The 230,686-nt window shown below is 47.2% G+C and carries 179 protein-coding genes and 4 tRNA genes (2 of these 183 only partly in view); 90 read left to right on the top strand and 93 right to left on the bottom strand.

All coding sequences use genetic code 11. The features are described from left to right. Positions 1 to 22,077: the 3' portion of an anthrax toxin-like adenylyl cyclase domain-containing protein gene (locus tag ACOMG9_RS18165; protein ID WP_494529215.1), read on the top strand. 7,734 nt of this gene lie to the left of the window's left edge; the window shows 22,077 of its 29,811 coding nt (coding positions 7,735-29,811); its start codon lies beyond the left edge, outside the window; it ends in the stop codon at positions 22,075 to 22,077. A gap of 536 nt (positions 22,078 to 22,613) precedes the next feature. Next, a complete protein-coding gene (locus tag ACOMG9_RS18160; RefSeq protein ID WP_494529214.1) occupies positions 22,614 to 23,639 on the top strand; it encodes an RNA-guided endonuclease InsQ/TnpB family protein in 1,026 nt (341 codons plus the stop codon). Positions 23,640 to 23,813: 174 nt separating this feature from the next. Here ACOMG9_RS18160 and ACOMG9_RS18155 read toward each other — a convergent pair whose 3' ends face one another. From ACOMG9_RS18155 to ACOMG9_RS18135, 5 genes are all read right to left on the bottom strand, one after another. After that, on the bottom strand, positions 23,814 to 24,038 hold the full coding sequence (locus tag ACOMG9_RS18155; protein ID WP_494529213.1) for a hypothetical protein: 225 nt from the start codon (positions 24,036 to 24,038) through the stop codon (positions 23,814 to 23,816). A 93-nt stretch (positions 24,039 to 24,131) separates the two neighbouring features. Continuing rightward, positions 24,132 to 25,847 carry an IS66 family transposase gene (gene tnpC / locus ACOMG9_RS18150; RefSeq protein WP_448215655.1) on the bottom strand — a complete coding sequence of 572 codons (1,716 nt, stop codon included), beginning with the start codon at positions 25,845 to 25,847 and terminating at the stop codon, positions 24,132 to 24,134. 36 nt (positions 25,848 to 25,883) lie between these two features. Next, positions 25,884 to 26,252: an IS66 family insertion sequence element accessory protein TnpB gene (gene tnpB / locus ACOMG9_RS18145; RefSeq protein WP_448215654.1), complete on the bottom strand. Its 369-nt coding sequence runs from the start codon at positions 26,250 to 26,252 to the stop codon at positions 25,884 to 25,886. After that, positions 26,249 to 26,575: an IS66 family insertion sequence element accessory protein TnpA gene (tnpA, locus tag ACOMG9_RS18140; RefSeq protein ID WP_448215653.1), complete on the bottom strand. Its 327-nt coding sequence runs from the start codon at positions 26,573 to 26,575 to the stop codon at positions 26,249 to 26,251. Before tnpA (ACOMG9_RS18140) ends, tnpB (ACOMG9_RS18145) begins: the two co-directional genes overlap by 4 nt. Positions 26,576 to 26,602: 27 nt before the next feature. After that, positions 26,603 to 28,264 (bottom strand): hypothetical protein, encoded by a 1,662-nt coding sequence (locus ACOMG9_RS18135; RefSeq protein WP_494529212.1) that lies wholly within the window; start codon positions 28,262 to 28,264, stop codon positions 26,603 to 26,605. A gap of 382 nt (positions 28,265 to 28,646) precedes the next feature. On the opposite strand from ACOMG9_RS18135, the gene ACOMG9_RS18130 reads away from it, so the two are divergent. Then, positions 28,647 to 28,799 (top strand): hypothetical protein, encoded by a 153-nt coding sequence (locus ACOMG9_RS18130; RefSeq protein WP_494529211.1) that lies wholly within the window; start codon positions 28,647 to 28,649, stop codon positions 28,797 to 28,799. A 272-nt stretch (positions 28,800 to 29,071) separates the two neighbouring features. On the opposite strand, the gene ACOMG9_RS18125 is transcribed toward ACOMG9_RS18130, so the two are convergent. Then, positions 29,072 to 29,185, bottom strand: a complete 114-nt coding sequence (locus ACOMG9_RS18125; RefSeq protein ID WP_448218655.1) for a transposase DNA-binding-containing protein — start codon at positions 29,183 to 29,185, stop codon at positions 29,072 to 29,074. Positions 29,186 to 29,490: 305 nt separating this feature from the next. Here ACOMG9_RS18125 and ACOMG9_RS18120 point away from each other — a divergent pair, with 305 nt between their 5' ends. Then, complete coding sequence (locus tag ACOMG9_RS18120) at positions 29,491 to 30,546, top strand: hypothetical protein (protein WP_448217929.1); 1,056 nt, start codon at positions 29,491 to 29,493, stop codon at positions 30,544 to 30,546. A gap of 28 nt (positions 30,547 to 30,574) precedes the next feature. Beyond that, the gene (locus tag ACOMG9_RS18115; protein ID WP_448217928.1) at positions 30,575 to 31,012 is read left to right on the top strand and encodes a hypothetical protein; all 438 of its coding nucleotides are present in this window, start codon (positions 30,575 to 30,577) and stop codon (positions 31,010 to 31,012) included. 160 nt (positions 31,013 to 31,172) lie between these two features. Here ACOMG9_RS18115 and ACOMG9_RS18110 read toward each other — a convergent pair whose 3' ends face one another. The 7 genes from ACOMG9_RS18110 to ACOMG9_RS18080 all read right to left on the bottom strand — a co-directional run bounded on the left by ACOMG9_RS18110 (position 31,173) and on the right by ACOMG9_RS18080 (position 36,073). Then, positions 31,173 to 32,276, bottom strand: a complete 1,104-nt coding sequence (locus ACOMG9_RS18110; RefSeq protein WP_448217927.1) for an RNA-guided endonuclease InsQ/TnpB family protein — start codon at positions 32,274 to 32,276, stop codon at positions 31,173 to 31,175. Between the two features lie 22 nt (positions 32,277 to 32,298). Then, positions 32,299 to 32,874 (bottom strand): IS607 family transposase, encoded by a 576-nt coding sequence (locus tag ACOMG9_RS18105; protein WP_448217926.1) that lies wholly within the window; start codon positions 32,872 to 32,874, stop codon positions 32,299 to 32,301. Positions 32,875 to 33,068: 194 nt separating this feature from the next. Further along, positions 33,069 to 33,575, bottom strand: a complete 507-nt coding sequence (locus ACOMG9_RS18100; protein WP_448217925.1) for a hypothetical protein — start codon at positions 33,573 to 33,575, stop codon at positions 33,069 to 33,071. 137 nt (positions 33,576 to 33,712) lie between these two features. Continuing rightward, positions 33,713 to 33,874, bottom strand: coding sequence for a hypothetical protein (locus tag ACOMG9_RS18095; protein WP_448217924.1), 162 nt, complete (start codon positions 33,872 to 33,874; stop codon positions 33,713 to 33,715). 20 nt (positions 33,875 to 33,894) lie between these two features. Then, positions 33,895 to 34,053: a hypothetical protein gene (locus ACOMG9_RS18090; RefSeq protein WP_448217923.1), complete on the bottom strand. Its 159-nt coding sequence runs from the start codon at positions 34,051 to 34,053 to the stop codon at positions 33,895 to 33,897. Between the two features lie 161 nt (positions 34,054 to 34,214). Beyond that, on the bottom strand, positions 34,215 to 35,366 hold the full coding sequence (locus tag ACOMG9_RS18085) for a hypothetical protein (protein ID WP_448217922.1): 1,152 nt from the start codon (positions 35,364 to 35,366) through the stop codon (positions 34,215 to 34,217). Between the two features lie 41 nt (positions 35,367 to 35,407). Next, entirely contained in the window at positions 35,408 to 36,073 is a 666-nt protein-coding gene (locus ACOMG9_RS18080; RefSeq protein ID WP_448217921.1) for a hypothetical protein, read from the bottom strand. 552 nt (positions 36,074 to 36,625) lie between these two features. Here ACOMG9_RS18080 and ACOMG9_RS18075 point away from each other — a divergent pair. Continuing rightward, positions 36,626 to 37,258: a 50S ribosomal protein L25/general stress protein Ctc gene (locus ACOMG9_RS18075; RefSeq protein WP_448217920.1), complete on the top strand. Its 633-nt coding sequence runs from the start codon at positions 36,626 to 36,628 to the stop codon at positions 37,256 to 37,258. Positions 37,259 to 37,312: 54 nt separating this feature from the next. Continuing rightward, complete coding sequence (gene pth / locus ACOMG9_RS18070) at positions 37,313 to 37,906, top strand: aminoacyl-tRNA hydrolase (protein WP_448217919.1); 594 nt, start codon at positions 37,313 to 37,315, stop codon at positions 37,904 to 37,906. Between the two features lie 2 nt (positions 37,907 to 37,908). Here pth and ACOMG9_RS18065 read toward each other — a convergent pair whose 3' ends face one another. The 7 genes from ACOMG9_RS18065 to ACOMG9_RS18035 all read right to left on the bottom strand — a co-directional run bounded on the left by ACOMG9_RS18065 (position 37,909) and on the right by ACOMG9_RS18035 (position 43,731). Continuing rightward, entirely contained in the window at positions 37,909 to 38,910 is a 1,002-nt protein-coding gene (locus ACOMG9_RS18065) for a D-alanine--D-alanine ligase family protein (protein ID WP_448217918.1), read from the bottom strand. A gap of 83 nt (positions 38,911 to 38,993) precedes the next feature. Then, on the bottom strand, positions 38,994 to 39,707 hold the full coding sequence (locus ACOMG9_RS18060; RefSeq protein WP_494529210.1) for a glycosyltransferase: 714 nt from the start codon (positions 39,705 to 39,707) through the stop codon (positions 38,994 to 38,996). Positions 39,708 to 39,709: 2 nt separating this feature from the next. Next, a complete protein-coding gene (locus ACOMG9_RS18055; RefSeq protein WP_494529209.1) occupies positions 39,710 to 40,570 on the bottom strand; it encodes an MTAP family purine nucleoside phosphorylase in 861 nt (286 codons plus the stop codon). Further along, entirely contained in the window at positions 40,558 to 41,031 is a 474-nt protein-coding gene (locus ACOMG9_RS18050; RefSeq protein ID WP_422476151.1) for an arsenate reductase ArsC, read from the bottom strand. Before ACOMG9_RS18050 ends, ACOMG9_RS18055 begins: the two co-directional genes overlap by 13 nt. A 27-nt stretch (positions 41,032 to 41,058) precedes the next feature. Beyond that, on the bottom strand, positions 41,059 to 41,988 hold the full coding sequence (locus ACOMG9_RS18045; RefSeq protein ID WP_422476149.1) for a radical SAM protein: 930 nt from the start codon (positions 41,986 to 41,988) through the stop codon (positions 41,059 to 41,061). After that, entirely contained in the window at positions 41,979 to 43,031 is a 1,053-nt protein-coding gene (locus tag ACOMG9_RS18040) for a methyltransferase domain-containing protein (protein ID WP_494529208.1), read from the bottom strand. The genes ACOMG9_RS18045 and ACOMG9_RS18040 overlap by 10 nt, the downstream gene beginning before the upstream one ends. Next, complete coding sequence (locus tag ACOMG9_RS18035) at positions 43,024 to 43,731, bottom strand: TIGR04282 family arsenosugar biosynthesis glycosyltransferase (protein ID WP_448217915.1); 708 nt, start codon at positions 43,729 to 43,731, stop codon at positions 43,024 to 43,026. Before ACOMG9_RS18035 ends, ACOMG9_RS18040 begins: the two co-directional genes overlap by 8 nt. A 283-nt stretch (positions 43,732 to 44,014) precedes the next feature. On the opposite strand from ACOMG9_RS18035, the gene ACOMG9_RS18030 reads away from it, so the two are divergent. From ACOMG9_RS18030 to cls, 13 genes are all read left to right on the top strand, one after another. Then, positions 44,015 to 44,590, top strand: a complete 576-nt coding sequence (locus tag ACOMG9_RS18030) for an IS607 family transposase (protein WP_494529207.1) — start codon at positions 44,015 to 44,017, stop codon at positions 44,588 to 44,590. Between the two features lie 688 nt (positions 44,591 to 45,278). Next, complete coding sequence (tnpA, locus tag ACOMG9_RS18025) at positions 45,279 to 45,605, top strand: IS66 family insertion sequence element accessory protein TnpA (protein ID WP_448215653.1); 327 nt, start codon at positions 45,279 to 45,281, stop codon at positions 45,603 to 45,605. Beyond that, positions 45,602 to 45,970, top strand: coding sequence for an IS66 family insertion sequence element accessory protein TnpB (gene tnpB, locus ACOMG9_RS18020; RefSeq protein WP_448215654.1), 369 nt, complete (start codon positions 45,602 to 45,604; stop codon positions 45,968 to 45,970). The genes tnpA (ACOMG9_RS18025) and tnpB (ACOMG9_RS18020) overlap by 4 nt, the downstream gene beginning before the upstream one ends. Before the next feature lie 36 nt (positions 45,971 to 46,006). After that, positions 46,007 to 47,722 carry an IS66 family transposase gene (tnpC, locus tag ACOMG9_RS18015; protein WP_448215655.1) on the top strand — a complete coding sequence of 572 codons (1,716 nt, stop codon included), beginning with the start codon at positions 46,007 to 46,009 and terminating at the stop codon, positions 47,720 to 47,722. Between the two features lie 48 nt (positions 47,723 to 47,770). Beyond that, a complete protein-coding gene (locus tag ACOMG9_RS18010) occupies positions 47,771 to 48,058 on the top strand; it encodes a hypothetical protein (protein WP_494529206.1) in 288 nt (95 codons plus the stop codon). Positions 48,059 to 48,064: 6 nt separating this feature from the next. After that, positions 48,065 to 48,295 carry a zinc ribbon domain-containing protein gene (locus tag ACOMG9_RS18005; RefSeq protein WP_494529205.1) on the top strand — a complete coding sequence of 77 codons (231 nt, stop codon included), beginning with the start codon at positions 48,065 to 48,067 and terminating at the stop codon, positions 48,293 to 48,295. 138 nt (positions 48,296 to 48,433) lie between these two features. After that, positions 48,434 to 49,525, top strand: coding sequence for a redox-regulated ATPase YchF (gene ychF / locus ACOMG9_RS18000; protein WP_448217914.1), 1,092 nt, complete (start codon positions 48,434 to 48,436; stop codon positions 49,523 to 49,525). A gap of 271 nt (positions 49,526 to 49,796) precedes the next feature. Continuing rightward, positions 49,797 to 49,873 (top strand) — tRNA-Met (locus ACOMG9_RS17995). An 89-nt stretch (positions 49,874 to 49,962) separates the two neighbouring features. Then, positions 49,963 to 50,037 (top strand) — tRNA-Gln (locus tag ACOMG9_RS17990). A gap of 7 nt (positions 50,038 to 50,044) precedes the next feature. Next, positions 50,045 to 50,121, top strand: a tRNA-Met gene (locus tag ACOMG9_RS17985). A 6-nt stretch (positions 50,122 to 50,127) separates the two neighbouring features. After that, positions 50,128 to 50,202, top strand: a tRNA-Gln gene (locus tag ACOMG9_RS17980). Positions 50,203 to 50,520: 318 nt separating this feature from the next. Further along, positions 50,521 to 51,300 (top strand): TSUP family transporter, encoded by a 780-nt coding sequence (locus ACOMG9_RS17975; protein ID WP_448217913.1) that lies wholly within the window; start codon positions 50,521 to 50,523, stop codon positions 51,298 to 51,300. A gap of 110 nt (positions 51,301 to 51,410) precedes the next feature. Then, on the top strand, positions 51,411 to 52,877 hold the full coding sequence (cls, locus tag ACOMG9_RS17970) for a cardiolipin synthase (RefSeq protein WP_448217912.1): 1,467 nt from the start codon (positions 51,411 to 51,413) through the stop codon (positions 52,875 to 52,877). Between the two features lie 94 nt (positions 52,878 to 52,971). On the opposite strand, the gene ACOMG9_RS17965 is transcribed toward cls, so the two are convergent. The 9 genes from ACOMG9_RS17965 to ACOMG9_RS17925 form a co-directional block, all read right to left on the bottom strand. Further along, positions 52,972 to 53,520, bottom strand: coding sequence for a DUF3299 domain-containing protein (locus ACOMG9_RS17965; RefSeq protein ID WP_494529204.1), 549 nt, complete (start codon positions 53,518 to 53,520; stop codon positions 52,972 to 52,974). Position 53,521: 1 nt separating this feature from the next. Further along, complete coding sequence (locus ACOMG9_RS17960; RefSeq protein WP_494529203.1) at positions 53,522 to 54,784, bottom strand: ABC transporter permease; 1,263 nt, start codon at positions 54,782 to 54,784, stop codon at positions 53,522 to 53,524. After that, a complete protein-coding gene (locus tag ACOMG9_RS17955) occupies positions 54,784 to 55,503 on the bottom strand; it encodes an ABC transporter ATP-binding protein (protein WP_448217909.1) in 720 nt (239 codons plus the stop codon). Before ACOMG9_RS17955 ends, ACOMG9_RS17960 begins: the two co-directional genes overlap by 1 nt. A gap of 1 nt (position 55,504) precedes the next feature. After that, positions 55,505 to 56,212 carry a ZrgA family zinc uptake protein gene (locus tag ACOMG9_RS17950; RefSeq protein ID WP_494529202.1) on the bottom strand — a complete coding sequence of 236 codons (708 nt, stop codon included), beginning with the start codon at positions 56,210 to 56,212 and terminating at the stop codon, positions 55,505 to 55,507. A 587-nt stretch (positions 56,213 to 56,799) separates the two neighbouring features. Beyond that, positions 56,800 to 57,294 carry a cytochrome b/b6 domain-containing protein gene (locus ACOMG9_RS17945; protein WP_448217907.1) on the bottom strand — a complete coding sequence of 165 codons (495 nt, stop codon included), beginning with the start codon at positions 57,292 to 57,294 and terminating at the stop codon, positions 56,800 to 56,802. Then, entirely contained in the window at positions 57,287 to 57,688 is a 402-nt protein-coding gene (locus ACOMG9_RS17940) for a cytochrome b562 (protein ID WP_448217906.1), read from the bottom strand. Before ACOMG9_RS17940 ends, ACOMG9_RS17945 begins: the two co-directional genes overlap by 8 nt. A 156-nt stretch (positions 57,689 to 57,844) precedes the next feature. Next, a complete protein-coding gene (locus ACOMG9_RS17935) occupies positions 57,845 to 58,294 on the bottom strand; it encodes a rhodanese-like domain-containing protein (protein WP_422138659.1) in 450 nt (149 codons plus the stop codon). A 50-nt stretch (positions 58,295 to 58,344) separates the two neighbouring features. Continuing rightward, entirely contained in the window at positions 58,345 to 58,635 is a 291-nt protein-coding gene (locus ACOMG9_RS17930; protein WP_448217904.1) for a PA4642 family protein, read from the bottom strand. Further along, on the bottom strand, positions 58,604 to 58,768 hold the full coding sequence (locus ACOMG9_RS17925; protein ID WP_494529201.1) for a hypothetical protein: 165 nt from the start codon (positions 58,766 to 58,768) through the stop codon (positions 58,604 to 58,606). The genes ACOMG9_RS17930 and ACOMG9_RS17925 overlap by 32 nt, the downstream gene beginning before the upstream one ends. A 120-nt stretch (positions 58,769 to 58,888) precedes the next feature. On the opposite strand from ACOMG9_RS17925, the gene ACOMG9_RS17920 reads away from it, so the two are divergent. Further along, positions 58,889 to 60,328, top strand: a complete 1,440-nt coding sequence (locus ACOMG9_RS17920) for a hypothetical protein (protein ID WP_494529200.1) — start codon at positions 58,889 to 58,891, stop codon at positions 60,326 to 60,328. Between the two features lie 52 nt (positions 60,329 to 60,380). Here the strand turns inward: ACOMG9_RS17920 and ACOMG9_RS17915 are convergent, their stop codons facing one another. Beyond that, entirely contained in the window at positions 60,381 to 60,938 is a 558-nt protein-coding gene (locus tag ACOMG9_RS17915; RefSeq protein WP_422137133.1) for a hypoxanthine-guanine phosphoribosyltransferase, read from the bottom strand. Between the two features lie 291 nt (positions 60,939 to 61,229). Between ACOMG9_RS17915 and upp the strand changes: the two genes are divergently transcribed. Next, entirely contained in the window at positions 61,230 to 61,856 is a 627-nt protein-coding gene (upp, locus tag ACOMG9_RS17910; RefSeq protein ID WP_448217902.1) for a uracil phosphoribosyltransferase, read from the top strand. Positions 61,857 to 61,874: 18 nt separating this feature from the next. Continuing rightward, the gene (locus ACOMG9_RS17905; protein WP_494529199.1) at positions 61,875 to 63,134 is read left to right on the top strand and encodes a uracil-xanthine permease family protein; all 1,260 of its coding nucleotides are present in this window, start codon (positions 61,875 to 61,877) and stop codon (positions 63,132 to 63,134) included. A gap of 23 nt (positions 63,135 to 63,157) precedes the next feature. Here ACOMG9_RS17905 and ACOMG9_RS17900 read toward each other — a convergent pair whose 3' ends face one another. After that, the gene (locus tag ACOMG9_RS17900) at positions 63,158 to 63,532 is read right to left on the bottom strand and encodes an STAS domain-containing protein (protein ID WP_448217900.1); all 375 of its coding nucleotides are present in this window, start codon (positions 63,530 to 63,532) and stop codon (positions 63,158 to 63,160) included. 248 nt (positions 63,533 to 63,780) lie between these two features. Then, positions 63,781 to 65,391 (bottom strand): AbgT family transporter, encoded by a 1,611-nt coding sequence (locus ACOMG9_RS17895; protein WP_448217899.1) that lies wholly within the window; start codon positions 65,389 to 65,391, stop codon positions 63,781 to 63,783. Positions 65,392 to 65,863: 472 nt separating this feature from the next. On the opposite strand from ACOMG9_RS17895, the gene ACOMG9_RS17890 reads away from it, so the two are divergent. From ACOMG9_RS17890 to ACOMG9_RS17880, 3 genes are all read left to right on the top strand, one after another. Next, a complete protein-coding gene (locus tag ACOMG9_RS17890; protein WP_494529198.1) occupies positions 65,864 to 67,177 on the top strand; it encodes a hypothetical protein in 1,314 nt (437 codons plus the stop codon). Further along, entirely contained in the window at positions 67,161 to 68,501 is a 1,341-nt protein-coding gene (locus ACOMG9_RS17885; RefSeq protein ID WP_448217897.1) for a hypothetical protein, read from the top strand. Before ACOMG9_RS17890 ends, ACOMG9_RS17885 begins: the two co-directional genes overlap by 17 nt. Before the next feature lie 137 nt (positions 68,502 to 68,638). Further along, on the top strand, positions 68,639 to 69,694 hold the full coding sequence (locus ACOMG9_RS17880) for an endonuclease/exonuclease/phosphatase family protein (RefSeq protein ID WP_494529197.1): 1,056 nt from the start codon (positions 68,639 to 68,641) through the stop codon (positions 69,692 to 69,694). Positions 69,695 to 69,851: 157 nt separating this feature from the next. Here the strand turns inward: ACOMG9_RS17880 and gatB are convergent, their stop codons facing one another. The 4 genes from gatB to ACOMG9_RS17860 all read right to left on the bottom strand — a co-directional run bounded on the left by gatB (position 69,852) and on the right by ACOMG9_RS17860 (position 74,195). Then, positions 69,852 to 71,354: an Asp-tRNA(Asn)/Glu-tRNA(Gln) amidotransferase subunit GatB gene (gene gatB, locus ACOMG9_RS17875; protein ID WP_422138651.1), complete on the bottom strand. Its 1,503-nt coding sequence runs from the start codon at positions 71,352 to 71,354 to the stop codon at positions 69,852 to 69,854. Between the two features lie 78 nt (positions 71,355 to 71,432). Further along, on the bottom strand, positions 71,433 to 72,884 hold the full coding sequence (gatA, locus tag ACOMG9_RS17870; protein WP_448217895.1) for an Asp-tRNA(Asn)/Glu-tRNA(Gln) amidotransferase subunit GatA: 1,452 nt from the start codon (positions 72,882 to 72,884) through the stop codon (positions 71,433 to 71,435). A 60-nt stretch (positions 72,885 to 72,944) separates the two neighbouring features. Continuing rightward, positions 72,945 to 73,232, bottom strand: coding sequence for an Asp-tRNA(Asn)/Glu-tRNA(Gln) amidotransferase subunit GatC (gene gatC, locus ACOMG9_RS17865; RefSeq protein WP_317145569.1), 288 nt, complete (start codon positions 73,230 to 73,232; stop codon positions 72,945 to 72,947). A 273-nt stretch (positions 73,233 to 73,505) separates the two neighbouring features. Beyond that, positions 73,506 to 74,195, bottom strand: a complete 690-nt coding sequence (locus tag ACOMG9_RS17860; protein ID WP_448217893.1) for a tellurite resistance TerB family protein — start codon at positions 74,193 to 74,195, stop codon at positions 73,506 to 73,508. A gap of 473 nt (positions 74,196 to 74,668) precedes the next feature. Here ACOMG9_RS17860 and ACOMG9_RS17855 point away from each other — a divergent pair, with 473 nt between their 5' ends. The 7 genes from ACOMG9_RS17855 to tldD all read left to right on the top strand — a co-directional run bounded on the left by ACOMG9_RS17855 (position 74,669) and on the right by tldD (position 85,260). Next, the gene (locus ACOMG9_RS17855) at positions 74,669 to 75,706 is read left to right on the top strand and encodes a rod shape-determining protein (RefSeq protein WP_317145571.1); all 1,038 of its coding nucleotides are present in this window, start codon (positions 74,669 to 74,671) and stop codon (positions 75,704 to 75,706) included. A gap of 98 nt (positions 75,707 to 75,804) precedes the next feature. Continuing rightward, positions 75,805 to 76,710, top strand: coding sequence for a rod shape-determining protein MreC (gene mreC / locus ACOMG9_RS17850; protein WP_448217892.1), 906 nt, complete (start codon positions 75,805 to 75,807; stop codon positions 76,708 to 76,710). After that, positions 76,707 to 77,195, top strand: a complete 489-nt coding sequence (gene mreD, locus ACOMG9_RS17845; protein WP_448217891.1) for a rod shape-determining protein MreD — start codon at positions 76,707 to 76,709, stop codon at positions 77,193 to 77,195. The genes mreC and mreD overlap by 4 nt, the downstream gene beginning before the upstream one ends. 5 nt (positions 77,196 to 77,200) lie before the next feature. Then, complete coding sequence (locus tag ACOMG9_RS17840) at positions 77,201 to 77,800, top strand: Maf family protein (RefSeq protein ID WP_422134780.1); 600 nt, start codon at positions 77,201 to 77,203, stop codon at positions 77,798 to 77,800. Positions 77,801 to 78,009: 209 nt separating this feature from the next. Beyond that, complete coding sequence (rng, locus tag ACOMG9_RS17835) at positions 78,010 to 79,482, top strand: ribonuclease G (protein WP_494529196.1); 1,473 nt, start codon at positions 78,010 to 78,012, stop codon at positions 79,480 to 79,482. A 31-nt stretch (positions 79,483 to 79,513) separates the two neighbouring features. Continuing rightward, positions 79,514 to 83,470 carry a YhdP family protein gene (locus ACOMG9_RS17830; protein WP_494529195.1) on the top strand — a complete coding sequence of 1,319 codons (3,957 nt, stop codon included), beginning with the start codon at positions 79,514 to 79,516 and terminating at the stop codon, positions 83,468 to 83,470. A gap of 350 nt (positions 83,471 to 83,820) precedes the next feature. Further along, the gene (tldD, locus tag ACOMG9_RS17825; RefSeq protein WP_448217889.1) at positions 83,821 to 85,260 is read left to right on the top strand and encodes a metalloprotease TldD; all 1,440 of its coding nucleotides are present in this window, start codon (positions 83,821 to 83,823) and stop codon (positions 85,258 to 85,260) included. A 29-nt stretch (positions 85,261 to 85,289) separates the two neighbouring features. Here tldD and ACOMG9_RS17820 read toward each other — a convergent pair whose 3' ends face one another. Then, entirely contained in the window at positions 85,290 to 85,916 is a 627-nt protein-coding gene (locus ACOMG9_RS17820; RefSeq protein WP_448217888.1) for an NUDIX hydrolase, read from the bottom strand. A gap of 60 nt (positions 85,917 to 85,976) precedes the next feature. Further along, complete coding sequence (locus ACOMG9_RS17815; RefSeq protein ID WP_494529194.1) at positions 85,977 to 87,035, bottom strand: AI-2E family transporter; 1,059 nt, start codon at positions 87,033 to 87,035, stop codon at positions 85,977 to 85,979. A 407-nt stretch (positions 87,036 to 87,442) separates the two neighbouring features. On the opposite strand from ACOMG9_RS17815, the gene ACOMG9_RS17810 reads away from it, so the two are divergent. After that, complete coding sequence (locus ACOMG9_RS17810) at positions 87,443 to 87,835, top strand: hypothetical protein (RefSeq protein ID WP_448217886.1); 393 nt, start codon at positions 87,443 to 87,445, stop codon at positions 87,833 to 87,835. Between the two features lie 159 nt (positions 87,836 to 87,994). Here the strand turns inward: ACOMG9_RS17810 and ACOMG9_RS17805 are convergent, their stop codons facing one another. Continuing rightward, positions 87,995 to 89,491: a carboxypeptidase M32 gene (locus tag ACOMG9_RS17805; RefSeq protein ID WP_448217885.1), complete on the bottom strand. Its 1,497-nt coding sequence runs from the start codon at positions 89,489 to 89,491 to the stop codon at positions 87,995 to 87,997. A gap of 379 nt (positions 89,492 to 89,870) precedes the next feature. On the opposite strand from ACOMG9_RS17805, the gene ACOMG9_RS17800 reads away from it, so the two are divergent. Further along, positions 89,871 to 90,992: a tetratricopeptide repeat protein gene (locus ACOMG9_RS17800; RefSeq protein WP_448217884.1), complete on the top strand. Its 1,122-nt coding sequence runs from the start codon at positions 89,871 to 89,873 to the stop codon at positions 90,990 to 90,992. 116 nt (positions 90,993 to 91,108) lie between these two features. On the opposite strand, the gene ACOMG9_RS17795 is transcribed toward ACOMG9_RS17800, so the two are convergent. The 6 genes from ACOMG9_RS17795 to ACOMG9_RS17770 form a co-directional block, all read right to left on the bottom strand. Then, a complete protein-coding gene (locus ACOMG9_RS17795; protein ID WP_494529193.1) occupies positions 91,109 to 91,765 on the bottom strand; it encodes a hypothetical protein in 657 nt (218 codons plus the stop codon). 185 nt (positions 91,766 to 91,950) lie between these two features. Next, entirely contained in the window at positions 91,951 to 92,502 is a 552-nt protein-coding gene (locus ACOMG9_RS17790) for a hypothetical protein (protein ID WP_494529192.1), read from the bottom strand. A gap of 617 nt (positions 92,503 to 93,119) precedes the next feature. Then, entirely contained in the window at positions 93,120 to 93,881 is a 762-nt protein-coding gene (locus ACOMG9_RS17785) for a sulfite exporter TauE/SafE family protein (protein WP_422138645.1), read from the bottom strand. A gap of 8 nt (positions 93,882 to 93,889) precedes the next feature. After that, complete coding sequence (locus tag ACOMG9_RS17780) at positions 93,890 to 94,396, bottom strand: 8-oxo-dGTP diphosphatase (protein WP_448217882.1); 507 nt, start codon at positions 94,394 to 94,396, stop codon at positions 93,890 to 93,892. 81 nt (positions 94,397 to 94,477) lie between these two features. Further along, entirely contained in the window at positions 94,478 to 95,143 is a 666-nt protein-coding gene (locus tag ACOMG9_RS17775) for a metallophosphoesterase (RefSeq protein WP_448217881.1), read from the bottom strand. A 54-nt stretch (positions 95,144 to 95,197) separates the two neighbouring features. Then, entirely contained in the window at positions 95,198 to 96,559 is a 1,362-nt protein-coding gene (locus tag ACOMG9_RS17770; protein ID WP_422134766.1) for a DUF6829 domain-containing protein, read from the bottom strand. 167 nt (positions 96,560 to 96,726) lie between these two features. Here ACOMG9_RS17770 and ACOMG9_RS17765 point away from each other — a divergent pair, with 167 nt between their 5' ends. From ACOMG9_RS17765 to ACOMG9_RS17725, 9 genes are all read left to right on the top strand, one after another. Then, positions 96,727 to 97,152: a YybH family protein gene (locus ACOMG9_RS17765; RefSeq protein ID WP_422413226.1), complete on the top strand. Its 426-nt coding sequence runs from the start codon at positions 96,727 to 96,729 to the stop codon at positions 97,150 to 97,152. A 134-nt stretch (positions 97,153 to 97,286) separates the two neighbouring features. Then, entirely contained in the window at positions 97,287 to 97,640 is a 354-nt protein-coding gene (locus ACOMG9_RS17760) for a hypothetical protein (RefSeq protein WP_422476129.1), read from the top strand. 124 nt (positions 97,641 to 97,764) lie between these two features. Continuing rightward, positions 97,765 to 98,823 (top strand): phospholipase A, encoded by a 1,059-nt coding sequence (locus ACOMG9_RS17755; RefSeq protein ID WP_422134763.1) that lies wholly within the window; start codon positions 97,765 to 97,767, stop codon positions 98,821 to 98,823. Between the two features lie 347 nt (positions 98,824 to 99,170). Next, on the top strand, positions 99,171 to 100,055 hold the full coding sequence (locus tag ACOMG9_RS17750; protein WP_448217880.1) for a hypothetical protein: 885 nt from the start codon (positions 99,171 to 99,173) through the stop codon (positions 100,053 to 100,055). Then, entirely contained in the window at positions 100,052 to 100,174 is a 123-nt protein-coding gene (locus ACOMG9_RS17745) for a phospholipase A (protein WP_448217879.1), read from the top strand. The genes ACOMG9_RS17750 and ACOMG9_RS17745 overlap by 4 nt, the downstream gene beginning before the upstream one ends. 672 nt (positions 100,175 to 100,846) lie before the next feature. After that, the gene (locus tag ACOMG9_RS17740) at positions 100,847 to 101,770 is read left to right on the top strand and encodes a hypothetical protein (protein WP_448217878.1); all 924 of its coding nucleotides are present in this window, start codon (positions 100,847 to 100,849) and stop codon (positions 101,768 to 101,770) included. Between the two features lie 319 nt (positions 101,771 to 102,089). Beyond that, positions 102,090 to 103,013, top strand: a complete 924-nt coding sequence (locus tag ACOMG9_RS17735) for a hypothetical protein (protein WP_448217877.1) — start codon at positions 102,090 to 102,092, stop codon at positions 103,011 to 103,013. 90 nt (positions 103,014 to 103,103) lie between these two features. Beyond that, entirely contained in the window at positions 103,104 to 103,271 is a 168-nt protein-coding gene (locus ACOMG9_RS17730; RefSeq protein ID WP_422137131.1) for a phospholipase A, read from the top strand. Positions 103,272 to 103,782: 511 nt separating this feature from the next. Next, positions 103,783 to 104,760: a hypothetical protein gene (locus tag ACOMG9_RS17725; protein ID WP_494529191.1), complete on the top strand. Its 978-nt coding sequence runs from the start codon at positions 103,783 to 103,785 to the stop codon at positions 104,758 to 104,760. Positions 104,761 to 104,809: 49 nt separating this feature from the next. Here ACOMG9_RS17725 and ACOMG9_RS17720 read toward each other — a convergent pair whose 3' ends face one another. From ACOMG9_RS17720 to ACOMG9_RS17710, 3 genes are all read right to left on the bottom strand, one after another. After that, positions 104,810 to 105,982 carry an alpha-hydroxy acid oxidase gene (locus ACOMG9_RS17720; RefSeq protein WP_422134758.1) on the bottom strand — a complete coding sequence of 391 codons (1,173 nt, stop codon included), beginning with the start codon at positions 105,980 to 105,982 and terminating at the stop codon, positions 104,810 to 104,812. Between the two features lie 285 nt (positions 105,983 to 106,267). Then, the gene (locus ACOMG9_RS17715) at positions 106,268 to 106,798 is read right to left on the bottom strand and encodes a general stress protein (RefSeq protein ID WP_448217875.1); all 531 of its coding nucleotides are present in this window, start codon (positions 106,796 to 106,798) and stop codon (positions 106,268 to 106,270) included. A gap of 164 nt (positions 106,799 to 106,962) precedes the next feature. Next, a complete protein-coding gene (locus tag ACOMG9_RS17710; protein WP_448217874.1) occupies positions 106,963 to 107,826 on the bottom strand; it encodes a hypothetical protein in 864 nt (287 codons plus the stop codon). Positions 107,827 to 108,101: 275 nt separating this feature from the next. Between ACOMG9_RS17710 and ACOMG9_RS17705 the strand changes: the two genes are divergently transcribed. The 4 genes from ACOMG9_RS17705 (at position 108,102) to ACOMG9_RS17690 (ending at position 113,864) form a co-directional block, all read left to right on the top strand. Then, positions 108,102 to 109,424, top strand: a complete 1,323-nt coding sequence (locus ACOMG9_RS17705) for a WD40 repeat domain-containing protein (RefSeq protein WP_448217873.1) — start codon at positions 108,102 to 108,104, stop codon at positions 109,422 to 109,424. A gap of 358 nt (positions 109,425 to 109,782) precedes the next feature. Beyond that, complete coding sequence (locus tag ACOMG9_RS17700; protein ID WP_494529190.1) at positions 109,783 to 111,054, top strand: WD40 repeat domain-containing protein; 1,272 nt, start codon at positions 109,783 to 109,785, stop codon at positions 111,052 to 111,054. Between the two features lie 124 nt (positions 111,055 to 111,178). Beyond that, entirely contained in the window at positions 111,179 to 112,453 is a 1,275-nt protein-coding gene (locus ACOMG9_RS17695) for a WD40 repeat domain-containing protein (RefSeq protein WP_494529189.1), read from the top strand. Positions 112,454 to 112,577: 124 nt separating this feature from the next. Beyond that, positions 112,578 to 113,864: a WD40 repeat domain-containing protein gene (locus ACOMG9_RS17690; protein ID WP_448217871.1), complete on the top strand. Its 1,287-nt coding sequence runs from the start codon at positions 112,578 to 112,580 to the stop codon at positions 113,862 to 113,864. Positions 113,865 to 114,181: 317 nt separating this feature from the next. On the opposite strand, the gene ACOMG9_RS17685 is transcribed toward ACOMG9_RS17690, so the two are convergent. Further along, on the bottom strand, positions 114,182 to 115,435 hold the full coding sequence (locus ACOMG9_RS17685; RefSeq protein WP_448217870.1) for a hypothetical protein: 1,254 nt from the start codon (positions 115,433 to 115,435) through the stop codon (positions 114,182 to 114,184). A gap of 202 nt (positions 115,436 to 115,637) precedes the next feature. On the opposite strand from ACOMG9_RS17685, the gene ACOMG9_RS17680 reads away from it, so the two are divergent. Further along, positions 115,638 to 116,918 (top strand): DNA polymerase Y family protein, encoded by a 1,281-nt coding sequence (locus ACOMG9_RS17680; protein WP_448217869.1) that lies wholly within the window; start codon positions 115,638 to 115,640, stop codon positions 116,916 to 116,918. A 24-nt stretch (positions 116,919 to 116,942) separates the two neighbouring features. Here the strand turns inward: ACOMG9_RS17680 and sctU are convergent, their stop codons facing one another. From sctU to ACOMG9_RS17635, 9 genes are all read right to left on the bottom strand, one after another. Continuing rightward, the gene (sctU, locus tag ACOMG9_RS17675; protein WP_448217868.1) at positions 116,943 to 117,998 is read right to left on the bottom strand and encodes a type III secretion system export apparatus subunit SctU; all 1,056 of its coding nucleotides are present in this window, start codon (positions 117,996 to 117,998) and stop codon (positions 116,943 to 116,945) included. After that, entirely contained in the window at positions 117,995 to 118,786 is a 792-nt protein-coding gene (gene sctT / locus ACOMG9_RS17670; RefSeq protein WP_422134751.1) for a type III secretion system export apparatus subunit SctT, read from the bottom strand. The genes sctU and sctT overlap by 4 nt, the downstream gene beginning before the upstream one ends. A gap of 14 nt (positions 118,787 to 118,800) precedes the next feature. Continuing rightward, a complete protein-coding gene (gene sctS / locus ACOMG9_RS17665) occupies positions 118,801 to 119,064 on the bottom strand; it encodes a type III secretion system export apparatus subunit SctS (protein ID WP_317145607.1) in 264 nt (87 codons plus the stop codon). Between the two features lie 9 nt (positions 119,065 to 119,073). Continuing rightward, a complete protein-coding gene (sctR, locus tag ACOMG9_RS17660) occupies positions 119,074 to 119,733 on the bottom strand; it encodes a type III secretion system export apparatus subunit SctR (RefSeq protein WP_422134750.1) in 660 nt (219 codons plus the stop codon). A 30-nt stretch (positions 119,734 to 119,763) separates the two neighbouring features. Further along, positions 119,764 to 120,789 (bottom strand): type III secretion system cytoplasmic ring protein SctQ, encoded by a 1,026-nt coding sequence (gene sctQ, locus ACOMG9_RS17655; RefSeq protein ID WP_448217867.1) that lies wholly within the window; start codon positions 120,787 to 120,789, stop codon positions 119,764 to 119,766. Between the two features lie 67 nt (positions 120,790 to 120,856). Further along, positions 120,857 to 121,591 carry a type III secretion HpaP family protein gene (locus tag ACOMG9_RS17650; RefSeq protein WP_448217866.1) on the bottom strand — a complete coding sequence of 245 codons (735 nt, stop codon included), beginning with the start codon at positions 121,589 to 121,591 and terminating at the stop codon, positions 120,857 to 120,859. 27 nt (positions 121,592 to 121,618) lie between these two features. After that, positions 121,619 to 122,080: a type III secretion system stalk subunit SctO gene (sctO, locus tag ACOMG9_RS17645; RefSeq protein WP_422134747.1), complete on the bottom strand. Its 462-nt coding sequence runs from the start codon at positions 122,078 to 122,080 to the stop codon at positions 121,619 to 121,621. 5 nt (positions 122,081 to 122,085) lie between these two features. Next, positions 122,086 to 123,417 carry a type III secretion system ATPase SctN gene (gene sctN, locus ACOMG9_RS17640; protein WP_422134746.1) on the bottom strand — a complete coding sequence of 444 codons (1,332 nt, stop codon included), beginning with the start codon at positions 123,415 to 123,417 and terminating at the stop codon, positions 122,086 to 122,088. A gap of 110 nt (positions 123,418 to 123,527) precedes the next feature. Beyond that, positions 123,528 to 124,025: a type III secretion system chaperone gene (locus ACOMG9_RS17635; protein WP_317145613.1), complete on the bottom strand. Its 498-nt coding sequence runs from the start codon at positions 124,023 to 124,025 to the stop codon at positions 123,528 to 123,530. 235 nt (positions 124,026 to 124,260) lie between these two features. Between ACOMG9_RS17635 and tadA the strand changes: the two genes are divergently transcribed. From tadA to purL, 4 genes are all read left to right on the top strand, one after another. After that, complete coding sequence (gene tadA / locus ACOMG9_RS17630) at positions 124,261 to 124,761, top strand: tRNA adenosine(34) deaminase TadA (RefSeq protein WP_448217865.1); 501 nt, start codon at positions 124,261 to 124,263, stop codon at positions 124,759 to 124,761. Positions 124,762 to 124,872: 111 nt separating this feature from the next. Continuing rightward, positions 124,873 to 125,175: a hypothetical protein gene (locus ACOMG9_RS17625; RefSeq protein WP_422412116.1), complete on the top strand. Its 303-nt coding sequence runs from the start codon at positions 124,873 to 124,875 to the stop codon at positions 125,173 to 125,175. Positions 125,176 to 125,409: 234 nt separating this feature from the next. Then, positions 125,410 to 126,582, top strand: coding sequence for an RNA-guided endonuclease TnpB family protein (locus ACOMG9_RS17620; protein ID WP_448217864.1), 1,173 nt, complete (start codon positions 125,410 to 125,412; stop codon positions 126,580 to 126,582). Between the two features lie 171 nt (positions 126,583 to 126,753). After that, positions 126,754 to 130,659 (top strand): phosphoribosylformylglycinamidine synthase, encoded by a 3,906-nt coding sequence (gene purL, locus ACOMG9_RS17615; RefSeq protein ID WP_494529188.1) that lies wholly within the window; start codon positions 126,754 to 126,756, stop codon positions 130,657 to 130,659. A 70-nt stretch (positions 130,660 to 130,729) separates the two neighbouring features. Here purL and ACOMG9_RS17610 read toward each other — a convergent pair whose 3' ends face one another. The 6 genes from ACOMG9_RS17610 to ACOMG9_RS17585 all read right to left on the bottom strand — a co-directional run bounded on the left by ACOMG9_RS17610 (position 130,730) and on the right by ACOMG9_RS17585 (position 150,478). Further along, positions 130,730 to 131,047 carry a hypothetical protein gene (locus tag ACOMG9_RS17610; RefSeq protein ID WP_448217862.1) on the bottom strand — a complete coding sequence of 106 codons (318 nt, stop codon included), beginning with the start codon at positions 131,045 to 131,047 and terminating at the stop codon, positions 130,730 to 130,732. Between the two features lie 153 nt (positions 131,048 to 131,200). Further along, entirely contained in the window at positions 131,201 to 132,658 is a 1,458-nt protein-coding gene (dgt, locus tag ACOMG9_RS17605; RefSeq protein WP_494529187.1) for a dGTPase, read from the bottom strand. Between the two features lie 308 nt (positions 132,659 to 132,966). Next, positions 132,967 to 134,229: an SGNH/GDSL hydrolase family protein gene (locus ACOMG9_RS17600; protein WP_448217860.1), complete on the bottom strand. Its 1,263-nt coding sequence runs from the start codon at positions 134,227 to 134,229 to the stop codon at positions 132,967 to 132,969. 190 nt (positions 134,230 to 134,419) lie between these two features. Then, positions 134,420 to 139,576 (bottom strand): hypothetical protein, encoded by a 5,157-nt coding sequence (locus ACOMG9_RS17595; RefSeq protein ID WP_448217859.1) that lies wholly within the window; start codon positions 139,574 to 139,576, stop codon positions 134,420 to 134,422. A 529-nt stretch (positions 139,577 to 140,105) separates the two neighbouring features. Further along, positions 140,106 to 145,178 carry an OTU domain-containing protein gene (locus tag ACOMG9_RS17590; RefSeq protein ID WP_448217858.1) on the bottom strand — a complete coding sequence of 1,691 codons (5,073 nt, stop codon included), beginning with the start codon at positions 145,176 to 145,178 and terminating at the stop codon, positions 140,106 to 140,108. A 362-nt stretch (positions 145,179 to 145,540) separates the two neighbouring features. Next, on the bottom strand, positions 145,541 to 150,478 hold the full coding sequence (locus ACOMG9_RS17585; RefSeq protein WP_494529186.1) for a hypothetical protein: 4,938 nt from the start codon (positions 150,476 to 150,478) through the stop codon (positions 145,541 to 145,543). Positions 150,479 to 150,946: 468 nt separating this feature from the next. Here ACOMG9_RS17585 and ACOMG9_RS17580 point away from each other — a divergent pair, with 468 nt between their 5' ends. The 5 genes from ACOMG9_RS17580 (at position 150,947) to ACOMG9_RS17560 (ending at position 159,337) form a co-directional block, all read left to right on the top strand. Then, a complete protein-coding gene (locus ACOMG9_RS17580; RefSeq protein WP_494529185.1) occupies positions 150,947 to 152,755 on the top strand; it encodes a hypothetical protein in 1,809 nt (602 codons plus the stop codon). Positions 152,756 to 153,578: 823 nt separating this feature from the next. Then, on the top strand, positions 153,579 to 155,435 hold the full coding sequence (locus ACOMG9_RS17575) for a hypothetical protein (protein WP_494529184.1): 1,857 nt from the start codon (positions 153,579 to 153,581) through the stop codon (positions 155,433 to 155,435). Positions 155,436 to 155,565: 130 nt separating this feature from the next. Next, the gene (locus ACOMG9_RS17570) at positions 155,566 to 157,494 is read left to right on the top strand and encodes a DNA topoisomerase III (protein ID WP_494529183.1); all 1,929 of its coding nucleotides are present in this window, start codon (positions 155,566 to 155,568) and stop codon (positions 157,492 to 157,494) included. Positions 157,495 to 157,691: 197 nt separating this feature from the next. After that, complete coding sequence (locus ACOMG9_RS17565) at positions 157,692 to 158,036, top strand: hypothetical protein (protein ID WP_448217853.1); 345 nt, start codon at positions 157,692 to 157,694, stop codon at positions 158,034 to 158,036. A gap of 137 nt (positions 158,037 to 158,173) precedes the next feature. Further along, entirely contained in the window at positions 158,174 to 159,337 is a 1,164-nt protein-coding gene (locus ACOMG9_RS17560) for a hypothetical protein (RefSeq protein ID WP_494529182.1), read from the top strand. A gap of 122 nt (positions 159,338 to 159,459) precedes the next feature. Here the strand turns inward: ACOMG9_RS17560 and ACOMG9_RS17555 are convergent, their stop codons facing one another. Further along, positions 159,460 to 159,990 carry a hypothetical protein gene (locus ACOMG9_RS17555; protein ID WP_448217851.1) on the bottom strand — a complete coding sequence of 177 codons (531 nt, stop codon included), beginning with the start codon at positions 159,988 to 159,990 and terminating at the stop codon, positions 159,460 to 159,462. 279 nt (positions 159,991 to 160,269) lie between these two features. Here ACOMG9_RS17555 and ACOMG9_RS17550 point away from each other — a divergent pair, with 279 nt between their 5' ends. Then, complete coding sequence (locus tag ACOMG9_RS17550) at positions 160,270 to 161,397, top strand: BUD32 family EKC/KEOPS complex subunit (protein WP_448217850.1); 1,128 nt, start codon at positions 160,270 to 160,272, stop codon at positions 161,395 to 161,397. Positions 161,398 to 161,449: 52 nt separating this feature from the next. Here the strand turns inward: ACOMG9_RS17550 and ACOMG9_RS17545 are convergent, their stop codons facing one another. After that, positions 161,450 to 161,572: a hypothetical protein gene (locus ACOMG9_RS17545; RefSeq protein WP_448217849.1), complete on the bottom strand. Its 123-nt coding sequence runs from the start codon at positions 161,570 to 161,572 to the stop codon at positions 161,450 to 161,452. 170 nt (positions 161,573 to 161,742) lie between these two features. Here ACOMG9_RS17545 and ACOMG9_RS17540 point away from each other — a divergent pair, with 170 nt between their 5' ends. Together ACOMG9_RS17540 and ACOMG9_RS17535 are read left to right on the top strand one after the other, a co-directional pair. Continuing rightward, positions 161,743 to 162,771 carry a BUD32 family EKC/KEOPS complex subunit gene (locus ACOMG9_RS17540; RefSeq protein ID WP_494529181.1) on the top strand — a complete coding sequence of 343 codons (1,029 nt, stop codon included), beginning with the start codon at positions 161,743 to 161,745 and terminating at the stop codon, positions 162,769 to 162,771. 175 nt (positions 162,772 to 162,946) lie between these two features. Beyond that, the gene (locus tag ACOMG9_RS17535) at positions 162,947 to 163,627 is read left to right on the top strand and encodes a hypothetical protein (protein WP_494529180.1); all 681 of its coding nucleotides are present in this window, start codon (positions 162,947 to 162,949) and stop codon (positions 163,625 to 163,627) included. Between the two features lie 549 nt (positions 163,628 to 164,176). Here ACOMG9_RS17535 and ACOMG9_RS17530 read toward each other — a convergent pair. Continuing rightward, positions 164,177 to 165,079, bottom strand: a complete 903-nt coding sequence (locus ACOMG9_RS17530; protein ID WP_494529179.1) for a transposase — start codon at positions 165,077 to 165,079, stop codon at positions 164,177 to 164,179. Positions 165,080 to 165,823: 744 nt separating this feature from the next. Beyond that, complete coding sequence (locus tag ACOMG9_RS17525) at positions 165,824 to 167,872, bottom strand: oxidoreductase (protein ID WP_494530396.1); 2,049 nt, start codon at positions 167,870 to 167,872, stop codon at positions 165,824 to 165,826. Between the two features lie 125 nt (positions 167,873 to 167,997). Here ACOMG9_RS17525 and ACOMG9_RS17520 point away from each other — a divergent pair, with 125 nt between their 5' ends. Next, positions 167,998 to 168,618: a TetR/AcrR family transcriptional regulator gene (locus ACOMG9_RS17520; protein WP_494529178.1), complete on the top strand. Its 621-nt coding sequence runs from the start codon at positions 167,998 to 168,000 to the stop codon at positions 168,616 to 168,618. Positions 168,619 to 168,638: 20 nt separating this feature from the next. On the opposite strand, the gene ACOMG9_RS17515 is transcribed toward ACOMG9_RS17520, so the two are convergent. From ACOMG9_RS17515 to ACOMG9_RS17495, 5 genes are all read right to left on the bottom strand, one after another. After that, complete coding sequence (locus ACOMG9_RS17515) at positions 168,639 to 169,331, bottom strand: HD domain-containing protein (protein ID WP_494529177.1); 693 nt, start codon at positions 169,329 to 169,331, stop codon at positions 168,639 to 168,641. 57 nt (positions 169,332 to 169,388) lie between these two features. After that, on the bottom strand, positions 169,389 to 170,066 hold the full coding sequence (gene artM / locus ACOMG9_RS17510) for an arginine ABC transporter permease ArtM (RefSeq protein WP_448217843.1): 678 nt from the start codon (positions 170,064 to 170,066) through the stop codon (positions 169,389 to 169,391). Next, positions 170,066 to 170,728 (bottom strand): arginine ABC transporter permease ArtQ, encoded by a 663-nt coding sequence (artQ, locus tag ACOMG9_RS17505; protein WP_448217842.1) that lies wholly within the window; start codon positions 170,726 to 170,728, stop codon positions 170,066 to 170,068. The genes artM and artQ overlap by 1 nt, the downstream gene beginning before the upstream one ends. Before the next feature lie 53 nt (positions 170,729 to 170,781). Then, positions 170,782 to 171,558: a lysine/arginine/ornithine ABC transporter substrate-binding protein gene (locus ACOMG9_RS17500; RefSeq protein ID WP_422134722.1), complete on the bottom strand. Its 777-nt coding sequence runs from the start codon at positions 171,556 to 171,558 to the stop codon at positions 170,782 to 170,784. A 187-nt stretch (positions 171,559 to 171,745) separates the two neighbouring features. Then, positions 171,746 to 172,483 (bottom strand): ATP-binding cassette domain-containing protein, encoded by a 738-nt coding sequence (locus tag ACOMG9_RS17495; RefSeq protein WP_494529176.1) that lies wholly within the window; start codon positions 172,481 to 172,483, stop codon positions 171,746 to 171,748. Positions 172,484 to 172,861: 378 nt separating this feature from the next. Between ACOMG9_RS17495 and argR the strand changes: the two genes are divergently transcribed. The 7 genes from argR to ACOMG9_RS17460 all read left to right on the top strand — a co-directional run bounded on the left by argR (position 172,862) and on the right by ACOMG9_RS17460 (position 178,927). Then, on the top strand, positions 172,862 to 173,320 hold the full coding sequence (argR, locus tag ACOMG9_RS17490; protein WP_422134720.1) for a transcriptional regulator ArgR: 459 nt from the start codon (positions 172,862 to 172,864) through the stop codon (positions 173,318 to 173,320). Between the two features lie 84 nt (positions 173,321 to 173,404). Next, complete coding sequence (locus ACOMG9_RS17485) at positions 173,405 to 173,560, top strand: hypothetical protein (RefSeq protein ID WP_422138615.1); 156 nt, start codon at positions 173,405 to 173,407, stop codon at positions 173,558 to 173,560. 16 nt (positions 173,561 to 173,576) lie between these two features. After that, positions 173,577 to 174,650 carry an ABC transporter permease gene (locus tag ACOMG9_RS17480; RefSeq protein WP_448217840.1) on the top strand — a complete coding sequence of 358 codons (1,074 nt, stop codon included), beginning with the start codon at positions 173,577 to 173,579 and terminating at the stop codon, positions 174,648 to 174,650. Between the two features lie 2 nt (positions 174,651 to 174,652). Further along, positions 174,653 to 175,486, top strand: a complete 834-nt coding sequence (locus ACOMG9_RS17475) for an ABC transporter ATP-binding protein (protein ID WP_494529175.1) — start codon at positions 174,653 to 174,655, stop codon at positions 175,484 to 175,486. After that, positions 175,483 to 176,451 carry an MlaD family protein gene (locus ACOMG9_RS17470; RefSeq protein ID WP_494529174.1) on the top strand — a complete coding sequence of 323 codons (969 nt, stop codon included), beginning with the start codon at positions 175,483 to 175,485 and terminating at the stop codon, positions 176,449 to 176,451. Before ACOMG9_RS17475 ends, ACOMG9_RS17470 begins: the two co-directional genes overlap by 4 nt. A gap of 4 nt (positions 176,452 to 176,455) precedes the next feature. Further along, positions 176,456 to 177,037: a PqiC family protein gene (locus tag ACOMG9_RS17465; RefSeq protein WP_448217837.1), complete on the top strand. Its 582-nt coding sequence runs from the start codon at positions 176,456 to 176,458 to the stop codon at positions 177,035 to 177,037. Between the two features lie 372 nt (positions 177,038 to 177,409). Next, the gene (locus ACOMG9_RS17460; RefSeq protein ID WP_448216038.1) at positions 177,410 to 178,927 is read left to right on the top strand and encodes an IS1182 family transposase; all 1,518 of its coding nucleotides are present in this window, start codon (positions 177,410 to 177,412) and stop codon (positions 178,925 to 178,927) included. A 125-nt stretch (positions 178,928 to 179,052) separates the two neighbouring features. Here ACOMG9_RS17460 and ACOMG9_RS17455 read toward each other — a convergent pair whose 3' ends face one another. The 10 genes from ACOMG9_RS17455 to ACOMG9_RS17410 all read right to left on the bottom strand — a co-directional run bounded on the left by ACOMG9_RS17455 (position 179,053) and on the right by ACOMG9_RS17410 (position 192,445). Further along, positions 179,053 to 179,508 (bottom strand): DUF29 domain-containing protein, encoded by a 456-nt coding sequence (locus tag ACOMG9_RS17455; RefSeq protein ID WP_448217836.1) that lies wholly within the window; start codon positions 179,506 to 179,508, stop codon positions 179,053 to 179,055. A gap of 203 nt (positions 179,509 to 179,711) precedes the next feature. After that, positions 179,712 to 180,188: an RING finger domain-containing protein gene (locus tag ACOMG9_RS17450; RefSeq protein ID WP_494529173.1), complete on the bottom strand. Its 477-nt coding sequence runs from the start codon at positions 180,186 to 180,188 to the stop codon at positions 179,712 to 179,714. Between the two features lie 140 nt (positions 180,189 to 180,328). Continuing rightward, the gene (locus ACOMG9_RS17445) at positions 180,329 to 181,411 is read right to left on the bottom strand and encodes an SbmA/BacA-like family transporter (RefSeq protein WP_448217834.1); all 1,083 of its coding nucleotides are present in this window, start codon (positions 181,409 to 181,411) and stop codon (positions 180,329 to 180,331) included. A 102-nt stretch (positions 181,412 to 181,513) separates the two neighbouring features. Continuing rightward, positions 181,514 to 183,490, bottom strand: a complete 1,977-nt coding sequence (locus tag ACOMG9_RS17440; protein WP_494529172.1) for an amidase — start codon at positions 183,488 to 183,490, stop codon at positions 181,514 to 181,516. Positions 183,491 to 183,678: 188 nt separating this feature from the next. Next, positions 183,679 to 185,682, bottom strand: coding sequence for an amidase (locus tag ACOMG9_RS17435; protein ID WP_494529171.1), 2,004 nt, complete (start codon positions 185,680 to 185,682; stop codon positions 183,679 to 183,681). 345 nt (positions 185,683 to 186,027) lie between these two features. Next, complete coding sequence (locus ACOMG9_RS17430) at positions 186,028 to 188,010, bottom strand: amidase (RefSeq protein ID WP_448217831.1); 1,983 nt, start codon at positions 188,008 to 188,010, stop codon at positions 186,028 to 186,030. A 176-nt stretch (positions 188,011 to 188,186) separates the two neighbouring features. Next, positions 188,187 to 188,966 carry an FKBP-type peptidyl-prolyl cis-trans isomerase gene (gene fkpA, locus ACOMG9_RS17425; RefSeq protein ID WP_448217830.1) on the bottom strand — a complete coding sequence of 260 codons (780 nt, stop codon included), beginning with the start codon at positions 188,964 to 188,966 and terminating at the stop codon, positions 188,187 to 188,189. Between the two features lie 242 nt (positions 188,967 to 189,208). Beyond that, entirely contained in the window at positions 189,209 to 190,444 is a 1,236-nt protein-coding gene (gene arsJ, locus ACOMG9_RS17420; RefSeq protein WP_448217829.1) for an organoarsenical effux MFS transporter ArsJ, read from the bottom strand. 13 nt (positions 190,445 to 190,457) lie between these two features. Further along, on the bottom strand, positions 190,458 to 191,213 hold the full coding sequence (locus tag ACOMG9_RS17415) for a metalloregulator ArsR/SmtB family transcription factor (protein WP_494529170.1): 756 nt from the start codon (positions 191,211 to 191,213) through the stop codon (positions 190,458 to 190,460). 218 nt (positions 191,214 to 191,431) lie between these two features. Continuing rightward, positions 191,432 to 192,445, bottom strand: a complete 1,014-nt coding sequence (locus ACOMG9_RS17410; protein WP_494529169.1) for an ArsJ-associated glyceraldehyde-3-phosphate dehydrogenase — start codon at positions 192,443 to 192,445, stop codon at positions 191,432 to 191,434. 431 nt (positions 192,446 to 192,876) lie between these two features. Between ACOMG9_RS17410 and ACOMG9_RS17405 the strand changes: the two genes are divergently transcribed. The 3 genes from ACOMG9_RS17405 to ACOMG9_RS17395 all read left to right on the top strand — a co-directional run bounded on the left by ACOMG9_RS17405 (position 192,877) and on the right by ACOMG9_RS17395 (position 196,502). Then, complete coding sequence (locus ACOMG9_RS17405) at positions 192,877 to 193,212, top strand: PBPRA1643 family SWIM/SEC-C metal-binding motif protein (protein WP_422134705.1); 336 nt, start codon at positions 192,877 to 192,879, stop codon at positions 193,210 to 193,212. A gap of 461 nt (positions 193,213 to 193,673) precedes the next feature. Beyond that, complete coding sequence (locus ACOMG9_RS17400) at positions 193,674 to 195,407, top strand: WD40 repeat domain-containing protein (protein WP_494529168.1); 1,734 nt, start codon at positions 193,674 to 193,676, stop codon at positions 195,405 to 195,407. A 240-nt stretch (positions 195,408 to 195,647) separates the two neighbouring features. After that, positions 195,648 to 196,502: a hypothetical protein gene (locus ACOMG9_RS17395; protein WP_448217825.1), complete on the top strand. Its 855-nt coding sequence runs from the start codon at positions 195,648 to 195,650 to the stop codon at positions 196,500 to 196,502. A gap of 28 nt (positions 196,503 to 196,530) precedes the next feature. On the opposite strand, the gene ACOMG9_RS17390 is transcribed toward ACOMG9_RS17395, so the two are convergent. The 3 genes from ACOMG9_RS17390 to nagK form a co-directional block, all read right to left on the bottom strand. Continuing rightward, complete coding sequence (locus ACOMG9_RS17390; protein WP_494529167.1) at positions 196,531 to 197,436, bottom strand: hypothetical protein; 906 nt, start codon at positions 197,434 to 197,436, stop codon at positions 196,531 to 196,533. A 315-nt stretch (positions 197,437 to 197,751) separates the two neighbouring features. Beyond that, on the bottom strand, positions 197,752 to 198,618 hold the full coding sequence (locus ACOMG9_RS17385) for a hypothetical protein (RefSeq protein WP_448217823.1): 867 nt from the start codon (positions 198,616 to 198,618) through the stop codon (positions 197,752 to 197,754). A gap of 229 nt (positions 198,619 to 198,847) precedes the next feature. Beyond that, a complete protein-coding gene (nagK, locus tag ACOMG9_RS17380; protein WP_494529166.1) occupies positions 198,848 to 199,753 on the bottom strand; it encodes an N-acetylglucosamine kinase in 906 nt (301 codons plus the stop codon). A gap of 486 nt (positions 199,754 to 200,239) precedes the next feature. Between nagK and ACOMG9_RS17375 the strand changes: the two genes are divergently transcribed. Then, positions 200,240 to 201,343 carry a hypothetical protein gene (locus tag ACOMG9_RS17375; RefSeq protein WP_494529165.1) on the top strand — a complete coding sequence of 368 codons (1,104 nt, stop codon included), beginning with the start codon at positions 200,240 to 200,242 and terminating at the stop codon, positions 201,341 to 201,343. 182 nt (positions 201,344 to 201,525) lie between these two features. Here the strand turns inward: ACOMG9_RS17375 and fba (ACOMG9_RS17370) are convergent, their stop codons facing one another. Beyond that, positions 201,526 to 202,590, bottom strand: coding sequence for a class II fructose-bisphosphate aldolase (fba, locus tag ACOMG9_RS17370; protein ID WP_422134699.1), 1,065 nt, complete (start codon positions 202,588 to 202,590; stop codon positions 201,526 to 201,528). A 372-nt stretch (positions 202,591 to 202,962) separates the two neighbouring features. Next, a complete protein-coding gene (gene fba, locus ACOMG9_RS17365) occupies positions 202,963 to 203,820 on the bottom strand; it encodes a class II fructose-1,6-bisphosphate aldolase (protein WP_494529164.1) in 858 nt (285 codons plus the stop codon). A 958-nt stretch (positions 203,821 to 204,778) separates the two neighbouring features. Between fba (ACOMG9_RS17365) and ptsI the strand changes: the two genes are divergently transcribed. From ptsI to ACOMG9_RS17310, 11 genes are all read left to right on the top strand, one after another. Then, on the top strand, positions 204,779 to 206,500 hold the full coding sequence (gene ptsI, locus ACOMG9_RS17360) for a phosphoenolpyruvate-protein phosphotransferase PtsI (RefSeq protein ID WP_494529163.1): 1,722 nt from the start codon (positions 204,779 to 204,781) through the stop codon (positions 206,498 to 206,500). A gap of 179 nt (positions 206,501 to 206,679) precedes the next feature. Then, positions 206,680 to 209,298 carry a bifunctional acetaldehyde-CoA/alcohol dehydrogenase gene (adhE, locus tag ACOMG9_RS17355; RefSeq protein WP_448217818.1) on the top strand — a complete coding sequence of 873 codons (2,619 nt, stop codon included), beginning with the start codon at positions 206,680 to 206,682 and terminating at the stop codon, positions 209,296 to 209,298. Between the two features lie 532 nt (positions 209,299 to 209,830). After that, positions 209,831 to 210,379 (top strand): YgjV family protein, encoded by a 549-nt coding sequence (locus ACOMG9_RS17350; protein WP_494529162.1) that lies wholly within the window; start codon positions 209,831 to 209,833, stop codon positions 210,377 to 210,379. A 315-nt stretch (positions 210,380 to 210,694) separates the two neighbouring features. Next, on the top strand, positions 210,695 to 212,077 hold the full coding sequence (gene nagE, locus ACOMG9_RS17345; protein ID WP_448217815.1) for an N-acetylglucosamine-specific PTS transporter subunit IIBC: 1,383 nt from the start codon (positions 210,695 to 210,697) through the stop codon (positions 212,075 to 212,077). A gap of 319 nt (positions 212,078 to 212,396) precedes the next feature. Next, positions 212,397 to 212,654 (top strand): HPr family phosphocarrier protein, encoded by a 258-nt coding sequence (locus ACOMG9_RS17340; protein ID WP_422134692.1) that lies wholly within the window; start codon positions 212,397 to 212,399, stop codon positions 212,652 to 212,654. A 709-nt stretch (positions 212,655 to 213,363) separates the two neighbouring features. Beyond that, on the top strand, positions 213,364 to 214,371 hold the full coding sequence (gene gap / locus ACOMG9_RS17335) for a type I glyceraldehyde-3-phosphate dehydrogenase (protein WP_494529161.1): 1,008 nt from the start codon (positions 213,364 to 213,366) through the stop codon (positions 214,369 to 214,371). A 393-nt stretch (positions 214,372 to 214,764) separates the two neighbouring features. Continuing rightward, positions 214,765 to 216,201: a pyruvate kinase gene (gene pyk / locus ACOMG9_RS17330; protein WP_448217813.1), complete on the top strand. Its 1,437-nt coding sequence runs from the start codon at positions 214,765 to 214,767 to the stop codon at positions 216,199 to 216,201. A gap of 77 nt (positions 216,202 to 216,278) precedes the next feature. Further along, complete coding sequence (gene pfkA, locus ACOMG9_RS17325) at positions 216,279 to 217,259, top strand: 6-phosphofructokinase (RefSeq protein ID WP_422134689.1); 981 nt, start codon at positions 216,279 to 216,281, stop codon at positions 217,257 to 217,259. A gap of 292 nt (positions 217,260 to 217,551) precedes the next feature. Next, on the top strand, positions 217,552 to 218,058 hold the full coding sequence (gene crr / locus ACOMG9_RS17320) for a PTS glucose transporter subunit IIA (RefSeq protein WP_422134688.1): 507 nt from the start codon (positions 217,552 to 217,554) through the stop codon (positions 218,056 to 218,058). A gap of 326 nt (positions 218,059 to 218,384) precedes the next feature. After that, the gene (locus ACOMG9_RS17315) at positions 218,385 to 219,086 is read left to right on the top strand and encodes a hypothetical protein (protein WP_494529160.1); all 702 of its coding nucleotides are present in this window, start codon (positions 218,385 to 218,387) and stop codon (positions 219,084 to 219,086) included. 288 nt (positions 219,087 to 219,374) lie between these two features. Beyond that, complete coding sequence (locus ACOMG9_RS17310) at positions 219,375 to 220,109, top strand: copper homeostasis protein CutC (RefSeq protein WP_448217811.1); 735 nt, start codon at positions 219,375 to 219,377, stop codon at positions 220,107 to 220,109. Between the two features lie 5 nt (positions 220,110 to 220,114). Here ACOMG9_RS17310 and ptsG read toward each other — a convergent pair whose 3' ends face one another. From ptsG to ACOMG9_RS17295, 3 genes are all read right to left on the bottom strand, one after another. Continuing rightward, positions 220,115 to 221,551 (bottom strand): PTS glucose transporter subunit IIBC, encoded by a 1,437-nt coding sequence (gene ptsG, locus ACOMG9_RS17305; protein WP_422138600.1) that lies wholly within the window; start codon positions 221,549 to 221,551, stop codon positions 220,115 to 220,117. A gap of 194 nt (positions 221,552 to 221,745) precedes the next feature. After that, positions 221,746 to 222,750 (bottom strand): LacI family DNA-binding transcriptional regulator, encoded by a 1,005-nt coding sequence (locus ACOMG9_RS17300; RefSeq protein ID WP_422138599.1) that lies wholly within the window; start codon positions 222,748 to 222,750, stop codon positions 221,746 to 221,748. Continuing rightward, positions 222,750 to 223,064, bottom strand: a complete 315-nt coding sequence (locus tag ACOMG9_RS17295) for a PTS lactose/cellobiose transporter subunit IIA (RefSeq protein WP_448217809.1) — start codon at positions 223,062 to 223,064, stop codon at positions 222,750 to 222,752. Before ACOMG9_RS17295 ends, ACOMG9_RS17300 begins: the two co-directional genes overlap by 1 nt. Before the next feature lie 376 nt (positions 223,065 to 223,440). Here ACOMG9_RS17295 and ACOMG9_RS17290 point away from each other — a divergent pair, with 376 nt between their 5' ends. The 6 genes from ACOMG9_RS17290 to ACOMG9_RS17265 all read left to right on the top strand — a co-directional run bounded on the left by ACOMG9_RS17290 (position 223,441) and on the right by ACOMG9_RS17265 (position 229,890). Further along, positions 223,441 to 225,135 (top strand): hypothetical protein, encoded by a 1,695-nt coding sequence (locus tag ACOMG9_RS17290; protein WP_494529159.1) that lies wholly within the window; start codon positions 223,441 to 223,443, stop codon positions 225,133 to 225,135. A gap of 413 nt (positions 225,136 to 225,548) precedes the next feature. After that, on the top strand, positions 225,549 to 226,454 hold the full coding sequence (locus tag ACOMG9_RS17285) for a TIGR01777 family oxidoreductase (RefSeq protein ID WP_422134682.1): 906 nt from the start codon (positions 225,549 to 225,551) through the stop codon (positions 226,452 to 226,454). Positions 226,455 to 226,713: 259 nt separating this feature from the next. Further along, positions 226,714 to 227,685, top strand: coding sequence for an ABC transporter ATP-binding protein (locus ACOMG9_RS17280; protein ID WP_422137129.1), 972 nt, complete (start codon positions 226,714 to 226,716; stop codon positions 227,683 to 227,685). Positions 227,686 to 227,747: 62 nt separating this feature from the next. Beyond that, positions 227,748 to 228,461 carry an ABC transporter permease gene (locus ACOMG9_RS17275; RefSeq protein WP_422137128.1) on the top strand — a complete coding sequence of 238 codons (714 nt, stop codon included), beginning with the start codon at positions 227,748 to 227,750 and terminating at the stop codon, positions 228,459 to 228,461. A gap of 91 nt (positions 228,462 to 228,552) precedes the next feature. Further along, positions 228,553 to 229,377, top strand: a complete 825-nt coding sequence (gene queF / locus ACOMG9_RS17270; protein WP_448217807.1) for an NADPH-dependent 7-cyano-7-deazaguanine reductase QueF — start codon at positions 228,553 to 228,555, stop codon at positions 229,375 to 229,377. Positions 229,378 to 229,614: 237 nt separating this feature from the next. Then, a complete protein-coding gene (locus ACOMG9_RS17265) occupies positions 229,615 to 229,890 on the top strand; it encodes a hypothetical protein (RefSeq protein WP_422134680.1) in 276 nt (91 codons plus the stop codon). Between the two features lie 113 nt (positions 229,891 to 230,003). On the opposite strand, the gene ACOMG9_RS17260 is transcribed toward ACOMG9_RS17265, so the two are convergent. Beyond that, a complete protein-coding gene (locus ACOMG9_RS17260) occupies positions 230,004 to 230,453 on the bottom strand; it encodes a YcgN family cysteine cluster protein (protein ID WP_448217806.1) in 450 nt (149 codons plus the stop codon). Between the two features lie 49 nt (positions 230,454 to 230,502). Next, on the bottom strand, positions 230,503 to 230,686 hold the 3' portion of the coding sequence (locus ACOMG9_RS17255) for a hypothetical protein (RefSeq protein ID WP_448217805.1). The gene runs 3,980 nt beyond the window's last position; 184 of the gene's 4,164 nt are visible here — the last part of the coding sequence; its start codon lies beyond the right edge, outside the window; it ends in the stop codon at positions 230,503 to 230,505.

Here is a 230,686-nt window from a genome sequence, read left to right as displayed (position 1 = left end):
GCTATACAACCTTATGAACGGCATCCGATCACTTATGTTCCGACCAGCTATGTAGAAAGCCGTTATGAAAACCTGGCTAATTCATTTTCTGTCCTTGGCCGATTGAACACTTCATCAATACAACAGGATCTGTTGTTAAGAGCAAAAACCATTGCGACTGGATTGGCTCGTGACATCAGTGGCAAGACGCCGGGCCGTTCCCTCACCGCCTTTTTAATGCACTTTTTATTGACTGAGTACTATTTCACTTTGGAAAAAGTAAGCCCCAGAACGGATGGCTTTGGGCTTATGGTGTCGCCTACCGATGCCTTGGTGTCAGTTTTGCCAGAGAGCGATATCGAGACGATTAAAAGCTATTTGGACAAGGTAAAACTGACGGATCTTGCTGGGCAACTGTCAGAAGCACTGGATAAATTGTCTCTTGATCGGTTTGGTCAACTGCCTGCCGGGCATTCAGTAAGGCGGGATTTTGATACGTCAGTTGATGAGGTGTTTAAACATGCCCTCAGTCTCAGGTACCAGGATGGAAAGGTGCTCCCTGCCTTTCAACTGGCCGTTACCCATACCGGTAGCCCCTGGCAGCCGGTGACGCCGGGAAGCACGAAACTGGTGCTGCACAGAATGATGCCCCAGACATCGCGGCAGCCAGTCATTGGGGCTACCGCTTCGTCCGCCAATATACTGATGCAGTTTTGGGGTGAGGACAGTCCGTTAAATCAACGCTCTGGCACTGGGATTTTGCCTGCCGACGTACTGTCACAAGTTTCTGCCCTGAAGGAGGGTATCAAACCGGGAAGTGGGCCGGTGCAGAACCGGCTGTTTCTTGAGCAGGTTGACCGAACCTATAAGCGCCTTGCGGAATCAAAAGAAAGTTTTAGTGTTGAGCTGAGCAGGGTGATTTCAGGGCTTGACCAGGAGAGCCTGGAAAGCTTGGGCAGAGAACTGCTGAGAGTGGTCAGCGCTGACCAGGACGGGGTGAATAATCGTCCGGGGATGAAAAAGCTGGCTCACAGAATGGTAAAACCCCTTGCCAAGTTTGTTGTCGGGCAATGGGCTGGCAACAGGGTGACCAGGGAATCGCTGGAACCCTTAGCCCGCCTGATGGAGCTGTCTGCTTCGCGGAGCCTGACGGTTAAGTCACAGGATAATTTAACCATCAACAAAGTTGTTCTGCGCACAGATCTGCCTCTGGGTACCATTGACTTTGCGAAGGGTGCACCAGGCCAGCCTGACACTCTGGGAATCGGAGCCTTTGACCAGTTTGGCATCAAGCCTGGCGGTGGCTACCTCATTGAACCATCACAGGGCACCCCCTCCAGCGTCCTTGTTACGGGCAGTGATGACGATGCCATGGTATTCCCGAAAACGCGTATTACCTGGGATTTGGGTATTTATAAAGAAAAGGCTATTTCCCCGGGGTGGTCCGGTTCGTTACAGGACGATATCAGCGCCCTGATTAAATTGAATGGTCCCGGGGAGCTGGGTGGAAAACGTCGTATGGCCCAGTATCTGGCCCATGAGCACAGGATTGACTTAACCACTGGTCGGAACATTGAGATTGTTCTGCGCCCGGATCTGAAGCTGGAGCAAAGCCAGATTATTGCCCCGGCTGCTGACCACCCAGGGGAGCCTCCGGTGATCGTGCGACTGGGGATGGCAGACAGAAACCAGTTAACTGAAAAAAAGGTATTTGGCAGTACCGTCAGCCGCTTGTTCGGGTTGGCCGCCGCTCATAGTTCAAAACTCGCGACGCTACCTTTCCAGAGTCAGGGCGACCCCATGAAGACCATTCATTCTGTGGGGGAAAAATCTAAACTGTCGTCTGATTATCAGTCGGTGGTGTTGGCCAATGATCAAATTCCTCCGGTAGATCAACCACCGGCCAGCCCGATCGGCAGAGCCCTGAATGATCAGATTTATGGTTCAACGGATGACCGTCGTGACATTGATCTGTCCACGAAATTACTTCTTGAAGAAGCCGTTAGAAAAGGCAAATCGGAAAAGATCACACTGGACGGGACCGGTGGCAGGCTTAAGGGGTATTTTCATCATGGCAATGGTGGCCCGGCAGCGGATAAAAAGGTCGTGCTGTTTCTCCATGGAACTCATTTATCCTGTGAAACCCAGGTCAAAACCACCTGGATGCATTACCGTAATCAGGGTATGGATCTTCTGGCGGTCAACGGACGGGGGTTTGGCAACAGTGATGGCTCCCCCGGTATGAAAGGGCTAACGGACGATGCCTGGACCATGCTGTCGTACCTGATTAAGGATCGAAACATAGACCCCAGTCGTATTGTGATTCACGGCTATTCCATGGGAGGTGCTGTCGGAGCGCATCTGGTCAAGACGGCTGCGGTCCGGCAACAGTTGCCAGCGGGGTTTATTCTTGATCGTCCCATGGCCAGTCTTGGGGCGGCTGTCGTGGCTCATGGCCTGGGTGTTGTTCCCGGTTCTGGCCGTATGATCAACAGGCTGGCAAAACGGTTTAATATCAGAGAAAACCTGCGCAAGGTGTCCACCAAGCTGCCATTGATGTTGTTTTCAGATAACGAAAATCTGGGTACACACGCTGAAAAACTCAGAAAACAATTGCAACAGGATGGTTTTCGAGTGGTTGGTGAGGCTGCCAATGTGGAGCATGAAGACATCAACCGATTGATGGCTCGTTACAAGGACCAAATTGGTTTATTCATTCGCTCCGCCACTGAAAACCCCAGACCTGAGAATAGAACCCCGCCTGAGCGGAAGGCTTCCTATGAGGGGCCTCAGAGCCTGATTCAGGAGGTTTGGGGTGAGGAACCGCGCGATTTTGATGAGCTGGGGTCACGGATTGGGTTATTCAGTGATCTGCAACCAACGGCACTGCCCGATGAACAGGATAACCGTTTATACCGAACCCTGGTTAATGAAGCACCCCATGACCTGAAAATGCTCAATGGGGACAATACCGGCTTTAAGGCTGCCCTGAACTGGCTTTTGCGAGAATATCCCTCTACCAGGGCCAGTAAAGCAGTCGGTCAGATTCTTGAATACATCAGACAACATCCCGGGGACAGCGCCATCACTGAGTGGGCCAGGTTTTTGCTGGCTCACTACGATGGGACGGCCGCCTGGGATAAGCAGAATTTCAGTGCCGCTATCGGTAAGGAACTCTGGCAGGAACTGTCCAGGACTCAGCTGGATCAGCCTGCCCGGCAACGTATGGCTAAAATGGCTGAGTTGGCAGCAAAGGGCGAGCGCAAAGGGGACCTGGTAGCAGCGGAGGGTCTGAAGGGTCTGGGAAACCTTGCTGCTGACAAGTCAGGAAATCCCCATACCATCCTTGACCCCTCGGAAACAGACTTTGAGCCTGTGGTCAGAAAACGAGCACGGGCGATTGTTCGGAGTGATTCGAGGGAGGGTTTTTTTCTAGTCAATGGTGAGAACTACCGGCCTTCGGATACGAAAATCATTCGTGCAGACGATGGTCAAGATTCTGTTGGCATCATCCTTTCCAAAACCTGCAAAAGAGAGGTGGGAGCTTCCTGTTCAATGCGGGTTCTGCTCTCTGACCAACCGGTAGAACGGCGAGTTATTGAAGTATTGCCGGACGTGGTTGCCAAGGATGAATCTGCCCGGTTCCAGCTATACCGCTATGGGGCTTTCAACGGTGAAATTTACCAGATCATCAATGAGAGTGACTCACTCATCAAGGGTCGCCGGGTCGTCGGTGCGGACTCGCTGGTTGCTACTCATCGCCAGATAGAACAGAAAAAACGCGATGGCGGCTTAGGGCGTCCCATTCCGATACCGGTCGGCTCAGTTGAGATTAAGGATATTCTGGTAGAAAAAGAGACAGGCCTGATATTTCAATGGGAAAAGGATTACAAAAAAGCCATCCAGCTGGCGGATGCTGACCCGATACTGAAACTGGAGACCGTTTCCGGCCAGAGTGTTGACCTGGTTCGAAGTGAAAGGCCTGACCGCCCCCTTCCTGATCTTTCGCAATCCTCGGATATTTCGCCCTGGGTTTTGAAAAAACTGAAATTCATTGAAGGCGTTCAGCGAAGTATCCAGGCAGATAATGGCGAGTCTCTTCCTGCTATGCCGGGGCTTGATCAACAGGCGATTAAAGAGGCGATACCAGCCGATGTAATGGAAACGATGATCGGCTCGATTTCTAAAAGAATTCTGGATAATGAGGGTCTGCGTCCTCCCTTTTTCGTCAACGAGACTGAGGCTAACAGGTGGGCAACACTGTTTGTGGACTCCATGCTGGAAGGCAGTTTGCCAAAGATAGGGATATTGATTTCCCGTATGGAACGTTTGGGATTCCGTTTCGATGCAGACGACCAAAGTAATATGGCATTTTGGTACGGAAAACGCCCTGATACTTTGCTTGGTTATAAAAAAATGGTCAAAAGCTACACAAAACAGGAAGTCGTTACTGATATGGATTTGAATGGTTTGGCCAAGCTGCTGTCAATGGGTGACGAACTTCGGAAACTAAGCAGGCGGGAGTACCCGGAAAAAACTAAAGAGGTGCTTTATGAGTTATTTAGAAGGAATCCTGTCATTACGAGCTCTTATTTTGCTGCGGGTGCTCAAGGCAGAGTTTATGTTTTCGCGGAAGGTGGGCTGAGGTACGACAATTATTTCTGGAATAACGAGCTGCCGATTTTAAGAGCCTTGCAAAAGGAGCAAAAGGATAGAAAGGTTACCGATATTCGGGTAGTGACTGGCCCTCCGGTAAAGCAGCCACCGCTTGACCAGCCCCTGGGAAAGGGTTTGATCGACGGTATTACCATGAAGGCTCCCTATGGTAGCCTGAATGCTGAGTTAAAAAGCAAACTGCCCGCAGGGGATTACAAAAAGAATGATTTTGTCGATGTGCCGGTGAAGGCCGATCTGGTTGACCGGGTATTGGGGAAAAAAATACCCTTCTATCTGCTGCGCTCAGAGCTGGATTGGATGGTGGCAAAAAAGGCTGATGGCTTCAGGGTCAGCCCCTGGGCTGATGGCGGAACGGAAAAAATGATCAGGGTAGATGATCCGGACGATCCGCAAAAAATATCAGCTGCCCAGAAGTTTATCCTGGCAAATTATGGACGATTTGATGAGCTTCCTGATCAAATCGAGCTAACCGGTAATAAGATTTTTACCATTGATGGCAATGACAGGACACCCGTTGCGCTAAAACAGGATGACCGATGGGTTTACTTAAAACAGCCCGACGGGCTCCATTCATTTGGTGTCAAGGTTAATAATAAAGAGACCAGCGATGTTGTCCTGTTCAATTCCGGCCAAACACCCGATGCTCTTTTAAAAGCAGCTGAAGCCGCCAGTGATTTTGTTTCAAGAAGTGATTCAGAAAAAATATCTTACCTGGCTGTCATTGAGGAAAGTGGCGACACGATTGGCATACTGGCCAATTCACCTGAATTTACAGACAGTGATAAGTATGATGATTTTGTTGACCGGTTCAGAGACAGTCTGATTGATTATTTAAGCAATAATGAAATCGGCAAACGTTTCAATCAATACCTTCAAAACCTGACAGGGAAGCTGGCTCGTCCTAAAAAGTTAAGTGACCTGGATTCCGGTCTGCCTGAGACGCGTTTTCCAAAAGAGCTCAAGTTAATACTGGTTCTTGAGACTCCGGAAAGCCTTGCCAAGTTGGAGTCCGGGAAAAAGAAAAGGCGAATAATTGCCCACAACACTTCGGCTGGAGAAGGCAAAACGCTGGAGTACTCCGGTTCAATTACCCGGCTACGGGTTGACCCAACACTGGATAATGCGTTGGGTAAACGGAACTATCAATACAACTTCTCCAGAGTCGCTATGGAGATGATGGCCGCGACTGCCCCTATCGCCGGTAAAGGTATAGGTAGCATAGGTGGCAGAGGCATGGTAGAAGTTGCCAAAGAGGTGCTCAATACCCGTGAGAACCTGAGCGACATTGATATCAGAAACGAAATACTCCGGAATTCTTATTTTGATATTGACGGTATTCCTGAATCTTTAACGCAAGCGTATGGCGAACTAAAAGCCAATGCCAAGGTTGACCCTGTTGCCTGGGATAACCAACCCAACCGGATTGGCTTTGAGCAAGAGTATCTCGATATATACGTTCTTAATGAACAGGATGATGCCCTCCCGGGCGTAGATCAACGAAGGAGCCTCGCCAGTTCGAAATTCGGTCGTCAGGGCTACCCTCTTCTCAATATTTCAACAGATACCCATCGTGGTGGCACGATCATTGAGGTCATCACCGGGCCTCTGACCCTTGATGAGTATAATAAGAAAACCTACTACCGGGTTATGGCAAAGCTGAAAAAAAGCTTCAAGGCGATTCCCCAGGACGGAGCGGAGTCGGTGCAGGGATTTGTTGACCGGTTTAACAAAAGCCTGGAGTCATTAGGTGATGAGGCTGCAGCTTACAAGCTTCGCCTTAATCCTTATTATTCTGGTGATACCCCACTTAAAAACATAAGGTTCACTCGTAACGAACAACGGGAAAAGTTGACTGTCAGGGCCCAGGGAACAATAAATGCCAATTATCGAGCCATTGGTGACCCGTTTACCATGCTTGCCGATCTTATTTATTCAGACTCCCAAAAATCAGTGCTTCCCGATTTCCTGAATGCCCAGGTCCTGGCTCATAAATACGCAAAGTACATTGATACGGATAGGGTCACTGAGAATATAAAGTCCTTCCTTGTCCATTTGTTCTTCGAACGACTTATAATCCACGGAGCGCCTGATCCTAAGGAACAAACAAAAACGAGAATGAATTTGCTGTTCAGGTTTGGGGAAGTCGAGGCAATTACCTCCATTCTAAGTGACGGGGAAGTCAAGACACTGGAGCGTTATTTTTCCCGGAAGTCTATTGAAAGCCTGACGGATGAGATGCATGGCGATATTTTGTCGAGATTTTCCGAGGAAATAACCTTTGAGGAGCTGAAACGATCCATGCTAGAGGAGCGGCTAAAAAGCGTTTTGGAAGCCATTGCGGTAAGAAAGAAATATGGCGCTTTTCAGGTTCCGGCTCCGGATTTATTTTCGGCTTTTTCAGGCCACCGTGTCATGCCTATCGGGGAAGGCAAAAGTGAGCTGATCAGTCTCGGAACGCTTAACCCTGGCTCCAGGCTACCGATTGTGAAGACGGCTGATGATCAACATCACGTTAAAATAGAAATCAGGCATACTCAATCGCAGATACTCTCACTGGTCCGGCAATCACCGGAAAGTTCAGGCATGTCCGGCTGGCTGGCACTGATGATGAATCCCGATGCCCTGGGTAGCAAACCCGAGGCCACCCGGGACTTTATTTTAGGCCTGGCGGACACAGCGGCGAATTACAACGAGATTAATCAGGCCAAATTTTTTCATGAAATTCTGCGGGACAAGTTTGCCGGCCTGGTGAATAAGGGCGATGAACGCATCCAGCAGGTGGAAGACATTTTTATTGATTTGAGCCGACAAGAAGACTCTGGCTTTATCAGTGATGCCAGCAGGCAATATTTGCTGGCTGAGCTGATCAAGCACCGGGCCCGTAAGCTACACTCCGATCTGCTCTATGATCAGCAAGATTCTGCTAAACAGCAGGTTATCAGGCTGGCGCAACTCCACGCTCTTTCTGAAACGCCCCCGGTCGAGTTTGAAACGACTGGCGGCAAGACCATCAAGCTGGAATTTGATGCCCAGAAGTCCATGAGGGAATATCCGCAGAAAGATCAGAAGGGTCTGAAAACCTTGGTGGTGGGTGTCAGGAACGACCTTGCTTATGACAACAAGAACAAGAACAAGAACAACTACCGGGTAACCTACGAAGGCATTGACCTGGATGAGATCAAAATAAAAATAAACGGGAAAGATCTCCTGCCCAAAACGATTCTGGTGATTGATAAAAACCATTACTGGCAGGCACTGTCCTCTGGAAGCCTGGTCAAGGATCAGTTGCAGTCGGATATTGACTGGATTGTCGGCCAGTTTTCAGAAAGGGATATAGCGGAAAAACTGGAGGCATTAGGCAAAAAAGTCGAGGAAAACCTTGATTTAAATGCGGGCAGGGGCATCCGCATTGAATTGATGCCAGAGTGGTCGTCGGCTAAGAGCAGGGTACTTATGTATGACCGGGATGATCCGGCCCGGCCAGTGCAAGTGCAGTTGGGAACCCTCCGTGCCGAAGGGGAGACCCTTCCCGGTCTTGTTAAAACCCTGTACCCGCTGGCCCTGGCCGCCAGTTACACGAACAAACCTGACCCGGCACAAGCCTTGACTGACCGCAGAAGAAAGCTGATTAGTACTATCTGGAATCAAAATACCCGGCAGGATTTCCTTGTTGACTTTGTCGATACCGTTGGCTTAACGGCTGGTTATGACCTGGTCGAGGTACCGAGGTCAAAAGACAGCCTTTATCACAAGATAATGGTCGATCAGGAACACGACTGGCAGATTCGTTTCGGTCTATTTACTGACTTCGAGGTGGCCTTTAAACAATTACCACCAGAACGACTCAAGCAGGTGTTTGCCCGGGCCTTTCAATACCTTGGCCAGGTGCCGGAACCGGAGCGTGCCCTCTTTATTTTTGCTGTGACCAAAACCTATGAAACCCTGAGTCAACCGGTTAATGGCAACCGGGAAAAAGCAGACGCATTGTTAAAAGCCATAGGTCCTGAGCATCTGACCAGCATGAAGGACTACGCTGTCTCAGGCCAGGAAAAAACGATTATATCTATGGAAAGCGCACTGCGGTCAGTGCTAAGGCAGGTCAGGGGAGATGATGGTCTGGTGCGGGTCGTGTTTCCATCGTCCGGCCAGCCAGTGCTGGTTCTTGATCCTTCCGAGTTTGAATACAGTGGCAGGCAACCGCTTGAATTCGCCATCAGTGATTACGGCGGTAAACAGATACAGTTTGTTTTCAGGAGTGAACCAGCCTCTTATGAGCGGTTACCGTTTAAGCTGCTGATTGACCATGCCAAGGGTGATTTCAGGCTGGTCATGACGGATGCTGATTCAGGCACTGACCGTCTGGTTTTGAAGCTTGATAAAGCCGCCTCAATACAGCCTCAGGTCAGCCCCTTTTTGGCAAGCCCGCAAACCATTAAGACGACAAAAGTCGTCAGTTCGGGAGGGGGCCAGCGTTTCTCGCTGGTCAGGATGAAAGGCAGTGGACAGTACGGGATCGTTCTGCAAAATGCTAAACCGGGTGTAAACACTGAGCTGAAGAATGTGCGGGTCGTGCCCTTCGGTGAGACAACAACCGCCCGACACATTCAGGACGCTATCGCAGTGGACAGTGAACTGAACCCCACAACAGGTCAGCCCAAGAAAGGCTGGTTATTCACTGCTTCTGACCCGGAACTGAGGTTCATTCTCTTTCATCTCTCCGCAGGACTGGCTGACAAGGACATTGATGGCATTGGGAAAGTAAAAAAAATGCATCATTCGCTGGCGCTTTTTTTTAAGAGTACCGACGAAGGCAAGGCATTAAAAACACGGTTAGCCCCATTGGCCACTAAGCTGGCTCGACCTGCTTCTTTGAGTGACCTCCCGCAGATTTCACAGGCAGCCGAAGGAAAAGTTTCCCGCCTCATTCCCGATCAGGCCAGGGTTCTGGTGACACTGGACATCGCCAGTAAACAGAATCAACGCCTTGAGCGTTACCAGGGACAAAATGGGTTTGTGACAATAAAGATAAACCCGTTAACCATCAGGCAGGGCGCAGAAATCAGTGATAGCACCCGGCTGTTTCCCAGACTGGCCAGTGTGTTTCCGGAGCTGTTGCCTGCCAGTGGCGAGCTTGAGTATGAAAACCGCATCAGGGAGAGTTTGGGATTGCCCGCCATTGAGCAAAAAATCTCGGACGCCATCGCTAAGGGAGATGAGCAACTTGTCGTCCGATCCATTGAGGTAGCCGAGGGGCTGCGTCTGACGATTGATGAACAGGGGGCTTATGACCAATTTAAACGACAGATTGTTGTTGCAGAAATGCCTCCGAAAAAGGATGGCAAGCCTTATGCGCAGCTGGTGATGGATGCTGTAGACTCCCTGCGGTTGGAAATCAGTGATCCTGAGTCGTTTAAGGCCGTTTCCGGTCTGGACGTGGAAACAGTCAGCCGGGTGTTAACCGAAGCGCTGCGTGATAACCAGGCGAACGGTCGCTATCTGATTGAAAACCTTGAGCGTGTTAACCGACAACTGGTGGAACTGACTTCAGGTAAACAGCTGCGTTTTAAAGCGGTGAACAATGAGCTGATTGAAAAAATCAAGACTTCCCTACCTGATTTTATTGATGCTGAACCAAGGTCCCCCAAAGGGTCACCGGTCAAGCAACGGGTGTTCGTCAATTTACAGTCCTGGGGAAGCCCGCTGTCTGGCCTGGATAGCCTGATGCCCAGTGACAGTAAACAACGGTTTCTTGCCAAGTGTCGTTTAGAAGCAGAGCAACTGGCGCAGAGGTATACGCCGGTTGATAGCCAGTATCGATCTTATATTAAGTCCCTGTTTACCAACTTCCTGTTTCAAAGCATTACTAAAATTGACAGACAAGTGACGTCTGATTTTCCCGCAGGGTTCATGCCCTTGACGGGTGTCAGTGATGCGGTGGCCGGCGAGTTACCGCAAAATGCAGCGATAGAGCTGAGCGAGGCACTGAATAAAAAAAGCCGTTTTGACTCTTTCACTGCGGCTATGAAATCGGCTGCGCGTCGCATCACTGATGTTGCCAATATTGATAAAAATGCTCTAAAGGGTCGTCTGTTTGATAAAACCGTGTACAGCGTTTTTTCGGAAACTCTGTCGCGCAGGGTGTCAAAAGGAGAGGCGTTCCAGTTACCTGTTGAGCCCATGTCGCTGAGCCCGCGAACCAGCGACCCTGTCATTGACCCGGTAGCCATTAACGAAGAGCAACGCCAGCCACTGGTAAAAAGTGGTGACCAGGTGTTTGGCATGGTGAGTGTTGATATCGAGCGAGTGGCCGCCAGGCAAAACCTTGAGTCAGAGGAAGTGGATGGATTATTGCAATTAACCCGGCAGTCGGGCATTGGTGGCTCAGATTCAGAAACTCTGGCCTTTATTAAGAATCTGGAAACGGTTTTCAGCGATGTTACCGACGACCCCCCGCAGTCCCTGACTGAAGACATTACCAGAAGAGTCGGTGAGCTGGGTCCCAATGATCGGAACCGACTTGGGCAGGTATTGATTGATTGGGTCAGTCAAGAGCAAAAAACAGGCATTGTTGCGGATCAGAGCCAATGGCAAGCGCGTTCTAAACTGGCTGCTGAGCTGCTGAAACTTGAATTCAATGATATTGCCGGACAGTTGGCAGCAGATGAACGCCTTGAAGACGTTCAGTGCCGGCGGGTGGACGCTTTAAGCAGGCTGACTGGTGTAGAGAAATTGTCGCTGGATGTCAGGGGAACACGGGTTGAACTGGACTTAAATCCAACTCTGACTCTGGATGCCTCCTGGGTGGATACCCGGCAAAACCGAATGGTTATTGGCACCACAAAGACACAGGGGCTGGTGGCTGTTGGTGCCTTAAAGCTGTTTAAGGAGCTGGACAAGGCGATTGGCGGAAAACATACCGATAGTCTGGTAGCCCTCGGGGTTCGAAATAATCCTGAAGGTCTCGCGATCAACGATCCGGGCAGGGTCAGGGTAATGCCAGCCCGCCTGGACGTGGCGGCCAAACTGGATCGTCTGGAAACAGCCGCCGGGTTAGTAAGAGAATTGGACGCAGTTGGCAGTGGTGACAGTGCAGACAGTGCGGGGTTACTGAAACAGAAAATTTCGAACAGCGTTGAATTACTGAAACAGAGAATTTCAAACAGCGTTAAATTACTGCAAACCATGTCCGGCGATGAGAGCCACTGGAATATCGGCCAGGAGCCTTTTCGCAAACGACTTAATGCTTTTAGCAGAACATTGAACCTGCCCAAGCCGGAGCCGGATATAGCCAAGGTTATTTGTCGCAGGGCTACGGGTGAGAGCTGTGGTCGCTCTGTCATCCAAACCCTTGACAAGGTGGATGATGAGCTGGATAAAGCCCTGACCAGCAGGGAGTTGGAGGCGCTAAAACAGCAACTGATGGCATCGGGTACTGAGGGCAAGGCGGCAGAGCTGCTGAAAACCATTAATCTCTTTGCCAACCAGAGATTTGCTGCCGTTTCGGGAGTCAGCCCCGCGGATGACAGCAAACTTCAGCAGAAGGTGATGACGGAGCTGGTGAAGTTGTTGTCGGAGGGTAAAGTCAGTTCCGTGGACGTGGCTATAGACAGTGTTCTGAAGATATACAGCGAGGCGTTTGCGGAAGACATCAGCGACTTGAGGGAGGCTATCAAGGGCAGCGACGAATTCAAGGCCATTGTCGAGTCCATGGTGGATCAAAAAGGCAGCCATGAAAGCAGTGATGCCCTGAAACAGGCAGGGGCTTTGCGGGAAAACATGATTGACCGCTGGCTCAGGAAGCACAACGTTGACCAATCCCCAACCCTGAAAAAATTTCAGAACGTTCAGGCAAAACTGGGCGCCAAGCCTTGGTTTGGCAAGGCTCAGATGGCGTTCGGTGTGGGTATGGGGATAACGGGCCTGGCCCAAAGCTCGGTGTCGCTGCGCAACTTGAATGAATATCGGGACTATCTGTCACCAGAAACCTATGCCACGGGGATTGCCGGGGTGGCACTGGGATACACTGGCAGCATTTTCAGTTTGTCCAGAACGTCCCACTCGATACTGTCCAAAGCTGCCGGCTTTGCCGACGAAGGGCTGGGTCTTGCCGGTGCGGCCATTGAAAATGCGCCAAGGCTGGTAGGGAAAAGCGCCATCAAATTATCGGCGAAAACCACATCCCGGTTGGCCAGATTTGTTCCCATGGTGGGAGGCTTTGTTGCCGTGGCGGCAGGTGCGGCCGCCCTGGCTTCCAGTGTCATGGCTGCGAAGGATGCCAGTGAGGCAGGCAATAGTGCCCAGGTGGCATTTTATGCAGTGAATGCTGCACTGGACTGCATTGGTCTTGCTTTGGATACGGTCAGTACGGTTATGGAAGCCTCGGTGATTCTGGCACCGGTTGGTTTTGTACTGGATATCATTTCCACCCTGCTTGGACTGGTTCAGACCATCATCGGTCTTTTTATCCCGCCCACCAATGCCCGTCAGGACTTTGATGCCCTGATGACGAGTAAGGCGTTTACAGACTTTATCGATAAGTTGGCCGGGGACGCAGCAGAGGAAGGCTATAGCCGATTTGCCTGGAGGGAAACGGCAGCACAGCATCTTAAAGATCGCTTTAAAACCTATGAAGTGGATTTGCGAACTTTACGACACCAGGTCGTCAAGGATTTAGAGAGCAGCGGTGAAAAAGGCATTAAAATCTGGGATATGGATGCACTGTCCAAAAAGCTGGTGGCGCGCACCACGGATAAAGACGACTATGTGGTGGCAAAAGGCAATAAAGAAGTTCATGGACTGGGGGGCGAAGATAAGATTTTCCTCGAGATGCACCAGGGGAAAGCCTTCGGTGGCGCTGGTAATGACCTGCTGGTGGGGGGAGTGTTTCAGAGTGGGGGTGCCGGAAATGACAGGCTCGTGCATACTCTCGGTAAAGTAGTTCAGGAGGGAGGGAAAGGTAACGATGAAATAAGCCCCGGTACCGGGTTTGCTGTTATTGACGGTGAGGCCGGTAAGGACACTCTGGTCTTGCCCAGCCCTCTGTTTGAGACCCATTTCAAGGGCATGAATCAGGTACAGTGCCTGAGAACTGATTTGGGGGTACGGAAGATTAATGATTTCTCAAAGCTCCAATATCACTGCGTCTTCTGCTATGAAAAAGCAACCTTTAGTTCTTCTGGTGTGGTTGCCAGGTTTAATCAGGAAGCGCTGAAAACGGGGCAGGATGGTTTCCCCTATCTGTTTGAGGTAGATCTCTCAAAACAAACGTTCACCAACCGGTTGGTTGAACTGTTAGAGCGGAAAAAGCAGGAGGGCAATGACTTCGGTATCTTGAAGGACCTGTATGGTTTGCAGAAGAAAGGTAAAGATAGCCTGCGGGTTCACGATTCAGGTATTAACTTTATCAATTATGCAGGTGACCCCACGACCTTCCTGGTTCATAATTATTCCAGACTGAAAAACTGCAAAGGTGAAACTGACATATCCCGAAGTCGTTCAGGTTGCCCTGATGATGAGGATGTGGTGCCGTTCAGTGAAACTGGTACTGATATTCAACCTTTCAAAGAACTCCCTGCAAAAGAACTTTATAAAGTGGGTGATGTTGTTATCGCCCTTCTTCGCAGAAAGGAAGTTAAGCACTGGGACGCTAAAGAGCACAAAAAGCTTTATAAGTCCCAGTCTAAAAAAGACATCTTTGCCCTGAATGTGGATAAGTATCGTCATCATTCTTACAACAGCCTGAAGGCTGATGCAAAAGGACGAATTTATGGGGTTGTAAATGAAAAAAAAATGCCCGGTGGCGGATGTCAGTTGCTTCATCAAAAGACCCGTTGTGCTCGAAGTTCAGCATATAAAACTCTTGAAAATTGCTGTGTTTTTTATGGAGTGGCGGGCATTGATTATATTAAAGAAGACGAAGTTTACGACGGAGCTCTGTATATACATACCAAGGGGCTCAAGGAGAAGAAGGATCGTTCAATCACTATGTACTTTTTGAGTGATAAAAAGGATCGCCTGATTGAGTTTAATCATACACAGTTGCTTGAATATGCCAACCTTAAATCCTTTTACGATAAGAGTAATAGCAGGCGTTACACTCACCTTAATAACCCGGTGGTTCGATTTTACGCGGGTCTTATGGATTTTATCGGAACCCAGGGGGAGGTCAAAAATATTGAAAACGTAGTTGGCAGTGCTTACAGCACCAAAATAATCGGAGATGACCAGAACAATCTGATGGTAGGTAAGAGTGGCCGTAATTTCTTCAAGGGATCATCTGGCGATGACCAGATTGTCACCGGGAGTGAGTTTGATGAAGTCTATGGCGGAGCCGGGCGGGATACCATATCTATTAAGGCCACAGATAAAAGCCGGAAATACGTCGATGGCGGCCCAGGTATTGACAGGGTCTCATACGCCCAAAGTAAACAGGGCTTGACCATTAGGCTTAACAGAAAGCAATTTTCGGCTAAAGACTGGGGAGATGTGTATGACAATGTCGAAGTCTTCGAAGGAACCGATCACGACGATATCATGGATGGGAATGATGAAAGCACTACCTTTATTCCCCGGGCTGGCAACGACCTGGTGTATACCCGCAGGGGGAATGACACTGTACTGGCCGATGGTGGAACCACGAAAATGCAGTTGCATGAAGGAAGTAATAAGGTTTTCCTGAAGGCTGGGAACCATATTGTCGAGGGTGGCAAAGGCAATGATGAAATTTATTTTTCTGGTACCACTCACACCCAGCATCTGATTAAGGGCGGAGGAGGCAGGGATCTGCTAATCAGTACTCTGAGGCCCCGTATTGAATTAACATTCAAACGATTGCCTGTTCCGGGCTCAAAACCAATAGCCAGATCTCCACTCCGGTGCGCAGATTTTGCACCTGTCCGCCTGGTGTTAGATCTTGCCAATAATTTATTAAAGCTAAAAGTTTCAGGTGTCTACGATGCCGCCAAAGGCGAGACAAAAATAAAGCGTGAAGACAAGTTTTCCAGGGACAGCGGCTTTCAGTTGTCATTTGATTTTGACGGGGAGCCGAAGGGAAAAAAAGTGGTACTGGGTGACTTTATAAAAGGAGAAGCCACGATAAGCTGGGGAAGCATTGTTAAGGATAAATCAATGGACTCAGATTTGGAGTCGTTTATTTCCAGTGCCGCCGTTGAAGTTGAGTTGAAGTGGGCACCGGAACACAAAACAAAAGTGATCACTAAAGATGGAAAAATAACAGAGCAGGTAACGACAACGTATAAGAAAAAATGCCAGCCTACTCAATGGTCGGTTGAATACTCAACAATTCATTCGCCATCAGTGACCATCGATTTAACCTGCAAGAAAGATGGTCGCTTGCAGGTACAAAATGTAACGACTCTGGTCGCTCAGGACGGTGATGACAAGATTACCGGAAATCTCGATGAAAATAATAGAATTATCGGGGGCAGCGGTAATAATCATTTAATTGATATGGGGGGAAATAATCAGTTCTCCACAGGAATGGGAAGTAACAACATTACCGCCGGTCCCGGATACGACACGCTTTTGTATCAGGTGATGACCCGGACCTGGCTGAAAAGTCGGCCCTTTATTCCCTACACGCTGGATTCTATTTCGGTGGATATGGCCAGCGGAAGAGTTCTTCATACATGGAAAGCCAATAACAGACAATCTCCCGACAAATCATTTTCAGATCGGTTTACCGGAATTGACCATATTGTTGGTACTGGCAATAGCGATCATTATTCCGGATCGGACGATAACGAGCAGTACACCACGGGCGGTGGTGACGACACTGTGGATATGGGCGGAGGCGATGATCTGGTTATTGTTCTGGATTCCGGGCAGGAGCCGGTAAAACCCAGCCTCAATGGTGGTAGCGGCATCGATACCCTGGTGTTTGAAACCCGTCAGGGCGTCAGGGTGGATCTGCAAGCGGGCAAAGCGAGGATTGGAAACGGAGAGCTATTTCATCTCGGGGGATTTGAGCGGGTCACTGGCAGTGAGAGTAGCGATAACCTTTACGGCGATGAGCTTGATAATGTTTTCACTCCCCGGGCAGGCGACAAGCAGGAAGTCCATGGCAGAGGAGGCAACGATCGCTTTCTGCTGTTTGAGGGGACCCATCGGGTTTATGGCGACAATGGCACGGATACCGTCGATTATCAGGCCCTGGTATTACCCCCCGGTACTACGGGTATTATGGTTCTACAGGATTATCAGGCACTGTCAGATAGTCAGGGCAGGTTCAATGACACCAGCTGGTTTGACCCGGATTGGTCAGGCTATGTCGAACAGGCCGGGTTGCCTTGTCCAAATGACGACACCATTGGCAGGCCAGCCAATGTTTCGGCCACCTGTCGTTCAGGCTTTGTCGTCTTTCGTTATGAGGAGAAATCGACTTTACCCAGAGCGCCAGGCATCAAAGATCAGTTATACGACATTGAAAACCTGTTTGGCAGCCAGGGTGACGATGTCCTTTTCCTGACGTTGGCCGAACATTTAGCCAATGGGGCTGATGGCAATGACCGCCTGGTGGATCTATCAGAGGGGGGAACCCTGAACGGTGGCAAAGGGAACGACATGCTCCATGCCAGCCTTCGTAACGGTACCTTGGGCAGTACCACGGTGGGTGGGCCAGATTTCGATGTTCATTATGGTGGCCCTGGCGATGACAAAATGATTGCGGATCAGGATTCTGACCGATTGATGGGCGATATAGGCAAGGATTTTTATCTCATCGACTGGCAGGCCAGGGGGTCAGAGATTGCTGACCCGGATAATGGCAATATGCTGATGCTCAGGGGTAAAGGGGCTACCTTTGACACTATTGGGCTGGTACTGAATCGGAATTTCAGTCAGCTGGCCTTTCAAGACCAGGGACAGTACTGGGTAACCATCACCCTGGATGCTGTGCCAAGAAGAGTCCGTCCTGATGGCAGCCTGGACACCGGGCATTTTGTCGAAGCACTCCACCAGCACTTTCCTTATCTGCGCATTGAGGATACTGAAAAAGGCAACAAAACGTCTGCGGCTCCCCTGACCAAGCAAGATTTAAAGCTTTTTTATCAGGACCGATTGATAAAGGATATCCGTCTGGACAACATCCTGATTGCAGAGGCTGGCGATCAGGTGATTTATGCTGGTATCGGCAATGATGACCTGCTGGCACTGGGCTGTCGGAAACCCAACCAGACGGAAGGGGGTTCTGGCTGCCACTACCAGCTCTACGGTGAAGAGGGGCACGATACTTTCCTCGTGCGCAATGCGACAGCGGATGTCTATCCGGGATCAGGCCATAACCAGCTTGCTGCGGGTGAAGGAGCCAGGGTTTTTGTCAGTTTTGATCCGGACCAATCACAAACCTTCGCGCTCTCTTTGCCATCTCCGCCAGAACAGCTCAGGTCCGTTTCCTGGCAGTCCGTTGAGCCAGGGCAACTGGTCAGCCATGGCGGGCCCCTCACTGGTGAAAATAGTGCAGGCTTCAAGAATGCCCGGCAGTTAACTGAAAGAAGTCAATGGCTGGAAATACCGGGCCTGGTGACGGGTGGAGCCATGACACTGTCATTGCAGTTGCGGGTTTCTGGTCTGGATCAGGCCTTTCTTCCCATTATTTATTTTGCTGATGCCGTTGGTCGTCATGGCATCAGGGTGGATAAAACGGGCCGTGATGATCTGGAACTGACCCTTTCTGATGCGGCTGCTGAAACCACCTTTCATAGGCGGGTGCCTGATTTTTTTCAGGATGGCCAGTGGTTGCACATGGCACTGCGGGTCAATCGTACGGGCAGTGTGGGCATTTATAAAGATGGGAAAAACGTTTTGGAAGGCGTCAGGGTTGATGTGCCAAAACGGATGATCAGGCTCATGAATTTTCTGGGTCGGGAAGCGGTGGGCACTCAAAACCCCAGTAACGCAACGTTGAGCGTTGCCGGGCTGATGGTGGTCGATCATCCGATGGCTGATGAGGCCATTAGTCAGCTGGCCAAATCCCCCAGCGGAAACCTGGTGAAGCTGTCGTCTGAGTGTGATTCAGTTGAAGTGGCTCTGACTCATTATCCTGACTATCTGGAGTTGGGTGCCAGGTACTACCTTGATGGTCAGGATACGGTTCGTGACTGGCTCCAGTCTATTGAACGTTTGCCGGGTATGATTCCTGAATCGGATGGACGACACGTCTTTGTTGCGGATAAAAACAGCAAAAAAGGGTTGTTTCAGCAGGGCGATGGTTACAGTGAGATTGTCGAGGCTCCGGGGCACGCCGATTTGTTGGTGGTGAACGTTAATCAAGATAGTCAGGTTGTCTTTCGTAAAGAGAATGATGACCTGATGATTTATCTTTTCAAGGATGGCGAAAGCCTGAAAACGGCTTCTTTGACCAGCGTTTCGGATCGGAGACGATATCAGAATTATTTTAATAGCAACCATTCGGATCGGGTTGAGCGCATTCAGCTGGATCATAGAGTTTTGCGGTTGGAAGACGTTTGGTCGCTCACCCGCGATTTTCCACAACCCTCACAAATCCTCAACAAGGCAAGACTTGAGGAGGTCAGGGTGTTGGAACGCCAGGGACAGTTGCTGCTGTTCTTTGGCGGAAACCATTTTCCCCTGGGAATGACGTTGGGCCAGTTGTGGCCGGTTGTCTGGGATAATTATGAGAATGATCCACTGGTCACATTAAGCTGCCCAACCGTTCAGCCCACCAGAGGGACAAAGGCAATATGTTCCCTGTCGGCCATGGATTGGCGCGGGTTGGCCCGGGCTTACGGACAGGTGTTGCTTTCCGGGTCAAACAAGGACATCAGTGATGAACACTTGCTGCAGCTTAGTGCCCGTAATGTGTTTGAGAAAACGGCTGGGTTCTGCCCGTTGACTGACATTGCTGCGTCCTCGTCAGACTGTATAGTACGCTTGGGTTCTTCGGGCGCTGACAAGTGGCACTCATCAGGGGAGACAGGTGCCTTTTTTGGGCTGGGCGGTGATGATCAGTTCACGGTAACGGATTTACGCTGGGGTTATCTCGGAGGCGGTGAGGGCTATGATTCGCTGGTGCTTGCCCCCAAAGTCTCCGTCGGTACGTCGTTTATTGTTGATGGCAACCAACAGCACATTGTTGTGGATGGGCAGGTAAAAGGCTCAGTGTCCGGATTCGAGTCTATCCACTGGCAGGTATCCGGTTCTGGCCAATTTATCCCACCACCGGAGGTGAAACAGTTAACGGTTACTCTGGGAGATGTGCAGGTTAAAACCGGGGGCAGGCTTGAAACCATTGTCGTTGGTGACACCGGAACTGTGCGACTGCTGGATACCGGTTGGAACTCGGTGACTATCTCCTGCAAGGAAGATGGAACCGGGCTTGAGAACGTCCATTTTAACTATCCGGGCATCAAGTTGTCCGACCTGATGGTGCAAAAGTTTGAGCCAGCAACAACGTTTGAGAATATTCTGACGGGCGGACAGATGACACTGTCCTGTTTTGTCAGTCCTGGTGTGTCTGGAGATGTGTCTGGAGATGTGTCTGGATCTGCCGAGGTTGAGTTGTTTGATTTTTCTGACTTGACGGACAGCGACAAGGGGGCAATGACCCTGCTGGTCAGTCAGGGGAAGGATCTGGTTATAAGGGTATTGTCGTCTGAAGGGAAAGAACGAAGGATTGACGCCAATGACTTTTTCCCACCGGGCAAAAAAACGCACCTGCTGGTGTCCCAGAATCAGAACGATTTGATGATTTATCAAAATGGCCAGCTTATCCAGTCTGAAGTGCTTGCTCCTTTGCCCAGGGCTTTACGCAGCAGAACGCAGATTGGGGACAGTGCCAGAGGTTGGCTGGACGCGGTGGTTTTGGTGGCTGGCAGCGTTAACGCCAGAACCGCAGCTTTGCTGGCAGAAACACCCAGCGGAAAGTTGACTCGGTTAAAACGAATCGATTCCCCTGAGCTGGGTGTGGTGGTCAAAGGGGGCGGGCCAAAAACTGTCACCGTGGGTCAGCAGCGCTTAACTCTGGATCATACCGACTTTGTTGAGAACCAAAGCATGAAATCTTTGGAAAATTTTCGGAAGGATGCTGAATTAACGGAGCCAAAGGTTAGCCCTGATGCTGCGGGTTCAGTGACCACCATCGCTCCGGTAGCTGCAACTGCAAAGCCTGCGGCTACTGTCGAAAATCGACTTACCCCCACAAAAAATACTCAGTTTACTCAGGTAACACCGACTCCTACCCAATTAAAGCCAAGTGTTCAGCCCCTTGTGTTTCCTAATACTTCATTGACTGTTCTTAAGGAGGAGGCGCCTGAATTAACCAAGATACCGGGGGGGGAAGATCTGCTTGCCAGGGCAAACAACTCCACTGAGCCTGAGTTCAAAGAGCTTGAATCCCTTCCATGTTTTTCCAGTGGCTCACCTGCAGGCAGTGGGAGGGATTCGAGTACCAGTAATAAACGTCAGTTTTCGTACAATGGACTTCAGTGCAATGAAAGTTCTGTCGAGTTGCTTGATTATCACCAGGCACCGCAACTGCAGGTTCCTCTGGGTGATCAATGGTCGGTATTGGGAAACTGCTCTGCGCTTTGCTTGCCTCTGGTGCCTACTGGTGCCTCTCTTATCCCGACTGTTTCTTCTTCTTTGCTCAACCAGACTGAATGCTTTTTGCCTTGTAATGTAACAGGTTTAGTATGGGATACCGAAGGGGGCAAAAATTACAATATAACCGAGTTAACACCCTTTTCTTATGGAGAAACCATCGACTGTTACACGCCATGCCAGGGCCCGGCGGCTGCAATGGCAAACGAGTACAGCCAGCCAGTTGAGGTCGATCTTGATGAGCAACGGGTAACATCGGGTCAGACACTGGACGTGCTTCTTCAAGAGATCAGGGATTTTAAATGGAACAGTAAGACTGATGTTTTATTAAAGGGAGATGACTTTGACAACACCCTTGAGCTGGGCTCATCCGCCTTAAATGGGCGGGTTCAATCAGGGCCTGGAGATGATCATATAAGGCATCGGTCCCCAGGCAAAATGGTTTATCAATACGAACAATGGGGCGGCGTGGACCTTATACAGGTATTGGGAGAGGGCAATCTGGAGTTGGATTTTGGCGATGTAGCTATCAATGACATCACTGTAACGGAAAGTCTTGGCGTAGTTGAAGTTGAAGTCAAATTCAAACATGGTGATGAGGGTAAGGAAGTAGAAGACCTGTTTTATATCACCGGGAAATCCAAATCAGGAAAAGACAGTTTTGACCAGCCGCGCCTGACCGGTATTCGTTATAGAGATGACAGCATTCAAAAGGATGACCTGAATATTCTTATTCAGAGTATTAACCAGTTTGAAAATAAGTTTCAAACGTCGGTTTCGCCATCAATCTCGCCGACTGCCACCCGGAGTGTGCCGCTGGTTTCGACTTCCTTTGCGGGGTGAGTATTTCCGTGACTACGCAGGTAACCCGAGCTGGTCAAAGAAAGCCCGGTTCCTCTCTTTTGCCGATTGCAGCAGGCGATCATAAGATACGACTTCAATGAAAGCATTTCGAGGCTTGTTATAACCAAAGAACCCCATTCCATCATAGGTTTCGGTCAGGCTCGTCAGCTCGCAGCGTTCTACCATGGTTGGGGTTAAAAACAGTTCGCAGTAATCTATTATAATCTGAAACTATCTTATACGATCTCAAACAACGATAAGATATTAATGAAGATAGGTGAGGCAGCTCGTTTACTTGGTACAGAACCAGTGACACTACGAAAGTATAGGTGAGCTGCTTCCTGCCAGAAAGACCAAAGGCAGAACTCGTTACTACGACGTATCTGAATTGATGGTCTACAGTAAAGAAGCTGCGCCTACGCGCTACTGCAGAGTATCCGGTCACGACCAAAAGCCAGACTTAGACAGGCTGCAAGAGTTACTGGAAGCCCACTGTTCTGCAAAAGGTTAGCGAATCAGGTTATACGAAAAGATGCTTGAGACTTTGCAAGTTGTTGTTAGCTCACAAGATTGAACTCAGACCGACCAAACAACAAGCCGATTATCTTGATAGGGCTTGCGGTTCTCGTCGTCATGCGTTCAATCAACTGTTAGCCCATTTCAGTCAAGAAGGCGTTAAATGGTCAAAGAAAGCTGCGAATGAAAAATACAAAGCACTCAGGCTTGAGTTTCCCTGGTATGCCGAAGTCAGCCAACGTGTAACCAGGAACACAATCGACGATCTTGATGATGCCTTTACTCGCTTCTTTCGTGGGGTGGAGAAAGGAGAAAAAGCCGGTTATCCAAGATTCAAGAAGCGAGGACTACACGACAGGTTTTCTCTCAGAGAAAAGCCCAAGTTCGATGTTGATGGCAGAACACTTCGCATTGAGAAGCTGGAAACCCGAATCAAAATGCGACAAGAGCTGAGATTCACTGGCACACCCTGTCAGGTGACGATCAGTAAGCGAGCCGGAAAGTATTTCGCTTCTATTTTGGTGGACACTCAGGATTACGACCCAAAAGCACAAAGCAATGAGTCTGTAGGCGTTGATTTTGGCATCAAAGATTTAGCTATTTGCTCGAATGGCAAAACCTTTGCTGCTAATCAGAAACTGAAATGCTCTCTGAAACGCCTGAACAGGAAACAGAAGGCGTTAAGCCGCAAAACAAAGGGAAGCAACCGCTATGCGAAAGCCAAGCGAGCGGTTGCCAAACTGCATTACCGGATAAGTAACCAGCGATCAGCCGTACTGCATGAGGTAAGTGATTATCTGACTTCAAGATTCAAAATAATCACCATCGAAAATATGAATGTAAAAGGCATGGTAAAAAACCGCAAACTGGCAAGAGCAATCAGTGACGCAGGTTTCGGTATGCTGAGAGAACTTGTTGAATACAAGGCAGAGCTGAGAGGTTGCCAGGTTGTGATTGCAGATCGGTTCTTTCCCAGCTCGAAGAAGTGTGCGGTTCATACTTGCGACTACATAAACGACAATCTCACTCTGTCTGATCGTGAGTGACGGTGTCCAAAATGTAAAACCCTGCATGACAGAGATTACAGTGCAAGTTTGAACCTTGATAATTATGGTCGAGACACGTTACAGCTCGACCTTAAACCCTACGCAAGAGTGGAGTTAGACACGATTCGTCGTGCATCCATGGTGATGGCGTAGATAAGTCTAGATAATTACAGATTATGTTAGATTTTTAGTAACGGTCAGGTCGCTAATGACATAGACATAGCCAGGTATTTCCAGACTGTTCCTGATAGGTCTGCCTGATGTGGTTTTTACCTTGCCTTCACGGATGCGCTTCAGGTAGCCAAGAGCCTGCTCAATAGGGTTTTTGTCTTCTCCCTCTGAGGCATCATTCCTCATAGGTCGCTTGATCTCAACCACTGTCAGGGAGGCTAAGGGCATTGATTTTTTTTCAGAAACTAAAATGGGGTTGTCGTTAATGTTCAGTGTAAGCGCCAAATAAACCAGCGTACTGGCTGCCGCCCCCAAGATTTCTTATTCTTTGCCTGTCTTAACATTCCAGGGGAGAAGCTGTTCCAGTTTCTCAACGGTATCGGCGTAAGGCAGCTCTTTTAAAATATGGTTCAGGTAATTGAAAGGCTCCAGACCATTCACCTTTGCGCTTTCAATCAGGCTGTATAAAAGGGCACTGGCTTGCGCCCCTTTTGGCGTGTCTGCAAACATCCAGTTCTTGCGGCCAATAGCGAAGGGGCGGATGGTGTTTTCCGCTGCGGCATTACTGATATCCAGGTGGCCGTTGTCACAGTAAACGACCAGTTTTGGCCATTGGTTCAATGCATAGCTCATGGCTTGGTGCGACAGGCTGCCCGGGTCTAGCCTGGTTATGTTTTTCTCCAGCCATACATGAAAGTCGTCCAGTAGTGGCTTACTCTTTTGCTGACGCAGGATGGCTTTTTCTGATGGAGGAAGATCTCCTATTTCTTTCTCAATGGCGTAAAGCTTACCGATTTTGCCTAAAGCGACATTCGCCTTGCTAACGCGGGTGTTTTTCACCTTTTTGCCCGGTTTGGCTTCGCCCTTCCTGGCATCCAGAAATTTCCTGCGAACGTGGTCGAAGCAACCCGCCTGGGTGATGCCTTCTTGTTTGCATACAGCGTCGTAACTGGCATACCCGTCAGTTTGCAGGTAACCGCTGAACCCTTCGAACAGACGCAGGGGAACCTCCTTGCCTCTTGAGGGATCGTATTCAAACACCACCGATGTTTGTCCGGGTGGCCCACCAAGGCTGACCCACATATATTTGTCAGAGTTGATGGACTTGCTGGTTTCCTTGATCACCTGAATTCGGGTTTCGTCAGCATGGATCACCGAACCGGTCTTTTGATGATCTCTCATCAAATTGATGAGTGGCCGCAGTTCTGTAGACAGCCGAATCAAAGAGTTGGCCATCGTCGTCCGGGTGACAGAGCCACCGTATCGCTTGAGGATATTCTCTTGCCTGTACAAAGGCAGTGCGTCGCAGTACTTGGAGACAATGATCCAGGCCAGTGTGCAAACAGAGAGTGAAGATTTGGGCAGTGGGTGTTTTGGCAGCTCTGCAACTTTAATGACCCGCTTCTCCTGTCCATGCTCATCGACTTCTGGAAAGACTGCTTTCTCTTGCAGAATTTCTTTCACCTGAACCTTGGTCGGAACGATATCAAGCTCTTCACGGACTTTGACAAAGAAGGTATCAATGGCTCCGGCTTTTTCTTCTTCACTGAGTTCAGAGCGTTCCTGCACTCTGGGCAGAGACTCTGAAAATGACTTGCGCCCTGTTTTCTTTTTGCGTGGTTTTGGAGGCTCTTGCTCTGGCTGACCTTCAGCTTCGTCTTGCTCTCCGGTGCAGCCTTCCAGCTCCACCTCGTTGAAAATGTCGACCTGGCTGTTGTTTTTTTCAGTGCTTCTTCCGTACAGGCGGGATCGGGAGAGCCTCAGGTACTCTTCCAGTTGCGCAATGCGTTTTTTTTGAGAATCGATGACCTCTGACTTCTTTTGAATAATGTCGTCTTTTTCAAGAAGGGCATTTTCTTTTTCAAGAAGGGCATTTTCTTTTTCAAGAAGGGCATTTTCTTTTTCAAGAATGACACTTTCCTGCGAATGGATCGCCTCAAACAAGGCGACCATTTCAGGGTTAGTCTCAGCCTGATGAAAGGGCAAATCCAGTGCGGATTTCGGCTGAAAAATCAGAGTGTCGGCGGTCGATTTCATGGTCGCTATTTTACCATAAAACCCTGAAAAACAGGACTAAAAACAGCTCTCATAATGCCTTTTTTTATGGGGTTGCATGGCATTGAGATTGTAGCCGTCCAGCAGCCAGTTTAATTGTTTCCCGGTTAATGTAACCAGCTCTTCGTCCGGTTTGGGCCAGTGGAATTTGTCCTCAGACAGGCTCTTGTAATAAAGCACAAAACCATTATCTTCCCAGAACAGGCACTTGATTTTATTACGCTGCCGGTTGGTAAACGCATATAAATAGCCGTCAAAGGGGTTGTGCCCCAGCTCTTGTTCAACCAACACAGCAAGCCCACGAAATGACTTGCGAAAGTCAATCGGCTCCCGGTAGAGAAACACCTTTGGTAATACCTCTGACGGTCGCATAACCGGGGTGTTCATAGCATATCCCTCACCAGTTGCTCACAAAGCGACAGGTTACTTTCATCAATACCGGACACTGTTACACCACTGGGTAGGGTGATGGAGAGTGGTGTTATCCGAGAAGGCGCACCAGGTTCTGGTTGGGGTGTTACCTGGACAAAGCCAGAGTTGTTCGGGGTCGGTTTTACGCTGGGGGTTGTGTCGAGTTTACGCTTCCAGTATCCGAATTTGGATACCCTTATACCATGCTGTTGGCACCACGCACTCTGAGTCAAACCTGAATCCCGCCACGACTGAACACGCTCTAGCCATTCACTGTCTGCGGGTAATTTCTTTGACATATTGGCCTCCTTATATCGGGAGGCTAATCATTTCAAATGGGGTTTTGATTCTGAAGGGCGTGGGTTTATTTGGCGTTTACTGTTCAGTGCACACAAGTCAGGCTCTTTCGTAGAACTATCATCGGTAATGGGCATGGATCGAAGTGATTTATCGGAGGCCAGAAAATCGTGGAAAGCCAGTCTTTCATCAATAAGCCAGAGGTTGCAGGCATCTGTGGAGACTTCTTCAGAGGTTTTCCGCATGGGCATAATAAGCTGATGAATCAGCTCTTCATGAACATATTTCCCGTTGTCCATTTGTCCAATGTATTTCTCTAACAAGTCAAGAATTACACGTCGATGAGAGACATAGCTGGCCAGGTCTGACTTCTTAAAATCTTCTGCTTTTTTGAGGTATGCTTTCAGTTTTTTCTGATATAAATCCATGTCATTTTCAATGGCCGGATTCATGATCTCGTGACCCTCTGCCAGCAACTGGCGCTCAGCATCGGAATACTGTTTATGCAACAATGTATCCAGTTCTTTATCACTCATTCTCGGGTCAACAGAAAACTCCTGTTGATTGATCAGGTGCATTACCGGTCGGTATCTGGGGGCTTTTTCTGAGACGAACTCGTTGATTCTCTCACGACCTGCTTTCAGGTTTTCACTCAGATAATTGCTCAGGTACTGCTTGCTTCTGGCCAGAACATGACGCTGCATATCTTTGAAACTGACTTCGACATCCTCAAGAATACCCCCTATATCATCAGCTATATCAAATGCAGTGCGCTCTGGACGAACATGGTCGTCCAGATAGTCGGATGAAATGTAGCAGGTATAGATGAACTCACCAGCCTCATCCGATATTTTGCCAAACAGCCCCGGGATTTGATGACTAATGGGAATTTCCCGCACCAGCCTGTTAGCCGCGCAAAGGGCGAGAGAGTGCTTCTTTTTGGTCGAAGCATGAAATTTTATGTGGGTCAGCCTGAACGCATAGCCTTTTATATCAATAGTTTCTTTACTGGCTTTGCTATGCATGTACTGATCAAACAAGTTTTCCAGGGCAATAGTTTCAGTCCCATCCTTTATGGTTATGCGGGGTACAGAATCTTCTCTGACAAAATACCAAAGACAATGTTCTAATAAAGCATTAGCGATGCTGGTCGCCGTTTTTGGGCAGGCATCACGATACTTTTTATCGAAGCCAGATAATGTGAGGATAGAGAAAGGCCCTTCGCCATTCGGGTCAGGCTCAGGATCCTGAGTCTTTATCCCCTGAGCGGCACTGAACGAGAATTGCCGTTTAACGATACCTGACGAGTTTGATTTGAAGGCACTGGTAACATCCGCTCTATCGAATGCTTTGAGCCACAGTAAACGACCCACTCCCCGGCACCCTTTTCCTATCTTATGATCAGAGTCAAGGGTTTCAAACGATGCCATGTTTTCTTCGTTGAAGCCTATGCCATTGTCGTGAATTTCAAAGCCGACTATTTCTGAGCAGTGCTCAGAGTCGTCAAGCCCAGAGGAAGCCTGCTGACTACGTAGTATTTTTAGTGTCACAGTGCCGCCTGTGAGCAAATTGTTGTTTTCTTCAAGAGCTTGCAGAGAGTTAACGACGGCTTCAAAAACCGGGAAAAGTCCATGACTCTTGCGCAGATTGGTATTCCTTAACCTTCCTGCCAGATTGGTATGCAGGCTCATTATAAATAGGCTCCTCAGGCAGGAAGTGCTTTTTACCAAAATTCAGCGAACTGAAATATTTTATACAAATACCCAGAGGGCTGCTGACTTTATTATTGCTCAGGCATTGTGGAGCTTCCCGGTGTTGGTCGGAATTAAGGCTTTTTAGTTGACTTTCTCTGTTAAATAGTCCCTGCCCGAAAACCCACAAGTAATTCAATTCAGCAGGCAGCAGCCAAAATTTTTTGATTGAAATTTAGCCTACTCATTTGTGGGTGCTACTTTTTGGTTGATTTTTGTTCATTTTATGAACAAGCTTCCGATTTTTGAACACAGGGCAACCTCACCCAAAGGTGAACCTGGTTGCCAACAAACCCGTTTCTCTTTTCAGGTTGCGGGCTTTGTGAAATCGCTTCTTATGCTGCTCCTGCAAGTAGCGGCTCTGCCGCCACAGGCTTACATGCTGCTCCGAAGACAGAGTAGTTGCCCACTCTATCACCTTGCAAAGTGCACCGACACTTTGCAAGATCGTGAATGGCTGGACTCCTATCAATGATTCCAAAGCCATTGCTTTGACTGGACTGACCAACGTCGAGGGTCAGTTCTACTTTGGCTCAGCTGTTTGCATGACTGGCCCTCAGTCCTCTGTTTCTATTACCAATGCGACTACCAATGCGACTTTCAGTATCAACGCGGTTTCTACTTCATCAGCGGATACAATCCCAGCGACCAATGTTTTGGGCGTCATAGCCTCGCTGGCCATATTGTTGAATCTATAGCCTGAGCTGATTCCTCGGTTAATATCCGTCGGAAAGTGAACATTGTTTTTTACGACGATGAGGAGGCTAAAGATGAGGCCGTGTGGGCAGCTAGTTCAGCAGCTACACGGGTTAGTCTCTTTGCACGACGTTTATCACCTAATTCTGCGCAACTCGAAAGTATGTTCAGCCCATTGTTGAGGAGACAGTGGAAGCATGGTCTTGACTCATCTCAGAGGTTAAACCCAGTATAGAATTTGTGACTAAGTGATAGCCGATTGGGCGAGGGTTGACGACGATTTTGCTAAATTTCCTTTGTGTCGTTTTTTGTCTTTGGAATTTTATGGGTTTGAGGATAATTGAAAAGCACTGCCCTGATAAGTGACTATAATTTCCGCTGCGAACGAATAGTGTTAGCTCTTTCTCTTTACTCTGTTTTTGGAAGTGCGATGTTTGTTGTGTTTCCGTGCCATTTCGGGAGTGTAGCTTGTGATTTACTCTGTCTCTCGCTTTCTTGTATTAGCTATAAATCTACTGAGCTATTTGTCAGTACATGCCAGCTCTGTTCTCAACACTAAACCTGATTATTTAGTCTCCTTTTCGTCGTCCTCCATCTCGGAAGTCCGACCGTCTTCTGAGAGCCTGCCCTGCCAAGGTCTTTTACTTTCCTCTGGCCATGTTGCTACTGCGCCAGCCTGCGCTAAAACCATAGCTGAACAGGTTAGTATGGGTGGTACAGTAAACCTGTTGGATAACAGCCGACAAAGCATTGGGCATCTGTCCGCTATTAATACCGATGAAACAGCGAAAGGGATTCTTTCCGCCTCGCTACACCGAGCGGTAAGCCCAAATAGCTTGTTCTCTGTTACAGGGCTTGGTGCCTCTGGTAATGAACCACAGGCTTACTTCCTGCAACAGGGGGAGAGCCTTACTGTCGGGCACGCAACCGTTCGCTTAGGTGATATAGAGGTGAAACATGGGGTGCAGTTCCAACCGCTTCACTCTGATACTAACCTCCCTCCTGGAAGCCCTGTTATATCAGGTGAGAAGGTGGTTTGTCTGGCTGATGGGGCTGGTGCTTGTGTCGGAAATACTCATAAACAAGCAACACATATTAGTAAGCGGTCTGCTAGAAGCAAAAGGGAGTCTAACGGGACAACAACTGGTTCGCCTACTACAAGCAAAAGCGAGTCTAACGAGACAACAACTGTTTTGCCTACTAGCTTAAACGTGACAGCAGCTAGTTTGCCTCATACAAGCAAAAGTGAGTCTAAAGGATCAGCAACTGGTTGTAAGCTCTTCGGTGTCGAATTGGGTTTCGAAGTTGACACTTGGGATTGTAGCGATTGCACAGCCTGTGGTTGCTCTAGTGGATGTAAAATTGTTTACAGCAGACCTGAAAAATTGCAGTCAGGTTCATGTGAATGTGTCACAAAAGGAAATTGCAGCGCAAATACATGCAGTAACAGTGGCGCTGCTTCCTTAACAGCGGGAGTCTTTAGCCTTTTGGTTGTATCTGTGGCTGCTATTGCAGCGAGCTTTTAAAGCCATCCCTCTTTATAAAAAGCCCTGATTGGGTAAAATTGAGTTAGTTTCAGGTGTCTACGATGCTGCCAAAGGCGAGACAAAAATAAAGCGTAAAGACAAGTTTTCCAAGGACAGCGGCTTTCAGTTCTCATTTGATTTAGCTGGGAAGCAGGGAGTAAAAAAAGTGGCACTGGGTGACTTCATAAAAGGAGAAGCAACAATAAGCTGGGGAAGCATTGTTCAGGGTGTATCAATGGACTCATATTTGGAGTCGTTTATTTCCAGTGCCGCCGTTGATGTTGAGCTGATGTGGGCACCTGAATACAAAATAAAAGTGATCACTAAAAATGGAAAAAGAACAGAGCAGGTAACGACAACGTATAAGGAAAAATGCCAGCCTACTAAATGGTCGGTTGTATTCTCAACAATTAGTCTGGGTCGCAGTGGCTGTTCTTTCGGCCTTATCAGAAGTAGTAGTCGATAATATTATCTCGCCTCAGCTATATGCCGACTGCAATGACTGATAGTAGCACCCTGATATTCCGGAGCATCAAATCATGGCCCCATGTTTAAGAAAGCATATAGCCTGCTCTTGATTAAAACCGCAACGAGCGCAACACTCGCTGTTATGGCTAAGGTTCAAGCTACCTTGTCAAACACTTAAGAAAGACATTTCTGGCACCGTTGATGTCACGATCAACGGTGAAGCCCTCACCCTTAATAACTTTGGAAGAACCTAATTTTTCGTCAATGATCCCGTTCCATGATCGAGTCTTGGATGTGTAGGCTTCGTTGCAATCAACCACATGCTTTCCATACTTTTTTGCGTACCACTTAAGCCGCTTTTTGAATTGGTAATGATTGAGGTCAAGCATCTGGCGGCAGGTGTTACGGCGCAAGGTTCGAACCTTCTTATCTTTGCGTGTGACCATACCTCTTGTCTCAAAGGTTGGCAAAAATACAACGTCGTAGTTCGACACCAGCTCGAACGCCAGCCGGTTATGCAGATCAAGAATAATGTCATCCTTTTTGCATTTCAGCCGGTCAATTTCCCTGTTGAAATGAATAATCCGATCTCTTGCCCACTGGGGCATGTCGGGGAACTTAACGCCCTTTTGCGTGTTCAGGATTTTTTGCTTTTGACTGACCAAGCTGTCCACTTGCTTCATCAGTGGGAACAGCTTTGTTTTTGCAACGTTATCACCCGCTATCAACGCCTCTTTTTCGCTGTAGCAAGTGGCAAAGGTGCGAACTCCGGGGTCAACTCCAACGCATCTAACCTTCCCTTGGATTTCGGGATTTAGCTCAATATATTGTTGAACCTGAATGAACCAGCGACCTTTGTCGTAGGTTACGACACAAGATTTACCAATCGCTTCTGCTGGCACATCCTCTGTCAGGTGAATCTTGCCAAGAGCCTGTACGCAGGGATTTAATCCCTTTGGCAAACGGTCAATAGAGAATGAGTGCCTGCTACCTTTGCGGCTTTTGAAACTGATTTCTGCAAAGCCCTCTTTAGCTCCCTTGAGCTTCTTGTTGTGCTTGCAGACCGCTTTGAATGTAGCCGCTGCCGCCAGTGTTCCATTATCAGAAACAATCGAGTTATAAGCCCTGCCACTTTCTTTTTGCTCCTGCTCCACTTGAGCTTTAATGGCGGGTCGCATGTTGATGAATTTTCCGCTGGCATCTTTATAGTCATCATTGCGGAAACGCTCAACAGCAAGGTTGTACGACCTCCGATAGAGCATCAGGGCATCGTGATAGGCTTGCTTATTCTCTGGGTAAAACCTGATCTTTTTTGACGCTGCTATCTTCGCGTCCTTTGCGTCTTTTAGCAGATCGCTTCCCGTAGTGGCTATTGCAGAATGAGGTAATGAAACCGATAAGCTCTTGGGTGTCGAATGGCTCACAGGCGTTATCCGGGTCATCCAAAACTTCGATGTGTCCTCCCGATAATTCAACAAGCCACTTGATAAGTTCAAATCCTGATCGGGCAAGGCGATCTTTTGTGGCAACCACAATATGGGTTGGATTTCCGCACACCGCTGATTCCAGAATGGTTTGCAGTCCTTTTCGCTTAAAGTTGAAAGCACTGGCAATGTCGCTGATAAATTCTGCATCAGGGTGCTCTTTGAGTAAGATACGCTTTTGCGTGTCAATGCTGGATTTTTGCTTTCCAGAACTCACTCTTGTATAGCATATCTTCCTTTGCTGGTTAATGAATATGCGGAAGTGACCACCACTGGTTTGCTTCACTTTTTCGTAGTGACCGCTTTCGATCTTGCGTCTTATAGTTTGGCTGGTTACGCCTTCAATCTTGGCTAGCTTTGTAGTTGAACCCCACAAGATAAATTCACCTTTTGACGATTTATCTTGTGTCTGGCGTAATTGATTTTGCGATTGTTGCAATTTTATTTGACTGTTTGATATTAATGGGCGGAGTAGTAATGCACAGCTCCGAAGCGGTAGATATAGAGTGGCATCCGCCAGGATTGACGGGGGAAGCGTAGAAAGAACGATGGTCCATATAGGTCATGTTTTTATTCGGATTGACTTAACCCCTCAATTTCGCTCTTTAGTTCTTGAAAATCTTCCATTATGTCTAAATCACTAAATAACTTCATAAATTCACTACTTTCATCAAGTATTTTAAATTTTCTTATCAAGATAAGCTTCAACCGCTCCTCTAAATATTTGTTTTTTTGCATGTTCTGAAAGGTAAGATCAAGCACACCACCTGGTCCAGATATAGGATCAAGAGACATCGTAAAACTAAAACAATTAGGATGAGGATGTAAAGAAACCTTTGGTGATGCCTTTAATTGCTCAAAATATAGATCTTTTGGATCTTTTGAGCCATGTTCGGTTTCACTTGAAAGTACTGCTATCATCATTCGAATTGCTGGCTCCATTCCTGAAAACCCAGGGCTGTCAAAAGCTTTCAAAAATGTTTGATGACTGTCTGCGCCTTTATGAAATGAATTTGTAAATCCATTGTCGTAGAGTTTGATGAAGCGAGAAGCAGCTGAAAGTACCGTCGCATTCAAATTACATGAAATTGAACATATTATTAACAGTAAAATCGTATTTATGAGTCTCATGGTGAACTAATCTCACGGTTTTCTTAGTTCAAGTAAAATAGCACTGTATATTTGCAAAAACAAAAAATGAGCGAAAATTGTCATTAAAGAATCAGAATACCTACAGGATCTTGTGCAAAAGTTAACCCAGCCTGCCCACAAGTCCAGTAAACCAACCGAAGAAATGCATCCGCATCCCATTGCAACTGGTAAGGTTCGTAACGTTCAACAAACTGGCCAAGATTTTGTGGAGTAACTGCTTCCACATAATCTTCCCTTATGAAAATCACAATACCTGTAGCGCAGTTGCGTATCTCACGAAATCGGTTAGGCAATTCAAGCAGTTTTTTATGGCCTGAGCTTCTTCCGGAACGTCGCCGACATTAGGGAACAGATCTTCAATACCATCAATAACGACAATGGCCTGTAGATCCTGTTTTTTCATTGATACTGCTCCTTAAACCAATGACAGATATTCTCAAGGGTTTGAGTGATATGAGTATGATCTGCCTGATTTTTAATTTTAACGCCATACCGCCAAACCTGATTCAACTTACTTGCCGGGTAGGTGGTCGAGCCGACTAAAGGTAGATTTTATTTTCCCTGTTAAATACATAACGCCCTTATAATAAGCGCTGTCATTAATTTGAACATTGTCGGGGAATACCCTGTTGAAGATGATCTGGCTGATTCAATTTCTGATGGCAGTATCGAGCTGGATAACGAGTTGGAGTTTACAACCTCCATTAACTCAGTAACAAGTGCTGTTGAATTAAAAAATAGTTCGGTACCCTTTCCGGGACATGACGTTTGTGTTTTTTCATTAATTGTCACTGAGGTTATCGTAATATTTCCTTTATAATTTCGTAATGCATTTGGAATAACGATGTTTGTTTTTTCTGTATAGTAGCTGTCACCATCAAAATTAATCATGAATAGCTCGGCATCAGAGGTTGCCGTCCATGATAAAACAGGCTTTTTTTCGAAGTATTTTATTTCCGGGTGATAGACATGCTCAGGCACTGAATGATTGAATTTAATATTTTTAAATGCATTGCACTCAGACTCGGTGGAACTTTGAAAAGAACCTGAATCGTGCCTGTCTCTACAGCATTTAATGTTATGAAATTCGATCAAACCCTCAGGCATCAGTGTATTAATGATTAAATCACTGTAACCGGCATTAACAGAACCTTTTTGAGGGGGGGAGCAACGAGAGCAAGAATATTTTTTAACGCAAAATGCATTTGCTTTATCGCGATCGTAGCGATCGTTGCGATCGTAGCAACGACATCGACGATTGATCGAATGACCGCAGTTATAATCAGAAAATTCATAGGTTTCTGCTGCCAGCTGCTGGAAATCAGGTATGTTTTGTCGCTCATCCGTATAACTGTAATTTAATATCGGGCATGAAACACTGCCATTATCTGTTTTCTCCAGGCATCTGTGAGTTCCATCCTTATGTCTATAAAGGGTGCGAGAGCAGTCAAAATGTGTCGTACAACCACCCGCGGCTGTTCGGGTGGTAACAGAGAATTCCGGATGTTGGTCTGTGCCACACTGTAATTTCAGAAGTATATGGTCAACTCCGGGACAAAGCCGGTTGGAACTCAATGTCGTAAGGGTTTGGGAACGGGCAGGCATTATTATCAACAGCATACAGGCATACATCCAACCCGTATTAAATAATAATGAGCAAACAATTGATTTATTATGTAATTTTTTTTTCACCGTTGGATATAAGAAACTGTTCATTATGGATTCGCCTTTAACGTAGCCACTCGAAGTGACCCATTTTAATGACAGGAATTTGCATTAAAGAATACGCTTGCTTCTTTACCATATCTTTTGCCTTCTCGTGTAAAGAAGATGGTTTTTAGCTTGATCAAACCACTTGACAGAGATCGGCTTTCCATGAAATCAAGAATTTGCAACTCAGTTTCATTGGCAGGCCTTATCAATGAATCCACTTGCCCTGGAAGATCCACTGAAATAAATCCAGTATTAGCAGGATCAATCTTTTGCCATTTCAATACAGGGTTGCCTTTTTCGCCACAACTGATATTGATTCCGGTTATTGTGCTGGAAGAACTGTCCTTTATGACAAAGTTTTCGATTTTTGTCTTGCTCGAACCTGTATTTTTTTTGCAATGGAAGTTGCTCAGCGTCACAGAGCCTTCTGGCATCGTAAAATCAAAACTGATGTGACTATAAGCAATATAACCAACCGTTCTGATGACACAGTGTCCTTTAGGGCATTTCTTTCTGGGGCAGCCCACTTCATTAGGGATAGAGCAATAAGCCTGCGCATACGTGCATCTCAGACACTTATTATTTGAACAACCCACTCCAGAGACACAGCTGACTTGTGAATAGTTAGAATTAATCTTTTTCGTTTTATAAACCGGGTAATAGCGATGATCGATTGATAATGCTGCGCAATTATAACCTTCTCCTTGCATCAGGTTCTTATTGCATCGGCCATCCCGAATGTTAGAGCAATCAAAAGAAAATACGCAGTGATCACCGATTTTGAGCTCGAGCTGGATCGACTCATCCAAACCGCAGTAAAGACTGTATGAGACATGATCTCCTTTGTAGGCACTGTCCGGGAGTGTCAGCGACAAATCCTCCGCATAAGCCTGAATACAGATAAACGTTAAAAGAACACAGGCTACACCGAAAAATCTGGCGAATGAACTACCCCGAGGCAAGCCCGCAGTTATCGTGGGCCGACCGCACTCCGATGCAGTAGTATGGGAGCGAGTTGAAAGGTTACGGATGTTAACGCTGAGCTGCATTGGCTTCCCCATGTCCGCTTATGGTTTTCTTTCGCGGTTAACATAGTAGCTGTCTTTTACCACTCCGACTGACATTTAGGGAAATATTGGTGACTTGCTGTAAAACCCAAACTTTTTTTGCAATTGCCCCAATTGCCGGTATGATATGGCGCCTTTATTAAAGCCCCGGTATCTGGTCGCAAGATATCAGGGTATTCCTTTGGAGAAAGAAAAATGTCTGAAGCTATCGCTCTGAGCGCTGTTGCACGCAAGGACGTAGGGAAAGGTGCGAGCCGCCGCCTGCGTCGTGCAGAACTGGTACCTGCCGTTATTTACGGTGGTGAGCAGGAACCTGCTCAAATTACTCTGGAAGCCCGTGCTATTCGTAAGGCACTGGAATCTGAATCTTTCTACTCCCAGATCGTTACCCTGGATGTAGAAGGCGCTTCCCAGCAGGTTATTCTGAAGGATCTTCAGCGTCACCCTGCAAAAGACTATGCCATGCACCTGGACTTCCTGCGCGTTGACGCTGCTCACGCGGTCACCACGCACATCCCACTGCACTTCCTGAACGAAGATAGCTGTGTCGGTGTCAAAGCCGGTGGCGCTATCACTCACGCTCGTGTTGAAGTAGAAGTTAAATGTCTGCCTGCTGATCTGCCTGAGTTCATCGAAGTCGATATGGCTAATGTCGAGCTGGGTGGTCATATTCACCTGACCGACCTGACCGTGCCTGAGGGTGTTGAACTGGTTGCTTTGCTGCAGGGCGAAGGTCATGATCTGGATGTTGCATCTGTTCAGACTACCCGTGGTGGCAAAGAAGAAGCTGAAGAAGCAGCCTCTGAAGAAGAAGGCGGCGAAGAGTAATCAGCTTTTTATGGCCCCGCGCTGTTAACGCAGGTCAGGGCTATGGAGGATATTATGGCGAAGGATCACTCGATCAGGCTGGTTGTCGGACTCGGCAACCCCGGTGCTCAATACGATGATACTCGCCATAATGCCGGATTCTGGTATGTGGAGCAGTTAGCTCGAGCCTACGGCGTCAGCCTGCAACCCGAGAAGAAATTCTTTGGTCTGACTGCCCGCATTACCATCGCTGGAGAGGATGTCCGTCTGCTAAACCCGACCACCTTCATGAATCGCAGTGGTCAGGCGGTGGGCGCTATCAGTACCTTCTTCAAGATTCCCCCTCAATCTATTCTTGTTGTTCACGATGAGTTGGACTTGCCGGTGGGTATTGGTCGCCTGAAACAGGGCGGTGGCCACGGTGGACACAACGGCCTTCGGGACATTATTTCAGCGCTGGGAAATAACAAGGACTTTCTGCGTTTGCGTCTGGGGATTGGTCATCCGGGTCAGAGCAAGGAAGTGATTAATTATGTGCTGAACAAGCCCTCCGTGTCGGATCGACTGAAGATCGACTCGGTGATTGACGAAGCCATCCGCATCTCCCCCGAGGCCTTTAATGGTGCTCGTGCCAAGGCCGTTCAAGAGTTACATACCTTTAAAGCCTGACTTCACGGTGGCCTGATATTCAGTTTCGGGATTGGCCAGTACTCTCTTCTTTTGCGAATGCTTTCTCCCCGTTTCAAAGCCTGATCCACCAGTTTGCAGATCAGGGTATCAAAGGGTATTCCTGCATGTCTGGCACCGTCCGGAAACAGGCTGGTTGGGGTCATTCCCGGCAGGTTGTTGAGTTCTGCAAAGACTGGCTCTCCTGATTCAGGAACGATAAAGTCAGAGCGACTCAGGTCCTGACAGCCCAGAATCTGGTGTGCCTTCAGTGCAATCTGCTGAACTTTTCGATACTGCTCATCCGAGATTCTGGCGGGAATCACATGATCACTAAGACCGGGTGTATAGCGGTGTATATAGTCATACCAGGCACCGTCTGGTGTGGTGATTTCGGTAACGGGCAGGGTCTGGTAGTCATCCAGATGGAGGATACCGGCAGTGATTTCGCGTCCGGCAACAAACTCTTCAACCAATAGTTTTTCATCCATTTGCAGGCCGGTTTTCAGCTTGCTCATCAGGTCTTCATAACCCATGGCAAACTGGACGCCAATACCGGAACCCTGACCAGGCGGCTTGATGATGACCTTATGCCCAAGGGATTCGATACAGTCGAGAGTAGCATCTTCATAGTTTTCGCTGCGATAGACGACTCTGTCTCTGGCCATTGTGATGCCGACAGACTGAAGCAGACGTTTGGTAACCACCTTATCCAGAGAGCAGGCGCTTGCCAGGGCTCCGGAACCTACGTAGGGAACGCCCATAATATCCAGAAGCCCCTGCAGGCGGCCATCTTCACCATAAGGACCGTGGGCGACCGGGAAAGCAACATCAACCTGTTGGGCTACGAGTTGTTCCGGAAGCGTTTCGTCGAGCTCCAGGTGGATGGCTCTGCCATAATGTTCTTCCAGACAGGGCGTGATTCGGCTTGCGGAGAGTCTGGATACATCGGCTTCGGGAGACAGGCCGCCGCAGATGACGGCTACAGTTTTGCTTTTGTTGGGCATTCGTCTGATGGCTTTTGTTAGGGCTATGATCAGTCAAGCCTAGTACATAAGCCAAATCTGACCAGTCAGGTTAATGAATCCGTTCATGCCCTTCCCCTGTCCAGTTTTACCCTGAGCCATTTAAAAAACTCCGGTGTCGCTTGCTTAAGCCAGAGATGCTGGTATTTCAGGGTCAGCTTTAGCCAGCCTTTATCATGATACTTTCTTGCACTGGTACCCAGCCTGGTGCCACAGGAGTGGAGAAGGATCCTGTTTTGTCGGGCTTTCCAGACAAATACATGATCTTCACCGTAGAAAGTGCCGGTGGGATAACCCTTGAGGTCGAAAAATTGTGTCCGGCTGAGACAAAACCCTTGATCTCCATAGGGGCATCCCAGAATATCGGAGCGGAATCTGGCTCCCCATTCGTTGATGGATAACCAGCAAGTGTCTTTGTCGTAAAACCAGAGATCAAAGTAGAGCAAGTGTCTGGGATATTGAGCAATGGCATTCAGTAAGCTTTGGATGTTCTTTTTGTCCAATACTGTGTCTGCATGCAGAAACCAGAGGTGATTCCCTGTCGCTTTCTCTGCACCTGCATTGAGCTGGCAGGCACGTCCCTGTTCTGCAGTACACCAAATCCACCTGAGGTGAAGCAAAGGGTCCGGAAGCTGATCCAGATTGGCAGGACGCTGATCGTCGTCATAGCCAACAAGGATCACCTCGTTGCCTGCGGGAAGAAGACTAAATTGTTCAAGAAGCGTCGGCCACTGCGTCTCACCAGGGCCCAGTGGCACGATTACAGATAGGCTGGGCATAATTATCTTTGCAGCACTTCCAGCAATGCTTTCTGCTTCTGGCCAAGCTTGTTCTCAGGAGAGAGTACTGCTGATTTCAGTGCGCTCCTGCATTGGCAATAAGTGCTGTCATGAGGTGTTTCTTCCTGCTGTTTCAGATATTGCCCTAACAACGCTTTAGCCAGTGACAGGCTTTTGCCGTATCTGGCAATGATCTGCTCAACGCTGGCGTGGGCTGAAGGGTCATCTTTCCAGCAATCGTAATCAGTGGCAATAGCGATTGTTGTGTAACAAAGCTGAGCTTCCCGTGCCAGAAACGCTTCAGGCACATTAGTCATGCCGACAACATCGCACTGAGCGGCGTTTTTCAGGAACAGACTCTCTGCACGGCTACCCAGCCTGGGACCGTCAACGCAGGCATAGGTTTTATCTGTATGCAGTCCTATTTCTGCCAGGTTAGCAGCATTGAGCAGTTGTTCTGATTGCTGATGACAGCTTGGTATTGCGGTGGAGACATGAGCGACAAGACCGTTACCAAAAAAGCTTTTTTCCCGGTGTCCTTTTACGAAGTCGAAGTACTGACTGACCAGCGATAATTCGCCCGGCGCAATCTCCTCCTGCAGACTGCCAACCGCAGAAAGGCCTATCACCCGGGTCGCACCCAGACTTTTTAATGCCCAGATGTTGGCCCGATAATTGATTTCATGAGGCAGAAGTTGGTGGCCGCTTCCATGTCTGGGCAAGAACAACAGCTTTTGTTGATTAAAAAGACCTGTTGTTATTGGACCTGAGTGAGGGCCATAAGGTGTTTCAATCGTCTGCTCATTTAATACTTCAAGTCCATCCAGGCTGTAGATGCCTGTTCCACCAATCACTGCCAGCATTGGGTTTCCTTTTCATTGTGTTTTTCATCAGACATCTGTTGGATCAGGCTGGGAAGCTGATTGACCCATGCTCTGATCTCGTCTCTTACACGACGATAGATTGTTAATGATTCTTCTTCTGTTTTCACCGATTCAGCCAGCCGGGGAGGGTCATCAAAACACTTGAGAATGATCTGCCCCTGTCTGGGTGTTGGACAGGTTTTGTGGGCGTGATCACAAACGGTGATAATAAAGTCAAAATCTTCCTGACCCAGATCATCGAGGGTTTGCGACTGCTGTCGGCTGATATCAACGCCAGCTTCCTGCATGACCCTGACTGCAGATGGGTTGAGCCCGTGGGCTTCAATGCCTGCGGAAAATGCTTCATAACCTGAAGGGAGCAGGTTTTTGGCCCAGCCTTCCGCCATCTGGCTGCGACAGGAGTTGCCAGTGCAGAGGAACAGTATCCGGGTTTTAGCCATCAAAATCTCCTGTTATTGAGCAGACAATCAGAGTTCGCTGCAGGAAGAGCCAAAAGCAAAACAGCTGTAGCAACGGTGGTGTTTCATACTGATGGTTTCACTCAGGCTCGTCCGTAAACTCTTGCCAAGGTTGTACTCAGTATCATCATCCACCAGTGTGCAGGCGTAAACCTGCATCTGCCCGTTTTGTTTGACCATCATTTTGGAAAACGCGCACATAAACTGACGACGACTTTCTTCTGTCTGATAGCGGGTCATACAGTCTGTGCTGACGTGGGGAACATCCGGTAAAGAACCGGGAGGCAGGAAATCCGGAAAGGCCACCTGTTTCAGGTTGATGGGCAAACCGTTCAGTTCAAAAAGATCTCTGAAGGCCTGTTCAACCACTGCCGTGTTTTCGTCTTTTTCCATATGTCTGGCGACGGAGATGTTAAAGCCATTTTCATGCAGTAGTTTCAGTCCTGAAAGAGCGATGGCAAAGCTGTCTTCACCTCGTCCTGCGTCATGTTGTTCAGCGTTTGGATGATCCAGGCTGACTCTCAGGGATATGGGGTAAGGGTTACTGCTCAAACGAGTCAGCTCATCAAGCCTTTTGATCATGGGGGTCGTGCCATTAGTCAGAACCAGGCAGGGGCGATGCTGGGAGGCATAGTCCAGGATTCGGATAATGTCTTTAATGACAAAAGGCTCTCCTCCCGTAAAAGAGAATTGTTCAACCCCCAGTTCAAGTGATTCATCAATGTAGGGTTTTACTTCTGTCAGAGTCGGGGCGTCCAGCCTCTTGCTGGCCGGACTTGAACCCTCCAGACAGAAGCTGCAGGAAAGGTTGCAACGGGTTCCGGTATGAAACCAGAGCTCTTTCAGTTGATGAGGTTTGATATAACCTCTGGGGCTGCCATCAGGCGTAAAGTGCCAATCCTGGCTTTTAGTGTCTGGAGGCGTTCCTGTCAGCAACATGAGCCATCACTTCCTTTGTTTTCATGGGTGGAAGATGAGAAGGGCAGCGAGGTTCCGCAGCCATCAAAAATGCCATAATGGGTGCTGAAGTTACCAATGAACTCGAAGTGTTCACGGAATCTTGTATCGTGCAGCATTCTCCAGGTGTTACCGCAAACCGGGAAAACCTTGCCTTTGGTAATAGGGTGGTGCCCATCCAGATTGAAAGTGTTGGGATGGTGATCAATCGTGCCTTTATAGATCACAGCCTGTCCATAGTCCTCGCAATGACTTTCCAGCTCTGGCAGTTTGAACAATCGATAAGTCGCCGAGAAAAACCGGATATCACCGACCTGAGCTTCAATCTTACGGTTATTGATAGTGACAGGTTTATCTTCCACCAGTCTGGGGTCAGTGAAACCGGCCTTTTTGGCCAGATTCAAAAAGTCATTCCAGTAGAGGGCACCGCTGAGACACTCTCCGTAAAGCACCGGATCATCGACCAGTTCAGCAGGAATGCGGCGATCAGAATAGACGTCAGAGAAGTAAAGTTCACCGCCTGGTTTCAGCAGACGCCAGGCTTCTCTCAACACTGCTTCCTTGTCCGGAGAAAGGTTGATCACGCAGTTTGAAATGATCATGTCGAAGCTGTTTTCTTCCAGGTTCAGTTGATCCAGTTTTTCAATATAGCCTTTGTGGAATTCGGTGTTGGCTTTTGCATAGCCGAATTTTTCCCGGTGGTATTCGACATGTCGGTTGGCAATCGCAAGCTGTTCGTCTGTCATGTCGACACCGACGACATAACCCTCTTCTCCGACCATTTGAGCCAGGGCATAACAGTCACGACCTGATCCGGAACCAAGGTCGAGTATTCTGGCGCCTTGCAACTGCTCAGGGCAGACCAGTCCGCAGCCATAGTAATGGCTCAGAACCTCGTCATGAATATTGGCAAGGGCACTTTTCAGGTGGCGTGGCATGGTTGTATTGGTGCAGCAGGCATTGGTCTGCAGGTCATCGCTGCCTTGCAGAGTCTTGCCATAGTAATTCTGTACTGTTTCATGCATGAGAGGTTTTTCCTTGCTTGAAAATAGATTGAATATATTTTGACAGAGCCCTTCGGGCAGGTCGATTATCACGATTCAGTTCGGGGAGCACTCCGAGCAAATCTTTTAAATGATCAACATCCTGGCCAGAAGGAGCGTAGCCGACGGATAAGCGGGATTGACGACAAAGACTCGTCAGTGACACTCCCAGAGAGCCTGTGCTCCAGGGCAGCTTTGAAAGGTCAGGCCAATGAGTTCGGTTGGCCATGATGGTGACGCCGCCATCACTGGCCTTGCTGAATACTGTGTCATAGGTCTTGAGCTTTTGTGCCGTGTCAGAGAGGTCTTTGAGGCTGAGTGTCGGACAGTCACTGCCAATATAGATGAGGTTTTCTTTTCCCTGAAGTCTCAGCTCATTGTCGATGTGGTTCAGTCTCTCACCGAGGTTGCCAGAGCCCTGGGGTACTACCAGGTTGTCGTTGCCCTTCAGAAGCTGACTGGCCCAGTCATAGTCGCTTTCATGAGAGGGAGCAATAACTTTCTGGCCTGGCCACTCTGATAAATCTTCCAGTGCACAGGCTAGCAGGTGCTGAGCAACCGTCAGAGCCTGTTCTGTTCCCATGTCAGCAGCAAGGCGTTGTTTTCCCTGGTGTAAGGCGGGCTTTTTGCACACAAGTATCAATGTTGCCTTTTTTATCAGACTTGGTTCGTAGCTTGTCATTATTCTTTGATTTTAATTTCGCTTATGTGGTCGCAGGAGCCAGACTCCGGCCTGCTATTGCGTAACTATACTGCGGAAACAGTTGTTTGGATTCAAGGCTGCGGTTTTTTTTAAAGGTCTCTTCAGGGTTGTCTGGCTAACCTGCCGGGTGTTGTTCTGCCGGTAGGGAAAGCGTTCTGATGTGAGTCAGTATAAATCCGGAAAGAGCAGTCAAATAAAATTGCAACAATCGCAAAATCAATTACGCCAGACACAAGATAAATCGTCAAAAGGTGAATTTATCTTGTGGGTTTCAACTACAAAGCTCGCTAAGATTGAAGGCGTAACCAGCCAAACTATGAGGCGCAAGATCGAAAGCGGTCACTACGAAAAAATGAAGCAAACAAGTGGTGGTCACTTCCGCATATTCATTAACCAGCAAAGGAAGATATGCTATACAAGAGTGAGTTCTGGAAAGCAAAAATCCAGCATTGACACGCAAAAGCGTATCTTACTCAAAGAGCACCCTGATGCAGAATTTATCAGCAACATTGCCAGTGCTTTCAACTTTAAGCGAAAAGGACTGCAAACCATTCTGGAATCAGCGGTGTGCGGAAATCCAACCCATATTGTGGTTGCCACAAAAGATCGCCTTGCCCGATCAGGGTTTGGACTCATCAAATGGCTTGTTGAATTATCGGGAGGACAAATCGAAGTTTTGGATGACCCGGATAACGCCTGTGAGCCATTCGACACCCAAGAGCTTATCGGTTTCATTACCTCATTCTGCAATAGCCACTACGGGAAGCGATCTGCTAAAAGACGCAAAGGACGCAAAGAGAGTAGCGTCAAAAAAGATCAGGTTTTACCCAGAGAATAAGCAAGCCTATCACGATGCCCTGATACTCTATCGGAGGTCGTACAACCTTGCTGTTGAGCGTTTCCGCAATGATGACTATAAAGATGCCAGCGGAAAATTCATCAACATGCGACCCGCCATTAAAGCTCAAGTGGAGCAGGAGCAAAAAGAAAGTGGCAGGGCTTATAACTCGATTGTTTCTGATAATGGAACACTGGCGGCAGCGGCTACATTCAAAGCGGTTTGCAAGCACAACAAGAAGCTCAAGGGAGCTAAAGAGGGCTTTGCAGAAATCAGTTTCAAAAGCCGCAAAGGTAGCAGGCACTCATTCTCTATTGACCGTTTGCCAAAAGGGTTAAATCCCTGCGTACAGGCTCTTGGCAAGATTCACCTGACAGAAGATGTGCCAGCAGAAGCGATTGGTAAATCTTGTGTCGTAACCTACGACAAAGGTCGCTGGTTCATTCAGGTTCAACAACATATTGAGCTAAATCCCGAAATCCAAGGGAAGGTTAGATGCGTTGGAGTTGACCCCGGAGTTCACACCTTTGCCACTTGCTACAGCGAAAAAGAGGCATTGATAGCGGGTAATAACGTTGCAAAAACAAAGCTGTTCCCACTGATGAAACGTAAACGCCAAATAAACCCACGCCCTTCAGAATCAAAACCCCATTTGAAATGATTAGCCTCCCGATATAAGGAGGCCAATATGTCAAAGAAATTACCCGCAGACAGTGAATGGCTAGAGCGTGTTCAGTCGTGGCGGGATTCAGGTTTGACTCAGAGTGCGTGGTGCCAACAGCATGGTATAAGGGTATCCAAATTCGGATACTGGAAGCGTAAACTCGACACAACCCCCAGCGTAAAACCGACCCCGAACAACTCTGGCTTTGTCCAGGTAACACCCCAACCAGAACCTGGTGCGCCTTCTCGGATAACACCACTCTCCATCACCCTACCCAGTGGTGTAACAGTGTCCGGTATTGATGAAAGTAACCTGTCGCTTTGTGAGCAACTGGTGAGGGATATGCTATGAACACCCCGGTTATGCGACCGTCAGAGGTATTACCAAAGGTGTTTCTCTACCGGGAGCCGATTGACTTTCGCAAGTCATTTCGTGGGCTTGCTGTGTTGGTTGAACAAGAGCTGGGGCACAACCCCTTTGACGGCTATTTATATGCGTTTACCAACCGGCAGCGTAATAAAATCAAGTGCCTGTTCTGGGAAGATAATGGTTTTGTGCTTTATTACAAGAGCCTGTCTGAGGACAAATTCCACTGGCCCAAACCGGACGAAGAGCTGGTTACATTAACCGGGAAACAATTAAACTGGCTGCTGGACGGCTACAATCTCAATGCCATGCAACCCCATAAAAAAAGGCATTATGAGAGCTGTTTTTAGTCCTGTTTTTCAGGGTTTTATGGTAAAATAGCGACCATGAAATCGACCGCCGACACTCTGATTTTTCAGCCGAAATCCGCACTGGATTTGCCCTTTCATCAGGCTGAGACTAACCCTGAAATGGTCGCCTTGTTTGAGGCGATCCATTCGCAGGAAAGTGTCATTCTTGAAAAAGAAAATGCCCTTCTTGAAAAAGAAAATGCCCTTCTTGAAAAAGAAAATGCCCTTCTTGAAAAAGACGACATTATTCAAAAGAAGTCAGAGGTCATCGATTCTCAAAAAAAACGCATTGCGCAACTGGAAGAGTACCTGAGGCTCTCCCGATCCCGCCTGTACGGAAGAAGCACTGAAAAAAACAACAGCCAGGTCGACATTTTCAACGAGGTGGAGCTGGAAGGCTGCACCGGAGAGCAAGACGAAGCTGAAGGTCAGCCAGAGCAAGAGCCTCCAAAACCACGCAAAAAGAAAACAGGGCGCAAGTCATTTTCAGAGTCTCTGCCCAGAGTGCAGGAACGCTCTGAACTCAGTGAAGAAGAAAAAGCCGGAGCCATTGATACCTTCTTTGTCAAAGTCCGTGAAGAGCTTGATATCGTTCCGACCAAGGTTCAGGTGAAAGAAATTCTGCAAGAGAAAGCAGTCTTTCCAGAAGTCGATGAGCATGGACAGGAGAAGCGGGTCATTAAAGTTGCAGAGCTGCCAAAACACCCACTGCCCAAATCTTCACTCTCTGTTTGCACACTGGCCTGGATCATTGTCTCCAAGTACTGCGACGCACTGCCTTTGTACAGGCAAGAGAATATCCTCAAGCGATACGGTGGCTCTGTCACCCGGACGACGATGGCCAACTCTTTGATTCGGCTGTCTACAGAACTGCGGCCACTCATCAATTTGATGAGAGATCATCAAAAGACCGGTTCGGTGATCCATGCTGACGAAACCCGAATTCAGGTGATCAAGGAAACCAGCAAGTCCATCAACTCTGACAAATATATGTGGGTCAGCCTTGGTGGGCCACCCGGACAAACATCGGTGGTGTTTGAATACGATCCCTCAAGAGGCAAGGAGGTTCCCCTGCGTCTGTTCGAAGGGTTCAGCGGTTACCTGCAAACTGACGGGTATGCCAGTTACGACGCTGTATGCAAACAAGAAGGCATCACCCAGGCGGGTTGCTTCGACCACGTTCGCAGGAAATTTCTGGATGCCAGGAAGGGCGAAGCCAAACCGGGCAAAAAGGTGAAAAACACCCGCGTTAGCAAGGCGAATGTCGCTTTAGGCAAAATCGGTAAGCTTTACGCCATTGAGAAAGAAATAGGAGATCTTCCTCCATCAGAAAAAGCCATCCTGCGTCAGCAAAAGAGTAAGCCACTACTGGACGACTTTCATGTATGGCTGGAGAAAAACATAACCAGGCTAGACCCGGGCAGCCTGTCGCACCAAGCCATGAGCTATGCATTGAACCAATGGCCAAAACTGGTCGTTTACTGTGACAACGGCCACCTGGATATCAGTAATGCCGCAGCGGAAAACACCATCCGCCCCTTCGCTATTGGCCGCAAGAACTGGATGTTTGCAGACACGCCAAAAGGGGCGCAAGCCAGTGCCCTTTTATACAGCCTGATTGAAAGCGCAAAGGTGAATGGTCTGGAGCCTTTCAATTACCTGAACCATATTTTAAAAGAGCTGCCTTACGCCGATACCGTTGAGAAACTGGAACAGCTTCTCCCCTGGAATGTTAAGACAGGCAAAGAATAAGAAATCTTGGGGGCGGCAGCCAGTACGCTGGTTTATTTGGCGCTTACGATGAAACAAGTGGACAGCTTGATCAGTCAAAAGCAAAAAATCCTGAACACGCAGAAGGGCGTTAAGTTCCTCGACATGCCCCAGTGGACAAGAGATCGGATTATTCATTTCAACAGGGAAATTGATCGGCTGAAATGCAAAAAGGATGACATTGTTCTTGATCTGCATAACCGGCTGGCGTTCGAGCTGGTGTCGAACTACGACGTTGTATTTTTGCCAACCTTTGAGACAAGAGGTATGGTCACACGCAAAGATAAGAAGGTTCGCACCATTCGCCGTAACACCTGACGCCAGATGCTTGACCTCAATCACTACCCATTCAAAAAGCGGCTTAAGTGGTACGCAAAAAAGTATGGAAAGCATGTAGTTGATTGCAACGAAGCCTATACATCCAAGACTCAATCATGGAACGGGACCATTGACGAAAAATTAGGTTCTTCCAAAATTATTAAGGGTGAGGGCTTCACCGTTGATCGTGACATCAACGGTGCCAGAAATGTCTTTCTCAAGTGTTTGACAAGGTAGCTTGAACCCTAGCCATAACAGCGAGTGTTGCGCTCGTTACGGTTTTAATCAAGAGTTGGGCATAATACTGGTGTCAATTCAGGTCGGGCTTTATAATCCTGTCCCAAATTTTTATTGAATTTCCCCTGGTAACTTTTTATGGGCTTTAAATGTGGCATCGTTGGTCTGCCCAACGTCGGCAAATCAACACTGTTCAATGCTTTGACCAAGGCAGGGATTGATGCAGAGAACTTCCCTTTCTGTACTATCGAGCCAAATTCGGGTGTCGTGGCCATGCCCGATCCGCGTCTGAACAAGCTGGCTGAGATCGTTAAGCCAGAGCGTGTGTTGCCCACGACCATGGAATTTGTCGATATTGCCGGCCTGGTAGAAGGTGCCTCCAAGGGTGAAGGTCTGGGCAACAAATTCCTGGCCAATATTCGTGAGACTGATGCTATCGCCCACGTAGTACGTTGTTTTGAGAATGATAATGTTATTCATGTGGCCAATAAAATTGATCCGGCGGCGGATATCGGCATTATCAATATCGAGCTGGCCATGGCGGATCTGGAAAGCTGTGAAAAACAGCTGCAGCGAGTCACTCGTGTCGCCAAAAGCGGCGACAAGGATGCCAAGGCCCAGAAAGCCCTGCTGGAAAGAATTGTTCCCCATCTGGAAGAAGGCCACCCTGTTCGATCCATGGCAATGACCGATGAAGAGCAGAAGCTGACCAAAACATTCCATCTTCTGACGACAAAGCCCACCATGTACATTGCCAACGTCGATGAAGATGGTTTTGAAGATAACCCTTATCTGGACGTTGTTCGTGACATCGCCAGGAGCGAGGGTTCTGTCGTGGTGACAGTCTGCAACAAGCTGGAAGCTGAGATTGCTGAGCTCGAAGATGAAGAGCGGGATGAATTTCTGGCCGATCTGGGTATGGAAGAGCCAGGCCTGGATCGTGTGATCAGGGGGGGGTATGAACTTCTTGGACTGCAGACGTATTTCACTGCCGGAGTTAAAGAAGTGCGTGCCTGGACTGTGAAGATCGGTGCGACGGCGCCTCAGGCTGCAGGTGTGATTCACACTGACTTTGAGCGTGGGTTCATTCGCGCGGAAGTGACGGCTTACGATGAGTTTGTTCAGTACAACGGTGAACAGGGGGCCAAGGAAGCAGGTCGTCTGAGAGTGGAAGGCAAGGATTACATCGTCAAAGATGGCGATGTTATGCATTTCCGTTTCAATGTCTGATGCAATTGGGGTTGTCTGACCAGATAGCCCTATCCTTTTTAATTCCGGGTCATTCACTTCTGGAGAGTCATTATTGCTCTTATCCGGGATGGTATTAATAGGAGCATTAACAGTCCGTTCTGAAAAAATAATAAGGCTTTGAATAAGGCGCATGCCTAGTACCCGCAGAAATACGAAACAGGGGTAGGGGTTTTCTGAAAGTTCCTAAAAAAGCCGCTTAAACAGTTGACAGGACAGCGTTAAATCCTGAAAATGCGCACCATCTTTCGGCGGCTAGGTAGCTCAGTTGGTTAGAGCACAGCACTCATAATGCTGGGGTCGGCAGTTCGAGTCTGCCCCTAGCTACCATATTCAGGAGCTTGCAGGCAGGCGACTGCTAACGTAGGGTCGAAAGTGTACACGGAATGTCCATACCCTATAAAACATTTCGTATTTGCTGGGGTGTAGCCAAGCGGTAAGGCAGCAGGTTTTGATCCTGCCATGCGGGGGTTCGAATCCCTCCACCCCAGCCATAAAAATGGCTAGGTAGCTCAGTTGGTTAGAGCACAGCACTCATAATGCTGGGGTCGGCAGTTCGAATCTGCCCCTAGCTACCATTTTACTGGGGTGTCGCCAAGCGGTAAGGCAGCAGGTTTTGATCCTGCCATGCGGGGGTTCGAATCCCTCCACCCCAGCCATTTCTCTGAAGCCCGACTGAAACAGGTTGGGCTTTTTCGTTTCAGTGACTTTTAAAACCTCAATGTGTAAGTAATACCCAACTTGATTTGATCAGGAAGGTGAATTTCGGGGTGCAGATGCCGTTCTGAGCATGAAGTTGCTTGTATGAATGTTGATCTGTTGTCATTGCGGATAGCCAGGCACTCAAAACATCAAGATAATCTCATTCGTGTTTGGATTCGATCCAATAAAAAAAGACATTTCGTCATTAAAGAAAAAACGTTTGGGTTATTTGCTGGACGACAAATACCTGACGCATCATAAAGTTGAGGCCTGTTTTGGATTTTGTATTTACTCTTGATTGGGGGTTATTGCTGTTTTTTGTTGCGATCCTGGCTGGTTTTGTTGACTCCATTGCAGGCGGCGGCGGATTGATTACAGTCCCCGCGCTTCTGGCGGTGGGGCTTTCTCCGGCACAGGCTCTGGCGACCAATAAATTACAGTCAACAGGCGGCTCTTTCTCTGCCAGTGTTTATTTTATTCGAAGAGGGTTGGTGAATCTCAGGGAAATGCGTTTTGCCATTTTCATGACCTTTGTTGGCAGTGCCGCAGGCACGATTCTGGTTCAGTTGATTGATGCTTCGGTTTTGAAGCAGATTATTCCCTTCCTGTTATTGGGTATAGCTGCTTACTTTATTCTCTCCCCCAGTGTCCGAAATACTAAAGCTTCTTCTGCCAGAATGAGCCTGACCGCTTTTGCCTGTTCAGCAGGGCTGGGAGTCGGCTTTTATGATGGTTTCTTCGGCCCGGGCACGGGCTCTTTCTTCGCCATAGCCTTTGTCAGCCTCCTTGGTTATTCCCTGACAATGGCGACGGCTCATACCAAGGTTCTGAACTGTACCAGTAATGTGGCTTCCCTGCTGTTCTTTATATTGGGTGGTCAGGTTGTCTGGGCCGTAGGGGGAATTATGCTGATAGGTCAGTTCATTGGCGCCAGACTGGGATCGAGAATGGTTGTGAAGCGTGGTCAGCAGATTATTCGTCCCATGATCGTCGTTATTTCACTGGTTATGACCGGCAAACTCATGTGGGACGAATACGGACATTTGCTGTTTTGACGTTTTTTCTGCGAAAGTGAAGGTTTAGCGTTATTATAGATAGTCCTGCAGGCTCCTCGCCCTGGAGTCTTATAACTGTTTGTGAAGAATAACGTCACTCAGATATTTGAATGGACAACAGCTGGCTCAGTGCATTGTTTGGGGGAATCTATCTTGCCCTGATCATCGCCTTCGGAATTCACATTATTATGCAGCGCAGGCCGGTAGGCGTGACTCTGGCCTGGGTACTGTTGCTGTTCATTCTGCCGGTAGCCGGTTTTTTCTTTTACCTGCTGTTTGGCTCAAGGCGCCTTGGGAGAAGAAGGCTCCGACGTCTGGAGAGTCTGTATCCTGACTACGAACAGTGGTCTAGCCACCTTTCGAGAGTGATTACCCAGCGGCAGCTTGAGTATCCCTCCAATACTCCTCATACAGGGATCTACAAGCTGGCGGAGCAGACCCTGGGTATTCCAGTGCTGCCTTGTAGCAAGCTTCAGCTGTTTCATGAAACCGATACCATTCTTCATGGCCTGTTACAGGACATAGAGAAAGCCAGATGCAGCATTGTACTGGAGTTTTACATCTGTGAGCCCAAGGGGCGAATCAAGGTTCTGGCAGAGGCTCTGATCAGAGCTTCACGGAGGGGTGTTGACTGTATGGTAATACTTGATGCAGTGGGCAGTCGTCAGTTTCTTCGAAGTGAGTGGGCAAGACGTTTCCGTCTGGAGGGCATCAGTGTTACCGGGTCCATGCCGGTTGGTCTTTTAAGGATGCTGTTTGAGCGCCTTGATATTCGCAACCATCGCAAAATTCTCGTGATTGATGATGAAATTGCCTGGAGTGGCAGCTTTAACCTGGTCGATCCTGTTCATTTTCGTCAGAAGGCTAATGTCGGACAATGGATTGACGCCATGGTCAGGGTAGAAGGTATACCTGCACACGTTATGGCAGTGATTGCTCATTGGGATAAAGCGCTTGAAACGGGTGAAAAACATTCGTCGTTTAATGCTACCTACGAGTTTCCACCTTCCTGTCTTGACAGTTACACCGGTGCTGATGTTCACGTACTGCCATCAGGACCGGGTATCAACCGGGAAAGGCTCCATCAGGTTTTGCTTACCGCAATTTACGAAAGTAAGGAAGAGCTGCTGATATCTACGCCTTATTTTGTTCCGGACGAATCATTGCTGACAGCCCTGAAGTCAGCGGCCATGAGAGGGGTGGACGTTCAGTTACTGGTTCCTCGCACAAACGACTCCAGAATGGTTCACTATGCCAGTCGTTCCTATTACGAAGACCTGTTAAACGCAGGGGTGAAAATATTGCAGTTCAAGGGAGGATTGCTGCATACCAAATGTGTTCTGGTGGACCGATCGACCATTCTTTTTGGTACCGTAAATCTGGATATGCGCAGCGTTTGGCTGAATTATGAAGTGACCATGATCATCTACGACCGAGCCTTCAGCCAGACCGTGGCGACGCTTCTGGATCAGTATATGCAGAGTTCCGAGCGTGTTCGTTTGTCTCTATGGAGCCGAAGGTCTGTCACCAGGCGGTTTCTGGAGAGTCTTTTTCAGCTGTTAAGTCCTTTGTTGTGAAGTAATTACCTAACCAGCAGGCCTGGTACTTACTGCGTCGTTTAAGAACATCCATGTTTTGATCAATAAAGATTTTTAACTGAAACAGTTCGCCTTATTTATAGACTTCCAGCGAGTCAACCGTTATGGAGTAAAGGGTTTCAGTGTACTCTGAGTGAGTGGTCTCAACATGCAGGGTTCCAACCAGCCAATAAGGAGTGCGGCCCGCTTCCTCGACTTTGATGCCTTTTTCCTTATTCTTGAATTTCACATAAATGGTCTGGTTAGGCGGTGGTGCTGGTACGTGGATGCAGGCATCCTTGGTTGGTACCAGTAACAGCTCAGTCGCTCTCTGGTTTTTATCCAGATTGAGTGGCACGAGGTACCCGGGGATTTTTACCGTGCGTTTGTCCAGTCTTGCAACGGGCGTCTTGCCCAGCTTATCCAGATAGGCGATGACATCATCTTTACTCATCTCTCCGGCCTGATAACTGTCAACGACTTTTTGATCCGGTGCAGGCATCAGCTCGTCCCAGGTGATCTCTATGACTTCTGCTTGGGTTGCAGGCTTTTCCACCGGCTTGGCCTGAACGGTGGTGACTGGCAACAGGGCCAGCAGCGTTGTCAGTATCAGGGATTTTCCTGTTTTCATAATGATGTTCATTTTAGACCCTTATGGTCAGGCCATCGGCAAGAGAGTTTTTGTAGGCGCGCCAGGCCGGGATTATGCCCAAAACAATGGCGCAGACAATGATCATTCCGGCCAATGACCATTCAAAGGTGCCCGGAGCACTGATGGCCAGGTGCAGCCCCAGCATTTGTTGCACAACGGGCTGAATAGCGAATAGCAGTCCATAGAGTATAAGGAAGCCCAGAAGGGTTCCTGACACCGCATAAACGACAGATTCAGTGATCATCAGCGTGAAGATATGGATCGGCCTTGCGCCAACAGAGCGGAGAATGGCCATCTCCCGGCGCCTTTCATTAAGAGAAGTGAGAATCGTAGTCAGCATGCCCATCAGACCTGCCAGGACCACCATGATGGAAACCGCCAGCAGTGCCTTTTCTGCGGTACCAACCAGTTGCCAGAGTTCCTGAAGAGCAACACCGGGCAGAATGCCGGTCATGGCTTCCTGCCGGTATTCATTGACTTTCCTCTGGTATCGGAAAGCGGCAATACGGGATTTCAGGCCAACGAAATAGGCGGTAACACTGGCGGGCTGCAGATTCATGGCCTGTGCCTCTGCAGCGGACACCGAGAATGCGGCAATGGGTGGTGCACCACTTACCCAGTCGATATGCAGGGCTTCGATCCCCTCAAGAGAGATTAGAATTACTCTGTCCGTGGGCGTGCCTGTTGGCTTGAGAATGCCGGAAACCTTAAAAGGCTTATCATCGTGAGGCAGCAGACTCTTACTTTCTATGCCATGGCTCAGAACAATGCTGTCACCGACTTCATAGCCAAGGCTGGCAGCGACTTCAGATCCAAGTACAGCGTCGTATAAGGCATTGAAAGGTTGGCCCTCGGACAGTTGCAGTGATTCATCATCGCCGTATCGAAAATGACTGAACATGTCGTGGGAGGTGCCCACGACCCGATAGCCATGGTGGGAGTCACCCAGGGAAATGGGAACAGACCAGGCAACATCCGGGGTAGACGTCAGATCCTGATAAGTCTCCCAGGAGATATTGTTGGTGGCATTGCCAATGTGGAAAACAGAATACAACAGAAGATTGATAGAGCTGCTTCTGGCTCCCACAATCAAATCCGTCCCTGACACGGTGCTGGTAAAGCTGTTTTTGGCTTCGACCCTGATACGTTCAACCCCCAATAGCAGGGCTACGCTGACGGCAATGGAAAATATAGTCAGCAAGGCGGTTGTTTTTCGGTTTTTAAGGCTCTTTAAAGCCAGGCTTAAAATCGGCATCAGTCCACCTCTTTGACTTTGCTGGCCCGGTTAATTTCATTGAGCACAATGCTGCGATCAAATAACGATTCAAGGCTACGGTCGTGGCTGACAAATAGCAGGGTGTTGCCTACTGTTTCACATTCTGCGAACAGCAGATTGATGAAGGCTTCCCGGGTATCTGTGTCCAGTGCTGAAGTAGGCTCGTCGGCAATGATCAGATCAGGCTTGCCAATCAAAGCTCTGGCGGCGGCAACTCGCTGTTGCTGTCCGATACTCAGTTCTGTAACGGGACGATGCAGTATGGATTCGTCCAGTTCCAGATGTTTAAGAAGACGTCTTGCTTCATCCTGCTCACTGCCAGCAATACTGGCGAGATTGCTTTTGCGCTTTTTGGCAAAGCCCAGAGACAGAGTGACGTTCTCTATTACAGAGAGATAGGGAATCAGATTGAACATCTGGAAGATAAAGCCAATATGATCAGCACGGAAGCGATCGCGCTGCACCGGGGAAAAACGACTAATGTCGTTCCCCAGCACGTTGACCTGTCCCCGCTCCGGTGTAATGACGCCGCCGAGCAGTCCCAGTAGTGTGGTTTTGCCGGAACCCGATGGGCCGCGGACAAAGACCTTTTCGCCTCTGGATACAGTCAGTTCAGGAATATCCAGAACAGGTATTCCTGCTTTCCAGCTGAACTCAACAGCTGTGAGTTCAATAACTTGAGAGCGGGAGTCAGTCATCTTAGAAGCGAACCTCTGGCTTGCTCTTGGTCATTTCGGCAGCCATCTGACCTTTTTGGGTGAAGCCCTGAACACTTAAGGATTCGCTGCGCTCGAATGTTTCAAAGATTGAGGTGCTGATGGTGTTCAGCTGATTGGCATTGCCACATTCAAAGACGTACTTAGCTGAGATATCCATATGCCCGCTTTCGCTCTCATGCTCTTCATGGTTGTGTTCACCGTGATGGTCATCATGATGGTCATGAGAGGCATGCTCACCGTGATGATCGTGCTCATCATCATGGCCATGAGATGCGTGCTCATCGTGGTGATCATGCCTGTTATGATCTTTTTCATGATTTCCGTGATCGTCGTTATGAGCTTTTTCATGACCATGATCGTGATCAACAGAGCTTGAGGAAGCTTTGGCGCTAACCAGTTTGCAGGAAGCGGCAGGGGTCATGCTCCAGAGGCTGGCGGCTTCCAGCTTTTCCAGAGCTTCATGGAGCTGGTGGCGTTGTTTATCGGTAGTAATGGTCTCGAAGCCCAGCACATCATTGGCAGGCATTTTCAGTTCCAGTTGAATTTCAGAACCTTCGACTGCAAAGTTCAGTTCACCCTGTCCGTGAACATGGGCGTCAACGTGACGCTGCTCTCCATTTGCGGAATAGACAGCCAGGGACAGGACTCCGCAGGCAATACCGGCAGCCAGTTTAGTAAAAGTTTGCATAATGTCACTCGTAGAGGCACTTATCTGATAAATAGGTTTTCTGGTTTATTGATGACATCAGATAAAGGCCGGCGGAGCCCGGGTCAGCCTTTTGGTGGGGGTTTCCAGAGAAACGGAGCGGGTTTTTTCTGCACTGTTGAAGGGAGTGAAGAACGAACGTTCTGCAGCAAACAGTCCGGGGGACGGAGGTGCCTGGGAAGTCAGCTGACAGCCCGCTGAATGATGCTGATCCCCGTGCCAGTGATCGGCATGATCATTCAGTGACAGTTGTTGGAGCAGATTGTGATAACTAGAACTAAAGTCCTTAGGGGGATTATGCGTGTGACTGACGGAGTACTGGATAACCAGCAAATAAACGACACAAATCAGACAAAATCGAAGAGGATTTGGTCTTTGTCTGTGGGCAGTGTTTATCAGGCTTATGGTTAGCATTCAGTCATGTTATCGACACGTATGAAGTAATGGTCCGAATTATTCTCTAAAGCCCTAACAAAAAGCAATACTAGAAGACGCAGTCATTTGCGTTTAGTCGAATTGCTTGCCGTGAACTATAAAACGAACTTTCCTGGCTAAGCTAAAGTCTGTTGTCAGAGCATTGTCTTGACCAGGTTTCGACGGGTCAGCCAAGAGGTAATGAACACTGCCAGTAAGTGCAGGCCGACAAAGTAATAGAGGCCATTCACCAGCATGGAGTGCCATTCATAAACATTGTGTTCAAAGCCAAAGTCGGTATCCTGCAGCCACCCGGTAAACGCAGCCAGGGCCAGAGCAATCCATATCAGCCAGACAGCAATCGCTCCCATTGGATTGTGGCCATTTTTACCCTGTTGCCGGGTTTTCAGCTCATAAAGGTGCTGTTTGATGCCCGAGAATGAGGGTTTGATGTCCCGGAGGCGAGCAGGTGCCGGGGCAAAAGTCACGCCATAAAGCAGTCTGAGTCCTACCAGGGCAAGGATGACCCAGCCAGAATACGCATGGTACTCGCTGTACCCGTCAATCAGAAAATGATTACTGAAAAAGAGTAATGCAACCGTCCAGTGAATTAACTGAACGGTTCGTGGCCATTGAAACTTTTTAGACATCGAACTTTCTGTGGTATTTCTTTCTGATGTCATTGAGCTTTTTCATTCTTTGTTTGGCCAGATCCAGATCTTTATTGTCGAGAGCAGCCTGAACCCCGGCCAGTCCGGTCAGCAGTTGATCAATGCCTTTTCGGAATTCCTCAGGCGCATCAGTGTAGCCGGTCTCCCTGGCGTTTTCGGCGTGTGTACGGAATTCAGTTAGGTAGCTCTGCATGTCTTCAATGGTTTTAGCAGAGCCGGAGCGTTTGAAATTGAAGCCCATTTTTTTCATTTCAGTGTTCAGTTCATCAGAATGACCTTCGTGGCCATGGCTATGAGCTGAAGCAGGCATGGAAGCCATCAATGAAGCGGACAGTGCCAGTGGTATAAAGAGGGCTTTGGCAAGCGATTTCATATTAACTTCCCGTATAAACATTTCGCTCGGGCATCATAATGATTCTTGCAAGAAATAAGAAGGCTAGTTGTGTAAAACTTTTTGATTTAAAGGCACTGTCACTGAAGGGCATGTCATAAAATATCCGAACACTTTCAGACATTTACCGACATGAAGTTATTCTGTTTTTCTGGTTGCCAGACTACCGCCCTGATCTTTCCAGTCTTTCAGACCTCCTCTGAAGTGCATGATGTTGGTATAACCCCGAGCCGCAGCAAAATCTGCTCCGGCAAACCAGGATGTACATTGTGGACCACCACAATAAACAACTATGGGGTAGTTTTTCAGGATGGGGAGTTGGCTCTCCAGAGTGGCTCTGTCTGTCAGAGAGTAGGCATCTGGCAGGTGACCCATGGTATAGGTCTCCCCCCTGTTAGTATCAAGAAGAAACACTTCGCCAGCATCGACTGCCTTGCGCAAGTCAGGGTAAGAGATGGCGGGGTAGTGCCTGTTGTAGGCGGCGAGCCTGTCTTCCGTGGTTGCGTTTTCTGAAGCTGTCACACTGGTGCTCAGCAGGATCGCGGCGCAAGCCAGCATACGTGGGTCTCTTAACCATGAAGCGAACATGGGGGGATCTCCGGTTTACTACTAAAGCACAGAGTATAGATGGCCTGTCGCTAGTTGGCTCCGAAGTTCTTTAAAGCCTGGGCATAGGGTGCGGCATGATGGTGTGTTTCCAGTAGCGATAGAAAGGTGCTGCCCTCTGGTGTCACTGGATTGATCTCCAGACCTGTTTCCGAGTAAAAGTGCAGGAATCGTTCAAAGTCCTCTGCTCGCAGTGCACGATAAGCACGGGTCAGAATGTGTAGGGCGCGATCTTCTCCGGCTGGTGCCTGAAGGGTAAGCAGTTCTTTGATTCGCTCATCATTCAGCACTTCACCAATGACTTTCTGTTTGTCTTTCTTCATCGTTATTCCTGATAGCTTTTGGCTGTTTGCCGACATTGTACACGATGGATTTTAAACTTTCAGGAATCTTAATCTTGATACTTTCACCGGGATTGTCGGAAAAGTGGCGATTATGGCATTTATAGTTGCTCAAGCCCTATTCAAGTAATCTGAATTATTCCGAAATGGTATAGATTTTTTAAATAAGCGCCTCAGCTTTAGATGATACTTAATTTTACAAAGGAATAGACTGAATGAATCAGAGGTAACAAGGATGTCAGCAGCAGCAGTAGGTTCAGTTGGGGGGCAAAGTCCGGTAAAAACTGGGCAGCAGGTTTCTCAGGGTATTGAAGGAGGAGCCAGGACGAAAGCCCAGAGTATGAATCGCAGTATCGAAGTGCGTAATCATCCCAATTTTCTCCCTTCATCTCCCCCGACACACAGCAGTTCACTTCAATCACTCTCATCTGACATTTCGCTGTACGAACGAAAGAGCGAAGTAGTAGAGGGTCGAAAGCACATTGAATCAAATCATTTAGAAAAAGAGCCATCAGGCTCTGTCAGCCCAGCTAAAGAAATCACCAAACCGACCTTAAAGCAAAAGGTGGTTCACATCTTTGGCGAGTTGAAGCGTTCCTTAAAGAATGAAAACTGGAAGCCTGTTCCTCAGGATCTGATCAATAGGGTTCGCAACAATGGTTTGAGAGAAGAGCTTTCCACCAGAAATGAAAAGATAGTGCAACTGGGCGAGCTGCAAGAAAGAGCCAATGCTCTGGAGAACAAGCTGGTAAGTTTTGATAAAAAGTACGCCAAGTCACTCGCGCTTTATGCGGCACCGGAAAATCCTCCCAAAAAAGGTAAGTTTCCGGCTCCGGATGGAAAAACCTACGACTTTTCCAAGGGGCAATTTTTTGGTGACAGAGTGAAGATGTTGAATGAGTTAAAAGCTGCCTTTGATAAAGATCCTGGTTTTCAGAGTTACAACTCTGATCTTGAAGAGTTAAGAAGTATAAAAGGCAATGGAGATGAGCCAGGCAAAAAAGCTGAGCTGAAAAAGGAGATCAGGGAGCTGAGTCAATCCCTGAAACCAAGGGTTGACGCAGAGGCTGGTCAGGAAACCGAGCTTCGCCTTGGAAATCTCAATGCTCAGGTAGAGACTATTCAAATGAAAACGAAAAAGGCAATTCAGCAAAAGTCCGAAGAGTATCGAACAAATATAAAAACACTGAAAGAAGCAGTAGATAGTAAAAGAAAAGAACTGGACTCCCACAGAATGGAGAATGAGTTAAGGAAGTTCAAAATCTCGGGAGTGACACGCAAGCTTGAGGGAATCGTAAGCTCCAGACAACGGTGGCTGAATAATGTTGAGAGTAATACTCAATTGAGTCCACAGCAGAAACAGCAGAGCAAAGCACGAATAGAGGCGTCATTCAGTCAGAGGAAGGTGGAGCTTCAGGAAGAGTTAAAGAGCCTTAACAGTAAGGTAAATTCTTATCAAAGCATAAAGCAAGTGCTTCAGGAAGAATATGATCGAGCCATTGAGGCCAGGGACCACGCCGCTGAGGGCAGAGGTTTCAGAGAAAGCATAAATGAAATTCTCAATGGGGAGAGTAAAGAAATAAGAAAAATTTATGAAATGCGCAATGCATTTCCCGGGAAAATTGAACTTGATCGAGCTGCAATCAGAAAAGGTTTGCAGGGAAGAATAAGCTAAAAGGCGTTGAACCAGTCTACCACCGGGTAAACTGGTTCAGCTCACTCAATTTTCAGTGACCCTTCAAAGCAAAAATGCCGTTGGCATTTCGCCAGTAGCCCTGGTAATCCAGCCCATACCCAAAGATATAACGATCTTCAATTTCAAGACCTGAGAAATCTGCCTTGAGGCCGGGGCGAGCCTTGCGGTCATGCAGCTTGTCAACCAGAACGGCGGTCAGAACCTTCTCGGCACCTTGTTCCTTGCAGAAGTCGACAATGGCGTCCAGAGTGTGGCCCTCGTCAAGAATGTCATCAACGATCAGAATTGTCCTGCCCTTCATGTCCTGTGAAGGGCGTACTTTCCAGTCCAGACGGCCACCGGTTAATTGATCACGGTAGCGTGTGGCGTGCACGTATGAGGCTTCCAGGGGGAACTGCAGGTGAGTGAGCAGCTTGCCGGTAATGACCATGCCACCATTCATTACACAGTAAACCAGTGGATTACTACCAGACAGTTGTTCAGTAATAGCGCTGCCCATATTTTTAATGGCGTCTTCTATCTGTTGTTCATTGTACAGGCAGTCAGCCTCGTTGAGGACTTGCTGGATATGGTCGAGATCAACAGACATGGGTTGGGAACCTCGTTGTAATAACTCGTCATCGGCTAACAACTGGCTTTCTCCGGAAACTGCCTGATGGGCAAGCAATGAATCGGGTTCCAGGCAGCGCAGACAAAAGTTGAACCGTGGAAAAAAGAGGGCAACGATACCTACATTAGATGTGAACAGCAAGTTATAGCTTACTTCGGTTTGCTGTGAGAAAAACTTATAGGTGGGTCATAAGGGCTGTGTAAAAATAAAAAGATTCAAGCCCGTCAAATCGGTAGAGTCAGTATTAAGTGGAAGGCATCGGGAGCTGACATGAGCGTACAAGAAATCAAGCACCCTCTGGTACAACACAAGCTGGGCATTTTACGCACCAGGGGTATCAGTACGAAAGGGTTTCGGACACTGGCTAATGAAGTGGGCTCGCTGCTAACTTACGAAGCGACCAAAGATTTTGAGCTGGAAGATCATGTTATTCATGGCTGGGCCGGAGACGTCACCGTCAAGCAGATCAAAGGTAAGAAAATTACTATTGTTCCCATTCTCAGAGCAGGTCTGGGTATGATGGATGGAGTGCTTGATCTGGTGCCGGGTGCCCGGGTCAGTGTCGTAGGTCTGTATCGGGATGAAGAAACCCTTGAGCCGGTGCCTTACTTCGAAAAGCTGGTTAAGGATATCAATGAGCGAATTGCTCTTGTATTAGACCCTATGCTGGCTACCGGTGGTTCCATGACGGCCACTATTGATATGCTCAAGAAAGCCGGCTGCAAGGAAATCCGCTGCCTTGTGCTGGTGGCGGCTCCGGAGGGTATAGAGAAAGTGCTTGAAGCTCATCCGGATGTCAAAATCTATACTGCCTCGGTGGATGATTGTTTGAATGACCAGGGTTACATCATGCCGGGCCTGGGCGATGCCGGAGATAAAATCTTCGGAACTAAATAGTGAAGGGAAAAACTGATTATGACTGATATAAACCCGGCAGATGATGGAATGCCAGTATGGCGACAGATGTTGCTGGGGGGACAGATGCTGTTTGTCGCCTTCGGTGCTCTGGTACTGGTGCCCTTATTGACCGGGTTGGACCCAAATGTTGCTTTCTTTACCGCTGGTATTGGTACGCTGATATTCCAGTTATGTACCAGACGGCAGGTGCCTATCTTTCTGGCCTCTTCTTTTGCCTTTATTGCGCCTATTACGTTTAGTGTTCAAAGTTGGGGCCTGCCTGCAACATTGGGCGGCATGATGGCAGCAGGGCTGTTTTATGTTGTGCTCAGCTTTATCATTCGCCTGCGGGGAAGCGGCATCCTTTATCGATTATTTCCTCCGGTAGTGGTGGGTCCGGTAATTATGGTCATTGGTCTCGGGCTGGCGTCTGTTGCCGTTGACATGGCCAGCGGTGATGCCAACTCATCGATTGATCCCAATACCTCCTTGTTGCTGGCGGGCGTCGCTCTGGTGACAACACTGGCCGTTTCCACCATGGCCGGCGGTATCTTCAAACTGATTCCGGTTATCTGTGGAATCGCTGTTGGTTATATTGCTGCGTTATTTATGGGGGTTGTGGATTTTCAGCCGGTTATTGATCGTCCATGGTTTGCTGTTCCTGCGTTTACGGCCCCGGAGTTTAACTGGAATGCCATTCTGTTCATGGTACCAGTCGCGATTGCGCCAGCTATTGAGCATATTGGCGATATGCTGGCGATCAGTTCGGTTACCGGTAAGAAGTACCTCGAAAAGCCCGGTCTGAAAAATACCCTGATGGGTGATGGTTTTGCCACTTCTGCTGCGGCCATGTTGGGTGGCCCTCCCAATACTACCTACTCAGAAGTCACCGGTGCGGTGATGCTGACAAAAGCTTTCAATCCCAAAATCATGACCTGGGCTGCAATCATGGCTGTTGCAGTGGCGTTTATCAGCAAAGTCGGTGGCTTTCTGGCTACGATTCCAACACCGGTGATGGGTGGAATCATGATGCTGTTATTCGGCTCTATTGCTGTTGTCGGTCTCAGTACCATGATCAAGGCTCAGGTGGATCTGAGCAAGTCACGCAATCTGGTGATTGTGTCAGTTGTTCTGGTGTTTGGTATTGGTGATCTGGCTTTGTCGATGGGTGGGTTCACTCTGAAAGGCGTTAGCCTTTGTGCCATTACCGCCGTTTTGCTGAATGCGATCTTGCCTCATGCCGACAGGGAAGATAAGTTTCAGTCTACAGATGCCTGATTGCAAGTGATCCTGTTACAAAACTAATTGAAACTGATTCTGTCCAGCTCGGTATTAGATTCTAACAGCATAGATTCAGCTTCATCCAGATCTTTGGCAATGTTGATGAATCTGGAGATGCCCGTCAGTTCCAGCAGTGAATGGATGGATCTTGAGACATTGCAAAGCGTGATGCTGTGAATCCGGTTCAATGAATTTCGGGTGTTGAGTAAGACTCTCAGGCCTTCGCTGCTGATGCTGAATAGCTGAGAACAGTCCAGAATCAGGTGGTGATTGCCCTCAAAGGTGGCGGCTTCGATGGCTCGGTCCAGCATTTGTGAGGTGGCAGCGTCTACTTTACCCCGAACTTCCAGCAGGGTGTAGTTGTAATGATCTTCCAGATTGATGGATAAGGCCATAGTCTTACTCCTTTAAAATGGCTGCTTTGTTGCGAGATATCCTAGGATCTGTTGGAAGCAATTGGTATAACAAGGTTGACAGCATTGCTGACAATTTCAGCTGAACAGCTTTTACCGGCAGGTCTTTTTGTGGGTTTAGCTGTTCCGATGGAGCGGTAGGTTTGAGATTCGCTGGTGTCTCTGACTTATTTCCGAGCAATAAAAAAGGGGTGAACCATCACCCCTGTCTTAAATGTCCTGTCAGTCAGTTAGCCAGCACTGTAGAAAGTCGCTGATCCAGGTCCAACCGGCAGACCCATTACGAAGACCCAGATGAAGAACAGCACACTCCAGCCAATCACGAAGAACATTGAGTAAGGCAGCATCATGGAGATCAGAGTGCCAATACCGAGGTCTTTCTTATAACGTGAAGCAAAGGCAACGATCAGGCCAAAGTAGCTCATCATTGGCGTGATGATATTGGTGACTGAGTCACCGATACGGTAGGCGGCCTGAATGACTTCAGGCGCGTAGCCTACCAGCATCAGCATTGGCACAAAGATTGGTGCAGTAACGGCCCACTGCGCGGAAGCGGAACCAATCATCAGGTTTACAAAACCACACATCAGGATGAAAACAACGAACAGTAGTGGGCCGGTCAGGCCGATGTTCTGAAGGAATTCCGCACCCAGTACCGCAAAAATGGTGCCGAGATTGGTCATGCCAAAAAAAGCAACAAACTGGGCAGCAAAGAACACCAGGACAATGTACATGCCCATGGTGCTCATGCTCTTGGACATGCAATCGATTACGTCTCTGTCATTCTTGACTGTGCCTACCGTTTTACCGTAGACAAAGCCGGGAATCGCAAAGAAGATCAGGATCATGGCAACAATGCCCTTAAGGAATGGAGAGCCTGCAACAGCACCCGTTTCAGGGTGTCTGAGAACGCCCCACTCGGGAACAATGGTGAGAGCCATAACACCCACCAAGACCAGTAATGCCATTCCAGCCCGTTTCAGGCCGCGTTTCTCAAGGTCGGTGACGTCTTCCATTTTGTCTTCAGAAAGATCAACGGAAGCTTCTGATTCGTTGTACTTGCCCAGACGAGGCTCAATGATCTTGTTGGTTACCCAGGTACCTACGAAGGTGATCAGGAATACACTGACCGACATGAAGTACCAGTTGGCTTCAGGACCCACGACATAAGCCGGGTCAATCATTCTGGCGGCCGTTTCTGTGATGCCGGAAAGCAGTGGATCAACAGTGCCCAGAAGCAGGTTAGCGCTATACCCCCCGGAAACACCGGCAAAAGCGGCAGCCAGACCGGCCAGAGGGTGTCTTCCCAGTGAGTGGAAGATCATGGCAGCCAGAGGAATAACAACCACGTAGCCCAGTTCAGAAGCGGTATTGGACAGAATACCGGCAAACACAACAATCATGGTTACGGTGTTGCGGGATGCCTTCATCACCAGGGAGCGAACCAGTGCACTTAGCAACCCGGAATGTTCTGCAATAGCAACACCCATGAGAGCAACCAGTACGGTGCCCAGAGGAGCAAAGCCGGTGAAATTGGTAACCAGCCTGGTCACAATCATCCGCAGGCCATCACCTGTCAGCAGGTTGACAACATGGATCATGCCATCTGTTGCACGGCCTGCGGCTCCTTCCGGACGGGGGTCAACGACACTCAGTCCTGCCCATGAGGCGATACCACTGATAATAACAATACCCACAGCAAACAGGGCAAACAGGGTAATTGGATGGGGTAACAGGTTGCCAAGCCACTCTACCGTAGCGAGGAAACGATCAAAGGCGGTGCTATTATTTTTGCTATTATTTGCATCACCTGTTGGGAGAGTTTCGGACTGGTACGACATACTTCCGCTCCAAACAGTTTTAGTAGTTTTTTAGCCAGCATCTTTGCTTGTAGTTTTGACAGCCTGGCCATGAGTAACACTCATTCGTTAAATGCTTGTGATTGTGGTCGTTTAGCAAATGAATGCGACGGATGAGTCAGGCAATAGATCCTGACAAAAAGATAAGCTGGACTATATTCCCAGAAAATCTGGTCGGCATAATACTCTGAAACAGGATTTTTTTACAAATTTAGTTATAAGGATATAGTTTTTATTTGATTTGAATTTCATTTTAAAAGACGTTTGTCAATTAAGTTGAAACCCCTGAGTCCATGGTAAGCAGGTAACAGGGCTTGTTTAGGGAGGGATTTGACAATTAATTCTTCCGTGGCACGACTGATCGTGAGCTTAGGCATTTTTACGATGAATGATCAGAACCTGTTCACCTTTAATAGTACTTAGGATGTGGTTTTTGTAGATAAGGAGTCTGAGTATGGACGCTGGATCCAGTCAATCTTTCACAGTCAGTCAACCTCTGAGGCCATCGGTCACGGGTAATGAGCTTCATTCAAGGGGGGGATCAGGTCGTTCTGCCACATTCAATACTCGCAATGTGACAAGGGCGGATAACCCTTCTTGTAAACTGACTGTTTACCTCGACAATGGCCACAGCTTTGTCAGGCTTGAGAACAAGGACAGAGGAGTAGACATTACCCGAGGTCTCTACCCAGCCCGGTTTGTTGCATCGAAAGCTAATCTTCGTAATAAGCTCAGGCTGGAAACCCTGTTCAATTCTGCGACTTTTCCTGTTAGTCCCTTGGTATCAAAACCAGCTCCTATGGAGGAAGTGCAAAAGCCTCGCGTTGATCGTAATCAGTGTCCAGTGGTTGAGAGTAATAATGATAAATTGAAATCCAAACTTTATCTGACCTACGCAGCGCCTTTAGGGGCAAAGCTGGCGGGCAGAACACACGTAGGGCGGGCATTGGCGTTAATTGGTGTTCATAGAGTGCTTTTTTCGAAAATGCAGGGGCGACTTTCTGATGAAACCTTCAGCTATGCCTATGAGGGTTTTGATAGTATCCCCAAAGTTACTTTCTTCATTTCTCAGAAGGAAGCATTGGCGGTGGAGAAGTATATCACAGAGTATGACGATGCCTGTGATAAAGGAGAGGAAAGTTGTATCTATCAAGGGATTGGGTTTAACTGTGTTGATTTTGCTCAGGAAGCTTTCTCAAAAACGGACTATTCCGGTCATTTTATTGAATATTTCACCCCTTCAATTTTGTCGCAGAGCGTGGGCATGGCAGGACTCTACGCAGTTGGCTGTCATCTTGTGGTCAAAAATCCCGCTTCGATAGCTGGAACACTGATGTTGGCGGTCGTGGTTGGCAAATGCGCAGTTCCCAGGCTGAAGGAAGCTGTCAGGAGTGTTGGCCGTTGGATCTGTGGTTGGGTGTGGCCTGCACAGCAGGCAATCGCAGCGACACAGGTGGATGTGAGTGAGTTGAAGCGGCTTCATGGCAGCCTTCAATTAGCCAATTTATACTGCGAGGTATTCTGGGAAAATTATAGTGAAAGAGATGCTGAAGCCAGAAAGCTGATCAGCGATAGTGTTGATCTTCAGGCGCGTTTCGATGATCTGGAAGAGCTGATCAAAACAGAAGACTATAATGGAAGACATCAATCGTTTATTTATAAAGAGCTGAAAAATATTCAGGACGGCTTTACCGAATTCTTCAGGGAGGCTGCTGACATGAAGAACGCTCATAACAGCAAGGAGAGTTGGCATGGACGACGGGCATAGTAAACTTCAGACAGGGGCTCTGCCTCCCGGGCCGATGGATACCGGTGATCTTTCTCAATCCGGCGTCCTGTTACGTGATTCGGCAACTTTCAATACTCGCAATGTGACAAGGGCAGACAACCCTTCTTGTAGGCTGACCGTTTACCTCGACTATAGCCACAGTTTTGTCAGGCTTGAAAACAAAGCCAGAGGCGTAGACATTGCTCGCGGTCTCTATCCTGTTTCGAATACTCGGTGGGAAGTGATACCACAGAATGCAGAAGGTAGTCTTGATGATGATCATGAACTGGACTCCCTGTCTCATTCTGAGGCTCCCCCCGCTGATCCTCGAGTACCGAGAGATGAGAAACCAGACCCTGTTGACGAAGTGCTCGAGCCTTTCGTTGATCATAATCAGTGTCCTGTGCGGGAAGTTGTTGGGGATCTTGGGCGGGTTCGCAGACTCTTACTGGCCTCTGTAGTGTCTGGAGGGGCCAAGTTGGCGGGCAGAAGATCTCAGGGAAAGGTGTCGTGTTCTGTTGGAGTTGACAGATATTCATATGAAATTCTTTCCAAAACACAGCAGGGGGTTGTGTTGGATGAAGCTATCGAATTTAAAACTTATTACCATAACGAAATTAATGATATCCCTAAAGTCACTTTCTTTATCTCTCAACAGGAAGCCATAAGAGTTGAGAAGTATATCTCAGAGTACGCCGATGCCTGTGATAAAGGAGAGGAAAGTTGTATCTTTCAAGGGATTGGGTTTAATTGTGTTGATTTTGCTCAGGAAGCTTTTTCAAAAACCGGCTATCCCGGGCATTTTATTCAATACTTTACGTCTTCCCTTCTGGACCAGCATCTGGGTGTAGCGGGACTCTACGCCGGCAGCTACCATCCTCTAGTCAAAACGGCCAAATCGATAGGTGGAACCTTGATGTTGGTGGCAATAGTGGGTAAATACGTCCCTAAATTGACGGAAGCGGTAAGAAGTGTTGGTAGCTGGATGTGTGGCTGGGTCTGGCCTGAGCAGCAGGCAGTTGCAGAGACAAAGGTGGATGTGAGTGAATTGAAGCAGCTCCATGGCAGGCTTCAATCAGCCAATTTATCCTGTGAGGCGTTTTGGGAAAGCTATGAAGCAATTGATGCTGAAGCTAAAAAGCTCATCAGCAACAGTGTTGATCTTCAGACACGTTTCGATGATCTGGAAAAGTTGATCAAAACTGAAGGTTATGATGGAAGACATCAATCGTTTATTTATAAAGAGCTGCAAAATATTCAGGACGGCTTCACCGAATTCTTCAGGAAGGCTAATAATATGAAGAGTGCCAAAAACAGCCATTAATCTCCTTCTTGTGGTTCCATTTTTTTACTAGTAGCTGAAGGCGTACGCCCCGGTCAGTAGCCCCTGATTTTCTTCTATGCTTTTTTTCGAGAGCTTCTATCCTGTAAATTTGATTTTCCAGTCAGTGAGCAAGCTTGATGAAAGAGTTCAGTGCCCTTCTGGCTTTACTTTTTGGGGTGAGTATCCTTGCAGTTGCAGGTTCGCCTTTGCCGGATGCTTCTGGAAAACGAAAAAGTATGGAATCCATTCCCGTCTACACCAGCCCTCCCACGACCTGTCCCTTGAGTGTCTCTGATCAGTGTTTGCCTCTCAAACTATTGACCTGGAATGTGAATCTGATGACTTCCTATGACTTTTTTGAGTTCCTGATGTGGTGGTTTGGTAGCCAGGACATGAACGATCCGGAAATGAGGGCGCAGGAAATTGCCCATTATATGAGCAAGAGGGATTATCACATTGTCTCGCTTCAGGAATTGGGTGATCAGTATCTCAGAGACGTCGTCAATGAGGGAATGAGGCAGGCAGGTTATTACATGACGCCTGTTTTGGGTGAAGGGTGGGAATGGCTGTTGTATGGCAGGCTATTCAATGGCGGGGTAGTGATTTATAGCAAGGTGCCGATTCTTGAGATGCGTGAATTTGTCTTTCCAATGCCGGCAGGCAACCAGGGGTGGTGTGCTGTCGGTGCCTGGTATATCAAGGTGCCAACCCAAAGTGGAAATTTGCATGTGTTTGGTCTCCATTTGCAAACGGTGCAAACTGATAGCGAAGATGAATACAAAGGTCTGATCAGGCACTACGATTATCTTGGGGAGATCAAGAGTAAATTGAATATACCCAGCCATGAAGCAGTCATTTACATGGGGGACTTTAATTCTGATGCGGGTAGAAAAGACGGAGAATCTGAAGGGGGTGAATATTTTCAAATCATGCTGGAAACCCTGTTCAGCCGCCAGGCAGCTGATTTTACCAATACCTCTTTGCCCTATTCCTTTGACATCCATAGCAATGGAATGGCCAAAGGAAAAGGTCCTCATCAGGGTACTCTGGATAATATTCTTTGTGACAGGAGAAATGTCTGTCCAGTGAGTGGTTACCTGAGAATTTTACAGGCCAATCAAACAAATACCCGATTAGGTGTGCTTTCGGATCATTATCCCGTTGAGGGTATCCTGTATTTCACTGAGGAATAAATCTTTAAGGTTCATATTCCTCTTCGAGGCTGTCGAAAAACTCTGGTTTCCACGCTTTCAGGTCCTGTAGGGCAAAGCGTGGGAAAGAGCTGTTGGAGTTTTGCGACTGCCTCCTTGGGGTGAGTTGGTTGATTGTCTCCGAATCGGAAAATAACTCTCAGGCGTCCAGCTTTTTCTTGAGAATCTGGTTAACCATACCCGGATTGGCTTTGCCTTTTGAGGCTTTCATGGCCTGACCCACGAAGAAGCCGATCATCTTGCCACGCTTTTCGGGAGGTGCAGCGCGATAGTTTTCGACTTGTTGGGCGTTGGCAGCAAGTACTTCATCAATCATGGATTCAATGGCGCCTGTATCGGTCACTTGCTTGAGACCTTTCTTCTCGATGATTTCATCCGCATCTTTGCCTTCGCTATTCCACAAGGCTTCAAAAACCTGTTTGGCGATCTTGCCAGAAATGGTGTTGTCCTTGATGCGGGCAATCAGGCCTGCCAGTGCTTCAGCAGAAACAGGGCTGTCTGAAATTGCAATGCTTTTGGCATTAAGGGACTTGGATACTTCACCCAGAACCCAGTTGGCAGCGAGTTTGGCGTCACCACTGATTTTCGCAGCGGTTTCAAAGAAAGTGGCCGTCGCCTGATCGCCTGACAGAATTTCAGCATCCACTTCGCTCAACCCCAGCTCTCTGACAAAGCGGGCTTTTTTGGTATCTGGCATTTCCGGCATTTCAGCACGGAGTTTTTCAAGACGACTGTCTTCTATCACAATCGGCAGCAGGTCCGGGCAGGGGAAATAACGGTAATCGTTGGCCTCTTCCTTGCTGCGCATGGAGCGGGCTTCGCCGGTGTCGCCGTTATAAAGACGGGTTTCCTGAATGACTTCGCCACCGTCTTCTATCAGATCGATCTGACGTTGCACTTCTTTCAGGATTGCTGCTTCCATGAACTTGAAGGAGTTCAGGTTCTTGGTTTCGGTGCGGGTACCAAGCTCTTTCTGACCCTTTGGGCGTACAGAGACGTTTACGTCAAAGCGCATGGAGCCTTGGGACATGTCACCATCGCAGATGCCGAGTGTGGTGACGATAGAGTGCAGTTTCCTGGCGAAGGCGACTGCTTCTTCGGCATTACGCATGTCGGGCTCTGTCACAATCTCAATCAGAGGTGTGCCAGCACGGTTGAGGTCGATACCGGTCATGCCGTGGTAATCTTCGTGCAGACTCTTGCCCGCATCTTCTTCCAGATGAGCGTGATGAATACGAACGGTTTTGGTCGAGCCGTCTTTCAGAGTAATCTCTATGTGACCTGCACCGACAATGGGCTTCTCCAGCTGAGTGGTCTGATAGCCTTTTGGCAGATCAGGATAGAAGTAGTTCTTACGTTCGAAAACGTTAACCTGGTTGATCTCGGCATCAATACCCAGACCAAACCTGATGGCCATGTTAATGGCTTCTTCGTTCACCACCGGCAGGACGCCCGGCAGGCCCAGATCGACCGCACAGGCCTGAGTGTTGGGCTCGGCGCCAAAAGCAGTAGAAGCTCCGGAGAAAATCTTGGTTTTGGTGGCCAGCTGAACGTGAATTTCCAGGCCGATAACGGTTTCCCATTGATCTGTTGACAGTGGCCAGTGATCAGTGGTCTGTTGACTCGGAGTTGTTTGAGACACTTTTCAAATCCTCGAAATGTAATCCGTTGTAAATTGTCTCTCAGGAGGTAAGTCTGAAGCACAATCTACCGTCCACTGTTAACCATTAACTGGGAACTGTTTATGAAAGTCGGTGGCCTGCTGGAAGCGGTGAGCAACGTTCAGCAGTCGGGACTCATCAAAGTGACGGCCAATCATCTGCAAACCTGCTGGTCGGCCACTGGCCATTCCGGCTGGTATCGACATGCCGGGCAGACCCGCCAGATTAACAGACAGTGTGTAAATATCGGACAGATACATGGCAACAGGGTCGTTGCTCTTCTCGCCAATGTTGAAGGCCGAGGTCGGAGCATTAGGTCCCATGATAATGTCACACTGTTCAAAAGCATTTATAAAGTCATCACGGATCAGGCGACGAATCTTCTGGGCTTTTTTGTAGTAAGCATCGTAGTATCCTGCAGACAGTGCGTAAGTACCCACCAAAATACGACGTTTGACTTCTTCACCAAAACCTTCGCTACGGCTGCGCTTGTACATATCCATCAGGTCAACAGGATTATCACAGCGGTGACCAAAGCGGGCACCGTCAAAGCGTGACAGGTTGGAAGAAGCTTCAGCCGGTGCAATTACGTAATAAGTAGGAATGGACAGCTCCAGATTAGGCAGGCTGACTTCTTTGACCCTGGCCCCCAGCTTTTCGAATTCAGCAACGGCGTCTCGCACACATTGTTCAACTTCAGAGTCGAGGCCCGTTGAAAAATATTCTTTTGGTAAGCCTATTGTCAGACCGTCCAGAGACTCATTCAGATTGGCTGTATAATCGGGCACTTCACGATCCAGGCAGGTAGAGTCACGGTGATCGTAGCCAGCCATTACGTTCAGCATCAGGGCCGCATCTTCGGCGGTTTGTGTCATAGGGCCTGCCTGATCCAGACTGGATGCATAAGCAATCATACCGTAACGGGATACACGACCGTAGGTAGGTTTAAGGCCCGTGATACCGCAATGAGAAGCTGGCTGACGAATGGAGCCGCCAGTATCAGTGCCGGTGGCACCGGCTGCCAGTCGTGCTGCAACGCAGGCTGCAGAACCACCGGAGGAACCGCCGGGAATGGCCCGGGTATCCCAGGGGTTTTTCACAGCACCGTAGTGACTGTTTTCGTTGGAGGAACCCATGGCGAACTCGTCCATGTTGGTTTTACCCAGCGTGACAGAGCCGACTTCCTTGAATTTTCGGGTAACCGTTGATTCATAAGGCGCTACAAAGTTGTCCAGGATTTTGGAACCGCAGGTGGTTTTTACACCTTCTGTGCAAAACAGGTCCTTATGGGCCAGAGGAATACCCGTCAATGCCAAGGCATCGCCTGTTGCACGACGTTCGTCGGCAGCCCTGGCTTGTTTCAGTGCCAGTTCTTCGGTCACTGTTATGTAGCTGTTGTAATTGCCATCAAGCTGTTTGATTCGCTCAAGATAGAGCTGGGTCAGCTCAACACTGGACAGTTCCCCGTCGGCCAGGGCGCGGCTTTGTTCTGAGAGTGATTTATCGTACATGATTCTGGGTAATCGCTTTAAAACAGGGTAAAGGGTTGAGGTTTCTGGTATCGAGCCAGCTCACTCAATCACCTTGGGAACCAGGAAGAGTCCGTCTTCAATGGCCGGTGCACAGCTCTGCAGCTGCTCGCGATTATTCTCTTCAGACACAACGTCTTCGCGCAGGCGCTGGATGGCATCCAATGGGTGAGCCATGGGTTCAACATGATTGGTATTAACTTTCTGCATCTGGTCAACCAGTTCGAGAATGCGGCTGATGGTGTTGGCAGTGGTCTCTACCTGATTGTCGTCTATGGACAAGCGCGCCAAATGGGCAAGCTTCTGAATTTCAGAGGCATCAATGGCCATGGCTATCTCCGAATTCGGGCTTTAAAAAGCGGTCATACCCAGCTTTCACCTGCTTTTTGAGGCTAAGAGAGAGCTGGACGTGAAGAATAAAGGCTAAATGTATGGGCTATGAAGGTGAATCTCAAGATGCAGTCGAGATTAATTCTTGTAGACAGAAGTCATGGGTGTCGAGTCAGTCTGGGAAGAGGTGTTGAGAAGTCAGGACCAAATCGTCAGAAGCAGGTTTGAGTCGGAACCACAAAGACGAACGGACTTTGTGGTCCCTTCAGGGTATTACGCCGCTTGCACATGGGCTTGGGCTTCGAGTTTTTCAACCAACTCAGGCTCGAGTTTCAGCTGTCTACCCAGTTCCTCAAGATAGTTTTTTTCCATAGCATTTTGTTCATCCACAACGAGAAGGGAGGCAAGATAGACCTCAGAGGCTTCTTCAGGACCGAACACTTCATTAGCTACTTCTGCCGGATCAAGAGGTTTCTTCAATTCCTGCTGTACAAATTGATTCAGTTCTTGACTGGTTCCCATTGACTCGAAGGCTTTATAGATTCTTTCTCTTTCGGCTTCATCCACGTGGCCGTCGGCTTTGGCGGCGGCAATCATCGCCATCAGAATCACCTGATTCTGCCTTTCTTCATTTTCCTGCTGCAATTCCAGATCGCTGGAGTCTTGTTGGTTATCTTCAGGCTGATTGGCCCAGCCCTTGTAGGTTTTCAGTGCTAATGCTCCCAGGGCTGCTGCACCACCCGCTTCGGCTGCTTTACCTGCCATCGTGCAGCCTTTTTTGGCGTCAAGTAGCAGAGACAAAGCACCGCCAGTCAGTGCACCTTTTCCGAAGCCAGAAAAAATAGAGCCGCCTTCGCTGTCTGATGAAGAGGTTTCCAGTTCTCCCTCAAGTTTGTGTTTACCTTCACTGATCAGGGAAGAACCTGAGCTAACAACTTGATTAAATAAACCTTTAAAATCCATAACGGCCTCCCGTTCAGATTGTGCTCATAACGGGGTTACTATACGTGTGTTCGTCTGCTTAGCATGAATAGGCGGGGTAAAGGTTTGTTAGCATCGGGTAAGGATTATCAAAAGTTTTAGTGTAAGCCATCACTAATGTCAGAAGTTCGGGCTTTTTTGTATGAAGTGCGCAAGGCATGTGATTTTTAATTGGAAACGAGTATAGCTCAAATAGTTCGAAAAAGGTGAGGAGCAGGTTCATAATTTTTTATTTTATTTCAAAATTATGAATGGCGGCCATTGAGAACGCAAGCTATCTGCATTAGGTTAATCTATGGTCTGTGTTGAATAGCTTAAGTGGCAATCCTCCATTTTGACCCTGAGTAACTCTTATTGGACCATACATATTGCGGAATTGTTGCTTGCTCTGAGTACTGTGCATTGATAGAGTTTGCGGCATTTAAAGAAAGCCTTGAATCAAGGTAATACAGAAAATGCTGAAAAGGTTACGGGGTCTGTTTTCCAGCGATTTGTCAATCGACTTGGGAACGGCTAACACATTGGTCTATGTCCGCGAAAAGGGAATAGTCCTGAATGAGCCATCGGTTGTGGCCATTCGAAACTTGGGGCCACAGAAAAGCGTAGTCGCGGTAGGCGCTGATGCCAAGCGTATGCTGGGAAGAACACCAGGCAATATTACTGCCATCCGGCCCATGAAAGATGGTGTGATTGCAGACTTTGATGTCTGCGAGCGCATGCTTCAGCATTTTATTAACAAAGTGCATGAGAACAGTTTTATACAGCCCAGTCCTCGAGTACTTGTCTGTGTTCCCTGCAAGTCCACCAAAGTGGAACGCAGAGCCATTCGTGAATCCGTTCTGGGTGCTGGTGCCCGTGAAGTTTATCTGATTGAAGAGCCCATGGCAGCCGCTATTGGTGCTGGTTTGCCGGTAGAAGAAGCCAGTGGCTCCATGGTAGTCGATATTGGTGGTGGTACCACTGAAATTGCCATTATCTCTCTGAGCGGTGTTGTCTATTCCGAGTCTGTAAGAGTGGGTGGAGACCGTTTTGATGATGCGATCGTAACCTATGTTCGCCGCAACTATGGTAGCCTTATTGGTGACTCAACCGCTGAGCGCATCAAGCAAGAGATTGCTATTGCTTATGCCAGTGATGAGTTAATGGAAATCGACGTCCGTGGTCGTAATCTTGCTGAAGGTATTCCCCGCAGCTTTACCCTGAACAGCAGTGAAATTCTTGATGCCCTGCAGGAGTCCCTGAGTGCGATTGTTCAGGCGGTTAAAAGTGCACTGGAACAGTCTCCACCGGAACTGGCTTCCGACATTGCCGAGCGAGGTCTGGTGTTGACTGGTGGCGGTGCCTTGTTGCGTGACCTGGACAAACTGATCAGTGAAGAGACCGGCCTGCCCGTGCTGGTGGCTGAAGACCCGCTGACCTGCGTTGCCCGTGGCGGTGGTCGGGCTCTGGAAATGATGGACAAACATTGTATGGATTTACTGTCCACCGACTGAACGTCATTTGGGTTGCTTTCCAGCCAAACAACAGGCCAAGCGGTTTCCGCCTGGCCTGTTGTTATGAGTGAAGCCTGTATTTTTGTGAAATTAAAAGATTGAGTTCTCCGTGCAAATCACAGGAGCCAGCCATTAAATCGATATTTAGCCAGCAACAGTCTTTGGCGACACGTTTTGTCTTTTTGCTGAGTATTTGTATTGCCCTGCTGTTTGTTGATCACCGTTATGAGTACCTCTCTACTGCACGCTCCTGGTTAACAATGGCTGTTACCCCCCTGCAGTGGATCTCTGATTTGCCCTCCCGGGCTATTAGCATAGCTGATGAACTGGTGACTTCCCGAAGTGAGCTGCTTGAAGAAAATACCCGGCTGAAAGCCCGTAACCTGATTCTTGAACAAAAAGTTCAGAAGCTGGCATCTCTGACTGCCCAGAACCTACGCCTGAAGGAATTGCTGAATTCATCCGAACTTGTGGATGAGCAGGTTCTGGTGGCTGAAATCATTGGTATTGATCCGGACCCCTATGAACATATCGTGACGATCAATAAAGGTTCTACCGACGGGGTGTTCAGAGGTCAGGCCATTGTTGATGCCCACGGGGTTATGGGGCAGGTGATTGCCGTTAATCCGGTCAGTAGCCGGGTCATGCTGGTCACAGATACTGCCAGCAGGGTTCCTGTCCAGGTTAATCGCAGTGACTATCGTGCCATTGCCGTAGGCACCGGCAGTATGGATTCTGTCGAGCTGCTTCATATTTCCGACACAGTGGATATTAAGGAAGGTGACCTTTTGACCAGTTCGGGTCTGGGACAGATTTACCCGGTGGGCTACCCCTTGGGGAAAGTCAGGAAAATAGTGCGTACACCAGGGGAGGCGTTCGCCAGGATCGAGGTTCAGCTGATGGCTGAAGTCAACAGGACACGTTTTGTTCTGCTGGTCTTCCGTTCAAACGAAGACATGGAACCGAAATTGGCACCTGAGGCTAACAAGAAGGAGAGCCCATGAGTATGCAGAAAGCCAATGCTCACTGGATTGTCTGGTTTTCCGTGCTGGTTGCTTTCCTGTTTAGTATTTTACCTCTGCCAGCCTGGATCTCCATTGCCAGGCCATCCTGGGTGGCTATGGTGGTGCTTTATTGGGTCCTGGCTCTTCCAGAGCGTTTCGGATTATTTTTTGCTTTCTTCACCGGCTTGTTGATGGATGTTGTGCTGGGAACAACCTTTGGTCAGAATTCTATGGGATTGTTGCTGGTGGCTGTGATTGTGCTGGGTCTGCACCGCCGTTTGAGAATGTTCCCCTGGTGGCAGCAGGCCTTTATGGTGTTTGTGATTGTCGGTTTTTATCAGTTGCTGAATTTGTGGATTCGCAGTGCCCTGGGTAGAACGCCGCCGACCCTCTGGTATCTGGCGCCGGCCCTCACCAGCGCCGCATTTTGGCCATGGGTGTCTGCTATTTTAGGGGCACTGAGGCGAAACTTCAGAGTGACCTGATTATCATGATTTATCTTGCTTCCCAGTCGCCGCGCAGAAAGGAACTTCTCCAACAGATCGGTATTGCCTTTCAGCAGATTCATTGCGGGATTGATGAAACTCCGCTTTTGAGCGAGGCTCCTGAAGCCTATGTTACCCGAATGGCTGAAGAAAAAGCGCTGGCCGGATGGCAGCAGCTTACTCTTGACCATTTGCCAGCCAGACCTGTGCTGGCAGCTGATACATCAGTGATTCTGGGAATGAAAATACTCGGTAAACCCGAAAATGAGCCACAAGCCTGTGATATGCTGTTGTCATTAAGTGGGAATAGCCATGAGGTATTCACAGCAGTTGCGGTCACTGATGGTAATAATCTATCTGTGAGAGTATCCAGAACAGTGGTCAGAATGGCTGCTTTTGATCGGAAAGTGGCAGAAGCTTACGTCGCCACCGGTGAACCAATGGATAAGGCCGGTGCTTACGGTATCCAGGGAAAAGGAGCCGTTCTGGTAGACAGCATAACGGGAAGCTACACCGGCGTGGTGGGTTTGCCCGTTAAGGAAACCGCAGATCTGCTTCAGAATCTGGGCATTAGCCCATGGCACTCTCAGTCAGTAAAAAACTGATCAGAAAGAACCTCGGGAGACTGTTCAACAGCTTTCCTGCCAGACAAGGCTCCTTCGGTCTGGCAAATCGTTTTCAGGTATTTGTTTTGTTTTTTTAGTTTTTCTGGCAGGTCAGGATTGTCATTGAATTTTGAACCCTTCGGACTTACAGCCAAGATGGCCTTAAGTCCGAAGGGCTCTGGGAGGCTGACCAGCTCAAGGGGAAGGGAATGAGTGAAGAGATTCTGATGAATATCACGCCAATGGAATCGCGTGTGGCGCTGGTTGAAAATGGGGTACTTCAGGAAATTTACATTGAGAGAGCCTGTAGTCGAGGCATTGTCGGTAATATCTACAAGGGCAAAGTAGTCCGGGTTCTCCCCGGAATGCAGGCTGCTTTCGTGGATATCGGTCTCGAAAGGGCCGCTTTTATTCATGCCAGTGAAATTGCTCCCCGCAATGAGAGAGACAATGATGATCAATCGGAGCGACCGATTGTCGCGCTCGTTCATGAAGGTCAGTCGCTGGTTGTCCAGGTTACCAAAGATCCCCTGGGAACAAAAGGTGCCCGCCTGACCACACATATCTCTATCCCGGCCCGCTATCTGGTACTGATGCCTCATAATAATCATGTAGGCATTTCCCTGCGCATTGAAGATGGAGAAGAGCGCGAGCGTCTCAGAAAGCTGGTTGAAGAAGGCATGAGTGACGACGGGGAAGATCAGAAAGGCGGCTTTATTCTCAGAACAGCAGCAGAAGGTATTACCGAGGCAGAAGTGAAGGCCGATATTCTTTTCCTGAGAAGGCTATGGCAGACCATTGAAGAAACGGTTAAGGAAAACACGGCTCCGGCCACGATTTATGAAGACTTGCCTCTGCACTTGAGAACTATGCGTGACCTGGTGGAACCAGATATCGAGAAAATCCGAATTGATTCCAGGGAGACCTTCAATAAGGTCTCCAAGTTTGTCAAAAAACTGGTGCCCCTGGTGGATGGCAGGGTGGAATATTATCCGGGCGAGCGTCCAATTTTTGATCTGTTTGGGGTCGAAGACGAAATCAACAAGGCGCTCAGTCGCAAGGTGCAGTTGAAGTCAGGCGGCTATCTGATTATCGACCAGACTGAGGCCATGACCACGATTGATGTCAACACAGGGGCTTTCGTAGGTCATCGTAACCTCGAAGAAACTATCCTTAAGACCAATCTGGAAGCATCTGCAGCCATTGCCCGGCAGTTACGACTGCGAAACCTGGGCGGCATTATTATTATTGATTTTATCGATATGGAAGACCCGGAGCATCAGAGGCAGGTGCTGAGAACCTATGAGAGATCTCTGGAGAAAGATCACGCCAAAACCAACATCACTGGCGTGAGTGAACTGGGGTTGGTGGAAATGACCCGTAAGAGAACACGGGAGTCGCTGGAGAATGTGCTCTGTGAACCCTGTCCAACCTGTGATGGTCGTGGCACATTGAAAACAGCTGAAACAGTGTGCTATGAAATTTTCAGAGAAATTCTTCGAGCTGTTCGCGCTTATGATAGCCAGAGTTACACCGTTCTGGCATCTGAACAGGTGGTGGACCGCCTGCTGGATGAAGAGTCAAGTAATGTGGCAGATCTCGAAGAATTTATTCAAAAACCGATTCGTTTCCAGGTTGAACCCATATATAGCCAGGAACAGTTTGATGTGGTGCTGGTATAACCGGGAATAGGAACTCGTCAATGAAAAACAGATGGCCTGGTATTTTATGAGGTCAGATTCAAGACTGGTAACTTACCTCAAGTCTGCCGCTCTATGGAGCTTTCGCCTGGTCATGGCGGCCCTTCTTTTAATTGTATTGCTGGTGGCCGGGGTCCGGATTTTTATCGGATCCCTGCCCTTGTTGCAAGACTATCTGGTTGAATATCTTAACAACACGCTCGACACTTCTTTCGCTGTCGATCAGCTGGACGCCAACTGGGCTGGGGGTACTCCTACTCTCAACATCAAAGGGTTGACGCTTCAGGGCAATGCTTCTGAAGCTCCCGGTTTTGCTATCGAGCGCCTTGATCTCGAGCTGGATTTTAAAGCCAGTCTGATGAACCGGGCTCCGGTCTTTTTCTATCTGGAAGCAGAAGGTGTCACTCTGGCCATTGAGAGCGACAGTGATGGCGTGTGGTCACTCAGAGGAGTTCAATACATCCGTGACGACGGCAAGGGCTTTAACCTGCACAAAACTCTGGAGTTATTACAGCTTCAGGAACACATTGATGTCACCAATTTTTCCCTGACAATGCAGCCTTATGGCAGTGAGCCGCTGATTATTGATACCCGCTATTTTTTCTTGGTTGAAGAAGCGTCAGATCTAAAGCATCTTCAGACCAGAATTGTGACACAACAAGGGAGTCTGGAGTTCAAAGCATTGGGCAAGGGGATTGAAAGAAATGACATGACCTGGACCGGGCTTATCAAGGCCAGTGCACTGGACCTGGCTCCCTGGTCTGCGCTCTTTTCACAAGACATTCTTCAGTTGAAAGCCGCTCATTTGAAAAGCACGGAGTTGAAAACCGCACAATTGAATCTCGATGCTGAGTGGCAATATCTCGATGGTCAGTGGCAGTTGCAGGGAGATTTGAATCTGCCATCGATTGTCTACCAGAAAGATCAGCAACTGCTGCCGAATGCTGCTTTGTCGACTGAGCTTTCACTGGCGAGCAATTATCTGATTGGAAGTACAGACTGGCAGCTTGGGCTGCAAAATATGAGTCTGACGTCCGGCGCGCATCATCTTGGTCTTAACATCAAGATTCATGGCAAGAGGGAAAGAGAGCCGACTTACACGACTTCGGTTAACTCTGTTGATCTGGCAGTGCTCAAATCTTTTCTGGTCAATACTCAGCTAATGCCAGAGCTGGCTGATGAACTGTTCACTATTCTCAACCCGGCAGGTGAGCTCGATAACATATTTGCCCAATACCACCCTGATAAGCCACTTAGGGAGCAGCTGGATCTTTCTGCGAAACTGAAAGGCGTTTCAGTGGCTGCCTGGGAGGGAGCACCGTCTGCTTCAAACGTCAATGGCCATCTAAAAATGGGCATGATCAGCGGCTATTTTGACCTGGATACAGAAAATTTTACATTGGGGCTGACCAAACTGTTTCGCGATGTCTGGCACTTTGATACTGCCCAGGCAAGGCTGAGTTGGGATGTACTGGATAAGAAGAATTTCTTTCAGCTGAGTAGCGATGATATCACTATAAAAGCACCCGAGGGTAATCTCAGTGGTCGGCTGAGGCTCGATATTCCTCTGGATGGCAAGGAGCCCATTGTCATGGACCTGAATGTGGGCATGAAAAACGGTGATGCCAGCTATACGCCAAAATACCTGCCCAGCCATCTGCCAACGCTTTCAAAAGAGCTGGTCGAGTGGCTTGATTCCAGTATCAAAGGGGCCGAAATTTACCAAGGGCGCTTTACCTACGGTGGTCCGCTGGAAGACACTGACGACTCTGATGCTGTGAAGTGGGGACTCTATTTCGATGTCAATAAAGCGCGTCTGGATTATGATCCTGACTGGCCAGAAGTCTATGACGCCCGGGGACAGGTGTGGGTGGATAACGACAACATCAAGATTGAATTGGCCTCAGCAAAGTTATTGGCTGCAAAGCTCAGTCATGTCCAGGCTGATCTGGCGCTGGATAAAAATCTGGATTTGAATATCTCTGGTCAGGTGGCCGCTACAGGCACGGATCTCGAAAAGCTCTTGACAGAGACCCCCATAGCTCAGCGGCTGAAGGGAGAAGCAAAGAAGTGGACGATTCGTGGAGACCTGAATGGCAGCATTCAGTTAGGGATTCCACTTGAGCGTACCATAGATACGTCAGTTGACGTAAGTATGGAAACATCGGGAGCGTATTTCGGCATAGATGCGGCGGACATCCAGATTGAAGACATTGAAGGTGTCTTGAATTTCAGTACTGAAACCGGATTGTCTGCTGAAAAAGTGAGGGGTCGCTTTCTGGGTGATGCTGTTGAGGCTCGAGTTTACACCGATATGAAGAATAAAACTGAGCCTGAAGTCCATGTCCACTGGAACGGTTCTGTTTCTGCTGAAGGACTTCAGCAATGGCTTCAGCTGGATGCTCTCAGTTTTCTCGAAGGTGCCAGTCACTACAAAGGCGAGTTAATACTGGGCGGCAAGCCTGCTGACCTTCAGTTGAAAGTGACCAGTGACATGAAAGGCATGGAAATCGAGCTTCCGGCGCCTCTAAAAGTAGCGGCTGGCCAGACAGTGCCTTTTGAACTGCGTCTTAATCAATTCACTCATCGAGGTGAACTGGATACTGCTGTTTTGGATATAGTTCTTGGCAGGACAGCACAGGCCAGAATTCAGTTTGAGAATGGTTTCAAGTATAAGTCTGCTGTCGTTCTGCTTGGCAATAAAGGTAAATTGCCGACTATGAAGCCCGATAAAATTGTACTGTCCGGGCAACTATCCAAACTTGATCTGATGCCATGGAAACGTCAGTTTGAAGGGCAGCCGGGTGACACAACAGAAAAGACTCTGGTGAGTCAGATAGAAGTCCGTCAATTGAAGATTGACCGACTCATCTGCAATAAAGAAACTCTGAATAATCTGGTGTTTAACCTGTTTCATGAAGCCCGTGGCACACGTCTTGATTTAAGCAGTGACACGATAGATGGTAGTTTGATAATACCTGAGGATCAGAAGCAACCCTACCAACTGAATTTGAAAAAGCTGCATTTTTCCCAAGATCCTGCAAAGAATGAAGCTACTGCCGGGCATAAAGGTGTATTGGCTGATATCCGGCCTTTAGATCTGCCCAATGCTGATGTCTCCATTAGCTCTCTTAAGTTAGGCAGCAGGAATCTGGGTTCAGTTGCTTTTGGTTTGAGACCCTTTCCTGATGGTAAACGTATTGAGGATCTGAAAATCAATCTGCAGAAGATGGAGTTATCCGGAGATCTGGATTGGACCTATATCAATGGTCAGCAGAGAACTTTTTTTAATGAGCATCTGACGGGGTCGGGAATTCAGGCTCTTCAGGAAGCTCTGGGTATCTCACCATTTGTTTCCGCAGAGAAGACGACCATTGAAGGAAAACTGGCCTGGGATGGACCTCCGATGGGGATCAATATGGCGTCACTGACAGGTGCCGTCAGACTGACACTGGAAAGTGGCACCCTGCAGAAGTTGGAAGGGGGGGCCGGAGCCCTGAAAATGTTCGGCATCCTGAATATGGAGGCACTGACCCGGCGTTTGCGGCTCGATTTTTCTGACCTCTACAAGAAAGGCATCAGTTTTGACCGTATGGATGGGGGCGTGCGGTTCGACGAAGGGGTTATTACTTTCGATAAGCCTCTTGAAATTCAGGGGCCTTCATCGAACTTCAAGCTGGATGGTCACATAGACACTCTTTCCGAGAGGATGGATATGAGCCTGGTTATTACACTTCCTCTATCGTCTAATTTGCCAATACTCAGTGTTTTGCTGGGGTCTGCGCCTCAGGTGGCTGGTCTGATTTATCTGGCGGATGTGTTGGTGGGCAAACAAGTGGATCAGCTGGCCAGTATTCGCTACCGGATCAAAGGCTCTTTTGATAATCCTGAAGTGACTCTGGATCGGTTATTCTCAGGCAAAGCCCGAAAACCAGACCAGACAGAGATTCCCAAGCGGAAAAAACCCTGAGTCAGAAACAAGATTGAGCAAAATGAGAATGCTTTTTCTATCCATAGGTGTGACAATCTCACTATGTCTGCCCGCTCCGAATCCACTAGGAGCTTGTCCGAGAATAGCGCCCGTCTAGGCGACCCCGTAGCGAGGACGGCAGAAAATTGAGGATGAAAATTCGGTTTTGTGAGGAGAATAGCGAGCTATTTGACGAACAAAAGCTGATTTTCAGACCAATTTGCTGCCGCCGCACGACTGCATGGATGCAGGAGCTAGAGCAACGCAGGAGCAGTTGCCGCGTAGGGCAGTCTATTCTCGGCCAGCCTCCCAGGGCAGGCTATGGATAATAGCAAAGGCCTGAATAAACTATGACCGACATTCTTACACAGGCGCGAAATCATTTGCTGGCGCCGGCAAATATCGGTAACAACGAATTGGGCAGAGTACTTGACAGTATTCTCGGCCATTCGGTAGATGCTGCGGACCTCTACTTTCAGTCCACACGCCATGAAGCCTGGTCGTTGGAAGACAGTATTATCAAGGAAGGCAGCTTCAATGTAGACCGGGGTGTGGGTGTACGTGCTATCAGCGGCGAGAAAACCGGTTTTGCCTATTCCAACGAAATTATATTACCGGCCCTGGAGCAGGCTGCGGGTGCGGCTCGCAGTATTGCCCGTCAGGGGCAGGAACATCAGATTCAGGCCTGGAACCGCAGCCAGCCACTGGCTTTATATGGCATGGATAATCCTTTGGATTCTATGAGCCGTGAAGAGAAAGTGGCACTGCTCAAGGCTGTTGATCAGGAAGCCAGAAAAGCGGATCCAGCGGTTAAGCAGGTGAATGTCAGCCTGGCGGGGGCCCATGAAGTGATTCTGGTGGCTGCTTCTGATGGTACACTGGCAGCAGACATTCGCCCGCTGGTTCGTATGAGCGTCAGTGTCATTGCCGAGAAAGATGGCCGTATTGAGCGAGGTTCTGCCGGTGGTGGTGGCCGTGGTGACTATCTGCAGTTTATCCGGAATGACAAAGGTTTGGGCTACGCCCGTGAAGCGGTGCGACAGGCTCTGGTGAATCTTGAGGCCGTTGCTGCTCCGGCTGGGACCATGCCAGTGGTATTGGCTCCGGGCTGGTCGGGTGTTCTCTTGCATGAAGCCGTAGGTCATGGTCTGGAAGGCGACTTTAACCGTAAGGGAAGTTCTTCCTATTCGGGTCGCATCGGTGAAAGAGTTGCTTCCCCACTGTGCACCATTGTTGATGATGGCACTCTGACAGGCCGCAGAGGTTCCCTGAATCTTGACGACGAAGGCGTACCGACCGAATCAACGGTTCTGGTTGAGAACGGTATCCTGAAAGGTTACATGCAGGACAAGCTGAATGCTCGTCTGATGGGTGTCGCTCCAACGGGTAATGGACGTCGGGAGTCTTATTCTCATCTGCCCATGCCGCGAATGACCAATACTTACATGCTGGCCGGCAAGAGCGATCCGGGTGAGATTATTACCAGTGTTGACAAAGGTATCTATGTTGCCAATATGGGCGGTGGTCAGGTCGATATTACTTCTGGCAAATTTGTATTCTCTACCAGTGAGGCTTACCTGATTGAGAATGGCAAGATCACTACCCCGGTTAAAGGCGCTACCCTCATCGGCAACGGTCCCGATGTGATGAATCAGGTGTCTATGGTTGGCAATGATCTTGAGCTGGATCCGGGCATTGGCGTCTGCGGTAAAGACGGTCAGTCTGTGCCTGTTGGCGTGGGCCAGCCTACGCTTAAGATTGATGAAATCACGGTAGGCGGAACGGCCTGATCATTATGGGAAGTGGCCGGTGAAACTGCCTACCTATCGAACTCTGTGGGCAGTTCACGATTTTCATGATGTTGCTTCAGCAAAGCGATGTCAGAAGCAATGGTTCTCCCCTGTGAAAGAGGTGGGAGTTGATCCGGTTCGAAAAAGCCGACCTCTGATATCTCGATATTGGCAGTGGGACTACCGCCCTTGAGTTCGCAGAGAAACAGCATTTTGATCAGGTGATGGGGGTTTGTGGGGTAGTAGGGATGTTTATGAACATCGCGAACAGCCACCAGCTTCCCGGCTTTGACAACATACCCTGATTCTTCCAGAGTTTCCCGTTCTGCTCCCAGGGCCGGAGACTCACAGACGTCGGCCCAGCCACCCGGCAGGGCCCAGCGATCATCAGAGCGCTCTCTCACCAGCAGGATACGACCTTCCTGAAACACCCCGGCCCGGATATCGAGCTTGGGTGTGGTGTAGCCATTCTCAGGAAGAAAAAAATGATCAACTTTTTCAATGGGAGCACCGGCGAGAAGTGCCGTCATTTCGTGGGCAATGCCCTGGAGCTGATGGTAGCGCTCCAGGTCAAAGTCGCCATCAGCATAAGTTATTCCGTTTTGGGCTATAGCGCGAATCTTTTCAGCCCAGCCTATCCATGGATTTTTCTGCATGATATTTGCCTGTCCATTGATGAATCTGTTCACTCTAGTACAGTCGGCTGGAGCTGAGTATTACTTTGACAGTTCAGCTTCTACTTCCTCTTTTGTCCGACCAGATCCGAGAAGCGCAGCAAACCTTCGGCTACCGGGTGAGGACTCCAGCAGTACTTTTATGCTGATGGTCAATGGAACTGAGAGCAGCATGCCAATGGGACCCAGTAACCAGCCCCAGATCAGTAACGATAAAAAAACGACCATGGATGAAAGGCCAAGCCCTTTACCCAAAACTCTGGGCTCAAGCATGTTACCAATCAGCATGTTGATCGCGAAATAGCCTGTTGAAACAAATATCGCTTCAGAAAAACCCAGTTGCAGCAAAGTGATTAGAATACCGGGTATCGCCGCCAGTATGGAACCAATGTTTGGAATAAAGTTCAGGGCAAAAGCCAGAATGCCACCGAGCAGGTAAAAGTTAACCCCTTGTGACCATAGCATCAGAGCGACCAGCAATCCGGTGAGCAGACTGATTGCCGTCTTCAGGGCAACATAATGATTGACCGAGGCAACAAATCTTTCGAGATCTTTCAGTTGCTGGTCCGGATTGGGCATGGCGCGGACCAGCTTATTTTTTAGCAGCGGAGCCTCGGCCAGCATGAATATAACCGTCAGAAAGATCAGAAAAGCATAACTGGTGGCACTGCCCATATGACTTAGCATGGACGTTAAAAAGCCAAACAGGGACGAGGTATCCAGTGGTTCAGTGATGGATTTCAGATCCAGATTAATGTTGCGCTGTGCCAGTGTGTCACTGATCTGATGGAACATATCGATCATTTGCCGCTTGTACCCTGGCAGTGCCCTGGCAAATTCCTGTAACGCACTGCCAATGGAAGCCACAATCATCATCATAGTAATGATAAGCACCGAGACCACCAAGAAAATACCCAGCACCCTGGGAATATGCAGTCGGCTCAAGGCATTGATAGCAGGGTTCAGAAGGATCGCCAGGAAGTAGGAAAACAGCAGGAGGGAGAGTATTTCACTGCCCAGACGGATACCGGCAAGAATGATCACCAGTGAAGCAGCTGTCACTAAATAGCGACTAATGTTCTGTATTTCGGCTGATTGCATACTTGACTCTTGCTCCTTTTGCATATGTTCAAGACTCAAGATCTGACTCCTCTGCTTGCAAAAATTGATTGTCATCATCGTTGCCAGCCATGAAGAGTCCAGGGCGAATGCTACGCCGATCCACCTTGGCTAACTTAGTAAGAAAGTTGCCGTCATTCTACTAAAATGCTTTCTAAACAGGCTTGCCTGGATGTATCGCAGATGAAGCCGCATTAGGTCAAGTCGAGCTTAATCCTGGCAAAGGGAACATCGCAATGACTATATACAGCATTTTGAGGAAACCATCAAAAATAAAGTTGTGCCTGATCTCATTACACAGGGTGCCAGGGCCATTGGACTGGTCTTGGTATTGTCGTGCAAATTAAAAAGTCGATCATGCACTAAAATCCAACTATGTGGGGCTAAAGATGATTAAAAATATCTCATGCTTGTTTTTAATATCAATGATCGCATTGACATCTAACCTTGCCTTCTCTGGCAATTGCACAATAGTCACAAAGACATATGTAGAAAGTCTCAAGAACGGTAACGAATGCAATGGCATACTGCCATTATTCAGCAACAAAGATGACTTGGTGTATTCACCCAAATATGGAGAGATTACAGCTAAAAACTTATTTTGTCATAAAGACAAAGATGTCAAGTATGATGTCGTTAATCAACAGCTTTTGAATGACTGCGTGTTAAGTTTAACTCTGAATATTGAGGGCATTAATAACTCATATGTTGATGTTTTTGTACTTGATGAAAATGGGAAAATCAAATCTTTATCCATTTTTCCTGACCCATCAACATTGTAATTGACATTCACTCCCACCGCTACGTGGGTGGGCGTCAGGTCTTGATCCTGCTGCTTTTGGTTATGTTTGAGATTCAAGACCCGATCCCGCTGCTGCTCACGGTAAACCTGAACCCGGTCTCGGAATGAGTGGGTCCGGAAATTTAAGGGGAGCGAGTCATCAGGTGTTCAGGTAACGACTCAAAACGTGCTGTTTGAAGTGATCTGCATTCAGTGGCTCGCCAGTAGCCTTAGTATAAAGTTCGTGGGTTTCCAGCTTGCTGCCCTGCTGCCAGATGTTTTCTGTCAGCCAGTTAAATACCGGCTCCAGATCACCATTAGCGATGCGACTTTCTACATCGGGTAATTGTCGTTTAACAGCAGCAAACTGCTGGGCTGCATACATGGCACCCAGAGTATAACTCGGGAAGTAACCAAAAGCGCCCATTGGCCAGTGAATGTCTTGCATGCAGCCGGTGCTATGCTTTTCGCCGGTGGATAGACCCAGGTAAGCCTGCATTTTCTCATTCCAGATCTGGGGCAGGTCATCCACCTGCAGGTCTCCTTCGATCAACGCCTTCTCGATTTCATAACGCAGGATCACATGCATGGGATAACTTATTTCATCGGCATCAACACGAATAAAGCCGGGCTTTACCCGGTTGTAGATCTTCTCAAGATTGGTCTGGCTGAAACGTTCATCTTCCTGACCTCTTGCCAGATGTTTCACGATCAGAGGCCTTATCAGATGCAGGAACTGGGGGCTGCGGCCCAGTTGCATTTCAAAAAACAGACTCTGGCCTTCGTGGACCCCCATGGAACGATAAGAGCCCAGCGGCAGCGCCCTCAGATCTGCCGGAAGATTCTGGTTATAGCGGGCATGACCTGTCTCGTGGATGGTTCCCATCAGGGATTCAACGAAGTCTCGTTCGTTATAACGGGTTGTGAGGCGAACATCTTCCGGAACCCCTCCACAGAATGGGTGAACACTGACGTCCAGTCGGCCATGGTCGAAGTCAAAACCCAGCAGTTTCATTACATCCAGCCCCAGGGCTTTCTGGCTTTCAGTCGGGTAGTGGCCCTGACTGGCTATCAGAGAATCATTTTTTTGCTGTTCGACAACGGTTTGCAGGGTTTCTGGCAGCCAGCTCTTGAGATTGCCAAAAAGAACATCCAGCTCTTTTGAGGTCATACCGGGTTCATAAAGCTCGAGCATGGCATCGTAGCCTTTGGCACCGGAAGCAGCGGAGCGGATACTGGCTTCTTCACGGGCCAGTTTGACGACTTCTTTCAGGTTTTCGGAAAAGCCTTGCCAGTTGTTTTCCGGGCGCTGGGTTCGCCAGGCATGTTCGCACTTCGAGCTGGCCAGAGACTGAGCTTTGACCAGATCTGCTGGCATGACCGAAGCCTTTCTCCAACTGCGTTCCATTTCCCGGATAGAACTTTGTATGACCGGGTCGTCAGCTTTTTCCCGGGCTTCCTGAAGCCATTGGCTAACCTGTTCTTCAGTCAGCAGTTGATGTATCAGGCTGGAGAGTTCTGCAAGGGCTTCAGAGCGGGCCTGGTTGCCCCCGGAAGGCATCATGGCTGCCTGATCCCAGCTCGCCATGGCAGACAGATGTTGGAAACGGTAAAGCTTGTTGAAACGTTCTACAAGATGGTTGTAAGCCTGGTTCATAGTTCTGGTTCCATTGTTTTGGTTATTGTAACGGTTGAATTCTGTCGAGTAATCATCCCGGCTTTTGGCCGTTGACAGAGCGAAGCTTCATCCAGTGCAGAATGGTTATCCTATACTAGCAGCCTGTCGGACTTAAGCGTCCGTAGCGAGGATTGCAAGAAATTGAGGATAAAAATCTCTGTTTCTGAGGAGAATAGCGACCTATTTGACGAAGAAACAGGGATTTTTAGACCAATTTATTGCAACCACACGACTGCATGGATGCAGGAGCTAGAGCAACGCAGGAGCAGTTGCCGCGTAGGACAGTCTTAAGTCCGACAGGCTGCTAGACTCCTTTTTCTGTCGGCTATTTATTACGGGTAAGATGGAGTCTGAATTTATGCCAAAGCCGTTTTTTCTGACTGTTTCAAAACCTTATTATCACAAATATAAAGTAAAACGCTTTGTGCTTTTGTGCGCTGTTCTCTTTGCTCCTGCAGCGATTGAGGGTGTCGCAAAACTCTGGTTCCCATGCTTCAGCGTAGGAAACCATACCTTGGCTCACGCTGAAGAGTCCGGTTTTCAGGAAGGGGTGTGCATTCCCGCGCAGAGCGTGGGAACAAGTTGTTGGAGTTTTGCGACACCCTCAGTCAGCGGGCAGGTGTCTGATGAAGACCCTGCTGTTTGTCAAAAATTTCAACCACCTGAGAGCAAGTCAGGACAATTGGTCGACTGGCTGTTGCGCAATGGCTACGAAATGAAGGAGCAAGGCTGTTGGCAGACCTATATCCAATTGGGCCCCCAGGGGATGCAGGAAGCGGCTATGCACTCGCGTTTTCAGGACCGGGTTCGAATTGCTCTGGCGGTGGCTTCCATTTACTTCTATCAGGGTGATTATGACCAGTCTCGCAAAGTGGCTGAGGAAGCCAGCAACTATGCTCAGGAGCACGAAGAGTGGGATGGATACATTGCCAGCCTGGCTCATTTGTCCGGGGTGGCCAGGGCTCAGGGTCGGGACGAGGCGGCGCTTGACTATACCAAAAAAGGCATGGAAGTGATAGAGAAACACCAGCCCGTTGACCCGTACCTTAAGGCTACGACGCTTTATAATCTGGGTGCGTTTCTCAGTGATTCGAATAAACCTGATCTGGGTCGTGCCAGAATAGCATTGGTGAGATCTCTTGCCCTCTATCATCATCTGAAAAATCATTACGAAATCGTCCGTACACACTTGAGGTTGGCAAGAATTGATTACCTTGAAGGTGACTACGACAGTGCTCTGATTGTTATTGAATCTGTAAAAAAACTTGAAGCCCTTGCTGGGGCTGAGAGTCCACGTACCCGGATGCTAACTCACTACATGGCGGCAAAAGTTCATCATCGTCTGGAAAATTGGGACACGGCGAGAGCGGAAGTCCTGAAATCACTGGCTCTGTCTGATCGCATGAATGCCAGGGAGGATGGGAAAAGAGCAAGAGCTTTGCTGGCTGCGATTGATAATAAGACTTTCGTTAACGATTAGTGCAGCTAAGCGTTAATATCCGTACCATTTCAACTTGCTCCCATGCTGCTGCATTGGAGTGTGACCAGCTCCCCGTATGCATTCCCTCGCAGAGCATGGGAACGAGAAGATCGTGTTTAGCCATCACTGTGGCGGTTTTTCAGTTTATTATACAGAGTTTCAGAATAGGCATTTGACACCAGCTTGATATATTCATTGACGGCAATTTTTCTGAGTTCATTCGTGAACAACAAAGAACCAATAGCGGCATCCGAGATCAAATTAGTTGTAATCTGTCTTCCTTCTTTTTTGAACTTCTCCAGTTTTTCTCTTGAGTCCCAGATGGATTTATTGACTTTCTCTCTCACGGCACCCCGACAGTTTGCTACAAACTGGCGTTCTTGCTCGGGAGTAAGAGCAGGTAAAGATACATTGCTGTACTGAATCTTTTTTGCCACCAGCTCGAGTAATTCAGAAAAGTTTTTACCACCTGGAAAAAATTGCTGCATTCCTGCCTGAGACAGGTTGAGTACAGGTGAACTCCCCATTAGCTTTACCATTTTAATCCCGTCTTCACCCTTGAATGACTCGGGTTTTCCTTTAATCCCCAACGCAAGCTCCCGGGCTGCTCTGAAAATAAGACCGGCATTGTCAGAATCACCTCCCATACCTTCAATCCAGTCTTTTACGGCTTTTTTAAAGAAGCTATGGGATATCTTCTGGCGCAAAGCAGTATGATCCTGACCGAACTGAACATCAAAGTCAGTCTGATAAGCAGTGTTAGAAGCGTTCAACCCGTTTCTTCCTATTAGATAGGAACGCAGATCATTTACCAACATAATCGAATTCGATGCTTTATCGAATTGAAACACCAATGCATCACTCGTATAATCAACAGCATCATTTTCAGGCTCTTGTGCAGAATCTTTCTGTGGAGGCAGCTTCAACGCATTTAATAGCAACAGAGCCTCTTTTTCGGTTATTTTGTGCGTTGCGGGGTCATACCCCTGAGAAAAAAAGCATCAAATACCTTATTGACGTCAGCGTCAGGAAAAGCATTCTGAAGTGCAGCTTTGAAACTATCATTGACCTCAACACGCGTTGGCTCTTTATGCTTTGGCCTGAACAGTCGGCCAATCCATGACGTTTTCGGAACAATCTCACCCGATTTGGAATTATAACTAACACATTCTGTGAGATACGCTGCTTGATGCTTATCCGTCTCCGTCTCAGAAGAAAAAGCAGATAAAATAGCCCGGGAAAAGTGAACCGGGGCACGCTTACTTAAAACCGGTGAAGGGGCCGTGGCTACCACATCCCTTGCCAAAACACTTTTCCCCTCCAAGGTAGAACCAGGGGCTTCAGGCGATGGAGTATATCGCCGGGAATTGTCCACCGAACTGACCCGATATCCAAATATTAGTGCTTTAGCAGCCCTGCTAACCGCAGCAATACGACTCTCGCCTTGATCCAGAGTCATTCTGTAAGTATGCTTGCACCCCTCCATACGACCCATTGGCTTTTGATCCATTGGTTTATCATCTTTGTATTCACCTTATAATGCTGTATCGGCTGAAAACTCAGGTGGATTAAGTGAGTGAGACTTTCGTTAACGATTAGTGCAGCCAAGCGTTAATCTCCGTACCATTTCAACTCGCTCCCACGCTGCTGCATCGGAGTGTGACCAGCTCCCCGTATGCATTCCAACGCAAAGCGTGGGAACGAGGAGAAACGAGTAACTGCTTGAATGGTTAGAAGGTTCTGAGAGCAACAATTCTTTTTTGGACACTTGATAAACCTTGAATGTTATTCAACTGAAAAGCTTCAATGCTGTCCTGGTGTTGTTCCTGAACTTTGGTCAGCTGGATACCTGCATTAATATTCCAATATCTGATTTAAATTACCTCGGCAGTAAACCAATAAACTGACCAAGCAATGGGCTCGTTTATTCTAGCAGCCTGTCGGACTTAAGACTGTCCTACTGCGGTTGCAATAAATTGGTCTAAAAATCTCTGTTTCTTCGTCAAATAGCTCGCTATTCTCCTCAGAAACAGAGATTTTTATCCTCAATTTCTTGCAATCCTCGCTACGGACGCTTAAGTCCGACAGGCTGCTAGTCAACAAACTTTTGGTTTCTGCAATTTTTTATTAGAACAAGCCGGTTAGAAGCTTCAGCCCTGTTAGAAAAAGGCAGATGTATAAAACCTTGTAAAAAAAATCAGTAGAGATGGTTTTAACCATCTTCATTCCAAGCCAGACACCCAGAGGGCAAACAGGTAGCAACAAAGAAGACAGTAGCAGGTTATCTGGGGTGAACTCGCCAAGGGCAGCATAGGCAGGACATTTGACCAGGTTGAGAGAACCAAAAAAGATCGCCATGGTGCCTGCCAGAAATTCCTTTTTAAGCTTCAACGGCAGCATGTAAACACTCAGGGGAGGTCCCCCGGAGTGAATGCCGAAACTGGTGAAACCACTGACGGTTGACCAGAAGATACCGGACAGTGTTCCCGGCTTGCGGGGTGAGTGAAAGTAGTGACCGAACCATTGCTTCAGGCAAAACAAAATGGCAATGATACCGATCATGCCTTTGACAGCCTGTTCACTGAGGGATGCAAACACCATCAGGCCCAGCAACAGGCCGAACAGGCCAGGAAAAATAATGATCTTGAACACAGTCCAGTCCACGTGCTTCCGCCATCCCCAGACGGCGAATCCGTCCATAGCTAACAGCAGGGGCAGGAGGATTGCGGCAGCCTGAACGGGAGGCATGGATAACGACATAAGTGGCACGGCAATCATGCCCAGAGCATTGCCCATGCCTCCCTTGCCCAGCCCCGTAATAACGACCGCCGGGATAGCCGTTATAAAGAAGGGCAGCTCTGGTATGGACGACAGCGGTGCTGAAAACATGGGAAAAGTCAGGTGAGAAGTTCGATTTCGTAATCCAGCATTTTATCCTTGTTGAACAGGTAGCGACCGATAAAACTCTTTTTCTTAAGCAACAGCGGTAACCAGTAGCGGTCATCCTCCCACATTTCATCATAAGGAATATCTTTGATATGGAACCACAGGGGAATCGCCTCGTCGGTTTCTTCGGGAATACCATCGTAGTCAGAAGCGGAAAAGGCGTAGACATGAATGGAGTAGCCATCGACAAACTGGAACAGGCATTCGCCATGGAAGGTCATATTCAGCGGGGTGATTTTAAGTTCTTCCTGAACTTCACGCACTGCGCACTCCAGTGTGGTTTCACCCTCTTCAAGCCTGCCGCCGGGCCCATTGATTTTACCGGCTCCCAGTCCGCGCTTTTTACGAATTAAAAGAATATGGTCACTTTTAACGATAAACGTCAGGGTAGCAGGATCCTGCGCTTTCCAGCTTTCCCAGTCGATGTCGGACAGTGTTCTGGCGGTTATGGGCTGCATGTCAGGCTTTTGCTTTGTCGATATCTCAAAGTCCCAAGTATAAAGCAGAGCTGAAAAAGATGGCGGGTTAATTTTTTCTCTTTATTTAAGTTGCGACAGTGGCAGCAGTGTCAGAGTGTTGGACCTGAAAGCCCCGGTGTCAATAAAGTGGGTATTACCGAGGGTTGTAGGATCTTCGACAATGGTGTGGCCACAGATGATATGATCAACACCTTCAACCCAGTCTGTGTTTCCGGTTTGTACTTTTGTTCTCGACCACATCAATTGCCGGGTCAGTTCCGGATCGGTCTCTATATTGCGCGGATTCCATTGCTTCAATGGGTATTCTGCGTGACAGATCGCCAGTTTGTTGCCATTAGAATGCTCAACGAGTATCAGGTAGGGCAAAGTATCAATCCAGTCGGCATACTCCCCCATTTTTTTTGCAGAAACTTTAAGATGCCAGCGACCGCCGTTGAGGACCCAGTCTGCCAGAATAGCTGATGACTCAGGGTTTCGGGCAATGGTCCTCAGGGTATCTTCGTGATTGCCGCAGACAGGGTGAAACCAGGGTTCATGGATCAGGGAGAGGCAACCGGGCGAATCAGGACCCCGGTCAATCAGGTCTCCAACACTGAAACAACGATCTACCTTAAAATCAAAATCCACACGCTCCAGAGTTTCGAAGAGCAAGTCGTACATGCCGTGTAGGTCGCCGATTGCGAAATCTCTTCCTGATAAGTTGGGTCCAAAGGTTTGAAGAAACATGATAGCTCCTTTGCAGTCCATTGCTTCTGGAGTTAGAAGTAGACACGGGTCGTGTTAAGTTCCTTTGAGTGTTGCCAGACCCGATTTTGGATCAATCTGTATCCCGATGGGTGCTGACCTGAGTATAACCTTCACCTGTTTGTCATTGGCCAAAACCCTGAACGACAGTGGTGTACTCTTGGGCAGTTCGCCGTTTTTTCTTGCCTCGGCAGCGGTATCCAGGGCATTAAGGTAAAAAGGCAACACCTTCTCTACTGTTTCGGCCAGATTGCTGAGAATCATAGCGTTAGCCATTAGCGCAGGTACATAAGTCGGTGTAGCGTAATCGGTGGTCTTAAGCTGAGACTGGATATGATCGACCCAGAGTTTCTTTTTTTCTTCGGGCAACTTGTTGAAAGCTTTCAGCAACTGCTTACCTTCTTCCGGAGTAAAGAGTCTCATCATTGCAGCCAGAGCACCAAGAGCCTCGATTTCCTGAGTCGATAGCCCGCTATTGTTTGACAGGTTCAACCACCAGGCTCGCGCTGTCAGGTAGGAAGGAATGGGATTAAAACCGGGATCTTTCTGCAGCTTGTCCAGTTCTTCTTTGATCTGGTTCATTGCCCGGTAAGTGTTCTCTGTCAGGTAAAGAGAGCCTTTGGCACTGATGTGACCTCTGAAGCCGGCAATATTATCTACCCAGTAGGCATACCAGAGGTTCAGGTCCCCGGGCTTCAGTGTGCCACTGCGAAAGCCCTCTTTCAGAGTGCTGTACATATTCAATGAACCTTCGTCGTACATCATATGGCGCAGATGACTTTCCGGCAGGAACACAATGGTGAATTTACGGCCATCGGAGTGGTATTTACTGGCAACTTCTTTAGCCAGCGGGTAGATACTGGTGGCTTTTTTCGCCGTGACCGAAAGGAAACGGGTACTGTCTTCGGGGAGTTTGGTACCAAGGACTGCAGAGGCCCGCTCCCTCGCGGTCGGTGACAGGGTAACGGCGCTGATGATCGCTGCCGCAGCCAGTGTTTCGTAGGACTCCTCGTCCAGTCCACGAATGAGCGCTGATAGCTGGTTGAAGTGTTCAAGACTCAAGACCGGCTTATCCAGATCTTTCTGAGGCAGGATAAATGCATCGTAGTCCTTTTGTGTACCGGATCTCAGCAACTGCAGTGAATAAAGGCGCGACAGGGCACGAGGGACTTCCGAATGTATATTGGAGGGTAGCTGGTCCGCCGACATTTCAGGGGTGACATTGGGATTGTCCATGACCCAGCTTAGCTGCTCTATCTGGCTGCTGGTAATATTCAGATCCTTACCATAGGTGACGCTGATGTATTCTCTGATCAGGTTGACGGCTTCACTGGCCTGAGCCTGCCAGCCAGGCAGAATCAGCATTAAAATAAAAAGAGGCTTTAATAATGTTTTCATAACTGAAAGGGTAGTGGGTGAGATGCCTAAGCATAGCAACAGGCTTGGAGTTTGCTTCAGGGTTTTTGAATCCGCTTATGAAAATTCCGTCAAGAAACCTGCGTTGACTCTACCTGCAGTTTTATATGAATATTTCAGGAACAGGGCACTATTCAGGAGGGGACAGCATGGCGGACTCCAGAGAGACCATCCGATCATTGTTTGATCTGCAGGCTGAAAACTATATTCAGCAGGACAGTGTTGGCATGCTGGATCATTATGCACCAGAAGAAGAGCTGCTGTTCTGGAGCTCAGAGGGAGCCCAGATTAACGGTCATGATGCCTTGAAGTTTTGGTATGAAACCCTCTTCAACCAGTTCGAAATCCTGTCTGTTAAATACCGAATTGAGTCTGCCTGGGAGGGACCAGACCAGATTTCCTGCAGCAGTACCTGGCAGTTGGAAACCCGGCTCAGGGATGTTGAGTGGGCGGTGGTAGAACTACAGTTTCTGCGGGCGACACACGTTTTGAGACAGTACCAGGGAGCATGGAAAATAGCACATATCCACTCTTCTCCCATTGGCCAGGCCTCAGCCGATTTTCCCGCCAGCTGATGATTCTCCAATAGCAGGTGGTTTTTCTTGTACCAGCCCCGGGGGGGCACAATGGTCTAACCTTGAGTCACTGCTCTTTTTAACCTTCCTGTCTGGGACAGTGGGCTTTTCCCTGACCAACATTAGAGTGACTTATGCGGCGTTGCATTACTGCACCCAGTGAACAGTACAAACTGGCTCTGGCTGTCTCCATGGTTGCTATGCTGGAGCTTTATGGTTTCCTGATCTATGCCCTGATGGCCAGTTATATCGCCGGGCATTTTTTTCCTGCCTCGGATCAGCTGACGTCCCTGCTGGGAAGTTTTGCTGCCCTTGCTGCAAGGTATTTAACCAGACCGTTGGAAGGGCTGTTTTTCGGGCACTTGGGACCTGCATACTATCTTGTGGTCATCGGCATTATCAGTCTGATGGCGGTTCTGGCTCCCTGGCCTGACTACGATATGAAAAAAAATGAATGTCTTGACACAACACTAGCGGAAAAGGGTTGAGATTGCAGAGTCAGGGATTTATGTTCGCTCATGCAGTAAAGCTTCAGATTGCCCTGTGATGAGCCCAGTCGCGCACCGACATCTCGGCTCATTGTACTCATTAGGAAGAAAAAGAGTTTCAACCATGGATAACAATGCGACGCCTGTCTCATTCAAACAAGGACCTTTGTGGGTTGCAGTTACAGTCCTGAGTCTGTTGCCCGCTTTGGCTTTTTCATCAAGCTTCTATGAACAATGCCTCCTGAAACAGGCTATGGAAGCCGATGACCAGATCACAATGGCGGAGATCAGGGCCGTTTGCAGCAAACCCTCCGAAGAAGATGCTCTGTCAGTCGTTGCAGGTGATTCCGATATGGCCCGGGAGGGAGAGAAAAGCGCTTTTGATGAGCGAGTCAGAGGGGAACGTCAGGCATTTGATAATCGTTTCGTGATTACTCCCCATCGGCCCAATTATGTGCTTCCGGTTTCCTGGAACAGCAATGTTAACAAGGCACCGTACAATGAAGTAGGTGAGGAATTGTCGTCAACTGAAATCAAGTTTCAGCTGAGTCTGAAAGCGCCTGTCTGGGAAGGTCTGTGGAATGGTTACGGTAATGTTTATGTCGCCTATACCAACACTTCCTGGTGGCAGGCCTACAACAGCAACTCGGCACCCTTTCGGGAAACGAATCATGAACCGGAGGTCTTTGCAATATTCCCGGTCGATTATTCGGTATTGGGTATGGACTTGAGGGCTGTAGTGGTCGGCCTGTCTCACCAGTCTAATGGCCGGTCGGGCAATCTATCCCGAAGCTGGAATCGGGCCTACCTGAATTTCCTGCTGGAAAAGGGTGATTTTTACATGAGCTTCAAGCCCTGGTATCGAATTCCGGAACCTGAAAAAGATCCCAATAACCCGAACGATACCGAGGGGGATGATAACCCGGATATTGAAAAGTTCATGGGGCATGGTGAGCTTCATTTTGGCTATAAACTGGACGAACACCAGATTTCCATGATGCTCAGAAACAACCTTCGTTTTTCTGATAACAAAGGCGCGGTGCAACTGGGTTGGTCCTTCCCTCTTAATGACCGTTTCCGGGGTTATTTCCAATACTTTAATGGCTATGGAGAGAGCCTGATTGATTACAATGCCAGTGTGAATCGGATCAGTATGGGTGTGATGTTGACCGACTGGTTGTGACAGTGCTTCTTACAACAACTCGACTATACTGAAGCGTCAATGATCAATAGCATGGGACGCTTTCAGTATCAGTGGGGTTCATCTCTTGATAGTATCGCCATTCCTTGTGTATCTCCGTGTGGGCGCAAAACCATCCGTCGGCAAAGAAACAATAACCAGAGAGTTCAGTGAACTTAATTTCGGTTTTTGGTTCAAAGTATTACTGAAAACGCTGTATCACAAAACAATGAAATATGATTGTTCCTGATTAGAGTGACTAACGGCGCTGTTATAGGTCGGGCTTTTGAGCTATGACCTGATGAAACGTCAGCTCTGAGCAGGCGGACAAAAAAAGGAGACTGGGCAAGATGGCAAATATTATCATAGCTGTAGCAGTGACATATCTTTATCATTTTCTTTCAGGATATGTTTCAGACAATCAGACGAAAACGAATGAAACAGTTTTGGAAGTGCTTCAGTCTGTAAATAATGAGGCAGGTGTAGAAACACTTTACCGAAATTCTGATTTGGAAAAAACGATCATAAAAGAGCTGATGGATTTAGAGGGTAAAACTTTGCCTGAAGACTATGAATCCAGATTGTTCAGTTTAAGTAGGGGAAATATAAAAACGAATGCACTTAATGATGGTGAACTGGATAAGGTAAATCAGATCTTTGACGCCATAAAAGGCCATATGATTGAGTTGTTCAAAGGCCGTGGTACTTTTGATCTGGAACGGGTACAAGTTGCTGATATTGAGGCTGTTTATATTTATTCTTTTAGTCACAAAGCTGCGACTCCGGAATGTCTTACATTGAACGATATTTGTCAACCCGCTAAAACCCAGCTGATAACTCAAAGTAATAATCAAGACACAATATTGGATGATTATAAAAAAATGTTTTCAGCAGAATGGATTCTTGAGAATTCCAAAGGGGGAGAAAAATATCGGGAATCAAGTCCCGGAGACTTCCTTCTTGATGTCGACTTTGCCCAAAAAAAAATATTATATGAAAATAATTCTGATTTTCTAACGGCATCCAGAATCATTGAAAAAAATGAAACATTCCCCACTATGGGTTTCAGAGCTCTATTTGTAATGTCTGATCCTGCTAAAAAAGAATTTTTTATTCAAACGACTGGAAGAAGCTACACTCACAAAATTGATGCCGAACAGCTATCAAATATGCTTAAAACCATTCCAGGAAGACAAATATCAATGCTCACAGGGTTGGCCAAAAAGCTTAATTGAAAAATAACCCTGATATTGAAAAGTTCATGGGACAGGGTGAACTTTATTTTGGCTATAAGCTGGATGAATACCAGAATTCCATGATGCTCAGAAACAACCTTTGTTTTTCTGATAACTAAGGAGCGGTGCAACGGGTCTGCTCCTTCCCTCCTAATGACTATTTCAGGGGTTTTTGCCATTACCTTTATGACCATGAAGAGAACCTGATTGATTACAACGGCAGTGTAAACCGGATCAGTATGGGGGTGATGTTGACCGACAGACTATAAAGTGCGTTTCACGAGGACTCGACTATACTGGAGCGTCAATCACCAATAGCATGGGACGCTTCAGTAAGTGGGGTTCACCTCTTGATAGTATTGCCATTCTTTCTATGTCCCCGTGTGGGAGCAGAACCATCGATTTATAAAGAAATAATAACCAGAGAGTTCAGTGAACCTGGTTCTGGTTTCAGGGGCAGAAGTATCACTGAAAAAAGTATCACTGAAAACGGTTCATCTCAAACCATTGGAAGTAGGACATTCCTGATCAGCGTCAGAAGGAACACTATGCTCGTTAAGGCTCCTGAAGTTAAGTACCTGGCCAGTTGGTTTCGCATATTCTGGCGAGTGGATTTTTTCATCCTTCAAGGCGCAACGACGGGCGCGTAGCCACAGCTACGCAACCAGAGTTGGAACGCAGAAGGGTGGAAAAAGCCGCCGTCCAGAATATGCGAAACCAACTGGTTAGGTACTTATGACTTAATGAAACCCAACCTTCAAGCAGGCAGACAATAGAGGAGACTGGAAAACATGGCGGTAAATATTCTTATAGCAGCAGCAATAGCATATCATTATTGTAATTCAGGAAATGCACCCGATAAACGCGCCAAAAAGACTGAAACAGGCTTGGAAGTGCATCAGCCTGTAAATGGAGGGACTGGTGTAGAAACACTCTATCGAGCCTCCGGAATAGAAAAAAAGATCATCAGCGAGCTGATGGATTTAGATGGAATGACTTTTCCTGAAGACTATGAGTCCAGACTATTCACTTTAAGTAGAGGGGGTATAGACACTAATGCTCTCTCTGAAGATGAGCTGGATAAGGTGAATCAAATTTTTAACGCAATAAAAAGTCACATGATTGAGCTCTTTAAAGGCAAGGATACTTTTAATCTGGAAGAAGCTCGAGCTGATGGCATTGAGGCTGTCTATATTTACTCTTTTAGTCACAAAGCCGCTACTCTAGAATGCCTTACATCAAACGATCTTTGTCAACCTGCAAATACCCAACACATAACGTTTAAAGGTAAGCCCACAGCTCAAAGCAATAACGAAGATTCGATTTTTGATAATTATAAGAACATGTTTTTATCCGAATGGATTCTTGAACAATCTAAAGCGAGTCTGAAAGGCTATCGGGAAACAGATCCCGGGTATTATCTTTCTGGGGCGGATTTTACCCAAAAAAAATCATTGCATGAAGCATGTCTTGGTTTTATAGAGGCGTCCAGAGTCGTTGAAAAAAATAAGGCATTCCCCACTGCGGGTTTCAGGGCCGTATTTATAATGACTGATCCAGCTAAAAAAGATCTTTATATTCAAACTGCTGGAAGAAGCTATACTCACAAATTTGGTGCTGAAAAGTTATCAAATATGCTTAAAACCATTCCAGGAAAACAAATATCCATGCTCACAGGGCTGGCCAAAAAGCTTCATACAAAAAAACAACCCTGATATTGAAAGGTTTATGGGACATGGTGAGCTCCATTTAGGCTATTGCCATTCCAGACACACACTGCGCTAAAGCAAATCAAATAACTGCAAAGAAATAATAATTAGGGTGCTCAGGGGAATTTAATTGAGGTTCTGATGTCTAAAGTACTATGGGAGGCTTCAGATTATCTCAAACCGGAGGAAGAAGGTCGTTTTTAAACGGAGCTGACTGCAGAATTGAGACTCTTTCAGAATTTATCCCTGGATAGTTAACTATCTGAAGCCATGACTTTCTGAAATGCGAACGCTCAGAATAAATGTATAAAATGGAGGTGTTGACATGAAAGCACAAATTCTCGCAGGATTAGCAGTTTACTTTGCTCTAGATTATTTTTCAGAGGATATTCCAGATATTCAGACTGAAACAGAAGAGCAAGTTTATCAACCTGTAAATAATGGTACGGGCATACAGTCACTATATCGAAATTCCAACTTGGAAAAAACAATCATCAAAGGACTGAAAAATTTAGGCGGGAGAACTTTGCCTGAAGACTATGAGACCAGATTGTTCACTTTAAGTAAGGGCGATCTGGATACTGCTAGTCTCTCTGATGCTGAGTTAGGTGAGTTAAATGAAGTTTTTAGCACAATCAAAAACCATGTCATTGGGCTATACCGGCACAGCGATGAAATTGATCTGGAACTAATAAAATCTGCTGATATTGAGGCTGTCTATATTTACTCTATTAGCCACAGTGCTACCACTCTGGAATGTCTCACATGGAACGATATTTGCCAGCCTGATAGTGCCAAATACACAGAGCATAGATTTAAAGATATAACTCAATTGGGTTATAAAAACTCAGTTCTGGCTAATTATAAAAACATGTTTGCATTTGATTTGATTATGAAAAAAACCATAGACGAACGTTTGATTTACAACTACTATAGTACGTCTTACATGAACCTCATTGATGGGGTAAACTTCAGCAAAAAACAGTTAATACAAGAAAGAATTTCTGGTCTTATATCGCTCGCCAGTATCATCGATGAAGAACCAGAATTCCCCGCTTTGGGATATAGGGCTTTATTTGTAATGACTGATCCTGATAAAAAGGACCTTTATATTCTAAGTAGTGGCAGAAGGTACACTGGCAGGCACAATGCCGAACAGTTATCAGAGTTACTCAAAACCATTCCGGGAAAACAAATATCAAAGTTTACAGGAATCGGAAAAAGGCTTCATAAAAAAAATCAATCTTGATATTGAAAAGTTTATCGGACATGGCGAGCTTCATTTTGGCTATAAACTCTTTAAACACTAAATTTTTTACGATGCTTAGCAGTAACCTTCATTTTTCTGATAACAAAGGCCCAGTTACCACTGGGCTGGTCCTTCCCTCTTAATGACCGTTTCCGCGTCTATGTCCAATACTCTAATGGCTATGATGAAAGCCTGATTGATTACAATTTCAGTCTGAACCGAAACAGCATGGGTGTGATGCTGACCGATTGGCCATAATATTGCCTTTTACAAAGATTCAGCTACACTCCAAAGCGTCAATCGCCAATAACGTGTGACGCTTTAATATTATCGGGGTTTATCTTTTGTCAGTATCACCACACTTCATATATTCCTGTGCAGAATCAAAGCCATCCACCCAAAAAGCAATAGTAACCAGAGAGTTCAGTAAGCTTAATTTCGGTTTTGGGATCAAAAATATCGGTGAAAGTTTTTATCTCAAACCAGTGGGAAGAAGGTCTTTCCCAGTGAGAGGCAGTAACCGGGTTCTAATCGGTCAGGCTCCCAGAGCTATCAATTAATGAAATAAGTACCTGGCCAGTTGGTTTCGCATATTCTGGCGAGTGGATTTTTTCATCCTTCAAGGCGCAACGACGGGCGCGTAGCCATAGCTACTCAACCAGAGTTGGAACGCAGAAGGGTGGAAAAAGCCGCCGTCCAGAATATGCGAAACCAACTGGTTAGGTACTTACTCGCTTTAAGTAGACGTTCAAAAAAGAAGGTTAGGCAGATGTTATTAAAAGCTGTTGCATTAGCAGGAGCGGCATATCTTTTTGGTTTTTTTTCAAAAGATGTTCCAGATACCCAGACTGAAACAGGGTTGGAACTGCAACAATCTGTTGAAAGAGGATTGGAAACGCATCAATCTGTTGAAACAGGTTTGGAATTGTCTCAACCAGTCAATAGAGGGACAGGCATAGAAACACAGTTTCGAATTTCCGGCCTGGAAAAAAGGATCATCAACGAGCTGATGGAGTTAGATGGGAAAACTCTGCCCGAAGACTATGAATCCAGATTATTCTCTTTAAGCAGAGGGAGTATAAACACGGATGCTCTTTCTGATGATGAACTGGAGAAGGTCAATCAAATCTTTGGCGCAATAAAAGACCATATGATTGAATTGTTCAATGACGAGTATACTGTTCGTCAGGAACTAATAAAAGCTGCTGATATTGAGTCTGTCTATGTTTATTCTTTCAGTCACAAAGCAGCTACTCTGGAATGCCTTACGTCGAACGATATTTGCCAACCTCCTGATGCTCAACACTTAATACTTAATGCCGAAAGTACAACTCAAAGCAATGATGAAGGCTCAACATTCGATGATTACAAAAAAATGCTTTCATTTGAATGGATTCTTAAACATTCCAAAGTGTGTCTGGCAGGCTATCAGGATTCAAATTACGCGTTAACCCTTCATGGGGTAGACTTTGCCGAAAGAAAAATGTTAGAGGAAACAGCTTCTGATTTTGTAAGTCTGTCCAGAGTCGTTAATAAAAATGAAGTATTTCCCACTATGGGCTTCAGGGCTGTATTTATAATGACGGGTACCAGTAAAGAGAATGTTTATATTGTGTCTACGGGAAGAAGCTACACTCACAAATTTGATGCCGAACGGTTATCCATTATGCTTAGAACCATTCCGGGAAAAAAAATATCAATGCGCACAGGGTTGGCCAAAATGCTTAATAAAGAAAAGCAACATTGATATTCTGACGCTATAAAAGATCGTTAAATCGTTAAGACACTCACTCAAGTCACCGGGAATGATAGGCGAATTCTGGTCGGAACCGGAGATTACTCCGGTTCAACTCTGAAATGCTTTTACAACCCATCAGTTTCATATCCCGCTCCATTTCGCTGCACAGATTACCCAGAGCCTTTTCAACGCCAGCTCTTCCGGCCGCCGCCAAAGCATAAAGATACAGGCGGCCACCTGAACAGGCTCTGGCGCCCATTGACAGAGCTTTAAGAACGTGTGTTCCCCTCTGTATTCCACCGTCGCATATCACATCAATTCGATCTCCAACGGCATCTACGATTTCTGCCAGCTGGTCAAAGGGAGAGCGTGAGCCATCCAGCTGTCGGCCACCATGGTTGGAAATCATGATGGCTGCAGCGCCAATATCTACGGCTCTGCGTGCATCTTCAACCGACATGATACCTTTCAATACCAATGGCTTTTCCCAGTAGCGGACAATCTCTTCAGCTGCCTGCCAGTCCATACTTTGATCCAGCATGGTATTGATGTAGCTACCGATCGAAAGGGTAATGCTGGTGCCTTCGCCAACATAGTCCTGAAGCTGAGGCAGCTCAAAGCCACCATGGGACAAGTAATTCAGACCCCAGGCCGGATGACAGGTAAAACTCAGCAGACTCTTCAATGTCAGTTTGGGGGGGATGGTAAAACCGGTGACAAGATCCCTTTCCCTGTTGCCTCCCACAGCTGTATCCACCGTTAATGCCATGGCATCGAAGTTGGCTGCCTTGCATCGGTCTATCATGTTGCGGGTCAGCCCCTTATCCTTATGTACGTAAAGCTGGAACAGCTTCGGGGTTTTAATGGTTGAGGCAATCTCTTCGATGCTGGTGGTGCCCAGAGAAGAAAGGCCAAAAAGCGTGCCAAACTGTTCTGCTGCTTTTCCTACAGCCATCTCACCTTCATGATGAAAGAGACACTGCAGTGCGGTGGGCGATAAGAAGAGAGGGATGTCCAGATCCAGCCCCATAACCCGGGTAGAGAGATCAACATGCTCTGCACCTCTCAAAACATTGGGTACCAGGTCACAGTTGGAATAGGCCTCGGTATTTCTTCGCCGTGTGGTCTCATCATCCGCAGCGCCGTCAATGTAATGAAAAATGGGGGAGGGCAACCGTCTTCGGGCGAGTTCCCGGAAGTCTCTGGTGTTGTGGCAGTGTTTCAGGCGCATGGTTTTCCACTGGCCTGTCGTCGGTGACAGTCTGTAGTTGGATCATGAAAAATACTTGGCGTTTTAGGTATAGCACCGATTTGGAGCAGATCAACAACAGACCGAAAAAATGCACACCGGTTTTGCATAGCTGCTGGTCAGTTCTTCTTATGATGTCGAACAAGCTATTTTGGACAGTTGGACAAGGCGGGATGATGACTAACGGCAGAGCTGTTGCAAGGAATCCCAGTGAAGATCCAGCTGTTCAAAATGGTTGCGCAGTTCATGTTTAGGGAGAACCTGGTATTATCCGGCGTCAGCTTCATTATGGGTTTCGACACCGTCATGGTCAGTCTTTTCCAACAGTAACGCGGCGGCCGTCGCAACCTCTTCCTCTGTGCCGTTATACAGCAGCAGAAAGTTACCGGCAGACAGAGATTTCTCGTAGCGGACAACGCTGTTTTTAGGAATCCCCATACTGGCCAGACCAGCCCCAAGAGCTGAAAGTCCGCCGGCAATAACCGCACCTTCAAGCCCGCCGGCAATGGCTGATACCAGCGGTCCTGCGATCACCATGGGCCCAATGCCAGGAATCACAAAAAACGCAGCACCAAACAAAATACCCCACAGACCACCCCAGAAGGCACCGATCTTGCCCCAGGCTTTCATCCGGTCCCCGGTGTTGTAGTAACCTACTACGTGTTCTTCGGTATGGTAGTCATTACCAACCACTGAAATTTTCTTCATCTCAAAGCCAGCTTTTTGCAAGCTTTTAACCGCATCATCGGCCGCATTATGGGTTTTGTAGGTAGCAACGCAGGTGTTTGGTGTCTTCATCGTAGTGCTCCAGATGGAAGTTAGCACTCTAGGAAAAATAGTTGATTCTCGGTATCCGTCAAATAGTGGTCAAATGTCCAATAACAGTCGAATTTAGACTTCCAGTATCGTTTATTTGCAAAAAAAAGCCAGGAGCAAGTCCTGGCAAAAAGGAGTGTTCTCAATTATTTCGCGGTGGTGGTTCTAACCCTGGTTTTCTGCCTGTTCTGGCCTTCCAGCGGGCGGTTCTTTTCAAAGTCCTGTCTCAGATACAGTTTTGGAAAAGCGTGGTTGGCAAACTCTTGTTGAGTAAAGTCACGAATGGCTTTTTTCTCACCCTTTGTCCGGGTGTGTTTGGGTTGTGCCAGCCGTTTGATTGTTTCAGGGTTAACCTTGCCGCTTTTATCCCGGGCTACAGGAGCTTTCAGGTTATCCTCATATTTTTTTCTGGCTTCGACCAGTGCGTTTTGTCTGGCCAGAAAATCTGCAGAGAGGGCTTTCTGTTGTGCCTTGGGCTTGCGTTCATTTTTATCACCGAAAACTACCGTGCGGATGTTTTTTTGGTAACGCTCAGCGACTTCTGCTCCCGGAGTATTGAGAGGGATCGGGTGAGGCTTGGCAAGAGCCGTCATAAAGGCATGGTCTGGGTTTTTCTTTACCTGGCCTACTGGACGAGGAATACGTGATGGCGCTTTCGCAGGTCGCTCTTTTAAGGGCTGCTCTCTTAAAGGGGGCTCTTTGCTGGACGGCTCTTTGATATAGCAGGTGGCGTCAGCAACGGATGCCTGCCTGTCACCAATATCCGTTTCATCCCAGTCCCACTCAAAGAACATGCCGTTCTCATAGAGATCACGCATATTGGCTATAGAGTTTTCCGCCATGGAGCCGACTGCACTGGCTCCGGAATAAAATATGGATACTGCCCTCGAAGCACCATCACACAGCCAGCTTTTGACTTGCTTTTTGCCCTCTGAAAATGCGTTGAGAGCAAATTGCAGTGTACTGCCTGTTGCAGTGTCCGGTGATTTGGTGGTCATACATGAGTTCATTGGCAACTCCTTTCTATCCTTGAATGCTGTTATTGGTATTCAGCTTACCCTTTTTTCAAAAGCTACTTAATGACCATCTGGTTAGCAGACCTAACGATCTTTCTCCAGAATGTGCAGCCAAGGCAGGTATGGACTTCTGATTGAGTACGAACGTCTGCATTAATACAACGCTCAATCTTTTTATGATCAAGAAGCTCAAGTTCGGATACTCTTTTTCCAACACCGGGTGAACAACAAGCTAGGATATTAATGCTCAGATACAAGGTGTAAGGCTGATGAACATTGTGAAGAGGCTGACTGCTGCAAGCCTGATTATCTCACAGGCAGTAAGCTGTCTACAGGCACAGGCTCGAACGTCAGGTTCGATTCAGCCAACAGAAATACCACCTCAATTATTCTATGAATTTGAAGTAGATCCGAACCAGCTACCGGAAATACCCACTGCTCATGCGCCAACACATTGTCCCCCTCACAGAGCTTTGAGTATTTCATGGAATAAAAACAGTACGCTCATAGCTGTGGGAATAGGTTCTGGGGATAAATATGACGATACGAGAAAGTGTCGGCTTTCAGGAGCCCTGCAAATCTTTAATGTGAGTGCCCCAGGATACCCGAGACTCGTGCGTACCCATCACGCAAAAAACTACTGGATAAAAAGCGTTACTTTCAGCCCCGACGGCACTCAGCTGATAGCCGGGGGGGATGATAACAAGGTCAATATTTTTGGAGGGATAAGCCCGTTCAGCCACCAGCAAACCCTGTCCGAAGCGCTAAGAGATTTACGAACCGTTGCCATTAACCCGAACGGCACCCTGCTGGCAGCCGGGGGATATAACACAAAGATCATGCTTTATCTTAAAAACGAAACCAATCAGTTCACCTACGTGAAAACCCTGTCCCAAGCATCACGGGTTAGTAGTGTAGCAGATCTTGACTTCAACCCCATCAACAGCCAGCTGGCAGCGGCTCAACGTCACCAAATTGTAAGAACTTATCGCGGGACCAGTCCGTACAATCTTCTGAAAACCCTGTCGGATTCGTGCTGCGGGATGTTGGCTGTTGCCTACAATCCCAACGGCACCCTGCTGACATCCGGGGATACGGTAGGACAGGTCAGGTTTTATAACGGGATGAACCCGAACAACACCCTGTACACTCTACCCGTATCAGGCCGGAAACGGGTATTGAGCCTTGCCTATAACCCAAGTGGCACCCGGCTGGTAGTTGGCCACAAAAATGGCGATGGCAATGGCGAGGTCAGTGTTTTTGAGGGAATCAGTCCGTTCTCTCACCTGTACACCCTGCCCTCCGGCAGGTCACCGACGGTTGTGTACAGCCGCGATGGCAAATGGCTGGTCACCGGGGGGTATGATGGAAAGATCATGATGTATCGGGTCGATGGTGTAAGAGCACCTACAACACAAGCCAGTACAACAAAAATCACTACGACAGAGGCCAATACAACAGAAGCTGTTAAGGAAACCTGGATAAAAGTCAGCATAGAAAACGGCACAGCAGTACATAGCTCTTCGACATACATAGCCCTTTCGCTAGTCACATTATTAACAACGGTTCTTCAGGGGATGATATTGCAATGATGTTTTTGGACAACTTCTCTCCGACTCCGGAGAAGTCTTGTTTCTCTATTTTCGCTGTTTTCTCTCATGACCATACCGGTCTTGGACATTATCCGAAGTATTGATAGAAAGCTTATTGATATTCAGCTTACCCTTTTTTCAAAAGCTGCTTAATGACCGTCTGATTAGCAGACCTAACGATCTTTCTCCAGAATGTGCAGCCAAGGCAGGTATGGACTTCTGATTGAGTACGAACGTCTGCATTAATACAACGCTCAATCTTTTTATGATCAAGAAGCTCAAGTTCGGATACTCTTTTTCCAACACCGGGTGAACAACAAGCTAGGATATTAATGCTCAGATACAAGGTGTAAGGCTGATGAACATTGTGAAGAGGCTGACTGCTGCAAGCCTGATTATCTCACAGGCAGTAAGCTGTCTACAGGCACAGGCTCGAACGTCAGGTTCGATTCAGCCAACAGAAATACCACCTCAATTATTCTATGAAATTGAAGTAGATCCTAACCAGCTACCGGAAATACCCACTTCAACGCCCACTGCTCCTGCGCCAACACATTGTCCCCCTCACAGGGCTTTGAGTATTTCATGGAATAAAGACAGTACGCTCATAGCTGTGGGAATAGGTTCTGGCGATATCCATGACTTTGCGAGAAAGTGTCCGATTTCAGGAGCCCTGCAAATCTTTAATGTGAGTGCCTCAGGATACCGACTCGTGCATACCCATCACGCAACAAAATGGATAGGAAGCGTTACTTTCAGCTCCGACGGCACTCAGCTGATAACCGGGGGGGATGATGGCACGGTCAATATTTTTGGAGGGATGAGCCCGTTCAGCCACCAGCAAACCCTGTCCGAAACGCCAGACAATGTACGAACCGTTGCCATTAACCCGAACGGCACCCTGCTGGCAGCTGGGGGATTTGATACAAATATCAGGCTTTATCTTAAGAACGAAACCAATCTGTTCACCTACGTGAAAACCCCGTCCCACACAACAAGTCATATACATACAGAAGATCTTGACTTCAACCCCATCAACAGCCAGCTGGCAGCAGCTGAACGTTACCGAAAGGTAAGAACTTATCGCGGGACCAGTCCGTACAATCTTCTGAAAATCCTGTTGGATTCGTGCTGCCAGATGTTGGCTGTTGCCTACAATCCCAACGGCACCCTGCTGACATCCGGGAATATAATAGGACAGGTCAGGTTTTATAACGGGATGAACCCGAACAACACCCTGTACACTCTATCCGTATCAGGCCAGGTATCGAGCCTTGCCTATAACCCAAGTGGTACCCGGCTGGTAGTTGGGCAGTCCAAGGACGAAGGCAAGGTCAGTGTTTTTGAGGGAATCAGTCCGTTCTCCCACCTGTACACCCTGCCCTCCGGCAGGTCACCGACGGTTGTGTACAGCCGCGATGGCAAATGGCTGGTCATCGGGGGGTATGATGGAAAGATCATGATGTATCGGGTCTATGGTGTAAGAGCACCGACAACAGAAGCTGTTACGGAAGCCTGGATAAAAGCCAGCATAAAAAACGGCACAGAAGTACATAGCTCTTCGACATTCACAACCCTTTCACTAGTCACATTATTAACAACGGTTCTTCAGGGAATGGTATTGCAATGATTTTTTTGGACAACTTCTCTCCGACTCCGGAGAAATCTTGTCTCTCTATTTTCGCTGTTTTCTCTCATGACCATACCGGTCTTGGACATTGTCCGAAGTGTTGATATAAAGCTGGAGGAAGGTAATGAATATTGAGAAGGGCCTGACGACTGCAAGCCTGATAATCTCACTGACAATAAACGGCTTAGAAGCACAGACTCAAACGACAAGCTCAATGCAGCCAACAGAAATGCCTCCTCAATTATTCTATGAAATTGAAATAGATCCGAACCAGCTACCGGAAATACCCGCTTCAACGCCCACTGCTCCTGCGCCAACACATTGTCCCCCTCACAGGGCTTTGAGTATTTCATGGAATAAAAACAGTACGCTCATAGCTGTGGGAATAGGTTCTGGGGATATCTATGACGAGGCGAGAAAGTGTCCGATTTCAGGAGCCCTGCAAATCTTTAATGTGAGTGCCTCAGGATACCCGAGACTCGTGCATACCCATCACGCAACAAACTGGATAGGAAGCGTTACTTTCAGCCCCGACGGCACTCAGCTGATAACCGGGGGAGATGATGACACGGTCAATATTTTTGGAGGGATGAGCCCGTTCAGCCACCAGCAAACCCTGTCCGAAGCGCCAGGCGATGTACAAACCGTTGCCATTAACCCGAACGGCACCCTGCTGGCAGCCGGGGGATATGATACAAATATCAGGCTTTATCTTAAGAACGAAACCAATCTGTTCACCTACGTGAAAACCCTGTCCCACGCACCAAGTGGTATAGAAGATCTTGACTTCAACCCCATCAACAGCCAGCTGGCAGCGGCTGAACGTCACCGAATTGTAAGAACTTATCGCGGGACCAGTCCGTACAATCTTCTGAAAACCCTGTTGGATCCGTGCTGCCAGATGTTGGCTGTTGCCTACAATCCCAACGGCACCCTGCTGACCTCCGGGAATATGGTAGGACAGGTCAGGTTTTATAACGGGATGAACCCGAACAACACCCTGTACACTCTATCCGTATCAGGCGAGGTATTGAGCCTTGCCTATAACCCAAGTGGTACCCGGCTGGTAGTTGGGCAGAACAATGACGATGGCAATGGCGAGGTCAGTGTTTTCGAGGGAATCAGTCCGTTCTCCCACCTGTACACCCTGCCCTCCGGCAGGTCACCGACGGTTGTGTACAGCCGCGATGGCAAATGGCTGGTCACCGGGGGGTATGATGGAAAGATCATGATGTATCGGGTCGATGGTGTAAGAGCACCGACAACAGAAGCTGTTACGGAAGCCTGGATAAAAGCCAGCATAAAAAACGGCACAGAAGTACATAGCTCTTCGACATTCACAACCCTTTCACTAGTCACATTATTAACAACGGTTCTTCAGGGAATGGTATTGCAATGATTTTTTTGGACAACTTCTCTCCGACTCCGGAGAAATCTTGTCTCTCTATTTTCGCTGTTTTCTCTCATGACCATACCGGTCTTGGACATTGTCCGAAGTGTTGATATAAAGCTGGAGGAAGGTAATGAATATTGAGAAGGGCCTGACGACTGCAAGCCTGATAATCTCACTGACAGTAAGCGGCTTAGAAGCGCAGACTCAAACGACAAGCTCAATGCAGCCAACAGAAATCCCTCCTCAATTATTCTATGAAATTGAAGTAGATCCGAACCAGCTACCGGAAATACCCGCTTCAACGCCCACTGCTCCTGCGCCAACACATTGTCCTCCTCACAGGGCTTTGAGTATTTCATGGAATAAAAACAATACGCTCATAGCTGTGGGAATAGGTTCTGGCGATTTCATTGGTTATGGGAGAAAGTTTGCGATTTCAGGAGCCCTGCAAATCTTTAATGTGAGTGCCTCAGGATACCCGAGACTCGTGCATACCCATCACGCAACAAAATGGATAAGAAGCGTTACTTTCAGCTCCGACGGCACTCAGCTGATAACCGGGGGGGATGATGACACGGTCAATATTTTTGGAGGGATGAGCCCGTTCAGCCACCAGCAAACCCTGTCCGAAGTGCCAAAAGATCTACGAACCGTTGCCATTAACCCGAACGGCACCCTGCTGGCAGCCGGGGGAGATGATACAAATATCAGGCTTTATCTTAAGAACGAAACCAATCTGTTCACCTACGTGAAAACCCTGTCCCAACTACCAAGTCGTAGTCGTATAGAAGATCTTGACTTCAACCCCATCAACAGTCAGTTGGCAGTGGCTGAAAGTTTCCAAAAGGTAAGAACTTATCGCGGGACCAGTCCGTACAATCTTCTGAAAACCCTGTTGGATTCGTGCTGCCGGATGTCGGTTGTAGCCTACAATCCCAACGGCACCCTGCTGACATCCGGGGATGTGTTAGGACAGGTCAGGTTTTATAACGGGATGAACCCGAACAACACCCTGTACACTCTATCCGTATCAGGCCAGGTATCGAGCCTTGCCTATAACCCAAGTGGCACCCGGCTGGTAGTTGGCCACAAAAATGGCGATGGCGATGGCAATGGCGAGGTCAGTGTTTTTGAGGGAATCAGTCCGTTCTCTCACCTGCACACCCTGCCCTCCGGCAGGTCACCGACGGTTGTGTACAGCCGCGATGGCAAATGGCTGGTCACCGGGGGGTATGATGGAAAGATCATGATGTATCGGGTCGATGGTGTAAGAGCACCGACAACAGAAGCTGTTAAGGAAACCTGGATAAAAGTCAGCATAGAAAACGGCACAGAATTACATAGCTCTTCGACATACATAGCCCTTTCGCTAGTCACATTATTAACAACGGTTCTTCAGGGGATGATATTGCAATGATGTTTTTGGACAACTTCTCGTTCTCATAGAGATCACACATATTGGCTATAGAGTTTTTTGCCACGGAGCCGACTGCACTGGCTCCGGAATAAAATATGGATACTCCCTCGAAGCACTATCATACAGCCAGTTTTTGGTTTGCTTTTTGCCCTCTGAAAATGCACTTAGAGCAAACTGCAGTGTCCGGTGATTTGGTGATCATACATGAGTACATAGCCAACTCCTTGCTATCCTTGAATGCTATTGCTGTTATTGATTTACAGCTTACAGCTTACCTTTCCTTCAAAGCCTGCTTAATGACCGTCTGGTCAGCAGAACTAACGATCTTTCTCCAGAATACGCAGCCCACCGCCTGAAAGGTTATGGAAGAAGGTGTCTCCGGGAACAATATCCACCCGACAGCGGGCTTCTTTCGGCAGGCTCTTCAGTAGCAGGTCTCTGTTTTCTGCCTTTTCCAGAACGTCGGCAGAGAACTCTCCCAGGATGACAATAGGGTGTTCCGGACTCTGCCCCGGATAATATTCGCTCTGCTTGATGTTGATAATAGTGGCCAGTTGCTCAATAACCTCATGGAAAAGGTCTTTCAGTTGACTTCGGGCCTTGTCGTAGTTGCTGCGGCTCACTGCATGCTGGCCGCTGAGATAATCCTGACGGTTGCCGTCGTTGTAGATCTGGCTGACCTGGTAACCCAGAGTATTGATACCTGTGCGGCCCCAGCGCTTCATCATGGCATAGGGATCACCTTTGTATTTACCATATTCCTGCACATAGTCGCTGGCGAACAGGGCCTGATGGATTGGCTGTGACGCCATATAGGGAAGATAACTTTTGTTTTTGCAGGGTACAGGGCTGAACCAGGCGTTCTGGCTGGCCTGGCCAATATTCCAGTAACCCCCCGCCATACTCAGCCATTTCGGCAATCTGGCAGACCAGGGGGTGATCTGGCCGTTTTTGACCTGGTAAGGCACCGCTATTGTGGTGGCCTGAATCAGGTCGAAATGTCTGCTGGCTTTATGGTTTCTGTGCAACCAGCTTTTGGCACTGGCGGCCATCAGGGTATGGTCGCCCACCAACTTTACGTTTTCCACCATCACCCCGTGTTCCCTGAACAGAGCCTTTGCCATACAGGTGAAGTAAGCCTCCCGATTTTGACTAACCGGACAGTTTTGAGTCAACAGAGATCGATATTTTGAGAGCTGGCCTGGTTCAGGTGCTGGCTTTTGGCGATAGAAATCGTAGCCAGCGATACCAATAACGAGATCCGTGCTGCTGTTGGGCGCCAGCTTCGAGTGTTCCAACATGTCTTTTAATGCGCTTTCCAACAGTTTTAGTGGCGATTCGTTGAATGCGATATTGCCGGGATCTTCGGCCAGATGAGCATCTTTGCCTGAAGATGCATAACCTGCAAAGGCAGGCGTTTCGATGCCGGTGTGAGCAACCGCCATCCGGGCGTCGAAATTGCTTACGTAGACCGTGGTGCGGTATCTGGCCGCCAGAACGGCTTCGTTGAAGCCGAAAAAGCTGAACAGTGTCAGTACGATTTGAAAGACGATCCTTGCGTGTTTGAACATGGCTACTTCCCCGTGTGAACCAATGTAAAGCTGATCGTACGAGATTCAGACAAAGGCTTGCATAACATCTCTGTCAGCAGTGCTGACGAAACCGGAAGACCTTATAAAACAGCAACCATTCGCCTCAATTGACGCGGTTACGCCTCTGTTTCGGGGGCGATAAAAAAAATCAATCAAAGAGGGGGTTGTCTGGAAGCTTCAGGTGAATAATACTGTATGCATGAACAGTATTTCTGTAAAAGACAAGCCCTGGCCCAGAATGATTGCGCTGGTGGATATGAATGCCTTTTTTGCCTCCATTGAGCAGCTGGATCGGCCTCAATGGCAGCAAAAGCCGGTGTGTGTCACCAATGGCCGATCAGGGACTTGCATCATTACCGCCTCCTATGAGGCCCGTGCCCGGGGCATCAAAACCGGGATGAGGTTGCGTGAGGCCAGAGGGTTGGCACCTGACCTGATCCAGGCACCTTCCCGGCCTTATCGTTATGCCCAGATTTCTTCCAGCATTATGGCAGCTCTGGAAAACATCACGCCAGAAATAGAAGTCTTCTCGGTGGACGAGGCTTTTCTCGATCTGACCGGCTGTCAGTCGCTTTATGATTGCCCGGTGGCCGAGATAGGTCTAAGGATCAAGGCGTGCGTTTTTGAGGCTTCCGGCCTGCTGTGTTCAGTGGGGATCAGTGGTGACAAGAGCACCGCCAAGTGGGCAGCCAAGCAGCAGAAGCCGGACGGACTGACCATTGTCCACCCCTATCAGGCTCGCGAAACCTTGTCGAATGTGCTGGTTACTGACCTGTGTGGGGTAGGGTCAGGCATTGGACGTTACCTGGCTCAATACGGGGTGCATCGCTGTGGTGATATGCAGAAAGTGCCCATCAGCGTGCTGGGCAATCGTTTTGGTAATCTGGGTAAGCGTATCTGGCTGATGGCCCAGGGCATGGACCCGGAGCCACTGCATAAAGAAGTGGGCGTGCCCCAGAGCATCGGGCATGGCAAGGTGATTCCGCCAAATACCCGGGATAAAACCATCCTGAGAACCTATCTGTTGCATATGTGTGAAAAAGTGGCTGCCCGTCTCAGACGCTATGACTTTGAAGCCCGGTTGTTTGCCATTGGCATGAATACGCCCGGAGGCTGGGTCAGCAAAAAGCTGAGAACGACAACCCCGACATCCGATGGCGACCAGATCATGGCACTGGCGGACTTTTTTCTGGATGTCTATTGGGATCAGGGTGAGAGAAGCCAGGGCGTGCACCAGGTACACGTTGGAGCCCTGGACCCTCAACCCAAATACGGGCAGGGAGAGCTGTTTACGGAAGAAGATGCTAAAAAAGAAAAACTGCTGGCGACCATTGATGAGGTCAACCATCGTTATGGAGAGTTCGCTCTGTGCAAGGCCCTCTTGCTGAATCGCTCGGAAATGCCCAATGTTATCTCACCGGCCTGGCGGCCAGCGGGACCCAGGAATACTTTGGAGAGTTGAGTGGATGTTTTGACAAGCTCAATCTCAAGAATCGTCTGAGATGCCCTGTTTTTCCTTGAGATCTTCTACCCATCGGAAGACTTCTGCCACCGGTTCAATCAAATCGCTGGGGATGTAACTGGCAATGTCCGTATCAAACAAGGCGTGAGCCAAGGGGACATTCTCCATAACGGGGATGCCTTCCTTATCGGCAATTTTCACAATAAAGCGTGCACGTCCACCCCGGCCTTTAACCGTTACCACCGGCAGTGGCGTCACATCCTGTTTGTAGTGCAGGCCGATCGCCAGGTGAGTCGGGTTTTTGATCACCACGTCTGACTTCTTGGTGTTTTCTGCTTCGTTGAGAATTTCCTGGTGGATTTCTTTTCGTTTACCTTTGATTTCAGGGCTACCTTCCATCTCTTTGTGTTCGCGCTTGACTTCATCCTTGGACATTTTATTTTCTTTGGTGAACTGCTGCTTCTCGAAAAGATAGTCCAGCACAGAGATCACTATGAAAGCCGCAATGGCATAGATCATCAGCTTTTTCATCAGGACCCCGACAACAGGAAGAATACAGTCACTACCACAGTAGGGGAGGTTGAACATATCAGCGAGGCTGTTTCTGATAACGAAATAAACAACGATGGAAAGAAACACAATCTTGATAACAGACTTGAAGAATTCCACCAGGTTTTTGATGGCAAAGATGCGCTTGAATCCGGCAATTGGGCTGATCTTTTTGAGGTCGGGTTTTACCGATTCACCGGCCAGCAGAAAGCCAAACTGCATGATGTTGCCTATGATGGCAGACAGCATGGATACCATGACCAGAGGTAGCAGAAGCTCAATGGATTTTTCAAGAATGCCCTGTGTGACAATTTTGAAAGCGTCCTGAAAGTTTTCGTTATAAACCGTTGCCGGGAGGATCACCATTTCCTGAATGGTCGTGAGGTAGGTATCGCTCATAAACCAGAGGGTGCAGAACACAGCGATAATGCCAAAGGTGCTGGAGACTTCCTTGCTCTTGGCTACCTGACCTTTTTTGCGGGCGTCACGCAGCTTTTTCGGAGTGGGTTTCTCTGTCTTTTCAGCACTCATTTCCAGAGCTCTCCCAGGGTTTTAAAGACCATGGGAATGCCTTCGTCATGTTTTTTGGCCAGTTTCAGAATCGTGCTGACGTAAATCACCAGGATGGCTGCCGCGACACCGGATTTGATCGGCATGGCGAGAATAAATACGTTAAGCTGGGGGGCTGAGCGGCTGATCAGGGCGATACCAAATTCTGTGATAAACATCGCGATAACGACAGGAGCAGAAAGCCACATGGCCAGGCCAATAATCAGGTTGAACTGGTTCAGGAAAAAAGTGGAGGCTTCAGGGTTCAACCTGGGATAGAAACTGAATACAGGCCATACCTCATAGCTGATGAAAAGACTTTGCAACAACAGCAGGAATAAGCCGCTGGTCATGAAAATGGCGGTAAAGGCCTGGGAGAACAAAACACCCATGGGTGAAGTTTCGGCACCGGACAGAGGGTTCAGGGCGCTGGCCATGGAAGCACCCCGCTGGTTATCAATGAAGAAACCTGCTGATTCCAGTGCCCAGAACGGGATGGTGATACAAAATCCGATAATGGCTCCGATAAACGCTTCTTTCAGGACAATTCCGGCAGTGGCATAAATGGTGATGGTGTCATCGGGTTTGTGTTCTGCCAGCATAGGATGGAGAAACAGGATCATGCAGGCGCATATGCCATTTCTCATCATGGCACCCCCCAGCATGCGCTTGTGCAGGAAAGGAATCAGAGTGAACAGGGCAACAATTCTGGGCGTGCCCATGGTAAATACATAAAACCACTCTTTTAGCTCATCTATTGGGATGACCATGGCGGATTATCCGGTTAGAGGTCCGGGATTTTGTTCATGATGGCCAGAGAGTAATGATAAATCTCAATGCCCAGCCATCGGGCAGTAGCAAAGATACTGATGATGACGGCAATCAGCTTGAAGGCGAAGGGCAGGGTTTGTTCCTGGATCTGAGTCAGGGCCTGAATCAAACTGATCAGCAGACCTACGCCAGCCGCGGCAATGATAGGCGGCATGGATAAAATCAGAGTCAGCATCAGCGCCTGGGCTGTGAGCTGGATGATGTCCGAATCTACCATGTTCTTTTCCTAGCCATAACTTAATACCAGCCCCTGAATTAAACGGGTCCAGCCGTCCAGCAAGACAAACAGGAGTAATTTGAAAGGCAAGCTGATGGTCATGGGCGAAACCATCATCATACCCATGGCCAGCAGGATGTTTGAGACGATCAGATCAATGACGATAAAGGGCAAATAGAGCAAAAAGCCAATCTGGAATGCCTTGGTCAATTCCGTGATACAAAAAGAGGGCAGCAGCACAATCAAGTCATCGCCCGAGAGTTCCTGCTGGTATTTTTTTGGCCACAGAAGGCGTGCCGATTTCAGAAAGAAGTTACGCTCATTTTCGTTGGTGTTGTCTTTGAGAAATTGCTTGTAAGGGGCGCTGGCGAGCCTGACAGACTCGATCCAGGAAAGATCCTCAAAATTAATTTTTTCAGGTTCCAGCAACTCATAAGACTCATAGCCTATAGGTGCCATGATATAGAGTGTCAGGATAATGGCCAGGGCGTTCATGGCAATGTTAGGTGGAATCTGCTGGAGACCGGTGGCGTTTCTGAGAATGGAAAAAACCACCACCAGCTTCAAAAAAGAAGTGCCCATGACTGCCATGAATGGAATCAGCGCCATCAGTGCCAGTGGCACCATTAAATAAAATGGGCTGGTTAAATTCAGAATGCCGCTTTCCATGGCGGGAACCTGCTTTAATTGATGTACTGCTTAGGATTCAGTCTTACCCGTCAGCTCTGTGATCCGGGCTCCGAGTCGGCCTTCAATTTCTACCAGCTGACATCTACCAATGAGTTGGCCATTGGCTCTGATCCTGACCGGTGCTTCTATGGGGTTACTGAGCTGGAAAACATAGCCTGGCGTCAGGCTTTGCAGTTCTGCGAATGTCAGTTGTTGCTCACCCACTTCGAACATGAGTGTCACTGGCAGGTCGTGAAGATCAACAGGGCCTGCAGGTGCTTGAGGAGCTTCACCTTCCGGCATAGGCTCTTCATAATCCGTGTAGCCCTGGTCATAATGTTCTTCCATAGCCTGAAGCCTCTGTGAAATAGTGACCCGGGTATCCTCGAGAGTGCCCAAAAAAGCAACATTCTGTTTGATTCCTACAATCACCTCTGAGTCACTGACGTGTTTTTCCAGAAAAACAATGTCACCTTCTTCCAGGTCATTGAGTTCACTGCGATTCAGTAAGGTGCTGCCTTTTTGCAGGGTTACCCATAAAGGTATATCGGGCAGCGAGGTAGATTGATGAGGCGGAATTGACTTCAAGAGGTTCTCTATTACCTCGGAATACTCAATCTGTATAGTTGAGCGGATGTTTTCGGCTTCAAGATCCACTGCAATGAGAGGAGCGTCTGTCGCCTCTGCAGGTTTGAGATGACTGAGCGTGACAGACTGACCTAACATCTGACCCAGAAAATTAAACAGGGGGGTCAGGCTACTGGCAATAGCAGCGTCACGAAGGCTTTCGGGCAGTTTTTTAATGATTTGATGGTCGAGTTTTTTGGGTAGAAGAAAATCCAGAACCTGTCGGCCCAGATAGAGTTTGCCGGGGTAACCCGCCAGTTCCAGATCAGCCTGCCAACTGGATGTCTGGTGACCAAGACCGGCAAGGGAGACAGTGAATTCGATAGCGTTCAGTTGAATCTGGTAGCGGGCTTTGCGATGACACAGGAGTTGCCCCAACTGAAGCTCGGTGGCTGATATTGTTTCAAACTTCAGTGGTATCGCTTCCATTCGTGTTTATCCGCTCTTTTGGGAGTCCCTGTCGGAATTAACCGCAGTAGGACAGTCTTAAGTCCGACTAGGAATCATTGTCTTCCTGATCTTCTTCACCCACGTACTCCTGTTGGGAACGACCGTCATTCTGTTCGTTGCCATCGCCAGACAGGTTGATATTGACCTGAACTTTTTCGCCCAGCTTTTCCAGGTTTTTCATCAAGCTGGCTTCGTTGGCTACCAGGAAGTTGTGGGAATCTGCTGAGGAGGTATTCATGGTGACCTGCAGTTCACCAGAAACCCTCTGAATACGGATTTCTGTGCCTGGGAGAATGTTGTCTTTCAGTGTGATTCGAACTTCGGCACCCTGGATAGCGTCTTTTGAAGACACCATGATTTTATCAACCAGCTTGTTGATGACTTCATTGATCTCTTTGGGGCCACTGACCGCCTGGATGCTTTTCAGCTGAGCTTCTGAGGCCTGCTGAGTTTCCCTGACCTGACCGATCACATGGTCACTGCTCTCAAGCATAGACTTCATGGCACCTTCTTCCTGACCTTTCTGACCTTCACGACCACTACCCTGATCTTTAAACTTGCCTTCCAGGGCTTCCTTGGCACTTTTTCTGCGTTCTGCCATCAGGCTTTCAAGGCTTTGACCGTCTTTGGATTCCCCTTTGGCGCTTTTCGGGTCTTCCTTCTTTTTCATCTTTTTGGAAAAGTCAGAAGCCTGATCCTCAGACACCTTCTGGCTCTGATTCTGGGTAGGCTGGTTGTTGTTATTCTGCTGAACATTCTGATTAGCGTTGGTGGGCTGCATAATTGGCCTCCTTGCGATCTGTAGACCCTAGGATTTCGGGCGAACAGTAAATTCTTCCATTTCCAGGTCTTCGAGGCGAGCGGCTTCTTTTGCGGCTTCCTCGTCCTGAACTTTGGTAAACTCTTCAAACTTTTCCACAGCCTGCATGGCTTTCATATGATCTTCACGGGCCTGTTCAAGCTGCTCTTTGGCCTTCTCGACATCCTGTCTGGCTTCGTTGATGGCCTGTTCCAGCAGTACATCCTTTTCACGCATCCTGGCTACATTGGCTTTCAGCTGATCAAGTTCGTTCTGCTTTACCTCGGTATTGATAATGTTATCGTAGAGCCTTTGTTCTTCTTTACAGCGCCAGTCAATGTACTCTTCCAGTTCCTGCTCTTTGTTTTTGACTTCCAGCTGAGCCTGTTCCAAACGGTATTCACACTTACGCACCTGGTCCTGAGCAGACTTTTCACGAATCTGCTTAACCTTGAGAAGTTCGTGCAGCATTCAGATCAGACTCCAACGACGTGACGCAGCTGCTGGATGGTCGTGTCATAGTCATTGAATTCGTCGGTGCGCTGTTTCAGAAAGGTTCGTATGGCGTCTATTTTCCGCAAGGCTTCATCAGCCACCGGATCTGAACCCGGTTTGTACTCACCGACCTTAACCAGCAGTTCAATCTCATCAAACTTGGCCAGAAGTTCCCTGAGTTTGCCCGCAGCGGCTTTGTGCTCTTCCGGAGTGATGGCATTCATGACACGGCTGGCGCTGGATAGAACATCAATAGCAGGGTAATGGTTAGCGGCAGCCAACTTTCTGGAAAGGATAATATGACCGTCCAGAATGGATCGGGTTTCATCCGCTACCGGTTCAGTCATGTCATCACCTTCTACCAGCACGGTATAGAGCGCCGTGATTGAGCCTGTATCAGACATACCGGCACGTTCCATTAACTTGGGCAGCGTGGCAAAGACCGAAGGTGGAAAGCCCCGACGGGTAGGTGGCTCACCGGCTGCCAGTCCTATTTCACGCTGGGCACGGGCAAAACGGGTGACGGAATCCATCAGCAGCAGGACTTTTTTGCCTTTGTCTCTGAAGTACTCTGCAACAGCCGTGGCGGTGTAGGCAGCCTTGGCTCTTTCCATGGAAGATTTATCGGAAGTGGCAACGATGATAACGGACTTTTTGACGCCTTCCGGGCCGAGATCATGCTCGATAAATTCCCTGAGTTCCCGTCCCCTTTCACCGATCAGCGCAAGTACGGTGACATCAACCTCAGCGCCTTTCACCAGCATCGAGAGCAGCGTACTCTTACCGCCACCAGCGGCTGCGAAGATACCCATACGCTGTCCTTCTCCGCAGGTCAGGACGCCATCCAGAACTCTCAAGCCCAGAGGTAAGGGTTTATCAATGATCTGGCGGGTCATCGGGTCAGGGCTGTCGGCATAAACCGGATACCAGGTTTCAGGCTCCACGCCTTCGAAGGCTGACGGATTCAGAGGGTTTCCCATACCATCAAGCACGTGTCCCAGAAGATGAGAGCCAACGCCTACATGGTGAACCTTACCTGTAGGAATCACTTCTGTCGTGGAGGAGATACCCATGATTTCACCCATGGGCGAGAGTACCGTTTCGTGACCCTGAAAGCCTACCACCTCGGCATAGCTGGTTTTGTCATCGTTTGGAGTCACCAGCTCACACAATTCGCCAATCTTGACACCGGGAACCGCCGCCTTGATGATCATGCCCTGTACTTCGGTAACACGGCCACGAATATCTAATAGCCGACTGCTTTCAACCGCATTTTGAAGCGCTGAAGTGAGGTAGTTAAGTGCTTCGGCCACGATCCCTGTCTCCTCTGCCAGTCGTTGCTTTTGTCGCCCTATAGGGTTTGATCAGCTAGAAAGCAAAAGAGGGCTGAATAAGCCCTCTTTTTTGATGTGTTGATCAAGAGTCAGACCATCATGCCCATGTCTCCGGGTCCGCCAGGAGCGGTGGGAGGGGGCTTTGGGCCACTATCTTTGGGTGGGGCAGTCCCATCGCTTTCCGTATTATTCACTTCGGAGATCACCCACTCGAGCGTGTTGACGAACTTCTCCAGAGTGGATTCAAAGTTACCGTAGTCCGATGAAGCCTGCATAGAGCGAATCAGCAGAATTTCAGACTTGTCATGATTCAGGGCGTGGAAGGCACCCTGCATACTGTGATGCTGAAGGTTGAGTGACAGAAGCTTTTCATACAGGCTGGTTTTGGCGTCGTCGTGAGCGTCCATGGGTTTTACTGAAGAAACGAATACCAGAGCTTCGTCTTCTTCCAGGTATTCCATGTTTACGATCAGGGTGTCATCAAAACAGAGACCACAGGCATCGTGTTCATTCAAGCTGAGCTCACCCAGACCGATGCTCTCTGCAAAATGCTGTATATTCTCTTCTACATTTTGCTTGTAACTCATTCGAACAGACCCTCCAATGGTTCTTAGTCAGAAACTGAAATAACGATAAGTAACTTTCAGTATATATCGCTCTTTTGTCTTGCGTTGGAGAATTCCTGATTACCTGCTCTGGGGAACTCCAAGACCCGATTAGAGTTTTTATCGGTCAAAGTGACGAACGTCTGTATACTTGTTTCAACTTTTTTTAAATATTCAGCTCATGGCAGTTTTATTCCCTGAGTAGTGAGATTCTTTTTTGGCAGATCAAAACAGTACCGATAGCCTCTGGATGCGCGAGGCCCTGAAGGAAGCAGAAAAAGCCCGGGAAAAAGACGAAGTTCCGGTCGGGGCCGTTGTGGTCAGGGGAGGCGAAATCATAGGTCGAGGGTATAACCAGCCCATCAGTGGCTGCAATCCGGTGGCCCATGCTGAGGTGCTCGCCCTGCAGGAAGCGGCTGCCACCCTCAACAACTACCGGTTGGTGGATTGTGAACTCTACGTGACTCTTGAGCCTTGCACCATGTGTGCCGGAGCAATTATCCACAGTCGGGTAAAGCGGGTGATTTTTGGTGCACTGGAGCCCAAGGCAGGGGCTCTGGTCAGTCAGAGCCGGACTTTAGAGCTGCCCTATATGAATTACCGGGTGGAAATGACTTCCGGAGTCCTTGAAGAGGAGTGCAGCGAAATCATTTCCTCTTTTTTCAGAGCCCGACGTGAGGCCAAAAAAGCAGAGAAGAGGCGCTTGAAGTTATGCTGAGATGAAACTTTTTATTAAGAGGGACTGTCCTAGAATTAGCCTTTCATTGAAGGAGCAACCCAAATCCTGACTTTTGGGTGAACTTATCTTTGTGAATAGGAGTATATTTTGATGAAAAAACTTATTCTGGCGATCCCACTGGTTGTAGCACCTATCATGGCTGCTGCAGAAATACGAGAAATTGAACGGAAGCTATTGAGTGATTGGGACTCAAGAACCATGACGAGTTATTTTGACACAGTGTCTGAACAGTACTGTCTGCTGGTTGTTGACCCTAAACATTCGATTTTGGATTGCAAACCTATCCATAAGTTTTCAGAGCGGGCTCAAAGAAACATTCTTGGCAACATGTACGTACCAAAATCCTGCGCTGGCGAAAGTGGAGTTTCTAAAGGCTATTGTCCCAAAAACTGAATTTCAGTGTGTTAACCCGGACGGAAGAAATACTCAGTTTACATTTATCTCTGAAAGTACACTCAAGCTGCATTTTTAGCAAAATCGTCGTAAATCCTCGCCCAATCGGGCGGGGATATAAGACGGGAACGCAGAGCGTTCCGCCTGCAAGCTGGTACGCAGTCAATTGAAATAACCTGTAATAAGTATATTATTTCGGGCATTGTAATAATGAGCACTCACTTGTAAAGAGTTATGTTGAAAGCCACTAAAGTACGCATCTACCCAACACCAGAGCAGGCGGATTTTTTAAACCGTCAGTTTGGTGCTGTGCGTAAGGTTTGGAATAAAGCTCTGGCCATCAAGAACCATTACTACAAGGTGCGAGAGCAGAACCTTGCCCCGAAAAAAGACTTGAAACCCTTGTTGGTAATTGCCAAGAAAAGCCGAAAATACTTATGGTTGAAAGAAGCTGATTCGATTGCCTTGCAGCAGTCCATTATCAATCTGGACAAGGCATTTCAGAACTTCTTTAATCCGAAGCTGCAAGCTCGTTTTCCCCGTTTCAAGTCAAAGCATGGTAAGCAAAGCAGCTACCATTGCACTTCTGTTTCGGCAGGTGACGACTGGATCAAAGTACCCAAGTGCGAGCCAATTAAAGCAAGGATACACCGGGAAATTACCGGACAAATCAAGTCGATTACCCTAAGCAAAACACCGACAGGTAAGTTCTACGCTTCTGTACTGGCTGAAGATGGTGCGTCTGAAGCGAAGCCAGTAGCCGATCTGCAAAGTTCTTGCATAGTCGGTGTGGATGTTGGGTTAACTGACATTGCCATTACCAGTACCGACCATAAGACTGGCAATCCCCGCTTTCTGAAGAAAGCACAACGCAACCTGAAGCGAAAACAGAAAAAACTATCACGATGCAAGAAAGGCTCTAAAGGTAGAGCCAAAGCCAGACTCCTTGTAGCAAAGGCGCATGAACGTGTCGCCTTTGCCCGTAACGACTTCCAGCACAAACTGTCCAGACAACTCATTGACGATAACCAAGCGGTGGTTGTGGAGACGCTGAAGGTCAAGAACATGCTCAAGAACCATTGCCTTGCCCGATCCATTGCTGATGCAGGTTGGCACTCCCTTGTGACTAAGCTCGACTACAAAGCAAAACAGGCCGGTAAACATCTGGTGAAAATTGACCAGTGGTTTGCCTCATCAAAAACCTGTTCCTGCTGTGGTCGCAAGCGAGAGGAAATGCCGCTCAAAACTCGCTCATGGACGTGTGAATGCGTTGCTGTCCATGATCGGGATATTAACGCCGCTATCAACATAAAACATCAAGGCATTTTGAAGTTAAAGGCGGAAGGTCTGTCCGTCTCTGCTGATGGAGGCAAGCGTAAATCCGGCACATTGCCGGTTGCTGCCTGAGAAGTCAGAAGCCTCGCCCGACAGGGCGGGGAGCAGTCACAGATAGATGGGAACCATTGAAGGGAAAACCTGCCAAGATCCATAGATCAATCACTGGTTTCCATACCTAGGTTTCGATTATCATAGCGCCCCTGATTATCTCCCTGAGTCCAGTCGAGGACAGTTTTTAACATGCTCATTTTGCGTGGTGCTCCGGCTCTCTCGCCGTTTCGTAGCCAAAAGCTGCTTGAAACCCTGCAACACAGGATCCCCGAAATTACCGGTGTTTTTGCTGAATACCAGCACTTTGCCCGGGTCGACGAGGCACTGTCCGACCAGGAATTGAAAGTTCTGAAACAGCTGCTGACCTACGGTCCCCGGATGCAGGAAGGTGAGTGCTCAGGCACTTTGTTTCTTGTCGTACCCCGTCCAGGCACTATTTCCCCATGGTCCAGCAAAGCCACCAATATTGCTGAAAATTGTGGTCTCAGCAAGGTTCACCGTATTGAGCGCGGTTTGGCTTATTATGTGTCTGCCCAAGAAGGCCTCAGTCAACACCAGAAAGAAGTGGTATCCAGCCTGATTCATGACCGCATGACCGAGGCTGTGTTGGCTGATGCCAGAGAAACAGAGCTTCTCTTTGCAGAAACCGAGCCAGCGCCCCTGACCCGTGTGGATATTCTTGAAGGCGGACGTGAGGCTCTGGTTGCCGCCAACCAGTCCCTTGGACTGGCTCTGGCAGAAGATGAAATCGATTATCTGGTCACCAGCTATGAGGGGTTGGACAGGAACCCCACTGATGTTGAGCTGATGATGTTTGCCCAGGCTAACTCCGAGCACTGCCGCCATAAGATTTTTAACGCGACCTGGACCATTGACGGTGAGCGGCAAGATCATTCTTTGTTCCAGATGATCCGTAACACCCACACTATGAGCAGTGAAGGTGTGCTCTCGGCCTATAAAGACAATGCCTCTGTTATTGAAGGCTCCAGAGCCGGGCGTTTTTTCCCGTCTCCTGAAAAGAAAGATTACCAGTATCATCAGGAAGACATTCATATCCTGATGAAAGTGGAAACACACAACCATCCAACGGCCATCTCGCCATGGCCCGGTGCTGCTACCGGTGCCGGTGGTGAGATCCGTGATGAAGGGGCTACTGGTCGAGGCTCCAAGCCAAAGGCGGGGCTGACCGGTTTCTCGGTATCCAATCTGAATATTCCCGGCTACAAACAGCCCTGGGAAAAAGACTACGGCAAGCCGGATCGGATCGTGACTGCCCTGGATATTATGCTGGAAGGTCCCCTGGGTGGTGCAGGCTTTAACAACGAGTTTGGTCGTCCAAACCTTTGCGGTTACTTCCGTACCTTTGAAGCCACAGCCAAAGGCTCTGCTGGCGAAGAAGTGAGGGGGTACCACAAGCCCATCATGCTGGCAGGTGGTCTGGGTAATATCCGCGCCGCTCATGTTGAGAAAGCTGATATTCCCGTTGGCGCCAAGCTGATTGTTCTGGGTGGTCCGGCCATGCAGATCGGTCTGGGGGGTGGTGCAGCCTCTTCCATGACTTCCGGTGAAGGTCAGGAAGATCTGGATTTTGCCAGCGTTCAGCGTGATAACCCCGAGATGGAGCGTCGTTGCCAGGAAGTGATTGACCAATGCTGGCAGCTGGGTGATGAAAACCCCATCGTCTTTATCCACGACGTGGGTGCGGGTGGCCTGTCCAATGCGCTGCCAGAACTGGTCAGCGATGGTGGCCGTGGTGGTCGCTTCCAGCTCAGGGATATTCTGAATGATGAGCCAGGCATGTCCCCCCTGGCGCTCTGGTGTAATGAATCCCAGGAACGTTATGTGATGGCGGTAGCTCCAGAAAATATGGAGCTGTTTGAAGCCATCTGTCAACGAGAGCGTTGTCTCTATGCCGTTGTGGGTGAGGCCACTGAAGAGCCAAACCTGTTGGTGGAAGACAGCCACTTTGATAACAAGCCAGTGGATATGCCTCTGGACGTTCTGTTGGGCAAACCTCCCCGCATGCATCGTGATGTGCAGGCAGAAACTATTCAACAGGATGCACTGGACCTTTCCGGTGTGACTCTGGAAGAAGCGTCTGAGCGAGTTCTCAAGCTGCCAACCGTCGCCAGCAAAAACTTCCTGATTACTATTGGCGACCGCTCTATTACCGGTCTGGTAGCCCGTGAGCAGATGGTTGGCCCATGGCAGGTTCCTGTTGCTGACTGTGCGGTCACCGCTACTGCTTTTGATACCTTCACGGGTGAAGCTATGTCCATGGGGGAGAGAACCCCTCTGGCTCTGGTCAATGCGCCTGCCTCAGGTCGTATGGCGATCGGTGAAGCGATTACCAACATCGCCAGCACCCGTATTGGCAAGCTGGGTGATATCAAGCTGTCGGCAAACTGGATGGCCGCTGCCGGTCATCCGGGTGAAGACGCCAGACTCTATGAAACCTGTAAAACGGTTGGTATGGAACTCTGCCCGGAACTGGGTATTGCTATTCCTGTAGGCAAGGACTCTATGTCCATGCGCACCAGCTGGAAAGACGGCGATGTAGAAAAGAGTGTTACCTCGCCTCTGTCGCTGGTGATTTCGGCTTTTGCTCCCGTAACAGACATCCGCAAGACCGTTACGCCAGAGCTGCGTACCGATAAAGGTGAGACTGATCTGTTGCTGGTGGATCTGGGTCGTGACCAAAACCGTCTGGGTGGTTCTGCTCTGGCACAGGTTTATGGTCAGATTGGTGATGTGGCGCCTGATGTTTCTTCTGCGCAAGACCTCAAAGGGTTCTTTACTGCCATCCAGCAATGTCTGGAAGAAGACCTGCTGTTGGCATACCACGACCGTTCAGACGGTGGTCTCTTTACCACACTGGTTGAGATGGCCTTTGCCGGTCATACCGGTATTGAGGTGAATCTGAATAAGCTGGCGGGCGATGAAGCGGCCATTATCCCCGCCCTGTTTAACGAAGAGTTGGGCGCCGTTCTGCAGGTTCGTCGTGCAGACAAAGGTAAAGTTAAGGATATTCTGGCTGGGCTGGGTCTGGCTTCCTGCGTGCATACCATTGCCTCTCTGAGACCGGATCAGCGCATCAACTTTGTCTTCAATGGCGAGCTGATCAGTAGCGAAAGCCGGGTTAAATACCAGCGCTGGTGGGCTGAAACCAGCTATCGCATGCAGGCTCTGAGAGATAATCCTGAATGTGCCCGTCAGGAATTTGATAACCTGCTGGATGACGGCGACACAGGCTTACATGCCTCTTTGCCGTTCGACATCAATAGGGATGTTGCTGCTCCATTTATTGCCACTGGCGCCAGCAAACCTCAGGTAGCCATTCTGAGGGAGCAGGGTGTTAACGGTCATGTGGAAATGGCAGCGGCTTTTGATAAGGCTGGCTTTCAGGCAGTGGATGTTCACATGAGTGACATTCTTTCCGGTCGCCGTAACCTGACAGAATTCAAAGGATTGGTAGCCTGTGGCGGTTTCTCCTACGGTGATGTTCTGGGTGCGGGAGAAGGCTGGGCGAAATCAGTGCTGTTTAACAGCATGGCCCGTGACCAGTTTGCGGCTTTCTTTGATCGTCCGGACAGTTTTGCCCTGGGTGTCTGCAATGGTTGTCAGATGCTATCCAATCTCCATGAATTGATTCCGGGTGCAGAGCACTGGCCACACTTTGTCCGTAATCAGTCTGAGCAGTTTGAAGCCAGAACCGTGATGGTCGAAGTCCAGCAGAACAAGTCCATTCTCTTCAGAGGTATGGAAGGTTCCAGAATGCCTATTGCGGTGGCTCACGGTGAAGGCTACACCGAGTTCAAAAAGGCTGACCAAATCCGGAAACTGTCTGCCAGTGGTCAGTTGGCCCTCAGATACGTGGATAATCAGGGACGGGCTACTGAGCGTTACCCCTACAACCCTAACGGTTCTGCTCAGGGGATCACGGGTCTGACCTCGGCTGATGGCAGGGTGACGATTATGATGCCTCACCCGGAGAGGGTATTCAGGGCGGTTCAGAACAGCTGGTATCCTGACACCTGGGGTGAAGATTCACCCTGGATGAGAATGTTCAGGAATGCCCGGGTCTGGGTTGATTGAATGTTGGGCGAGTAGTAAAGCAATTGATTAAGCTGGGTACTCGATGAGTATCCGGCTTAATCACTAAAAATCAGTTTTTGGGACAACTATCCGAAGAGGCATCACACGCGCCAGCGCCAGATTTTGGTACATAGGCGTCGCCGAGAATGTTTCTTTGTGCCTGCTCTGAGAGTTCATGGACACTTTTGCAGTCCATAAGCGAATTTTTGCCACTATAAAAATTATCTAAAACCACCAGACAATATTGTTGAGAAACTGTGTCAAAGTAGCTTACTGCGCTCCTCATATACCACGTCTCCGCTTGCGTATGCTCGTCTATTTTTCGCATTTCTGCACCAACCATGGTAGACGCTGAAGCCAAAAGGACTGCCAGAATGAATTTTTTCATAGAATTTACTCCTTCTTTTAAATAGTCAAAGATCAGTTCACCAGAAAGTCAGGATTTGACTTGAATTTTTAATGAACGCTTAATTGTTAGACATTCGTTCTAATAAAGAGTTCCAGTGAGAGGCTTGAACAATGACGACTTATGCTTTTTGACTCAGATAGCAGAAAGAGTTTGAAACTCGGTTAACACAAAGTGATCGGTCATCCCGCTGACGTAATCAATCAATAATCTTGCCCGGTAATACCATTCCAGCTCATCCTGTTCTTGAGCGGAGTAATTGCTGCCAGGCAATGATTTCACTGCCCGGTGATACGCCATTTTATGTTTGCCAGAGAGGCGGTGGTAAAGACGTTGCTCGATAAAATGTCGGCTGGAATCTTTTTCAGTAAGACTGGCGAATTCTTCACGGCTCAGTTCCAGCAAAGGCTGGAAAATATCCATCAGTCCCATCAGGGCAGAGTAGCCCCTGAGTTCCGGAGTTTCCTTCTCCATGCTGGTAAAGACATAGCGGATAGCAACGGTTTTCAGGGTCTGCAGTGCCAGATGCTGGTCAGACTGGCCGTCAATCAGAGGCTCATCGAGCGTCCCGTCAAAGATCGCCTGATGCTTTTGCAGATAACGATTTGCAGCATAATCCACCAGATCTCTTACCAACCGGGTGCGCAGCCGGATAATAAATTCCTGCTTGTTGTTGCCGGCTCTCTTGACCGCAGACTCCATGATATTGGGCAAATACTCGTTATATTCAGTAAATTCCTCCCAGACTTCATAGAGACTGAAGCGAAGATCGCGGAAAGAGAGAATCCCCTTATCGACCGCATCTTCCAGATCGGCAATGCAGTAGGAAATATCGTCGGCGGCTTCCATGATATAAACCAGAGGGAAGCGACAACCTTCATTGATAGCCAGATGCTGCCAGATGTCACGGACCAGAATGGCTTCGGAAAAGAAGTAACCCGGCTTTTTCTTGCGATAGGCATCGGGTGAGCCTTTGTCGGGTCTGGGCTCATAGGGCGTACGGGTGTATTTCATAAGCGCGCCCATCTGGGAATAGGTCAGGTTTAGATCCTGAAGGTGATGAATAATTCTTAACGCCTGGGCATTGCCTTCGTAAATAGACAAGTCTGGCAGCAGGGTTGACTCCAGTAAGGCTGACCGGGCTTTCTGACCTTTGCACGCTTTTTCATAACATAGCCCGGCTTTATCCTGCATCCAGCGGCTGATAGCCGCCTCGCCAAAATGACCGAATGGAGGGTTGCCAATGTCGTGCATCAGGCAGGCCATTTCTACCAGATTTATAAAAGCCGTGTCCTGATTGTCTAATCCCAGCGATGTTAATTGGCCGCTTTCTGACAGGCGCTGCAGAATCGTCTGTGCCAGAAAACGACCGGTTTGTTGCACTTCCAGAGAGTGCGTCAGGCGGCTGCGAACAGCGGCATTGGTTTCCAAAGGGTAAACCTGAGTCTTTTGTTGCAGCCGACGTATGGCCGCTGACTGAATGATTCGCCCCCGGTTGCTTTCTGTTTCAGTTAACAGGTCCCGATCCGGTTCGACAGAACTGAGTCTTGGGCGAGCGCAGGTGAGTTTAGTCAGATAGTTCATGCTGATCATAGTCGGCAGGATCTGTTTGAAGGTGAGGTTTGACCTGGCTCTCTATAGGCTAAAAGCCAGCAGGTTAAGGACATAGGGTTTTAGCCAAAGGAATGAAAGGGAATATTATAGATGCTTTTCAAGCAACAGCCGTTCAAGATTGGACTAGCAGCCTGTCGGACTTAAGTCTGCCCTACTGCGGTTGCGATAAATTGGTCTAAAAATTCCTGCTTCTTCGTCAAATAGCCCCGCTATTCTCCTCAGAAGCAGAAACTTTTATCCTCAATTTCTCGCAATCCTCGCTACGGGCGCTTAAGTCCGACAGGCTGCTAGAATTCTGCCGGACATCGCCCTTCAAATATCAACTGAACATATTCCCGCTCCAGATAGCCTGGCTTGCCGGTAAAATAATGCAGCAGCAGATCGTCAGCAAGCCTGCGATCTATCTCCGGGCACTTCACTTCATAGTTGAGCATAGACAGCATTTTGCAGTTAAAGTTGAATATCCAGTTCTGTACCGTACTTGATGGATGAACGGAATCAACATAAAAATGATCACTGCGGTTTTTGCAGGGGCTCGCCTTGTGACTCTCGCAGATATCTACCTGGGCATTATCAGAACAGCCTCTGAAGGTGACATCGAGACAGGGGGTTTCAGTGTCAACATCTTGCTGGCGGGCATGTTCTAACAAAATGTCAAACATTCTGTTGTAATCGAAAAACAGGAGTAACAGGTCAGGATACTGTCTTTTCAGCCGAAAAAACGCTTTCGTAGCCAATCGGTTATGATTGACGATCACCTCACGTACTTCCTGACGATCTTCTGAATTGCGCAAACAGGGGGTTTTAGTGACATCGGGAACCGTTCCCCAGAAAATGGTTCTGGCTCCATGGGCATAGAGGTTTTCAATAGCCGCTGACAGCTTGGTAACCACCAGACGATAATTCCAGTAACGGTTGAGATAATCATTAGCGCCACCGGCTAACATAAAAATCTGATCCTCAGAAAAGGGTGCATGATGTTGCACAAGGTGATTTATCTGTTCCTCGACCGAACTCAGAATAGGCTTTCCACCTCTGATGCTATTGGTGAGAAAACTGATATTGGCCAACTGACTTTCACCAAACAGAAACGACCAGAAAAAATCCGTTAACACCTCTGAAAAACCGACCACCGTACTGCCACCATGTGACTGATCGACAAACTCGGTTTTATTGGAGGTATTCAGATAAAGGGCTCTGGCAATAAGCTCTGGTGCCATCAGATCATCACAAAAACGCCCTCCATGATAATTGGCACCAGGTATGGCACCACAGAAACTGCCAAAAATAAAGCCCGGTAACATACGACCGCTCCAGGGATAAAGTGACATTTGACGTTCATTCAGTGTACCGCTACCTGTAAGGAATCGACTGTAGTTATAGAAATTACCCGAATCAACGCTACTGTCACCCACCACAAAGACATTGCTGACAGGCTGTGCCTCCTGCGAGCAAAAACGTTCGGTGAATTTGGGATAAAAAAGTTTTTCATATGCCAAACCGGGTAACGACAACAGCAGTAATACCAGACCCAGCCAACTACGAATCATATTGAAACCCTAATAGAGCAGTTACTAAAAAGCTGAGGATTATAGTGGATTACTCTCCCCGTGCGGTTGTATTAATCTTTATTTTGGCCCTGTTGCCATGCAAAAGCCGATAAAGCTACTTTAAAATCCCGGTTACCAGCTTTTTGGTAAGATTTTCGATACTCGCTGTGGGATGTAGGAGGTTGTTAACTTACTGAGTATTGGTGGGTGTGCCTGAAGTGGTAGAGAATGCCCCTGTGATCCTTTGAATCATCAACGATAAGGGGTTGTAATCCTGTGAAGTCTTAGGGTCAGTCTCGTTGGTTGAAACAGAAGAAGCAGAATCAAACTTTATTCTTTTATCATTTCCATCGATAGAAATTTCTTCAAAAGTCTCATCGAGCTGAGCGATTTGTGGCGAATCAAGTTCTATATTCCGGTCGGGAGCAATCCTGACTGCCGCATCAAAGTGTTCAAGGAGAGCCTCTGAATTGGGGGTGTGGATAAGATAAGCTGAAGACTGATGGGAGTCTGTCAGAGTTTGGGAGACGAAGAGATTAGCTTGATCGAAATTTTGCTTTAACAACAAGTGTAAAAGCATTGCTCTTTGACTTTCAGAGAGATCGGGAAATGTGTAATTGCTGTTTTGCAAAAGCATAACCAAAAGGTTAGGAGCAAAAACTACCCAGCGCTTCAGGTCATAAATCTCGTGATGAGACCCATGGTGACCTTGTGTAATCACCGGGAACCAGACGCCATGTGTCGGCACGAGCAGTGCAATAAGCTGTGAATCGCCAAATTGTTGCAATCTGGCTAAATCCGATTGAGCGAAAGAGGCCGTATCAGTAATGACATTGTTATCGAGAACGGCTGGAATAACGTCAGTATCAATCCCCAATAATAGCTCAAGCTCTTGCATTAGTTTTTCCTTCTCAGGATGAGCCTGAATCGTGGAAAAAATCTGTCGAAGGTTATAATCGATAGTTTGCCTTATTATTTGCTGGTTCCAGTCGCCTGCTTGTCCTGATCGCCCACTCCGGTTGAATATTTCTGCAATGGACGAGTACATACAGTTACCATCGCCATTAATTTTTATCAGTTCAAAACTGGTTTGAATCATTAACAATAAAGGGTCGTTATTTTCTAAAGTCTCACTGTCAGTCTCATTGGCTGAAACCGAAGAGACAGAACCGGACCTCATTTGTCTATTATTTTCATCGTTGGAAAGAGCTTCAAAAGCCTCATCAATCTCCATATTCTGAGGCGTGACAATGTTTACTGCTGCATCAAAGTGTTCCAAGGTAGTCACTGAACCGGGGTAGTGGATAAGATACGCTGAAGCCTGATGGGAGGCTGCCAGAGTTTGAGAGATGACGCGCTTGGCTCGATCGAATTTTTGGTTTAACAATAACTGTAAAAGTGTTGTCCTTTGACTTTCAGAGAGATCTGGAAAGGTATAATTTTCGTTTTGTAACAGCATAGTCAAAAGGTTGGGAGCAGAATCGACCCAGTATGTCAGGTCATAAAACTCTTGATAAGGTCCATCGTGACCTTGTGTAATTATCGGGAACCAGACACCCTGTGTAGGTACTAGCAAGGCAATCAACTGAGCACTGGCAAATGGTTGCAATGTGCTTGACCCAGACTGTGCGAAAGAGGCTGAGTCAGTAATGACATTATCATCGAGAACCGCTGGAATAATGTCGGCATCGATCCCCAATAACAGCTCAAGCTCCTCTATCAGTATATCCTTGTAGGGGTGATTTTGAATCATGGAAAAAATCTGATGAAGGTTAAAGTCTATAATCTGTCTTATTGTTTTCTGGTTCCATTGTCCTGACGGTTCATATTTGTTGAAAATCGCTGCAATTGACGAATACATACAGTTACCATCGCCATTAATTCTTATCAGTTCAAAGCCCTCGGGGACGGGGTTATGATGAGAATAGTAGGGTTCATAAACCTGTGTTTTGGGGTATCCCTTTTCCATCTTTCTATATAATTGCCCTGCTTGTTCTCTGATGCGTTTGTCTTCAATCATACAGACTTTATGAAAAGGCCTTATCAGCGGTTCTTTTGTTTTTTTAGTGATTCGGTTTGTATGACGTCCTTTCCCTCGTATGGGATTTTCAGTTTCATAAACTTCACCGCAATGGCAGCAGGTTTGTCTGAAACCACCTTGTCCATTTGGAACATTAATCAGAATCCTGGGAGTATTTTTTCTGAATAAAGAGATTAATTCATTAGTTTTTTCTTTACTGAAAATATCCGATTTTTGTTCTGTTTTTTTTAGAAAAGCTTGCAATGAAGCTTTTATATCTTTATTTGTTGTTCGACTTACGGTTTTTTTCAAAACACTTAAGGTGAACTTATTTAAAAAAACGTTGTTTTCGAAATTAAAACTATCCGGGTAATGTCTTGCGGAAGGGAGCAAGTGACTGAAAAAAAGTGGGATAGGGTTTTTTTTACCATCAATAATTTTACGCATGCCCTTGATAATAATCTGAAGATTTTCTAACTCGTTCTGATGAAAAACGAAATCGAAAACCTCTTTATAAAAAGGAGTAAAGAGGGTTTTTGTAAAAAGGAAATCAACAATTTGTAACACATTAAAAGCTAAAGCAATACCTTGTTTGTTGGAAGTGTAAACGTCCTCCAGGCCAAATTGTTCTGGTTTTTTTGTAATTTTTTTGACTATACCAGAACTTCTGTCAAATTCGTTACAGGTAATTGACCTTACACAGACTTCAATAAGATAGTTTATAACAATACGATACATAACCTCTACTTTATCTGGACCAATGATTTTTGAGACGTATCTTAGACTCGGAACCAGGTGCCCAACAAAAAATCCCAAATCTTTGATGACTTTCTCATCAATATTGCCACTGATAACACACTCAAAAAAAATGTAGTTTTCCTTGGCAATTGAATAATCTTCATGACTTATAAGGAGAGACATCTGAACTCTTTGCAGCAATAATTCCAAATGGGCCTGAGAGGGCAACCAATCATCATTCTGTGGCGTTAATAATGCTTTGGTAATAATGTTATTACCCAGATTTGAAACGGAGGCTTTTTTGAGATTGTTTGGTATTTTAAATTTATTTCTTGATAAGTCATACATTGACAACAAAACAAATTTTTTTTCAACGTCTGACATATCATCTTTAATAGTGGGTATCCAGATATTGGCAAAACTTCCATACTGAGTTCCTCCTCTATAACGTTCTGTTGTCTTTTGTGTTTCTAAAGGAAAAATAAGCTTGTATTGATAAAACATAGTATTAGCTTTTGCCAATTTCTTTTTTACAGCTAAGTGTATTTCCCATTTTATGGGTTTAACTACCTTGCTTTTTATGGGTTTACCTATATCGTTATTTATGTGTTTGCCTTTATTAGCTGTGGTTTTGAATTGGTAGTTTTGGTTATGTTTCTCATTATACGTCAGTTGACGAGGATTTTCCGGAACATAATAGGTAACAGAACTGGCTATGGCATTTTCAAACGCTGGCCTTTCATAACCAGGAACTCTAACAATCATCGTGATGATGTTATTTTTTATTTTTCCTTCCTTTTGTTCTTTTTTATTCTTTTTTATATTTCTCTTCCTTAAATCATGTAAAACCTTTGGAAAATTATACTCATCCAGTTTTTCATTCTTATAATAAACAATAGGTTTAACATTTTCTGGTATTTTAAATCCCGACTTCTTCCTGGCCTCATTTATTAGATTGTCAAAATTTCTTATCGAAGTATAAGTGGATTCTACAATCTCAGCCTCATTGTGCATTTCAACAGGAATAAAAATATCTGTCCCTAGTGATAATGCTTTCTCTGAGTTATCTAGCTCATCATCAATAACTAAATAATCAAAATCTGGGTCTTCTCCATCTTTTATTCTTTCATTCACACTTCTTTTTATCTTGTTATAATCCGTTTCTACATAAACAGAATTGTTGTTTTTTTTTGCCAGAGTATTAACTTCGAATATTTCATATGTGATAAGAAATTGGGTGCTTGTTAGAGACCTGATCTCTGAAAGAATACCTTCAAACTGAGGAGGTGTTAGATACCTGGTCTTTGAAAGAATACCTTCTGATCGTATATCGAAATCGGCTGTCAGAAAATTGATGGTATTTAAAATCTGCTCCTCTACAGAAAAGTTTTCAGATCCATAGCGAACACGTCCGGAAGAATGAAACCACCACCATTGATCAAAGCCTTCATAGATTTTGGGAGGCCCTTCACTGACTCTTTGAGAATTTTTATAAGTCTGCATCAGGCAAAGATTATGGCTATAAAGATAGGATACCTTTGGTGCATATTTAACATAAATGACTGGTCCTTCGTTGCCAATATTGTCGAAATAATACTCTATCCTGAAAAATGCATCTTTCCACCAACCATAAGGTGCTACAAAATCCAGTGTTACCATAAACATATTTTCTTCATTGATACTGAATTTAAATTTCTTTGGGTACCTCTTATTAAGAAAATTTTGAAGTCTATCAATAGCGATATAAATCTCTCTGGCTCTGGATGCGGAATTTCTTTTGGGTGATATTGGGTTAGGTTTGAATTTTTTTAAGGGAACTGTGTGAATTATTTTATCTCCATTCTGTAAGTTTCCTTTCCGAATAATATTGACATGGGTCAAGATGAAGTCTCCATTGCGTAGCAGATGCAATGACCGGCAGTTTGGACTACGTTGCATGTATATTTCATATTCAGGATGGTTGACTGAATATAGCGATTGAAGATTAAAGTCTTTATTTTTTTGGGCTTTGATAATGCGCGTTATTTTTTTTGCACAATTTCGGTCTTCAAAGAACAGAGTTATCAATTCCATGTCCTCTGTGGGCGTTTGCTCAGCTCTTTCTGATAATAATCTGTCTATATAGTCTTCAACAACACGGACTGCTCTATTAATTTTATCAAGTGTTAATCGGTCTGAATTTATTATTGTTGTTTGTTTGATAGATTCTACTTTACCATAATGGATCATTGCCTGAACAAGATTAAACGTCCTTAACAGGGTGTAAGGTATGCCAAACTTGGTCGTATTATGATTAGCCTTAACCCCCATTTTCTTAGCCAATTCCCTATTTTTGCTTTTAAAAAAATTATTTCTTTTTCTTCGATTAACGCCTGACATCACTTTATCAATGTAAAATTTAGCTTGCACATACAAATTTTTTTCTTTAAGTACTCGATCAATTTCTTCATACTCGTGAAAAGTAAGTTGTTTTAGTATACTTTTTTGATCTTCGTTTATTGCAAGAGCACTCCCTGATATAAGGTTTATTGATAAAAAGATAAGATGAATACTCTTTTTACTCAATTTGGCTAACGCAGTAAAAACCATACCTGGCGATCCTTATAATTCTCTGGAATTTGGTCTATTGAGCGACACTGGCTGAGTACTCCTCATTAAAAACTGTATCGAGTGAATAGTAGCTTGTTTTAAAATCATCTGCTTTCCTATTAATGGAACTGATGTTTAGGTGAATAGGGCCAAATGGATTACAAGACGATAACCAGCCGCTTCAATGTGGTATCTTTGTTCATTCTCTGAAGCAAACAGTGGGATTTTTCGTTCAGGTCAGGCTCACATCACATAAGTACCTAACCAGTTGGTTTCGCATATTCTGGACGGCGGCTTTTTCCATCCTTCTGCGTTCCAACTCTGGTTGCGTAGCTATGGCTACGCGCCTGTGTTGCGCCTTGAAGGATGAAAAAATCCACTCGCCAGAATATGCGAAACCAACTGGCCAGGTACTTAGTGTGTCTGATACACCATGTAGCGAGACACTGGGAAGCCGGTAAAGTTACCTCATAGTCCCGATAACCGGCTTTTATTGACACACTGTTCAGTGTACGGGGAGGTTGATAACTTACATGAAATTGGCCGGTGTGCCTGGCAAGGTAAGAAGTGCTTCAGCTCTGGTTTGAATCATTAACGATAAAGGGCTGTGGTCTTGTAGTGTCTCACTGTCTGTTTCATTGGTTGAAACTGAAGAAGCGGGATCAGGTCTCATTCTTTTGTTAATTCCATCTTGGGAAAGATCTTCAAAAGACTCAACATTCAGATTGTTTTTTGAAGAATTAACCTCCATGTTCAGAGGCGTTTCAATCCTTACTGCCGCATCAAAGTGTTCCTGAAGAGCTTCTGAACTGGGGGAGTGGATAAGATAAGCTGAAGACTGATGGGAGTCTGTCAGAATTTGGGAGACAAAGAGCCTGGCTTCATCAAAATTTTGGCTTAATAACAATTGTAAAAGCATTGCCCTTTGACTTTCAGAGAGATCAGGAAATTCATAATATTCGTCTTGTAACAGAATAGCCACAAGATTAGGGGCAAAACTTACCCAGCGCCTCAGGTCATAAATATCGTGATGAGACCCATGCTGACCCTGTGTAATCACCGGGAACCAGACACCCTGCGTAGGCACCAGCAATGCAATTAACTGGGTATCGCCAAATTGTTGCAATCTGGCTAAGGCCGATTGCGCGAAAGAGGCTGATTCAGTAATGACATTGTTATCGAGAACGGCTGGAATAACGTCGGCGTCGATCCCCAATAGTAGCTCAAGCTCTTGCATCAGTTTTTCCTTGTCAGGATGGTCCTGAATCGTGGAAAAAATCTGACGCAGGCTGTAATCCATAATCTGCCTTATTGTTTGCTGGTCCCATGCACTTGCATACCCTGGCCGGTCATTCCGGTTGAATATCTCTGCAATGGACGAGTACATACAGTTACCATCACCATTAATTTTTATCAGCTCAAAACTGGTTTGAATCATTAATAATAGGGGGTCGTAATTTTCTAAAGTCTCACTGTCAGTCTCAGTGGATGATCCCGAAGAAACAGAATCTGACCTCATTCTTTTATTATTTTCATCGATGGAAAGAGCCGCAAAAGCCTCATCAACCTCTATATTCTGGAGAGTATCAATGCTTAATGCTGCATCAAAGTGTTCCATGAGACCCACTGAACCTGGGTAATGAATAAGATAAGCTGAAGCCTTATGGAAGGCTATCAGAATTTGGGAGACGAAGAACATGGCTTGATCGAAATTCTGCTTTAACAAGAACTGTAAAAGTGTTGCCCTTTGACTTTCAGAGAGATCAGGAAAGGTATAATTTTTGTTTTGTAACAGCATAGCCAAAAGGTTAGGAGCAAAATTGACCCAGCGCTTCAAATCATAAATCTCGTGATAAGGCCCATCGTGACCTTGTGTAATCACCGGAAACCAGATACTCTGTGTCGGCACTAGCAAGGGAATAAGCTGGACATTGTCAAATGGTTGCAATCTGCCTGAATCCGAATGAGCAAATGAAGCTGAATCAGTAATAACATTGTTATCGAGTAGAGTTAGAATAACATCTGCATCGATCCCCAATAGTAGCTCAAGCTCCTGCAGCAGTTTGTTTTTGTCGTGATGACCTTGAATAATGTTAAAAATCTGACGAAGGTTATAATCCATAATCTGCCTTACCCTATGCTGATTCCATTTGCCTGCTTGTTCTGACGGTCCATTCCTGTCGAATATCTCTGCAATGGACGAGTACATACAGTTACCATCATCATTAATCCTTATCAGCTTAAAACCTTCGGGGACGGGATTATGATGAGAATAGTAGGGTTCATAAATCTGTGTTTTGGGGTATCCCTTTTCCATCTTTTTATATAATTGCCCTGCTTGTTCCCTGATGCGTTTGTCTTCAATCATGCAGGCTTTATGAAAAGGTCTTACCAGCGTCTCTTTTGCTTTTTTGGTCTTTCGGTTTGTACTGCGACCTTTACCTCTAATGGCGTTTTCAGTTTCATAAACTTCACCGCAATGGTAACAGGTTTGCCTGAAACCGCCTTGTCCATTCGGAACATTAATCAGAAGCTCTGGAGTATTTCTCCTGAATAAAGAGATTAGTTCCTCGGTTTTTTCTTTACTGAAAATATCTGGCTTTTGTTCTTTTTTGTTTAGAAAAGCTTGCAGTGAAGCTTTTATATCTTCATTTGTTGTTCGACTTAAGAACTTTTCCAAAATACTTAAGGTAAATTTATTTAAAAAATCATTGCTTTCAAAATCAAGATCACCGGAGGAATACTTTGCTGCTGGCAATATATGACTGAAAAATAGTTGAATGCGATTTTTCTCAGCATCAATAATTTTACGCATACCCCTGATACTAAACTGTAGGCTCTCTAATTCATTCTCATAAAAAGTAATATCAGAAGCTTCTTTATAAAAAGGATCAAAGATAGTTTTTGCAAAAAGGAAATCAACGATTTGTAATGCATTAAAAGCTACAGAAAAACCTTTTTTGTTGGAAGCGTGGATGTCTTCGATGCTAAATTGATCCGGATTTTCTATAAGTTTTCTAACTATTTCAGAACTTGCGTCAAATTCGTTAGCGGTCAGAGTCCTGACACATAGTTCAATGAGATAGTTTAAAACAATACGATAAACGACTTCTCTCTTATCTGGATAATTGATTCTGGATAGGTATCTCAAGCTTGGCGCCAGTTCTCCAATAAAAAAGTCTAAATCCTTGATAACATTCTCATCAATATTTCCACTGATGAGACTTTCAAAAAAAACATTTTTTTCCTTAGCCATTGAATAATTTTCGTGACTTATAAGGAGAGCCATCTGAACTCTTTGCAGTAATAATTCTAGACGGGGCTGATTTGGCAACCACACATCGTTATGTGGTGTTAGTAGTGCTTTGGTAATAATGTTATTCCCTAGATTTGAAACGTAGTCTTTTTTAAGATTATTTGGAATTTTAAATTTATTTCTCGATAAGTCGTACATTGACATCAAAGCAAATTTTCTTTCAACATCTGACATGTCATCACTAATAGTAGGTATCCAGACATTGGCTAAACTTCCATACTGAGCTCCCCCCCTGTAGCGTTCTGTTGTCTTTTGCTTTTCTAAAGGTAAAATAAGTTTGTAGTGGTTAAGCATAGTATTAGCTTTTGCTAATTTCTTTTTTTCAGCTAAATGTATTTCCCATTTTATGGGTTTTCCTTTCTTGGCTATGTCTTCGACTTCCACGCTTTCGTTATGTCTGTCGTTGTACGTCAGTCGACGAAGATTATCTGGAACATAATAGTTAACCGAACTGGCTATAGCATTTTCAAACGCTAGCCTTTCATAACCAGGGACTTTAACAATCAGTGTCAGGATATTATTTCTTATCTTTCCTTCTTTTTTCTTCTTTTTTGTATTCTTGCTCCTAATGTCATATAAAACGTTTTGAAAATTATGCTCGTTCAATTCTTTATTCTTATAATAAACAGTGGGTTCAACATTTTTTGGTATTTTAAATCCCGAACACTTTCTGGTCTTATATATCAGATCATTAAAATTTCTAATCGAGGTAGAGTGAAGTTCTACAAGCTGAGCTTCACCATGCATTTCGACAGGAATAAATATATCAGGCCTTATTGATTCTGTTTTCTCTGCATTATCGAACTCATCATCCATAATTAAATAATCAAAGCTTGGATCTTTGTCTGGCTTTATTCTTTTACGTACATTTTTTTTTATCTTATTAGGATCTGTTTCAACATAAACAGACGTTTCAATATCTTTTGCCAGAGTATTAACTTTGATTATTTCTTTTGTAATCACATCCTGAGTTTTCTCTCCATCAGTATTATGTGAAAGAATACCTTCTGATCTTATATCGAAGTCAGCTGTCAGAAAGTTGATAACATTTAAAATCTGCTCTTGTACAGAAAAATTTTCCGATCCATAGCGCACATGTCCGGAACAATGATGCCACCACCACTGGTCCATGCCACCATACATTTTGGGAGGGCCGTCACTGGTTCTTTGAGAATTTTTATAAGTTTGCATCAGACAGAGAACATGTCCATAAAGATTGGATACTCTTGGTGCATATTGAACATAAATGTCTGGTCCTTCGTTGCCAATATTGTCAAAATAAAACTCTATTCTAAAAAATGCATCTTTCCACCAACCATAGGGTGCTACAAAATCCAGTGATACCTTAAACATATTTTTTTCACTGATACTGAATCTAAACTTCTTTGGATACCTCTTATCAAGAAAGTTTTGAAGCCTATCAATAGCGATATAAATTTCTCTGGCTCTGGATGCCGAATTTCTTTTGGGTGATATTGCGCCAGGTTTGAATCTTTTAAAGCGGTATGGGTAGATTATCTTATCTCCATCTTGTAAATTTCCCTGCCGAATTATATTGACATGGGTCAAAATAAATTCTCCTTTGCGAACTAGGTGTAGTCTCTTGTCTGTAAATTCGTCTCGCAAGTGTAGCAGGTGTTTTTTATAATCTGGATGGTCTTTTGGACATATTGAATCATAATCAAAGTCTTTGTTTTTTGATCCCTTAATATTACGCGTTATTTTATGATTAAGATTTCGGTCTTCAAAAAACAGATTTACCGAATTCATATCTGTTATGGGCGTTTGCTCAGTTCTTTTTGATATTAATCTGTCTACATATTTTTCAACAGCATTAACTGCCTTATTACTTTTATCAAGTTTTGCTTTATCTATATTTGTTATTGGTGTTTGGTTGATAGAGTCTACTTTACCATAATGAATCATTGCCTGAACAAGATTAAACGTTCTTAGCAGGGTGTAAGGTATACCAAACTTGGCGGTATTATCACTAGCCTTCACCCCCATTGCCTTAGCGATTTTCCTGTTTTTTCTTTTAAAAAAAAGATTTATTTTACTTCTGTCAATAGAAGTCATCACTTGATTTATGTAATATTCAGATTGCACATACAATTTTTTTTCTCTAAGTTCTCGATCAAGTTCTTCATACTCTTGAAGGGTAAGTTGTTTTAGTATGCTTTTTTGATCTTCGTTTATTGCAAGCGCACTCGCTGAAATCAGATTTATCGATAAAACGATAAGAGGAACACTTTTTTTATTCAATTTGGTCAACACTGTAAAAACCATACTTAGTAAGCCTTACAATATCTTGAAATTTTATCTATCGAACGTCACAGGCTGAGTATTCCTTACTGAAACCTGTAGCGAGTAAATAGTAGCTTGTTTTAAAAACATCTGCTTTGCCATTACTGGAACTCATGTTCAAGTGAATAAGAGCCTATGGATTACACGACGCTTACCAGCCGCCTCATTGCAGCTATCTTTGTCAATTCTATGAAAGAAACAGTTGAATTTGTCGTGTAGTTTAGGCTCGTCTGGAAGGGGTGCTGAAGCGGTATGCAGCCATATAGGAAAGCCGTTAAGTTATTCGTAATCCCGATTACCGGCTTTTGGTGACAACCTCTTGAGCGGGCAGGGAGGTTGTTAACCTATAGAGTATTGGTTGGTGTGGTGTGGACTGCAAGCCTGGCTTGAATCATTAACGATAGGGGGTTATGGTCCTCTACAGTTGGTGACGAATTAAACTCCACATTTGGGGGCGTTTCAATGCTTACTGCCGCATCAAAGTGTTCCAGGAGAGCTTCTGAACTGGGAGTGTGGATAAGATAAGCTGAAGACTGATGGGAGTCTGTGAGAATTTGGGAGACGAAGAGTATGGCTTGATCAAAATTTTGGCTTAACAACAACCGTAAAAGTATCGTCTTTTCACTGTCAGAGAGATCAGGAAAATCATAATTTTTGTCTTGTAACAGAATAGCCAAAAGATTAGGAGTAAAGCTTACCCAGCGCTTCAGGTCATAAATCTCGTGATGAGAGCTTTGGTGACCTAGTGTAATCACGGGGAACCAGACACCATGAGTCGGCACTAGCAATGCAATCAGCTGGGCATCGCCAAATTGTTGTAATCTGGCTAAGTCCGATTGAGCGTAAGAAGCTGATTCAGTAATGATCTTATTATCGAGAATGGCTGGAATAACCTCTGCGTCGATCCCCAACAGTAGTTCAAGCTCTTGCATCAGTTTTTCCTTGTCAGGATGGTCCTGAATCGTGGAAAAAATCTGACGCAGGTTGTAATCCATAATCTGCCTTATTGTTTGCTGGTCCCATATGCCTGCTTGTCCTGACTGCTCATTCCGGTTGAATATCTCTGCGATAGACGAGTACATACAGTTACCATCACCATTAATACTTATCATTTCAAAACTGGTTTGAATCATTAACAATAAGGGGTCGTGATTTTCTGATGTCTCACTGTCAGTCTTATTGGCTGAAACCGAAGAAACAGTATCAGACCTCATTCTTCTATTATTTTCATCGATGGAAAGAGCTTCAAAAGTCTCTCCAACCTCGATATTCCGGGAATTTTCAATGCTTACTGCTGCATCAAAGTGTTCTATGAGAGCTACTGAACCAGGGTAGTGGATAAGATAAGCTGAAGACTGATAGGAGGCTTTCAGAATATGGGAGACGAAGAGCTTGGCTTGATCGAAATTCTGGTTTAACAACAACTGTAAAAGTGTTGCCCTTTGACTTTCAGAGAGATCAGGAAAGGTATAGTTTTCGTTTTGTAATAGCATAGCCAAAAGGTCAGGAGCAAAATTGACCCAGCGCCTCAGGTCATAAATCTCATGATAAGGCCCAGCCTGACCTTGTGTAATCACCGGGAACCAGACACCCTGTGTCGGTACTAGCAGGGCAATCAGCCGGGCAGCGCCAAATTGTTGCAATCTGTCTGATTCTGGGTGGGCGAAAGAGGCTGAATCAGTAATAAAATTGTTATCGAGGATCGCTGGAATAATGCCAGCATCGATCCCCAAGAGTAGCTCAAGCTCCTGCATCAGATTGTGTTTGTCGGGATGAGCCTGTATCGTGGAAAAAATCTCACGAAGATTATAATCCATGATCTCTCTTACTGTTTGCTGGTTCCATTGAGCCGCTTGTTCTGACCATGCATGCCTGTTGAATATCTCTGCAATGGACGAGTACATAGAGTTACCATCGCCATTGATTCTTATCAGCTCAAAACCGTCGGGGACAGGGTTATAGTGATAATCAGGACCATATAGCTGTTTTTTGGGATAGCTCTTTTCCATCTCTTTAAATAACTGCCCTGCTTGCTGCCTGATGCGTCTGTCTTTTTCCATGCAGGCTCTGTGAAAAGGTCTGACGAGGGTTTCTTTTGACTTACCCGTGTTTTTGTTTTTACGACTCCCTTTTCCTCTTATAGGTTTTTCAGTTTGATAAAGTTCACCACAATGGTAACAGGTTTGTTCGAAACTACCTTGTTCATTCAGAGCATTAACCAAGAGATTCGGAGTATTTCTCCTGAATAAAGTGATTAATTCCTCCGTTTTTTCTTTACTGAAAATATCCGGCTTTGGTCCTGTTTTTTTCAGGAAAAGTTGCAGTGAAGCTTTTATATCTTTATTTGTTGTTCGACTTGAAAATTTTTCCAAAATACTTAAAGTGAATTTATTTAAAAAATTGTTGCTTTCGAAATCAAGACCACCTGAGAAATACCTTGCGGCTGGCAACAGTTGACTGAAAAATAGTGGAATAAGATTTTTTCCACCATCAATAATTTTATGAATATTCTTGATATTAAGCTGAAGACTTTCTAGCTCATTATCATAAAAATAAAAATCGGAAGCCTCTTTATAAAAAGGATTAAAGAGGGTTTTTCCGAAAAGGAAATCAACAATTTGTAATACGTTAAAAGCTACAGAAATATCTTTTTTGTTGTAATTGTGGATGTCTTCCAAGCTCTTCAGGCTAAATTGCTCCGGTTTTTCTATAAGTTTTTTGACTATTTCAGAACTTGCGTCAAATTCGTTAGAGGTCAGAGTCCTGACACAAAATTCAATGAGATAGTTTAAAACAATACGATAAATAATTTCTACCTTGTCAGGATTATTCATTCTTGATACATATCTCAGACTTGGAGCCAGGTAGCCAATAAAAAATCCCAAATCCTTGATAACACTCTCATCAATATTTCCACTAATGAGACCTTCAAAAAAAACATTATTTTCCTCAGCAATTGAGTAGTCCTCATTACTGAGAAGGAGAGACATTTGAACTCTTTGCAGCAAAAATTCCAAATTGGCCTGAGTTGGCAACCAGAAATCGTTCTGTGGCGTCAATAATGATTTGGTAATAATATTGTTACCAAGGTTTGAAACAGAGTTTTTTTTGAGATTGTTTGGAATTTTAAATTTATTTCTTGATAAATCATACATTGACATCAAAGCGAATTTCTTTTCAACATCTGACATGTTATCTCTAATAGTGGGTATCCAGACATTGGCGCAACTTCCATACTGAGCTCCTCCTCTGTAGCGTTCTGTTGTCTTTTGTGTTTCTAAAGGTAAAATAAGTTTGTATTGATAAAGCATATTATTAGCTTTTGCCAATTTCTTATTTTCAACTAAATGTATCTCCCATTTTATGGGTTTGCCTACCTCAAATATGCAAGCTGGCTTGTGACAATCGAGCGGCTTCTGATACGGGTTTTCTGGAATATAATGGGTGAGTGAACTAGCTGTAGCTTTTTCAAAAGCTCGACTTTCATATTCAGGGACTTTAACTATCATCGTCAGGGCGTTATGCTTTTTTTTGTTCTTTTTTATTATTCTTTCTTTTTTTATATATTTTATATTCTCATTCCTTATACGATCCAAAGCTCTTTTGTAATTATTCTCATCCAGCTTTTCATTGTTATAATAAACAACAGGTTTAATGTCTTTTGGTATTTTAAATCCCGACTTCTTTCTGGCTTCATATATCAGGTCATCAAAATCTCTAATTGAGGTGTAATCAGATTCTACAATTTTAGCTTCAGCATACATTTCAACAGGAATAAAAATATCTGTTCTTATTGATTCTGTATTATCGAATTCTGCATCGGACTCGTCATCAAAAAACAAGTAATCAAAAACTGGATCTTCTCCATCTTTTAATGTTTTATGTACACTTTGTTTTATCTTATTGTGATCTGTTTCTACATAAACAGACTTGTTGACCTCTTTTGCTTGATCGTTGACTTTGATTATTTCTTTTATAATTAAATCCTGGGGGAGCTCGCTATGCTTATTGCGAGAAAGAATACCTTCTGATCTTATCTCGAAGTCAGCTGTAATATGATTTATAACGTTTAAAATAAGCTCTTCTACAGTAAAAATGTCCGATCCATAGCGCACACGTCTGCAACAATTTGACCACCACCATTTGCTATAGCCGGGATTGAATCTTTCAGAATTTTTATAAATCTGCATCAGGCAAAGGCGTTCACCATAAAGATTGGCTACCCTTGGTGCATATTTAACATAAACTTGTGGTCCTTCGTTGCCAATATTATCAAAATTAAACTCTATTCTAAAAAATGCATCTTTCCACCAACCATAGGGTGCTACAAAATCCAATAAAATCTGAAAAAAATTTTGTTCATTGATGATGAATATGAATTTGTTTGGATACCTCTTATCAAGAAAGGCTTGAAGTCTATCAACAGCAATATAAATCTCTCTGGCTCTGGATGCGGAGTTTCTCGTGGGTGATGTTGGTTCAGGTTTACATGGTCTGAATTTATCCAGGTAGATTATTTTATCTCCATCTTCTAAATTTCCCTGCCGAATTATATTGACATGGGTCAAAACAAATTCACCATTACGTAGCAGGTGCAGTTGATGATCTGGATGGAAGTCTGGATCATTTGCTAAGCGAATTAGATGATATAGATTGTTGTTTGGGTATATTGATTGAAAATTAAAGTCTTTATTTTTTTCTGTCTTAATAATACTTGTTCCTTCTTTTTGATGACTTCGGTCTTCATAGAAGAGGTTTACCATACTAGTATCCGTTGTGGGCGTTTGTTTAGCTCTTTCCAATAATTTGTCTACATAGTCTTCAACGACACTGGCTGCTTTATTAGTTTTATGAGGCATTACTTGATCAGTATCGGCTATTGGTATTTGCTTAATAGGTTCTACTTTACCATAGTGAATCATTGCCTGAACAAGATTAAACGTCCTTAGTAGGGTATAAGGCATACCAAACTTGATTGTATTATGACTAGCCTTAACCCCCATTTTCTTAGCTATTTCCCTATTTTTTCTTCTAAAAAAAACATTTCTTTTTCTTCTATTAACACCTGCCATCGCTTTATCAATGTAAAATTTAGCCTGCACATACAATTTTTTTTCTTTAATTTCTCGATCAAGCTCTACATACTCTTGAAGGGTCAGTTGTTTTAGTATGCTTTTTTGATCTTCGGTTATTGCCAGAGCACTCCCTGTTATCAGGTTTATTGACAATAGGATAGTCTTAATACTTTTCTTATTAAATCTGGTTAATGCGGTAAAAGCCATACTAAGTAATCCTTGTAATTTCTCGAAATTTTGTCTATTGAACGTCACTGGCTGGGTACTCTTCACTAAAATCTATAGCGAGTGAAGGGTAGCTTGTTTTAAAAGTATCTGCCTTACTATGATTGGAACTAAAGTTTATTCTTATTTGATCCTCTTTTATATCGGAGGAAACTACTCCGTCCAGGCTGATTTTTTCGAATTGGGTTCTATGATGAATCATAATTTTTCCGTATAACGTTGAGTGTTCTTCATTCAGTCCATACAGTTTCAGGGTTTTTTCGGGAGATATAGACATGGTTTTAGATCAGGCTATTGTTATTCAACAAAAACATGTCCTGTGATACTGATGTGTCTCAGTGAAAATGAACTACTATATCTGTTTTATTTCAAGCTAACAGTTATATCCCATTAAAAAATTGTTGATATGAGTTGCGCTTATCGCTTGTATCACAGGAGGTCTAATACATTATGAAGCTAAAAAGCTTCCACAAAAATTCTACAGCAACAATGTGTTTAATAGCAGTAATGCTTAGTTTTATGGCATCATTTATCTGTGCTACAGAAGTCGAAATGGGTGACAGGGAGATCAACCCCGGATCTTCTTTAATCAAATGGTTTCTTGCGTTGAACAAAAGGCCATACAGCTTTATTCCCTATGACCCAAGGTTGATTTTGGCAACAATAGCCGAAGAAGGTACAGATGACTTTGCCTATGTACTGGAAGTAACCAGAGAGCTTGGTAATGATAAAGCTTTTAGCAACATTCCTGTTGAACTGATAGTGCAAAGCACTGAATCTCAAAAAAAGGAGATCTATCGTGCTTTTTCTGAAGCTTCTGATTTGAAAATTAATTGGATTTATAAAGATGAACGGCAGGAATACTTGACTGGATTAATGCAGATGGAGTATGCAAGCTTTTCCCTGTTTCTGTCTACCTGGTCAGGAATGAGAGTCCCCAAAACATCCAATTGGTTGGGAATTGGTCACTTTTCTAATATTGAGGCTATGGATAAAGGCTTGGACGTTAGTATTACTGACGATTTATTGTTAACAGAAAATTATTATCAGAGTTCTGGTGTTAATAATTTTGCTAATCTGACATTCAGTCGTCGAAATAGAAGTTTCCTTTCAGACTTAGGACATTATAATCATAATGTTAATCATCCCTACTTGAAATATTCCCTTGATTCAGCTCAGGATAAATCCTGTATTGCATCGCCAAAATTTGGCTTGGGTGAACTGCACCTTGGGTTGCCTTTTAACTCTGAGTTGATCGAAAAAATTGATGATTACGAAATGTCAGTGGACAAAGCATCAACTTCGCTGCATCAAGATTTAAAGCAATTGCTGCAAGATAAGCCATGGCTGGGGTATGCTCTTACGGGGCATCGTGATTTGAATGCTCAGGCAGAAACTATCCAGAACGTGTCGTATTATACTGCTTATTATCAAGATGAAGCCTTCTTGAAAGAGTATCTGGACATTATCAGAAGAATAGAGCCGGGTGAAATAAAAATTGTTACCCCCACTAAATCGACAATATTAAGCACGCCAGCCTTTAGGGAAATGTTGTATGAAATGGGCTTTAGCACTATACATTACAAATCAAGAGGTGGGTCTGGCATCTATTTTCATCGCATTGGCTCTGAATATAGAAAAATTACTTTTATCAATCCTGGTTTTATCGATAACGAGCGTGCTTACAATGCTCTTGCTTACTTCTCTCAGCCACTCACTCTGGTTACAGGAGATATGAGCCTGATCAAGGCCATCACAATGAATAAGATTCCTTTTTACGAATGGCACTACTTTCAAACTGATGTAAATAAGCATCTCCAATCACTCTGGAAAGGCACAGGCCTTGAGTCATTTTTTGTGAGTGACTATCAGCCGGAAATAAAAGCTGCAGCACTTAACCAATTTAACCTTGATTCACCGCTTCGTCGTGAGATAAACAGGCGAATTATTAGTGCGCACAACGCCATGCACGGTCTACTTGATGTTATATGGTTGGTCCATCGTCCCAGTCATGCACTCTGGAATCTTGATACACAGGTCAGAGAGAGATTGGAGAATGGGCAGAACGATGAATTGTTCCATGAGATCAAACAGACGGAGAGTATGGATATACGGGATATTTTGGCTACCAAAGTGCTGATTCAGCACAGTCGTGATCAGAGTACGGGCTTTAATCAATACCAGCTTGACGAATTATTCATGTTAATTCAGGATCCAAGGCTCAGAGAATACCTGATACCATTGCTAAACAAACATTAGCACCAGAAACCCCGGAGACCCTGCCTGTCTGGTTATTCGGGGCTAACACAGGACCAGAAAGAAACTTACCCAACTGGCCAGATACTTAGGAAAAGGTCAAAGCCTTGGCCTGTCTGGTTATTCAGGGCTATGACACGGCCAGAAAGAAACTTATTATAGGCAGCTGTACCATTGATCTGATGTAACTTTTGTTGACCTGATGCGTTTAATCATTGCTGAAAAACCCAGTCTGGGCAGAGCCATAGCCGATGTTTTGCCCCGCCCCCATGTTCCCGTCGTTGCGCCTTGCAGAGCACCTGCCCAATAAGCCAGAAATATTCGATTCCGTATGGCTGAGTACTTTTAATTTCTTGAAATTTTGTCTATTGAACGTCACTGGCTGGGTACTCTTTACTAAAATCTTTAGCGAGTGAAGAGTAGCTTGTTTCAAAAACATTTGCTTACCTATGATTGGAACTAAAGTTTTTTGTCATTTGTTCATCTTTTATATCTGAGGAAATTCAGGAAATACATCACATGGCTTTCAATCGGGTTGATGTCATTTAAAAAATCTTCCTGTGATATTGATGCACTTCATAAAAAATGAACTACTATTTCTATCCTGTTAACGGAACTATCATAGACTCTGATTGTGATTGCTACATCGAATCGATCAGGAAAGATGTCAGGTTTTAGCTTTCAGCAGAGAGATTCTATGGTTAGGTACTTATAACAGCCTGCCTCAATACAGGCGTTGATTTCTCAATTATCTGATGCAAATAATCGTAACCCGCAAAAATTGTCGGTATCAGGTACGCTTGTTTCATAGGAGGTCTGATACATTATGCAGCTAAAAAACGTCTACAAAACTTTTACATTAATGATGATTTTGTTACTGGCTCTTTTCCTTAATTTTTTGCCATCATCGGTCTGCGCTACACAAGTCGATATGGATGACAGGGAGATCAACCTCAAATCGTCCTTAGTCAAATGGTTGCTGGCACTGAATGCAAGGCCCTATGTTTATTATCCCAATGAGCCAAAACTGATTTTGGCAACAATAGCCGAAGATGGTCTGGATGACTTTGCCTGTTTACTGGAAGTCAACAAAGAGCTTCGTCGTGATAAAGCTTTTAACAATATTCCTGTTGAATTGACTGTACAGAGCACTCAATCTCAGAAAAAAAAGCTCTACCGTGTTTTTTCTGAAGCTTCTGATCTGAAAATTAATTGGATTTTTAAGGATGAAAGGCAGGAATACGACACCAGTTCGATGCAGATGGAGTTCGGAAGTTTTACCCTCTCCCTGTCAACCTGGGCAGGAATGAGAATCCCCAGTACATCCAACTGGTTGGGAATTGGTCAGTATTCTAATATTGGTGCCGGAGGCAAGAGTTTGGCTGAGAGCTTTATTGTCAGTTTATGGCTGGTAGAAAATTTTCACCAAAGATCTGGAGTCAGTAGCCTTGAATCTATTCCTTTGAATCGTCAAACCATGAACTACATCTCGGACTTTCGGTTTGAAGGTTATGATTTGTGTCAAAATCTTACAGAGTGCTCAATTAAAACAGAACAACATAAGTTCTCTATTGCTACGCCAAGGTTTGGTCTGGGTGAACTGCACCTTGGGTTACCCTTTAACTCAGAACTGATCGAGAAAGTTGATAATTACGAAATTTCAGATGACAAAACGTCAACTTCACTGTATGAAGATTTAAAGCAATTACTGCAAGATAGGCCATGGCTGGGACTTGCTCTTACGGGTCATAGTGATTTGGATGCTCAGGCAGAAGCTATTCAGAACGTGTCGTATTATACCGCTTATTACGACGATGAAGCCTTCTTGAAAGAGTATTTGGAGATTATCAGAAGAATAGATCCGGGTGACATAAAAATTGTTACCGACCTTAAATGGTCAATGTTATCAACAGAATCCTTTAAAGAAATGCTCAGTGAACTGGGTTTTGGCAATGTTCATTACAAATCAAACAGTGCATCAAATAGCTATTGTCAGCGCACAACCTCTGAATATAAAAAAATAACGTATAGCGATTGTGACCCTACTGTCTCTGAATATAGAAAAATAACGTTTATCGATTCTGGTTTTATTGATAACGACAATGCTTACAATGCTCTGGCTTACTTCTCTCAACCATTAACCCTGGTTACAGGAGATATCAACCTGACCAAAGCCATCACAATGAATAAGATTCCTTTTTACCAATGGCGTCATTTTCAAACTCAGGTGAACGAACATCTTCAATCATTCTGGCAAGGCACAGGCCTTGAGTCATTTTTCGTGAATGACTATCAGCCAGAAATAAAGGCAGCAGCACTGAATCAATTTAACCAGGACTCACCGCTTCGTCGTCAGACAAACAAGCAAATCATTAAGGCAAAAAACGCCATGCCTGATCTGCTGGATGTTGTATGGCTGGTCCACTGCCCCAATGCAGAAGTTTGGCGTCTCGATACACAAGTTAAGAGAAAGTTGGTACAGGGTGAGAACAATGAATTATTTGATGAAATCAAAAACACAGAAAGCAAGGATATTCGTGATATTTTGGCAACCAAGGTACTGATTCAGCACATATTCGATCAGAATACCGGTTATGATAAAGAACAGCTTGACGAATTCTTCAAGTTAATTAATGACTCAAGGCTCAGGGAGTACCTGCTATCATTGCTGAACGTATATTGAACCAACTGGCCAGATACTTGAAAAAGGCTGAAGCCTTGGGCTGTCTGCTTATTCAGGGCTATGATGCGGCCAGAAAGAAACTTATTATAGGCAGCTGTACCATTGATCTGATGTAACTTTTGTTGACCTGATGCGTTTAATCATTGCTGAAAAACCCAGTCTGGGCAGAGCCATAGCCGATGTTTTGCCCCGCCCCCATAAACGACAGGATGGCTACATAGAGACCGCATCCGGTGATGTCGTCACCTGGTGTATAGGCCACCTGCTGGAGCAGGTTGAGCCTGAACAGTATGACTCTGCCTTCAAGCAATGGCGTTTTGAACATTTGCCTATTGTTCCCCGGCAGTGGCAACTGCAACCACGAAAAAACACTCGCTCCCAGTTATCTGTGATTCGTAAGCTGTTGAAAACGGCTGATGTCATTGTTCATGCCGGAGACCCGGACAGGGAAGGGCAGTTGCTGGTCGATGAAGTGTTGGATTATCTCAAACTTTCACCAACCCGCAGAAAAAGTGTCCGTCGTCTTTTAGTGAATGACTTGAACGGTCCGGCAGTTAAGAAAGCCTTCGATCGAATGCAGAGCAATTCTGATTTTGTACCTCTCTCTGTTTCCGCTCTGACACGCTCCCGTGCCGACTGGCTCTATGGTATCAATTTAACCCGTGCCTATACCGTTCTTGGCAAAAAGGCAGGTTATGGCGGTTTGCTTTCTGTCGGTCGGGTACAGACTCCGGTTTTGGGCCTGGTGGTTCGAAGAGACGAAGATATTGCCGATTTCCAACCCAAACCTTATTTCGAAGTCTTTGCCCTGCTGGTGACTGACCAGGGTGAGTGTTTCAAGGCAAAATGGCAACCCAGTGAAGCCTGCCAGCCCTGGATGGATGACGAGGGCCGTGTACTTGATCGTCGACTGGCGGAAAATGTTGTCAGCAGGATTCAGGGCAAGGAGGGGACAGTCACTAAGCTGGAGAAGAAACTTGGCAAGGAATCGCCACCGTTACCCTATTCACTTTCCGCTCTTCAGATTGATGCTGCCAAACAGTTAAGGATGAGTGCCAAGGAAGTGTTGGATGTCTGTCAAAAGCTTTATGAGCAGAAACTGGTGACTTATCCCCGATCGGATTGTCGTTATCTGCCTGTGGAGCATTTCAGGGAGGCACCGGAAGTGCTTGGCACGATACGAAGCAATGATGAAAAACTGGCCAGTGCTGTGGACGGTGCATTACCCGACCGCAAAAGCAAAGCCTGGAATGACAGTAAAGTAAGCGCACACCACGGTATTATCCCGACCACCCGTAGAACTGATCTCTACAAAATGGGTGACCGGGAGCGCAACTTATATGGCCTCATCGCCAGACAGTATGTGGCACAGTTTTATCCGGATCACCGGTTTTTAGCTCGTAAAGTCAGTGTCACCCTGGAAGGCGGGCAATTCACGGCCAGCAGCAGGGAGGTGCAGGAAGAAGGCTGGAAAGCCATTTTTCCCCGCAAGCCGTCCGTCTCTGAGGATAAAGAGGACGGTCAGAGGTTGCCGGAATTGCACAGGGGGCAGGCACTGCTCTGCAAGGATGCGGATTTGGCAGAAAAGCAAACTCAGCCACCCAGACCTTTCACCGACGCCACTCTGCTGTCGGCCATGACCGGTATTGCCCGCTATGTTAAAGATACCGGGATCAGGAAGGTGCTCAAGGAGACCGACGGTCTGGGTACCGAAGCCACCCGGGCAGGCATTATAGAATTATTGTTCAATAGGAAATATCTTACCCGTCAGGGGAAAAACATTCATGCTACAGAGACCGGGAAAGCATTGATAAAAGCTCTGCCCGAGCCTGTCAGTCGTCCTGACATGACCGCCCGCTGGGAAGCCTCACTGAATCAGATTGTAGAGAAAAAAGGCTCTTATCAGACTTTTATGAGTGAGCTGGAACAGCATCTGGTTCAGTTGTTGCGGGAGGCCGGGCAGTGTGGAACCATTAATGTACAGGGGTTGCCTCCGGTATCGCCAAACCGCTTCAAGAAGAAAACCCGGCGTAGAAAAAACTCTCCTCGAGCCTCCTGACAAAGATCCCTGAATGTGAACGAATTCAGCGTTCCGTTTCTGCCTGGTAAGATGTTTGTCCAAGAATTTTCAGTTTCTGGCAAAGGCTGTGTTAGAGTGCCCCAGTGGTTCTTTTGATCCTACACGGGCAGATTCGTTGGGCTGACTCAGCCAACGTTTCTGGGATGGTTGATATGATTCGAACAGGATGATCCCCCATGTACAGAGCTTTTCTGGCCATTCTGGTTGGGTTGGGTATGACCGGACTGGCATCCGCATCGGATAATTACTCATACACCTGTGACCGCAGCAATCAGGAACGAAAGATAAGCGTCATCTATCTTCAGCGTGAATCCAGCCTGCCCTGTCAGGTCCGCTACACCAAAGGCAGTGATGAAAAGACACTCTGGAACGCCACTTACACTGAAGGCTATTGCGAAGGTCAAGCCTCAGAATTTGTGAAAAAACAGGAAGGTTGGGGTTGGAATTGCACCCTCGACCAGCCAAAAACCGGTGGCAGTCTGCCAGGAGATGCCGAAACGAGAGCGCCAGAGTCCGGCTGAATACCTGCTGATCCGGGCTTAAAGCTAACCACATTCAGGCTGGCAGCATGAATCTGAATCATGTTCGATCGCGGTAGTTAAACTTTCTGGGGTAATCAGGGTCTAAGAATTACCAGTAACTGATTCAGGAACACCTCATGCTGCCAACCCGCTTTACCCGTGGGCAGGTTCTTTCTGCTCTGCTAATCCTTCTTCTGTCTGTGCAGTCGTCTCTGTCGTTTTCTTCAGAAAGTTGTCAGACAAGCGAATGCAGTGGCTTTCGAGGCTATAGGTTTCCTTTAGCAGCCCTGTTTGTCTCTGCAGTTACTTATTACGCATGGTCTGAGACACCGAACGTTACTTTATCCGATGAGGATGAATCCTGCAGTATTCATCCCTTCGAACTCTGGAAGCCCAGGCTGGACAGAGAATTCTGTCAGTCCCTGGTTTCCCTGAAAGACCGCACAGAAGCGTTGGAACTAATAAGGCAAACGGGAGCTATGCAGCCTGCGACAGTGGCTTGCCATAACTGGCAAGCTGAGCTGGCAGACTATTTCAACTGGCGTTGGCCAGGAAACAACGCCAGCCAATGGCAGCAAATACCTGTAGGGGCTTTTAAGCAAGTGCTTGACATCATCGAAGAAGCTGACTTTATAGGTATTCTGGCTCGCTCTGCCTCGATCTATTCGTTGAATACGATACAGGTCAACAGTCAGCAGTTTATCCTGAAAGGCTATATCAACAGTGGCTTTATTATTGTCCCTATGTTGAAAGTGGCTGAATGTTATTTTGTACCCGAAGAAGAGCCGGTGGCTTTTGGTTTCGATGAGTGGAGTGGGCTAATCGGGGGGCGTATTCATTCCCTGTTCAAAGCCGTGAAGGGGCGTTCTCTTGGGGTCTGGGTTGCTGAGTCTCGCAAACCCTCAAGCCAGGTTGATCTTGATGCCTTGTTCTCGGAGTTTGGGCAAGTTCTGGCGAAGTTTCACCTGCGTCACAGAACTTCAAATTTCAATGGGATTTATACTCTATCCAGAGCGGTTCACCATGACCTGGATTTCAAGAATGTTTTTTATGATGAAAAGACGGGTTTCTCGCTGATTGATACCATTGGGCTTTCTATTTCAGTGCTGGAACCCTCCGAAATGATCCATGATCTGAGTCAGCTCTTTGAAGATATGAACAGAAGCAGGATATCAAAGAGAGGCTTTATCAGGGCTTACGCAAGTCAGTGGCCAGAAGAGACTCAGGCAGTTATCAAGGAGGACTTGGCATTACTTCAATTGATGCTGAAGTCGGGATATAGCCCGAAACGTTGGCCCTGAGCCTGTTATCGAAGCCAAAGCGGCAGTCGGGGTCTTTTGAATACACGCTGAATTATCTGGTAGATCATGAAATCGATACTTCGATCTTTCATGCTTTCAAAAGCTTTCAAAAGTAAAAATTACTAATTTGTATCTGAATTGGGTCGGTGATTTTTATATTTAGAGTATGCCACCATGCAACCAAGAGCTGTCCAGCACATGTTTGAATAAAGGTCAGTATAATCAGGTTTTATTTGTCCTTTGTTCATATATTGCATTAAATATGCGGGGGGCTTATGAAATAGGCAATCGGCTAAAAAAAATGTTGCGATTGTGGCAATCGGGCGTCCTACTCTTGAAGACAAGCATTTATATACAGGTCTAATAATATATTTAAAATGAATCATATCTTTACATTCACTGAATGCCAGTTCAATAGACCCGCAGACTCTGGAAACGGATCTATCAAAAATAGATATGCAATTGCCAGCTATTTTTTTTACCAGCGAACATTTTCTTTTCAGAAGTGGTATTTTATTATTTCTGGCTAAAAGTTTTCCTTCTTCATTGAACTCTTTACATAAATAAACAGTTTTTTTTGCACCAGTATTTTCTGACATGTGATCAGTAGAGTTAGAAAAGCTCAAAGTTTTTTCTTTGCAAGCACCTATCATTCGTATACCCCACATGATTTTTTATAAATAATTAATATTTTTGACGCGTATTAAAAAAATTAGTTCCTTATCAGTTAGACCTGATAACAGCAATGTTATTAAGAAACCAAAGCGTCAACGTGGATCAGTGAGCCTCTTCTTTGCCGATCAGGATTCACCAAATAATCTTACTCAGGCTGGCAGCATGAATCTGAATCGTTGAATGATGTTCGATGGCCGTTGAACTCTCTGGAGTTATCACGGTCATAGAATGATCAGGATCTGATTCAGGAGTACTTTATGCCGTCAAACCGCTTTGCCTGTGGGCAATTACTTTCTATTCTGCTGACCTCACTGTTCTTAATGCAGACGGCACCTTCATTTTCTTCAGAAAGTTATCATACAGAGCCATGCCGTCGCTCTGGAGGGCATCGGTTCTCTTTGGCCGTCCTGTTTGCGTCTGCAGCTAACTATTTTGCATCGCCCGAGACACCACACTCGCCAGAATCCGGGGAAGATGAATCCTGTACTATCCAGCCCTTTGAACTCTGGAAGCCAAAACTGGACCGTGAATTTTGTCAGTCTCTGATTGCCAGTAAAAACTGCACAGAAGCTTTGAAACTATTAAGAAAAACGCAAGCCATGCAACCTGCAACAATGTCCTGCGATGATTGGCAAGCTGATCTGGAAGACTATTTCAACTGGCGCTGGCCGGGGAACAACGCCAGCCAATGGCAACAAAATCCTGTGCATCACAGAGGGTTACAGTGGGTGACTGACACCATGGATGAAGCTGAGTTCATAGCTCTTCTGGCTCGTTCTCCTTCGGTGTTTTCGTTGGACAGGATCGAGATCAACGGTCAGCCGTTTATTTTGAAGGGCTATGCGGACACTGGCTTTATGATTACCCCCATGTTGAAAGTGGCAGAATGCTACTTTGTGCCAGAAGAAGAGCCCGTGGCTTTTGGTTTTGATGAGTGGAGCGGATGGGTCGCGGGGCGTATGCACTCCCTGTTCAAAGCCGTGAAAGGGCGCTCACTCCATGATTGGCTGGATGCGTCCCGTAAACCTTCAAGTAAGGTTGACCTTGGTGCCTTGTTCTCGGAGTTTGGGCAAATTCTGGCGAAATTTCACCTGCGTCACAGAGATTCGGATTTGGATGGAATTTATACCCTCTCCAGAGCAGTTCATCATGACCTGAATTTCCAGAATGTTTTTTATGATGAAGAGTCGGGCTTCTCTCTGATTGATACCATCGGGCTTTCTGTTTCAGTTTTGGAACCGTCTAAAGTACATAATGACCTTATTATGCTGTTCAAGAATATGGACAAACACAGAATATCAAAGGATAGCTTTATCAGTGCCTATGTAGGTCAGTGGCCAGAAGAAGCTCAGGAGAATCTCAAGCAGGAAATAGAGTCACTTTAAATCTTGCAACGAGACGTTTGCCCTGAGCTTGCTACCCAGGCCAAAAAGGGGGTTAAAGGGCGTCTTTTTTACCGGTCTGGACTAAATATAGAACCGTAATCAGGCTGGCAGCATGAATCTGAATCATCGAACGATGTTCGATGGTTGTTGAACTCTCTGGAGTAATTACGGTCATAGAATAACCAATATCTGATTCAGGAACATGTTATGCCGCGAAACCGCTTAGCCTTTGGGCCGTTATTTTTTATTATGCTGACCCTCCTGCTGTTAATGCAGTCCACATATTCTTTTTCTTTGGAAAGTTGTCCGACAGAGCCATGGAGTCGTGGAGGTTATCGGTTCCCTTTGGCCTTGCTGTTTGCGTCTGCAGCTGCTTATTTTGCATGGCCCGAGACACCGCAGTCGCCAGTAACCGGGGATGATGAATCCTGTAGTATCCAACCCTTTGAACTCTGGAAGCCGAAACTGGACAGTGAATTTTGTCAGTCTCTGACTGCCAGTAAAAACTGCGCAGAAGCTTTGAAGCTATTAAGAAAAACCCAAGCCATACATCCTGCAACAATGTCCTGCGATGATTGGCAAGCTGACCTGGAAGATTATTTCAACTGGCGTTGGCCGGGGAACAACGCCAGCCAATGGCAACAAATTCCTGTGCGTTACAAGGGCTTACAGTGGGCGACTGACAACACGGATGAAGCTGAGTTCATAGCTTTTCTGGCTCGTTCTCCTTCGGTGTTTTCGTTGAACACGATACGGATCAACGGTCAGCAGTTTATTTTGAAAGGTTATGCTGAAACTGGCTTTATGATTACCCCTATGTTGAAAGTGGCTGAATGCTACTTTGTGCCTGAAGAAGAGCCGGTGGCTTTTGGTTTTGATGAGTGGAGTGGATTGATCGGGGGGAGGATGCACTCACTGTTCAAAGCCGTAAAAGGGCGCTCTCTTCGGGATTGGGTTGCTGAGTCCCGCAGGCCCTCAAGCAGTTTTGATATTGAAGCATTGTTTTCCGAGCTTGGGCAAATTCTGGCGAAATTTCACCTGCGTCACAGGGTTTCGAAATTCGATGGGATTTATACCCTTTCCAGGGCGGTTCATCGAGATCCGAACTTCAATAATATTTTTTATGATGAAAAGTCGGGTTTCTCGCTGATTGATACCATAGGGCTTTCTGTTTCTGTTCTGGAACCATCGGGAGTGTTTTACGATCTGAATCAACTGTTCTTAGAGATGAACGGAAGTCAGATATCAAAGGATGGCTTTACCAGGGCCTATATAAGTCAATGGCCGGAAGATGTTCAGGAGAGTCTTAAAAAGCAAATTGAGTCACTTCAGGTCGTGCAGATTAACTATACACCATCGTACCGTAAGCCTTGAATCAAGTAACAAGCCGCTGCACAAAGCAGGAGGCTTCAGTGTCTCCTGTTGCTGACTGGCCAATACTGATTTGTTTTTCAAATTGAATATGGCTGATTTTATGCCATTTTTAAGCAGCCTGTATGAGCGATGCAGGCGAATTTCTATGTTTTTTAAATTGGAGTAAAAAATAATCATGCTCAATCCCCTGAACAAAAACATTTTGCTACTTTTTGCGAGCCTTTCTTCTGCTTTGGTAGCAGCAAACCCTATTGTGGAAGGAAACAGTAATGGCATTATATTTGATGCTTCCTGCCCGAACGGAGAAAAGGTTTGTAAAAATCATCCGATTGACTGCCTGGGCGGCTGTGCGCTCAATGCATCAACAGGGGAAACTGTGTTTCAGTGGGAACGCACTATTTTTACAACCAAAGCCGACAAGGCTTCACGGCTTGATATTCAGGCAATGAAAAAGTGTCTTGACCGCGAAGCCATCCGCACTGCTTTGCTCAAGGGTCATGAAAACATGCAGGATACCGGCTCAGAGAGATTACCCTGCACAGTCACCGGCTCGGAATGGCAATATATCTACCCCAAGTATCATATTTCGGTTCTTACACAGCCTGCTTGTGACAAAACCGAATCTTATCTTGATGAACTGACAGGCAGCTGCCAGAACTGGAAAAACACCGTCTCTGAAGCCGGACTATGGATCGGGGTCGGGGCGGCTGCTGTGGTTGCTTTGGTTACATCCTATTTTGTTATAGCACAGGTTGGCAGCTGCACCGGATGGTTCCGTTGGTTCACTCTTGGAGATGGTGTCGGTATGTGTATTAGAAAGTTCAAATGCTCCAGTTACGAGAGACCCGGCGGTTAATAAAAGGGAGAGGCTGGCATTCCTGCCATTAAGAAAAAACTGATAAATTTTATGTGGATCAGTGGCCCGAAGCCGTTCAGGAGAGTCTTCAGGAGCTAATAGAATCACTTTAATCATTGTTGCCAAGTGCTTGAGCTTGTCAAAGGCTTTGACAAGCTCAGAGCGAAGTATCAAAATTTTGGTTCTTTTGAATTTTCAGTGGGTAAGCAGGCTTCGTTCACCCTACTGAAGTCGAGCTTTCCTGTCAGAATGTTTAAAAGAATGTTTAAAATGTTTAAAGGACATCCAATGTTTAAAGGACATCCAAAAATAATGTTTAAAGGATAATGTTTAAAGGACATCCAAAAAAATGTTTAAAGGACATCCATATAAAAACGTTTAAAGGACATCCATATAAAATACAATCAAACCCTGACAGCCACTAAAAGGTAAATATTAATCGTTTATCAGAACAAACAAAAAGCGAATCACTCAAAAGGGAGAAAAGTCAGAAATAGCAAAGCTCCCCATATGACAGGGGAAACTAATAACAACGGAAAAGTTGGGCAATTAACTTACGCCATAAAATAAACGACTACAGGCGAGCATCCCCTGTACCCAATGCTGCCCCATTTCCTGAGCAAAAGTTTTCATGGCTTCCAGCTTGCCCACTGCCCGATAGAAGCGGCTATTCCATCTCATGGTTTTGAGCCATTCATTTGAATCAATTTCCAGTCGGGTCAGAATGGGTGGAATATCTGAAGGGATTGAACCTTTCTTATCAGACCGAACTGCGCGCCCACTCCAGTCAACCAGCTCAAGATAATCGTGAAGAATATAAGGCAATGCCTTAGCCGGGTTTTGCCCTTGTGATCGAAAAGGCAGAAGGGTGATTGGCTGCTTTCGGGCATCAGAGCCTGCCAACTTTTCAATTCGTTCCTGGATCGACGTGTAGTCTGATTCTTCTGGTGTTTCCGATATTTCGGCACGGATCGGATTCAAGTCAACATAGGCCATGCAGGTCAACAACGCTGCTTCATCCAACAACGCCTGACTTTTAAAACGCCCCTCCCAGAATCGACCTCTGCAGCCATCTTCCTGGTTAGCCTCACGGGCAAGATGTTCGTTCAGGCAACGCATGAACCAGCTGATGTTCGTTAATCGATTTCGATACTCTTCAACAAATTCGTCCACGCGAGCCAGTTCCGAATGACTCAGCTGGTCAGCAGCAAGATACCTCTGAACCAGATGCGGACCTGTGAAAAGCCTTGTCCATCGATGTAAAATTTCCTCTCGTGTCCACTCTCTGGCGGGTTTCTGATTGATATGCAAAACCACATGATAGTGATTCGACATGACAGCATAGGCGCAGACTTCTATGGAAAAGATTGAAACCAGTTCCCTGAGCTTGTCTACAACCCACTGCCGACGGTGCTCGTAATTTTTGCCCGTTAAATGATCTTCTCCACACAAATATGCTCTGCGTACGCACCGAGCTATACAGTGATAATAAGGCGTGGAGCCTGGGTCGATCAGGGAACTTCGCGCACGGGTCATAATCTCTCCTGCCAGAACTAAAAATCAGCGACAGGAAAAAGGTAGACAAGCTGGTTTGTTTGTCAAATATAATGTCAAATATAAGGCTGTCCTTTTATTTTCTGTGTCCTTTTATTATTTTTTTTGGGTGTCCTTTTATTTTTTATTTTTTCTTTATTTTTCTTTATTTTTTGTTGGGTGTCCCTTTATTATTCTTTATTATTATTTTGTTGGGTGTCCCTTTATTTTGCTGTGTCCTTTTATTATTTTTTTTGGGTGTCCTTTTATTTTTTTATTTTTTATTTTTTATTTTTCCTTTATTTTTCCTTTATTTTTCTTTATTTTTCTTTATTTTTCTTTATTTTTCTTTATTTTTCTTTATTTTTCTTTATTTTTCTTTATTTTTCTTTATTTTTTGTTGGGTGTCCCTTTATTAGTTTCCCTTTATTATTTGGGTGTCCCTTTATTATTGCTTTATTATTATTGGGTGTCCCTTTATTATCCGGTGTCCCTTTATTATCCCTTTATTATTCTCATTTTTACCCACAGATATCCCTGAAGAGCCATTATTTTTTTCTTTTATTTATTACGATCGCCCCGGGCTAGTCGCAGCTTTCGACATGCTCAGGGCAACCTCAGGTCAACAGAGTGTGAGTCTATCCACACATAGCCATAGCCGGATCAGATTTCTGCGGCGAGGCGAGCCCCCTGGTTAATGGCTCGCTTGGCATCCAGTTCGGCAGCGACGTCGGCACCACCGATAAGGTGAACAGGCTTGCTGGTGATAGTGTCAGCCAGTTCTCTGAGAGGTAACTGCCCTGCACAGATGACTACGTTATCCACATCCAGAACCTTTGGCTCACCATCAATGGAGACATGAAGACCACTATCGTCTACCTTGTGGTATTCACAGGAAGGCACCATTTTCACGCCACGCTTGACCATTTCGGTTCGGTGAATCCATCCGGTGGTTTTACCCAGGGTGGCTCCCGGCTTCGTCTTTTTGCGCTGAAGCAGGTAAACCTCCCGTGAACTTTCTTCTTCCCGGGAGCCGGAAGCAGCCAGACCACCCCTGTTGCTGAGACTCATATCAACCCCCCAGTCTTTCATGAAGGCTTCGACATCCAGGCTGTGTGAAGGCCCTTTCTGGGTAATAAATTCACTCAAATCGAAACCAATTCCGCCAGCACCGATCACTGCTACGGTTTTACCGACTTTTGCACCCCTGAAGACATCCAGGTAGGTCAGAACTTTGGGGTGATCCAATCCTTCAATATCGGGTGTACGTGGTGTAACGCCAGTCGCTACGATGATTTCATCAAAATCGCTGTTTTCCAGTTCACTGGCAGAAACCCGGGTGTTCAGTTTCAGATTTACACCGGTGAGCTCTAACTGACGCTGGAAGTATCGAAGTGTTTCATGGAACTCTTCCTTGCCCGGTACCTGTTTGGCAATATTGAACTGGCCACCGATTTTGTCAGCAGCCTCAAACAGGGTGACATCATGGCCTCTGTATGCGGCAGTTGTCGCAAAAGAGAGGCCGGCGGGACCTGCACCCACCACCGCAAGCTTTTTCGGCTTGTCAGTAGGCAGATAGTTTAATTCGGTCTCATGACAGGCTCTGGGGTTAACAAGGCAGCTGACCAGTTTCAATTCAAAAGCATGGTCCAGACAGGCCTGATTGCAGGCAATACAGGTGTTGATTTCATCAGCACGGCCCTCTTCAGCTTTTTTAACCCACTCTGGGTCAGCCAGCAAAGGGCGAGCCATGGAAACCATGTCGGCATCGCCTCTGGCCAGAACCGTTTCAGCCACTTCTGGCATGTTAATACGGTTGGAGGTAATAACAGGAACGCTTAACTCTTTTCTGATTTTTGCAGTGACCCAAGTGAAAGCAGCACGGGGGACCATGGTTGCAATGGTGGGAATGCGAGCCTCGTGCCAGCCAATACCGGTGTTGATAATGGTCGCACCCGCTTTTTCGATCTCTTTGCCAAGCTCTACAATCTCATCCCAGCTGCTGCCGCCTTCAACCAGGTCGAGCATGGAGAGACGATAAATAATAATGAAGTCTTTGCCGGTCTTTTCTCTTACACGACGAATGACTTCAATGGGCAGTCGAATGCGGTTTTCGTAACGTCCACCCCAGTCATCATCACGGTGGTTGGTTTTAGCGACGATAAACTGGTTGATGAAATAACCTTCCGAACCCATGATTTCAACACCATCATAGCCCGCTTTCCGGGCATTCAGGCTACATTGCACAAAGTCTTCAATCTGGCTGTCAATCTCTTCGGGCGTCAGCTCTTTGGGAGGAAAAGGCGCAATCGGTGCTTGCAGGGCACTGGGAGCAATGGCTTTAGGGTGGTAGGCATAGCGGCCGGTGTGCAAAATCTGCATACAGATCTTGCCGCCTTCGTTGTGTACGGCCCGGGTGACCAGGCTGTGACCGGCAATCTCTTCTTCTGTTGTAATCTGGGCTGCGTTGGGCAAGCCGCCGGATTCCCAGTTGGGCGCAATGCCGCCGGTCACCATCAGACCGACGCCACCTTTTGCGCGCTCACCAAAGTAAGCGGCCAGCCGCTCGTAGCCACCGGGATGCTCTTCCAGGTTAGTGTGCATGGAGCCCATCAGCACCCGGTTTTTCAACTGTGTGAAGCCCAGATCCAGTGGTTCCAGCAGGTGAGGGTAGAGCTTATGGGGCTCAGAGCTGTGTGGGGAGGTGGTCATCGACAGATCCTCATCAGGTTTTTTAAGGGACATTTGTAATTATCTTATCTGGACAGCGTCAAGATAAGACTGTATGTTGACACTGTCAAGATTGAGTATTCATTTTCTGATACAGAGCACTGTCTTTGAGTAAAAATATGTCAGCCAAGAAGAATTACCATCATGGAGACTTACGACAAAGCCTGATTAATGAGGCAACCCGGATGATCGCCGGGTCAGGCGTTGAGAAGCTCTCTATGCGTGGGTTGGCTGAAGCTGTTGGTGTCTCGAGAACTGCGGCCTACCATCATTTCAAAGATAAGAATGAACTTTTATGTGCCATCGCAGAGCAAGGGTTCAATCACTGGTACCAGGAACTGGGAAGCAGGCTGACAGAAGTCCCCGACGATCTTGAAGCCTGGTTTCGTGAGTTTTCCTATGCTTACATCGATTTTGCCCAGAATCATGCCGAACAGTATGACCTGATGTTTGGCCGACCTATCTGGAAGAATGGGCAAGCCACTGATGAACTCAGTAAAATCTCATTTGAAGCTTTTCAGCGTTATGCTGACTTTGTCAAAAAATACTTACCGGGTGACAGCTTCAGTCAGGATCAGGATGCCCTGCGGGTAGCCCAGGTCACCTGGGGCAGTTTGCACGGTTTAAGTCGTCTATTAATTGACGGGGTATATCTGGACAAGGCCTCCATCAATAGCATGTGCGATGTAGCGGCAAGGTTACTGGTACAGAATATGAAGTCAACATAGCTGCTTTTAGCTGCTCTGATTCATAAGGGCCGCTCGGACTCATCAAAGTTTCGCCAGAAAAGGCGAGCCATTTTGATATCATTTTGAGCCATGGATCGACCTGTTTCGGTCATCAGTTTTTCTTCAAAAAGGTTCTGTACTCTTCGGGTTTGCATCAACGCCTGATCGTAGGGGAGTTTTCTGACTTCAAGGTTACAGGCCAGTTCGCGGGCTATGCCCCGGGCTCCCATTAGCTCCATGGCATCGGCATCAAAGACAATTTTCGCCTCTAAGGGGGAACGCCCGGAAATCAGATGAGGGCGGCACAGCCTGACAATCTCGTACAGCTGAGATTGAACGGCGGGATTCAATCCGGTTTCTTTCAAAAGTTTATCGAGTTGCTCCAGATGGTCATGATATTGATGGAGCCGGGCACCCGCTTCAACAAGAAAGGAATTACCCGATTCATACTGATTGATCTTCAGGGCGTATTTTACCACTCGTTCTCCATGCCTCAGGTTGTGGTAAGGGTCCTGCTGCTGATAAAAAACGCTGGCTTTTGCTTTTATGTCATTCAGGCAGTTCTGCATGGTTTTGCTCTGATCGCGTCCATATCCATTCAGGGAGAACTGTCGGCAGGGTTGGGCAGTACCTTCAGCCTGAATGCCTGAAAATAATAGTATTAATGGCAGAGTGGCTGACAGGATTTTGAGAGGCCGGAGTAGACATTGCAATGTATATTCCTGATGAGGTTGTCTGCCGCCCCTGACAGGCGGCAAAACCTTTACGATTTAGCGGGAAAATGCCAGGGCCCTGCGCTCTATCCACCTTATTATCAGTGTCAGGATTCCAGTCAGAGTCAGGTAGATAAGACCCGCCAGTGAAAAAACTGTAAGGGTGTCGTATGTTTGGGCATTCAGGCGAGCGGCATAACCCATGAGGTCCATTAAGGTAATGGTACTGGCCAGTGAGGTTCCTTTCATAACCAGAATCATTTCATTGCCATAGGCTGGCAATGCCCTGCGAATCGCGTGGGGCAGTACGATCCGGGTCAAAGCCTGCTGGCGCGTCATACCCAGCGCCATAGCCGCTTCCCACTCACCGGCAGAGACCGCATCAATAGAACCCTTGAATAGTTGAGTGGAATAAGCCGCGCTATTCAGGGCCAGAGCCAGCATGGCACAGAACCAGGGTTCGCTGAGTAATGACCAGAATATTGTTTCCTGTAGTATCGGAAACTGAGCCGGACCATAATAAATCAGAAAAATCTGCACCAGCAGGGGGGTGCCCGTAAACATCAGGATTTGCAGTCGAACCAGCCAGACCAGAGGTTTAAAACGCAAGGAAAGGATCAGGGTAAACAGCAAGGCCATGACCAGACCAGCCAGCAAGCTGACTAAGGTCAACTCCAGGGTGGTCTGAAGACCTCTTGATAGGAGGGGCAGGTATTCATACAAGGATTCCGGCATTATACGTTCACCGTCCTGATATGTTGACTGGTTTTCTGCTTCATCTTGTTCAGGCAATGTTGACTGATCAGGGTGATCAACAGATAGATGGCACCAGCTGTTGCGTACCAGGTAAAAGGTTCATAAGTCTGGGATGAAACCAGTTGTGCCTGACGTAGCAGGTCCGTCACGCCTATCAGGGCGACCAGTGCCGTATCTTTCAGAAGCACCAGCCACTGATTGCCCAGCCCGGGTAGTGCGTGGCGCCAGGCCTGGGGCAGTACCACTCGATAAAAACAGCGGACAGAGCTGATACCCAGAGCTTTGGCCGCTTCCGACTGCCCCCTGGGAACGGCCATGAAAGCACCCCGCAGAGTCTGGCTGGCATAGGCTGAAAAGATCAGCGACAGGGCAAGGGTACCGGCTGTGAAAGGACTGATCTCTATAAACTCATCGGTGAGCAGAAAGAGCAGGTGTGTCGCACCGAAATAGATAAAGAAGACCACCAGAATCTCGGGCATTCCTCTGATAAGAGTGACCCATGAAACGGTCAGGTATCTAAGCAACCGGAAACGGCTCAGTTCACCCAAAGCCAGCAGGGCCGCCAGTATCAGGCCCAGAAGCAGGGAAGAAAGCGCCAGTCCCAGCGTCATCAGAGTTGCATTGAAGAATAGATCAAGCATGGGTACATGGGTCTGTCAGTTAATAAAGAGACTGCAACTGGGCAGGATGCAGTTCAGGCTTTGTTAAAGTATTTGTCGTAGATTTTTTGGTAAGTGCCGTTTTCTTTCAGTTTTTTCAGGGCAGAATCAATTTCTTCCTTCAGTTTGTCCTGTTTTCTGACTGCAATCCCGTAGCCGATGCCAAAATAATCTGCATCTTTCACCTCTGGGCCTGCCTGGGCATAGAGACCTTCGCCTCTTTCTTTCATCCATTCTCTGGCAACCGCAGTATCGGCGAAGACCGCATCAACCCGGCCACTGGTCATATCCAGGAAAGCATTCTGGAATGTGTCATAAGGACGGACCTTAACACCCTGACTCTCCAGCTTTTCGATCAGATACTGTTGATGGGTTGAGCCGTTCTGAACACCCACAGAGTGACCCTTGAGCGCTTCAATAGACGTTAATCCCTTGTTTTTGTCGGTGACAAAGATGGCCGAGTTCTCATAATAAGGGCCACTGAAGTCGACTTGCTTGAGACGGTCTGGAGTAATGTCCATCCCTGAAATCACTGCGTCAAAACGGCGGAACTTCAGACTGGGAATAAGGCTGTCAAAGGACTGATTGCTGAACGTACACTCTGCTTTCAGTTCGTTACAGATGGCTTTGGCCAGATCAATATCAAACCCTTCCAGTTGATTGTCTTTACCCACAAACTCAAAAGGAGGATAAGTGGCTTCTGTGGCAAAGCGAATAGTCTCGACAGCCTGAGCCTGAGTGAATTGAGCGCCAATGAGCGTGGCAACAGTCAAAGCACTGGTCGCCAGCAGGGAAGCGAACATCTTTTTCATTTTTTGATACTCCAGAAATCATGAAAGTCTATAAACAAGCCAGTGCAGTCAGGCGTAAGGCTCCATTCCATAAACAGCAGACTTGTTGAAGTGCGGTGACACCATCCTTCAAAAAGCTCAGGACGAAAGGAGTGTTTATCTGCATCAGCACCTGGCTGCAATGGTCGGAGACGCTGTCTCCGGTGGGTCAATGTTCCAGATAGCTGCGAAAAGCCTCTGTCCGGGGGTGAGCAAAGTGATCGGATGATCCATCTTCAACAATATGACCATCTTCAAGATAAATCACCTTGCTGGCAATTTTTCGCGCAAATTCGACTTCGTGAGTGACAACTACCTGGGTGATACCGGATTGGCTCAGCTCCCTGATCACTTCTACCACCTGATTGGTGATAGCCGGATCAAGAGCCGCAGTGGGCTCATCGAATAAAAGAACGTCTGGCGACAGCATCAGGGAGCGGGTAATAGCTACCCGTTGCTGCTGGCCACCCGACAGCGAAGAAGGCCAGGCGTCGGCTTTTTCAGACAGGCCAACACGCTCGAGCAGTTCTCTGGCTTTGGTGGTGGCTTGCTCTTTGGGCATACCCTGTACAACCGGAGCCTCAATCAGATTGCCAAGCACGGTCATATGTGGCCAGAGATTGTATTGTTGAAATACCATGCCTACCCTGCGTCTCAGGGCGCAAGCCTGTTTGTTCAGGTGCCTGCTGTTATGGCCGTTGTTGAAATTAAACGCCATATCAGCGATTTTCATGGTGCCCTGGTCGGGTGTTTCCAGCAGGTTGAGCATGCGCAGCAGGGTGCTTTTACCTGCACCGCTGGCCCCCAGAAGAACGGTGGTTTCACCCCGGGGAATATTAAAACTGATATCTTTAAGAACCTGTGTGGAGCCAAATGCTTTGCTGAGGCCCTCTACGACTATGCCCATTGCCTTTCATCTGCCATTTTGTGAGAATTCCCGCTTTGCCGGGTATGAGATGCAGCGGGAATGTTTTGTGCTCATGACTGTGTGAGAGTCCTGCCCCGTGCAAGGTGTTTGTCGCGCTTGCACAAAAAAGCCTGTCCCGATTTTATGATATGGGCAGGCTTCAGGGCTGACGGAGTCCGTTGAGCTTAACCCTTTCTTGCCAGAAAAGCATAGGCCGAACAGACGACTGGTTCACATAAAAATAGATTCTCTTATACGATCATGGATAAAATCAAGTATTTTTAGAATACTTATTCATAATTGGTGCTTTTTTATCCAGAAGAGGCCAGGGATTCTGGTCACTACTGCCTGGGAATTCAGGAGCAATGAACAAAGGTTATGGCCAGTCAAAAACAGGAAGAACTCATTAAGGCTTTCAGACAGCTGCTTAAAGAAGAGCGCTGCGGGTCCCAAAGCCAGATCGTTGAGCAACTTCAGAGTCAGGGCTTTGATAATATCAGTCAGTCAAAAGTTTCCCGGTTACTTTGTCGCCACGGTGCTGTTCGTGTTCGCAATGCCCGCAATGAACAAGTGTATTGTCTGCCCCCGGAACTGGGGAAAATGGATTCCAATATTGCCGTCAGAGATCTGGTGGAAGACGTAGCTAACAACGGCATGTTGATCGTGATCAAAACCAGTCCGGGGGCTGCCCAGATGATCGCACGGCTGTTGGATTCCGTCGGCCGCTCCGATGGTATCCTGGGGTGTGTAGCGGGCGACGACACTATTTTTGTAGCTCCCGTTTCCTCTGCTGAAATTGACAGGCTTCAGGACGGTATCGTCAAGCTGTTTATGTAACACCCTGATTATCATTGGACTGATTGACATCCTCGCAGAACGTGAGTGCGAGATGCTGTTTTGTACGTCAATGAATTAATAATTTTGAGCGGACCCGAACTGTTGCTGAATGAGCTGATGGGCTGGGTAAAGCCTGCCACAGGCATATTTACCCGGTTCATTTTTGTCTATATGCTTGTGGCTCATTTTTTCAGTGCTTCCAGAGTCGATGGCATCACCCGGTTTCAAGATAGCGCATAACGTTAATCCAGAACACATGAGTGCGATCCTGTCCGGTAGTTGGGACCGGTATCAGGCGTTACCTGATGCTGTGCAGTTATTTTCTGAACTGATTTCAGGGGACCTCCAGACGCTTGATCTCCTGACCGACGCTTCCTTTCAATGGGATTCGCTGTTTTGTGCCTGGTTGCTCAAGCTTCAACGACACTGTGATAGTAATAATATAAAGTTGTTACTCTCCGGGTTGCCGGAAGATGTCCAGAACCTTCATCAGTTGGCCATCGCAGTTCCTGTGGAAAACGTTTCGACTAAAAAGACTTTTTTTTCATTGCAGTCACTGCAATTCCTGACGAAAGGAGTGTTTCAGTGGCTGGAAAATGTTGTTCTTTTTTTGGGCGATATCACGCTCGGAATAATCAGAATGTTCAGGTTGCGCAGCGATGTCAGACCTGGTGACTTTTTTCAGTTTTTGCATCAGACCGGGCCAGCGGCATTACCCATCGTGACCTTACTGAGCTTTCTGGTAGGCATGATTCTGGCCTACCTGGGGACAGTCCAGTTACGACAGTTTGGTGCTGAAGTTTACGTGGCTGATCTGGTGGGTATTGGTATGGTGCGGGAAATGGGGGCTTTGATGACCGCTATCATCATGGCCGGTAGAACAGGCGCTGCCTACGCCGCACAGCTGGGTACCATGCAGGTCAATGAAGAGGTTGATGCTCTTACCACGCTGGGCATCAAGACCGTTGATTATCTGGTGCTTCCGAGAATGCTGGCCCTTATTGTGGCCATGCCATTGTTGACGCTTTATAGCGATGTATTGGGAATGCTGGGAGGCTCGGCTGTGGCTCTCAGTATGGACATCACCTTCACCCAGTATTTTTATCAGCTTTCCGGTTCCTTCGCCATGGCCGATGTGATGACAGGCTTATTTAAAAGTCTGGTGTTCGCTATTTTGATCAGTTTTGCCGGGTGTCAGGCCGGACTGGCCTGTGGCCGCTCTTCTGCGGCAGTGGGTAAGGCAACCACTACGGCGGTGGTTACTGCTATTGTCTATCTGGTGGTCGCGGATGCAGGTCTGAATATTCTCTATTTCCAGATGGGTATTTGATAATGGAGCAGCCAGGTCCCCAAGCTACGGATAGAAAAAGCGCAGCAATAGAAGTCAGCCAGCTGACTATGAAATACGGCAGCAACCTTATACAGCAGGACCTGACCTTTAAGGTTCACAAAGGCGATGTGTTTGTGATCATGGGAGGTAGTGGTTGTGGTAAAAGCACTTTGCTCAAGCATATGATCGGACTCTATCAGCCAGCCGCCGGAACCATTGCCTATGAGGGGCGGGACTATTTTTCTGCCACAGACAACCAGCAGCTGGAAATGCGGAAGCGGTGGGGAGTCACTTATCAGAGTGGTGCCCTGTTCAGTGCCATGACTTTGGCAGAAAATGTCGGTTTTCCTCTCACCCAATATACCCGGATGAAACCGGCAGAGGTATTCGATCTGGTGCGTTACAAGCTGGCTCTGGTCGGGTTGGCAGGCTATGAAAACTATTATCCGTCACAAATCAGTGGTGGTATGGCCAAGCGTGCCGGTCTGGCCAGGGCTATGGCTCTGGACCCTGACGTGCTGTTTTTCGACGAGCCGTCAGCCGGTCTTGATCCTCTCAGTGCCAGGCGGCTGGACGATCTGATTCTTCAGCTCAGTCAGTCACTGGGAGTAACGATTGTGATCGTAACCCATGAACTGGAAAGTATTTTTGCCATAGGCTCCAATGGCGTATTTCTCGATGCGCAGACTAAAACACAGCTGGATACGGGGGCTCCGTCCTATATGCTGAATCACAGCTCTCAGCCCCTGGTCAGAGACTTTCTGTCCCGAGGGCAGAGCCATCAGCGGGCTTCTGAGAAGAGCCATCAGCGGGCTTCCGGGGAAAGAGGACGATGAATAAAAAAAGGTACTCCATTTTTGCCGGTCTGTTCGTGATTACCATGATCGGACTGGCAGTGGGTCTTGCCATCTTTGTAGGCCAGGGCAGTTACTCCAGTCACAGCAAAGAGCGTTATGAGCTGATCTACGACAGTAGTGTTATGGGTCTGAATATTGGAGCTCCTGTTACGCTGCGAGGGGTCAAAATTGGTGAAGTCACGGATATCCGCACCCAGCTGTATGTGGACAAGGAAGAGTTATTAAATACGGTGATTATCGATATCTATCCGGACATGGTTATTGGTAAGGGAGGAAAAGTTCCTGAAGATATCATGAAGCAACTGGTGTTCCGGGGACTGGCAGCCAAGCTCAAAACCCAGAGTCTTCTCACAGGATTGTTGTACGTCGAAGTGGACTTCTACAAAACCAGTGCGCGAACGATTCCTGTCTCTACACAATACCCTCAGCTCCCGACGGTGCCCACTGATTTTGAAACCATTACTCAAGATCTGGACGAAATGAACCTGCCTGCGCTTATAGCAGACTTGAAAAGTATTGCCCACAACCTGAATACCATCAGTAGCAGTCAGGCATTTCAGCAGATGCCGACAAAACTCAATAAGGCTTTTTCACAGTTTGGGGCTATGTCAGAGGATATGGCTAAAAGCATGTCAGACATCAGGGATGAATTTGTCCCTATGGCTGATAGCATGAACCAGATGTCTCAGGCTATTGAGAGAGAACTGCCAAAAACGCTTGGTCGGGTAAGCGAGGTATTATCCTCTGTAGAAGCTGTCCTGAAAGCACTGGAGCAAACGACAATGGAACTGAGTGATACCCTGGCACCTGACTCGCCTCTGATGTATCAATTGGATCGCAGCAGTAAGGATATCAGTCGCTCGGCAGATGCTGTCAGGGAGCTGGCAGAGTTGTTGGAAGAACAGCCGGGTTCAGTGTTGTTGGGCAGAGATACAGGGGAGTAATGTCATGAAAAGTCATGTTAAATGGTTTCTGCCTCTGATTGCCGTGTTTCTTATGTCGGCCTGCGTGAGTCAAGTCAGACCTTTTCAGTACTACACTCTGAAGCCGGTAGTTGAGGGGGAGTCCGGTCAGACTAGAGTATCGTCAATCGGAGTGGCTCCGGCCAGAATCCCGGGCTGGATGGATCGATCTGGTCTGATTATAAACGACGGGGGGTACAAACTTATCCGCTTCGATAATCAGCGTTGGGGTGAACCACTACAGGATGCAATCACACGTACCCTGACTCAGAATCTGATGGCATTATTTCCTCACTCTGATATTCAGGCCGGACCCTGGTTGAGGAGTCAGGCACCTGATATTGCTGTGGCAGTTGACATTAATAATCTGGCCTGGTCTGGCAATAACATGGAGCTGGATGCCAGTTTTACCCTCCTTAAAAAACAGGCAAGCGTTGAATTTCGCACCGTCAGGTTAACCAGAAATCTCCCAAAAGGAAGCACTCCTGAGCAATGGGTTAAAAGCTTCAGTTATTTGCTGGCTGATCTGAGTCAGCGAATAGAGAAGGGCATTGTTGCTCAGCATTGAAGAGTTGTTGGGTCGCCCAGACGGGGTCGCCCAGACGGGGTCGCCCAGACGGGGTCGCCCAGACGGGGTCGCCCAGACGGGGTCGCCTGGACGGGGTCGCCTGGACGGGGTCGCCCAGACGGGCGCTATTCTCGGTCAGCCTACTAGGAGCCTGACCGAGAATAGCGCCCGTAGCGAGGACGGCAGAAAATTGAGGATGAAAATTCGGTTTTGTGAGGAGAATAGCTAGCTATTTGACGAACAAAAGCGGATTTTCAGACCAATTTGCTGCCGCCGCAGTAGGGCAGCTATTCTCGGTCAGGCTCCTAGGAGCCTGACCGAGAATAGGCTTATCTGTTATGATAAGCCTTAAACCAACTCCGATGATGCCAGATGTCACCACCACCAAAATTCAAGGACAGCCCTGTTGAGTTTGACCAGCATCTGCTGTTCCCAACCAACATTTTCGACCTGCTTCCCAAAGACCATGATTGTTTCGTTTATGAAAGCATTTTTCAGAACATCGATACGTCTGAGGTTGAAAAAAAATATCACCACCTTGGTCAGCACGCTTACCCTCCAAAGCTCATTGTCGCTATTCTGATCTACGCCTATAGCCATGGTGTTTTCAGCTCCCGTCAGATTGAGCGACGGTGTCGACAAGATCTGGCGTTCATGTATATCTCACAAATGAACTGCCCAAATTTCAGGGTTCTGGGAGATTTTCGTAAGGAAAATCTGTCGTTTTTTCATGACTGCTTCAAACAGTCCGTCAAACTGGCCATGGAGCTCAAAATGGCATCACTGGGCCATATCAGCCTGGATGGCTCCAAGTTCAAAGCCAACAGCTCAAAGCACAAGGCCATGACCTACGGAAGGCTCAAGGCTAAAGAGGCAGAACTCAGTGCAGAAGTGGATGAGCTGATCAAAAAAGCCAGTCAGTGCGACCAGGAAGAAGACGACGCCTACAAAGCAAGCAACGGCTACAGCATTCCTGAAGACCTCCAGTTTAAAGAGGAGCGTCTGAAAAAAATCAAAGCGGCCAAAGAAGCCCTTGAAGAACGCGAAAAAGCCCTGAACCCTGATGAGCCTATTGACGACAAAAGGCAGATAAGCTTTGCAGACCATGATGCCCGGATCATGAGCAAGAAAAGTTACTGTGAGTACAGCTACAATGCTCAAATCACCGTAGATGCTGATAATCAGATCATCGTCGGCCAGCACATCAGCCAGCAAGCCAATGATGTTCAGGAGGCAGAGCCTGCTTTGGAAGCACTGTCTGAGACAACCGATGGTGCTGTTGTGGATAAGGTGAGCATGGATAATGGTTATTTCTCAGGGCCAAACCTGCATGTGCTGGATAAGCATGAAATAGATGGCTACATAGCCACCGACAGAAAAGAGAAGCCAGCAGATACCCAGCTTAAGGACTCTGAGCGTAAGTTTGTCAAAGCAGATTTTGACTACGATGCAGAAATGGATGTGTTTATCTGTCCGGCTGGGGAGAAGCTGATAACTAACCCAGACAGCAAGGCCAAGAGGCAGAGTTACCGGGCGAACAAGGACGCATGCAGGAAGTGTGTTTACCGTTCACAATGCAGTGGCTCAAAAAAGGATGCTGGCAGGGTCATCCGCACAGACAAGTTTGAGCCCGCGCGGCAACGTATGAACAAGAAAATGGAGACAGCCAGTGCGAAAGCAATCTATGAGCGTCGTAAGGTCATTGCAGAGCCACCGTTTGGTCATATAAAAAACTCAGGGTTCAGGAGTTTTAGCCTTCGTGGTAAAGAGAAGGTAGAAGCAGAGTTCTCACTGGTATGCACGGCACACAATTTCAAAAAATTTGTGAAGGCCGCTTCAACGGGATCAATCCGTCTTGAGAATTTAAAAGGGGTTAAAAAAGCGGCATAAAGGCTGTGAAAAGGCCTAAATTTGCAAAAATGAGCAAAATTACACCAAAAATTGGATGTTTTTTGCTCATCCTGAAATTTTAGAGAGCCTCTGGGGATCTAGTTACGCCATTCTCGGTCAGGCTCCTAGTGCGGCGGGTCCTTTGGAAGAAAGTCATCGTGCATGACTTCTTCATACGTCCACGGACATTCTGAAGGGAAGGTTTTAAGGAGCAACTCGGTTTGCTTGGCCGCAAGGACGACGGCTTTTTGGTAGGCTTTTTTATACAGTTCTGCCTTCCTGGGCTTCAGACCGGGGTTTTCATCAAGTACATCTTTAGCCTTGGCTCTTTGTAAAATGATGGAGTCCCGCCAGCTTCTTGAACGTCGCTCTGGCTGGTATTGCCATTTTAATAAGTGCATGAGCAGTTGCATCAGGTGACTGGTTAATGAACGCGGCTCATGCTTCCCCATATCTTCCACTTCTTCAGCAAGGTTATCGAGATCAAGTTCGTCGAACCGGCGTTCTTTAATGAGTTGAGCCTGCTGTTTAGTCCAACTATAGAAGTCGGACTCGTAAAGTGTTTTCTGATCATTATCCATGATGTAACTCCCCCGTTAACTACAGCAGAGTATAGGACAAGTATTGTAATGTCATTCCCATCAATACCAACCAGCGTAGATCGCTACTGAACCGGCTATTGGGTCGCACCGGGGCCGCAATTTTACTGGATCAGACACGTCAACACGGCAGGTCAGCATTCCGGTTTCAATCAGCTTGATAGCACAGAACGACTGTAATGCTTTCACAAGTCATCGTCATCGTCATCATCGTCAACAAGATGTAAATTAATGATCTTCAATCTTAAGCGTTCTATTTCTTCTTCCAATCTCATATCAATTTCTTTTTTTAAGATTACAGATAAAACCTCATCTACTCTTGATCTGACAGAGAAAAGTTCAGAAAAAGAGCAAAGGTGGGGTGTGATTTCAATTTTAATGTAAGGAACTTTTCCGCATAAGTCATGAGCTTTTAAAATATGCAAATCGTGATGATAGATTAGTTCCTTTCTGCATATTGGGCATGTGTCTTTTTTCTCTCTTTTATTCCAGCGTGAAATACAACGCTCATGAAATTCATGCTGACAGCATAAAGAAATACCTTTATCCTCGTAGTGCAATATTTCAAGACAAATAGGACAGATTGATTGGGCAGATACCGCATTTGAAATAAAAAAAGTAATTAGAAGAATTAAAAAATGTCTGATTATATTAATTTTCATATTATTAAGCCCCCCGTGATAGATTTGCTTTCTGAAGTGTGGCCGATGCTTTAGTTATGAAGGATATTAAACGACCCGGAAAGATCCAGAAGGCCGACCAATTTGCTGCGCATGGATGCAGGAGCAATGCGAGCGCAGAGTTAAGATTTGTATTGAGTTTTAAACAGTCCGGACGACCCCGATTCAGAACGATAACCGATATTCACTTCAAACTCTCTCAGGCGTTTAACAATGGATAACAACTCAGTGACGTTTGCCCAGTTTTCAGTAAAGTAGGAAAGGCTGTCTGAAACACTGCTAAATGCATGGGACACTCTGTTTAAAGTCCCCATCAGGATGATGCCGTAAATAACACCCGGACCAATGACCATCAGGTCGGCAATAGACACAAACTGGAAAAAGAAGTTTTGCCAGAGTGAAAAGTAGGAGTGGTTGAGAAACAGTCGAAAATAGTTCAAACGCAGTCCCGTAAACAGCTCCAGCAGCGTTGGAGTGTTGGCGTAGGTTTTATCGTCTTCAGCATAAACCAGCTGTTTTCTGAAGCGGGCTTCGACTTTCTGGTTGTTGTATTCAAGGCCGGGCAGGCGGATGCCCACAACGTAGGAGATGATGACGGCGCTGAAAGACAACAGGCAGGAAAACCACAGCAGGGAACCAGGTATCTGACTCATGATTTCCATGCCTTTCAGGGATAGCGGAATTTTATCATAGTTCTCCGCAAAAGCGGGGCTGTTGAGCCAGTCCGCCAGCTTGCCACAAATCTCCTCACTGAGCGTCCAGAGAATGGGGATAAAGGCGATCAATGTCAGAATGGAGCGAAACAGTCCCAGTGCCAGCAGTTCGGTGACTCTGGCAAAACGCTGGGGATCTTCCTGCAAGCGTTGGGAGGCGCCTTCAATGTCACTATCTACTTTTTGCCAGAAGGGCAGGTAAGCGAGGGTCATGGCCTGCCGCCAGCGGAAGCAAAAGTGCTGTGAAAGGAAGCTGGAAAGGGTTCTCAGTAAAATATAGGGAAAAACTATGGCGCAGAATAGAAGAATCAGTTCCCAGAAACGGTCAATGGTTTCCGGTTTGGCCAGCTGCATCATATTCCACATCTCGCCATACCATTCATTCATTCTGACCATCATGCTGACTTCAATAAATATAGAGGTGAGCAGGGCGGCAAGCCCTCCCCAGGCCCATATGGCCCACTGTTTTGACAAGAAAAAGCACTTCAGCATCCCTGCACTCCTCTATTGCATTGTGTATATAACTTTTGACAGTTGAGGATTCAAATCGTTCATTTTTTGGTGCAGCAGCCGCTATCAGCCCGTTTACAATAGCTATAAATCTTTATGGGGCAGATGAGCGTCAGGGGATGGTTTTTCATGGGGTTTAAAACCTTTCAAAAACGTATTGCTCTCTGCCTTTTTCATGAGTTCTTCAGCCATCTCCTGCTCAAGCAAACTGCCAATGGCAAGCAGCAGATATTCGCTGTCAATTGCTCCCATTAACTGAAGGCCAAAAGGCAGGTTTTCATGATTAAAGCCGCAGGGAATGGTCACCCTGGGACCTCCTGTCAGGTTGGCCAGTGAAGTATTAAATGCCAGAAGGTAAGCTTTGGCTAAATTCAACTCGCCAGCGGTATTTGTTAGCCAGTGGTTCACTCTGGCCGGAGCAGGCGTTAACGTTGTTGGCATTGCAATAACATCAACCTTTGAGAAGATATTTTTTTCAAAGTGATCTGCCAGCACTTTCTGGTTCTGTCTGGCTCGTTCGGCCTGTTCATTAGACAGGGCTTTGCCCATTAACAGGGCCATTTCAGTTTCATAAGGTATACCTTTGCCCAAAAAATTGAGATTCCCTTTCGCTGCCCAGCTCCCAAACAGGGTTATATGGGTTGCCCAGAGCCGTTTTCTGAAATTCTCAGAGGTAAACTGCATTTTGACGAACAGGTTGTCTTTGCGATTTTGCAGTTTTTTAAGTCGGGTTCCTAATCGGTCGAGACATTCAAATGTTTTCTCTGAAACTTCTTTGTCTGCATGTTCAAGCCAGTCAGGATCAAGGCCTATTTTTAGAGTCTTCAAAGCTTCAGCTACTTGAAGGGTGGGATGACGTCCGCTTGCAATCTGATAGCCCAGAGCAATATCTTTAAAACGCTCACCGATGAGCCCAATAGCCACCATGTCTAACTCAGCGTTGATGTAATTTTTGGTGGACAACTTGTCAGATGTGGGTTTGAGACCGGGTAAACCATTTAATGAGGCAGGAATGGATACAGAGCCACCACCATCAGTCCCTACTGTTAATGGCGACAGGCCAAGGGCAACCATCAGGGCACTGCCACTGGATGATCCACCCGCGACATGGAAAGAACTGAATCGATTAGAGACCCCGGGAAAGTGGGGGTTTTCTCCCGTTGCCCCAAGCCCGAAAAGATGTTGATTGGTTAGGCCCAGGATAATAACACCCTCATGCTTTAACAATCGTACCACTTCAGATTCAGTCTCTTCAGTGACAATGGGAAAAAGCGATTGATCGGCTATTTTTTTTCGATTAACGCCAGCGGTCGCGTAATAGCCTGCAACATTGACTTCTGATTTTACAGCAATAGGAATACCTTCCAACTCGCTGATAATCCGTTGCTTTTTACACTCTTCAATAACTCCATTATACGCTGAAATACACTTTAGCCACCGCTGATCGGAGGCCCTTGCCGTACGCATGGCGAGATCTTTGTTTTGCTCAATCAGCACATCCTTCATGCTTTCAGGCAGCTGTTTTTCGTACCAGTCATAAATATTTTCAACCAGCCTGGAAGGGGTTAGTTTTTGTTCTGCAAACAATTGCTGAATATCATCAATGCCACCGGCACGATCAAAAAGTTCGGATATCCTGCCCGTTGGGCTGCCACGAGAGCCTGTCTCTTCAGGAGATGTCTTTTCAGAAGCTGTCTCCTCAAAAGGAGCCCGTTCTGGCTTGTGCGGAATACCTGGATTGAGAGCCGTCAATCCTGCCTCAGAGAAAAGCACAGGATCTTCAGGGTTTATGCCACTCATGACCAACTGACTTTTGACGAACTCAATCTGTCGATCAACAGTCCCATGACCCACTACCCAACTTCGAACAAAGGACAGCCAGAATCCGGAAAGGTTTTGTGAAGAGCTTAGCCAGTCTGGGTAATAGTCCCAGGAAATATAAGGCTTTTGCCGGCAAGGGTTATAAATATCAACAAGAGTAGGGTCAGATAAGTCATAGCCATCACTGCCGGTTGCCATCACAAGAAGAGTGAATACAAGAGCTACACCTGAACGCCGCATTAGAGTTCCTCAATAGATTATCATTAACAATTTTTTCAACAGGAGCGAAGTATAGAACACTCGGAGTCTGAGCCTTTTTAGCAAAAACGTTCAAACCCTCGCCCAAACGAGGGTGCCACCAGACTCCTGGGCGCCAGCGGAAGCAGCAGTGCTGCGAAAGGAATTTTGACCATCATGGTGCGCAATAGCTACAAATCTCCTTTCCTGACTTTATGAGGCACACTGCCACCATCATCAGGGGATGGTTTTTGATAGGGTTTAAAACGTTTCAAAAACGTGTTGCTATCCGCCTTTTTTCTGAGTTCTCCGTCCATTTCCTGTTCAAGCAAATTGCCAAGTGCAAGCAACAGGTATTCACTATGAAAAGCACCCATTAGCTGAAGACCAAAAGGCAGATCTTCATGATTAAAGCCGCAGGGGATGGTTATCCTTGGGCTGCCTGTCAGGTTGGCCAGCGAAGTATTGAATGCCAGAAGATACGTGGTGGCAAAATTCAACTCGCCAGCTGTATTTGTTAGCCAGTGTTTCAATTTGGCTGTAGCAGGCGTTAAGGTCGTAGGCATGGCAATAACATCAACTTTTGAAAATATATTGTTTTCAAAATGACCGACCAGGTCTCTCTGGTTTTGTTTGGCTCGCTGGACTTGTTCATAAGACAGGGCCTTGCCCATCAACAGAGCCATTTCAGTTTCATGGGGTAAGTCCATACCATCAGTCTTGCCTACAAATTTGAATTTCCCCTCCGCTGCCCCATGCCCAAACAGGATCATATGGGTCGCCCAGAGCCGTTTTCTGAAGTTCTCAGGCATAAATTGCATTCTGACAAAGAGGCTGTCTTTGTGACTTTGCAGTTTTTTAAGTTGGGTTCCCAATCGGTCAAGACATTCAAATGTTTTCTCTGAAACTTCTTTATCTGCATGTTCAAGCCAATCAGGGTCAAGGCCTATTTTTAGAGTCTTCAAAGCCTCAGCTACTTGAGGGGTGGGATGAATTCCGCTTGAAACCTGATAACCGAGGGCAATATCTTTAAAACGGTTACCAATAAGTCCAATAGCCGTCAGAGCCGGCACTGCGTAGTCATAATTTTTGGTGGACAGTTTGTCTGTGGTGGGTTTAAGACCGGGTAAACCATTCAATGAGGCAGAAATGGATACAGACCCTCCATTATCGGTACCTACTGTTAATGGCGACAAGCCAAGAGCAGCCATCAGGGCACTGCCACTGGATGATCCACCCGCGACATGGAAAGGACTGAATCGATTAGAGATCCTGGGAAATTGTGGATTTTCTCCCGTTGCTCCAAGCCCGAGAATATGTTGATGGGTTGACCCCAGAATAATAACTCCCTCACTCTTTAACCGTTGGACCACTTCAGATTCAGTATTTTCAAACGCCATGTAAAAGGTCGGATGATAGGCCATTTTGCGACGAAGGCCAGCGGTCGGGTAATACCCTGCAACATTGATTTCTGAGCTTACGGCAATAGGAATACCTTCCAGCTCTCTAATAATCCGTTTTTTTTTACACTCTTCAATAACACCCAGGTATGCTGAAGTACAATTCCGCCATCGCAGATCCGAGGCTTCAGCCATTTTCATTGCCAGATTTTTGTCTTGTTCAATCAGCACATCCTTCATACTTTCTGGCAGCTTCTTTTCGTACCAGAGATAAATATCTTCAACCAACCTGGGAGGGGTTAGTTTTTGTTCTGCAAACAATTGTTGAATGTCATCAATGCCACCGGCACGATCAAAAAGTTCGGATATCCTGGCAGTTGGACTGCCGCGAGAGACATTGTCTAAAGAAGGAGCCTCTTCAAAAGGACCTTCTTCAAAAGGTCGCCGCTCAGGCCTGCCCGGAATACCTGCGTTGAGTGCTGATAATTCTGCGTCGGAGAAAAGCACAGGATCTTCAGGGTTTATGCAGCTCATGACCAACTGCCTTTTGATGTACTCAATCTGTTCATTGATACTCCCAAGACCCACTACCCAATTTCGGGTATAGTACAGCGAAAATCCGGAAAGGCTTTCTGAAGAACTCAGCCAGTCAGGATAATAGTCCCTGGTGATATAAGGTTTTTGCCCGGTACGACGATCAATATCAACAAGAACAGGGTCGGATAAGACATAGCCATAACTAACGGCCGCCACTAGAAGAAGAGCGAATACAAGAGCCACACCTGAACGCTGCATTGTAGTTCCTCAATAGAGTTTCTTTGACAATTTTCTATGCAGGAGTCCAGTATAGATTAACGAGAGCCGGAAACGTTTCAGGTTCTCTTTAGTATTGGCCTGTACTCATTTTTTAACTCGGATTTTTCTCGCAAAGCTGTGAATTGACCATAAAAAAGGCCGGAAGATCTCCGGCCTTTTTGACTGACTGAAAACGATAGTCAGGAATTACTTCTTGTCAGTGCTGTTTTTGTCATTTTTGGTTTTATCGCTGTCGTCAGCGATATCCAGCAGTCAACTTCGAAGGGATGGCAGCGGAAGCAGCAGTGCTGCGAAAGGAATTTTGACCATCATGGTGCGCAATAGCTACAAATCTCCTTTCCTGACTTTATAAGGCACACTGCCACCATCATCAGGGGAAAGTTTTTGATAGGGTTTAAAACGTTTCAAAAACGTGTTGCTATCCGCCTTTTTTCTGAGTTCTCCGTCCATTTCCTGTTCAAGCAAATTACCAATTGCAAGCAACAGGTATTCACTATGAAAAGCACCCATTAGCTGAAGACCAAAAGGCAGATCTTCATGATTAAAGCCGCAGGGGATGGTTATCCTTGGGCTGCCTGTCAGGTTGGCCAGCGAAGCATTGAATGCCAGAAGATACGTGGTGGCAAAATTCAACTCGCCAGCTGTATTTGTTAGCCAGTGTTTCAATTTGGCTGTAGCAGGCGTTAAGGTCGTAGGCATGGCAATAACATCAACTTTTGAAAATATATTGTTTTCAAAATGACCGACCAGGTCTCTCTGGTTTTGTTTGGCTCGCTGGACTTGTTCATAAGACAGGGCCTTGCCCATCAACAGAGCAACTTGGGTTTCATACGGTATTAAGCCTGAGTCCATAAATTTAAATTTTCTCTCCGCTGCTGCATGCCCAAACAGGATCATATGTGTCGCCCAGAGCCGTTTTCTGAAGTTTTCAGGCATAAATTGCATTCTGACAAAGAGGCTGTCTTTGCGACTTTGGCGTTTTTTAAGTCTGGTTGCCAGTCGGTCAAGACATTCAAATGTCTTCTTTGAAACTTCTTTATCTGCATGTTCAAGCCACTCAGGATCAAGACCTATTTTGAGGGTCTTCAAAACCTCAGCCACCTGAAGGGTGGGATGACGCCCGCTTGAAACCTGATAACCGAGGGCAATATCTTTAAAACGGTCACCAATAAGTCCAATAGCCGTCAGACCCGGCGCTGAGATGTCATAATTTTTGGTGGACAGTTTGTCTGTGGTGGGTTTAAGACCGGGTAAACCATTTAATGAGGCAGGAATGGCTACAGACCCTCCACTATCAGTACCTACTGTTAGCGGTGACAGGCCAAGGGCAACCATCAGGGCACTGCCACTTGATGATCCACCCGGGATATGAGAAGGACTGAATCGATTAGAGATCCTGGGAAATTGAGGATTTTCTCCCGTTGCCCCAAGCCCGAAAATATGTTGATGGGTTAGCCCTAGGATAATAATACCCTCACTCCTTAACAATCTGACCACTTCAGATTCAGTATCTTGATACACCTTTTTAAAAGGCGAACGATAGAACATTTTTCTACGATAAACGCCTGCGGTTGGGTAATACATTGCAACATTGACTTCTGATTTTACGGCAATAGGAATGCCTTCCAGCTCACCGATAATCCGCTGTTTTTTACACTCTTCAATAACACCCCGGTATTCTGAAATACACTTTAGCCATCGCCGATCTGAGAATTCAGCTACTCTCATTGCCAGATCTTTGTCTTGCTCGATCAGCACATCCTTCATGCCTTCTGGCAGCTTTTTTTCGTACCAGAGATAAATATCTTCAACCAGCCTGGATGGGGTTAGTTTTTGTTCTGCAAACAATTGTTGAATGTCATCAATGCCACCGGCACGATCAAAAAGCTCGGATATCCTGGCAGTTGGACTGCCGCGAAAGCCAGTGTCTAAAGAGGAAGCCTCTTCAAAAGGTGGCCGTTCAGGCCTGCCGGGAATACCTGCATTGAGTGCTGATAATTCTGCGTCGGAGAAAAGCACAGGATCTTCTGGGTTTATGTCGCTGATGAACAACTCACTTTTGATGAGCTCAAACTGTTCATTGGTACTCCCATGATCCACTAACCATTGTCGGGCATAGGACAGCCAAAATCCGGAAAGGCTTTTTGAAGAACTCAGCCAGTCAGGATAATAGTCTCTGGTGATATAAGGCTTTTGACCGGTACGATGGTCAATATCAACAAGAACAGGATCGGACAAGACATAGCCATAACTAACGGCCGCCACCAGAAGAAGAGTCAATACAAGAGCTACACCTGAACGCTGCATTGTAGTTCCTCAATAGAGTTTCTTTGACAATTTTCTAAGCAGGAGACCAGTATAGATTAATGGGAGCCGACAACGTTTCAGATTCTCTTTGGTATCGACCTGTACTCATTTTTTAACATAAAAAAAGGCCGGAAGATCTCCGGCCTTTTTGACTGACTGAAAACGATAGTCAGGAATTACTTCTTGTCAGTGCTGTTTTTGTCATTTTTGGTTTTATCGCTGTCGTCAGCGATATCCAGCAGTTCAACTTCGAAGATCAGTGTAGAAGCTGGTGGGATGGACCCTGCAGCCTGATCACCGTACCCCAGTTCAGCTGGAATATACAGCTTGTACTTGGAGCCTTCCGGCATCAATTGCAGACCTTCCTGCCAGCCTTTGATCACGCCGTTAAGAGGGAAGGTAGCTGGCTGGCCGCGCTCAACACTGCTGTCGAAAACGGTGCCATCGATCAGGGTGCCCGTATAGTGAACGGTGACCTGGTCTTCAGGGCCCGGCCTTGCTGCATCTTCTTTACCGGCTTCAATGACTTCGTACTGCAAACCTGAATCAGTGGTTTTCACGCCTTCTCTCTTGGCGTTTTCCTTCAGGAAGTCTTCTCCCTTCTTGCGGTCTTCGTCCAGACGCTCCTGAACCTTTTTCTCAATGATGGGTCGGATACGCTCTTCGTGACCCTGCAGGGCGGTGCGAATCTCTTCATCGTTCAGCTTACTCTCGCCATTCAAGGCTTCCATAAATCCTTTCTTGAGCAGTTCACGGTCAATGGTGATACCCATTTCTTCCTGCTGCTTGAGGGTTTGATCTGCGTAGTTGCCTAGCGAAGCCCCCATTGCGTAGGCGGCTTTCTGCTCAGGGGATTCCAGCTTGACTTCTTCAGTAACGGGTTGGGTGTTTTCCCTACAACCTGCGGCAAGAGCAACTACTGCGGCCAACGTGGTTACTTTGAGAACCTTTTTCACTATTTTTCTCCAATGGGTTGGTCAAAGTCCTGCCAGTCAAGGGCTTAGACCCGGTATAGACAGGGAGAACCCTGCCCTGATGATTAAATATTGAATAATGGCACAGGGATTATAGTAATTGAACTTTTCAGAGCTTTTTTTGTGGGTTCTGACACTCTCTTGACCTTTTCAAACTGGATGTTGACTAAATTAGCGGCTTTATTGGTACATTTGTGCATATTTTTATGGATTCAGCCTGTGTCTTAAAGCTTGTTAACGGGAGAGGGAGCATGAGGATGCAGCCTCGGCAGGCCAAGGGAGATCAATGTAGTCAAGGCAACAAACAGGCAGGATACCCAGAGGCAGACAGTCAGTCCACCCAACTGGAACAGCCATCCTGATAATAGGGTACCCGTCAGTCGACCCATGGCATTGGCCATATAATAGAATCCCACATCCATGGACGCTCCATCCTCCCGGGCATAGCTGACAATCAGGTATGAATGCAGTGAGGAGTTAATAGCGAAGATGGCACCAAACACCAGCAGTCCGGCAATAATAGTCAGCTCAGGGTGCCATTCCAGCTGGATGCCCGAGGCAACAGCTATTGCGGATAATAACAGTGCTGCTGCCCAGACAGTGGCAGCTCTGCGTCCGGGAGGTGAGTCACTTTCATTGCCGGTAATTCGTGGCGCCAGCCCTTGCACAAACCCATAACCCATCACCCAAAGGGCCATAAAGCCACCGGTTTCAGAGTGACTCCATCCAAAGACACCAGAGAGATAGACCGGCAGGGCAATGACAAACCAGACATCCCGGGAGCCAAACAGAAACATTCTGGCTGCTGAGAGGATGTTGATGGCGCGGTTGTCAGAAAATATATGACTAAATTTCGCTTTTGCTCTGGACTTGCCGAAGTCCCGGTTCAGCCAGATCAGACTCATAATCAGAACCAGAGCCAGAACTGTCGCCATGGCAAACAGTGTATTTCTGAAGCCAATCAGTGATAAAAGTGCACCACCCAGAAAGAAGCCAGCGCCTTTCAGAGCATTTTTTGATCCTGTCAGGATAGCGACCCATTGGTACAGCTTACCCTGTTGTTTGCTACTGACCAGTTTTTTGATGGCCGTTTTGGCACTCATTTTATTCAGGTCTTTGGCAATACCTGAAAGGGCCTGGGCAAACATGACCAGTGGCACCGATAACCACTGGGAAGGTACGCTAAGCAACAACAAAGCAAAAATCTGCAGGCCAAGGCCGAAGTTCATCGTGCGGTTCAATCCCAGCCTGGACGCCAGCCAGCCGCCAACCAGGTTGGTTACCACACCGAAGAACTCATAGAACAGAAACAGCATGGCTATTTCCAGAGACTGATAGCCGAGACTGTAAAAATGCAGTACCACCAGCATCCGGAGGGCGCCATCGGTCAGGGTGAAATTCCAGTAATTGAACGTCACCAGCAAGTACTGTCTGAGGTCATACGACAGATTCTTTAACATTATACTTTCCGACCTATCTGCTGCTGTCTGAAGCCTGTGCTTTCAGGCGGATCTTTTCCTGGTTAATAAAGTCCGGCTGGCCGGTTCTTGTTACCGCCAGAATCAGCTTCATCCAGGGTGGAAGATTGGGATTGAGGCGATAGAAAATGTTCTGGGCACGGCGATGGGAGCCCAGCACTTTTAAAGAACGCATCTGTGCCAGATGACGGGAAATCTTGGACTGACTTTCCTGAAGGGCTTCTACCAGATCATTGACGCAGAGTTCATGTTCATCCTCAATCAGCATAAGAATACGCAGTCGTGTATTGTCAGAAAGCAGCTTGAAAAAATCGACCGGATTGGAATCATTTTTGATAACACCGGGGGTATTCAGCTGGAGAAACAGTTTGATGTGTCCTTCCAGAATGTCGGCAGTAGTTTCAAACGGGCTCAGACCTTCCTGTCGTCTGGGGTCTGCAAGATCCCAGTGTAACAGTGCGTCCGATTGAGGGTAGTGAGCACATTCGTTCTTGGCGTTATCACACAGGGTGATAACATAATCAAAATGCTGTTCATCAAGATCCTCCAGGCTCTTGCTTGTCAGGCCATCAGCGGCGATGCCCCGTTTTTTCAGCGTCTGAAAGACTCTGTCATCAATACCCTGGGGCTGGGTTCCGGCACTGAAAACTCTGAAGTCATCATCGGCCATATTGCGAAAGATGGCTTCTGCCAGCTGAGAGCGGGCCGAGTTTCCGGTACAGAGAAACAAGATAGAAAACAGTGGCGTCATCGGTAATAAATGTCCGTCGTATAACACTCGGTTTGGTCGGCTCAGGGCCGGGTTTGAAATTAACTCAGCCTCCTAGCAGCCTGTCGGACTTAAGACTGTCCTACTGCGGTTGCAATAAATTGGTCTAAAAATCTCTGTTTCTTCGTCAAATAGCTCGCTATTCTCCTCAGAAACAGAGTTTTTTATCCTCAATTTCTTGCAATCCTCGCTACGGACGCTTAAGTCCGACAGGCTGCTAGCCCGACTTTTCTGGCCAGTTCAGCCGTTCTGACTGAATAGCCCATCTCATTGTCGTACCAGGCATAGATCTTCACCATTCGATCATTGACCACCATGGTTGAGAGCGCATCGACAATACTGGAGCGGGTATCGCCCAGATAATCGATAGAAACCAGGGGCCTTTCCTCGTAACCGAGAATGCCTTCCAGTTCATTTTCGGCGGCTGACTTCAGCAGACTGTTCACTTCTTCAATACGGGTGTCTTTTGCCACTTCAAACACCATATCGGTCAGAGAAGCGTTGGCCAGAGGCACACGAACAGCATGGCCATTCAGCTTGCCCTTCAATTCCGGAAAGATGTGGGTGATGGCTGTTGCAGAGCCGGTGGTGGTGGGAATCAGTGACATACCGCAGGCTCTGGCACGACGCAGATCCTTGTGCGGAGCATCGAGAATGGTCTGGGTGTTGGTGATGTCGTGAATAGTCGTCATGCTGCCACGAACAATGCCCAGGTTTTCGTGAATAACTTTTACGACAGGTGCCAGGCAGTTGGTGGTGCAGGATGCAGCCGTTACAATTCGGTGTGTTTCCGGATCGAACAGGTGATCGTTAACACCCATAACGGCGTTCAGAACCCCTTCTTCTTTGACAGGAGCGGTTACAATCACTCTCTTGACGCCCTGGTTGAGGTATTTTTGCAGGATTGACGTTTTCTTGTGAACGCCGGTGCCGTCGATAACCACATCGCAGTCTGACCAGTCCAGGTTGTCTATTTCTTTTATCTGACTGCAGGTGATCGTCCTGCCATCAACGTTAATGCGGTTGTCAGTGGCTGAAATATTGCGTGACCAGCGACCCTGAACAGAATCAAACTCCAGCAGGTGCGCCAGGGTTGAGGCACTGCCTGCTACATCGTTGATTCTGACAAACTCCAGCTCTGGCCAGTCAAAAGCTGCACGCAACACCAGACGGCCGATTCGGCCAAAACCATTAATACCTACTTTTACTGCCATGATGACCTCACTACTTCAGGTTGTTTTATGAATTGAAGAACAAGTTTTAATATTTGAATATGCGGATAATCAAATATAAAAAAAAGAGTGTCAAGTATTACGCGTTGATTTCAGTCATTCTACCTGCGGGACTTAAGTTGGGTTTGCATGGCTAAAAAGCTCTTGGTAGCAGATTTCTATGGAGATAGCGGCTATGGATGAAAGGATAGACCCGGTTTTCACTGGTGGCATTCTTGAACTGGTCATCAGGGCTCGCTGGCGTGAAGTCGTGGCCTTGGAGGCTGAGTAATGAGCAATTTGACTAAAAATTCATCAGACTTCTGGCTAAATCCTTTCAAATCCAGTAGATTACGTCGGTTTTACTGGCTATCCCTGCTCAGAGGTTATCGGGTACGGATACAAAATTTACGATCAAATGTGGTGGGCTACCTATGCTTTATGCCGAAGGCAACCGTCTGATGAACCTTGCGGATAAACACAACCGGGGTTTCGAGCGTAAGAAAACAGCCCGGCTGGGTACTGAGAAAAATCCTGCCAGTGTGGTTGTTCAGAATGAAGAGCGTGAGCAGGAGCTGTCGGCCATTTTTGAAGAGAATGGTTGGTTTTACACCATTGAGATAGATGAAGAGAAGCAGGAAGATGTCTCTGATCTGGAGTTACTGAAGAACCTGCCAACCACCAGGGTGGTAGAAAAAACACCGGGTCGCAACGATCCTTGTGTTTGTGGTAGCGGTAAGAAATACAAGAAGTGCTGTGGCCGATCATAATAGCCTGGCACTGTGCTACATAAGAACCTGCCAGACTTTTCAGGCGGCTTTCACTTCAAAAGGCTCTGTTGGTTACCTGGTGGTAGTTCATTTGCCACCGGACTCGACTGTCTCCCACCTTGATTATTGCCCTATCGTTTTGTAACTCTGGCATCTGTGAAGCTGCAAGCATTTATAACGAATGGTGATTCTGGAGTTGATTTATCCTATCCAGCGGATTATCGACTTCGCTGATTTGGACCAGTGCAGACTGTTATTGATTACTGAAGCCCGGAATCTTTAGCGGAGTGAGCTGGCGCTAAGCGGCGCCACCCAGTGTGTTTGATGAAAAACACAAGCACTGTTGGTTGTCATTACCAACATAGTATGAACTTTTATTGCAAATCCGTGTCCAACCTGTCATATCCACTTTTAATGTCGTTTCAAAATAAGGACAAATACAAATTTTAGAGGAGCTGGAAATGACACCAGAAATCAGGCAAATTAATGACAATTCCAAAATTGTCGATTCAATACAGACACACTCAGGGCGATCTCAATCAGAGCCGCCAACCGGAATCGGAATGGGCAGAGACATTAATACATCTGGCCAGTGTGAATCTTTATTTGAGCAAATGCCCTTAGAATTGAAGTATAAAATCATTGACTCTTTGGATCTTCCAACTGCAACCCTTCTAAAACGGACATGCACCAACCTCAAAAATGCTATCAAAGACGGCGGTATTCTGGCAAAAGCCTGGTATGACCGGTTTCCTTCGGCACATCAGGCTCGACTGGAAACAATCGTCAGTGCATTAGATGACAACCAGCTCCAGGATTGGTTGGGACAGTTTACGAATGATGAGGCGCTAATCAAGTCACTTATTGCACGTCGGGAGAGTAATGAATTTGCTGCTATTTTCTATTTCACCATTAGTGAACTGATGTCTAAATGTGAAACATTTAAATTAGCTGAAAAAAGCGAGATTTCTCATGGCGGCCGGGTTGAATCGGCCACCTTCAGCGCCGACTGCCTTCATCTGGTGACCAAGACAGCGTCTAACGGTCATAACACAGCGAAAATCTCTGGTTATGACATCAGTGGATCATGGGATGTAAAAGTAAACATTTTTCATGCTGATTTTATCAATTCAGCCACCTTCAGCCCCGATGGCAATCATTTGGTCACCGCCAGTGATGATGGCTCAGTGAAAATCTATGGTCAGCAGGTTGATGGATCGTGGGAAGCAAAAGTGACCATTGTTCATGGCCGTAAGGTCAAGTCAGCGATCTTCGGCCCCGATGGTACTTTTGTGGTGACCGCCAGCGGTGATCGCTCGGCGAAAATCTATGGCCAGGATGCCAATGGATTTTGGGTGCTAAAAGCCAGCCTTTCCCATGAAGGTTCGGTCCAGTCTGCCTCCTTCAGTACTAATGGACGCTATGTGATAACCACTGGCAATGATAATAAGTTGAGAATCCATTGTCAGGAGGACGATGGGTCATGGCTGCAGACAGACACTATTGCCCATGACATTGACTGTCATGTCTTCTCAGCCACCTTAAGCCCCGATGGCACTCATGTGGTGACCGTCGGTCAAATGTATGCAAACAGTATGGATCCATACCCCTACCCCTCCGTCTGTGATGACATGGTGAAAATCTATAGCCAGAACGCCGATGGATCGTGGAAAGAAAAGGCGGACATTCGCCATAATCGTTTGGTCAATTCAGCTAGCTTCAGCCCCGATGGCAGCCATGTGGTGACTGCCAGTGAAGATGGTTCGGCGGAAATCTATGGCCAGAAAGCCGATGGATCATGGGCACGAAAAGCCAGCATTCGCCATCAGAGATCGGTGATATCAGCCACTTTCAGCGCCGATGGCCGCCATGTGGTGACTGCCAGCCGCGACAAAATGGTGAAAATCTATGGTTTGAATGCCGATGGAGTCTGGGAAGAAAAAGCGTCCATTGCTCATGACGACGAGGTCAATTCAGCCATCTTCAGCGCTGATGGTCGCCATGTGGTAACCGCGAGTAAAGATGGAACGGCGAAAATCATTGGTCAGGAGATCGATGGGTCATGGGTAGAGAAAGCCTCCATTTCGCATCAGGATGCAGTCAACTCAGCAGCCTTCACTAACGATGGTCGCTATGTGGTAACCGCCAGTGATGATCAGATGGTGAAAATCACTGAAATAAGGATGGGTAATTGATTTTTTGTTATCACCTCTTGTGGTTGTTTAATTTCATAATAGGGTTTTGTATTCCCCACGCAGGAACCCTCAGGGTCTGAAAGCGTGGGAACCAGAGTTTACAGGTTGGTCTACTCTGAAGGCTGCATATCCTTTGGAGGGTATGGTGTGAATTTCAGGAAATTTCTGGTGGTTCTGTCAGTTATTCTCGGCATTTTTTCTGGGAGTAAATGTTTTTCATGGTGGTTATGTGGTGATTATATGGTACCCAATTTTCCCGTTTTGGCCATTCCTGGTCACGAGGCTTTCATGCAAGATCTCATGGCGGCTGCCCATGAAGTCCTGAATCGTGATCCAGACGACGATGATTCTATAACTGACACGCTACCTGTCGTGCCGAAAGATGTTCTTCCCTATATTCCTTCCGACAGACAGCAAAATGCTGCACCCAAAAAACTGGACGAGTGCACCATTACCTTTCCTGAGGTGCCTGAGGATTCCCCTTTTCTGGTTGGTGTTCGGGAGAAAGATGCAAAGGCAGCAGCGAGGGCCCCAGAGGCAAAGGCCCCTGAGAGTTCAACAGAATGCAATCTGTCGGTTGAGCTTGCTGCACGTCAGGAAGAAAAAAAACAGCTGACCGACGCCATTATCGAATTACGACTTGAGTGTCTTAAAATCAGCCGCAAATGGGAAACTTACGTCCCCCGGGTGGATATCGATTCGGAAGCCGCCCGGGACGTAATTAACTACGCCATGGCTATGCGTCGCGGTACCGTAAAAAAGTCAACAGTCGCATACCATAGTGCGCAACTGAACAAGCAGGTGGATACTGTAAATGCACAGTCTGCAGGGGATCATCGCAGTCAGGCTGTCAATCGCCAGCCTGAGGCTGGCCCTACACCCAAATCACTCAGTAACGTCAGTATTTGCGCGGAATTAATGAAGACATTGGAGTTGGCAAAAGATGCTGCAGCTATTTATGATCCAGACAGAAGGTCACTTGAGGATGATGTCAAACTGCAAGAAACCATCAAAATCTATGAAACTTATCAAAAAGTAAAGGGGCAGTTAGTCGACTTACAGGCAGCCCTGCAGGGGATTGATGATATTTCGTAACTAAATGATTGCGACGATTTTATCAAAGTCACTGGTCCAGAAGAACGTGCATTTCTTCTATCTGTTTGCTGCAGCGGATGTTTGAGGGGGTAGAAGCCGGGTCAGGGCAATTCTCATCATAACCGGGATTAGGAGTTCGGGCGGGTGAAGCGATCATACAGTTCATCCAGATCAACCCAAAGAATGCTATTTCTTTCATTGCCTCAATCTTGCCCCGGAAAGTCTTAGGCCAGAAGCTTAAGGCATCAAAGATATCTGGCGTGCCAAGGCTTATCTCAATGCAATTACTGAACAATTCAAGCACAAATTCCCAAAAGCTGAATTCGCTACGATGGATGTTGATGTACAGGCTGTGTTTATAGGCTTCAAGGGAGTTCCAAACCATGCCGAGCATCATCATCGGAAAGGCATAGACACTGTTTGATAGCTGATAAGTGTTCCATATTTTCTGGTAGATCATGCCATGGAAGAAAATTTCAACCAGGTTGCCACCCCCATTGTACAGGGCATAAGTAGCGAGTTCTGATAAAGACTCTGGATGTAGATAGATATCATCTTTGATGGGCACGATAGGGTAGTCGGGGATTTCATAGACATGGTTGCTGTAGGTAGCTATTTTCAACAGTGTCTGACAGTCAGGGAGCAGGTTTTTCCCAGAGCTGTTAAAGGTCAATGAGGGAAATGAGTAACATGCGTATTCCAGTGTGTTGGGAGGCACAAAAACAGTTTTCTCGAAGATCCAACGCTCCTTATTTGAAAGGATGGTATGGCATACCAGGTGCCTGGGAAAATAAAAGGGGTCAACCTGATGACGATCCCTCATAGCTTTATGACAGCTTTCATGGGTTTTACTCATCTGAACACCGTCGTCCGCATGTGTCGCCATATGAAAATAAAAGCCGAGTAACGCAATGAGCTTAACAGTGCTAAGCATTTTAATTTTCAGTGAGCTGACTTTTGAAAGCAATTTATTGCAGCCCGGGCATCTTGCAGGATTATGGGAAGAATTCATCGGTGACTTTTCCTTTCTAAAGGATCAGATCTTCAGCGAAGCGTAGACCTTTTTGATAAATTGTAAAAAAGAATGGTTTTTGCACAATGGAGTTTTGCGACACCCGCTAAGTTCATCTCAATGAAAAAAAACATTTCTGTTTCTGTTGCCAGAGACCTTCTGGAAAAGCTCAGACCTGCAGCAGGTCATCCTGTTTCAGTCAGACATTCCGGGTAAAGTTTTTTGTTACGTGGGAATCTATTGATCCAGAAGAACGTGCATTTCTTCTATCTGTTTGATGCAGGGGGCGTTTTCGGGGGCAGAAGCCAGGGTCGGGCAGTACTCATGGTAAGCATTGTCCAGGGAGTATGAAATCCAGGAAGTTGCAGTGACATAGCAGTTCAGCCAGGTGAGTCCAAAAAATACCAGCTCTTTCATTAAATAGATGTCGTCCGGGAAATCTTTCGTTAAATAGATATCGTTCCGGAAAGTTGGTAATAATTTTAATGCCTTAATGACTTCTGGTGCTTCAAGCTCTATTTCAATGGGCATGCTGATCATTTCAAAAACGGTTTCCCAGGTGGTGAATTCATGTTCGCGATGAGTGTTAATGGCATGCAGGCCGTGTTTATAGATTGCAAGGGAGTTCCAGACTACGCCGAGCATCATCAGTCGAAAAGCGATGGAATTGTCAGAGAGTTGATAATTTTGCCATATATCCCAGTAGATCATGCCATGGAAGAAGACAGCAGCCAGATTGCCACCGTTGTACAGGACAGAGGTAATGAGTTCTGACAGGGTCTGCGTGGGATGCAGATAGATATCGTCTTTGATGAGTACGATTGGGTAGGGGTAGTCGGGTATTTTGACGGCTCGGCTGGGGGGGACGGTTTTATTTGATATTGCCTGACAATCAGATAACTGGGCTTTCTCAGAGGTATTTCTGGCGGGTGGGCTACAGGTGTATTCCAGTCTGTTGGGAGGCACGAATGCGGTCTTCTTGATAAAGATATCCTTTTCAGTGTAAAGGACGCTTTTGCATCTCAGACGTTTGGGGAAATAAAAGGGGTCGAAATGATGACGGTCCCGCATGGCTTTATGACAGTTTTCATGGATTTTACTCATCTGAACCCCGTCATCCGCTTGCACTGACATGTGAAAACAAAAACTGAACAGAGCCATGAGCTGGATAGTGCCGAGGTGTCTGATTATCAGTGCGCTGACTTTTAAGAACTGTTTATTGCAGCCCGGGCATCCTGCAAGCCTTTGGTAAGGAGTCATTGGTGCCTCTTACTATCAGAAGAATAAAGTAGACGAATAAGACATGCAGGAAAGCTTAGACTTTTTTCAGAAATCAGGCATTGAGCATAGCAGCACCACGTACACCCCCGGCATCACCGAATTCTGCCTTACGAATCTCCGGCAGTTGTCCGATGTTCAGAGTGTATTTTGGCAGCAGAGGAGGAACCAGTTCGTAGAGTTCATCAAAGTTTGACAGGCCGCCACCCAGAACAATGACACCGGGGTCCAGAATATTGATCATGGCACCCAGTCCCGAAGCGAGCAGTTCACAATAAATCTCAACAGCTCGTTCTGCCCGGGCATCATGATGGCGGAATAGTTGTACTATGTCTTTGCCTGACCGGGACTCGGAGGCGACATGCTTATATGCCAGCTCCAGACCTCTGCCTGACAAGTAGTTATCCAGACAGCCGTGCATGCCACAGCCACACTTGACGATGGGGAAGTTTTCGCCAGCCAGTTTGAAAACATGGTAGGGCAGTGGTGTGTGTCCCCATTCGCCTGCCAGGTTGTTTCTACCATCATGAATATTGCCGTTGATATAGAGACCGCCACCGCAACCGGTTCCGAGAATCACACCAAAAACCGTAGGGATTTTATCGCCTGCTCCGCCAATGGCTTCCGACAGGGCAAAGCAGTTGGCATCATTTTCAATTTTGATGGGGCGATCCAGAAGTAATTCAAGATCAACTTGCAGATTCTGGTTGTTGGTACAGGGCACATTAGCGCACTGAGCCTTGCCGGTATCAGGATTAACAAATCCGGGAATACCAATACCTACACTACCTCGTGTGTTTAATTCACGATCGGTTTCTAATACCAGCCCCCGTATGGCTTTTTTAAAGGCATCGTAGGAGTCGGTCGGTGTGGGTAAGCGTTTGCTCACGAGTTTGTTATGCTCATGATCAAAAACGGCCAGCTCCATTTTAGTGCCACCGATATCCAACCCATACAGCATGGCTCACTCCTGAATCTGTTTGATGGCTGCGATAGAAAACAAACCTGCACAGGCTACGGCTTGAGCGGACACCGGTTGGTTTCATAGGCCGGGTCCTTTCAGATATGGGTTTGTTCCGGAAAAAATATTGCGGCAAAAATTCTGCAGTGCTTTATAACATTAATTCTCAGTTGAGTTTAATGATTTAAAGCAGTTCAAGCATAAAAAAAGCCAACCCCGCAGGAAGTTGGCTTTTTTTATGCCCAGCGAAGCGGGCAAACCCGTCAGGCTGAAACAAGCCTGAACCGCCGGGACTGAGAGGGGAAGGCAATCCGAATGACAAGGGCGTTGCTGGCCAACGGGATGGTCTGAAGGAAGCCATTAGAGGGGCCTTGAATTCAGTAAATTGCCAATCGAAGGTGAAACTTTTTCATTGTTGTATGGTCAAACACTTATCTATCACTTTCCAGAGGCGTGCGCCCGGATAAAAATTGAGGATTTTTTCTAGTGGGACCAATTTCGCATATCTCCACGTTCCGTGAAGACTGGCGCTACAACGAGCGTGATAATGTTTCTGTATCCCGGGGTCGCAATGCTTCTGAGTTATTCTGGCGTCATGGTTCCGGGCATCAGACCTTTACTACCAGGGAGGCCAGTAACAGCCTCATCGAGCATTCAACTGTTGACCATATAGGTTGTTGCCTGGTCTCTTTTGATTCAGGAAAACGAAAAGTTGCTCAGCTTAACCCTGGCACCCGGCTGCTGTTCCTTCATCAACTGCCTCATGAATCTTTCCTGGGCCCGGAAAAAATCAAGGAACTGTCCACCATGGATATTATCGTGCTCCATGGTTTTTCAGAACTCCGTGATGCGCAAGCCTTTGAGCGCCATCTGAGAGTGTTCTCTTTCTTTAACGAAGATGGCATCTGCCTATTGGACAAGTTCCCAAGATGGCCCTCGGCAGACCAGATGGCTAGTTATGGTTACGTATTTACCGACGTTAAGGTCCACGAGGGCAAAGTTTGCGTTGATATGGAGTCAATCTGGCAAAGTGATTTGCGAACTAACTTTGCCGTAGACGCTATGACAAAGCAGGATTCTGAAAATACAACGATAGAAGATATATATTCAGATTCCTGTAAAGCTGCGAATGTTGATGAACAGCAATATCTTGCTGAGCTCGATGCTGCTCGCAGGCAACCGATTCTGAAACTGAGCCGCAGAGACTGGCAGAATAATGAGATATCGACGCCTGTTCTGGCCTGGCGCTCAGTGGTACAAACTGAAGATGCCTGTTTGCCCGAATTGCAGATGATCACGCCAGCCAGGTCTGATATTCTAACCAGGTGCAATCCTCCGGGTTTCCCTATTCCTGCCCACACCTGGCCAACAGGCCCGGCTGATGGTTACGACTCATCCTCTACTGACCCTGTTTTCTGGTCGAGAGGAACGCCGTTTTTGTCACAAAGGCAACCAATCAAATCGTACCCGTCGGCCTATCCCCTTTCTCAGGTAAGGGCTTTGCATGTGGCCAGGTCTGGTGCTGATTCTTTTTCTGCCACTCTGAAATTTGCCGGGTCAGTGTTAAGGCACCTGATTTCACGGCGCTGACACTTCCCGCCCTATCGAGGCTGTCGCAAAACTAGCGAGCAAAGCTGAAACTAGGCAAAAAGTGGCGAAAAAGTGTCGTTTAAAGCGAGTAAATGAGCATTTCGAGCCACTTTTTAACCCAGTATTTGCAGGAGGGCTGAGGCGAGAGCCTTACCCTACCTGATAATCAAGCGACGGCCGTTTTACTGGATTTTTGGGTCCAGCTCACCCTTACCGTAACGAATAAACATGCTTTCCAGACTGGTGTTGCCAATCTTTGAACCCTGACCTGCAGCGCCGAACGCTTCATAACGCTGAATACAGATATCTTTCATGGCTTTGGTGGCCACTGCGAAATATTTTCGTGGGTCAAATTCGGAAGGGTTTTCTGCCATGAAGCGGCGAATAGCGCCCGTAGACGCCAGACGCAGGTCGGTATCAATGTTGACCTTGCGAACGCCGTGACGAATACCTTCCTGAATCTGTTCCACCGGTACACCGTATGTTTCAGGGATTTGGCCACCGTTTTCGTTGATGACTTTCAGCCATTCCTGGGGAACAGAAGAGGAGCCGTGCATCACCAGGTGGGTGTTCGGGATGCGCTGGTGGATTTCACGAATACGGTCGATCGCCAGAATATCGCCTGTCGGTGGACGAGTGAATTTGTAGGCGCCGTGGCTGGTACCGCAGGCAATGGCCAGGGCATCCACATGAGTGGCTTTTACAAATTCTGCCGCTTCATCCGGGTCTGTCAGCAGCTGATCGTGTGACAGGGTGCCTTCTGCGCCGACGCCGTCTTCTTCACCGGCCTGTCCGGTTTCCAGAGAGCCCAGGCAACCCAGTTCGCCTTCTACAGAAACACCACAGGCGTGTGCCATTTCTACTGTGCGACGCGTTACATCAACGTTGTAATCGTAGGAAGACGGTGTTTTGCCATCATCTTTCAGTGAGCCATCCATCATCACGGAGGTGAAGCCAAGCTGGATGGAACGCTGGCATACAGCGGGGCTGGTACCGTGATCCTGATGCATAACGACTGGAATATGGGGGAACTCTTCAGTGGCGGCCAGAATCAGGTGTCTCAGGAAAGGGGCACCTGCGTATTTACGGGCGCCTGCAGAAGCCTGGACGATGACCGGGGAGTCAGTCTCGTCGGCAGCCTCCATAATGGCGCGCATCTGTTCCAGGTTGTTGACATTAAACGCGGGGACACCGTAGTTGTTTTCTGCGGCGTGGTCGAGCATCTCACGCAAGCTGATCAGGGCCATTGCCTGCTCCTGCTAATCAAGGGGTGATTGAATTCGGTGGCTATTATCCCTGTTTCTTGGGAGTGGTGCAAAACATGAACGGCTTCGGGTATCTGAATACTAGTTCAGATAAGAAAGAGGTGGGCAAATAATAAGCCCGTTAGTCTGAACTACCGGGCTGATAAGTACTCAGCCATACGGAATCGAATATTTCTGGCTTATTGGGCAGGTGCTCTGCAAGGCGCAACGACGGGAACATAGCAAGCTATGTGACCAGAGTTGCAACGCATCACGACTGCATGGATGCAGGAGCTAGAGCAACGCAGGAGCAGTTGCCGCGAGTGCCTGAACAAGAAGTCAGAAAATATGATTTCGTATGGTTGAGTACTTAAATCAGGCTTTGCCTTCGGAGCCGAACTCACGGATTTTACCCATGACGGTTTCAATGATGGCTTCTTTACCCGGGCCAATGACCTTACGTGGGTCGTAAACTTCAGCGTCGTTGGCCAGGACCTTGCGAACCATGTTAGTCCAGGTGATCTGGTTTTCTGTGTTTACGTTGATCTTGGCGGTGCCACGGCTGATGGCATTCTGGATATCGGCAGTCGGTATGCCTGTGCCGCCATGCAGAACCAGTGGCACCCCCGTCAGCTCTTTAACCTGCAACATTTCTTCGAAGCCCAGATTTGGCAGGCCTTTGTATGGGCCGTGAACAGAGCCCAGAGCAGGGGCCAGACAATCTACGCCAGTGCGTTCAACCAGCTCTTTACATTCCTGTGGATCAGCGTAGATGCAGCTATCTGCAACAACGTCGTCTTCCTGACCACCAACAACACCCAATTCCGCTTCAACGGATACGCCAAGAGCGTGAGCATACTCAACCACGGTTTTGGTCATGGCAACATTCTCTTCGAATGGGCCGTGAGAGCCGTCGATCATCACGGAAGAGAAACCGGCTTCGATGGCTTCTTTGCATTTTTCAATGCTGGAACCGTGATCCAGATGAATAGCAACTGGTACAGTAATTTTCATGCTCTCGATCAGGGCATTGACCATCGCGGTAATCACCTTGAAGCCACCCATATAACGAGCCGCGCCTTCAGATACACCAAGAATAACGGGAGACCGGGTTTTCTGGGCGGCAGTCAGTATAGCCTGAGTCCACTCCAGATTATTGATATTGAACTGGCCAATTGCGTACTTGCCTTCCAGAGCTTTTTCCAGCATTTCGGTCATGGATACCAGTGCCATAAAGGTTTCCTCGGTCAGTGGTCGGGAGAGCTGAGTCTGAATCAGTTTGAGTATCAGTCAACGATGAAGCTTGATAACACTTTCATACTGAGCCGAACAAACTGAATTGTTTATGCTGTGATGCAAATTAATCCAGAGGCCGGAAACTTGGCTTGCCTGAAGTCTAACAAAAAAACTTTATCTTTCTCCAGTTATATAGAAAGAGAGTTTAAGAATTTTTTCAGCTTATTAATGCCTTGATCCTTTCAGGGGGCTTATGTTGACAAGAATTATATTTCCTCTTTATTAAAATAATGTTGTCGTTTAATGAAAAGAGTCATTGGGTAGAGTGTATGAAAATTCTGAGTATTTTATTGACGTATGTCGTAAAAAAAATGCTTGCAGCGGTCTGTTGACAGGGTGTTAGGTAGTAATGCGTATATTGGCTGGAGGTCAATCCTATTAAGGTGTGGAGCGATTTTTTGTGAGAAAGTGGGGGCTTTTTTAGTATTTCCTGAAGGAGTGTCACGTCTTTTTTTGGGATTGAAGTACTAAATAACGTCGCCTCCCTGAAGCAGCCCTGGATGTTAGTGGATTGATCCGGTTTATTAATGAAAAACATTACATGGCAGTGGGCTTTGTATGGTTTGAAAGCATTGTGAACCGCTTGTTGATGGTGTTTGTTTTACTGTGACTGTTCATCATACGGCAGGCGATTAATTAGATGATGCACTATCTTGGAATGGGTCTCTCTATAAGCAATGAAGTTTGTAAGAAACTCTGTATTCAGGTGCACGTTTTGAAATAATTTGTCGAGCTATGTCAGGGTTTGTGTGATTGATTGCCGGTTGTATCCTGTCGCTTACAAGCCGGATACTCCGGTAGCTGAGCAGCTATGAGCCGAGAAGAACAGTTTGCGTCACTTTTCATCATGAGAAGAGGACGGGCAGGCTGTTTTTCCCGGCAGGTAATTTTTTGAGTGGGTAAGATCATGTTTTCAGGCATCATTGCGTCTTCCGGCGTGGCCATTGGTAACGCCTTTGTGCTGAAAGAGGTCGAAATACAGATCAGCGATGGCGTTCTGGACAACTCTGAGGTCGAGGCGGATATCACTCGCTTCAGGCAGGCCAGAGATCGCACAGTTGAGCAGCTTGAAGCCATTCGTGATAAAACTGCAGGCAAACTGGGGGAAGAGGAAGCTGAAGTCTTTGAAGGTCACATTCTGGTGGCAACAGACGAAGAGCTGGAAGAAGAAGTTATTTCAGCAATCCGTTCGCTGAAACCGGCAGATGCTGCACTGAATGACGCCATTATGGCTAATGTCAGTATGCTGGAAGAGCTGGACGACCCTTATCTGCGTGAGCGTGTAGCGGATATCAGGGATGTAGGGCGCAGGATGCTGAAGAATTTGCTGGGTATTCCTGTAACCTCTCTGGAGGAGGTGGAAGAGGGTTCTATTATTATTGCCAATGACCTGACTCCTTCTGATACTTCCCAGATTGATCTCAAAAAGGTCTGGGGTTTTGTGACCAACGTCGGTGGTCGTACTTCTCACTCTGCTATTATGGCTCGTTCTCTTGAGTTGCCCGCCATTGTTGGAGCCAGGGTGGCGACTGACAGAATCCAGAGTGGTGACCAGGTGATACTGGATGCCGTCAACAATAAAGTGCTGGTGAATCCTGATGCCTCTGCTCTGGATTACTACCGGACGCTTCAGAAACAGCTGGATGAAGAACGTATTGAGCTGACCAAGCTTAAGGATCTCCCCTGCGAGACCCTGGACGGTAAAGCCTTCGAAGTCTGTGCCAATATTGGTACGGTCAAGGATATCGGAGGAGCTGATCGTCATGGTGCTGAAGGTGTGGGTCTCTACAGAACCGAGTTCCTGTTTATGGACCGCACTCAAATGCCTTCGGAAGAAGAGCAGTTCGAGGCTTATAAGGCCGTTGCTGAAGCCATGGGGGGGCGGCCGGTAATTATCCGCACTCTGGATATCGGTGGTGACAAGGAGCTGCCCTATCTTGATCTGCCTGAGGAACTGAATCCGTTTCTCGGCTGGCGAGCCATTCGAATGTGCTTTGACAAGCCTGAAATTATTAACACCCAGTTACGTGCCATTTTCAGAGCCAGTGCTTTTGGCAAACTGAAGATTATGTTCCCCATGGTCATTTCCGTGGAAGAAGCCCGTCGGCTGAATGCCATGATGGCAACGGTCAAGTCTGAGCTCAGCAATGAAGGCGTGGGCTTTGATGACCATGTTGAGGCAGGAATCATGGTGGAAACCCCTGCTGCGGTTATGATTGCCGACCTGCTGATTGAAGAAGTGGACTTCTTCAGTATCGGTACCAATGACCTGACCCAGTACGTTCTGGCTGTGGATCGTGGCAATGAAATGATTGCTGATCTCTATGAACCTATGTCACCCGCTGTACTGCGTGCCATCAAACGGGTGATTGATTGCTCTCATAAAGCAGGCAAGTGGACCGGTATGTGTGGAGAAATGGCGGGCGATGAGCGTGCCGCTCTGATACTTGCGGGTTTAGGGCTGGACGAGTTCAGTATGAGTGCTACGTCGATTCCCAGGGTTAAAAAAGTGCTCAGAGAGCAGCGTTTCGAAGCATTGCAGAAGCTGGCCAATGATGTGGTGAATCAACCTACCATCAAGGATGTGCAAGCAGCCCTTGATGCATTTATTCAATGACCGACAGGGGGGGGCATGGGCTCCCTTTTTTCAGAATTGCCAGAGAAAGTCAGTAGACAAACAGTTCCGGATTAGAGTCCGATAACCCGGACACAGTGCCCAAGAGTAAGAATATTTCGAACCAACTATGTCTTAGAGAGTCATTTTGCCTTAATAAACGACAGTGTGAGGTGCTTCTCATGGTGAGTAATAAATCAGCAGCCAAGGCCAGGGAGAAAAAACACGACAGTGCGTCCAGTGTGGATGAGCAGCTGGATGGTCTGCTTAAGCGAGCCGGGATAGCGAGAGAAAAATACCTGAAGCTCAACCAGGAAGACGTGGACCGGGTGACACGGGCTATGGCTCTGGCAGGGCAGTCTGCTCACATGGAGCTGGCGAGAATGGCCGTTGAGGAAACCGGAAGGGGAATCCTCGAAGATAAGGTCACCAAAAACATCTTTGCGACTGAGTCCATCTACCATTCTATCAAATACGATAAAACTGTCGGTGTGATTGAAGATAATGAGGAGGAGGATTTCATGTTGGTGGCTGAACCAGTAGGCGTTGTCTGTGGTATCACGCCAGTGACAAACCCCACCTCCACCACCATGTTCAAGTCTATTATTGCTGCCAAGACGCGTAATCCTATTGTTTTTGCTTTTCACCCTTCGGCACAACAATGTTCAACAGAAGCGGCAAGAATTGTTCGCGATGCGGCCATAGAGGCAGGAGCGCCAGAAGATTGCATACTCTGGGTAGAGCATCCATCGCTGGAGGCCACTCAGAAGTTGATGACCCATCCCGAGATCTCAGTCATTCTCGCCACCGGTGGTTCAGGTATGGTTCGGGCCGCCTATTCTTCTGGCAAGCCGGCTCTGGGGGTGGGTCCGGGTAATGTGCCCTGTGTTATTGATCGCACTGCCAATATCAAGCAGGCCGCCAATGATCTGGTTCTGTCCAAGAGTTTTGATAACGGAATGATCTGTGCCTCCGAGCAGGCTGCCATAGTACACGACGAAGTTTATGCTTCTTTCAAGGAAGAGATGAAGAGGCTGAATGTCTATTTCACCTCTCCCAAAGAGACCGACCGCCTGGCTGAAGTGGTCATTATTGATGGCCATGTCAACAGTAAGATTGTTGGGATGAAGCCATCCGATATTGCTGCGCTGGCAGATATTAAAATACCGCAAGAGACAAGGGTTATCGCGGCTGAGATTGAAGGGGTTGGGCCCGAGTTTCCCCTGTCCCGCGAGAAGCTCTCGCCGGTGTTGGGCTTTCTCAAGGCCAGGGATACCCAACATGGTATTGAGCTGGCCGACCAGATGCTGAACTTCGGTGGTCTCGGGCATTCCGCTGTTCTGCACTCCCAGAACGATGATGTGATTGATGAATTCTCGCTGGCGATGAAGGCCGGTCGTATTATCATTAACTCACCAAGCACCCATGGTGCTATTGGTGATATTTATAACACCAACATGCCCTCCCTGACTCTGGGTTGTGGCACCTATGGTGGGAACAGTACGACGTCCAACGTTTCTGCTGTTAACCTCATCAACGTCAAGCGCGTGGCCAAGCGCAGGGTTAATATGCAATGGTTCAAAGTGCCCAGAAAAATCTATTTCGAAGCCAACTCCCTGCAATACCTTGAAAAAATGCCCGACATTTCTCGTGTGTTCATCGTGACAGACGAGGTGATTCAGAGTCTGGGATATGTTGAAAAGGTTCGGTACCACCTGAGAAAACGTCCGGTGCCAGTGCAGGTGAGGGTATTTAATCAGGTTGAGGCCGATCCGAGTCTGGCGACTATTCGCGAGGGTGCCGAGGATATGGCGCTGTTCAATCCGGACGTCGTGATTGCTCTGGGTGGTGGCTCTCCTATTGATGCGGCCAAGGGCATGTGGTTGTTCTACGAGCAGCCAGAAGCTGATTTTGCGGGTATGGCCCAGAAGTTTTTTGATATCCGCAAGCGGGTTTACAAGTTCCCGAAACTGGGCAAGAAAGCCAGACTGGTGGCTATTCCCACAACGTCCGGAACCGGCTCTGAGGTGACTTCCTTTGCCGTTATTACCGATAAAGAGAAAGGCATCAAGTATCCTCTGGCCGACTATGAGTTAACGCCTGATGTAGCCATTCTGGACCCGAATCTGGTGCTGACGGTGCCCAAAAAGGTGACCGCTGACACAGGTCTGGATGTCCTGACTCACGCACTGGAAGCTTATGTCTCTGTGATGGCGTCAGATTATACGGATGCTCTGGCTATGAAGGCGATTCAGTTGGTTTTTGAGTATCTGCCGAAATCCTGCGAAGAAGCTGACAAGGTAGCCAGGGAAAAGATGCATAATGCTTCCTGCATTGCCGGTATGGCCTTTGCCAACGCTTTCCTGGGTATCAATCACTCTATGGCTCATAATTTGGGGCATGAGTTCCATATTCCCCATGGTTTGGCCAATGCACTGTTGTTGCCTCATGTGATTGAGTACAACGGGTGTCCGAATCCTTCCAAGGTGGCTTCTTTCCCGAAATACGATCATTACATCGCCCATGAGAAATATACCGAAGTGGCCAGGGCGCTGGGCCTGCCCTGTAAAACCCCTGAAGAAGGAGTCAAATCCCTGGCCAATGCTGTTCGTAAATTGATGAAGCGGCTGGGGATGCCTTTATCTCTGAAAGAGCTGGGGGTTTCTGAGAAAGGGTTTATGGAAAAAGTCAAAATGCTGGCTGATCATGCTTTTGAAGATCAGTGCACTACGGCAAACCCAAGAATGCCACTGATCTCTGAGCTGGAAACTTTGCTGAGGAAAGCTTATTACGGTGAGTGATCTTGTTTTTGCTGTGGGGCGTTCCACACATCAGCATTGAAGGCGGCTCTGAACTATCTGGAGTCACACTGGTTCAATGGACTGTTGGCAAATACAAGAAATCAAAGGGGCGAAAGCGAAGAGCCTAACGTTATCCGGCAAGCATTAGCCAGAGAGGCTCCGATGTTTATGACGTGCTGGCGTATTGGCTTGGTATTAGCGGTTGGATGAGGAGGTCATTAAGTGCTGAGTGATTCAAGTATACTTCTGTGAGCACCTGATGAGGTGGTTCTTTTGGGTGAGCCCACTGGCAGGAGTATGGTCGCGAGGCTATGTCCTATCTCGAATGCAATAAGTGAATGATTATATTGGATAATTTGATGTTTTGAATTATTTCAGTTTGTTACATCTCGCAATAAAATAAGCATGAGACATAACAAAAAAAGAGCAAATTGCTGATGTATGAAATAATGGAAAGCCAATTGGCTCGCATAAAACAATCCGGCGAATACAGAATATTTACGGACATCAATCGCATTGGCAGCAATTACCCTTGCGTGAGTCAGCGTTTACGAGGGTAGCGGATGTGGATAATTACACGCTTTCACAGATCCTGGTATCCATCGCTATTGTGTTTGACCTGTTGTCTTTCCAGCTCAAAACACGCAAACACGTGGTGTTGTGCCTGTTTATTGCGGGAGCGTTGATTGCGACGCACTTTTACTTGCTCAATGCTTTCACAGCGGCCGTGGTTATGACGATTGCGTCAATACGCTATCTGACCAGTTACTTTACGTCTCGGCCCGGGGTAAGAAACCTGTTTTTGATTATCAATGGTGTGACACTCTTTGTTACCTACGAGTCTTTCATCAGTCTCGTGGCGTTCGTCGGCTCCTGCCTGCAAACGATAGGCGCATTCAGTAAAGACGATCGTGAGATGAGACTGATCATGATGGTGGGTGCGGTAGTTTGGTTGAGCCACAACGTTCTTGTCCTGTCCCCGATGGCCGTCGTCATGGAAGTGCTGTTCCTGCTCAGTAACATCGTGGCCTACCTGAGGTTCTACAACAAGAGCCCAATAGTGACAAAGTCCGAGTACTGAGCTTTACGTCTGTTTCATTCCAGCTAATGAACAGACATCTGGCTCCCATCGCTTAAGCACCTCATTGAGGTGCTCTCTATTGTGGTGTGTCATATATGACTACTGATGCCACATGTTCTGTTTGCTTTTTTGCTCTGGGTCAATAACCGGTTAATCTCTTTACGAAACCTTCACAACACAGTTGAACTGGTGCATTGTGACCGGTTACATTTCGTCCCAAACCATGCGCTGCCCATCAACTGTCTGCCTGTTTGAGTTCCATGGGGTTTTGATTGAGGTTTGTGCAGTGACGTTAATATCTAAGGGGTAACTATTTTGAACATTCTTGGCTATATGCAGAGATTGGGTAAGGCATTGATGCTGCCCATCGCCACTCTGCCTATTGCGGCAATCCTGTTGCGTCTTGGGCAGCCTGACTTGCTGGATATTGCCTTTGTCGCAGAAGCGGGTAACGCTATTTTCAGTAACCTGCCTTTGCTGTTTGCGATGGGTATTGCTGCCGGACTGTCAAAGGACGATGCCGGTGCAGCGGTGCTGGCGGGTGCAGTTGGCTATTTTGTCCTGACTGCCGGGGCCAAGACCATCAATGCCGACATTGATATGTCATTCTTTGGCGGCATTATTGCCGGTATTATTGCCGGTCATAGTTACAACCGTTTCCATGCGGTGGCACTGCCACCCTATCTGGCGTTCTTTGGTGGCAAGCGTCTGGTTCCGATCATGACCGGTCTGATTGCTCTGGCGGTCTCTGTAGCAGCAGGTTATGTATGGCCAGTCATCCAGTCTGCCATTGATGCATTTGCTAATGGTATCTCTGAGTCTGGCCCCATTGGACAGTTTGCCTATGGAGTGCTGAACCGTGGCCTGATTCCGGTAGGTCTGCACCATGTTGTGAACTCTGTTTTCTGGTTTGGCTTCGGTGAATTCACCAATGCTGCCGGTGAGGTAGTTACGGGCGATCTGCCTCGTTTCTTTGCCGGTGACCCCACTGCCGGTACTTTTATGGCGGGCTTCTATCCGGTCATGATGTTCGGTCTGCCAGCTGCTGCGCTGGCTATGTATCTGGCGGCGCCTAAAGAAAATCGTGCCCGTGTGGGTGGTGTTCTGCTGTCTGTCGGTGCTACTGCCTTCCTGACCGGTGTCACTGAGCCTCTGGAGTTCATGTTCGTATTCCTGGCGCCAGGTCTCTACGCTGTTCATGCCGTGCTGACAGGTTTATCTCTGGTAATCACCAATATGTTTGGTGTTCTGCATGGCTTTGGTTTCTCTGCGGGTGCCCTGGATATGGCTCTGAACTGGGGGCTGGCTACCAAGCCTGTGACCCTGGTGTTCATTGGTCTGGCTTTCTCTGTTATTTACTTCTGTGTTTTCTATTTCGCTATCAGGGCTTTCAACCTGAAGACGCCGGGGCGCGAAGACGAGGAGCCGGAAACAGCAGGATCTTCTGAAGCAGTCAGTGGTTCGGAGCGTGCTCTGCGTTTCATCGAACTGTTGGGCGGTGAGGGCAACCTGACCTCTGTTGAAGCCTGTATCACCCGTCTGCGCCTGACTCTGGCCAATCGTGACCTGATCGATGAAGCTGGCCTGAAAGCCATGGGAGCCAAAGGTGTGGTGAAGCTGGGTGAAAATAACCTGCAGGTGATTCTTGGGCCTCAGGCTGAGATCATTGCGGGTGAAATAAACGCCCTGATGGCTTGACAATAGCTATTTTGCCCTGACTCAAAGAAACTTGTACCGGTCTTTCCCCGCAAAGCAGTTTAGGGGAAAATCCGGATACCTTTTTAGTCAGGGCTGTCTGATTCTTTGGTTATGGTGCGGAGTATACCTGGAGTATGTTCGACTTGCCGAGTAACTGGGTGAATCAATATTTCCTGTCGGCTCAGGTTCTGAAATTCAGGCTCAGCGTCTGAATTAAAGCAGACAGATAGTGTATCTTTGTTCTGATGCATCCGTTTAGAGTCAGGCCTGTCCAGCCTCTTGCTTCCTGACAGGTGCTCAAGTTAGAGAGAGACCGAATATGTTTAAGAAAGATGTAGTGATCACGGCTGAGAATGGCCTTCATACTCGTCCAGCTGCTCAGTTTGTCAAAGAAGCCAAGAGTTTTGACTGTGACATCAAACTGGAAGCAGGTGGCAAGCAGGCCAGTGCCAAGAGTTTGTTTAAACTGCAGACCCTGGGGCTGACTCAAGGCTCAACAGTGACCATCATCGGCGAAGGTGACGGCGCTGAAAAGGCTGTAGAGCATCTGGCAGAGTTTATCATTACTTTGAAGTAAGCTCTTTGCTGACCTGGCCTCTCCGGCCGGGTTGTCTCTCGGAATAAAGCAGTCGTGAATCAGGAAATGATTGAGTCGTCCTCTGACGGATTAGTTTGCTGCTGCAAAAATGCCTGTAATACTAAGGCGGTTGCGGGTATTCTCTAGAAAGTATCACGTACCGGGTGTATCTGAACGAATACATCGGGGCGATGTCATTCACGAGGCAATACTGAGGCATGTTCTCAAGTATGTCTGTTGGATAGCTGGCGGGTAATGCGCTCTGGTGAGTTAAATTGTCAGGTGTTGTTACTTGTTAAAATGTTCCGGATTCTCTTCAGATTGCCTTCTGTACAGAGAATTCCGGCTCTTTGTGTACTCTTTAACAGGTACATTACGATCCTCCAGTAAAGATTTGCCGGGGAACGATGTTTTCAAGTGTGCGATTATGTGTGTCTTGTTGAGCGTATTTGTAACGTCGTTCCAATCCTGTGTCAAGTCCTGGTGGTTTAATACGGATAACTTTTGTTGTGTTCCGTGAATAAAAGTGTCCTTTGGTGTGACTGTATGTTGGGCAGAGTTATCAACTCTGTTGATTGTTGAAAAAGCCTGTTAGCCCTTGTGTGGCAAGGGGGTTAGGTATTTTCACGAGGCTGAATTTACACCGGAAATCCTATTTACTAATGAACTGGCGGGTTATCCCGCTGTGACTAAGGGTATTGGAGACGTCATGATCAAAATCGCAATCAATGGCTATGGTCGTATCGGTCGCAACGTTCTGCGTGCACTCTACGAAGCAGGTCGCCGTGAAGAATTCCAGATTGTTGCTATCAATGACCTGGGTGATGCGAAAATCAATGCTCACCTGACCAAGTACGACACTGTACATGGTCGTTTCGACGCTCAGGTTGAGGAGGGTGAAGGTGCACTGTTTGTAAATGGTGACGAAATCAAGACATTCTCTGAGCGTGATCCTTCCAGTCTGCCCTGGGCCGCTCTGGGTGTAGACGTTGTATTTGAATGCACCGGTGTATTTCGTTCCAAGGAAGCCTGCAAACCTCACTTGAATGCTGGTGCCAAGAAAGTCATCATCTCTGCTCCGGGCAAGGAAGTAGACGCCACCATCGTTTATGGTGTTAACCACGACACTCTGACTCCTGACATGACCGTTATCTCTAACGCTTCATGCACCACCAACTGCCTGGCTCCCATTGCCAAGCCTCTGAACGATGCTCTGGGGATTGAAAAAGGCTTGATGACCACTATTCACGCCTACACCAATGATCAGCGTCTCAGCGATGTATACCACAGTGACCTGTATCGTGCCCGTGCTGCTGCACAGAACATGATCCCGACTGCTACCGGTGCCGCTGCAGCGGTTGGCCTGGTGGTTCCGGAGCTGAAAGGCAAGTTTGACGGTATGGCCGTTCGTGTACCTACCATCAACGTATCTCTGGTAGACCTGAGTTTTGTGGCCAGTCGTGAAACTTCTGCTGAAGAAGTCAACGAAATCATTGCTTCTGCTGCCAAGTCTTCCAAAGCGATGGGCAAGGTTTTGCACGTAAACCATGAGCCTCTGGTTTCCATGGACTTTAACCACAGCCCATTCTCTTCCAGCTTTGATGCCACACAGACTCGCGTTCAGGGTAACCTGGTGAAGGTTATGTCCTGGTACGACAACGAGTGGGGTTTTTCCAACCGAATGCTGGATACTGCTAAAGCGCTGCTGGGCGCCTGAATCCAGATCATTGAAAAGCCTCGCTGATTTGAGGCTTTTCAGGTTGATGCCGATGCTCTGATAACAGGGCATTGGATTCCTGAGACTGAGTGGCAAAAAGAAGAAGGTGTTTATGAAGCTGGCCGGGAATTAACCTCTCAACCTGCCTTCTGGACGATGGTAGATTAGCCTGCCATCTATAATGGGCTCAGATTGGCATACTGGCTTTCAGGTACACACTCTCCTTTTTGCTGCTTTATCAAGATAAGCAGATGCAGGAACGTTACACTTCGAACGTTCCTCACTTAAAAATTGTTGTCAAACTGCCGTATGGCATTTATGCCCCGGTCGACTCTTCCTTTAAGTAGTTTCATCGTGCTGGGTCGGTTCGTGGCGAATTCGCGAGAGGATATCATGCTCAGACGCACAAAAATCGTTGCCACACTCGGACCAGCTACAGAGTCCGAAGAACAGCTCACCAAGCTGATTGAAGCCGGTGTCAACGTTGTTCGACTGAACTTCTCCCACGGTGATGCTGATGATCACCGTGTCCGTGCAGAGCGCATTCGCAATATCGCTGCCCGTCTGGGTCGCAGTGTTGCGATTCTGGGTGACCTGCAGGGGCCCAAAATTCGAATTGGTCGTTTCCAGAATGGCAAGATCTTTCTGCCCGATGGCGCTGAGTTCGTTCTGGATGCAGAGCTGCCTATTGATGCCGGTGATGAAACCCAGGTCGGTCTGGCTTACAAGAATCTGCCAAACGATTGCAAGGTGGGCGATGTGCTGTTGCTGGACGACGGTCGTCTGAGCCTGCAGGTTAAGTCGATTGAAGATTCGCGCATTGTAACCACTACTCTGGATGGTGGTGAGCTGTCTAATAACAAAGGTATCAACCTGGCCGGTGGGGGTCTTTCTGCCGATGCCCTGACCGAAAAAGACAAGGAAGACATCAAGCTGGCTGCCTCTCTGGAGGTGGATTTCCTGGCTGTGTCTTTCGTTCGCAGTGCCAGTGATGTTGAACAGGCTCGCAAGCTGCTGGCTGAAGCCGGTGGTACTGCTGCCATTTTGTCCAAGATTGAGCGTGCTGAAGTGGTTCAAAGCTTTCAATTGCTGGAAGAAGTGATCCGGGCCTCAGACGCGGTCATGGTAGCTCGTGGTGACCTGGGGGTGGAAATTGGTGACGCTGAACTGATTGGTGTTCAGAAACAGATGATCAACGTTGCACGTCGACTGAACCGTCCTGTCATTACCGCCACACAAATGATGGAATCCATGATTCACAACACACAGCCAACCCGTGCTGAAGTGTTTGACGTGGCCAATGCCGTTCTCGATGGCACCGACGCAGTCATGCTCTCCGGTGAAACAGCAACAGGCAAGCGTCCACATGAAGTCGTCAAAGCCATGGCCCGTATTTGTCAGGGCGCTGAAAAACATCCTGAAATGATCTCCGGAAGCAACCTGGATAAGGCCTATGCCGGTGAAACCGATGCCGCCATTGCGCTGGCTGCCATGCATGCGGCTAACCGTCTGGAAGGTGTAAAAGCGATCGTTTGCCTGACCAAAACCGGTGCGACTCCTCTTTGGATGTCCCGTGTTAATACCAGCCTGCCCATTTTTGCCCTGACTCGCTACAAAACCACCGAGCGCCGCGTTGCACTCTACCGTGGGGTGGAGTCGGTCGCTTTTGACAGTGGCAGCCAGTACGGTCCTGAAGTGAATCAGCGTGCTATTGCCGAACTAAAAGGTCGTGGCCTGCTGGAATCCGGCGACCGTATTATTCTGACCAAGGGTGAGTCCTGTGAAATTGAGGGCGGTACCAACACCATGCAGATCGTTACTGTGAAATAATTTCAGTCAATTCAGGCATGTTGACTGGGCAGCATGCCTCACGCTTTCCCTTACGGGATTCAGGAGATGAGCAGATCATGGCAGAACTAAAAAAAATTGGTGTGCTTACTTCAGGTGGCGATGCGCCTGGCATGAATGCTGCCATTCGTTCCGTAGTACGTAGCTGCATCTTTTACGGGGTTGAGCCGGTAGCCATTTATGAAGGTTACAAAGGTCTGATTGAAAACGATCTCAAGGTAGTGAATGCGCGTTCAGTGGCCAATATTATCAACCAGGGTGGGACATTCCTGAAGTCTGCCCGTTGTCAGGAATTCCGTGCTCCGGAGGGACGGGCTGCTGCTTATAAGAATGCCTCTGCCGCCGGACTGGATGGACTGGTTGTTATTGGCGGTGACGGTTCCTTCACGGGTGCCATGCTGCTGGAACAAGAGCATGGTCTTCGCTGCATTGGTGTTCCCGGCACTATTGATAACGATATCTTCGGAACCGATTTCACCATCGGTTATGACACCGCTCTGAATACCGTGGTCGAGGCGATTGACAAGATTCGTGATACCGCCACCTCTCATAATCGTCTGTTTCTGATTGAAGTTATGGGTCGTGATGCAGGCTTTATCGCATTGAACGCCGGTATTGCTGCGGGTGCAGAAGATATTTTGATTCCGGAAGATCAGAAGCCCATAGATCAGTTGATGGGCTCTATTGAAAGCAGCGGCAGAGCCGGGAAAACATCCAGTATCGTAGTGGTTTCAGAAGGTGATAAATCCGGTGGTGTTTTTGAACTGTCCCGGGCTGTGGAAGAAAACTTCCCGGCCTATGAAGTCAAAGTGACGGTGCTGGGCCATATTCAGCGCGGTGGCAAGCCCAGCTGTTATGATCGTGTCCTGGCCAGTCGTCTTGGGGTGGCTTCTGTGGAAGCTCTGCTTGACGGTGTCAGTGGAGTGATGGTGGGTGTACGTGATCAGAAGATTGTCCATACACCCTTGAAGGAAGCCATTAGCAAACACAATGAGATTGACAGCCAACTGTTGAAAGTAGCGGACATAGTTACAGTATAAATGGCATATAATACTAATCGTGCTTTTTAACTCCCGTGATGAGCATGGAGATTTGAGCCTTAAGAAAAGGCGGGGTGAGGAGTCATAGTCTTAGCTGCGACGATCGCCAACGCAGGATTAAGGCTCAAATCTTCAGCGCAATAGGGAGTTAGAAAGTTCGATTGGTATAACAGCTGTGATCTGCCGTTTCAGCTGTTAATCTGGAAAGGAATCGGGAGTTTCAGTCAGGTTAACTGGCCTGATTACTCAAAGGCTCCTAAAATCAATGCGTTTGAAGTAGAAGGTGAAAGTGATGGGCCTTTTTGACTCTCTCAAGAAAAGTATGGGGCTGGGTGCCAGTCAGGGAACGGTGATCAGAGCACCGTTGACCGGCGACATTGTACCAATTGAAGAAGTACCTGATCCTGTTTTTGCTGACAAGGTGGTAGGTGATGGTATCGCCATTAATCCCACCGGCAAAGTCATGGTAGCCCCTTGCGATGGTGAGATTGGCAAAATCTTTGAAACCAATCATGCCTTCAGCATGGAGACGCCAACCGGGGTTGAGCTGTTTGTTCACTTTGGTATCGACACCGTTGAGCTGAAGGGCGAGGGTTTCAAGCGTATTGCCAGCGAAGGCCAGCAAGTCATGGCTGGAGATCCCATCATCGAAGTGGATCTGGACTTTCTGAAAGAGAATGCCAAAAGTATTATTACGCCCGTTGTGATCTCCAACATGGACGATGTAGCCTCTCTGGAAAAATCTTCGGGCTCTGTTGTTCAGGGCAACGACAAGTTGCTGGTGGTCAAAATGAAGTAAAACTTTACAAAGACTATTATTTTTTGAACAAAAAAATCAGCCATACCCTGAAGCCGGTTCTCTGTCGGCTTTTAAAATGTCTGGCCTTAAAGCCTTAAAGCTTTCCCTGCCAGTTAGTATCCCTGACCACCCCGTTAGTGAAGACTTATCTTCCTTCCTCTATCCTGTTTGCGATTGAACCCTTTGGGTAACTCGTTGTCTCACTATATAGACAGGTATGAATTTAGAAATGCAGTTTACGTCCTGAAAAGCAATGCGTAGTAACCGCCTGTCGTGACTTATCCCCATAATAAAAACCCTATGCGATTAGGCTGAAGGAGGTGTATATGAAAGGAATTGTGTCACTTTTAGTGATGGTGTTTACCGGTTTCCTGCTGTTGATTTTTTCATTCCAAAAAGTGTCTGTACCCACGGAAGAGCCTGGGGAGGCAGAAAGTTTGCAGGTTGTTATTGATGAGTTGGACTTTGTCAGAAGCGAGACAGTGTCCAAATACCTGGACGGAGACCCGCTCTTGAATGGGGACAGCTATCTGTCTTACGACAAGGCTCGTGAGGCTCGCTTGAACAAGATGTCCCATCAGGAATTGGTTGCAGAGCTCAAGCGTCTTGAAACCCTGCAGGTCAGTCAGGCTACCCAACTTGCCGGAATCGTTCTTCCTCCGCAGGAAGAAACTGCCAAGACAGCAGAGATATGGGGCCTCGATGACATAGTCAAAAAAAGCTCAGGCAACGGGTGTATGGGAGCAAGATCAGCCTATTCCTCTTATATGTCGTCTTATTATGATGACCTTATGAGGTATCAGTCAGGGGGATGTTTTGGCGATTTTCTTCATCCTGTGCCCTATTTTGTTATGGACCCATCCTATGAGGAATATACCCTTACAATGCCTGCAGCGATTACCGAGGGTGAGCCTGAAAGTTACAAGGTTTGGGTCAGCCCGGGTAAGATGGAAATGCTTAAGCAGAAACAGAAGCTGGACAAGATGCTGATTGATGATGTGCTCAGAATGACGGGTGAGTTGCCTTGATGGATGGCTAAATAAAAGGTTTGCGTCGTATGGTTAGCCGTGGCTCTGGTTAAGGGTTGCCAGCTTTCTCTTAAACTCTCCTGTTAGCCCATGAAGACCACCACTCTCAATTTTGTGAGATTTTTTTTGTAAAGACTATGATTTCCTGAGCAGTCTGTGACAATCTGGTTATTATTGTCAGAGTTGTCCTGTCTATGTTTTTAGTCACTTTAATTCAGTCACTTTAATTTAGTCACTTTAAATAGTAGGCCAGACTTCTATAACTGATATCCAGCCAGGAGTCATACATTGTCAATACCTGTTGAGATCTGCATCAACAGTCTGAATCCAGACTATGTTTACCGCTCTGTTGCAGCCGCTTACGAGGGGGGCGCAGCACGTATAGAGTTGTGTGACGATATGTCCGTGGGAGGCACTACTCCCACAATAGAAGCTTTGGAAGCCGCCCGGAAAGCCTTTCAGGATCGCTGTGGTTTACTGTGCATGATTCGTCCCCGGGGTGGCGACTTTTCATTCGGCACTGAAGAGGTTCTGCTTATGGAACAGCAGATCTGTGATGCTGCAAAGGCAGGTGCTGATGGTGTCGTCATTGGCGCTCTTGCGCCTCCAGGTAATACCATTAATCGTGATGTGTTGGGCCGACTGGTCGATACCGCCAAGACCCGAAATCTGATTGTGACTTTTCATCGTGCACTGGATGCTACGCCCAATATGTTTGAGAGCCTGGATGTACTGATTCAATATGGTGTGGATCGTATTCTGAGTAGTGGTACAACCTGGGGTTCTGCTGACGGTGCCTTTGAAGGTGTGAGGATGCTCGAGCAACTTATGTTGAAAGCTGAAAACAGGCTGGAGGTGGTCGTCGGTGGCGGGGTTGATCCGGAAAATATCGGAAAGATACTACAACAGCTGCCAGTAGCGAATCATTCAGCCAGCATTCACGCGTACAGCAGTGTTCTTGATGAAGGGGAGTTATCGGTGGAGAGAGTCCGTTCCCTGTGTGCAGCAGTAGAATCCTTTTAGCCGGTCTACATGGCCTTAATGGCTTCTTCCATCTCGGTTCGGATATTGTCGGACTGAGTACCAAAGATAGCCTGCATATTCTGACCTATCACCACTACAGCCGTGGCTCCCAGCTGTTTAATGGCCTCCTGATCAACCTTGTCAGGGTTGTTAACCGTGACTCTCAAACGAGTGATGCAGGCATCCAGATTCTTGATATTTCCCTTGCCACCAAAGGCCAGAATAAGGTCCCTGGCCAGTTCACTGGATGGAACCACTTTCGCTGATAATTCTGATTCAATTTCTCGCCCGGGTGTCTTGAGGTCCAGCAGCGTGATCATAACTCTGAAGATTACATAATAGAGGACTGCGTAGATCAGTCCCAGGCCGATAATCCAGGCGGGTCTGGTGGCTATGCTGTAATAGAGGAGATAATCGATCATGCCGTTGGAAAATGACATGGCCATCTTGATGTCGAGGTAATTGGTAATGGCGTAAGCCAGTCCGGCCAGCAGCGCATGAATCACATAAAGTATCGGAGCGACAAAAAGGAATGAGAACTCTATGGGCTCGGTGATACCAGTGAGCAATGAGGTAAGCGCCGCTGACATCATAAGGCCACCGACTTTTTGTTTATTCTCAGATTTGGCGCAATGCCAGATGGCAATGGCCGCAGCAGGTAGGCCAAACATTTTGAAAAGATAGCCGCCTGCCAGAAATCCGGCAGTAGGATCACCGGCAAAGAATCGCGCGATGTCACCTCTGAAGACGTTACCTGTTGATGGATCAATGAACTCACCCATCTCTATCTGGAAGGGCACATTCCAGATATGATGTAGGCCAAATGGAATCAGGGCACGTTCAACCACACCGTAGATAAAGCCAGCCAGAACCGGGTTCTCAGTCACTGACCATTGAGAGAAGGCGTCGATAGCCTGTTGTATAGGGGGCCAGATAAAGCTGAGGAGAATGCCAAGGAAGACAGCTCCTATGGCAGTGACGATCGGAACAAAGCGCTTTCCTGCAAAGAAGCCCAGGTAATCCGGAAGTTTGATTTTGTAATAGCGTCTGAACATCCATGAGGCCAACATACCAACAACGATCCCACCGAAAACACCGGTATCAATGGTATCTATTCCCATAACAGAACTGGGCTCAACTCCCAGCTCTGAGGCCATAACGCCCATGGTTCCCAGCATGACCACGTAGCCGACAGTTGCCGCTACTGAGGAAACACCGTCATTATCAGTTAGGCCAATAGCAGTACCAATGGCAAAGATAATGGGCAGGTTTCCGAAAACCATGCCGCCGGCCTGGGCCATGACGCTGGAGACGAGATCTGGAATAAAGTTGAAGCCCGCACTGCCGACGCCCAGCAGTATCCCTGCAACAGGCAGAACGGCTACAGGCAGCATCAGCGCCCGACCTATCTGCTGAAGTGTGCCGAATGCAGATTTGACCATTGGAGAAACTCCGGGGAGACGATTCTGATCTGAGAGCAAACCGAAGACTCGTGGATTTATGGAAGAATAGACCAAACAGCCATGAGCGTAGAAAAAAACATCTTCTTTCCTGGGTGTATTGCAAGTCCGGGCACGTGCGCCGCTGAGGGCGGCGACAGTCCAGGATGAAAGTCCTTTGACAAACTGAAGTAAAACTAACAGAGCCTTCCTATTGAATCTCTCAGGCGCAGCTCGCCCTCAAAATGGGTGCTTTCCGGCCTGCTAAAACCCTCCTCCCGTAGCCGGTTCATCAAGAGTTCTCCGGCAACTCTGGCCATCTCTGTCATTGGAAAATGCAATGCAGTGACATGTGGAGTCAGGAAAGTACAAAGGTCCACACTGTCATAACTGATGAGAGAAACGTCTTCGGGCACACGGATGTTGTTTTCACGAAAGGCGTCCATACAACCTGCCGCCATCTCTTCGCTGCAAGCAAATACAGCAGTAAAAGGTTTGCCGGTTGTGAGTAGTTGCCTGGTGCCTTCGTATCCGGCTTGTCTCGTATAGTTGCCTTCAGTGATCAGGTCCATATCCAGGGCAATATCATGCCGGGTAAGGGCATTGGCATAACCCTGGAAACGTTCTTTTGCTTTTGACTTGGCGAGTTTTCCGGCCAGACAGGCAATACAGGTGTGGCCATTTTTCAGAAGCAGTTCTACGGTGTTGTCGCTGGCTTTGATGTGATCAAAGGTGACGCAGCGGTCGGCCAGGACATCGACGTAACGATCCAGAAGTACAAAGGGCGGAGCGGTTTCTGCAATGTTAATCAGCTCATCATCACCCAGGTAACGGACGTGCAGCAGTAATCCGTCAACCCGCATGTTGATCAGGTGGTCGATAGCGGCACGCTCGCTTTCAGCACTGTGCTTGCCCTGGGTGACGATCATCACTTTACCTGCAGAGTCTGCGACCTGCTGAACCTCTGCCATAAGGTCACCAAAAAAAACACCCCGGAAGGACGAGACCATCAAGCCGATGGTATTGGTGGTATTGCTCGCCAGTGACTGGGCAACAGGATTTGGATGATAATTCAGTTCGTCGATGGCGGACTCTACTCTCAGACGAGTTGTCTCCTTTACCTGTCCGGTGTTGTTCAGTACCCTGGATACCGTAGCGCGGGATACTTTGGCTCGCTCAGCGACATCTTTAATGGTTGCCATTATTGCTTCTGATCGACTTTTTTGTGAAGTGTTATCAACTCCTGAACCATTTCCCGGGCCAGCATGGATGTCATTAAATGGTCCTGGGCATGAACCATTACCAGAGTCATCGGGGTTTTTCCTTCGCCCTGGTCTTCCTCGAGCAATTGAGTGTGGATTCTGTGAGCCACTTTTGCGGCTTCCCGGGCGTGAGCCATGATCTCTTCGGCGCCTTCGTAGTTTCCGGCTTTTGCTTTGGACAAAGCTTCGAAAGCACAGTTGCGGGCCTGGCCAGAGCTAACGATGATCTCCATTACGGCGGACTCTAGATCCATGGTCTTACTCCTGTCGGTTATACAGTTATCCGGAGAGCTTTGTGGACTTCTGGTTAATCGCCTGAAGCACTCAGAAAATGTTTTAAGGTAAAGATAGTCAGGACACCGGTCTGCGCTGTGTGTTTTTAGATGTAACCGGTTTTATCGACCGGCCTCATAATGGTTGATATAAGTCAAAAAACCAAATTATGGACTTCGTCGATGAGAATCAGGTCAACAACAAACAGATGTCTGGTATTAGGAAAACACAAAAACACACTTATTTTCTTGATCTATCCTTTCTCTCTGTAGGTCAGAAGACAGGGATAGGATTATTAAACACTCACTCTTTATTGTGCTGCTGTCGCTGTTGTCTGCCATTTGTCAGGCTAAATCTTTGACAGAGCATTTTATTTTCGAGTCTAAACAGATTGTAGATTTTTCAAAACAGAGCTTTTCTATAAAGCGTGAACTGCGAACATTGTCTGACAACCCGCTAGAGATTACCGACACAGACGTTTATGAAGAACCCGATTTTCCTGCTGATAACAAACGACAAAAACCTGGCAACTACAGGGCAAAAACAATCATTACTCTAAGCTCAACCCCTTATTCATGGTTATCTGTAGAAATGATTGTCACTGTCAGTTGGCTTTTGAAAGGCTATTGGAACATAGATTCACCGCTGTTTAACCCGATTGAACAACAAGAGGCGGCATTTATGTTTGGCTCAGAACAGGATCAGCAACAACACCAGCCATCAGAACCATCCAGCCAGCAAGGACCACCAGTCAACCGCCACCGAACAGGTTCTTTCATCCGCTCCCGGGATACTGACTACAGTGACGGGAACGGAGGCTCTGAACGACACCAGCATTCGTTGGGTTTAAATTGTTTTGTCCAGCCCTGTCATGGCGTCTGTCGATTTCGACAATTTTCCGATTCATTGGTTAGCGGAGTGCAGAATTGTGAAGAAAGTTCGACAGACAGCACTGTAGCAACACCCGAACACAGCTTATGCAATCATTTGACCAATGCACACTGTTATCGTTGCAACTTGATAGACGGGGTCGCCTTAGACGGGGTCGCCTCAGATTCAACGGCAGCAGGAACAGCTAATACAATTGACCCTGACTGGCAAGTAACCTGCAACGTGATCCTGGTTGGAGAGGATTGTCAACTGCGGCAATGCGGGAAGGTCCTCAAGAATAACAAAGTGCTTTTAAGTCACAAACGCAGCATTCACAGCGGGGAAAAAACTTGTAATGCAATCAGGGTTGGGAAGGATGGCCAGCCACAGCCATGTGGAACGGTCTGCAAGAATGCAAAAGCTCTATTCGATCACAAAAGAGGAATCCACTCCGGGCCACAAACCTGTGATGTACCAGTAGCCGGGGAGGATGGACAGCGGCAGTCATGCGGGATGGTCTGCAAGAGTGCTACAGCCCTGGCGTATCACAAAAGATTAATTCACTCCGGGCAACAAACCTGCAATGCGATTGTGGTTGGGGAGGATGGCCTGCATCGACCATGCGGGAGGACCTACAAGAATGCTAAAGGCCTGTCGTCACACAAAAGCCAATACCATACCGGGCAAAAGACCTGTGACGCCACAGTAGTCGGGAAGGATGGCCAGCCGCAGCCATGCGGAGTAGTCTGCAAGAATAGTCAAGCCCTGGCGAATCACAAAGTCGCATACCATAGCGGGCAAAAAACCTGTGATGTAACAATAGTCTGGGAGGACGGCCAGCCACGGCCATGCGGAATGGTTTGCAAGAATGCTAAAGCCATGTGGAGTCACAAAGTCAAAGTACACAGTGGGCAAAAAACCTGTGACGAAATCGTGGTCGGAGAAGATGGGCATTCACAGACATGTGGGAGAGTCTGCGAAAATGCCGGAATCCTGTTGTCTCACAAAAACAGAAGCCATAGCGGACAAAAAATCTGTAACCTGAGAGAGTTCGGGGAGGATGGTCAGCAGCGGTCATGCGGGGCTGTCTGCAATAATGCTCAAGCCTTGTCGATCCACAAAAGAATACATCGAAAACGCAAGCCCGTTGATATGGACCAGAAAGATAACCTCAGACCTTAATTTGTTTCTCCGCTCTTTCAGAGTGTGTCGCATGTCAGGCTTGGATGGACGGGTAAGTGTAAACCGAAGTTTTATTGATGTAGGTCAAGGTTTTGATAGTGGCTAGTACGTATTATGAAATCACTCAGGCAATCAAGAAAAATAATAAAAAGCGCCAGAGAATTAAGGACATAAAAAAAAGAAGCGGGAGCCAGTGACAAGCCAGCCGATCAAATACCCGGGTTTGAGGGGGCCACGGGTATTTTTTTATGGGTAAAAAAACTGCCCGGAGTTCATTCTTTCTGTAATAAAATCGTCAGTGAAAAATTGTTTCTGACCCCCATGGCTGTTTACTATGGAACCATGGGTTTTTGTCCCGTGGGACCGAAGACGTTTTAATACCATCTCAAGGTTTTTTTTCAGGACTTAATCTTATGCAGATACTGATTACCGGGGGAACAGGATTTATTGGCCGACGACTGGTGGCCAGGCTTTTGTCAAGAGGGCATCGGCTGACCATTTTAAGCAGGCAGGATGCCGTGGGTGTCCAACGTCTGCTGACCCCTGAAGTGAGTTCTGTGAAGTCTTTGACGGCAGTGAATCCTTCTGTGGCTTTCGATGCCGTTATCAATCTGGCCGGTGAGGGGGTAATGGATAAACGTTGGACACCCTCGAGAAAAACACAGTTGCTCGATAGCCGGGTCGCCCTGACTTCAGAACTGGTTGACCTGATTGAACGAATGGAAAACCGACCAGGCTGCCTGATCAGTGGCTCTGCCATCGGGTTTTATGGTGGCAGGGATGATGCGGCCCGTCTGGACGAGTCTTCCGGCGCAGGAGACGACTTTGCTTCAGGGCTCTGTGTGCGCTGGGAACAGGCTGCCGAGCGTGCCAAAGGTCTGGGGGTACGGGTTTGTCTGGTCAGAACTGGCGTTGTGTTACACCCCGAAGGAGGTGCGTTGCATGAAATGATGACTCCTTTTCGTTTAGGGATTGGAGGTCCGCTGGGTTCTGGCCAACAGATGATGTCGTGGATTCACATGGAAGATATGGTGAATGCGCTGCTGTTTTTGTTGGAGAATGAATCAGCTGAGGGTGCTTTTAATGCCACCGCCCCTGAAGCGGTCAGCAATAAAGACTTTGCGATGGCTCTGGCTGGTACTCTCAATCGTCCCGCCTTGTTGAAAATGCCAGCAAGGGTTCTGAAGTGGATGTTGGGGGAATCTTCTGAAATGGTATTGAAAGGCCAGAATGTTTATCCAGAGCGTCTGATGGCTGAAGGCTATCAGTTCACCTATCCACAATTGAAACCGGCACTGACGCAGTTGATCAGAGCATAGCGTGAAAAAATGCTCTAAAAAGTGCCGTTTACTTCGTCGTTTTATAATAAAATGACCCTCTTTTAAGTACTGACAGCCATAAGCAACAGGATATTTTTCTATTTCCTGATGATGGAAAAACGTTCAAAGTAACTGCCAAGACTAATCGCCTCTGTTTGACTTCACGCAATGGATGAAAAGGAAGCAGGGTAAAGCAAGAGTGAAACTGTGCAGAGGCTCTGATGGAGAAGAAATCCTGCATAATACGGACTATAGAAGCATGCCCCAGGCACTGAAAATACAGAATCTTAGAAAACAATACGACAATGGATTTCAAGCCCTGAAAGGGATTGATCTCTCAGTTGAAGAAGGCGATTTTTACGCCCTGCTGGGACCCAATGGTGCTGGCAAATCAACCACTATTGGTATTATTTCATCATTGGTTCGCAAGACTTCAGGCGAGGTTTCAATATTCGGGCACGATATTGATACTGACCTTGTCAAGGCCAAGCGGATGCTGGGCGTCGTTCCCCAGGAGTTCAACTTCAACCAGTTTGAAAAAGTTGAAGATATCATTGTGACGCAGGCCGGCTATTACGGCATATCGGCAAAAGAAGCCCGCAAACGTGCTGAGAAGTATCTCAAGCAGCTGGGCCTGTGGGATAAACGACACAATGTTTCAAGAATGTTGTCCGGTGGTATGAAGCGACGTTTGATGATTGTCAGAGCCCTGATTCATCAGCCAAAACTACTGATTCTTGATGAACCGACCGCCGGAGTTGATATTGAACTTCGTCGCTCTCTCTGGGATTTTCTCAGGGAGATCAACGAGCAGGGCACCACGATTATCCTGACTACTCATTACCTTGAGGAAGCCGAGCAGCTCTGCCGCAATATCGGCATCATTGACAGTGGCAGGATCGTCGAGAACACCAGCACCAAGGCTCTGCTGGGCAAACTGCAACAAGAAAGTTTTGTGCTGGATCTGAAACAGCCGATTGGAGATCTGCCGACCCTTGCGGATTATATTGTCAAGAAGTTGGATAACCACAGTATTGAAGTTGAGGTCGGCAAGCACCAGGGGGTTAATGACCTGTTCCGGCAGCTGAGTGAATATCAAATTGAAGTGGCCAGTATGAGAAACAAGTCCAACCGTCTTGAGGAGTTGTTTGTCAGTCTGACTTCGGATGCTTTAGCGGCTTCAGGACAAACAAAGGACAGCGCGGCCGTGAAGGGAGGAAGTGCACAGTGAGTGAGTGGAAATATAACCTGGTTGCATTTAATACGATCTTCACTAAAGAAATTCGTCGTTTCATGCGGATCTGGCCACAGACGCTATTGCCACCGGCGATGACCATGTCTTTGTATTTCGTTATTTTTGGCGCTGTTATTGGCTCCAGAGTGGGCGAGATGGGTGGCTTTGATTATATGACCTTTGTCGTACCGGGTCTGGTCATGATGGCGGTGATTACCAACAGCTTCACTAATGTGGCTTCCAGCTTTTTCAGTAACAAGTTTCAGAAGTGTGTTGAAGAGTTGCTGGTGTCACCCGTACCGAACTGGGTGATTCTGGCCGGTTACACCATGGGTGGTGTTGTCAGGGGGGTCTACGTAGGTGTTCTGGTTATGCTACTGGGCGCTTTCTTCGTAGAACTACAGGTACATCATATTCTTATTACCCTGCTGGCTGTTTTCCTGACTGCAACTCTGTTTGCACTGGGTGGTTTCATCAATGCAGTGTTTGCCAGAAAGTTTGACGATGTGGCCATCATCCCGACCTTCGTACTGACGCCTCTTACTTACCTGGGAGGTGTTTTCTACTCGATAGACGTGCTTCCAGAGCCATTTCGATCCATCTCGCTGCTGAATCCTATCCTGTATCAGGTGAATGCCTTTCGATATGGAATCCTGGGACAGGACAGTGGTATCAGTTTAGGTTGGGCTTTTGTTGTGATGGTTCTGGCTATCGTAATACTGGCCGCCTGGGCTCTCCACCTTCTGCGAGTGGGCAAAGGCCTTCGAAACTGAATTTGAAGCGAGGCTTTTCAGGCCTCGTTTTTTCCAGAGGATACTGATCTGGCCGGGTTGCCGGGCAAACAGGATTGAGTCAAGTGAAGTTATGAGTGAATTAGTGAATGCTTCCCCGCTGGGGAAAAACAGTGAGTATCAGGCGGAGTATAATCCGGAAGTTTTGTTCCCTATTCCCCGCAGGGAGAAGCAGTTGGAGTTGGGGCTGGACCCCGATAACCTCCCTTTTGCAGGCAGTGATGTCTGGTTTGGTTATGAGCTGTCCTGGCTTGACGCCAAGGGTAAGCCGTTGGCAATGATCGGTCGCTTTGAGCTGCCCTGCCAGTCTCCCAGCTTGATTGAATCCAAGTCCTTCAAGCTTTATCTGAACTCATTCAACCAGACTCAGTTTGATTCTGTGGCACAGGTTCAGGCGGTTATGGAAAAGGATCTCAGCCAGGCTGCAGGTGCGCCGGTCAGAGTAAAGCTGATGACGATTGCTGAAATGGAAGCTTTCGGATTCAAATCGGCTCCCGGCACCGGAGTGGATGAGCTGGATGTGGTTATTGATTGCTATGACTATACACCTGATCTTTTGCAAAAGGCTGAAGGCATTCGGGAAGAAACTATCCATTCTCATCTGCTGAAGTCCAACTGTCCTGTGACCGGGCAGCCAGACTGGGGAACTGTGGTTGTTCAATATAAGGGAGAAGCCATTAGTCATGAGTCGTTTCTGAAGTTTATCTGTTCATTCCGTGGGCATCAGGAATTTCATGAGCAATGTGTGGAAAGAGTATTCACAGAAATACAGGCCCGTTTCAAAATGGAGTCCCTGACCGTCTATGCCCGCTATGTTCGCCGGGGGGGGCTGGATATTAACCCATGGCGCAGCACTGATCAGGCCGGGCAGGATGATGGGCGTCTGATCAGGCAATAAAGTCAGGTTTTGAGTTGCAAGATCAGTAAGTTGGTCCATATAAGTACCTAACCAGTTGGTTTCGCATATTCTGGACGGCGGCTTTTTCCATTCTTCTGCGTTTCAACTCTGGTTGCGTAGCTATGGCTACGCGCCCGTCGTTGCGCCTTGAAGGATGAAAAAATCCACTCGCCAGAATATGCGAAATCAACTGGCCAGGTACTTATATTCTTTGGTATATGGAGGTTCTCTACCGATATGAAAAAATATATAGCTCTTACTGCTCTTTGTCTTTCCTGTAAAAGTTTTGCCGCAGGCTATGTTATCCGCAGTCCTTATGACTATCATTCAGTGGCTAGTTTAATACTTTTATCAAACGGCTGGGGTATTCTCTGGTTGTCCAGCAGACAACAGTTTCTTCCTTATCTGGTGCAGGGCTACCCAGCTCCAACAAACTTCTTCCCCAGCCATATCGGTATTGTGATTCGGGGCTGCGTCCACTATACAGAGGTACTGGATTACTTCTCCCCATAGCTCAGTCGATCTGACACAGTTGACCTGTAACTCCGCCAAGGGCAAATAACGGCTCCCCGACACTGGGAGCCAGCAAAAACCTGGCAGGAGAGGCCACTTCGTTTGCTTGTGACTCAACTTTCAACAGGCCGCATGGGGATAATGTAATCTTCCCAATCCTCTTCAGGTACCGAGGTTTCTGATTGCGCAAAGGCCCTGACGGAAATGCCAGCCAGGTGAACGCTGTCCGGAGTTCCCGATATCAGAGGGTGCCAGTCGAAGAGCGGTTTACCTTCGGCCAGGAGTCGGTAGGCACAGGTGTCTGGCAACCAGTGAAAATGAGGTATATCACCGGCTGTAAGTTTCAGGCATTGAGGAACCTTTTCCTTTCGGTGTTCATAGTCTGAACACCGGCAGCTGCGAATATCCAGCAGCTGGCAGGCCAGAGAGGTGTTGTGAACCTCTCCTGTCTCCTCATCTTCAAGTTTTTGCAGGCAGCAGCGACCACAGCCATCGCAAAGACTCTCCCATTCTTCAGGGGTCATCTGTTCGAGGGATTTGGTCTGCCAGAAAGGTATTGTCATATCGCAATGCTGATTATTTACAGTGTCGTGTGACTGGGAAACTAACGGACTAATGCTCATTAAACAACTCCAGTTCCTGACAGCTCTGATAAACGTCAGGAGCAATATCTGATAATAAAGGGTCCCGCTTTTTTAACTGCTCTATTTTACTGCATGCCCGTTGCCTCCAGCCTTCCAGTATGTCGTCAGCGATATCGATTTTGGCTTTTTTAAGGACGGTCACCGTATGCATA

This window comes from Endozoicomonas sp. PH6C (assembly GCF_059322965.1).
This window is presented reverse-complemented; position numbering and strand designations above follow the sequence as displayed.

What these genes read in the sequence shown, in the direction of transcription:
- ACOMG9_RS18110 (WP_448217927.1), bottom strand. Translation starts at nt 32,276, where the DNA reads ATGCTCTATCGGAGGTCGTACAACCTTGCTGTTGAGCGTTTCCGCAAT.
- ACOMG9_RS18005 (WP_494529205.1), top strand. Translation starts at nt 48,065, where the DNA reads ATGCTTGACCTCAATCACTACCCATTCAAAAAGCGGCTTAAGTGGTAC.
- ACOMG9_RS17535 (WP_494529180.1), top strand. Translation starts at nt 162,947, where the DNA reads ATGCTCAATCCCCTGAACAAAAACATTTTGCTACTTTTTGCGAGCCTT.
- ACOMG9_RS17415 (WP_494529170.1), bottom strand. Translation starts at nt 191,213, where the DNA reads ATGACGCCACTGTTTTCTATCTTGTTTCTCTGTACCGGAAACTCGGCC.
- sctU (WP_448217868.1), bottom strand. Translation starts at nt 117,998, where the DNA reads ATGAGTGCTGAAAAGACAGAGAAACCCACTCCGAAAAAGCTGCGTGAC.
- ACOMG9_RS17935 (WP_422138659.1), bottom strand. Translation starts at nt 58,294, where the DNA reads ATGTTCGCTTCATGGTTAAGAGACCCACGTATGCTGGCTTGCGCCGCG.
- ACOMG9_RS17460 (WP_448216038.1), top strand. Translation starts at nt 177,410, where the DNA reads ATGTCACCACCACCAAAATTCAAGGACAGCCCTGTTGAGTTTGACCAG.
- ACOMG9_RS17750 (WP_448217880.1), top strand. Translation starts at nt 99,171, where the DNA reads ATGGCAAATATTATCATAGCTGTAGCAGTGACATATCTTTATCATTTT.
- ACOMG9_RS17450 (WP_494529173.1), bottom strand. Translation starts at nt 180,188, where the DNA reads ATGAAAATTAATATAATCAGACATTTTTTAATTCTTCTAATTACTTTT.
- tldD (WP_448217889.1), top strand. Translation starts at nt 83,821, where the DNA reads ATGACCGACATTCTTACACAGGCGCGAAATCATTTGCTGGCGCCGGCA.
- ACOMG9_RS17570 (WP_494529183.1), top strand. Translation starts at nt 155,566, where the DNA reads ATGCGTTTAATCATTGCTGAAAAACCCAGTCTGGGCAGAGCCATAGCC.
- ACOMG9_RS17295 (WP_448217809.1), bottom strand. Translation starts at nt 223,064, where the DNA reads ATGGATCTAGAGTCCGCCGTAATGGAGATCATCGTTAGCTCTGGCCAG.
- tnpB (WP_448215654.1), top strand. Translation starts at nt 45,602, where the DNA reads ATGAACACCCCGGTTATGCGACCGTCAGAGGTATTACCAAAGGTGTTT.
- ACOMG9_RS17455 (WP_448217836.1), bottom strand. Translation starts at nt 179,508, where the DNA reads ATGGATAATGATCAGAAAACACTTTACGAGTCCGACTTCTATAGTTGG.
- tnpA (WP_448215653.1), bottom strand. Translation starts at nt 26,575, where the DNA reads ATGTCAAAGAAATTACCCGCAGACAGTGAATGGCTAGAGCGTGTTCAG.
- ACOMG9_RS17385 (WP_448217823.1), bottom strand. Translation starts at nt 198,618, where the DNA reads ATGAGTAAAATCCATGAAAACTGTCATAAAGCCATGCGGGACCGTCAT.
- crr (WP_422134688.1), top strand. Translation starts at nt 217,552, where the DNA reads ATGGGCCTTTTTGACTCTCTCAAGAAAAGTATGGGGCTGGGTGCCAGT.
- ACOMG9_RS17920 (WP_494529200.1), top strand. Translation starts at nt 58,889, where the DNA reads ATGTCAGCAGCAGCAGTAGGTTCAGTTGGGGGGCAAAGTCCGGTAAAA.
- ACOMG9_RS17525 (WP_494530396.1), bottom strand. Translation starts at nt 167,872, where the DNA reads ATGACCACCTCCCCACACAGCTCTGAGCCCCATAAGCTCTACCCTCAC.
- ACOMG9_RS17610 (WP_448217862.1), bottom strand. Translation starts at nt 131,047, where the DNA reads ATGAAAAAATTCATTCTGGCAGTCCTTTTGGCTTCAGCGTCTACCATG.
- ACOMG9_RS17950 (WP_494529202.1), bottom strand. Translation starts at nt 56,212, where the DNA reads ATGCAAACTTTTACTAAACTGGCTGCCGGTATTGCCTGCGGAGTCCTG.
- tnpA (WP_448215653.1), top strand. Translation starts at nt 45,279, where the DNA reads ATGTCAAAGAAATTACCCGCAGACAGTGAATGGCTAGAGCGTGTTCAG.
- ACOMG9_RS17625 (WP_422412116.1), top strand. Translation starts at nt 124,873, where the DNA reads ATGAAAAAACTTATTCTGGCGATCCCACTGGTTGTAGCACCTATCATG.
- ACOMG9_RS17780 (WP_448217882.1), bottom strand. Translation starts at nt 94,396, where the DNA reads ATGCAGCCCATAACCGCCAGAACACTGTCCGACATCGACTGGGAAAGC.
- ACOMG9_RS17895 (WP_448217899.1), bottom strand. Translation starts at nt 65,391, where the DNA reads ATGTCGTACCAGTCCGAAACTCTCCCAACAGGTGATGCAAATAATAGC.
- ACOMG9_RS18055 (WP_494529209.1), bottom strand. Translation starts at nt 40,570, where the DNA reads ATGCTGGCAGTGATTGGTGGAACAGGCATCTACAGCCTGGATGGACTT.
- ACOMG9_RS17735 (WP_448217877.1), top strand. Translation starts at nt 102,090, where the DNA reads ATGAAAGCACAAATTCTCGCAGGATTAGCAGTTTACTTTGCTCTAGAT.
- artQ (WP_448217842.1), bottom strand. Translation starts at nt 170,728, where the DNA reads ATGCTTGATCTATTCTTCAATGCAACTCTGATGACGCTGGGACTGGCG.
- pfkA (WP_422134689.1), top strand. Translation starts at nt 216,279, where the DNA reads ATGGCAGAACTAAAAAAAATTGGTGTGCTTACTTCAGGTGGCGATGCG.
- ACOMG9_RS17595 (WP_448217859.1), bottom strand. Translation starts at nt 139,576, where the DNA reads ATGGTTTTTACTGCGTTAGCCAAATTGAGTAAAAAGAGTATTCATCTT.
- ACOMG9_RS17915 (WP_422137133.1), bottom strand. Translation starts at nt 60,938, where the DNA reads ATGTCTGTTGATCTCGACCATATCCAGCAAGTCCTCAACGAGGCTGAC.
- ACOMG9_RS17545 (WP_448217849.1), bottom strand. Translation starts at nt 161,572, where the DNA reads ATGACCGTAATTACTCCAGAGAGTTCAACAACCATCGAACATCGTTCG.
- upp (WP_448217902.1), top strand. Translation starts at nt 61,230, where the DNA reads ATGAGCGTACAAGAAATCAAGCACCCTCTGGTACAACACAAGCTGGGC.
- ACOMG9_RS17550 (WP_448217850.1), top strand. Translation starts at nt 160,270, where the DNA reads ATGCCGTCAAACCGCTTTGCCTGTGGGCAATTACTTTCTATTCTGCTG.
- ACOMG9_RS17885 (WP_448217897.1), top strand. Translation starts at nt 67,161, where the DNA reads ATGGACGACGGGCATAGTAAACTTCAGACAGGGGCTCTGCCTCCCGGG.
- arsJ (WP_448217829.1), bottom strand. Translation starts at nt 190,444, where the DNA reads ATGTTAAAGAATCTGTCGTATGACCTCAGACAGTACTTGCTGGTGACG.
- ACOMG9_RS17480 (WP_448217840.1), top strand. Translation starts at nt 173,577, where the DNA reads ATGAGTGCGATCCTGTCCGGTAGTTGGGACCGGTATCAGGCGTTACCT.
- ACOMG9_RS17945 (WP_448217907.1), bottom strand. Translation starts at nt 57,294, where the DNA reads ATGTCTAAAAAGTTTCAATGGCCACGAACCGTTCAGTTAATTCACTGG.
- ACOMG9_RS17650 (WP_448217866.1), bottom strand. Translation starts at nt 121,591, where the DNA reads ATGCAGCCCACCAACGCTAATCAGAATGTTCAGCAGAATAACAACAAC.
- ACOMG9_RS17930 (WP_448217904.1), bottom strand. Translation starts at nt 58,635, where the DNA reads ATGAAGAAAGACAAACAGAAAGTCATTGGTGAAGTGCTGAATGATGAG.
- ACOMG9_RS18155 (WP_494529213.1), bottom strand. Translation starts at nt 24,038, where the DNA reads ATGCCCTTAGCCTCCCTGACAGTGGTTGAGATCAAGCGACCTATGAGG.
- queF (WP_448217807.1), top strand. Translation starts at nt 228,553, where the DNA reads ATGAGTGAATTAGTGAATGCTTCCCCGCTGGGGAAAAACAGTGAGTAT.
- ACOMG9_RS17440 (WP_494529172.1), bottom strand. Translation starts at nt 183,490, where the DNA reads ATGCGGCGTTCAGGTGTAGCTCTTGTATTCACTCTTCTTGTGATGGCA.
- argR (WP_422134720.1), top strand. Translation starts at nt 172,862, where the DNA reads ATGGCCAGTCAAAAACAGGAAGAACTCATTAAGGCTTTCAGACAGCTG.
- ACOMG9_RS17690 (WP_448217871.1), top strand. Translation starts at nt 112,578, where the DNA reads ATGAATATTGAGAAGGGCCTGACGACTGCAAGCCTGATAATCTCACTG.
- ACOMG9_RS17890 (WP_494529198.1), top strand. Translation starts at nt 65,864, where the DNA reads ATGGACGCTGGATCCAGTCAATCTTTCACAGTCAGTCAACCTCTGAGG.
- ACOMG9_RS17770 (WP_422134766.1), bottom strand. Translation starts at nt 96,559, where the DNA reads ATGAAAACATTATTAAAGCCTCTTTTTATTTTAATGCTGATTCTGCCT.
- pth (WP_448217919.1), top strand. Translation starts at nt 37,313, where the DNA reads ATGGCGAAGGATCACTCGATCAGGCTGGTTGTCGGACTCGGCAACCCC.
- ACOMG9_RS18050 (WP_422476151.1), bottom strand. Translation starts at nt 41,031, where the DNA reads ATGGCTAAAACCCGGATACTGTTCCTCTGCACTGGCAACTCCTGTCGC.
- tnpC (WP_448215655.1), top strand. Translation starts at nt 46,007, where the DNA reads ATGAAATCGACCGCCGACACTCTGATTTTTCAGCCGAAATCCGCACTG.
- ACOMG9_RS17600 (WP_448217860.1), bottom strand. Translation starts at nt 134,229, where the DNA reads ATGATTCGTAGTTGGCTGGGTCTGGTATTACTGCTGTTGTCGTTACCC.
- ACOMG9_RS17555 (WP_448217851.1), bottom strand. Translation starts at nt 159,990, where the DNA reads ATGATAGGTGCTTGCAAAGAAAAAACTTTGAGCTTTTCTAACTCTACT.
- ACOMG9_RS17810 (WP_448217886.1), top strand. Translation starts at nt 87,443, where the DNA reads ATGATTAAAAATATCTCATGCTTGTTTTTAATATCAATGATCGCATTG.
- cls (WP_448217912.1), top strand. Translation starts at nt 51,411, where the DNA reads ATGGACAACAGCTGGCTCAGTGCATTGTTTGGGGGAATCTATCTTGCC.
- ACOMG9_RS17300 (WP_422138599.1), bottom strand. Translation starts at nt 222,750, where the DNA reads ATGGCAACCATTAAAGATGTCGCTGAGCGAGCCAAAGTATCCCGCGCT.
- ACOMG9_RS17475 (WP_494529175.1), top strand. Translation starts at nt 174,653, where the DNA reads ATGGAGCAGCCAGGTCCCCAAGCTACGGATAGAAAAAGCGCAGCAATA.
- ACOMG9_RS17775 (WP_448217881.1), bottom strand. Translation starts at nt 95,143, where the DNA reads ATGTTTCTTCAAACCTTTGGACCCAACTTATCAGGAAGAGATTTCGCA.
- ACOMG9_RS17465 (WP_448217837.1), top strand. Translation starts at nt 176,456, where the DNA reads ATGAAAAGTCATGTTAAATGGTTTCTGCCTCTGATTGCCGTGTTTCTT.
- ptsG (WP_422138600.1), bottom strand. Translation starts at nt 221,551, where the DNA reads ATGGTCAAATCTGCATTCGGCACACTTCAGCAGATAGGTCGGGCGCTG.
- ACOMG9_RS17395 (WP_448217825.1), top strand. Translation starts at nt 195,648, where the DNA reads ATGGTACCCAATTTTCCCGTTTTGGCCATTCCTGGTCACGAGGCTTTC.
- ACOMG9_RS17500 (WP_422134722.1), bottom strand. Translation starts at nt 171,558, where the DNA reads ATGAAAAAGATGTTCGCTTCCCTGCTGGCGACCAGTGCTTTGACTGTT.
- ACOMG9_RS17280 (WP_422137129.1), top strand. Translation starts at nt 226,714, where the DNA reads ATGCCCCAGGCACTGAAAATACAGAATCTTAGAAAACAATACGACAAT.
- ACOMG9_RS18090 (WP_448217923.1), bottom strand. Translation starts at nt 34,053, where the DNA reads ATGAAAAAACAGGATCTACAGGCCATTGTCGTTATTGATGGTATTGAA.
- ACOMG9_RS18075 (WP_448217920.1), top strand. Translation starts at nt 36,626, where the DNA reads ATGTCTGAAGCTATCGCTCTGAGCGCTGTTGCACGCAAGGACGTAGGG.
- ACOMG9_RS17940 (WP_448217906.1), bottom strand. Translation starts at nt 57,688, where the DNA reads ATGAAATCGCTTGCCAAAGCCCTCTTTATACCACTGGCACTGTCCGCT.
- dgt (WP_494529187.1), bottom strand. Translation starts at nt 132,658, where the DNA reads ATGATCAGCATGAACTATCTGACTAAACTCACCTGCGCTCGCCCAAGA.
- mreD (WP_448217891.1), top strand. Translation starts at nt 76,707, where the DNA reads ATGAGTATGCAGAAAGCCAATGCTCACTGGATTGTCTGGTTTTCCGTG.
- ACOMG9_RS17575 (WP_494529184.1), top strand. Translation starts at nt 153,579, where the DNA reads ATGCAGCTAAAAAACGTCTACAAAACTTTTACATTAATGATGATTTTG.
- adhE (WP_448217818.1), top strand. Translation starts at nt 206,680, where the DNA reads ATGGTGAGTAATAAATCAGCAGCCAAGGCCAGGGAGAAAAAACACGAC.
- sctS (WP_317145607.1), bottom strand. Translation starts at nt 119,064, where the DNA reads ATGGTAGATTCGGACATCATCCAGCTCACAGCCCAGGCGCTGATGCTG.
- ACOMG9_RS17495 (WP_494529176.1), bottom strand. Translation starts at nt 172,483, where the DNA reads ATGGGCATAGTCGTAGAGGGCCTCAGCAAAGCATTTGGCTCCACACAG.
- ACOMG9_RS18035 (WP_448217915.1), bottom strand. Translation starts at nt 43,731, where the DNA reads ATGACAAGCTACGAACCAAGTCTGATAAAAAAGGCAACATTGATACTT.
- ACOMG9_RS17800 (WP_448217884.1), top strand. Translation starts at nt 89,871, where the DNA reads ATGCCAAAGCCGTTTTTTCTGACTGTTTCAAAACCTTATTATCACAAA.
- ACOMG9_RS17685 (WP_448217870.1), bottom strand. Translation starts at nt 115,435, where the DNA reads ATGTTCAAACACGCAAGGATCGTCTTTCAAATCGTACTGACACTGTTC.
- ACOMG9_RS17860 (WP_448217893.1), bottom strand. Translation starts at nt 74,195, where the DNA reads ATGGATTTTAAAGGTTTATTTAATCAAGTTGTTAGCTCAGGTTCTTCC.
- ACOMG9_RS17705 (WP_448217873.1), top strand. Translation starts at nt 108,102, where the DNA reads ATGAACATTGTGAAGAGGCTGACTGCTGCAAGCCTGATTATCTCACAG.
- ACOMG9_RS17805 (WP_448217885.1), bottom strand. Translation starts at nt 89,491, where the DNA reads ATGAACCAGGCTTACAACCATCTTGTAGAACGTTTCAACAAGCTTTAC.
- gap (WP_494529161.1), top strand. Translation starts at nt 213,364, where the DNA reads ATGATCAAAATCGCAATCAATGGCTATGGTCGTATCGGTCGCAACGTT.
- sctO (WP_422134747.1), bottom strand. Translation starts at nt 122,080, where the DNA reads ATGCTGCACGAACTTCTCAAGGTTAAGCAGATTCGTGAAAAGTCTGCT.
- ACOMG9_RS17700 (WP_494529190.1), top strand. Translation starts at nt 109,783, where the DNA reads ATGAACATTGTGAAGAGGCTGACTGCTGCAAGCCTGATTATCTCACAG.
- ACOMG9_RS17965 (WP_494529204.1), bottom strand. Translation starts at nt 53,520, where the DNA reads ATGAACATCATTATGAAAACAGGAAAATCCCTGATACTGACAACGCTG.
- sctQ (WP_448217867.1), bottom strand. Translation starts at nt 120,789, where the DNA reads ATGGAAGCGATACCACTGAAGTTTGAAACAATATCAGCCACCGAGCTT.
- ACOMG9_RS18060 (WP_494529210.1), bottom strand. Translation starts at nt 39,707, where the DNA reads ATGCCCAGCCTATCTGTAATCGTGCCACTGGGCCCTGGTGAGACGCAG.
- ACOMG9_RS17790 (WP_494529192.1), bottom strand. Translation starts at nt 92,502, where the DNA reads ATGGATCAAAAGCCAATGGGTCGTATGGAGGGGTGCAAGCATACTTAC.
- ACOMG9_RS18065 (WP_448217918.1), bottom strand. Translation starts at nt 38,910, where the DNA reads ATGCCCAACAAAAGCAAAACTGTAGCCGTCATCTGCGGCGGCCTGTCT.
- ACOMG9_RS17955 (WP_448217909.1), bottom strand. Translation starts at nt 55,503, where the DNA reads ATGACTGACTCCCGCTCTCAAGTTATTGAACTCACAGCTGTTGAGTTC.
- ACOMG9_RS17565 (WP_448217853.1), top strand. Translation starts at nt 157,692, where the DNA reads ATGTACAGAGCTTTTCTGGCCATTCTGGTTGGGTTGGGTATGACCGGA.
- ACOMG9_RS17900 (WP_448217900.1), bottom strand. Translation starts at nt 63,532, where the DNA reads ATGGCCTTATCCATCAATCTGGAAGATCATTACAACTACACCCTGCTG.
- ACOMG9_RS18040 (WP_494529208.1), bottom strand. Translation starts at nt 43,031, where the DNA reads ATGCATGAAACAGTACAGAATTACTATGGCAAGACTCTGCAAGGCAGC.
- ACOMG9_RS18085 (WP_448217922.1), bottom strand. Translation starts at nt 35,366, where the DNA reads ATGAACAGTTTCTTATATCCAACGGTGAAAAAAAAATTACATAATAAA.
- nagK (WP_494529166.1), bottom strand. Translation starts at nt 199,753, where the DNA reads ATGCTGTATGGGTTGGATATCGGTGGCACTAAAATGGAGCTGGCCGTT.
- ACOMG9_RS17815 (WP_494529194.1), bottom strand. Translation starts at nt 87,035, where the DNA reads ATGCAATCAGCCGAAATACAGAACATTAGTCGCTATTTAGTGACAGCT.
- ACOMG9_RS17315 (WP_494529160.1), top strand. Translation starts at nt 218,385, where the DNA reads ATGAAAGGAATTGTGTCACTTTTAGTGATGGTGTTTACCGGTTTCCTG.
- fba (WP_494529164.1), bottom strand. Translation starts at nt 203,820, where the DNA reads ATGGCACTGGTATCCATGACCGAAATGCTGGAAAAAGCTCTGGAAGGC.
- ACOMG9_RS18010 (WP_494529206.1), top strand. Translation starts at nt 47,771, where the DNA reads ATGAAACAAGTGGACAGCTTGATCAGTCAAAAGCAAAAAATCCTGAAC.
- ychF (WP_448217914.1), top strand. Translation starts at nt 48,434, where the DNA reads ATGGGCTTTAAATGTGGCATCGTTGGTCTGCCCAACGTCGGCAAATCA.
- ACOMG9_RS17390 (WP_494529167.1), bottom strand. Translation starts at nt 197,436, where the DNA reads ATGCTTAGCACTGTTAAGCTCATTGCGTTACTCGGCTTTTATTTTCAT.
- ACOMG9_RS17880 (WP_494529197.1), top strand. Translation starts at nt 68,639, where the DNA reads ATGAAAGAGTTCAGTGCCCTTCTGGCTTTACTTTTTGGGGTGAGTATC.
- ACOMG9_RS17710 (WP_448217874.1), bottom strand. Translation starts at nt 107,826, where the DNA reads ATGAACTCATGTATGACCACCAAATCACCGGACACTGCAACAGGCAGT.
- ACOMG9_RS17960 (WP_494529203.1), bottom strand. Translation starts at nt 54,784, where the DNA reads ATGCCGATTTTAAGCCTGGCTTTAAAGAGCCTTAAAAACCGAAAAACA.
- ACOMG9_RS17820 (WP_448217888.1), bottom strand. Translation starts at nt 85,916, where the DNA reads ATGCAGAAAAATCCATGGATAGGCTGGGCTGAAAAGATTCGCGCTATA.
- ACOMG9_RS17785 (WP_422138645.1), bottom strand. Translation starts at nt 93,881, where the DNA reads ATGTTTTCAGCACCGCTGTCGTCCATACCAGAGCTGCCCTTCTTTATA.
- ACOMG9_RS17620 (WP_448217864.1), top strand. Translation starts at nt 125,410, where the DNA reads ATGTTGAAAGCCACTAAAGTACGCATCTACCCAACACCAGAGCAGGCG.
- ACOMG9_RS17585 (WP_494529186.1), bottom strand. Translation starts at nt 150,478, where the DNA reads ATGGCTTTTACCGCATTAACCAGATTTAATAAGAAAAGTATTAAGACT.
- sctT (WP_422134751.1), bottom strand. Translation starts at nt 118,786, where the DNA reads ATGGTCATCCCAATAGATGAGCTAAAAGAGTGGTTTTATGTATTTACC.
- ACOMG9_RS17340 (WP_422134692.1), top strand. Translation starts at nt 212,397, where the DNA reads ATGTTTAAGAAAGATGTAGTGATCACGGCTGAGAATGGCCTTCATACT.
- gatA (WP_448217895.1), bottom strand. Translation starts at nt 72,884, where the DNA reads ATGTACGATAAATCACTCTCAGAACAAAGCCGCGCCCTGGCCGACGGG.
- ACOMG9_RS17760 (WP_422476129.1), top strand. Translation starts at nt 97,287, where the DNA reads ATGCGGCGTTGCATTACTGCACCCAGTGAACAGTACAAACTGGCTCTG.
- ACOMG9_RS17435 (WP_494529171.1), bottom strand. Translation starts at nt 185,682, where the DNA reads ATGCAGCGTTCAGGTGTGGCTCTTGTATTCGCTCTTCTTCTAGTGGCG.
- ACOMG9_RS17725 (WP_494529191.1), top strand. Translation starts at nt 103,783, where the DNA reads ATGTTATTAAAAGCTGTTGCATTAGCAGGAGCGGCATATCTTTTTGGT.
- ACOMG9_RS17400 (WP_494529168.1), top strand. Translation starts at nt 193,674, where the DNA reads ATGACACCAGAAATCAGGCAAATTAATGACAATTCCAAAATTGTCGAT.
- purL (WP_494529188.1), top strand. Translation starts at nt 126,754, where the DNA reads ATGCTCATTTTGCGTGGTGCTCCGGCTCTCTCGCCGTTTCGTAGCCAA.
- rng (WP_494529196.1), top strand. Translation starts at nt 78,010, where the DNA reads ATGAGTGAAGAGATTCTGATGAATATCACGCCAATGGAATCGCGTGTG.
- ACOMG9_RS17470 (WP_494529174.1), top strand. Translation starts at nt 175,483, where the DNA reads ATGAATAAAAAAAGGTACTCCATTTTTGCCGGTCTGTTCGTGATTACC.
- ACOMG9_RS18135 (WP_494529212.1), bottom strand. Translation starts at nt 28,264, where the DNA reads ATGAGCCTGCATACCAATCTGGCAGGAAGGTTAAGGAATACCAATCTG.
- ACOMG9_RS17755 (WP_422134763.1), top strand. Translation starts at nt 97,765, where the DNA reads ATGGATAACAATGCGACGCCTGTCTCATTCAAACAAGGACCTTTGTGG.
- pyk (WP_448217813.1), top strand. Translation starts at nt 214,765, where the DNA reads ATGCTCAGACGCACAAAAATCGTTGCCACACTCGGACCAGCTACAGAG.
- tnpC (WP_448215655.1), bottom strand. Translation starts at nt 25,847, where the DNA reads ATGAAATCGACCGCCGACACTCTGATTTTTCAGCCGAAATCCGCACTG.
- ACOMG9_RS18080 (WP_448217921.1), bottom strand. Translation starts at nt 36,073, where the DNA reads ATGCAAGGAGAAGGTTATAATTGCGCAGCATTATCAATCGATCATCGC.
- tnpB (WP_448215654.1), bottom strand. Translation starts at nt 26,252, where the DNA reads ATGAACACCCCGGTTATGCGACCGTCAGAGGTATTACCAAAGGTGTTT.
- ACOMG9_RS17765 (WP_422413226.1), top strand. Translation starts at nt 96,727, where the DNA reads ATGGCGGACTCCAGAGAGACCATCCGATCATTGTTTGATCTGCAGGCT.
- ACOMG9_RS17580 (WP_494529185.1), top strand. Translation starts at nt 150,947, where the DNA reads ATGAAGCTAAAAAGCTTCCACAAAAATTCTACAGCAACAATGTGTTTA.
- ACOMG9_RS17635 (WP_317145613.1), bottom strand. Translation starts at nt 124,025, where the DNA reads ATGAGTTACAAGCAAAATGTAGAAGAGAATATACAGCATTTTGCAGAG.
- ACOMG9_RS17445 (WP_448217834.1), bottom strand. Translation starts at nt 181,411, where the DNA reads ATGCTGAAGTGCTTTTTCTTGTCAAAACAGTGGGCCATATGGGCCTGG.
- gatC (WP_317145569.1), bottom strand. Translation starts at nt 73,232, where the DNA reads ATGGCCATTGATGCCTCTGAAATTCAGAAGCTTGCCCATTTGGCGCGC.
- sctR (WP_422134750.1), bottom strand. Translation starts at nt 119,733, where the DNA reads ATGGAAAGCGGCATTCTGAATTTAACCAGCCCATTTTATTTAATGGTG.
- ACOMG9_RS17590 (WP_448217858.1), bottom strand. Translation starts at nt 145,178, where the DNA reads ATGGTTTTTACAGTGTTGACCAAATTGAATAAAAAAAGTGTTCCTCTT.
- ACOMG9_RS17260 (WP_448217806.1), bottom strand. Translation starts at nt 230,453, where the DNA reads ATGACAATACCTTTCTGGCAGACCAAATCCCTCGAACAGATGACCCCT.
- ACOMG9_RS17410 (WP_494529169.1), bottom strand. Translation starts at nt 192,445, where the DNA reads ATGGCAGTAAAAGTAGGTATTAATGGTTTTGGCCGAATCGGCCGTCTG.
- artM (WP_448217843.1), bottom strand. Translation starts at nt 170,066, where the DNA reads ATGCCGGAATCCTTGTATGAATACCTGCCCCTCCTATCAAGAGGTCTT.
- ACOMG9_RS17905 (WP_494529199.1), top strand. Translation starts at nt 61,875, where the DNA reads ATGACTGATATAAACCCGGCAGATGATGGAATGCCAGTATGGCGACAG.
- ACOMG9_RS17720 (WP_422134758.1), bottom strand. Translation starts at nt 105,982, where the DNA reads ATGCGCCTGAAACACTGCCACAACACCAGAGACTTCCGGGAACTCGCC.
- ACOMG9_RS17830 (WP_494529195.1), top strand. Translation starts at nt 79,514, where the DNA reads ATGGCCTGGTATTTTATGAGGTCAGATTCAAGACTGGTAACTTACCTC.
- ACOMG9_RS17430 (WP_448217831.1), bottom strand. Translation starts at nt 188,010, where the DNA reads ATGCAGCGTTCAGGTGTAGCTCTTGTATTGACTCTTCTTCTGGTGGCG.
- ACOMG9_RS17405 (WP_422134705.1), top strand. Translation starts at nt 192,877, where the DNA reads ATGCTTTATGCCGAAGGCAACCGTCTGATGAACCTTGCGGATAAACAC.
- ACOMG9_RS17695 (WP_494529189.1), top strand. Translation starts at nt 111,179, where the DNA reads ATGAATATTGAGAAGGGCCTGACGACTGCAAGCCTGATAATCTCACTG.
- ACOMG9_RS17855 (WP_317145571.1), top strand. Translation starts at nt 74,669, where the DNA reads ATGCTGAAAAGGTTACGGGGTCTGTTTTCCAGCGATTTGTCAATCGAC.
- ACOMG9_RS17275 (WP_422137128.1), top strand. Translation starts at nt 227,748, where the DNA reads ATGCGGATCTGGCCACAGACGCTATTGCCACCGGCGATGACCATGTCT.
- fba (WP_422134699.1), bottom strand. Translation starts at nt 202,590, where the DNA reads ATGGCCCTGATCAGCTTGCGTGAGATGCTCGACCACGCCGCAGAAAAC.
- ACOMG9_RS17285 (WP_422134682.1), top strand. Translation starts at nt 225,549, where the DNA reads ATGCAGATACTGATTACCGGGGGAACAGGATTTATTGGCCGACGACTG.
- ACOMG9_RS17740 (WP_448217878.1), top strand. Translation starts at nt 100,847, where the DNA reads ATGGCGGTAAATATTCTTATAGCAGCAGCAATAGCATATCATTATTGT.
- ACOMG9_RS17715 (WP_448217875.1), bottom strand. Translation starts at nt 106,798, where the DNA reads ATGAAGACACCAAACACCTGCGTTGCTACCTACAAAACCCATAATGCG.
- ACOMG9_RS17560 (WP_494529182.1), top strand. Translation starts at nt 158,174, where the DNA reads ATGCTGCCAACCCGCTTTACCCGTGGGCAGGTTCTTTCTGCTCTGCTA.
- ACOMG9_RS18045 (WP_422476149.1), bottom strand. Translation starts at nt 41,988, where the DNA reads ATGTTGCTGACAGGAACGCCTCCAGACACTAAAAGCCAGGATTGGCAC.
- ACOMG9_RS17265 (WP_422134680.1), top strand. Translation starts at nt 229,615, where the DNA reads ATGAAAAAATATATAGCTCTTACTGCTCTTTGTCTTTCCTGTAAAAGT.
- ACOMG9_RS17840 (WP_422134780.1), top strand. Translation starts at nt 77,201, where the DNA reads ATGATTTATCTTGCTTCCCAGTCGCCGCGCAGAAAGGAACTTCTCCAA.